The 223057-nt window shown below is 69.7% G+C and carries 218 protein-coding genes, 3 tRNA genes and 1 pseudogene (2 of these 222 only partly in view); 99 read left to right on the top strand and 123 right to left on the bottom strand.

Features of this window, described 5'->3' with window-relative positions; genetic code table 11:
* Positions 1-493, bottom strand: the start of a protein-coding gene (locus CPZ01_RS01340; protein WP_096393067.1) for a threonine aldolase family protein. Its footprint begins 554 nt before the window's first position; only the first 493 of its 1047 coding nucleotides appear in the window; the start codon lies at positions 491-493; its stop codon lies off the left edge, out of view.
* A 145-nt stretch (positions 494-638) separates the two neighbouring features.
* On the opposite strand from CPZ01_RS01340, the gene CPZ01_RS01335 reads away from it, so the two are divergent.
* Complete coding sequence (locus CPZ01_RS01335) at positions 639-2165, top strand: carboxypeptidase M32 (protein ID WP_096393066.1); 1527 nt, start codon at positions 639-641, stop codon at positions 2163-2165.
* Positions 2166-2808: 643 nt separating this feature from the next.
* Here CPZ01_RS01335 and CPZ01_RS01330 read toward each other — a convergent pair.
* Both CPZ01_RS01330 and CPZ01_RS01325 read right to left on the bottom strand, forming a co-directional pair.
* The gene (locus CPZ01_RS01330; protein WP_096393065.1) at positions 2809-3426 is read right to left on the bottom strand and encodes a hypothetical protein; all 618 of its coding nucleotides are present in this window, start codon (positions 3424-3426) and stop codon (positions 2809-2811) included.
* 109 nt (positions 3427-3535) lie between these two features.
* Complete coding sequence (locus tag CPZ01_RS01325; protein ID WP_096393064.1) at positions 3536-4708, bottom strand: 3-dehydroquinate synthase II; 1173 nt, start codon at positions 4706-4708, stop codon at positions 3536-3538.
* Positions 4709-4828: 120 nt separating this feature from the next.
* Between CPZ01_RS01325 and CPZ01_RS01320 the strand changes: the two genes are divergently transcribed.
* Positions 4829-6397, top strand: coding sequence for an HTTM domain-containing protein (locus CPZ01_RS01320; protein ID WP_096393063.1), 1569 nt, complete (start codon positions 4829-4831; stop codon positions 6395-6397).
* A 21-nt stretch (positions 6398-6418) separates the two neighbouring features.
* On the opposite strand, the gene CPZ01_RS01315 is transcribed toward CPZ01_RS01320, so the two are convergent.
* From CPZ01_RS01315 to CPZ01_RS01295, 5 genes are all read right to left on the bottom strand, one after another.
* Positions 6419-7210 (bottom strand): 2-amino-3,7-dideoxy-D-threo-hept-6-ulosonate synthase, encoded by a 792-nt coding sequence (locus tag CPZ01_RS01315; RefSeq protein WP_096393062.1) that lies wholly within the window; start codon positions 7208-7210, stop codon positions 6419-6421.
* Positions 7211-7290: 80 nt separating this feature from the next.
* Positions 7291-8145, bottom strand: a complete 855-nt coding sequence (gene trpA / locus CPZ01_RS01310) for a tryptophan synthase subunit alpha (RefSeq protein ID WP_096393061.1) — start codon at positions 8143-8145, stop codon at positions 7291-7293.
* Positions 8146-9450 (bottom strand): tryptophan synthase subunit beta, encoded by a 1305-nt coding sequence (gene trpB / locus CPZ01_RS01305; protein WP_096393060.1) that lies wholly within the window; start codon positions 9448-9450, stop codon positions 8146-8148.
* Positions 9447-10283 carry an indole-3-glycerol phosphate synthase gene (gene trpC, locus CPZ01_RS01300; protein WP_096393059.1) on the bottom strand — a complete coding sequence of 279 codons (837 nt, stop codon included), beginning with the start codon at positions 10281-10283 and terminating at the stop codon, positions 9447-9449. Before trpC ends, trpB begins: the two co-directional genes overlap by 4 nt.
* A gap of 111 nt (positions 10284-10394) precedes the next feature.
* Positions 10395-11030 carry an IS6 family transposase gene (locus CPZ01_RS01295; protein WP_096393058.1) on the bottom strand — a complete coding sequence of 212 codons (636 nt, stop codon included), beginning with the start codon at positions 11028-11030 and terminating at the stop codon, positions 10395-10397.
* A gap of 102 nt (positions 11031-11132) precedes the next feature.
* Here CPZ01_RS01295 and CPZ01_RS01290 point away from each other — a divergent pair, with 102 nt between their 5' ends.
* A complete protein-coding gene (locus CPZ01_RS01290) occupies positions 11133-11606 on the top strand; it encodes an MGMT family protein (protein ID WP_096393057.1) in 474 nt (157 codons plus the stop codon).
* A gap of 16 nt (positions 11607-11622) precedes the next feature.
* Here the strand turns inward: CPZ01_RS01290 and cmk are convergent, their stop codons facing one another.
* Complete coding sequence (gene cmk / locus CPZ01_RS01285; protein ID WP_096393056.1) at positions 11623-12237, bottom strand: (d)CMP kinase; 615 nt, start codon at positions 12235-12237, stop codon at positions 11623-11625.
* A 131-nt stretch (positions 12238-12368) separates the two neighbouring features.
* On the opposite strand from cmk, the gene CPZ01_RS01280 reads away from it, so the two are divergent.
* A complete protein-coding gene (locus CPZ01_RS01280) occupies positions 12369-15296 on the top strand; it encodes an ATP-dependent helicase (RefSeq protein ID WP_096393055.1) in 2928 nt (975 codons plus the stop codon).
* Between the two features lie 9 nt (positions 15297-15305).
* Here CPZ01_RS01280 and CPZ01_RS01275 read toward each other — a convergent pair whose 3' ends face one another.
* Both CPZ01_RS01275 and CPZ01_RS01270 read right to left on the bottom strand, forming a co-directional pair.
* A complete protein-coding gene (locus tag CPZ01_RS01275; RefSeq protein WP_096393054.1) occupies positions 15306-15494 on the bottom strand; it encodes a hypothetical protein in 189 nt (62 codons plus the stop codon).
* Positions 15495-15569: 75 nt separating this feature from the next.
* Positions 15570-16550, bottom strand: a complete 981-nt coding sequence (locus CPZ01_RS01270; protein WP_096393053.1) for a formyltetrahydrofolate deformylase — start codon at positions 16548-16550, stop codon at positions 15570-15572.
* Positions 16551-16730: 180 nt separating this feature from the next.
* Between CPZ01_RS01270 and purS the strand changes: the two genes are divergently transcribed.
* On the top strand, positions 16731-16982 hold the full coding sequence (gene purS / locus CPZ01_RS01265) for a phosphoribosylformylglycinamidine synthase subunit PurS (RefSeq protein ID WP_008442483.1): 252 nt from the start codon (positions 16731-16733) through the stop codon (positions 16980-16982).
* A 25-nt stretch (positions 16983-17007) separates the two neighbouring features.
* Positions 17008-17685, top strand: coding sequence for a phosphoribosylformylglycinamidine synthase I (gene purQ / locus CPZ01_RS01260; RefSeq protein WP_096393052.1), 678 nt, complete (start codon positions 17008-17010; stop codon positions 17683-17685).
* 33 nt (positions 17686-17718) lie between these two features.
* Here the strand turns inward: purQ and CPZ01_RS01255 are convergent, their stop codons facing one another.
* Positions 17719-18090, bottom strand: a complete 372-nt coding sequence (locus CPZ01_RS01255) for an SHOCT domain-containing protein (RefSeq protein WP_231899197.1) — start codon at positions 18088-18090, stop codon at positions 17719-17721.
* Positions 18091-18247: 157 nt separating this feature from the next.
* On the opposite strand from CPZ01_RS01255, the gene CPZ01_RS01250 reads away from it, so the two are divergent.
* The 4 genes from CPZ01_RS01250 (at position 18248) to ilvD (ending at position 21993) form a co-directional block, all read left to right on the top strand.
* Positions 18248-18640 (top strand): VOC family protein, encoded by a 393-nt coding sequence (locus CPZ01_RS01250; RefSeq protein WP_096393051.1) that lies wholly within the window; start codon positions 18248-18250, stop codon positions 18638-18640.
* Between the two features lie 8 nt (positions 18641-18648).
* On the top strand, positions 18649-18957 hold the full coding sequence (locus tag CPZ01_RS01245; RefSeq protein ID WP_096393050.1) for a MarR family transcriptional regulator: 309 nt from the start codon (positions 18649-18651) through the stop codon (positions 18955-18957).
* Between the two features lie 77 nt (positions 18958-19034).
* Entirely contained in the window at positions 19035-20117 is a 1083-nt protein-coding gene (locus tag CPZ01_RS01240; protein ID WP_096393049.1) for a type I restriction enzyme HsdR N-terminal domain-containing protein, read from the top strand.
* A gap of 82 nt (positions 20118-20199) precedes the next feature.
* Positions 20200-21993 (top strand): dihydroxy-acid dehydratase, encoded by a 1794-nt coding sequence (gene ilvD, locus CPZ01_RS01235; protein WP_096393048.1) that lies wholly within the window; start codon positions 20200-20202, stop codon positions 21991-21993.
* A gap of 352 nt (positions 21994-22345) precedes the next feature.
* On the opposite strand, the gene CPZ01_RS01230 is transcribed toward ilvD, so the two are convergent.
* The gene (locus CPZ01_RS01230; protein WP_096393047.1) at positions 22346-22600 is read right to left on the bottom strand and encodes a hypothetical protein; all 255 of its coding nucleotides are present in this window, start codon (positions 22598-22600) and stop codon (positions 22346-22348) included.
* Between the two features lie 174 nt (positions 22601-22774).
* On the opposite strand from CPZ01_RS01230, the gene CPZ01_RS01225 reads away from it, so the two are divergent.
* The gene (locus CPZ01_RS01225; RefSeq protein WP_096393046.1) at positions 22775-23383 is read left to right on the top strand and encodes an NYN domain-containing protein; all 609 of its coding nucleotides are present in this window, start codon (positions 22775-22777) and stop codon (positions 23381-23383) included.
* Positions 23384-23816: 433 nt separating this feature from the next.
* Here CPZ01_RS01225 and CPZ01_RS01220 read toward each other — a convergent pair whose 3' ends face one another.
* Positions 23817-24479 carry a S26 family signal peptidase gene (locus CPZ01_RS01220; RefSeq protein WP_096393045.1) on the bottom strand — a complete coding sequence of 221 codons (663 nt, stop codon included), beginning with the start codon at positions 24477-24479 and terminating at the stop codon, positions 23817-23819.
* Between the two features lie 133 nt (positions 24480-24612).
* Between CPZ01_RS01220 and CPZ01_RS01215 the strand changes: the two genes are divergently transcribed.
* Both CPZ01_RS01215 and CPZ01_RS01210 read left to right on the top strand, forming a co-directional pair.
* Positions 24613-25797 (top strand): glycine cleavage system aminomethyltransferase GcvT, encoded by a 1185-nt coding sequence (locus CPZ01_RS01215; protein WP_096393044.1) that lies wholly within the window; start codon positions 24613-24615, stop codon positions 25795-25797.
* 55 nt (positions 25798-25852) lie between these two features.
* Positions 25853-27595: a formate--tetrahydrofolate ligase gene (locus CPZ01_RS01210; protein WP_096393043.1), complete on the top strand. Its 1743-nt coding sequence runs from the start codon at positions 25853-25855 to the stop codon at positions 27593-27595.
* 35 nt (positions 27596-27630) lie between these two features.
* Here CPZ01_RS01210 and moaC read toward each other — a convergent pair whose 3' ends face one another.
* Positions 27631-28173 carry a cyclic pyranopterin monophosphate synthase MoaC gene (gene moaC, locus CPZ01_RS01205; RefSeq protein ID WP_096393042.1) on the bottom strand — a complete coding sequence of 181 codons (543 nt, stop codon included), beginning with the start codon at positions 28171-28173 and terminating at the stop codon, positions 27631-27633.
* Positions 28166-29629, bottom strand: coding sequence for an NAD(P)H-hydrate dehydratase (locus CPZ01_RS01200; protein WP_096393041.1), 1464 nt, complete (start codon positions 29627-29629; stop codon positions 28166-28168). Before CPZ01_RS01200 ends, moaC begins: the two co-directional genes overlap by 8 nt.
* 272 nt (positions 29630-29901) lie before the next feature.
* On the opposite strand from CPZ01_RS01200, the gene CPZ01_RS01195 reads away from it, so the two are divergent.
* The 3 genes from CPZ01_RS01195 (at position 29902) to CPZ01_RS01185 (ending at position 33268) form a co-directional block, all read left to right on the top strand.
* The gene (locus CPZ01_RS01195; protein ID WP_096393040.1) at positions 29902-30966 is read left to right on the top strand and encodes a glycosyltransferase; all 1065 of its coding nucleotides are present in this window, start codon (positions 29902-29904) and stop codon (positions 30964-30966) included.
* Positions 30967-32739, top strand: a complete 1773-nt coding sequence (locus CPZ01_RS01190; RefSeq protein WP_096393039.1) for a DUF2070 family protein — start codon at positions 30967-30969, stop codon at positions 32737-32739. It begins immediately after the preceding gene.
* A 64-nt stretch (positions 32740-32803) separates the two neighbouring features.
* Positions 32804-33268, top strand: coding sequence for a hypothetical protein (locus CPZ01_RS01185; protein ID WP_096393038.1), 465 nt, complete (start codon positions 32804-32806; stop codon positions 33266-33268).
* Between the two features lie 788 nt (positions 33269-34056).
* Here CPZ01_RS01185 and CPZ01_RS01180 read toward each other — a convergent pair.
* Positions 34057-35070 carry a lysylphosphatidylglycerol synthase transmembrane domain-containing protein gene (locus CPZ01_RS01180; RefSeq protein ID WP_096393037.1) on the bottom strand — a complete coding sequence of 338 codons (1014 nt, stop codon included), beginning with the start codon at positions 35068-35070 and terminating at the stop codon, positions 34057-34059.
* A 149-nt stretch (positions 35071-35219) separates the two neighbouring features.
* On the opposite strand from CPZ01_RS01180, the gene CPZ01_RS01175 reads away from it, so the two are divergent.
* The 5 genes from CPZ01_RS01175 to CPZ01_RS01155 all read left to right on the top strand — a co-directional run bounded on the left by CPZ01_RS01175 (position 35220) and on the right by CPZ01_RS01155 (position 40281).
* Positions 35220-36086 (top strand): hypothetical protein, encoded by an 867-nt coding sequence (locus CPZ01_RS01175; RefSeq protein WP_096393036.1) that lies wholly within the window; start codon positions 35220-35222, stop codon positions 36084-36086.
* Between the two features lie 58 nt (positions 36087-36144).
* Positions 36145-37176 carry a glycosyltransferase family 4 protein gene (locus tag CPZ01_RS01170; protein WP_096393035.1) on the top strand — a complete coding sequence of 344 codons (1032 nt, stop codon included), beginning with the start codon at positions 36145-36147 and terminating at the stop codon, positions 37174-37176.
* A 121-nt stretch (positions 37177-37297) separates the two neighbouring features.
* Positions 37298-38041: a pyrroline-5-carboxylate reductase gene (proC, locus tag CPZ01_RS01165; RefSeq protein ID WP_231899223.1), complete on the top strand. Its 744-nt coding sequence runs from the start codon at positions 37298-37300 to the stop codon at positions 38039-38041.
* Positions 38034-38933, top strand: coding sequence for a glutamate 5-kinase (gene proB, locus CPZ01_RS01160; RefSeq protein ID WP_096393033.1), 900 nt, complete (start codon positions 38034-38036; stop codon positions 38931-38933). Before proC ends, proB begins: the two co-directional genes overlap by 8 nt.
* Positions 38917-40281: a glutamate-5-semialdehyde dehydrogenase gene (locus CPZ01_RS01155; RefSeq protein ID WP_096393032.1), complete on the top strand. Its 1365-nt coding sequence runs from the start codon at positions 38917-38919 to the stop codon at positions 40279-40281. The genes proB and CPZ01_RS01155 overlap by 17 nt, the downstream gene beginning before the upstream one ends.
* Positions 40282-40311: 30 nt before the next feature.
* Here CPZ01_RS01155 and CPZ01_RS01150 read toward each other — a convergent pair whose 3' ends face one another.
* Positions 40312-40965: a potassium channel family protein gene (locus CPZ01_RS01150; RefSeq protein ID WP_096393031.1), complete on the bottom strand. Its 654-nt coding sequence runs from the start codon at positions 40963-40965 to the stop codon at positions 40312-40314.
* A gap of 4 nt (positions 40966-40969) precedes the next feature.
* A complete protein-coding gene (locus tag CPZ01_RS01145) occupies positions 40970-42424 on the bottom strand; it encodes an APC family permease (RefSeq protein ID WP_096393030.1) in 1455 nt (484 codons plus the stop codon).
* A 204-nt stretch (positions 42425-42628) separates the two neighbouring features.
* Here CPZ01_RS01145 and CPZ01_RS01140 point away from each other — a divergent pair, with 204 nt between their 5' ends.
* The 6 genes from CPZ01_RS01140 to CPZ01_RS01115 all read left to right on the top strand — a co-directional run bounded on the left by CPZ01_RS01140 (position 42629) and on the right by CPZ01_RS01115 (position 49084).
* Complete coding sequence (locus CPZ01_RS01140) at positions 42629-43282, top strand: potassium channel family protein (RefSeq protein WP_096393029.1); 654 nt, start codon at positions 42629-42631, stop codon at positions 43280-43282.
* 217 nt (positions 43283-43499) lie between these two features.
* Complete coding sequence (locus CPZ01_RS01135) at positions 43500-44333, top strand: MBL fold metallo-hydrolase (RefSeq protein ID WP_096393028.1); 834 nt, start codon at positions 43500-43502, stop codon at positions 44331-44333.
* A 93-nt stretch (positions 44334-44426) separates the two neighbouring features.
* Positions 44427-46244 carry an alanine-zipper protein gene (locus CPZ01_RS01130; RefSeq protein ID WP_096393027.1) on the top strand — a complete coding sequence of 606 codons (1818 nt, stop codon included), beginning with the start codon at positions 44427-44429 and terminating at the stop codon, positions 46242-46244.
* A 108-nt stretch (positions 46245-46352) separates the two neighbouring features.
* The gene (locus tag CPZ01_RS01125; protein WP_096393026.1) at positions 46353-47258 is read left to right on the top strand and encodes a hypothetical protein; all 906 of its coding nucleotides are present in this window, start codon (positions 46353-46355) and stop codon (positions 47256-47258) included.
* A 421-nt stretch (positions 47259-47679) separates the two neighbouring features.
* Positions 47680-48060: a DUF5805 domain-containing protein gene (locus CPZ01_RS01120; RefSeq protein ID WP_096393025.1), complete on the top strand. Its 381-nt coding sequence runs from the start codon at positions 47680-47682 to the stop codon at positions 48058-48060.
* The gene (locus CPZ01_RS01115; RefSeq protein WP_096393024.1) at positions 48053-49084 is read left to right on the top strand and encodes a tyrosine-type recombinase/integrase; all 1032 of its coding nucleotides are present in this window, start codon (positions 48053-48055) and stop codon (positions 49082-49084) included. The genes CPZ01_RS01120 and CPZ01_RS01115 overlap by 8 nt, the downstream gene beginning before the upstream one ends.
* 175 nt (positions 49085-49259) lie before the next feature.
* On the opposite strand, the gene CPZ01_RS01110 is transcribed toward CPZ01_RS01115, so the two are convergent.
* The 5 genes from CPZ01_RS01110 to CPZ01_RS01090 form a co-directional block, all read right to left on the bottom strand.
* A complete protein-coding gene (locus tag CPZ01_RS01110; RefSeq protein ID WP_096393023.1) occupies positions 49260-50375 on the bottom strand; it encodes a TrmB family transcriptional regulator in 1116 nt (371 codons plus the stop codon).
* A 64-nt stretch (positions 50376-50439) separates the two neighbouring features.
* Positions 50440-51495, bottom strand: coding sequence for an ABC transporter permease (locus CPZ01_RS01105; protein WP_096393022.1), 1056 nt, complete (start codon positions 51493-51495; stop codon positions 50440-50442).
* Entirely contained in the window at positions 51492-52568 is a 1077-nt protein-coding gene (locus CPZ01_RS01100) for an ABC transporter permease (RefSeq protein WP_394338334.1), read from the bottom strand. The genes CPZ01_RS01105 and CPZ01_RS01100 overlap by 4 nt, the downstream gene beginning before the upstream one ends.
* 53 nt (positions 52569-52621) lie before the next feature.
* Positions 52622-54196, bottom strand: a complete 1575-nt coding sequence (locus tag CPZ01_RS01095; RefSeq protein ID WP_096393020.1) for an ABC transporter ATP-binding protein — start codon at positions 54194-54196, stop codon at positions 52622-52624.
* A gap of 32 nt (positions 54197-54228) precedes the next feature.
* On the bottom strand, positions 54229-55320 hold the full coding sequence (locus CPZ01_RS01090) for a BMP family lipoprotein (protein WP_231899196.1): 1092 nt from the start codon (positions 55318-55320) through the stop codon (positions 54229-54231).
* A gap of 361 nt (positions 55321-55681) precedes the next feature.
* Here CPZ01_RS01090 and CPZ01_RS01085 point away from each other — a divergent pair, with 361 nt between their 5' ends.
* On the top strand, positions 55682-55927 hold the full coding sequence (locus CPZ01_RS01085; protein WP_394338332.1) for a phosphatase PAP2 family protein: 246 nt from the start codon (positions 55682-55684) through the stop codon (positions 55925-55927).
* A 113-nt stretch (positions 55928-56040) separates the two neighbouring features.
* Here the strand turns inward: CPZ01_RS01085 and ftsY are convergent, their stop codons facing one another.
* The 10 genes from ftsY to CPZ01_RS01035 all read right to left on the bottom strand — a co-directional run bounded on the left by ftsY (position 56041) and on the right by CPZ01_RS01035 (position 62497).
* Entirely contained in the window at positions 56041-57159 is a 1119-nt protein-coding gene (gene ftsY / locus CPZ01_RS01080) for a signal recognition particle-docking protein FtsY (protein ID WP_096393019.1), read from the bottom strand.
* Between the two features lie 15 nt (positions 57160-57174).
* The gene (gene pfdA, locus CPZ01_RS01075) at positions 57175-57633 is read right to left on the bottom strand and encodes a prefoldin subunit alpha (RefSeq protein WP_096393018.1); all 459 of its coding nucleotides are present in this window, start codon (positions 57631-57633) and stop codon (positions 57175-57177) included.
* The gene (gene rpl18a / locus CPZ01_RS01070; RefSeq protein ID WP_004595730.1) at positions 57633-57809 is read right to left on the bottom strand and encodes a 50S ribosomal protein L18Ae; all 177 of its coding nucleotides are present in this window, start codon (positions 57807-57809) and stop codon (positions 57633-57635) included. Before rpl18a ends, pfdA begins: the two co-directional genes overlap by 1 nt.
* Before the next feature lie 118 nt (positions 57810-57927).
* Positions 57928-58743 carry an ABC transporter permease gene (locus CPZ01_RS01065; protein WP_096393017.1) on the bottom strand — a complete coding sequence of 272 codons (816 nt, stop codon included), beginning with the start codon at positions 58741-58743 and terminating at the stop codon, positions 57928-57930.
* Complete coding sequence (locus tag CPZ01_RS01060) at positions 58740-59723, bottom strand: ABC transporter ATP-binding protein (RefSeq protein ID WP_096393016.1); 984 nt, start codon at positions 59721-59723, stop codon at positions 58740-58742. The genes CPZ01_RS01065 and CPZ01_RS01060 overlap by 4 nt, the downstream gene beginning before the upstream one ends.
* 75 nt (positions 59724-59798) lie before the next feature.
* Positions 59799-60464 (bottom strand): translation initiation factor IF-6, encoded by a 666-nt coding sequence (locus CPZ01_RS01055; RefSeq protein WP_096393015.1) that lies wholly within the window; start codon positions 60462-60464, stop codon positions 59799-59801.
* Between the two features lies 1 nt (position 60465).
* Complete coding sequence (locus CPZ01_RS01050) at positions 60466-60744, bottom strand: 50S ribosomal protein L31e (protein WP_096393014.1); 279 nt, start codon at positions 60742-60744, stop codon at positions 60466-60468.
* Positions 60745-60897 (bottom strand): 50S ribosomal protein L39e, encoded by a 153-nt coding sequence (locus tag CPZ01_RS01045; RefSeq protein WP_004050128.1) that lies wholly within the window; start codon positions 60895-60897, stop codon positions 60745-60747.
* Between the two features lie 117 nt (positions 60898-61014).
* Entirely contained in the window at positions 61015-62133 is a 1119-nt protein-coding gene (locus CPZ01_RS01040) for a M20 family metallopeptidase (RefSeq protein ID WP_096393013.1), read from the bottom strand.
* 79 nt (positions 62134-62212) lie between these two features.
* On the bottom strand, positions 62213-62497 hold the full coding sequence (locus CPZ01_RS01035; protein WP_096393012.1) for a DUF357 domain-containing protein: 285 nt from the start codon (positions 62495-62497) through the stop codon (positions 62213-62215).
* A gap of 78 nt (positions 62498-62575) precedes the next feature.
* Here CPZ01_RS01035 and CPZ01_RS01030 point away from each other — a divergent pair, with 78 nt between their 5' ends.
* The 6 genes from CPZ01_RS01030 to CPZ01_RS01005 all read left to right on the top strand — a co-directional run bounded on the left by CPZ01_RS01030 (position 62576) and on the right by CPZ01_RS01005 (position 67153).
* Positions 62576-63442, top strand: a complete 867-nt coding sequence (locus tag CPZ01_RS01030) for a DUF6498-containing protein (RefSeq protein WP_096393011.1) — start codon at positions 62576-62578, stop codon at positions 63440-63442.
* 66 nt (positions 63443-63508) lie between these two features.
* Positions 63509-64279 (top strand): RNase P subunit p30 family protein, encoded by a 771-nt coding sequence (locus CPZ01_RS01025; protein WP_096393010.1) that lies wholly within the window; start codon positions 63509-63511, stop codon positions 64277-64279.
* Positions 64260-64883, top strand: coding sequence for a class I SAM-dependent methyltransferase (locus tag CPZ01_RS01020; protein WP_096393009.1), 624 nt, complete (start codon positions 64260-64262; stop codon positions 64881-64883). The genes CPZ01_RS01025 and CPZ01_RS01020 overlap by 20 nt, the downstream gene beginning before the upstream one ends.
* Before the next feature lie 10 nt (positions 64884-64893).
* Positions 64894-65373, top strand: coding sequence for an Rpp14/Pop5 family protein (locus tag CPZ01_RS01015; RefSeq protein ID WP_096393008.1), 480 nt, complete (start codon positions 64894-64896; stop codon positions 65371-65373).
* Positions 65374-65377: 4 nt separating this feature from the next.
* A complete protein-coding gene (gene psmA, locus CPZ01_RS01010) occupies positions 65378-66184 on the top strand; it encodes an archaeal proteasome endopeptidase complex subunit alpha (RefSeq protein ID WP_096393007.1) in 807 nt (268 codons plus the stop codon).
* 102 nt (positions 66185-66286) lie between these two features.
* Complete coding sequence (locus tag CPZ01_RS01005) at positions 66287-67153, top strand: SDR family oxidoreductase (protein ID WP_096393006.1); 867 nt, start codon at positions 66287-66289, stop codon at positions 67151-67153.
* 15 nt (positions 67154-67168) lie between these two features.
* Here CPZ01_RS01005 and CPZ01_RS01000 read toward each other — a convergent pair whose 3' ends face one another.
* Positions 67169-67723, bottom strand: a complete 555-nt coding sequence (locus tag CPZ01_RS01000) for a hypothetical protein (RefSeq protein WP_096393005.1) — start codon at positions 67721-67723, stop codon at positions 67169-67171.
* Positions 67724-67951: 228 nt separating this feature from the next.
* On the opposite strand from CPZ01_RS01000, the gene CPZ01_RS00995 reads away from it, so the two are divergent.
* On the top strand, positions 67952-69877 hold the full coding sequence (locus CPZ01_RS00995; RefSeq protein WP_096393004.1) for a beta-CASP ribonuclease aCPSF1: 1926 nt from the start codon (positions 67952-67954) through the stop codon (positions 69875-69877).
* A 693-nt stretch (positions 69878-70570) separates the two neighbouring features.
* On the opposite strand, the gene CPZ01_RS00990 is transcribed toward CPZ01_RS00995, so the two are convergent.
* Positions 70571-72211: a hydantoinase B/oxoprolinase family protein gene (locus CPZ01_RS00990; RefSeq protein ID WP_096393003.1), complete on the bottom strand. Its 1641-nt coding sequence runs from the start codon at positions 72209-72211 to the stop codon at positions 70571-70573.
* On the bottom strand, positions 72208-74271 hold the full coding sequence (locus CPZ01_RS00985) for a hydantoinase/oxoprolinase family protein (RefSeq protein ID WP_172863916.1): 2064 nt from the start codon (positions 74269-74271) through the stop codon (positions 72208-72210). The genes CPZ01_RS00990 and CPZ01_RS00985 overlap by 4 nt, the downstream gene beginning before the upstream one ends.
* A 278-nt stretch (positions 74272-74549) precedes the next feature.
* Between CPZ01_RS00985 and CPZ01_RS00980 the strand changes: the two genes are divergently transcribed.
* From CPZ01_RS00980 to CPZ01_RS00970, 3 genes are read left to right on the top strand one after another with little or no spacing between them, the layout of a single operon-like run.
* Positions 74550-75977, top strand: a complete 1428-nt coding sequence (locus CPZ01_RS00980) for a hypothetical protein (protein WP_096393002.1) — start codon at positions 74550-74552, stop codon at positions 75975-75977.
* Positions 75978-76026: 49 nt separating this feature from the next.
* On the top strand, positions 76027-76407 hold the full coding sequence (locus CPZ01_RS00975) for a methylglyoxal synthase (protein ID WP_096393001.1): 381 nt from the start codon (positions 76027-76029) through the stop codon (positions 76405-76407).
* 47 nt (positions 76408-76454) lie between these two features.
* On the top strand, positions 76455-77048 hold the full coding sequence (locus tag CPZ01_RS00970) for a DUF7332 family protein (RefSeq protein WP_096393000.1): 594 nt from the start codon (positions 76455-76457) through the stop codon (positions 77046-77048).
* A 4-nt stretch (positions 77049-77052) separates the two neighbouring features.
* Here the strand turns inward: CPZ01_RS00970 and CPZ01_RS00965 are convergent, their stop codons facing one another.
* The 3 genes from CPZ01_RS00965 to CPZ01_RS00955 all read right to left on the bottom strand — a co-directional run bounded on the left by CPZ01_RS00965 (position 77053) and on the right by CPZ01_RS00955 (position 78969).
* A complete protein-coding gene (locus CPZ01_RS00965; protein WP_096392999.1) occupies positions 77053-77595 on the bottom strand; it encodes a hypothetical protein in 543 nt (180 codons plus the stop codon).
* A 116-nt stretch (positions 77596-77711) separates the two neighbouring features.
* The gene (locus CPZ01_RS00960) at positions 77712-78032 is read right to left on the bottom strand and encodes a transcription factor S (RefSeq protein ID WP_096392998.1); all 321 of its coding nucleotides are present in this window, start codon (positions 78030-78032) and stop codon (positions 77712-77714) included.
* Between the two features lie 82 nt (positions 78033-78114).
* Positions 78115-78969 carry an alanyl-tRNA editing protein gene (locus CPZ01_RS00955; RefSeq protein ID WP_096392997.1) on the bottom strand — a complete coding sequence of 285 codons (855 nt, stop codon included), beginning with the start codon at positions 78967-78969 and terminating at the stop codon, positions 78115-78117.
* 155 nt (positions 78970-79124) lie between these two features.
* Between CPZ01_RS00955 and CPZ01_RS00950 the strand changes: the two genes are divergently transcribed.
* Positions 79125-80939 carry a DUF7289 family protein gene (locus CPZ01_RS00950; RefSeq protein WP_096392996.1) on the top strand — a complete coding sequence of 605 codons (1815 nt, stop codon included), beginning with the start codon at positions 79125-79127 and terminating at the stop codon, positions 80937-80939.
* 36 nt (positions 80940-80975) lie between these two features.
* On the opposite strand, the gene CPZ01_RS00945 is transcribed toward CPZ01_RS00950, so the two are convergent.
* The 7 genes from CPZ01_RS00945 to CPZ01_RS00915 are packed head-to-tail and all read right to left on the bottom strand — an operon-like array spanning position 80976 to position 90406.
* Entirely contained in the window at positions 80976-81776 is an 801-nt protein-coding gene (locus CPZ01_RS00945) for a DUF7289 family protein (RefSeq protein ID WP_231899195.1), read from the bottom strand.
* On the bottom strand, positions 81773-82264 hold the full coding sequence (locus tag CPZ01_RS00940) for a DUF7266 family protein (RefSeq protein ID WP_096392995.1): 492 nt from the start codon (positions 82262-82264) through the stop codon (positions 81773-81775). Before CPZ01_RS00940 ends, CPZ01_RS00945 begins: the two co-directional genes overlap by 4 nt.
* The gene (locus CPZ01_RS00935; RefSeq protein ID WP_231899194.1) at positions 82257-83300 is read right to left on the bottom strand and encodes a DUF7261 family protein; all 1044 of its coding nucleotides are present in this window, start codon (positions 83298-83300) and stop codon (positions 82257-82259) included. Before CPZ01_RS00935 ends, CPZ01_RS00940 begins: the two co-directional genes overlap by 8 nt.
* Positions 83288-83899 carry a DUF7288 family protein gene (locus CPZ01_RS00930; protein WP_096392994.1) on the bottom strand — a complete coding sequence of 204 codons (612 nt, stop codon included), beginning with the start codon at positions 83897-83899 and terminating at the stop codon, positions 83288-83290. The genes CPZ01_RS00935 and CPZ01_RS00930 overlap by 13 nt, the downstream gene beginning before the upstream one ends.
* 1 nt (position 83900) lies before the next feature.
* Positions 83901-84440, bottom strand: coding sequence for a DUF7287 family protein (locus CPZ01_RS00925; protein ID WP_096392993.1), 540 nt, complete (start codon positions 84438-84440; stop codon positions 83901-83903).
* The gene (locus CPZ01_RS00920) at positions 84430-86457 is read right to left on the bottom strand and encodes a type II secretion system F family protein (protein WP_096392992.1); all 2028 of its coding nucleotides are present in this window, start codon (positions 86455-86457) and stop codon (positions 84430-84432) included. The genes CPZ01_RS00925 and CPZ01_RS00920 overlap by 11 nt, the downstream gene beginning before the upstream one ends.
* A gap of 25 nt (positions 86458-86482) precedes the next feature.
* Complete coding sequence (locus CPZ01_RS00915; RefSeq protein ID WP_096392991.1) at positions 86483-90406, bottom strand: ATPase, T2SS/T4P/T4SS family; 3924 nt, start codon at positions 90404-90406, stop codon at positions 86483-86485.
* Between the two features lie 107 nt (positions 90407-90513).
* Here CPZ01_RS00915 and CPZ01_RS00910 point away from each other — a divergent pair, with 107 nt between their 5' ends.
* Positions 90514-91212, top strand: a complete 699-nt coding sequence (locus CPZ01_RS00910; RefSeq protein ID WP_096392990.1) for a DUF1405 domain-containing protein — start codon at positions 90514-90516, stop codon at positions 91210-91212.
* A 238-nt stretch (positions 91213-91450) separates the two neighbouring features.
* Here the strand turns inward: CPZ01_RS00910 and CPZ01_RS00905 are convergent.
* Both CPZ01_RS00905 and CPZ01_RS00900 read right to left on the bottom strand, forming a co-directional pair.
* Positions 91451-91523 (bottom strand) — tRNA-Arg (locus tag CPZ01_RS00905).
* A gap of 53 nt (positions 91524-91576) precedes the next feature.
* Positions 91577-91852 (bottom strand): Sec-independent protein translocase subunit TatA/TatB, encoded by a 276-nt coding sequence (locus CPZ01_RS00900; protein WP_004595696.1) that lies wholly within the window; start codon positions 91850-91852, stop codon positions 91577-91579.
* 99 nt (positions 91853-91951) lie between these two features.
* Here CPZ01_RS00900 and CPZ01_RS00895 point away from each other — a divergent pair, with 99 nt between their 5' ends.
* The gene (locus CPZ01_RS00895; protein WP_096396069.1) at positions 91952-92422 is read left to right on the top strand and encodes a redoxin domain-containing protein; all 471 of its coding nucleotides are present in this window, start codon (positions 91952-91954) and stop codon (positions 92420-92422) included.
* A gap of 33 nt (positions 92423-92455) precedes the next feature.
* Here CPZ01_RS00895 and CPZ01_RS00890 read toward each other — a convergent pair whose 3' ends face one another.
* The 4 genes from CPZ01_RS00890 to gyrB all read right to left on the bottom strand — a co-directional run bounded on the left by CPZ01_RS00890 (position 92456) and on the right by gyrB (position 99512).
* Positions 92456-94564, bottom strand: coding sequence for an AMP-binding protein (locus CPZ01_RS00890; protein WP_096392989.1), 2109 nt, complete (start codon positions 94562-94564; stop codon positions 92456-92458).
* 48 nt (positions 94565-94612) lie between these two features.
* A complete protein-coding gene (locus CPZ01_RS00885) occupies positions 94613-94996 on the bottom strand; it encodes a hypothetical protein (RefSeq protein WP_096392988.1) in 384 nt (127 codons plus the stop codon).
* A gap of 86 nt (positions 94997-95082) precedes the next feature.
* A complete protein-coding gene (gene gyrA / locus CPZ01_RS00880; protein WP_096392987.1) occupies positions 95083-97599 on the bottom strand; it encodes a DNA gyrase subunit A in 2517 nt (838 codons plus the stop codon).
* Complete coding sequence (gyrB, locus tag CPZ01_RS00875; RefSeq protein ID WP_096392986.1) at positions 97596-99512, bottom strand: DNA topoisomerase (ATP-hydrolyzing) subunit B; 1917 nt, start codon at positions 99510-99512, stop codon at positions 97596-97598. The genes gyrA and gyrB overlap by 4 nt, the downstream gene beginning before the upstream one ends.
* A 193-nt stretch (positions 99513-99705) precedes the next feature.
* Between gyrB and CPZ01_RS00870 the strand changes: the two genes are divergently transcribed.
* The gene (locus CPZ01_RS00870; RefSeq protein ID WP_096392985.1) at positions 99706-100917 is read left to right on the top strand and encodes an iron-containing alcohol dehydrogenase family protein; all 1212 of its coding nucleotides are present in this window, start codon (positions 99706-99708) and stop codon (positions 100915-100917) included.
* 12 nt (positions 100918-100929) lie between these two features.
* Here the strand turns inward: CPZ01_RS00870 and CPZ01_RS00865 are convergent, their stop codons facing one another.
* The 6 genes from CPZ01_RS00865 to CPZ01_RS00840 form a co-directional block, all read right to left on the bottom strand.
* Positions 100930-101352 (bottom strand): nuclear transport factor 2 family protein, encoded by a 423-nt coding sequence (locus CPZ01_RS00865; RefSeq protein WP_096392984.1) that lies wholly within the window; start codon positions 101350-101352, stop codon positions 100930-100932.
* A complete protein-coding gene (locus CPZ01_RS00860; RefSeq protein WP_096392983.1) occupies positions 101336-102529 on the bottom strand; it encodes a potassium channel family protein in 1194 nt (397 codons plus the stop codon). The genes CPZ01_RS00865 and CPZ01_RS00860 overlap by 17 nt, the downstream gene beginning before the upstream one ends.
* 77 nt (positions 102530-102606) lie before the next feature.
* Positions 102607-103137, bottom strand: coding sequence for a hypothetical protein (locus tag CPZ01_RS00855; RefSeq protein WP_096392982.1), 531 nt, complete (start codon positions 103135-103137; stop codon positions 102607-102609).
* Between the two features lie 27 nt (positions 103138-103164).
* Entirely contained in the window at positions 103165-104103 is a 939-nt protein-coding gene (gene mch / locus CPZ01_RS00850; protein WP_096392981.1) for a methenyltetrahydromethanopterin cyclohydrolase, read from the bottom strand.
* Between the two features lie 672 nt (positions 104104-104775).
* Positions 104776-104988, bottom strand: a complete 213-nt coding sequence (locus CPZ01_RS00845; RefSeq protein WP_096392980.1) for a hypothetical protein — start codon at positions 104986-104988, stop codon at positions 104776-104778.
* Between the two features lie 80 nt (positions 104989-105068).
* Complete coding sequence (locus CPZ01_RS00840) at positions 105069-105548, bottom strand: hypothetical protein (RefSeq protein ID WP_096392979.1); 480 nt, start codon at positions 105546-105548, stop codon at positions 105069-105071.
* Between the two features lie 261 nt (positions 105549-105809).
* Between CPZ01_RS00840 and CPZ01_RS00835 the strand changes: the two genes are divergently transcribed.
* The 5 genes from CPZ01_RS00835 to CPZ01_RS00815 all read left to right on the top strand — a co-directional run bounded on the left by CPZ01_RS00835 (position 105810) and on the right by CPZ01_RS00815 (position 111969).
* Positions 105810-106532: a DUF726 domain-containing protein gene (locus CPZ01_RS00835; protein WP_096392978.1), complete on the top strand. Its 723-nt coding sequence runs from the start codon at positions 105810-105812 to the stop codon at positions 106530-106532.
* Positions 106533-106590: 58 nt separating this feature from the next.
* Positions 106591-107433, top strand: coding sequence for an eIF2B alpha/beta/delta subunit family protein (locus tag CPZ01_RS00830; protein WP_096392977.1), 843 nt, complete (start codon positions 106591-106593; stop codon positions 107431-107433).
* 111 nt (positions 107434-107544) lie between these two features.
* On the top strand, positions 107545-108531 hold the full coding sequence (locus tag CPZ01_RS00825) for a DUF7260 family protein (protein WP_096392976.1): 987 nt from the start codon (positions 107545-107547) through the stop codon (positions 108529-108531).
* 96 nt (positions 108532-108627) lie between these two features.
* Complete coding sequence (locus CPZ01_RS00820) at positions 108628-110736, top strand: AMP-dependent synthetase/ligase (RefSeq protein ID WP_096392975.1); 2109 nt, start codon at positions 108628-108630, stop codon at positions 110734-110736.
* 63 nt (positions 110737-110799) lie between these two features.
* Positions 110800-111969 (top strand): sensor histidine kinase, encoded by a 1170-nt coding sequence (locus CPZ01_RS00815; RefSeq protein WP_231899193.1) that lies wholly within the window; start codon positions 110800-110802, stop codon positions 111967-111969.
* Between the two features lie 44 nt (positions 111970-112013).
* Here CPZ01_RS00815 and CPZ01_RS00810 read toward each other — a convergent pair whose 3' ends face one another.
* The 7 genes from CPZ01_RS00810 to CPZ01_RS00780 form a co-directional block, all read right to left on the bottom strand.
* The gene (locus CPZ01_RS00810) at positions 112014-113348 is read right to left on the bottom strand and encodes a tRNA (N(6)-L-threonylcarbamoyladenosine(37)-C(2))-methylthiotransferase (protein ID WP_096392974.1); all 1335 of its coding nucleotides are present in this window, start codon (positions 113346-113348) and stop codon (positions 112014-112016) included.
* Between the two features lie 81 nt (positions 113349-113429).
* Entirely contained in the window at positions 113430-113750 is a 321-nt protein-coding gene (locus CPZ01_RS00805) for a helix-turn-helix domain-containing protein (protein WP_096392973.1), read from the bottom strand.
* A 73-nt stretch (positions 113751-113823) separates the two neighbouring features.
* Positions 113824-116481 carry a GAF domain-containing protein gene (locus tag CPZ01_RS00800; RefSeq protein ID WP_096392972.1) on the bottom strand — a complete coding sequence of 886 codons (2658 nt, stop codon included), beginning with the start codon at positions 116479-116481 and terminating at the stop codon, positions 113824-113826.
* Positions 116482-116580: 99 nt separating this feature from the next.
* Positions 116581-117450 (bottom strand): succinate--CoA ligase subunit alpha, encoded by an 870-nt coding sequence (gene sucD, locus CPZ01_RS00795; protein ID WP_049929456.1) that lies wholly within the window; start codon positions 117448-117450, stop codon positions 116581-116583.
* Positions 117447-118592 carry an ADP-forming succinate--CoA ligase subunit beta gene (gene sucC / locus CPZ01_RS00790; RefSeq protein WP_096392971.1) on the bottom strand — a complete coding sequence of 382 codons (1146 nt, stop codon included), beginning with the start codon at positions 118590-118592 and terminating at the stop codon, positions 117447-117449. The genes sucD and sucC overlap by 4 nt, the downstream gene beginning before the upstream one ends.
* Positions 118593-118741: 149 nt before the next feature.
* The gene (locus CPZ01_RS00785; RefSeq protein ID WP_096392970.1) at positions 118742-119248 is read right to left on the bottom strand and encodes an OsmC family protein; all 507 of its coding nucleotides are present in this window, start codon (positions 119246-119248) and stop codon (positions 118742-118744) included.
* 87 nt (positions 119249-119335) lie between these two features.
* Complete coding sequence (locus CPZ01_RS00780) at positions 119336-120745, bottom strand: class II fumarate hydratase (RefSeq protein WP_096392969.1); 1410 nt, start codon at positions 120743-120745, stop codon at positions 119336-119338.
* Between the two features lie 194 nt (positions 120746-120939).
* Between CPZ01_RS00780 and CPZ01_RS00775 the strand changes: the two genes are divergently transcribed.
* Positions 120940-121635 (top strand): hypothetical protein, encoded by a 696-nt coding sequence (locus tag CPZ01_RS00775; protein WP_096392968.1) that lies wholly within the window; start codon positions 120940-120942, stop codon positions 121633-121635.
* A 135-nt stretch (positions 121636-121770) separates the two neighbouring features.
* On the opposite strand, the gene CPZ01_RS00770 is transcribed toward CPZ01_RS00775, so the two are convergent.
* The 3 genes from CPZ01_RS00770 to CPZ01_RS00760 all read right to left on the bottom strand — a co-directional run bounded on the left by CPZ01_RS00770 (position 121771) and on the right by CPZ01_RS00760 (position 124705).
* The gene (locus tag CPZ01_RS00770) at positions 121771-122094 is read right to left on the bottom strand and encodes a BolA family protein (protein ID WP_096392967.1); all 324 of its coding nucleotides are present in this window, start codon (positions 122092-122094) and stop codon (positions 121771-121773) included.
* Positions 122095-122133: 39 nt separating this feature from the next.
* On the bottom strand, positions 122134-123231 hold the full coding sequence (locus CPZ01_RS00765) for a TrmB family transcriptional regulator (protein WP_096392966.1): 1098 nt from the start codon (positions 123229-123231) through the stop codon (positions 122134-122136).
* Positions 123232-123349: 118 nt separating this feature from the next.
* Entirely contained in the window at positions 123350-124705 is a 1356-nt protein-coding gene (locus CPZ01_RS00760) for a sulfatase family protein (RefSeq protein WP_096392965.1), read from the bottom strand.
* Positions 124706-124900: 195 nt separating this feature from the next.
* Between CPZ01_RS00760 and CPZ01_RS00755 the strand changes: the two genes are divergently transcribed.
* The gene (locus CPZ01_RS00755; protein ID WP_096392964.1) at positions 124901-126145 is read left to right on the top strand and encodes an extracellular solute-binding protein; all 1245 of its coding nucleotides are present in this window, start codon (positions 124901-124903) and stop codon (positions 126143-126145) included.
* Between the two features lie 2 nt (positions 126146-126147).
* Positions 126148-126453 carry a hypothetical protein gene (locus CPZ01_RS00750; RefSeq protein ID WP_096392963.1) on the top strand — a complete coding sequence of 102 codons (306 nt, stop codon included), beginning with the start codon at positions 126148-126150 and terminating at the stop codon, positions 126451-126453.
* Between the two features lie 105 nt (positions 126454-126558).
* Here the strand turns inward: CPZ01_RS00750 and mvaD are convergent, their stop codons facing one another.
* Both mvaD and CPZ01_RS00740 read right to left on the bottom strand, forming a co-directional pair.
* On the bottom strand, positions 126559-127557 hold the full coding sequence (gene mvaD / locus CPZ01_RS00745; RefSeq protein WP_096392962.1) for a phosphomevalonate decarboxylase MvaD: 999 nt from the start codon (positions 127555-127557) through the stop codon (positions 126559-126561).
* A gap of 432 nt (positions 127558-127989) precedes the next feature.
* On the bottom strand, positions 127990-128250 hold the full coding sequence (locus CPZ01_RS00740) for a hypothetical protein (RefSeq protein WP_096392961.1): 261 nt from the start codon (positions 128248-128250) through the stop codon (positions 127990-127992).
* Positions 128251-128408: 158 nt separating this feature from the next.
* On the opposite strand from CPZ01_RS00740, the gene CPZ01_RS00735 reads away from it, so the two are divergent.
* Positions 128409-128768, top strand: a complete 360-nt coding sequence (locus CPZ01_RS00735; RefSeq protein ID WP_004595632.1) for a 2Fe-2S iron-sulfur cluster-binding protein — start codon at positions 128409-128411, stop codon at positions 128766-128768.
* A 41-nt stretch (positions 128769-128809) separates the two neighbouring features.
* Here the strand turns inward: CPZ01_RS00735 and CPZ01_RS00730 are convergent, their stop codons facing one another.
* Positions 128810-129130: an ASCH domain-containing protein gene (locus tag CPZ01_RS00730; RefSeq protein ID WP_096392960.1), complete on the bottom strand. Its 321-nt coding sequence runs from the start codon at positions 129128-129130 to the stop codon at positions 128810-128812.
* Between the two features lie 186 nt (positions 129131-129316).
* On the opposite strand from CPZ01_RS00730, the gene pyrB reads away from it, so the two are divergent.
* The 3 genes from pyrB (at position 129317) to CPZ01_RS00715 (ending at position 131889) form a co-directional block, all read left to right on the top strand.
* On the top strand, positions 129317-130264 hold the full coding sequence (gene pyrB / locus CPZ01_RS00725) for an aspartate carbamoyltransferase (protein WP_096392959.1): 948 nt from the start codon (positions 129317-129319) through the stop codon (positions 130262-130264).
* On the top strand, positions 130261-130719 hold the full coding sequence (pyrI, locus tag CPZ01_RS00720) for an aspartate carbamoyltransferase regulatory subunit (RefSeq protein WP_096392958.1): 459 nt from the start codon (positions 130261-130263) through the stop codon (positions 130717-130719). Before pyrB ends, pyrI begins: the two co-directional genes overlap by 4 nt.
* 309 nt (positions 130720-131028) lie before the next feature.
* On the top strand, positions 131029-131889 hold the full coding sequence (locus tag CPZ01_RS00715; RefSeq protein WP_096392957.1) for a hypothetical protein: 861 nt from the start codon (positions 131029-131031) through the stop codon (positions 131887-131889).
* A gap of 710 nt (positions 131890-132599) precedes the next feature.
* On the opposite strand, the gene CPZ01_RS00710 is transcribed toward CPZ01_RS00715, so the two are convergent.
* A complete protein-coding gene (locus tag CPZ01_RS00710) occupies positions 132600-133343 on the bottom strand; it encodes a ThuA domain-containing protein (protein ID WP_096392956.1) in 744 nt (247 codons plus the stop codon).
* Positions 133344-133435: 92 nt separating this feature from the next.
* Here CPZ01_RS00710 and CPZ01_RS00705 point away from each other — a divergent pair, with 92 nt between their 5' ends.
* Positions 133436-133651 carry a hypothetical protein gene (locus CPZ01_RS00705; protein ID WP_096392955.1) on the top strand — a complete coding sequence of 72 codons (216 nt, stop codon included), beginning with the start codon at positions 133436-133438 and terminating at the stop codon, positions 133649-133651.
* Between the two features lie 15 nt (positions 133652-133666).
* Here CPZ01_RS00705 and CPZ01_RS00700 read toward each other — a convergent pair whose 3' ends face one another.
* Positions 133667-134053, bottom strand: coding sequence for a TlpA family protein disulfide reductase (locus CPZ01_RS00700; protein WP_096392954.1), 387 nt, complete (start codon positions 134051-134053; stop codon positions 133667-133669).
* A gap of 618 nt (positions 134054-134671) precedes the next feature.
* Between CPZ01_RS00700 and CPZ01_RS00695 the strand changes: the two genes are divergently transcribed.
* The 3 genes from CPZ01_RS00695 (at position 134672) to CPZ01_RS00685 (ending at position 137524) form a co-directional block, all read left to right on the top strand.
* Positions 134672-135589 (top strand): PLP-dependent cysteine synthase family protein, encoded by a 918-nt coding sequence (locus tag CPZ01_RS00695; protein ID WP_096392953.1) that lies wholly within the window; start codon positions 134672-134674, stop codon positions 135587-135589.
* Complete coding sequence (locus tag CPZ01_RS00690; protein WP_096392952.1) at positions 135586-136155, top strand: MOSC domain-containing protein; 570 nt, start codon at positions 135586-135588, stop codon at positions 136153-136155. Before CPZ01_RS00695 ends, CPZ01_RS00690 begins: the two co-directional genes overlap by 4 nt.
* Positions 136156-136306: 151 nt before the next feature.
* Positions 136307-137524, top strand: a complete 1218-nt coding sequence (locus CPZ01_RS00685) for an MFS transporter (protein ID WP_096392951.1) — start codon at positions 136307-136309, stop codon at positions 137522-137524.
* Between the two features lie 47 nt (positions 137525-137571).
* Here the strand turns inward: CPZ01_RS00685 and CPZ01_RS00680 are convergent, their stop codons facing one another.
* Complete coding sequence (locus CPZ01_RS00680) at positions 137572-139632, bottom strand: peroxidase family protein (protein ID WP_096392950.1); 2061 nt, start codon at positions 139630-139632, stop codon at positions 137572-137574.
* A 200-nt stretch (positions 139633-139832) separates the two neighbouring features.
* Between CPZ01_RS00680 and CPZ01_RS00675 the strand changes: the two genes are divergently transcribed.
* A complete protein-coding gene (locus tag CPZ01_RS00675) occupies positions 139833-140633 on the top strand; it encodes a PHP domain-containing protein (RefSeq protein WP_096392949.1) in 801 nt (266 codons plus the stop codon).
* Between the two features lie 75 nt (positions 140634-140708).
* On the opposite strand, the gene CPZ01_RS00670 is transcribed toward CPZ01_RS00675, so the two are convergent.
* The gene (locus tag CPZ01_RS00670; RefSeq protein WP_096392948.1) at positions 140709-141941 is read right to left on the bottom strand and encodes a mandelate racemase/muconate lactonizing enzyme family protein; all 1233 of its coding nucleotides are present in this window, start codon (positions 141939-141941) and stop codon (positions 140709-140711) included.
* Between the two features lie 96 nt (positions 141942-142037).
* Here CPZ01_RS00670 and CPZ01_RS00665 point away from each other — a divergent pair, with 96 nt between their 5' ends.
* A complete protein-coding gene (locus CPZ01_RS00665) occupies positions 142038-142523 on the top strand; it encodes a TRAM domain-containing protein (RefSeq protein ID WP_096392947.1) in 486 nt (161 codons plus the stop codon).
* A gap of 25 nt (positions 142524-142548) precedes the next feature.
* Here the strand turns inward: CPZ01_RS00665 and CPZ01_RS00660 are convergent, their stop codons facing one another.
* The 3 genes from CPZ01_RS00660 to CPZ01_RS00650 all read right to left on the bottom strand — a co-directional run bounded on the left by CPZ01_RS00660 (position 142549) and on the right by CPZ01_RS00650 (position 147330).
* Complete coding sequence (locus CPZ01_RS00660; RefSeq protein ID WP_096392946.1) at positions 142549-143667, bottom strand: geranylgeranyl reductase family protein; 1119 nt, start codon at positions 143665-143667, stop codon at positions 142549-142551.
* A 41-nt stretch (positions 143668-143708) separates the two neighbouring features.
* Positions 143709-144977 carry an HAD family hydrolase gene (locus CPZ01_RS00655; protein WP_096392945.1) on the bottom strand — a complete coding sequence of 423 codons (1269 nt, stop codon included), beginning with the start codon at positions 144975-144977 and terminating at the stop codon, positions 143709-143711.
* A gap of 103 nt (positions 144978-145080) precedes the next feature.
* Complete coding sequence (locus tag CPZ01_RS00650; RefSeq protein WP_096392944.1) at positions 145081-147330, bottom strand: thioredoxin domain-containing protein; 2250 nt, start codon at positions 147328-147330, stop codon at positions 145081-145083.
* 142 nt (positions 147331-147472) lie between these two features.
* Here CPZ01_RS00650 and purD point away from each other — a divergent pair, with 142 nt between their 5' ends.
* Positions 147473-148756 carry a phosphoribosylamine--glycine ligase gene (gene purD, locus CPZ01_RS00645; protein ID WP_096392943.1) on the top strand — a complete coding sequence of 428 codons (1284 nt, stop codon included), beginning with the start codon at positions 147473-147475 and terminating at the stop codon, positions 148754-148756.
* Between the two features lie 107 nt (positions 148757-148863).
* On the top strand, positions 148864-149481 hold the full coding sequence (locus CPZ01_RS00640) for an acyltransferase (protein WP_096392942.1): 618 nt from the start codon (positions 148864-148866) through the stop codon (positions 149479-149481).
* On the opposite strand, the gene CPZ01_RS00635 is transcribed toward CPZ01_RS00640, so the two are convergent.
* Positions 149478-149834 carry a DUF5798 family protein gene (locus CPZ01_RS00635; RefSeq protein ID WP_096392941.1) on the bottom strand — a complete coding sequence of 119 codons (357 nt, stop codon included), beginning with the start codon at positions 149832-149834 and terminating at the stop codon, positions 149478-149480. The genes CPZ01_RS00640 and CPZ01_RS00635 overlap by 4 nt on opposite strands.
* Before the next feature lie 122 nt (positions 149835-149956).
* Here CPZ01_RS00635 and surE point away from each other — a divergent pair, with 122 nt between their 5' ends.
* A complete protein-coding gene (gene surE, locus CPZ01_RS00630) occupies positions 149957-150751 on the top strand; it encodes a 5'/3'-nucleotidase SurE (RefSeq protein WP_096392940.1) in 795 nt (264 codons plus the stop codon).
* Positions 150752-150790: 39 nt separating this feature from the next.
* Here the strand turns inward: surE and CPZ01_RS00625 are convergent, their stop codons facing one another.
* Both CPZ01_RS00625 and CPZ01_RS00620 read right to left on the bottom strand, forming a co-directional pair.
* On the bottom strand, positions 150791-151489 hold the full coding sequence (locus CPZ01_RS00625; protein WP_096392939.1) for a nucleotide exchange factor GrpE: 699 nt from the start codon (positions 151487-151489) through the stop codon (positions 150791-150793).
* A 75-nt stretch (positions 151490-151564) separates the two neighbouring features.
* Positions 151565-153088, bottom strand: a complete 1524-nt coding sequence (locus tag CPZ01_RS00620) for a trehalase family glycosidase (RefSeq protein ID WP_096396067.1) — start codon at positions 153086-153088, stop codon at positions 151565-151567.
* A 156-nt stretch (positions 153089-153244) separates the two neighbouring features.
* Here CPZ01_RS00620 and CPZ01_RS00615 point away from each other — a divergent pair, with 156 nt between their 5' ends.
* The 3 genes from CPZ01_RS00615 to CPZ01_RS00605 are packed head-to-tail and all read left to right on the top strand — an operon-like array spanning position 153245 to position 156209.
* Positions 153245-154294, top strand: coding sequence for an ATP-binding cassette domain-containing protein (locus tag CPZ01_RS00615; RefSeq protein WP_096392938.1), 1050 nt, complete (start codon positions 153245-153247; stop codon positions 154292-154294).
* Positions 154295-154298: 4 nt separating this feature from the next.
* A complete protein-coding gene (locus tag CPZ01_RS00610) occupies positions 154299-155237 on the top strand; it encodes a carbohydrate ABC transporter permease (RefSeq protein ID WP_096392937.1) in 939 nt (312 codons plus the stop codon).
* Between the two features lie 6 nt (positions 155238-155243).
* Entirely contained in the window at positions 155244-156209 is a 966-nt protein-coding gene (locus tag CPZ01_RS00605) for a carbohydrate ABC transporter permease (RefSeq protein ID WP_096392936.1), read from the top strand.
* Between the two features lie 35 nt (positions 156210-156244).
* Here the strand turns inward: CPZ01_RS00605 and CPZ01_RS00600 are convergent, their stop codons facing one another.
* From CPZ01_RS00600 to dacZ, 6 genes are all read right to left on the bottom strand, one after another.
* A complete protein-coding gene (locus CPZ01_RS00600; RefSeq protein ID WP_096392935.1) occupies positions 156245-157768 on the bottom strand; it encodes a cryptochrome/photolyase family protein in 1524 nt (507 codons plus the stop codon).
* A 90-nt stretch (positions 157769-157858) separates the two neighbouring features.
* Positions 157859-158305, bottom strand: coding sequence for a phosphate-starvation-inducible PsiE family protein (locus tag CPZ01_RS00595; protein WP_096392934.1), 447 nt, complete (start codon positions 158303-158305; stop codon positions 157859-157861).
* A gap of 58 nt (positions 158306-158363) precedes the next feature.
* Entirely contained in the window at positions 158364-160832 is a 2469-nt protein-coding gene (locus tag CPZ01_RS00590) for a DEAD/DEAH box helicase (RefSeq protein ID WP_096392933.1), read from the bottom strand.
* 87 nt (positions 160833-160919) lie between these two features.
* Positions 160920-161585, bottom strand: coding sequence for a GNAT family N-acetyltransferase (locus tag CPZ01_RS00585; RefSeq protein ID WP_096392932.1), 666 nt, complete (start codon positions 161583-161585; stop codon positions 160920-160922).
* Between the two features lie 106 nt (positions 161586-161691).
* Positions 161692-162480 (bottom strand): mechanosensitive ion channel domain-containing protein, encoded by a 789-nt coding sequence (locus CPZ01_RS00580; protein ID WP_096392931.1) that lies wholly within the window; start codon positions 162478-162480, stop codon positions 161692-161694.
* Between the two features lie 3 nt (positions 162481-162483).
* Positions 162484-163293, bottom strand: coding sequence for a diadenylate cyclase DacZ (gene dacZ, locus CPZ01_RS00575; protein ID WP_004595623.1), 810 nt, complete (start codon positions 163291-163293; stop codon positions 162484-162486).
* A 128-nt stretch (positions 163294-163421) separates the two neighbouring features.
* Here dacZ and CPZ01_RS00570 point away from each other — a divergent pair, with 128 nt between their 5' ends.
* From CPZ01_RS00570 to CPZ01_RS00555, 4 genes are all read left to right on the top strand, one after another.
* The gene (locus CPZ01_RS00570) at positions 163422-164042 is read left to right on the top strand and encodes a class I SAM-dependent methyltransferase (protein ID WP_096392930.1); all 621 of its coding nucleotides are present in this window, start codon (positions 163422-163424) and stop codon (positions 164040-164042) included.
* A gap of 102 nt (positions 164043-164144) precedes the next feature.
* The gene (locus tag CPZ01_RS00565; protein ID WP_096392929.1) at positions 164145-165257 is read left to right on the top strand and encodes an aldo/keto reductase; all 1113 of its coding nucleotides are present in this window, start codon (positions 164145-164147) and stop codon (positions 165255-165257) included.
* A 100-nt stretch (positions 165258-165357) separates the two neighbouring features.
* The gene (locus tag CPZ01_RS00560; protein WP_096392928.1) at positions 165358-166020 is read left to right on the top strand and encodes a hypothetical protein; all 663 of its coding nucleotides are present in this window, start codon (positions 165358-165360) and stop codon (positions 166018-166020) included.
* On the top strand, positions 166020-167366 hold the full coding sequence (locus tag CPZ01_RS00555) for a hypothetical protein (protein ID WP_096392927.1): 1347 nt from the start codon (positions 166020-166022) through the stop codon (positions 167364-167366). The genes CPZ01_RS00560 and CPZ01_RS00555 overlap by 1 nt, the downstream gene beginning before the upstream one ends.
* 86 nt (positions 167367-167452) lie before the next feature.
* On the opposite strand, the gene CPZ01_RS15310 is transcribed toward CPZ01_RS00555, so the two are convergent.
* Entirely contained in the window at positions 167453-167623 is a 171-nt protein-coding gene (locus tag CPZ01_RS15310; protein WP_172863915.1) for an HVO_0758 family zinc finger protein, read from the bottom strand.
* Positions 167624-167797: 174 nt separating this feature from the next.
* On the opposite strand from CPZ01_RS15310, the gene CPZ01_RS00550 reads away from it, so the two are divergent.
* The 3 genes from CPZ01_RS00550 (at position 167798) to CPZ01_RS00540 (ending at position 170818) form a co-directional block, all read left to right on the top strand.
* Positions 167798-168982 carry an MFS transporter gene (locus CPZ01_RS00550; protein WP_096392926.1) on the top strand — a complete coding sequence of 395 codons (1185 nt, stop codon included), beginning with the start codon at positions 167798-167800 and terminating at the stop codon, positions 168980-168982.
* 104 nt (positions 168983-169086) lie between these two features.
* The gene (locus tag CPZ01_RS00545) at positions 169087-170271 is read left to right on the top strand and encodes a glycosyltransferase family protein (protein WP_096392925.1); all 1185 of its coding nucleotides are present in this window, start codon (positions 169087-169089) and stop codon (positions 170269-170271) included.
* A 1-nt stretch (position 170272) separates the two neighbouring features.
* Positions 170273-170818 carry a DUF7109 family protein gene (locus CPZ01_RS00540; protein ID WP_096392924.1) on the top strand — a complete coding sequence of 182 codons (546 nt, stop codon included), beginning with the start codon at positions 170273-170275 and terminating at the stop codon, positions 170816-170818.
* A 16-nt stretch (positions 170819-170834) separates the two neighbouring features.
* Here the strand turns inward: CPZ01_RS00540 and CPZ01_RS00535 are convergent, their stop codons facing one another.
* The gene (locus CPZ01_RS00535; RefSeq protein ID WP_096392923.1) at positions 170835-171287 is read right to left on the bottom strand and encodes a DUF5804 family protein; all 453 of its coding nucleotides are present in this window, start codon (positions 171285-171287) and stop codon (positions 170835-170837) included.
* A 105-nt stretch (positions 171288-171392) separates the two neighbouring features.
* Positions 171393-172595: a methionine adenosyltransferase gene (locus tag CPZ01_RS00530; RefSeq protein ID WP_096392922.1), complete on the bottom strand. Its 1203-nt coding sequence runs from the start codon at positions 172593-172595 to the stop codon at positions 171393-171395.
* Between the two features lie 178 nt (positions 172596-172773).
* Between CPZ01_RS00530 and CPZ01_RS00525 the strand changes: the two genes are divergently transcribed.
* Positions 172774-173772 (top strand): hypothetical protein, encoded by a 999-nt coding sequence (locus CPZ01_RS00525; RefSeq protein WP_096392921.1) that lies wholly within the window; start codon positions 172774-172776, stop codon positions 173770-173772.
* Between the two features lie 23 nt (positions 173773-173795).
* Here the strand turns inward: CPZ01_RS00525 and CPZ01_RS00520 are convergent, their stop codons facing one another.
* The 4 genes from CPZ01_RS00520 to CPZ01_RS00505 all read right to left on the bottom strand — a co-directional run bounded on the left by CPZ01_RS00520 (position 173796) and on the right by CPZ01_RS00505 (position 177292).
* Positions 173796-174917 carry a pyridoxal phosphate-dependent aminotransferase gene (locus CPZ01_RS00520; protein ID WP_096392920.1) on the bottom strand — a complete coding sequence of 374 codons (1122 nt, stop codon included), beginning with the start codon at positions 174915-174917 and terminating at the stop codon, positions 173796-173798.
* A gap of 91 nt (positions 174918-175008) precedes the next feature.
* On the bottom strand, positions 175009-176019 hold the full coding sequence (locus CPZ01_RS00515; protein ID WP_096392919.1) for a transcriptional regulator TbsP domain-containing protein: 1011 nt from the start codon (positions 176017-176019) through the stop codon (positions 175009-175011).
* Between the two features lie 116 nt (positions 176020-176135).
* Positions 176136-176876 (bottom strand): tRNA (adenine-N1)-methyltransferase, encoded by a 741-nt coding sequence (locus CPZ01_RS00510; protein ID WP_096392918.1) that lies wholly within the window; start codon positions 176874-176876, stop codon positions 176136-176138.
* Entirely contained in the window at positions 176873-177292 is a 420-nt protein-coding gene (locus CPZ01_RS00505) for a nascent polypeptide-associated complex protein (RefSeq protein ID WP_096392917.1), read from the bottom strand. Before CPZ01_RS00505 ends, CPZ01_RS00510 begins: the two co-directional genes overlap by 4 nt.
* Before the next feature lie 167 nt (positions 177293-177459).
* Between CPZ01_RS00505 and CPZ01_RS00500 the strand changes: the two genes are divergently transcribed.
* Positions 177460-178245, top strand: a complete 786-nt coding sequence (locus tag CPZ01_RS00500) for a creatininase family protein (RefSeq protein ID WP_096392916.1) — start codon at positions 177460-177462, stop codon at positions 178243-178245.
* Here the strand turns inward: CPZ01_RS00500 and CPZ01_RS00495 are convergent.
* The 3 genes from CPZ01_RS00495 to CPZ01_RS00480 all read right to left on the bottom strand — a co-directional run bounded on the left by CPZ01_RS00495 (position 178242) and on the right by CPZ01_RS00480 (position 181471).
* Positions 178242-178952, bottom strand: a complete 711-nt coding sequence (locus tag CPZ01_RS00495) for a 6-hydroxymethylpterin diphosphokinase MptE-like protein (protein WP_096392915.1) — start codon at positions 178950-178952, stop codon at positions 178242-178244. The genes CPZ01_RS00500 and CPZ01_RS00495 overlap by 4 nt on opposite strands.
* Before the next feature lie 162 nt (positions 178953-179114).
* Entirely contained in the window at positions 179115-180383 is a 1269-nt protein-coding gene (folP, locus tag CPZ01_RS00490) for a dihydropteroate synthase (protein ID WP_172863914.1), read from the bottom strand.
* Positions 180384-180871: 488 nt separating this feature from the next.
* Positions 180872-181471 carry a DUF192 domain-containing protein gene (locus CPZ01_RS00480; RefSeq protein ID WP_096392913.1) on the bottom strand — a complete coding sequence of 200 codons (600 nt, stop codon included), beginning with the start codon at positions 181469-181471 and terminating at the stop codon, positions 180872-180874.
* A gap of 114 nt (positions 181472-181585) precedes the next feature.
* Between CPZ01_RS00480 and CPZ01_RS00475 the strand changes: the two genes are divergently transcribed.
* The 4 genes from CPZ01_RS00475 to CPZ01_RS00460 are packed head-to-tail and all read left to right on the top strand — an operon-like array spanning position 181586 to position 184113.
* Positions 181586-182176, top strand: a complete 591-nt coding sequence (locus tag CPZ01_RS00475) for a hypothetical protein (protein ID WP_096392912.1) — start codon at positions 181586-181588, stop codon at positions 182174-182176.
* Positions 182173-183018, top strand: coding sequence for an RNA methyltransferase (locus CPZ01_RS00470; protein ID WP_096392911.1), 846 nt, complete (start codon positions 182173-182175; stop codon positions 183016-183018). Before CPZ01_RS00475 ends, CPZ01_RS00470 begins: the two co-directional genes overlap by 4 nt.
* A gap of 2 nt (positions 183019-183020) precedes the next feature.
* Positions 183021-183710, top strand: a complete 690-nt coding sequence (locus tag CPZ01_RS00465) for an AzlC family ABC transporter permease (protein ID WP_096396063.1) — start codon at positions 183021-183023, stop codon at positions 183708-183710.
* A 46-nt stretch (positions 183711-183756) separates the two neighbouring features.
* Positions 183757-184113, top strand: coding sequence for an AzlD domain-containing protein (locus CPZ01_RS00460; protein WP_096392910.1), 357 nt, complete (start codon positions 183757-183759; stop codon positions 184111-184113).
* A 34-nt stretch (positions 184114-184147) separates the two neighbouring features.
* On the opposite strand, the gene CPZ01_RS00455 is transcribed toward CPZ01_RS00460, so the two are convergent.
* The 3 genes from CPZ01_RS00455 to CPZ01_RS00445 all read right to left on the bottom strand — a co-directional run bounded on the left by CPZ01_RS00455 (position 184148) and on the right by CPZ01_RS00445 (position 186894).
* The gene (locus CPZ01_RS00455) at positions 184148-184516 is read right to left on the bottom strand and encodes a hypothetical protein (RefSeq protein WP_096392909.1); all 369 of its coding nucleotides are present in this window, start codon (positions 184514-184516) and stop codon (positions 184148-184150) included.
* Positions 184517-184554: 38 nt separating this feature from the next.
* Positions 184555-184893 (bottom strand): hypothetical protein, encoded by a 339-nt coding sequence (locus tag CPZ01_RS00450; protein ID WP_096392908.1) that lies wholly within the window; start codon positions 184891-184893, stop codon positions 184555-184557.
* 69 nt (positions 184894-184962) lie between these two features.
* On the bottom strand, positions 184963-186894 hold the full coding sequence (locus CPZ01_RS00445; RefSeq protein ID WP_096392907.1) for an aldehyde ferredoxin oxidoreductase family protein: 1932 nt from the start codon (positions 186892-186894) through the stop codon (positions 184963-184965).
* 199 nt (positions 186895-187093) lie between these two features.
* Between CPZ01_RS00445 and CPZ01_RS00440 the strand changes: the two genes are divergently transcribed.
* Positions 187094-187561, top strand: a complete 468-nt coding sequence (locus CPZ01_RS00440) for a VanZ family protein (protein WP_096392906.1) — start codon at positions 187094-187096, stop codon at positions 187559-187561.
* A 102-nt stretch (positions 187562-187663) separates the two neighbouring features.
* Here CPZ01_RS00440 and CPZ01_RS00435 read toward each other — a convergent pair whose 3' ends face one another.
* The gene (locus CPZ01_RS00435) at positions 187664-189568 is read right to left on the bottom strand and encodes a bifunctional metallophosphatase/5'-nucleotidase (RefSeq protein WP_096396061.1); all 1905 of its coding nucleotides are present in this window, start codon (positions 189566-189568) and stop codon (positions 187664-187666) included.
* Between the two features lie 229 nt (positions 189569-189797).
* Between CPZ01_RS00435 and CPZ01_RS00430 the strand changes: the two genes are divergently transcribed.
* Together CPZ01_RS00430 and CPZ01_RS00425 are read left to right on the top strand one after the other, a co-directional pair.
* Complete coding sequence (locus CPZ01_RS00430; protein WP_096392905.1) at positions 189798-190892, top strand: archaeosine biosynthesis radical SAM protein RaSEA; 1095 nt, start codon at positions 189798-189800, stop codon at positions 190890-190892.
* Between the two features lie 215 nt (positions 190893-191107).
* Positions 191108-191311 (top strand): hypothetical protein, encoded by a 204-nt coding sequence (locus CPZ01_RS00425; RefSeq protein ID WP_096392904.1) that lies wholly within the window; start codon positions 191108-191110, stop codon positions 191309-191311.
* 32 nt (positions 191312-191343) lie between these two features.
* On the opposite strand, the gene CPZ01_RS00420 is transcribed toward CPZ01_RS00425, so the two are convergent.
* A complete protein-coding gene (locus CPZ01_RS00420) occupies positions 191344-192093 on the bottom strand; it encodes a 5-formyltetrahydrofolate cyclo-ligase (RefSeq protein WP_096392903.1) in 750 nt (249 codons plus the stop codon).
* 109 nt (positions 192094-192202) lie between these two features.
* Here CPZ01_RS00420 and CPZ01_RS00415 point away from each other — a divergent pair, with 109 nt between their 5' ends.
* Positions 192203-192493, top strand: coding sequence for a hypothetical protein (locus CPZ01_RS00415; protein ID WP_096392902.1), 291 nt, complete (start codon positions 192203-192205; stop codon positions 192491-192493).
* Between the two features lie 70 nt (positions 192494-192563).
* Positions 192564-193184, top strand: a complete 621-nt coding sequence (gene engB, locus CPZ01_RS00410) for a GTP-binding protein EngB (protein WP_096392901.1) — start codon at positions 192564-192566, stop codon at positions 193182-193184.
* Between the two features lie 502 nt (positions 193185-193686).
* Here the strand turns inward: engB and CPZ01_RS00405 are convergent.
* Complete coding sequence (locus CPZ01_RS00405) at positions 193687-194733, bottom strand: enolase-like domain-containing protein (RefSeq protein WP_096392900.1); 1047 nt, start codon at positions 194731-194733, stop codon at positions 193687-193689.
* Positions 194734-194792: 59 nt separating this feature from the next.
* Entirely contained in the window at positions 194793-195500 is a 708-nt protein-coding gene (locus tag CPZ01_RS00400; protein ID WP_096392899.1) for a DUF1405 domain-containing protein, read from the bottom strand.
* 150 nt (positions 195501-195650) lie between these two features.
* Here CPZ01_RS00400 and CPZ01_RS00395 point away from each other — a divergent pair, with 150 nt between their 5' ends.
* The 3 genes from CPZ01_RS00395 to CPZ01_RS00385 all read left to right on the top strand — a co-directional run bounded on the left by CPZ01_RS00395 (position 195651) and on the right by CPZ01_RS00385 (position 197892).
* Positions 195651-196295, top strand: a complete 645-nt coding sequence (locus CPZ01_RS00395) for an FxsA family protein (protein ID WP_096392898.1) — start codon at positions 195651-195653, stop codon at positions 196293-196295.
* 103 nt (positions 196296-196398) lie between these two features.
* Positions 196399-196472, top strand: a tRNA-Ile gene (locus tag CPZ01_RS00390).
* Positions 196473-196692: 220 nt separating this feature from the next.
* Entirely contained in the window at positions 196693-197892 is a 1200-nt protein-coding gene (locus CPZ01_RS00385; protein ID WP_096392897.1) for a threonine synthase, read from the top strand.
* Between the two features lie 247 nt (positions 197893-198139).
* Here CPZ01_RS00385 and CPZ01_RS00380 read toward each other — a convergent pair whose 3' ends face one another.
* The 6 genes from CPZ01_RS00380 to CPZ01_RS00355 all read right to left on the bottom strand — a co-directional run bounded on the left by CPZ01_RS00380 (position 198140) and on the right by CPZ01_RS00355 (position 201702).
* The gene (locus CPZ01_RS00380; protein WP_096392896.1) at positions 198140-198391 is read right to left on the bottom strand and encodes a type II toxin-antitoxin system HicA family toxin; all 252 of its coding nucleotides are present in this window, start codon (positions 198389-198391) and stop codon (positions 198140-198142) included.
* The gene (locus CPZ01_RS00375; RefSeq protein WP_096392895.1) at positions 198392-198652 is read right to left on the bottom strand and encodes a type II toxin-antitoxin system HicB family antitoxin; all 261 of its coding nucleotides are present in this window, start codon (positions 198650-198652) and stop codon (positions 198392-198394) included.
* 197 nt (positions 198653-198849) lie between these two features.
* On the bottom strand, positions 198850-199302 hold the full coding sequence (locus CPZ01_RS00370; protein WP_096392894.1) for a DUF6653 family protein: 453 nt from the start codon (positions 199300-199302) through the stop codon (positions 198850-198852).
* 395 nt (positions 199303-199697) lie between these two features.
* Positions 199698-200183 carry a hypothetical protein gene (locus tag CPZ01_RS14925; RefSeq protein ID WP_157745907.1) on the bottom strand — a complete coding sequence of 162 codons (486 nt, stop codon included), beginning with the start codon at positions 200181-200183 and terminating at the stop codon, positions 199698-199700.
* Positions 200176-200949 carry a UPF0175 family protein gene (locus CPZ01_RS00360; protein ID WP_157745905.1) on the bottom strand — a complete coding sequence of 258 codons (774 nt, stop codon included), beginning with the start codon at positions 200947-200949 and terminating at the stop codon, positions 200176-200178. Before CPZ01_RS00360 ends, CPZ01_RS14925 begins: the two co-directional genes overlap by 8 nt.
* Before the next feature lie 213 nt (positions 200950-201162).
* A complete protein-coding gene (locus tag CPZ01_RS00355; protein ID WP_231899186.1) occupies positions 201163-201702 on the bottom strand; it encodes a replication initiation negative regulator SeqA in 540 nt (179 codons plus the stop codon).
* 295 nt (positions 201703-201997) lie between these two features.
* Here CPZ01_RS00355 and CPZ01_RS14920 point away from each other — a divergent pair, with 295 nt between their 5' ends.
* Entirely contained in the window at positions 201998-203923 is a 1926-nt protein-coding gene (locus CPZ01_RS14920; RefSeq protein ID WP_157745903.1) for a hypothetical protein, read from the top strand.
* Between the two features lie 27 nt (positions 203924-203950).
* Entirely contained in the window at positions 203951-204772 is an 822-nt protein-coding gene (locus CPZ01_RS00350; protein ID WP_157745901.1) for a hypothetical protein, read from the top strand.
* Here the strand turns inward: CPZ01_RS00350 and CPZ01_RS14915 are convergent.
* Complete coding sequence (locus CPZ01_RS14915) at positions 204758-205672, bottom strand: hypothetical protein (RefSeq protein WP_157745899.1); 915 nt, start codon at positions 205670-205672, stop codon at positions 204758-204760. The genes CPZ01_RS00350 and CPZ01_RS14915 overlap by 15 nt on opposite strands.
* A gap of 326 nt (positions 205673-205998) precedes the next feature.
* Here CPZ01_RS14915 and CPZ01_RS00345 point away from each other — a divergent pair, with 326 nt between their 5' ends.
* The 5 genes from CPZ01_RS00345 (at position 205999) to dhaM (ending at position 208908) form a co-directional block, all read left to right on the top strand.
* Positions 205999-206205: a hypothetical protein gene (locus CPZ01_RS00345; RefSeq protein ID WP_096392891.1), complete on the top strand. Its 207-nt coding sequence runs from the start codon at positions 205999-206001 to the stop codon at positions 206203-206205.
* Between the two features lie 108 nt (positions 206206-206313).
* Positions 206314-206676 carry a hypothetical protein gene (locus CPZ01_RS00340; protein ID WP_096392890.1) on the top strand — a complete coding sequence of 121 codons (363 nt, stop codon included), beginning with the start codon at positions 206314-206316 and terminating at the stop codon, positions 206674-206676.
* Positions 206677-206774: 98 nt separating this feature from the next.
* Positions 206775-207773 (top strand): dihydroxyacetone kinase subunit DhaK, encoded by a 999-nt coding sequence (dhaK, locus tag CPZ01_RS00335; RefSeq protein ID WP_096392889.1) that lies wholly within the window; start codon positions 206775-206777, stop codon positions 207771-207773.
* Positions 207770-208507, top strand: a complete 738-nt coding sequence (dhaL, locus tag CPZ01_RS00330; protein WP_096392888.1) for a dihydroxyacetone kinase subunit DhaL — start codon at positions 207770-207772, stop codon at positions 208505-208507. Before dhaK ends, dhaL begins: the two co-directional genes overlap by 4 nt.
* Complete coding sequence (gene dhaM / locus CPZ01_RS00325) at positions 208507-208908, top strand: dihydroxyacetone kinase phosphoryl donor subunit DhaM (RefSeq protein ID WP_096392887.1); 402 nt, start codon at positions 208507-208509, stop codon at positions 208906-208908. Before dhaL ends, dhaM begins: the two co-directional genes overlap by 1 nt.
* Positions 208909-208951: 43 nt before the next feature.
* On the opposite strand, the gene ptsP is transcribed toward dhaM, so the two are convergent.
* The 4 genes and pseudogenes from ptsP to CPZ01_RS00305 all read right to left on the bottom strand — a co-directional run bounded on the left by ptsP (position 208952) and on the right by CPZ01_RS00305 (position 212673).
* Positions 208952-210676 (bottom strand): phosphoenolpyruvate--protein phosphotransferase, encoded by a 1725-nt coding sequence (gene ptsP, locus CPZ01_RS00320; protein ID WP_096392886.1) that lies wholly within the window; start codon positions 210674-210676, stop codon positions 208952-208954.
* 98 nt (positions 210677-210774) lie between these two features.
* A pseudogene (locus tag CPZ01_RS00315) lies at positions 210775-211035 on the bottom strand (HPr family phosphocarrier protein); the annotation flags it as partial.
* A 79-nt stretch (positions 211036-211114) separates the two neighbouring features.
* Positions 211115-212317, bottom strand: a complete 1203-nt coding sequence (locus CPZ01_RS00310; RefSeq protein ID WP_096392885.1) for a redox-regulated ATPase YchF — start codon at positions 212315-212317, stop codon at positions 211115-211117.
* Between the two features lie 98 nt (positions 212318-212415).
* Positions 212416-212673, bottom strand: coding sequence for a DUF5789 family protein (locus CPZ01_RS00305; protein WP_096392884.1), 258 nt, complete (start codon positions 212671-212673; stop codon positions 212416-212418).
* 122 nt (positions 212674-212795) lie between these two features.
* Between CPZ01_RS00305 and CPZ01_RS00300 the strand changes: the two genes are divergently transcribed.
* Positions 212796-213407, top strand: coding sequence for a universal stress protein (locus CPZ01_RS00300; RefSeq protein ID WP_096392883.1), 612 nt, complete (start codon positions 212796-212798; stop codon positions 213405-213407).
* Between the two features lie 35 nt (positions 213408-213442).
* On the opposite strand, the gene CPZ01_RS00295 is transcribed toward CPZ01_RS00300, so the two are convergent.
* On the bottom strand, positions 213443-214432 hold the full coding sequence (locus CPZ01_RS00295) for a biotin--[acetyl-CoA-carboxylase] ligase (RefSeq protein ID WP_096392882.1): 990 nt from the start codon (positions 214430-214432) through the stop codon (positions 213443-213445).
* A 96-nt stretch (positions 214433-214528) separates the two neighbouring features.
* Between CPZ01_RS00295 and CPZ01_RS00290 the strand changes: the two genes are divergently transcribed.
* Positions 214529-214942, top strand: a complete 414-nt coding sequence (locus CPZ01_RS00290) for a 2Fe-2S iron-sulfur cluster-binding protein (protein WP_096392881.1) — start codon at positions 214529-214531, stop codon at positions 214940-214942.
* A gap of 141 nt (positions 214943-215083) precedes the next feature.
* Positions 215084-215659, top strand: coding sequence for a hypothetical protein (locus CPZ01_RS00285; RefSeq protein ID WP_096392880.1), 576 nt, complete (start codon positions 215084-215086; stop codon positions 215657-215659).
* A 28-nt stretch (positions 215660-215687) separates the two neighbouring features.
* Here the strand turns inward: CPZ01_RS00285 and CPZ01_RS00280 are convergent, their stop codons facing one another.
* Complete coding sequence (locus CPZ01_RS00280) at positions 215688-216629, bottom strand: DMT family transporter (RefSeq protein ID WP_096392879.1); 942 nt, start codon at positions 216627-216629, stop codon at positions 215688-215690.
* A gap of 182 nt (positions 216630-216811) precedes the next feature.
* Here CPZ01_RS00280 and CPZ01_RS00275 point away from each other — a divergent pair, with 182 nt between their 5' ends.
* A complete protein-coding gene (locus CPZ01_RS00275; protein WP_096392878.1) occupies positions 216812-217294 on the top strand; it encodes an Lrp/AsnC family transcriptional regulator in 483 nt (160 codons plus the stop codon).
* Between the two features lie 29 nt (positions 217295-217323).
* Here the strand turns inward: CPZ01_RS00275 and CPZ01_RS00270 are convergent, their stop codons facing one another.
* From CPZ01_RS00270 to CPZ01_RS00260, 3 genes are all read right to left on the bottom strand, one after another.
* Complete coding sequence (locus CPZ01_RS00270; RefSeq protein WP_096392877.1) at positions 217324-217854, bottom strand: phosphate-starvation-inducible PsiE family protein; 531 nt, start codon at positions 217852-217854, stop codon at positions 217324-217326.
* Between the two features lie 67 nt (positions 217855-217921).
* Positions 217922-219805: a Glu-tRNA(Gln) amidotransferase subunit GatE gene (gene gatE / locus CPZ01_RS00265; protein WP_096392876.1), complete on the bottom strand. Its 1884-nt coding sequence runs from the start codon at positions 219803-219805 to the stop codon at positions 217922-217924.
* Positions 219806-220319: 514 nt separating this feature from the next.
* Positions 220320-220404: transfer RNA gene (locus tag CPZ01_RS00260), tRNA-Leu, on the bottom strand.
* Positions 220405-220628: 224 nt separating this feature from the next.
* On the opposite strand from CPZ01_RS00260, the gene CPZ01_RS00255 reads away from it, so the two are divergent.
* Entirely contained in the window at positions 220629-221189 is a 561-nt protein-coding gene (locus CPZ01_RS00255; RefSeq protein ID WP_096392875.1) for a DUF420 domain-containing protein, read from the top strand.
* 27 nt (positions 221190-221216) lie between these two features.
* On the opposite strand, the gene CPZ01_RS00250 is transcribed toward CPZ01_RS00255, so the two are convergent.
* Together CPZ01_RS00250 and purF are read right to left on the bottom strand one after the other, a co-directional pair.
* Complete coding sequence (locus CPZ01_RS00250; RefSeq protein ID WP_096392874.1) at positions 221217-222299, bottom strand: halocyanin domain-containing protein; 1083 nt, start codon at positions 222297-222299, stop codon at positions 221217-221219.
* A 134-nt stretch (positions 222300-222433) separates the two neighbouring features.
* Positions 222434-223057 carry the end of an amidophosphoribosyltransferase gene (gene purF, locus CPZ01_RS00245; RefSeq protein WP_096392873.1) on the bottom strand. 876 nt of this gene lie beyond the right edge of the window, so only the last 624 of its 1500 coding nucleotides appear in the window; its start codon lies beyond the right edge, outside the window — the gene reads right to left on this strand; the stop codon is at positions 222434-222436.

The following is a 223057-nucleotide window of genomic DNA, read 5'->3' as shown; positions in this document are numbered from 1 at the left end:
GTGCGGCCTCGGCCGCGGCCGCGATCCGATCGACCGGGATCGCCTTGCCGCCGCGGTAGTTGTGCGTGTTCTCAAGGGAGAGCAGGCCGGTCCCGGGGCGGTGGAGGTCCTCGTCGACGAGCCCCTCGCGGACCGCCTCGGGCGTCGGGACGCAGCGCTCGCCGGCGTCTACCGTCCGCGTCTGGACGCCGGAGAGCTTGGCCGCGCCAGCCAGCTCCCAGCGGTAGATGTGCGACTCGCGCTCCAAGAGGAGCTCCTGGCCCGGCTCCGTGTGCGCGTGGACCGCGATCTGGTTCGCCATCGTCCCGGAGGGCACGTACAGCGCCGCCTCCGTGCCGACCGCCTCGGCCGCCCGGCGCTCCAGCTCGTTGACCGTCGGGTCGTCGCGATACACGTCGTCGCCGACCTCGGCGGTCGCGGCCGCGTCGCGCATCTCGTCCGAGGGCGCCGTGACAGTGTCGGACCGCAGGTCGATGAAGTCGTCGTCGGACATCGGTTGTAGGCCGTTCCGCGGCGCCGGGCATATATCTCGCGCTCGCGGCCGGTCGCGGCTGCGAGGGAATTCGGCGGTTCCGCGCGCGGAACGAGCGGGTTCCGCGTTCGGTCCCTATTTAACGACCGGGATCGATCCGTCGCGTATGGCAACGGAAGCCGCGCCAGACGACGCAGCCGACGTACCGGACGCCTACGACGCCCTCCTCGACCGCGTCGAGCGGTGGAACGCGGTCGGCAGCGCCTCCGGCGTCCTCGGCTGGGACCAGCAGGTGATGATGCCCGAGGGCGGCACGCCGGCCCGGTCGAAGCAGCTCTCGGCGCTCTCCTCCGTCCAGCACGACATGGTCACCGCCGACGAGACGGGCGAGCTGCTCGACGAGCTCGACGACGCCGACCTCACCGAGGAGCGGGCGGCGGTCGTCCGCGAGGTCCGCCGCGAGTACGAGCGCGCCGACGCCGTCCCGGTCGAGCTCGTCGAGGAGATCTCCGAGACCGGCTCCGAGGCGCTCCAGGCGTGGGAGGAGGCGAAGGCCGAAGACGAGTTCGATGAGTTCGCCCCCTACCTCGAGAAGCACGTCGAGCTGAAGCGCGAGTACGCCGAGCACATCGACCCCGACCGCGACCCCTACGAGGTCCTCTTCGAGGAGTTCGAGCCGTGCCTGTCGATGGAGCGCGCCGAGTCGATCCTCACCGAGCTCCGCGAGGCGCTCGTCCCGATGATCGACGAGATCCGCGAGTCCGACGTCGACCTCGCGGTCGACACCTTCGAGGGGACGTTCCCCGAAGAGGAGCAGGAAGCGCTCTCCCGAGACGCGCTGGAGCTCGTCGGCTACGACTTCGACCGCGGTCGCCTCGACGTCTCCTCGCACCCGTTCACCTCGGGCAACCAGTTCGACTGCCGCGTGACGACCCGCTTCGACGAGGAGGACCCGCTCGGCGCCGTCGGCTCGACGATCCACGAGTACGGCCACGCGCAGTACAACCTCGGGCTGCCGCAGGAGCACTTCGGCACGCCGCTCGGCGAGTCGCGCGACCTCTCGGTCCACGAGTCGCAGTCGCGGCTCTGGGAGAACCACGTCGGGCGCAGCGAGGCGTTCTGGGAGCAGTTCCTCCCGATCTTCCAGGAGCACTTCCCGCAGACGGAGGAGGCGACGGTCCGGGACGCCTACGAGGCGTTCAACCAGGTGTACGAGGACAACCTCATCCGCGTCGAGGCCGACGAGCTCACCTACCACCTCCACATCGTCATCCGGTTCGAGATCGAGCGCGACCTGATCCGCGGCGACCTCGACGTCGAGGACGTGCCCGAGGTCTGGAACGACAAGTACGAGGAGTACCTCGGTATCCGCCCCGACACCGACAGCGAGGGCTGCCTCCAGGACATCCACTGGAGCCACGGCAACTTCGGCTACTTCCCCACCTACTCGCTCGGCTCCGTGATGGCGGCCCAGCTGTTCGAGGCCGCCGAGGCCGACATCGACGACCTCGACGGGAAGATCGCCGACGGCGAGTTCGACGACCTCCAGGACTGGCTCGGCGAGAACGTCCATCAGCACGGCTCCCGCTACGAGACGAACGAGCTCGTGAAGCGGGCGACCGGCGAGGACTTCTCGGCGGACGCCTTCCTCGACTACGTCGACGAGAAGTACGGCGAGCTGTACGGGATCTGACGTAGCTGCGAGGATTCGTCTGCTCCGCGACCGATTAGGGGAGTGGATGAGTCAGACCGGCGGCAGCGGTATGATATTTAAATACCCGTGAGCGGCGACGATTACTTATAAATAAACACGGCGGTGGCGCGTGCCGGTGAGCGCCGCAACGCGGCGCGAACCGCCCGCGCGAGGGAGTCAGTCGCCGAGCGAAGCGACGGCGACTGACGAGGCTGGGGAGGTGTGAGGCTGTGCGGGGTGGGACTCAAACGGGCAGCCGCGAAGCCGCCGCAGACGACGCAAGCACCGGAACGAGTGAGGAGCACAGCGAGTGTGCGGCGGCTTCGCGGCTGGGGCTTTGGAGGTAGTCTCCGCCGATTCATCGCTAACCATTTATAAGCGAGCGGCTGGGGCTTTAGCGGTGCTCTCTGTCGGCCAACGGATGTTTATTTATAAACGATTGACGGAGACTTTGGAAAACTCCACCGCGGACTCGCCGCAACTTATAAGCAACCACTCGGCCGATCTGCGTCACCTCCGCTATTGATCGCTGTACTGATCGCAACCATGCTAGCCACCCCAAAAGAGCGTATGCTGCGAAATGCGTAATCCGTATTCCGTACTGCTGTGAAACCGTGTATTCAACCCATGCGTTCAAACGCCGTTACATTCCCAGCCGGAACCCGGTCATCAATACGATGAGCGCGAGCATCACGGCGCCCTCGAACAGGCCGACGATCAGGTTCTTCTTCTCGATCGCTTCGAGCCGGGCGGCGTCCGGGTCCGGCGACAGCGTCTCGTAGTACGCGCTGAGCTGGAGCCGGTGTGGGACCGCCAGCCCGAACGCGAACAGCCCCCACCCCAGACCGAGCGCGAGCCCGGACCACGTCCCGCCGAAGCCGTAGCCGAGCCCGAGGTCAGGCGTCAACAGGACCGTCCCGGACAACACCGTCGTCAGCGAGAAGCCGACGAGGAAGAAGACGGCCTTCGGAATCAGCGTCCTGTTCACCGCGGCCGACGCCTCCTCGTCGAGGCCGCCCAGCGTCGGCCCGATGATCGCCGGGAAGATGATCGCGAAGCCGAACCACACCGCGCCGGCGGCGATGTGGGTATAAAAGAGGAGTTCGGTACTCGCGAGCGCGAGGCTCGCGGCGAAAAACGCCAGCGGCACGAGGAAGCTCCCGGCCGCGAACGCCGGGTTCGCGGCGTCCGCGAGGTGGCGAACTCGTTCGACGAATCCCGACTCAGCGACGTGACGGCTACCTTCGTCAGCGACTGCCATGGACACCGGATCCGGAGTCTCCGTGAAATGCGTTCGGGTCGACACGATCCAGGCCGGTTCTCCGCGCCCCGAGCGCGATCGGAGTCGCGGTCGCGCGACCGCGACCGCCTCACTTCTCGATGATGCTCTCCTCGACGGCTTCGCCGAAGTGGCGCGCCACGTCCTCGTAGTAGACGAGCGCCTCGTCGCCGGGCTCGACGTCGGTGACGGCCTTCCGCCCCTCGCTCGTCGCGATCTTCACGGTCTCGGCGTTCTGGATGAGCGTCTCGATGCGGTCGGTACCGTCCTCCGTCTCGATCTCCGCCTGGATCCGGAACATCGGGCGCTTCTCGATCTTCACGCGTCCCACCACCGCCTCGCGCGTGTGGCCGTCGGTGTCGACGACCTGTACCTCGTCGCCGCTCGACAGCTCGGCGAGGTAGTTCGTGCCGCCCTCGGCGTTGCGGACGTACGCGTGGACCGCGCCGGCGTTCACGCGGAACGGGCGCGAGGCGACGTACGGCGACTCCGCGGTCTCGGCGTGGACGAAGAAGAGCCCGCGAGACATCGAGCCGACGAGCATCCCCTCGCTGTCGTCCATCAGCGATCCGGTGTCGATGCAGACGCGGTCCGCCATCCCGGTCTGTTCGACCTCGGTCACCTCGGCGTGCCGGAGGTCGAGCGTCTCGCGGTCGGCGGCGTCGCGGGCCTCGACCGCGCCGCGGATCTCGTCGGGCGAGTCCGCGTCGAGGAGGACGCCGTCGGCGCCGATCTCCAGCGTCTCGAACGCGGTCCGGGCCTCCGCGGCGGTCGTGGCGCCAGCGATCAGGTGCGTCTCGTCGCCGACCCGGGCGATGAGGTTCTCCAGCGGGATGATCGACCAGTCCTCGCCGACGATCACGGTGAACTCGGCCTCGTCGGCCGCGGCCTCGGCGAACTCCTCGTACTCGGTGCCCAGAACGCGGACGTACGCGCCCTGCGCGCGGTCGTCGCGGCGGCGCAGCGTGGTCAGGTCGGCCGAGCCCGAGAGGTCCTCGGGCATGTCGATCGTCCCGTCGCCCTCGCCGCCCTTGCCGACGAAGTACGCATCGGCCTCGGCGTCGCTCTCGGCGTCGTCGATCACGTCGGCGTCGGAGCGGAACGCCGCCACGTTCACGTCGCCGAGCTCGCGGACGCGGCCGACGTCGCCCTCGTCGACGAGCACCCAGTCCGCGCCGGCCTCGATGGCGGCCGTGACCCGTCGCTTGCGCGCCTCCCAGTCGCCGACGGCGCCGTCGGCTTTGACCCAGACCGTGCGTGTCATTGTCGGAACCTCACGGCCCGCCGGCTTGAAAACTGCGGAAGGGTCGCGCGATGCGGAGGCCGGCGCGGCGACGACAAAGCACTTATCACTGAGATAGTATCGTCTAACGCACACCTCCGCATGACGCCACCAAGCCAGCGCCTCTCAGCGGCGAGTTCCCGATACGGCGGTGCGCGCGAGTCGTTCCGTGAACGCGCCCGGCCGCGCCTCGGGATCGATCCGCGGGGGCTTGGCATCTTTCGGATCGCGGTGGCGCTCCTCCTCCTCGCCGACCTGCTGATCTATCGGCTCCCGGCGATTCGGACGTTCTACACGGACGGCGGCGTCCTCCCTCGCTCGACGCTCGCCGAGACCTTCCCGCTGCTGGAGCGAGCGTCCCTCCACGCGATGTCCGGGTCAGCGCGGGTACAGACGGGACTCCTCGCGGTCGCCGTCGTCGCCGCCGTCTGCCTGCTGGTCGGCTACCGCACGCGGGCGGCCACAGGGATCTCGCTCCTCCTGCTCGCGTCGCTGTACGCGCGGAACCCGTACGTGATCAACGGCGGGAACTCGATCCTCGCCGTGTTCCTCTTCTTGAGCCTCTTCCTTCCGCTCGACGCGCGCTATTCGCTCGGTTCGGGTCGCCGGAGCGACCGCGACGCTCGGGGCGACGTCGACGGACGAGCGAGCGACGGACGGGCGAGAGACGACCGAGGAGATGCCGCCGACCCGCGGGTCTGTTCGGTCGGAACGGCCGTCACGCTCCTGACGCTCGTGTCGATATACGCGGCGAACGCGGTCTCGAAGTACCGGAGCGACGCGTGGACGTCCGGGACTGCGGTCCCTCGGATCTTCCAGTTGGGCGAGTTCACCGTGGGGCTGGGGCCGCTCGTCTCGGAGTACACCGCCGTCCTGACCGCGGTCAACTGGCTCTGGATCGCGCTCCTCTCCGTCTCCCCCCTGCTGGTCGTCGCCACCGGACGGCGCAGGACCGCACTCGCCCTCGCGTTCGTCGCCGCGCACCTCGGCATGGCCGCGACGATGCGGCTCGCGGTGTTCCCGTTCGTCATGGCCTCGGTCCTGCTCCTGTTTCTCCCGCCCGCGGCGTGGGACCGGGTCGAGGCCGTCGCGACGAGGCGCTCCGACTCCGCGCGGCTCGGGGGGACCGACCCCGCGCACCGGAGCGACGGCGGCACCGACGCAGGGGCCGCGTCCCGGACTCCGTCGCGAGCCCGTCGCGTGCTCGGGGTCGGCGCCGCCGCGCTGCTCGTCGGCTTCTTCCTCGCGCTCGTCTGGTGGCAGGCCGCGGGTGTCGGACTCGTCGACCTCCCGGCACAGGAGTCGACCGGCGAGCTGTCGGAGGTGAGCTGGTCGTTCTTCGCGCCGAACCCGCCGGACGCCTCGGGCTGGTACGTCGTCGCCGGCACGCTCGATTCCGGCGAGACGGTCGACCTGCGTGACGGCGGGGCGGTCACGTTCGACCGGCCGCCGGACGCGGCGGAGACGTATCCGACGACCCTCTGGCACCAGTTCGGGTTCAGGCTGAAGAACGCCGCCGAGTCGCGGTACCGACCGGTGGCGTCGTACGTCTGCGAACGGACGGACCGCGACGTGGCGTCGGTGACCGTCTTCCACGTCGAACAGGCCGTCGACGCCGACGGGTTCGTCGGAGAACCGGACGCGGAGAAACGAGTGCGCGTCGCCTGCTGAAACGGTATCGGAACGCGACAGCTACGCCTCGACGAACCCGCCCGCTCGCAGCGCCTCCTCGACGCCCGCGTCGTCGTGGACGACCGCGGACACGGCGCGGGCGATCCCCTCGGGGTCCTCGTGCTGGAAGATCGACCGCCCCATCGACACGCCGGCCGCGTCGCCGTCCATGGCGCCGCGGACCATCTCGACCGTCTCGCGGTCGGTTCCCTTCGAGCCGCCGGCGATGACCACCGGCAGGCGGGTCGACTCCGTGACGCGCTCGAAGGAGTCGCCGTCGCCGGAGTACCCCGTCTTCACCACGTCGGCGCCGAGCTCCTCGGCGAGCCGGACCGCGTGGCCGAGCGCCTCGGGGTCGCTCTCGTCGACGCCCGGGCCGCGCGCGTACGCCATCGCGAGGACGGGAAGCCCGAGCCGCTCGGCGTCGGCCGTCAGCTCCGCCAGCTCCTCGATCTGGTCGGGCTCGTACTCCGAGCCGACGTTGATGTGGAAGGAGACGGCGTCGGCGCCCGCGCGGACCGCGTCCTCCGCGGTGCCCGTGACGCGCTTGTCGCTCTCGTCGGGGCCGATGGTCGTCGACCCGTTGAGGTGGACGATGTAGCCCGCGTCGTTCTTGTTCTGGTGGACGCGCGGCGCGATCCCACGCTGGGTGAGCACCGCGTCCGCGCCGCCGCTGGTGACGCCGTCGACGGTGGACTCGATGTCGACGAGGCCGTCGACGGCGCCCATCGTGATCCCGTGGTCCATCGGGACGATGAGGTAGCGGTCGTTCGTGGAGATGCGGTCGAGTCGTGCCGAGAGTCCTGCTGTCATTGTGGGATGGGTCGTTGTGTGAGAGTGTGGCAATCGGAGGTAAGTCGGTTTCGTTCGGGGACGTATTAGTCCGTTTCTGGTCAGGCGGACTCGACCGTCTCCGTCCGCGAGCGGTAGCCGCGCTCCGCGCCCGCCTTTAGTTCGCGGGAGAGCGCCTCCAGCCTGTCGGCGACCGCCGCGGTCGGCAGGTCGTTCTCGACGCCGTCGGCGACGACGTCGACGAGCGCCGAGCCGACGATGATCCCGTCGGCGCCGCCCGCGACGATGCGCTCGGCGTGTTCGCCCGACGAGATGCCGAATCCGACCGCCTTCGGCACGTCGTACTCGCGGAGCCGGTCGAGGCTCTCAGTGGTCTGGTCGGAGACGTCGTCGCGGGCGCCGGTCGTCCCCAGCCGCGCCTGAACGTACACGTAGCCGGAGACGTTCTCCATCATACGGTCCAGTCGGTCGCCGCGCGTCGTCGGCGCGACGATGAAGACGAGGTCGAGCCCGAACTCGTCGCAGGCCTCGCGCAGCGGGTCCGCCTCCTCCGCCGGCAGGTCGGGGACGACTAGTCCCTGAATCCCCGCGGCCGCCGCCCGCTCGACGAACGGCCGCGGGCCGGTCTCGCTACCGTACTGATAAATCAGGTTGTAGTACGTCATACACACCAGCGCGGCGTCGACCTCCACCTCCTCCGCGAACGCGAAGAACCGCTCCGGCGTCATCCCCGCGTCGAGCGCGCGGACGAGCGCCTCTTGTATCGTCGACCCCTCGGCGATGGGCTCGGAGAAGGGGAGGCCGAGCTCGATCACGTCGGCGCCGCCGCGGTCGAGCGCCTCGACGTGCGCCTTCGACGACTCGTAGTCCGGGTCGCCGACGACGAGGTACGGGACGTAGGCGGGGCCGTCGGCGAACGCGGCGGCGATGGCCTCGGAGTTGCCCGTCTCCGCCATTCAGATCCCCTCCGTGAACATCGACATGTCCGGCGCGTTCGGGAGGTCGCGCTGGTCCGTCTCCTCGATGGCGGCGTCGAGGTCCTTGTCGCCGCGCCCGGAGACGTTCACGACCACGCGCTCGCCGAGCTCCTCGTGGTGTTCTTCGAGGAAGCCGAACGCGTGGGCCGTCTCCAGCGCGGGGATGATCCCCTCCGTCGAGGAGAGCCGGTGGAACCCCTCCAGCGCGGCGTCGTCGTCGACCGCGACCGGCTCGACGCGCCCCTCGTCGACGAGGTACGCGAGCTCGGGGCCGACCCCGGCGTAGTCGAGCCCGGAAGAGACCGAGTGGCTCTCCATGATCTGTCCGTCCGAGTCCTGAAGCAGCTTCGTCCGGGCGCCGTGGAGGACGCCCTCCTCGCCGGCGTACAGCGACGCGGAGTTGGGCGCGACGCCCGCCTCCTCGTCGACTTCGAGCGTGGAGCCGCCGGCCTCGACCGCGCGGAGCGCGACCGACTCGTCGTCGACGAAGTCGGCGAACGCGCCCATCGTGTTCGAGCCGCCGCCGGCGCAGGCGACCACGTCGGTCGGGAGCCCGCCCGTCTTCTCTATCGCCTGCTCGCGGGCCTCCTCGGAGATGACCGCCTGGAAGTCGCGGACCATCACCGGGAACGGGTGCGGACCGACGATCGAACCGATCACGTAGTGCGTGTCCTCAACCGTCTCGGCCCAGTCGCGCATCGTCTCGGAGATGGCCTCCTTGAGCGTGCCGCGGCCCGTCGTCACCGGCTTCACCTCAGAGCCGTTGAGCTTCATCCGGAACACGTTGGGGCGCTGGCGGTTGATGTCGCGCTCGCCCATGTAGATCGTACAGGGCATGTCGAGGTGCGCGGCCGCCATCGCCGTCGCGGTCCCGTGCTGGCCGGCGCCGGTCTCCGCGATGATGCGCTCCTTCCCCATGTACTTCGCGAGGAGGACCTGCCCGAGCGCGTTGTTCAGCTTGTGCGCGCCGCCGTGGAGGAGGTCCTCCCGTTTGAGGTACACCTCCGTGTCGTAGCGCTCGGAGAGCCGGTCGGCGCGCTGGAGCGGCGTCGGCCGGCCGCCGAACTCCGCGAGCCGCTCGCGGAACTCGTCCATGAACCCGTCCTCGTTGTTCAGGACGTACCGCTCGTAGGCGTCCGTCAGCTCCTCGATCGCGGGCATCAGCGCCTCGGGGACGTACTGGCCGCCGTAGCGGCCGAACTTCCCGTCGTCGCGGCCGCGCTCGCGGCCTGGCCGTCGCGAAAGCTCTCCAACCTCGCTCGTCGATGATTCGGTCTCGCTCATGTGGGTGTCTCCGTGGTGTCAGTCGTGTCGTCGAGTGTCGGGTCCGCGTCTTCGTCCTCGTCCGCCTCCGCCCGCACCAGTTCGCGGGTGTTCGCCTCCACGTCGCCGTCCATGATCGCGCTGCCGACGAGCAGGGCGTCGGCGCCCGCCGCCCGCATCCGGCGGACGTCCGCGGGCGAGCCGATGCCGCTCTCGGCGATCAGCGTGACGTCGTCCGGAACGCGGGGCGCCACGGACTCGAAGGTTCCGAGGTCGACGACGAGCTCCGCGAGGTCCCGGTTGTTCACGCCGATCGTCGTCGCGCCCGCGTCGAGCGCGCGCTCCAGCTCCTCGCGGTCGTGGACCTCGACGAGGACCCGGAAGCCGCGGTCGCGGGCGGCGGCGAGCAGGTCCGGGAGGCCCTCGCCAACGAACCGCGCGATCAGCAGGACGACGTCGCTCTCGACGGCGTCCAGCTGCGCCTCGCCGACGACGAAGTCCTTCCGGAGGACCGGCACGTCGACGGCGTCGCGCACGCGTTCGAGCGTGTCGACGCTGCCGCCGAAGTGCTCCGGCTCGGTGAGCACGCTCAGCGCGGCGGCCCCACCGGCGACCATCCCCTCGGCGAGCGCGACGGGGTCGTCCTCGCGGCTGCCCTCGGTCGTCGGGCTCGTCGGCTTCACCTCGGCGATCACCGGAACGCGCCCGTCGGCCTCGGCCCGCTCGAACGCGGCCGAGAGGTCGCGAGGCGAGACCGAGACGGTTCCGCTCGCGTCCCCCCTCGCGTCCGCGCGCTCCCGAGCGGCGGACAGGATCGACCGGACCGCCGGCGCCAGCTCGTTTGGATCGTCCATTACTATACACTAATGTACGTATCTGTTCATAAGGCTTGCGGGGGTAAACGCGTTGGAGTCGACGCCACGTTCGTCCCGGGCGCCCGCTGTGGGAACCCCTCCTGGTAGTGTTCAGATAAGCTGATTCCATGCGAACGCGAACGACCTGAGCCACTCGTCAGCAGTTTCTGCTTCGGCGTTGCTGAAACAGTTTGAGAAACTGGTAGTTCTGCGTTTTACCTCACGAAAGACACGTTCGACGCTGTTCCGATTTCCATGTCGTTCGTATCTGAAATCGAGGTCATGTTTGTCACAGGCACGGTGAAGTGGAGTCGCGCCATCAACGAGAAAGATCGCGTCATCCACATCGTGTTTTTCGCGGAGTTCCGCGAAGAACTGATCTGCGATCACGTTCGTTCTTGTCGGCTCAAGCTTTGTATGGAGTAAATCGTTTGAATCGGGATCGACAGCGGCGTACAGCCAATATTGTTCATCGTCAAGCTGAATCACGGTTTCATCGACCGCAACGTGATTCGGGCACCGACCAGATTCCGGCTGTAGATCGGCCTTGTGAACCCAGTTATGAACAGTAGATCGAACCCGATCAACACCAAATACCTCAAGAAACGAAACAGTATTCGAAAGCGATAATCCAGCAAGATGGAGCTGAATACTGATCTTCATCAACAACGTCGGTGTTGCCTCTCGCTCCACAAACTCTAAGTTGATCTCGTCTAAACAGCCGCTGAGGCGGTCGTTTTCGGGCATGAATCACTTTGAAAACGCACCGCCTCACCTTTCAATCCTTATCTGAACACCGTCCCCCTCCTCGGGCGATAACTTAAGTGAATCACCCGTCCAATGAAGGGTATGGATACGGCGGGTACGTCTGGCGTCTTCGCCCGGGAGTTCGACGAGATCGGCCGGACCGTTCAGGTGGGGTTCGCCGGCGGTCGCGTCATCTCGGTGTCGTTCCCCGCCGAACCGCCGGGGGACGCCGACGGCGACCACGACCTGTTGGACCGGATCGAGGCGTACCTCGGCGGCGAGCGAGACGAGTTCGCCGAGGTGGCGCTCGGCCTCACCGTGCCGACCGACCAGCGGGAGGTGTTGGAGTCGCTCCGCAGCGTTCCGTACGGCGAGGAGGTCTCCGTGAGCCGGCTCGCCCGGCTCGCCGGCTTCGACCCCGACGACGCCGACGACCTGGAGACGGTCACGGGCGCGCTCAACGACAACCCGGTCCCCGTCCTCCTGCCGGACCACCGAGTGAGCGGCGGCCCGTACGCCACGCCGGGGGAGGTCCGAGACGTGCTGCGGTCCGTCGAGGGGATTTCGGTTAGGTAGGTCCCCCGGACGCGCGTCAGATCTCGAAGTCGGGCGTGTCGAACGCGCCCTCGTCGGCGGCGACGTCGTACCCCTGGATTCCGGTGAGCGCCAGATCGAGCGTCGCCTCGGCGTCCCACCGTCCCGTGTTGATGACCAGGTCGTAGATGGATCGGTCCGACAGGTCGATGCCGTAGTAGGACTTGTAACGCTGTTCCTCGATGACTTCGCGGACCTGCATCTCCGAGGTCATCTCCTCTCGGGCGGCCGTGCGGTCCGCGCGGACCTCGTCCGGGGCGTCGAGCCAGATCCGGATGTCGGCGCGGTTGCCGGCGATCCAGCCCGCGAGCCGCGACTCCAGCACGAACGCCTTGTTCGCGGCGCCCCACTTCTCGGCGATGCGGCGGAGCCGGCGGTCGAGCGCCCGGTCGATCTCCTCGGACTCGCCGGTCTCTGCGATCAGCTGTGAGAGGCTCATGTCCCGCTCGGCGGCGATCTCGCGGAACAGCTCGCCGCCGGAGACGTAGCCGCAGTCGAGCGCCTCGGCGATCCCCTCGACGAGCGTCGTGGCCCCGCAGCCCGGCGGGCCGGAGACGGTGACGAACAGGTTCCGGTCGATCCGTCGGTCGGGCTCCGGCGAGGTGCCGCTCATGCGTGTGGCGACACGGATGGCCGCCGGATAAACGGGTCGGTCGCGCGAAGTTCCGCGGGACCGACGGAGATGGGGTCGGTCGCGCGAAGTTCCGCGGGACCGACGCAACCGATTTCCCTTCCCGAGCCCTGGTGAACGCCGTGAGCGAGACCACGGACCGCGGCGACGAGGCCGCCGCGCGGGCCCTCCTCCGAGACGCGGTCGACCGCGGCGCGATCCCGGACCCCGGCTTCGACCCGGAGACGGTCCCGATCGCGGACGCCGACGTGCTCGCGCGGCTCTCGCCGCCGGTCCGGCGCTGGTGGGTCGAGCGCTTCGGCGAGTACGTCGGCGAGAACGGCGGCTTCTTCACGCCCCCGCAGCGCGAGGCGATCCCCCACGTCGACGCCGGGGAGAACTGCCTCGTCGCCGCGCCGACGGGCAGCGGCAAGACGCTCGCCTCCTTCCTCGCGGTCCTCGACGACCTCTTCGCGCGCGACCGCGCCGGCGACCTGGAGAACTCCGTCTACTGCCTGTACGTCTCGCCGCTGAAGTCGCTCGCGAACGACATCGAGCGGAACCTGGAGGCCCCGTTAGAGGGGATCGGCGAGGCGATCGCAGCGGCGGAAGGAGGCGACGGCGACGGAGAGGCTGACTCCTACGACCCCGGCGTCAGGCAGGCGATCCGCCACGGCGACACCTCGCAGGCGGACCGCCAGGCGATGCTCTCGGAGACGCCGCACGTCCTCAACACCACGCCGGAGACGCTCGCGATCCTGCTCAACTCGCCGAAGTTCAAGGAGAAGCTCCGTACCGTCGAGTACGTGATCGTCGACGAGATCCACTCGCTGGCCGCGAACAAGCGCGGGACACACCTCTCCGTGTCGCTGGAACGGCTGACCGAGCTGGCGCGGCACGGCGAGCGGGACGGAGCGGCCGAGATCACCCGGATCGGCTGCTCGGCCACCGTCGAACCGCTCGACGGGATCGCCTCGTTCCTCGTCGGTCGCGAGCGCGTCGACGGCGCGGCCGGCGAGGTCGACGGCTTCGAGACGCGCCCCTGCGAGGTGGTCGACGCCCGGTTCGCCCGCGAGTTCGACCTCGAACTCCGGACGCCGGCCGCCGACCTCGTCCACACGCCGCGGTCGGCGGTGACCGACCGGTTCTACGAGTCGCTCCGCGACCTGATCGAGTCCCACGAGAACACGCTGGTGTTCACGAACTCGCGGTCGGGCGCCGAGCGCACGCTCCAGGAGCTCCGCCAGCGGTTCGACTACGACGAGTCGGACTCCGGCTGCCACCACGGGAGCCTCGGGGAGGCCCAGCGCACCCGGGTCGAGGAGGGGCTGAAGTCGGGCGAGCTCGACGTGGTCACCACCTCGACGAGCCTGGAGCTCGGCATCGACATGCCGCACCTCGATTTGGTCGTTCAGGTCGGCTCCCCGAAGTCCGTCGCGGCGCTGCTCCAGCGCGTCGGCCGCGCGGGCCACAGCCCGGGCGAGACCGTCGAGGGGCGGGTGTTCGCGCTCGACCGCGACGAGCTGATCGAGTGCGCGACGATCCTCGCGCGCGCCGAGGACGGGTTCGTCGACCGCGTGTTCCCGCCCGAGGGGGCCTACGACGTCGCCGCCCAGCACGTCTACGGCATGGCGATAAACCGGATCCGACCGGACCGGGAGGTCCGCGAGGTCCTGCGTCGGGCGCACCCGTACCGCGAGTTCGACGACGCGGCCTACGAGCGGCTCCTCCGGTACCTCACGGGGGACTACGACGGCCTCGAAGAGAAGAACGTCTATCCGAAGGTGTGGCGCGACGCCAACGACCCGCCGGACGGCGAGCACCACTACCCAGATCACCCGGTCGACGAGACGCTCGTCGGCAAGCGCGGGCGGCTCGCGCGGGTCATCTACATGACGAACGTCGGGACCATCCCGGACTCGTTCACCTGCGACGTGTTCACGCGCGACGACGAGTGGGTCGGGACCTTGGACGAGTCGTACCTCGACACGCTGGAGTCGGGCGACGTGTTCGCGCTGGGCGGCGAGCGGTTCGCGTTCCGCTACCGCCGCGGTTCGAAGGTGTACGTCGACCGCACGAGCGAGCGCCCGACCGTCCCCTCGTGGTTCGCCGAGCGCCTCCCCCTCTCCGCCGACCTCGCGCGCGAGGTGCTCGACTTCCAGGCCGAACTCCTCGACCGGCTGACCGGCGACGGCCCGAGCGCCGGCCCCGCCGCGGTCCGCGCGTGGCTCCGCGAGTTCCCCCTCGACGGGAACGCGGTCCGAGCGCTCGCCCGGATGTACGACGAGCAGGTCCGGTACGCGGGCCCGGAGAGCGTCTCGACGCCCGACCGGCTCGTCGTGGAGGAGGAGCTCGACCGCAACGAGTACAAGCGCCGCTTCTACGTCCACTCCGTCTACGGCCGGCGGTTCAACGACGGGCTCTCGCGTCTCGTCGCGGCCGCGGTCGCGAACCGGACCGACGCCAACGTGGCGGTCGCGGTCGCGGACCGCGGGTTCTCGCTCGCGCTCCCGCTGAACCGCAAGGTCGACGTGGCACAGATTCTGGCCGATCTCGACCCCGAGACGGTCCGCGAGGACCTCCGCGAGGCCGTTCGGGGGACGGACCTGCTCCAGCGCTACTTCCGGATCAACGCGGGGCGAGCGCTCCTCATCCTGAAGCGGTACAAGGGGTACGAGAAGTCGGCCGCCGAACAGCAGGTGTCCGCCGAGATGCTGCTGTCGTTCGCGGCCGACCTAGACGAGTTCGCCGTGCTGGAGGAGACGTACCGCGAGCTGCTGGAGGACCGGCTGGATGTCGGGGGAATCCGCGAGGCGGTCGGGCGGATCGCGACGGGCGACCTGGCGGTCGAACACCGCGTCGTCGACTCGCCGAGTCCGCTCGCGTTCGGGCTGGCGACGCTCGTCGACTCCGACACCGTCATCGCCGACGACGAGTCGGCCGTCCTCCGCGAGTTCCACGCCCGGGTGATGGAGGAGATCGACGAGGCGCCGCGGAGCGCCGGGAGCGACGAGGCCGGGGACCGCGACGCCGAACCCGCCGCGGACCGCCGACCGGACTGAGCCCCAGGGTTACGGCCGAATCGGCTCGGCCGGGAGCGGGTCGGGAAGCCCGTCCAAGATCAGCGTCGTGTAGTGGAGGAAGACGACCAGCGCCGCGAGCGACAGCAACAGCAGGAACAGCAGGACCAACCGCTCGTCGCTGCGGACGACCGCGGCGGTGTCGGCGAGGAACTCCGTGCGCGGGCGACGCTCGACCATCGACCGGTCGTTGCGTCCGCGTCCGTTTAAAAATAGGCTGTGGACCGCCGACTCGGCCGACTCGCTCGCGGCCGCTCAGTCGTCCGAGGGCGAGACGGGGGACCGGCCGAGCGGCTCGCCGTCGACGGGCTCGTCGGGGTTCGCGTCGACGGCGGCGTCGCTCAGCCCGAACTGGGCGTCGACGTCGGCGTCCTCGCGCACGTGGACGGTGCCGCGGTGGACGGCGATGGCGTCCGCGAGGTGGAGCCGGACCGCGTCGAGCAGCACTTCGGCTTCGAGGGGCTGCCCGCGGCGCTTGATCTCGTCGACGTCGGCGCCCGGCGGCACGTCGAAGGCGCGCTGGGCGATGACCGGGCCCTGGTCGAGGTCGGTCGTGACGTAATGGGCGGTGACGCCCGCGATGCGGACGCCCGCGTCCTTCGCCTGCCGGTACGCCTCCGCGCCGGGGAACGCCGGCAGCAGCGAGGGGTGGACGTTGATGATCCGGCCCTCGTACCGGAAGACGACCTCCGGCGAGAGGATCCGCATGTAGCGGGCCAGCGCGATGAGGTCCACGTCGTACTCGGCCAACAGGTCGAGGAGGCGCCCCTCGTCGGTGTTGCCGTTGCCGTCGCCCACGTCGTAGAACGGCTTGTCGTAGCGCTCCGCGAGCGACCGGAGGTCGCCGCGGTTGCCGATGACGACCGGGATCTCCGCCTCCGCGCCGTCGTCGGCCAGTTCGCCGTTGGCCTCGGCCTCCAGCAGCGCCTCGGGCGCGTGCGTCTCCTTCGTGACGAGCAGCGCGACGCGGCGGGCGTCCCGGTCGCTCGGGAAGCGGACCTGGATGTCCACGTCGAGCTCGCGGCCGAGCTCGGCGAGCGCGCGGCGGAGCTCGCCCCGGGAGGTCTCCATCTCCGACGCGTCGACGCGGGTCGTCATCCGGAAGACGCCCTCGCGGACCGCCTGGTCGAGATCCTCGATGTTGATTCCCCGCTCGAACAGCAGGGAGGTGACCCGCGCGATGAGTCCGGTCTTGTCTCCTCCGACGACCGTGATCTCGGTCAGTTCGCGGGTCATGCGACGATCACCTCCGCGGGTTCGAGCGGCTGCATACACCCACCCCAACAGGCGGAGGGGTTTGCCCCTTTCGTTCCGCGCGGTCCCTGCCTCCCGCACGAACGACCGCAATATATCCACGTATGTGCGTATAAACGCCGTTCCAAAACGGTTTTTACACACGACCCCGCACCGACGGGTATGACCGCGTACACGGCGACGGTGACGGTCCGGCTGAAGCGGGGCGTCCTCGACCCGGAGGCCGAGACGACCCAGCAGGCCCTCGAACGGCTCGGGTTCGAGCTGTCCGACCTCCGCTCGGCGGACCGCTTCGAGGTCGACCTCGACGCCGCCGACGCCGACGAGGCGGCCGCGCGCGCCGACGAGATGGCCGAGCGGCTGCTCGCGAACCCGACCATCCACGACTACGACGTGGCGGTCGCGGAGCGATGACGGTTGCCAACGCGGGGTGGGCGGCGTGACGGTCGCTGTCGTCCAGTTCGGCGGCTCGAACTGCGACCGCGACGCCGTCCGCGCGCTCGACCACCTGGGCGTCGACGCCGAGCGCGTCTGGCACGAGGACGGGCTTCCGGCCGACCCCGACGGAATCGTCCTCCCCGGCGGATTCTCCTACGGCGACTACCTCCGCGCCGGCGCGATGGCCGCCCGCGCGCCGATCATGGAGGAAGTCCGCGCGGCGGCCGACGAGGGCGTCCCCGTGATCGGCATCTGTAACGGCGCGCAGATCGGCTCGGAGTCGGGGCTCACGCCCGGCGCGTTCACCACCAACGCTTCCGCGCGCTTCCAGTGCGAACCGGTCCACCTGCGCGTCGAGCGCGCGGACACGCCGTGGACCGCCGCCTACGACGAGGGCGACGTGATCGAGGTCCCCATCGCCCACGGCGAGGGGCGCTTCGAGATCAGCGACGCGGCCCACGCCGACCTCGTCGCCGACGACCGCGTCCTGTTCCGCTACTGCGACGCCGACGGGAACGTCACGGACGCGGCGAACCCCAACGGCTCGACCGACAACGTCGCGGGCGTCCTCGGTGAGCGCGAGACGGTCGCGGTGCTGATGCCGCACCCCGAGCGCGCGACGCTCCCGGACCTCGGCCGGAGCACCGACGGCGCGGGGATCCTCGAAGCGCTCGCCTGATCGGGGTCGGAGTTCGCCTAACTCGACTCGCGGTTACCGCGCTCTCGCGGCCGATCCGCTCCGTTCCGCCTCCGTCGGTGACTCCGACTCGATCCCGTCCGCCCCCTCGGACTCCAGTTCGCGCTCCAGCGCCCGCTCGAACTCAGCCTCCGTGAGCTCCCCTTCCGCGTACCGTCGTTGAAGGCGTTCGACCGGCGACTCGTCGCGCTCGCTCGGCTCCGATCCGTCGTCGCGCTCGCTCGCGAGCGCCCTGATTCCGACGACGCCCACGGCGAGCAGCGCCGCGACGGTGAGCAGCGCGAGGAGCGGAAAGAGGACCATCCAGCCGCCCATCCCGCCCGCCATCCCCGAACCGGCCATGCCACCCATAAGCGGCGCGACGGCGGCGGCGTCGAACCCAATCATGTGCGAAAATTACATTTCTGTGGGTAAATACTCCGCGGCCGTTCGCGGGTGGTGGGACCGCGCTCCCCCGTCGCCGGCAGACACGCTGCCGGCGTTCGGAAGCGAGCGTCGCGACGCCCCCGCACGACTTTTGCGCTCGGGCACCGAACTGGCCTACGTGAACGCGCGACACATCGACCACGTCAACCTCCGGATCCCCGAGGACGGCGCCGACGCCGCCCGCGAGTTCTACGGTGAGCGGCTCGGATTCGGCGTCGAGGACGCGCTGTACGCGGCCGACGAGAAACCGTTCTTCGACGTGCGGCTCTCGGCGACCGCGGTGATCCACCTCTGGCCGACCGACGAGTTCGAGCGGCCGACGAAGACGAACTACGACCACGTCGCGGTCGTCGTCGAGGAGTCGGTCGACGAGATCGAGGCCGAACTGGCCGAGGCCGACGTCGAGGTCGAGAAGACGCTCGACTCGCCGCTCGGCGCGACCGGCGAGGCGGGCGCGGTGTACGTCCGAGACCCGTTTGGCTACCGGGTGGAACTGAAAGCGCGGGTTTGAATCCCTCTATGGACGAAGTACAGAATAATACCGAACGGATCGTACTGTTCCTCGACGAAAGCGACGATCGCGCGTGGAAGGCGGCGACGATCGCCGATCGACTCGATCTGGATACGGACGTCGTTAGTGCGATCCTTTCCCGATTGAAAGAGCGTGACCTCGTCCGTCACAAGGAGTCGTACTGGACAATCACCGATGACGAAGAACGACTCCAAGCCGCCTACCGATTCCACCGACACCACAAAAACGCAGACGGTCAGTACGGCGAAGAACGCTTGGAAGAGATAAAAACGGAAGACATGGAAGAGATTTCGTGACAGTATTCCTACGCTGTCACCTGTACGGTTAGCAACGTTTCACTTTTAAGAGGGTGCGCACCAGAGATTTCCGAAAGATGGACGAGGAGACGGTGTCGGACTACGTCGAACGCTCCCTGTCGCTCGTCGAGTCGTCTCCGCAAATGGACGAGCAGAACACGCGATCTCGACTGATTGATCCATTTATAAGAGATGTTCTTGGATGGGACTTCTACTCCACGGAAATCGAGATGGAATACTCGGTCCAGATGGGGTCTTCAAAAAAGAAGGTCGACTACGCGCTGTTCGCCGACGGATCTCCGACTCTATTCGTCGAAGCGAAAGGCTGTGACACAACGATTACCGACGCTTACGCCGACCAACTACGGAGCTACATGCGACAGGAGTGGGTCGATTGGGGACTACTCACGAACGGAAAGACGTTCGCCGTGTTTCGTCTTAAAAAAGACGGCGCTACCCCCGACGTGGAACGCCTCGGAGAATCTGACCTCGCCGACCTCACCGCGAACGACTGGATGCTCGCCGCGCTCTCGAAGGATTCGATTCAGTCGGGTGCCTCGACAGAGATTTATCAGCGGGTGGAGCGTCGACGGCAAGCGATTTCGACGCTGTCCAAAGAGAAAGACGATATCGCGGATTCGATCCGTGAGACGGTCGTCGATCGAGTCGGCGAAGTTGTCTCCCAACCAGCTGAGTCGCTGTCGAAGACACTCGTAGACGATCTGATCGCGGAATTGGAACGAGATCAGAACGAGAGTCGGGTGGATAGTGAAACTGATACCCAGTCGTCAGACCCCACGAAAACCACCGGACATTCAGACGAATCTGGATCGTACGTCGTGGAACTCATCACCGATACTGGGTCAACGTTCCTCAGCGGTGAGAGCCAGTCAGACGTTATGGAGGGGACCGTGGATCATCTCATCGAAAACCACGGTCTGATCGAGGCGTACGCGCCACTTCCGTACGTTCCTGGACAGAAAATCGCGATGCTGAACGACGAGCCGAACCATCCGAACGGCGACGAGATGCGAACGTACCGGCAGGTCGGCGAGGACTACTATGTCTACACGTCATTAAACAAGAAAGACAAGAAACGCCATCTCCGAAACTTCGCCGACGCCTGCGGTGTCGACATAGATTATACAGGCGAGTGGTAATCCCGCCCCGAACTAGTTCGCCCCGCCGAGCAACCCTCGCCCCGACGCGGTCGTTTAAGAGTCCCGAGCGACAGGGTCGGGTATGAGCGAACAGCAGCCGAGATCCGACGACGACGACGAGCGGCGTCGTCGCCGGGAGGACACGGACCGATTCGCCGGCGGGAAAGACGAGGAGCTGCGGAGCCGCGAGGTGACCGAGGGGCCGGACAAGGCGCCGCACCGCGCGATGTTCCGCGCGATGGGGTTCGACGACGAGGACCTCTCCTCGCCGATCATCGGCGTGCCGAACCCGGCCGCGGACATCACGCCGTGTAACGTCCACCTCGACGACGTGGCGGACGCCGCGCTCGACGGCATCGACGCCGCGGGGGGGATGCCGATCGAGTTCGGGACGATCACCATTAGCGACGCCATCTCGATGGGGACCGAGGGGATGAAGGCGAGTCTCATCTCGCGGGAGGTGATCGCCGACTCCGTCGAGCTCGTCTCCTTCGGCGAGCGGATGGACGCGCTGGTGACGGTCGCGGGCTGCGACAAGAACCTCCCCGGGATGATGATGGCCGCGATCCGGACGGACCTCCCCAGCGTCTTCCTCTACGGCGGGTCGATCATGCCCGGCCAACACGACGGGCGCGACGTGACGATCGTCCAGGTGTTCGAGGGCGTCGGGACGTACGCGCAGGGCGACATGGACGCCGACGAGCTCGACGACCTGGAGCGCAACGCCTGCCCCGGCGCGGGCTCGTGCGGCGGGATGTTCACCGCGAACACGATGGCGTCGCTCTCGGAGGCGCTCGGGCTGGCGCCGCTCGGCTCCGCCTCGCCGCCCGCCGAGGACGAGGAGCGCTACGCGGTCGCCGAGCGCGCCGGCGAGCTCGCGATGGACTGTATCGAGAACGACCGGCGGCCCTCCGACATCCTCACCCGAGAGTCGTTCGAGAACGCGATCGCGGTCCAGACCGCGATGGGCGGCTCGACGAACGCGGTGCTCCACCTGCTCGCGCTCGCGGGCGAGGCGGACGTGGACCTCTCGATCGAGGACTTCGACGAGATCTCGCGGCGCACGCCGAAGATCGCGGACCTCCAGCCCGGCGGGAGCCGCGTGATGAACGACCTCCACGAGGTCGGCGGCGTGCCTGTCGTCCTCCGGCGCCTGCTGGAGGCCGACCTGCTCCACGGCGACGCGATGACGGTGACGGGCCGAACCCTCGCCGAGGAGATCGCCGAGCTGGAGGAGCGGGGCGACCTGCCGGCCGACGACGAGATCGAGGCCGACTTCCTCTACACGGTCGACGAGCCGAAGGAGGAGGAGGGCGCGATCAAGATCCTCGACGGGAACCTCGCGCCCGACGGCTCGGTGCTGAAGGTGACCGGCGACGACGAGTTCTACCACGAGGGGCCCGCCCGCGTGTTCGAGAACGAGGAAGAGGCGATGGAGTACGTCCAGTCCGGCGGCATCGAGTCCGGCGACGTGATCGTCATCCGCAACGAGGGCCCCCGCGGCGGCCCCGGGATGCGCGAGATGCTCGGCGTCACCGCCGCCGTCGTGGGCGCGGGCCACGAGGACGACGTGGCGCTGCTCACCGACGGCCGGTTCTCGGGTGCCACCCGCGGCCCGATGATCGGCCACGTCGCGCCCGAGGCCGCCGTCGGCGGCCCGATCGGGCTCATCGAGGACGGCGACCACGTCACGGTCGACATCCCCGAACGCGACCTGACGGTGGACCTCACCGAGGAGGAGCTCGACGAGCGCCGCGAGGCGTGGGACGCACCCGAACCGCCCTACGAGGGCGGCATCCTCGCGAAGTACGGCCGCGACTTCGCGTCCGCCGCGGACGGCGCGGTGACGAACCCGCGGCTCACGCGAGACTTATAAAGGAGACGAGCAGCTGCTTTTTGGATTTATATGTGCGGTGGCGCGTGCCGACGAGCGGCCGAAGGCCGCGAGGAGCACGCGCGAGGGAGTCGGCCGACCGGAGGGAGGCCGACGAGGCTGGGGAGGTGTGAGGCTGCGGTGCTGTTGGGGGCGGGACTCAAAGGGGCAGTCGCGAGGCGGGCGCAGGCGACGTAAGCACCGGAAGGAGCGAGTGAAACGAGCGACTGAGGAGCGCAGCGAGCGTGCGCCCGCCTCGCGACTGGGGCTTTGGAGGTGTTCTCCGTAGCGCAGTCGATCGCTTATAATAGAGAATATCAATAAATCCGGAATTTCGCGCTAGGAGCCACTCGGATTACGCCCCGCTCGTCCCGCCGTCGGTCTGTGCGGTATTGACCGACTCGGCGCGCCAGACGTTGCTGCGGCGGCCGGCGCGCGACAGCTCCATCTTCACGACCGAGCCCACCGGCAGGTCAGCAACGCGCTCACGGGCGTCCTCGTCGGCGTACTCGACGACGTGGAACGTCTCGTTGCGGGGATGGGCACGTACAGTGGTACATTCGTGATCGTTCTGTGCGGAAATGACGGTGTACGCGTTCGATTGTGACATCTTATCCCGTTATTGCTGGACACCCTACTTCAAATCTCCGTATATTCACTACGGTCGTGACCGAAGTCGTAATACGGATATAAGGGCTTGAAGTTCCGAAACGATCGGGCGGCGCCGCGACCCGCCGTTGAGCGGAATCACCATACCTATCTCCGGCGACGGCGAAGGCCGGCCATGGACCGAGGCGACGGGCCGGAGAGCGAGCCGAACGTGGATGGCGAGCCGACCGCTGACGCCGAGCCGAGCGCAGACGACGAGATCCGACCGGAAGACGGGGTCGGACCGGACGGCGTGACGGACGTCGACGCCGGCGGCGTGGCGTTGTTCGTCGACGGCCCCAACGTGTTGCGCGAGGAGTTCGACGTCGACCTCGACGACGTGCGGCGGGCCGGCGAGGCCGAGGGACCGCTGGTGACGACCCGCCTGTACCTCGACGAGCACGCGACGCCGGGGCTGATTCAGGCCGCGGAGGCGCGCGGCTTCGAAGTCGTGATCACGAGCGGCGACGTGGACGTGAAGCTCGCGGTCGACGCCGCGCGATTCGCGGCCGAAGGCCGGATGGACACCCTCGCGATCGCCTCCCGCGACACGGACTTCAAGCCGGTCGTCGAGACCGCGAACGGCTACGGGATCCGGACGCTCGCCATCGCACCCGGCGAGTTCGGGCGCTCCGACGCGCTCCGGAACGCCGCCAACGGCTCCGTGACGCTCGACGGCGACGAGGACGATGTAATCGAAAACGGCGGCGACGAGTCGGGGGCCGAATCGGCTTCAACGCAGTAGCACTGGGAGTTGAGTTCGCTTCGATACGTCGCAGATCGACGGCGAGCGCCTCCGAAGCTCTAGCCGCTCACTTATAAACGGTTTACTGCGGACTGGCCGAAACCATCTCCAAAGCCCCAGCCGTGAGGCGGGCGCACGCTCGCTGCGCTCCTCGCTCAGTCACTACGTTTCCTCGCTGCGGTGCTTGCGTCGCCTGCGCCCGCCTCACGGCTGCCCCTTTGAGTCCCGCCCCCGCACCGCACAGCACCTCACGCCTCCCCAGCCTCGTCGGTGGTCCTCCGCTTCGCTCCGGACCACCGACTCCCTCGCACGGGCTCCTCGCGGCCGTCGGGGGCGGCCGCTCGGAGGCGCGCGCCGACCGTACCGCGTTTATAAGTAATCGCTGCCGCCGTTCATAGATATTTAAATAGCGTATCGCTGCCACCGGACAGACTCATCGCCGCCTCCCGCGCTGAAACCGTCCCAGAAGCAGCGCGCCGACGCCCCCCGCGAGGCCCGCGCCGCCCACGAGGACCACGCCGGTCGCGACGCCGCCGTACCGCGCGGCCGCCGCGTCCACCCACACACGGATCCAGCCGAGGTTCGGCACCGCGAACAGCGCCTTGCCGACGATCCACTCGTCGGGGACGACCGGCGCGATGCCGGCGCTCTGGTCGTACAGCTCGTTCGCGTCGCCGTACGTGACGTACCCGTCGTACGGCGCCGGACAGGTCGAGAGCTCGCCGCAGTCGCCCGCGAGGAGCGCCGGGTCCGCCCGATCCGTCCAGTCCTCGCCGGCCTCGACGGGGAATGCCAGGCGATGGAACACCGGTCTCTCACCGGCGCCCGGAACGGTGTAGACGACGACGTCGCCCGTCCCGCCGAGGCGCGTCGGCGCGTCCGGGTCGGCGGCGGTCGAGAGGTCCCCCCACGGCGCGCGGTCGGCCGCGGTGACGACGACGAGGTCGCCGCGCTCGACGCCCGGCGCCATGCTGCCGCTCTCGACCGCGACGAACGGCGGCCAGGTGCCGACGAGCGCGCCGAGGAGGACCGCGATCAGGAGGACCGCGACCGCGGGCGCGACGAGGCCGGTGCGATCGGGGCGACGGCTGCTCACGCCCGATACGGGGGCCGGCGACCGCTTGAGGCTGTCGGCCGGCGGGGGAACGACGACCGCGAACGATACCGACCGCCGCCGAGCGGACCGCCGATGGCACAACACCTTAGGCTCGTCCCGATGAGGTGCGGGTATGACCGACCGCCTCCCTCCGCTCCACGACGCTCACGACGCGCGCGGCGCCAAGTTCACCGACTTCGGCGGCTGGCAGATGCCGGTCGAGTTCGACTCGATCCAGACGGAACACGCCGCTGTCCGCGAGTCCGTCGGCGTCTTCGACGTCTCGCACATGGGCGAGATCGAGGTATCCGGCCCGGACGCGACCGAGCTGCTGAACCGGCTCACGACCAACGACGTGCGCGCGCTCGACCCCGGCGACTCCCAGTACGCAGCGATCACGAACGAGGAGGGCGTGATGCTCGACGACACGGTCGTCTACCGCCTCCCAGACGGCACGGCGGCCGGCGAAGCGGCCGCGTCGCTCGCGGAGCTCGAAGCGACCCACGGCGGCGACCTCGACGCGCCGAGCGGCGACCCCGCGTACCTCTTCGTGCCGAACGCCGGCCACGACGGCCAAATGTTCGACCGCTGGACCGCGCACCGCGACGAGTGGGGCCTCGACGCGACGGTCGCGAACGCCACCGACGACTGGGCGATGCTCGCGGTCCAGGGCCCCGACGCGGCCGACGCCCTCGACGAGGCCACGCCCCGCGACCGCGTCGTCGACCTCTCGAAGTTCGAGGCGACGGCGGCGGCCGTGGCGGAGACGGAGAGCTGGGTCGCGCGCACCGGCTACACCGGCGAGGACGGCTTCGAGGTGATGTGTCCCGCCGACGCCGCCGAGGCCGTCTGGGCGGCGTTCGTCGACGGGCCGCGCGAGGCGCAGCCGTGCGGGCTCGGCGCGCGCGACACGCTCCGCACCGAGATGGGCTATCTCCTGTCCGGGCAGGACTTCGACCCCGAGGACGAACCCAGAACGCCCTACGAGGCGCGGATCGGCTTCGTCGTGAAGCTCGACACGGAGTTCGTCGGGCGCGACGCCTTGGAGGCCCAGAAGGAGCAGGGCGTCGACGAGCGGTTCGTCGGGGTCCGCCTCTTGGAGCGCGGCGTCCCCCGCGGCGGCTACGCGGTCACCGACGGCGACCTCACCCGCGTCGGGAAGCTCACCTCCGGGACCATGAGCCCGACGCTCGACGAGCCGATCGGCTTAGGCTACCTCCACGAGTCGTACGCCGACGCCGGCACCGAGGTGAGCGTCGTCGTGCGCGGCGACGAGAAGCCCGCCGAGGTCGTGATCCCGCCGTTCCTCGATCGGTGAGGCTCGTCACCAAGGACCGAGCAACGCTCATGGGAGCCGCCTGAGAAGTGCCGGTATGGCGCCAACAGGTTCCGCGAGCGACGCGACCGGCGTACCGGAATCCGACCTCGCCGTCGCGCGAGCGACCGATCCTCGCCCGATCGAGGACGTCGCAGCCGATCTGGGGCTCTCCCCCGACGACGTCGAGCGCCGCGGCGAGGGCGTCGCGAAGCTCACGCACGCGGCGGTGCGCGAGGCCGTCAGTAGTGAGACGGGGACGGCCGACGGACCGGCTGAAGCCGACGGGACGACCGTCCTCGTGACCGGCATGTCGCCCACCCCGAAGGGGGAGGGGAAGACGGTCACCTCCGTGGGGCTCGGCCAGGGCCTCGCCGCGCTGGGCGAGCGGACCGCGGTCGCCGTGCGCGAGCCGTCGCTCGGCCCCGTCTTCGGGATCAAGGGCGGCGCGGCCGGCGGCGGCTACTCGCAGGTGTTGCCGATGGAGGCGATCAACCTCCACTTCACCGGCGACATCCACGCGCTGACGTCGGCGCACAACCTCCTCGCGGCCGCGCTCGACAACCGCCTCCATCAGGGAGACGACGCGGAGGTCGACGCGCGGCGGGTCCACTGGCCGCGCGCGCTCGACGTCAACGACCGCGCGCTCCGCGAGACGGTCGTCGGCCTCGGCGGGGCGACCGGCGGCGTCCCGCGCGAGGACGAGTTCGTCATCACCGCCGCCTCGGAGCTGATGGCGGTCCTCGGGCTCGCGTCCGACCTGGAGGATTTAAAAGCCCGAATCGGCCGCATCGTCCTCGCGGCCGACGCTGACGGCGAGCCGGTGACGCCCGACGATCTGGGTGTGACCGGCGCCGCGGCCGCGCTGCTCCGCGACGCCTTCCGCCCGAACCTCGTCCAGACGGTCGAGGGCGTCCCGGCGTTCGTCCACGGCGGCCCCTTCGCGAACATCGCGCACGGGACGAACACGCTCGTCGCGGACCGGGTCGGCGCCTCGCTCGCCGACTACCTCGTCACGGAGGCCGGCTTCGGCGCCGACCTCGGCGCGGAGAAGTTCGGGAACATCGTCGCCCGTGAGGGCGTGGTCCCCGACGTCGCGGTCGTGGTCGCCACCGTCCGCGGCGCGAAGCGCCACGGGCTGGAGATGTGGCCGACCGACTTCGAGGCCCTCGCGGAGCCGGCCCCCGACGCAGTGCGTGCCGGCGTCGGCAACGTCGCGAAACACGTCTCGATCGCCGAGTCGTTCGGAGTCCCGACGGTCGCCGCGATCAACGTGTTCGCTGACGACACGGAGGCCGAACTGGCAGCGCTGGAGGAGGCGATCGCAGACCGCGGGATCCCCGTCGCGCGCTCGACCGCCTACCGCGACGGCGGCGCGGGCGCGACCGACCTCGCCGAGCTCGTCCGCGAGCGCGCCGGAACGGGATCGTTCGCGCCGCTGTACGACGTCGACGCGCCCGTCCGCGAGAAGATCGAGACCGTCGCTCGCGAGGTGTACGGCGCCGCGGGTGTCGAGTACGTCGACGGCGCCGCCGACGACGTCGAGCGCGTCGAGCGGTGGGGGCACGGCGACCTACCGGTCTGTATCTCGAAGACGCCGTACTCGCTGTCCGACGACGCCGCGCTCACCGGCGTCCCTGAGGGGTGGACGCTCACCGTCCGCGAGGTGACGCCCTCGGCGGGCGCCGGCTTCGTCGTCGCGAAGACCGCCGACGTGATGACGATGCCGGGGCTCCCCGCCGAGCCGGCCGCCGAGGACATCGACGTCGACGCCGACGGCGAGGTGACCGGGCTGTTCTGATCAGGAGGCCGCGTCGGGCCAGGGCGACCGCGGACCTACTCCCCGAGCGTCTCCTTCCGCTTCTCGACGACCTCGACGTCCGAAATTCGCGTGTCCGGATACCCCCCATCGGGGTCCTTCTCGGCGGCCTTCACCATGTCCCAGACGGTGTTGAGCCCCGTCGTGACGCCTTCCAGCGCTTCCATCTCGCAGCCAGTCTTCCCGGTGGTCTCGACCGCGACCGTCAGTCCGATCCGGTCGTCGCCGACCGAAAAGTCGGTGTCGACGTTCGTGATCGGGATCTGGTGGCACATCGGGATCGTCTCCCAGGTGTGTTTGACCGCCTGAACCGCGCCGATCCGGGCGGTCGCGAGCACGTCGCCCTTCTCGACCGCGTCGGCCTCGACCGCGGCGACCGTCTCCGGCGTCAGCCGGATCTCGCCGCGGGCGACCGCGCGTCGGCTGCTGTCGGGCTTCGCGCCGACGTCGACCATCTGGACGTCGCCCGCGTCGTCGGTGTGGGTCAGCGCGTCCGCGCTCCCGGCCGCGGACTCGGCTCTCTCTCCGCCTCCGGACCCGCCGCCTTCGTCCTCACTCATCACGCATCGCCTCCGGCAGCCGGTCGGGTAAGTCCGTCGCCACCAGTCCGGCTCCGTTCGCCGCCGCGGCGGCGTCGCCCGCGCGCCCGACGACGTACGCGCCGACCGCGGCCGCGTGAAACGGCTCCGTCACGGCCGCCAGCGCGCCGACCGTCCCCGCTAGCACGTCTCCCGTCCCGCCGACGGTCATTCCGGGGTTGCCGGTGCGGTTCAGCCGCGCGTCGTCGCCGTCGGCGACCACGTCGACGGCGCCCTTCACGAGCAGCGTGTGACCCGCCTCGGCGGCGAACTCGCGGACCAGTTCCGCGCGCTCGTCGGGGTCCGCCGCGGTCTCGCCGCCCATCCCGACGAGTTCGCCCTGATGCGGCGTACAGATCAGGTCGGCGTCGGTGTCGACCTCGGGGACGACCCGGAGCGCGTCCGCGTCGACGACCGCGCGCCCCTCGAACGCCGTCAGGAACTCGCGGACGAACGCCTCGGTGCCGTCGCCGCCCCCGAGCCCCGGGCCGAGGACGACGACGTCGTTCCCGGCCGCGAGCGACGTGACCCGCTCGACGTGGGCGGGCCCGACGCGGTCGCCGGGCAGCGCGCGGACGATGAGGTTCGGCGAGAACCCCTGGACCGCGTCGGCGACGGACTCGGGGCACGCCACGCGGACGAGGTCGGCCCCGGCGCGGAGCGCGGCGAGCGCGGACAGCGTCGGCGCGCCGGTGTAGGGTCCCCCGCCGACCACCAGTACCTCGCCGTTGTCCCCCTTGTGCGAGTCCGGGTCGCGGTCGAGCCCGAGCAGGTCGCCGGGCCCGGTGAAGCGCTCCGCGGCGGCCGGAATTCCGATGTCGGCGACCGTGATCTCGGCGTCGAGCGCGGCTAGCCCGGGCTTCGCGTCGTGGAACGTCACGACGCGGTCGGCGTCGACGGGGGTCGGATCGGACTCCGGGCTACCGGTCGGGTCGCCCGTGTCGGCGTCTATCCCGGAGGGGACGTCGACCGCGATCACCGTCGCGTCGCTCGCGTTGATCGCGGCGGCCGCGGTCCGTTCCGGTTCGCGGAGGCCGCCCGAGACCCCGGAGCCGAGCATCGCGTCGACGACCACGTCCGGGTCGTCGCCGTCGGGCCCGCCGAGATCGAACTGGCGCGAGTCCGAGACGGCCTCTCTCGGGATCTCGGCGTTTTCGAGCGCGTCCCAGTTCTCCCGAGCGATGTCGGTCCGGATCGTCTCGGGGCGGCCGAGCAGGTGAACCGCGACGTCGTACCCGCCGAGGAACCGCGCCGCGACGAGGGCGTCCCCCCCGTTGTTCCCGCGCCCGCAGACGAGCGCGACGGTCGCGCCGGGATCCGCGGCGGCTCGCACCTCGCGGGCGACCGCGTTGCCGGACGACTCCATCAGCTGCTTTCGTGGCACGCCGAGCGCGGCCGCGTTGGCGTCGACGGCCGCCATGCGGTCGGTCGTGATCATGGCCGGCAGTACGCGCGGCCGGGGATTAAGCGGACGGGGTCCGAGCGCGGTCGGGGTCGCGGCGTCCCCGTCGCATCGGGAAATGAAAATGTTGAAGCGGTCAGGTGGAGAACCTCGCGACCAACAGTGGTACCGGTAGCATCTGTCGTCGCGGGCGGCCACCGACCGGACCGAGCCGCCGGCCGTGGCGACGCCGCGACCGACGCGCGCCCCTCCGACCGCGACGTCGGCCGCCGCGGCCGGACGCGACCCCTCCACCCACGACGGCGACCATGAACATCGGCTTCTTCACCGACAGCTACTTCCCCGGGATCGACGGCGTCACCTACACCATTCAGGCGTGGCGCGACCGCCTCGAGTCCCGGGGCCACGACGTGTACGTCGTGTACCCGGAGAGCAGCCACGAGCCCGACGAGCGCGAGATACCGGTCCCGTCGCTGCCGAACCCCTTCTACCGACAGTACCGCCTCCCGACCTACCGCCGCCTGTCGACGCTCCCCGACCTCGACGTCGTCCACTGTCACGGCCCGGCGTCGACCGGCCTGATGGGGCTTCGGTACGCGAAGCGGCACGGCGCGACGTCGGTGTACACCCACCACACTCCGATCGAGGACTACTTCGTCCAGGGGCTCAAGTCGGAGCGGCTCGCCGCGCTCGCCGGTCGGGCGTACGTGGCCTACGAGAACCGATTCCTGAGAGCGTTCGACTGCGTCACGGCCTCGACCTCACGGATCCGCCGCGACGTGGACCCGGTTCGGCTCCCGGTCGGCATCGAGATGGACCGGTTCCGGCCGAGCGAGAACGGCCGCGTCGCCGCGCTGGCGACCGACGGCGGTCCGACCGCGGCGGACGCGCCCGTGGTCGGGTACAGCGGCCGGATGACGCACAAGAAGAACGTCGACGAGACGCTCCGGCTCGCCGAGCGGCTGCCCGAGGTCCGGTTCGAACTCGTCGGCGAGGGACCTGTCCGCGCGGAGTTGGAGGCCGACGCGCCCGCGAACGTCCGGTTCCACGACTTCCTCCCACGGGAGGAACTCCCCGACTTCTACGCCGCGCTCGACGTCTTCGTCACGGCGTCGACCTGCGACACGCTCGGCCTCTCGACGCTGGAGGCGAACGCCTGCGGCACCCCGGTGGCCGCCGCGGACGTGGCGCCGTTCGACGAGACGATCGGCCCCGAGAACGGGGCCCGCTTCGCGCTCGGCGACCTCGACGACATGGAGCGCGCGGTCCGCGACTGCCTCGACGGCGACAGGGACACCCGCGCGGCCGTCCAGCAGTTCTCGGTGGAACAGACGATAGACGAGCTCGAATCGATATACGGGGTGACCGCGTAGATGGGCGCGGACAACGTCGACGCCTTCCAGCGGTTCATTTTTTCGGTCCCACCCCTCAGGGTTCAGGCGGCCGCGCTCGTCGTGCTCAGCGCCGTGTACGCCGTCGGCACGTTCGGCGGAATCTGGCTCTTCACGCCGTTCGCGCCGGACCCGTCTCGGATCGTGCCGGTGGCCGCCCTCATCTTCTTAGTTCCGTTCGTCGTCGCCGCGGAGCTGTTCCCCCGCGTCCTCGACGGCTACCCGCGGCCGTGGAGCTACTTCCTCGCGCTCACCTCGCAGTTCGTCCTGTTCGTGTACGCGCTGGTGCTCACCGGCGCGAACAACGTCGGGAACGCCTGGAGTATCATCTGGCTGAGCTTCATCACGCTGTACCTGGTCAACATCTTAGTGCTCGTCGTCTCGACGGGCATCGACCGCTCCGACCGGATCCTGCTCGCCTCGCTGGTCGAGCCGGGACTGCTCATCGCGGCGTTCTACGCGCTGGGCGGCAGCGAGTTCGGGTTCTCGACGTACCGTCACGTGTTCGCGTTCGCCTCGCTGCTCATCGCGGCGGGGTTCCTCGTCTTGGTCCTCCTCGTCGTCGACTACCTGATCAAGAGCAACACCGACGTCTCGGCGTTCGCGCTCACCTCCGGACTGCTCCGGAACGACCGCGAGTCGCTCGACCTGGGCGTCGAGGCCCGACCGTCCGTGGAGACGTTCGCCGTCGACAACGGGAGCCGCCTCACGGTCGCGGCCCCGTGGGTCCACCCCGGCCCGCTCGGGGGGTTCGGCGGCGGTCAGCTGAGCGGGAACCTGATCGACGCGCTGAACGGGGGTCGAGGGGACGTCGCGGGGCGCGACCCCTCCGGGGCCGCGGCCGCCGCCGACGGCGGTACCGAGGCCGCTGCGATCGACGGCGGGACCGGCGCGGCCTCGGACGGCGACGCCGGGTTCTTCTTCCACGTCCCGTGTACCCACAAGGAGGACCTCTCGAACCCGGCTGACGCGGAGCGGATCCTCGACGCGGTCGCCGAGCCGGAGCTGACCGAGCGCGCGTCGCGGCTCGTCACGGAGTCGTACGGCGAGCGCGAGGGGTACGCGGACGTGCGATTCCACGGCCGTCGAATCGGCGACAAGGAGGTGATCGTCCTCCACGGCGAGGGGATCGACGACTACGACACCGGCGTGTTCATGCGCGACGTCGACCACGACGACGTGCTTTTGATCGACCAGCACAGACACGACATCCAGAACGGCCCCGACGCCGAGATCCAGTACGGCTCCGCCGAGGCCGACCGCCTCAAGCGCGCGTTCGACGACTTCCGCGATCGGCTCGCCGACGCACCCCTCACCGACGACTACGCCGCCGGGTTCGCCCTGACGCGGACCGGGCAGGATGCCCTGGCGATGGTCGAGTCCGTCGGCGACCAAGAAGTGCTGTGGATCGGCGTCGACACGAACGGGCTCACCCCGGACGTGCGGGCGACCGCCGACGCGTACCGCGACGAGTTCGACGCCGTGATCCCCTTCTCGACGGACACCCACGCGTCGATCCACGAGCTGGCGAACATGCGCGAGTCCGACACCGACGCCATCGAGCGCGCGGTCGACCGCGCCGTCGACGACGTCGCGCCCGCGACGGTCGGGTTCGAGAGCCGCCGCACGGAGCCGGTGAAGCTGCTGAAGAACGACTACAACGGGCTCGTGTTCAGCGTCAACATCCTCATCCGGCTGACGCTCATCTCGCTCGTGACGCTGTACGTGCTGCTCGTGTTGTGGCTCTTCTTCTGAGGCGGGGTCGCTCCCGAGCGAGCGGTCCCCCGTCTTTTTTGTGCGCTCCTGTCGACGCGTCCCCATGGTCTCGCGAGCCCTCCTCCTCGGCACCGGCCGGTCCCCGAAGCGCGCGCTCGGCGCCGTCGCGGCCGCGTTCGTCGCCGCGTCGCTCCTCGTCGCCCTCCCGTGGGAGCCGATACGGACCACCGGGCGGTACCCGATCTGGGCCGCCCTCGTCGCGGTCGGCCTCGCGGGCGCCGGGTACGCCGGCCGCCACCGCGGCGGCCTCGTCGCGGGGTGGGGAGCGTCGTTTCTCGCGACCGTCTGGATCTTCGTCGTCCCGCCGCTCGCGGCGCTCGTCCGCGGCGATACGCTCGGCGACGGCGGCTACGCGGTCCCGCGCCCGTCGATCGTCGCGCTGCGTCCTCGCGCCGAACTGCTGACCGGGCTTCGGATCGGGCCGATCGTCGCGCTCCTGGTCGCGCTCACGCTCGGGAGCGCGGCGTTCGCGCTGGGGGCGGGACTGCGTCGGCGCTCGGTGCGGTGACTCGACGCCCGACTCCTCGCCCCGCTCGGACGCTCCCGCTCTCCGGACAGTATTTAAATTCTCAGCAATCGCCGGGTTTGCGCTCTGAATCGCTCAGTACGGAGGTGGCGGTGAGCGATAGCGGGAGTGAGTATCGCAGATCGGTAGCAGGGATATAGTATTTAAATAACCGTGAGCGACGGCGACAACCGCTTATAAATGGCAGGCGGTGCGGTGGCGCGCCTGCGAGCGGCCGCCATCGGCGGCCGCGAGCCAGCCCGCGAGGTCGCCGGCGGCGAAGCCGCCGGCGGCCAGAGGGACCGAAGGTCCCTCGCTGGACGCGGTGAGCGCTCGGAGAGCGCGAACCGCGAGGCTGGGGAGGCGTGAGGCTGCGGTGCCGTGCGGGGTGGGACTCAAAGGGGCAGCCGGGAGGACGAAGACGCGCGACGCAAGGACCACAGGGAGGGAGCGATAGCGACCGACCGAGGACCACAGCGAGCGCATCGAGTCCTCCCGGCTGGGGCTTTGAAGCCGTTTGTGGTCGATCCACAGTCAACCATTTATAAGCAAGCGACTGGGGCTTTGGAGACTGGCATCCCAGCAGCGGTGATCACTTATAAATAGCCGACAGCAACACCGCGATCCTCCTTATAAACGGCCCCACTCACAACGTACTACACCCACTCCCGAAACCGATCGAGAAGCAACTCTCATCGACCGGCTGTTTCAGGCAAGAATATGTCTGAAGAATAGGGTTTCAACAGAGCCACGGGAATACATCTAAAGAGAGGGATTCCGACGGAGCCGCCCTACTCGAACGCCTTGACGCCCAGCGTGGAGGCCGACGCGCCGCCGATCACCATCGGGAGCCAGTAGACGGCGCCGCGGAAGACTAAGACCGCGGCGGTGATCGCGGGGGCGGCGACGCCGGTCGTCGGGACGAGCAGGCCGACGAGCGCGGCCTCGATACCGCCGAGTCCGCCGGGCAGCGGCGTCGCGCCCGCGACGTACGACAGCGGGACGACGAAGACGGGGACCAGCGGCGAGATCGGGTGCCCGACCGCGGCGAACGCGACGGTGAGCGCGGCGGCCTGGAAGAGCCAGCCGAGGAGCGAGAGCGCGACGATCCCGAGGAGCCGCGGGCGGTCGGTGCCGACCCGCTCGATGTCGGCGAAGAAGTTCCCCAGTCGGTCGGCGAGACCGGCCTCGACCGCCTCGGCGTCGAACCGGTCGAACCGACCGAGGAACGGGCCGACCGCGCCCGGCACGCGGTCGACGACCGCCACGCGGTAGCGCCAGACGAACGCGATCGCCGAGACGATCGCGGCGATCAGCGCGACCGCGCTCGCGACGGCGAACCCGACGCGGTCACCGACCGCGGTGGTGGCCGCGTACGACCCCACGCCGAGGAACACGAGCGACGCGGAGGGGACGACGTTGAGTACGTCGACGCTCGCGATGCCGACGAGGCCGGTCTCGTATCTGGCTTCGCCGACCTTCGAGATGAGCGCCGCGGCGACGGGCTCGCCGCCCGCCTGCCCGAACGGGGTGACGTTGTTCGCGAAGGCGGCGCCGCTGTAGACCAAAAAGGCGGTCCAGACCGACATCTCGACGTCGAGCGCGCCCAGCACGGCGCGGAGCATGAGGCTCCACGCCGCGAGCCAGCAGAGGCCGAGGCCCGCGGCCGCGGCGACGAGGGCCGGGGCGGCGGCCGCGAGCGCGTCGACCACGCGGTCGACCCCGACGACGACGAACAGCACCGCGAAGAGGAGGACGGCGCCGGCCGACCCGAGGATCAGCGCGCGCCGTTGTGGGCCTTCCATAGAACAGGTGACGCCGTAGCGAACTTGAAACGTCTGCTTCGCGTCCGCCGGGACGACGGGCCTTCCCGCGTCTCGGTTCCGCCGTCGGGACCCTGCTCCCGGGCCGGGAATGAGAATACATACGTACCGGCGGGCCGACGACCCACCCAATGGAAGATCAGCGGTTCCTCGAGTCGGACTGGGACTACTGCCTGGTGCTCGACGCGTGCCGGTACGACGTGTTCGCGGACGTGTATGACGAGTACCTCGACGGCACGCTCGAGAAGCGCCGGAGCATCGGTTCGTCGACACCGGAGTGGGCCTACCGCACGTTCACCGGCGACCACGACATCGCGTACTTCTCCGGGAACCCGTTCATCAACGACCTGGGGATCCCGCTGAACGAGCTGAAGTGGGGCGCCAGCTGCGACTACGAGTGGACCGCCTCCGAACACATCAGCGACATCCACGACGTGTGGAAGACCGACTGGGACGACGACCTCGGGACCGTCCCGCCGGAGGGGCTCGCGGACGCGTTCCACCGCAATCGGGACGCCGTCGAGCGCGCCGACCGCACCGTCCTCCACTACATGCAGCCGCACGCGCCGTACCTCTCGCGGGGCAAGGGACAGAAGCTCAAACAGATCCAGAAGGGGATCAAACGCCAGGAGGAGGAAGAAGAGAGCGAGGGCAACGACGACGACGGCGGGCTGCTCTCCTCGCTCAGCGACTCCGTCCGCCCGAAGATCGAGAGCCGGCTCGACGACAGCGAGTTCGCACAGAAGGCCGGCCTGTGGCTCGAACTCGACCCGAAGGACCTCGTGACGGACGGCACGCGCGTGACGGCGCTGTCGATGTACGAGGAGAACCTCCGGATCGCCTTAGAGAGCGTCTCGGAGCTCGTCGAGGAGCTCGACGGCGACGTGGTCGTCACCGCCGACCACGGCGAGGCGTTCGGCGAGGAGGGCGTCTGGGAGCACCACATCGAGACGTACATCCCCGCGCTGATGGAGGTCCCGTGGCTGGAAGTCGAGTGACCGGCCGCGACGGGTCCAGAGACGCGAGCGCCGCGCGGCCGCGAGCGCCGCTCCACCGATGAAGGTCAGCCACTACTTCGAGTTCGAGGAGCACGTCACCGGCGGGATGGCGGCGTCCGTCGACCACCAGCGGAAGATGTTCGACCGAACTGGCATCGACTACACCACCGAGCCGACGCTGGACGCCGACGTGCTCCACCTGAACCTGATGGGGCCGCGCTCGGTCTGGTACGCGCGCCGCGCCCGGAAGGCCGGAATTCCCGTCGTCGCGCACACCCACGTCACCGCCGAGGACTTCGGCGACAGCTTCCGGTTCACGAACGCGCTCGCTCGCCCGCTGAAGCCGTACCTCCGGCGCGCGTACGGACTGGCGGACCGGCTCGTCTGCCCCTCCGAGTACAACCGCGACGTGATCCGCGGGTACGCGGACGTGCCGACGACGGTGATCTCGAACGGCGTCGACCGCGAGAAGCTCGACGGGTTCGAGTCGCTGGAGGCCGAGTACCGCGACCGCTACGACCTCGACCCGCCGACGGTGTTCATGGTCGGCCACGTTATCAAGCGGAAGGGGTTGGAGACGTTCGTCGAGACCGCCCACCGCATGCCGGACGTCGACTTCGTCTGGTTCGGCCACGTCGACCGCTCGCTGAAGGGGCGCGAGACGACGCGGCTCATCGACGAGTCGCCGTCGAACTGCACGTTCACCGGCTTCGTCGAGGACATCCGCGGCGCGTACGCGGCGGGCGACGTGTTCTGTTTCCCGACCCACGAGGAGAACGAGGGGATCGCGTTGCTGGAGGCGATGGCGGCCGGGAAACCCCTCGTCGTGCGCGACATCGAGACGTTCTCGTGGCTCGAAGACGGCGAGGCGTGTCTGAAGGTGGGCAGCGAGGGCGACGAGGGGAGCGCACCCGGCGGAGACGACGACGCCCGCGGCGACAACGTCGAGGGGTTCGTCGACGCGATCGACGAGCTCCGCGACCCCGAGCGGCGGGCGGAGCTCGGCGCGACCGCCGCCGAGCGCAGCGAGGAATTCTCGCTCGACGCGATCGCCGACCGGTACCGCTCGCTGTACGCGGATCTGGTGTAGCGGTCGCCGAGCGGCCGACTCACGACCGATCGCGGATTTTTGCGAAAACCGCAGTTGGTATGTCCGCCGACCGACTCCGTAGAGGCAAATGACCCGAGTGAGCGTTATCGGCTGCGGCAACATGGGGGGCGCCCTGCTTCGGGGGCTCGCCCGCGCGGAGGGGTACCACCTGACGGCGATCGACCTCGACCCCGAGGCGCTCGCCGCGATCGAAGACGCCGTCGACGAGACGACCGACGACGTGGCGGCGGCGCGCGACGCCGACATCGTCGTCCTCGCGGTGAAGCCGGACGTGGCGCCGGCGGTCCTCGACGACCTCGACCTCCGCGCGGACCAGCAGATCGTGACGCTGGCCGCGGGGCTCCCCCGAGAGTTCGTCGCCGAGCGCACCGATGCGCCCGTCGTCCGGATCATGCCCAACCTCGCGGCGGAGACGGGTGACATGGCCGCGGCGGCGACGAACGAGGGCCTCACCGACGAGGTCCGCGCCATGCTCGACGCGGTCGGCGAGTTCGTCGAGGTCGACGAGTCGCTGATGCACGTCTCGACCGCGGTCAACGGCAGCGGGCCCGCCTTCGCCTTCTACCTGATCGACGCGATGAAGCAGGGCGGGATCGACGGCGGGCTCGACCCCGAGCAGGCGGAGACGCTGGCCGCGCAGACGTTCAAGGGAGCCGCCGAGACGGTGTTACGCGACGACCGGAGCGTCGACGAGCTGATCGAGGCGGTCTGCTCGCCCAACGGCACGACGATCGAGGGGATGGACGTGTTGTGGGACAGCGACGCCGACGCGGCGGTCGAGGACGCGGTCGCGGCCGCCGAGCGCCGGTCCCGCGAGCTCGCCGCGGAGTTCGACGATGGCTGAGGACTCGGGCGCCGAGCGCGTAGCCGCGGCCGACGCCGACCGCGTGGGCGCGACCGACGGCGAGCGGGTCGCGGCCGCTCGGCAGGAGGCGGCCGCGGCCGACCGCGTGATCGTCAAGGCCGGGACGAACTCGCTGACCGACGACGACTCGCGGCTCGACCGCGTGAAGCTCGACAAGCTCGTCGCGGACGTGATGGACCTCCGCGAGCGCGGCACGGAGGTCGTGCTGGTCTCGTCGGGCGCCGTCGGCGCCGGGACAGGTCGGCTCGACGAGGGGCCGGAATCGCGCGACGGCGTCGACTCGATCGCGGAGAGTCAGGCGCTCTCGACGGTCGGACAGGGACTCCTGATGCGCCACTACACGCAGAGCTTCGAGCGGTTCGACCAGGACGTCGCGCAGATCCTCGTGACGGGGACCGACCTCGACGCGCCCGAACGGTTCGACAACTTCACGAACACCGTCGAGACGCTGCTGTCGTGGGGAGTCGTCCCGGTCGTCAACGAGAACGACGCGGTGGCGACCGACGAGCTGCGGATCGGCGACAACGACATGCTGTCGGCGTCGATCGCGATCGGGCTCGACGCCGACCTCCTCGTGACGCTCACCGACGTCGACGGCGTCTACACCGGGAACCCGAAGCGCGACGACGACGCGGAGCTGATCGAGGCGGTCGACGACGGGTACGAGCGGCTGCGGGAGATCGTCGGCGACGGCACCGAGACCGACTTCGGCGGGATCCGCACGAAGGTGGAGGGGGCCCACGACGTGAGCCGGAACGGGATCCCCGCGATCATCGCGGGCTCCGCCGAGCGCGACGTATTAGCGCGGATCGCAGCGGGTAAGCCGACGGGCACGCTATTCGTGCCGAAGACGGGTGACGATTATGAGTGAGAGCCACACCGAACCGGACACCGACGTCGAGGCCGACACCGACGAACTGGCACGCCGAGCCGAGCGCGCCGCCCTGCGCCTCGCGAATGCGGACCAGGCCACCCGGAACGAGGCGCTCCGGTCGATCGCCGACGCGATCCGCGAGCGGGAGGCGGAGATACTGGCGGCCAACGCGGAGGACGTCGAGGCCGCGGAGGAACTCCTCGCGGACGGCGAGTACACGCAGGCGTTGGTCGACCGGCTGAAGCTCGACGCGACGAAGGTCGAAGAGATCGCGTCGATGGTCGAGTCGGTCGCCGAACAGGACGACCCGCTCGGCGAGACGCTCGCGGCGCGCGAGCTCGACGAGGACTTGGAGCTGTACCGGGTCGCCGTGCCGATCGGCGTCGTCGCGACCGTCTTCGAGTCGCGGCCCGACGCCCTGGTCCAGATCGCGGCGCTCGCGCTGAAGTCCGGCAACGCCGTCGTCCTCAAGGGCGGCAGCGAGGCCAGCGAGTCGAACCGCGTCCTGTACGAGGCGATCGTCGACGCGACCGCGGACCTGCCCGACGGCTGGGCCGCGCTCATCGAGGCCCACGAGGAGGTCGACCGCCTGCTCGAACTCGACGACCGCGTCGACCTCGTGATGCCGCGCGGCTCCTCGGAGTTCGTCTCCTACATCCAGGAGAACACCCAGATCCCCGTGTTGGGCCACACCGAGGGAATCTGTCACGTGTACGTCGACGCCGACGCCGACCTGGAGATGGCGGAAGACGTCGCCTTCGACGCGAAGGTCCAGTACCCGGCGGTGTGTAACGCGGTCGAAACCCTGCTGGTCCACGAGTCGGTCGCGGACGCGTTCCTCCCGGACCTCGTCGCGCGCTACGAGGAAAGCGGCGTCGAACTGCGCGGCGACGAGCGGACCCGCGAGGTCGTCGACGTCGACCCCGCGACCGAGGCGGACTGGGACACGGAGTACGGCGACCTCGAACTGTCGATCAAGGTCGTCGGCGACGCGTACGCCGCGATCGACCACGTCAACGACCACGGCTCGAAACACACCGAGTCGATCCTCACCGAGGACTCCGAGACGGCCGAGACGTTCATGACCGGCGTCGACGCCGCGAGCGTCTTCCACAACGCTTCGACGCGGTTCGCGGACGGCTACCGCTACGGCCTCGGCGCCGAGGTCGGCATCTCGACCGGGAAGATTCACGCCCGCGGCCCGGTCGGGCTGGAGGGGCTCACGACGTACAAGTACTACCTCGAGGGAGACGGCCACCTCGTCGCGAGCTACAGCGGCGAGGACGCGGTCCCGTTCACGCACCGCGAGCTCGACGGCGCCGAGTGGACGCCGGGCGGGCGGTAGCCGAGGCGGACCCGTGGGAACGGTCGCCGCTCACCCCTGTAACAGGTTCATGACTTCGTCGGCGACCTCGGGCTCGACGGCGACGACGTAGCGCTCGCCCGGGGTCAGCGACGTGTCGGAGCGAGCGATCCGGTAGCCGTCGGCGTCGGAGACGACCACCGCGCCCGCCGGGAAGCGGACCTCGGTGAGCGACTTCCCGGCCGCCGGCGCCCCCTCCGCGACCCGGACGAGCATGATGTCGAGGTTGCCCGTCACGTCGGCCAGCGTCTGGACGTCGCTGCCGAGGACCTCGTTCGCCGCCACCCGGGCCCCGGCCCGCTCGGGGAACAGCACGGCGTCGACGAACCGCGTGTACGCCTCGCCGGCGGTGCGGTCGATCCGGGCGACCGTCCGGACCCCCGGGGAAAGCTCCGTGGCGGCCAGACAGACGGCGAGGTTCAGCCCAGTCTCGCCGGTGAGCGCGGCGATCGCGTCGGCGTCCTCGATGCCCGCCTGTTCGATGATGTCGGGGTCCGTCGCGTCGCCGCGGATCACCGTCGCGATCCACTCGTCGGCGATCTCGGAGACGACCGCCTCGTCGCGTTCGACGATCGTCACCTCGTGGCCGCGGTCCGCGAGGATCTCAGCCGTCTGGAAGCCGACGCGTCCGCCGCCCGCGATCACGATGTCGAGTGCGCTTGGCATGGGTTCAGTCCTCCGTCTCCGGGGCCATCTCTGCCTCGGCGGCCGCCGGCCCGGAGTCCGGCTCCGCGCGCAGCCTGTTGAGTGTGAGGTACGCGGCCCCGCCGAGCAGGATCCACCCGGCGCTGAGCCCCAGCGCCAGCGGGTCCGTCCGCAGCAGGTACTCCACGAGCACCCCCGTCAGGATCAGGTTGAGCGCGATTCCGATCAGCGGCGGGGCGGGGTAGAACGGCATCTCGTAGGGGCGGTGCATGTTCGGGCGCTCGCGGCGCAGCCTGATCGCGGCGACGTTGACGATGACGAACGACAGCAGGAAAAAGAGGCTCGACATGTTGCCGGCGCTCTGGGTCGGCAGGGCGACCGAGCCGAGCATCACCACCGCGCTGGCGAGGATCGCGACGAACGGCGTCCCGTAGCGGTGGTGGATCTGCCCGAAGGAGGGGAGCAGCTGTCCCTCGCGTCCCATCGAGAACGCGACCCGAGAGGAGGCGATCACGACCGCGTTCAGCGCCGTCAGCGTCGAGAACACCGCGCCGAAGACGACGAGCGCACCGCCGTTTTGAATGATCGGCAGGCCGGTCGGCATGAACGAGGTCGCCGCCTCGGCGATGCCCGCCTCTCCCGCCTCGGCGAGTCCGCTCGCGCCGAGCGTCCCGACGGCGACGGCGACGACCGCCAAGTAGACGACCACGGTGACCGCGAGGCTCGCGAAGATCGCCTTCGGGATGTTCTCGCGAGGGTTCTTCACCTCCTCGGTGACGGTGGTGATGAGGTCGTACCCCTCGAAGGCGATGAAGGTGAGCCCCATCGCCGGCAGCACGGCGGCCGCGCCGCTGCCCTCGGGGAACAGCGGCTGGAACTCGGCGCCGGAGAACATCGGCGACGCCAGTCCGAAGGCGACGAACACCAGCAGGATCGCCACCTTGATGATCGTGAACACTGTCTCGGCGCTTCCGCTGGCGGCGGTCGAGACGGCGTTGAGCGCGACGAGCCCGAACACCGCGGCGAACGCCAGCAGGAACCCCACCGGGACCGCCGCGTCGACGACCGGCAGGGCGAGGGCGCCGACCTCCTCCGGCGGCCGGACGACCCCGTACACGTGGAGCAGTTCGAGGAAGTTCGGGGCGAACCCGAGCGCGTACAACGCCCCCGCGATCATGTAGGCGAACCAGAGCATCCACCCCATGATGAACGACGAGAGGTCGTCGAAGATCTCGCGGACGAACGCGTACCCGCCGCCGCTCTTGGGGATCGAGCTGGCGAGTTCGGCGTACGAGAGCCCGGTGAAGGCGGTGACGACGCCGTTCAACGCGAAGACAGCGATCGCCGCCGGGCCAGCGATCTCGGCGGCCAATCCGGTCAACACGAAGATGCCGGCGCCGATCATCGCTCCCATACCGATCATCGTCGCGTCGAGCAGCCCCAGTTCGGCCTCGGGGGATCGGGTCTGTTCCCCGCTCATCGCTCGGGAACGTTCCGTCCGAATTCGTCCATCGTACGCTCGGATTCGAGCGGTCTCGACCACTTCATATCCGATGAGAGTTTCCCCGACCTGGGAATCGTGTCGTGGGCTGATAACGGTTTATCCGCGGCGCCCGTGCCCGGCGTTCCGAGCGTGTAGGAACGTCGGCCGGATTGAAGACGACGCGGGCCGAGACGCGGCACGATGACCCGAACGAAGCGGTTCGTCATCGCCGGCGGGGGTCGGGTCGGGCTACAGACCGCGAAGAACCTCACGGAACAGGGGCACGAGGTGCTGCTGATCGAGGTCGACGGGGACCGCGTCGAGGAACTGGCCGACGAGTACCTCGGACCGGTGATCCACGGCGACGCCACGGAGCAGTCGATCCTCAGGCAGGCTGACCTCGGCGACGCCGACGCGATCGCCGCGCTCACCGACGAGACGGAGACGAACACGGAGATCTGCCTGACGGCCCACTACCTCGAGCCGTCGATCCGGACGCTCGCCCGGTCGGAGACGGCCACGGAGCCGGACCACGACGAGGTCGTCGACGCGACGCTCCTCCCGCAGTCGCTCGGCGGCGACCACGCGGCCGACATGCTCACGGGCGAGGGGATTCGGACGCTCGTGTACCCCACCGCCGACCTCGACATCATCGAGGTGACGGTCGCCGAGTCGGCCCCAGTCGCCGGACGACGGCTCGACGAGGTCGCCCTCCCGGCGGGCAGCCTTCTCATCTCCACCGCGGACCGGGACGGTCTCGCCGGCCCCGAGACGAAGCTGGAGGCCTCCGAACGGTACATCCTCGCGGTGGAGTCCGACGTCGTCGACGAGGTCGTCAACCTCTTTCGAGGCTGATCTCGTCGTCCCCCACCGGACGCCGTGACCGGGTTTCGCTGGATCGCCGGTGACCGCCCGTCGCCCCAACGCCACACTATTCGATATAGCGAGATACGATTTATTTGTTCGGGTTCGAACTGATTTCCGTCGCTTCGAGAACAACGAATAGTAAGTCTCGCCGCCGGTCCGGACGCACTTCGGAATAATTACCCCCGCCGCATCCGCATCGACGCCCATGGTCGACTCCGACTGGGGCGACTGGCTGCCGCGCGCGGTCGCGGACGCCGACCCCGACACGGTGGCGCTGTGGTACCTGGGCTGTAACGGCTTCGCGATCAAGGGGAGCGAGGGGACCGTCCTCTGGATCGACCCGTACGTCGGCACGGGCGACCCGCCGCGCACGATACGCATGATACCGATTCCGTTCGATCCCGAGGACGTGGAGGCCGCGGACGCCGTGCTCGCCACCCACGAGCACACGGACCACGTCCACGGCCCCTCGCAGGCGCCGATCTTAGCGAACACCGACGCCGACCTCGTCGCGCCCGACGACTCGCTCGCGGTCGCGCGCGAGGAGGAGGCGTGGACCGAGGAGTACGCGGTCGAGGAGGCCGCCTTCACCGAGGTTCGGGAGGGCGACGAGCTGCGGATCGGCGAGTTCACCGTCCACGTCGTCGAGACGCGCGACGCCGACGCCACCCATCCGGTCGGCTACGTGATCGAACACGACGCCGGCACGGTGTTCCACGCCGGCGACAGCAAGCCCTCGCCGTCCTTTACCGGGCTCGCGGAGCGGTTCGACATCGACATTGGCGTCCTCGCGTTCGGCTCCGAGGGAACGGTCCCCGACAAGGAGACGGGCGAGCCGGTCCGGACGAAGTGGTACAGCGACGAGAACGAGATCGCGACGGCCGCGAACGACCTCGGACTCGACCGGCTGGTGCCGACCCACTGGGACATGTGGAAGGGACTGACCGCCGACCCGACCGCGCTCCACGACCACGTGCGGAGCTACGAGTCGCCGGAGCGGTTGGAGATAGTCGAGATCGGCGATCGGATCGACCTGTAGACGGCAGTCGAGCGGGCGTTTTCCCGGCGTTTCGGTTATCAACCACGAAACCCGGCCCGTGGAATTTAAGCCCCTGCTCCGGGACGTGCGGATATGAGCGAACGGACGGCGGAGGCGGCCACGACCGTCGACGAGGACGGCATCCGCGTCGAGAAATCCTTCACGGACGACGCGTTCCCCGTGCCCGCGGTGATGTACACCCTCTCTTCGCACCGCGAGGACCCCGTACGGGTGCGTATCGTCGACCGGATCCCGGAGTCGTTCCCGATGGACCGGGTGGGGTTCCACCCGGAGTACGAGAGCGAGAACTGGACGGCGTACAAGGACCACCGGGTGGAGTTCGAACGCGTCATCGACCCCGACGAGAGCGTCGAGACGGTGTTCGGGATCCGCGACGAGGACCCGGATCTCGACGGGTTCCTCGGGACGCCGGTGATCGAACACGTGCCCGTCGGCGAGGAGATAGAGGACGTCCTCGGCGCCGGCGACACGGACGCGGTGCGAGAGGTGCTCTCCGGCGACCGCGCGACCCTCCCCGGAATGGCGGAAGACGACGGGCTGTTGCCGGAGGATCCCGCGGAAGGGTCCGACGAGGCGTCCGAAACCAAGGAGTCCGACGCGGAGTCCGCCGAGGACGAGGCGGGGGAAGACCGTGCGGAACCGGACGCTGACACCGAGGAGCCGGAGTTCGACGCCGAAGCGCCGGAACTCGACGATAAGGAACCGAAACTCGACGACGAGGAACCCGACGCTCCCGAATCTCGCGCGGTCGACGAGGGCACGGCCGCCGTGACCGCACACGAGGGCGACCCGGTCGGTGCCGCGACGGAGACCGAGGTCGAACCCGAACCGGCGGACGACGAGGGTCCCGACAAAACGCCTGAAACCGACGAGACGGGCGCTGAGAAGTCCGATGATGACGAACGGCAGGTCGCCGAAGGCGACGAGACCGAAGCGGACGAACCCGCGAAGCTGCCCGGCGAGGGCGGCCTCGCGGCGGCGCTGGCGGCCGAGATCCGCACCGGGGCGGCCGCCGAGGAGGACATCGCCACGATCGAGGAGGCGTTCGAGGGCGGCGTGCCGCGCAGCGTCGACGTGCGGATCGCCCGCCTCCAGTCGAGCGTGGCCGACATCGAGGCGTACGCGGACGCGCTCGCGGAGTTCATCGACGGCGAGGGGACGGCGCGCGAGATCCTCGACGGGATCGACGAGCGCGTCGACGCCGTCGAGTCCGAGGTCGACGCCCTCGACGACCGCCTCGACGCGGCCGACGACGAGCGCGAGGAGATCGCGTCGGACGTCGACCGCGTCGACTCCGCGGTCGACTCCGCCTCCGAGGCGGTCGACGCGGTCGGCGAGCGGGTGGACACCGTCGAGGACGACGTTGAGGCGGTCGAGGGGGACGTCCGTGGCGTGGAAGCGGACGTGCGGGCGGTCGAAGACGAGGTCGCGTCCGTCGACGAGGCCGTCGAGTCGGTTCAAGACGCCGTCTCGACCGTCGAGAACGACGTCGACGACCTCGTCGCCGACGTCGAGCGGATGGAAGGGCGGGCCGACGCGGTCGAAAGTACCGTCGACGACTTGGGCGACGACGTCGAGACGCTGTACGAGGAGGTCGACAGAGCGGCCGGACGCGCGGAGAACGCCGAGGATCTGGCCGAAGATGCGGATGAGCGCGCCGCGGACGCCGCCGAACGCGTCGACGACGTGGAGTCCACGCTCGACCGCTTCGACGAGGAGTTCGACGACCTGTGGAACGACCTCGCGGAGGTCGACGCCCGGCTGACCGAGGTCGAGGACCGGCTCGGCGAGGACCTCGACGACGTGTCGGCCGAGCTGGACGAGATCAACGACCACCTCGAAGAGCTCGACGAGTTCCGCAGCCGGCTCAACGAGGCTTTCGGCCCCTAAACCGACTATTCCTGACGCTGCGGCGCCGCCGTGGAACGGCGCAATCGCGTCCCGCCGCACCGGTTCAAAAACGCAACCCGTTTTACGCGCCCGGCCGCAGATCGATCAATGACAGATCCGGTTCCGGTCGCCGTCCCCCGTAAGGGACGCCCGCTCGAAGCGGTGTTAGAGCGGATCGCGGCCGTCGCGGACGACGACCGCCTCGACCGGCTCGCGGACGGCGTGAGCAACACGCTCCGGTACGAGAAGGCCGTCACGAAGGGGTCGGTCGACGCCGACGCTGGCCCGTACGAGCGGCTCGCCGAGTACTCGGACCCGGAGACACCCGCCGAGCCGGAGTTCACGCTGCTGCGCGACGATCGGAACGGGAAGCCGCGTCGGATCGTCTTCGACGCCGCGACGGTCGATCTGGGCGACGTGACGGTCAAGCTCGTCGGTCGCGAGGAGCCGTTCCGCGCGCTTCGAACCCACGAGTTCGCGCTCGGATTCGACTCCGCGGACCTCGTCTTAGAGGAGGTGGTCGGGATTCGAGACGCCGGGCTCGGCAACATCTCCGACATCAACGACCGCATCGACCCGGTCGACACCGACGTGCGCGTCGTGACCGGGCTCGGCGACACGGTGTACCACACTCTGATGGGACGCGAGGACCGACGTGCCCCGAACACGACCTTCGACCGCGGGTACCTCGCCGACTACGACGGCCCGCTGTGTATCTCGCCGCGGTACGAGCGCCTCGTCACCGCCGTGTTGGGCACCGACGCGCTCGACGGCATCGAGTTCGTCTATCCCGACGCGGACGAGGAGGAAGAGGCCGCGATCGCCCGGGTCGGCCTCGGCGTGTACCTCACCGTCACCGGCTCCACGGCGCGCGAACACGGGCTCTCCGTGGGCGAACACCTCTTCCCGAGCGAGACGGTTCTGATGCGTAACGCGGCCGAGACAGACGGTTCCGTCTCCAGCGTCCTCCGGGCGCTCGAACGCGAGGCGGCCGACTCCGAGATCCGCGTCTGAGTCCGCGTATCGTATAGCGGCATGAAATATACATGTGCGGACTCAGATGGGCTTCGGCCCGACGCGCGCGATCGACTCGTCGCGAGTACCGCGGAGTAGCCAAACGATCTGCGATCCACGCGACCGTTTCGAACTACTGCCGACGACGCACCGCGGGCCGTGCCCGGATACCCGGGACCGTTGGCCGAGCCGGTTGGTAGGGATCCGAGGGCGGTAGACTTCGGGAGGCGTTTGGGTGAGGTTTGCGACTCCAAGAGATATTCGAATATCTGGACCCCGAAGTCCCGATTGAGAGTGCTAGAATTCGAGATATTACTTTCGCGGCGGCGGAAATAGAGTACCACTTGCCGAGATAAGGTCACTTATCCAGAAATCTGGGATAGATTGAAGGCGCGGCCGTGAGAACCGTCGTCCGAGAACGATGGGAGGCGATCGACAGTCGGTGAAGACGTACGTGCCGACGGAACAGAAGGAGGTGTGGCGCGACCACGCCGACGAGCTTGACATGTCGCTGAGCGAGTTCGTCAGGACGATGGTACAGGCCGGGCGCCGGGGATTCGCCCCGGCCGACTCGGGAGACCGCGAGGAACCCCCGTCCGAGGCCGCCAACCCCGGGGGTCACGACCTCGAAAGGGCCGTCCGGACGGCTCTCGAATCCGGACCCTGCTCGTGGGACGAACTCGTCGAGGCGGTGGTCGGCGACGTGGAGGACGAGCTGGAGTCGACCCTCGACGACCTCCAGGAACGAAACCGGATTCGGTACAGCGGGCGGGATGGGGGGTACGTTTTGGCCGATGAGTAGCACCCGCGCGGCCCCCGATCCCGACGACCCGATCGGTTACTTCCTCGAAGATCTCACCTACCACGGCAAGACCGATCGGACCAGAGCGGCGTACGAGCGCGTCCTCAGGCGGTTCGAGGAGTTTCTCGACGGCACGGAACCGAGGGCGGCGACCCATCGGGACTGTATGTCGTTCGTCCACTCGCTGCGGGGCGACGTCACCGACAGCACGGTCGCGACGTACGCGGCGTACCTCCACCGGTTCTACGGGTACATGACGGAGGTGGGCGCCTTCGACGGCAATCCGATGACGCTGGTGATGGAGGAGATGGACGAGACCGTCGACAAGGACCCGGCGCGTCGCGACATCTCGATTCCGGCGATGCGGTCGTTCGTCGCCGAGATTCGCCACCCGCTCCACCGCGCACTCGTGGTAACGCTCCTGAAGACCGGGATGCGTGTCGGCGAGCTCTGTAACCTCGATCTACGCGATCTGGCCGTCGAGGACCCGGACCTCGAAGAGGCCTACTCGTTGGGGAACCGGCCGGCGCTGTCCGAGCGACCGAATTCGCTGTACGTGACCGCCGACGCGACCGTCGGCGAGGAGCTGAACGGCGAGGTCCGGACGGCGGCGAACAAGCGGAAGCGCGGGACGGTAATCCCGGTCGACGACGAGCTGCGCCGGACGATGAAGGCGTGGCTCGCAGTGCGGCCGGACTCGCCGTCGCCCGCTGAGCCGCTGTTCGTCGGTACCGCGGAGGGGTGGGGCGAGCGGCTGGCGCCGCAGGCCGTCAGACACGTCGTCGAGCGGTACGCCCGCGAGGAGGGGTGGTACCGGACCGGCGGCGGCGCCGACGAGAACGTGACGCCCCACTACTTCAGGCACTTCTTCACGACACATCTCCGGGACCGGACCGGTGACCGCGGCGTGGTCAAGTACCTGCGCGGTGACGTCGCCGACGACGTGATCGACACCTACACCCACAACTGGGGCGACCAGGTCCGGGAGACGTACGAGGCGAACGTCTATCGGCTCCTCGTCTGAGCGACCGAGCCGGTTTGGTCGTATTCAGTTGACTTCGGTCGGTCAGGAATCTGTTCGACGCGAGACTGATAAATCTTATATCGCGATATACAATTCGGGGTCGCGCGGCGCAGACCGGGAACCCCGCTCCGAGTGGTCGGACTGCGGGACGGACCGTGAGACGGGTCGACCCCGACTACACTTTCGAGGAGGCGGCGAGCAGGTCGGGGACCGACTGACCGGTGGCGTCGGGGATCTCGAGGGTGACCCGCTCGGCCTCGTACGTCTCCATGATTGCGCCCGGTCCGCCGACGGTGAACTCCTCGGTTCCGTCGTCGAGCACCAGCGCGTTCTCGATCGGGATCTCGTTCGTCGTCGGTTCGACGAGCCCCTGTCGCACCTCAGTTACCCGCCCGCGCCGCGTCTCGAACGGCTCAGAGGACCGGGAGGGACGCACGGACACCTCCGCGATCAGTTCGCGGTCGCGGCGGCGGTGGAGCGTCGCGTCCAACACCGCGTGCCTGAACCGGTCGTACGTCACCGGGGGGTCGCTCGGCCCGTCGACGTAGACCTCCGTCGCGAGCGGCCAGTAGTTCCCGAGGAACGAGCCGACCAGCGCCGGCGAGAGCCGGTCTTCGGTGAAGCCGATCGCCTGCTGGTCGGTGGGGGGCCCGACGACGACCTCGGGCGGGGAGAACAGGCCGTGGGTCCGGTCGACGCTGAGGATCATCGGCCCGGTGTGGTCCCAGACGCGTACCGCGCTGCCCAGCCCGTCGAAGCGGTCCCTGTCGACCCCGTCGGTTCCGTCGTCGTCATTGACCAACACGAGGGTGAGCACGCCGCGGTCGACCGCGGACCTGAGGTCGTCGGCGAGGTCGGAGACGATCGACGCGTGGACCGAGAGGCTCACCTCGTTTTCCGCCTCCCGGAGCAGCCGCGCAATGCGGTTTCTGACGGTCGAGTCCGACTTGAGGACCTCGTATCGCCGGTCGACCTTCGGGTCGGGCTCGTAGAGCGCGTCCAGGTTCCCTTCGAGCGCGGAGAGGGTATCGGAAAGCCGGTCGACGACGGTCGATGGATCCGTCGCCCGGACGGTCGTCGGCGTCTCATGGTCGTGTATCTCGACGAGCCCGCGGTCCTCGAACTCGCCCAACACGTTGTAGACGTATCGCTTTGATACGTCGGCCCCCTCGGCGATAGCGCTCGCCTTCGCCTCGCCGAGGGTCAGGATCGTGGTGTACGTGTCGATCTCCTTGTCGGAGAACCCGAACGACTTCAGTTGGTCCCGGAGGCCGGGATCGGCTCCGCTCATGACGCCGTCCTTTCACGGGACGGATAATGAAGTACCCGGACGGGCCGGGAGTTCGGTCCGCCGGTCAGTCTTCCTTCGCGTACGGCTCCCCGACGGCCGCCGGCACCCGCGTGTATCCGACCGCGACGAGCACGACGAGGACGGCGACGTACGGGAACAGCCCCGTGATGCTCCCGGGAAGCGAGATGCCGGCGGTCTGTAGCTGGATCTGGAGCATGTCCATCGCGCCGAACAACAGGGACGCCCCGTACGTCCCGAGCGGATTGTAGTTGCCGAACAGGTACGCGACGATCGCGATCCAGCCGCGGCCGTCGACCATCGTCACTCCCGTCCCGGTGAAGCCGCTCCCGATGCCTATCGACAGCACCGCGCCGCCGAGGCCGGCCGCGAGTCCAGAGAAGACGAGGGTGGCGTAACGGACGCGGTTCACGTCGACGCCGGCCGTGTCGAGCGCCTCCGGGTTCTCTCCCGCGGCCTGAACCCAGTAGCCGTACCGGGTCCGGAACAGCACGACCCACGCGCCGACCGCGAGGAGGACCGTGAACAGGACCAGCGGCGACGCGTCGAAGAACAGCCGTCCCGCGATCGGAACCTCGGAGAGGACCGGCACGGCGACGTTGTCGATGTTCGGCAGCGACGGGCTCGAAACGCCGCCCCAGACGATCGTGGAGATGAACGGTCCGAAGCCCAGCCCGACGAACCACACCGCGAGCCCGGCGACGATCTGGTCGGCCTCGTAACGGATCAGGAGGACCGCGAACAGCGCCGCCAGCAGGCCGCAGACGAGCGTCGCGGCCAACACGCCGACCCAGAGATCCGCTTGGCCGACGGCGTCGCCGCCGGAGACCGTCCAGGCCGCGACCGCTCCGAACAGCGCGCCGAATATCATGAACCCCTCAAGCCCGATGTTGAACACGCCGCTCTTCTCGGCGTAGAGCCCGCCGATTCCGGCCAACGCGATCGGCGTCGCGGCCTGAAGCGCCCGCTCCATCGCGCCGACCGTCACGAGGTCGCTACCGGGGATATCGGCGACGAGGAACGCGAGCAGGACGGCCGCGAGCAGCGCGAGACCGCCGACGAACGCCGCGCGGTCCGCCAGCGCGTCGCGGACGGCGCTCATCCGTCGTCACCCCCGAGGCCGGTGTACCGTCCGGCGGCGCGAAACAGCTCCGGCGCCGCGACGAACAGGACGATCAGCCCGATCACGCCGTCGACCAGCTCGCTGGGCACGTCGAGCGTGAAGCCGATGTACTGCCCGCCCGCGTCGAGCCCGCCGAAGAGGAGCCCGGCGGGGATCACTCCGAGCGGGTTGTTCGCGGCCAAGAGGCTCACGGCGATGGCGTCGAAGCCGAACGTCGGGAACGTGTTCGGGTCGCTGTAGTACCCCAGGATCATCACGGCGAACAGCGCACCGGCGAGCCCGGCGATCATCCCGGAGAGGGTCATCGTCCGGACGATCATCCGGTTCGGATCGACGCCGGAGTACTTCGCGGCGGGCTCCTGGTAGCCGCTGGTGACGAGGTCGTAGCCGGACCCCGTCTGCGTCATGTACACGTACACGACGGCGACGGTCAGCAGCGCGATCGCGAACCCGATGACCGAGAACGACGGGCTCCCGAATGCGAACCCCGGCAGGTCGACGTAGTCGGGGAACGCCTCCGTGTTCGGCGCCGCCGCCCCCGGCGGACGCAGGTACGCGTCCAACAGGAAGTAGACGACGCCGGAGGCGATGAAGTTCAACATGATCGTCGTGATGACCTCGTTCGCGTCGGCGTACGCCTTCATCAGCCCGGGCAGCGCGGCGTACGCCCCGCCGGCGGCGACGGCGGCCCCTCCGGCGACGATCATCAGGGCGACGCCGACGAGGGCGTTCCCTGGAAGCAGCGGCGCCAGGAACAGGATCGCGAGGGTGGCGGCGAACCCGCCGACGACGAACTGCCCCTGAACGCCGATGTTCAGCACGCCGGCGCGGAACGCGACCGCGACGGCGACGCCGGCCAGGATGAGCATCGTCGACTGGCGGAGCGTGAAGGCGACGTTCGAGAGTTCGCCGACAGCCCCGTACACGAGCGAGTAGACGAACTCGACGGCGTCGTATCCCGACAGGGCCACGATGCCGGCGCCGATGACGAGCGCGAGGGTCGTCGAGACGATCGCGATGGCGATCCGCTCCAGCACGGACGCCCGGAGCATGCGGTCGACGATCCGGTCGAGCGCGGCCCGGACGTGCGAGGGACCGACGTCGCTCACGCGTCTCCCCCCGCATCGAGCGCGACGGTGTCGGGCCCGTCCAGCGACCGTCCGGCCATCATCAGTCCGAGCTCCTCCTCGGTCACGTCGCCGGGGTCGACCACGTCGACGAACTCCCCCTCGTACATGACGGCGGTCCGGTCGGAGAGCCGCTTGACCTCGTCGAGCTTCGAGGAGACCAGGATCACGGCGACCCCCTCGTCGCGCATCTCGCGGAGCCGCTCGTGGATGAACTCGATCGACCCGATGTCGACGCCCCGCGTCGGATGCGCGGCGACGAGCAGCGACGGGTCCCGCTCGAGCTCGCGACCCACGACGAACTTCTGTTGGTTCCCGCCGGACAGCGACTCGGCGGTCGCGTCCGCGTCCGGCGGACGGACGTCGTACTCCTCGACGATGTCGTTCGCGTGGTCGGTGATCGCCCGCCAGTCGAGGAACGCGCCCTCCGCGAACGGTTCGACGGTCTGGTTGCCGAGCAGCGCGTTCTTGACGAGGCTGTACTCCTGGACGAGCCCCTCTCGCGTCCGGTCACCGGGAACGTACGCGATCCCGGACTCGATGCGCTCCCGCCGGCTCAGCCCCGTGATGTCGTCGCCGGACAGCGCTACGGCGCCGCGTTCGGCGGTCCGCATGCCGGTTATCGCCTCGATCAGCTCCCGCTGTCCGTTGCCCTCGACGCCGGCGATGCCGAGGATCTCGCCCTCCCTGACGGCGAAGCTCACGCCGTCGACTTGGCGGATCCCCCGCTCGTCGTCCGCGCAGACGCCGTCGACGGAGAGGGCGACGCCCCCGGGAGACCGCTCCCGCGCTTCGGCGTCGAAGAGCACCTCGCGACCGACCATCATCCGGGCGAGGTCGTTCCGAGACGTCGCGTCGGCGTCGACCGTCCCGACCGCGCTGCCGTCCCTGAGAACCGTTATCTCGTCGGCCGCCGTCATCGCCTCGTCGAGCTTGTGCGTGATGAAGACGAGCGACCGCCCGTCGTCGGTGAGCGCGCCCATGACGTCGAACAGGCCCTCGACCTCCTGCGGGGTCAACACCGCCGTGGGCTCGTCGAAGATGAGCGTCTCCGCGCCGCGGTAGAGGCTCTTGACGATCTCGACGTGCTGCTGGACGCCGAGGCCGAGGTCCTCGACGTCCGTGTCGAGGTGTTCGTCGACGGAGAACCCGTAGGCGTCGCAAATCTCCCGGACGCGTTCGCGCGCCTCGCGGTCGTCGACGAGCCCGTTCCTCGACGGCTCGTGGCCTAAGACGATGTTCTGAAGGACTGTCATAGTGTCCACCAGCTGGAAGTGCTGATGGATCATCCCGACCCCGGCGTCGATCGCGTCGCGCGGCGACCCGAACGTCCGCGGCTCGCCGTCGACGGTCACCGTCCCCTCGTCGGGATCGTAGAGACCGTACAACACCTTCATCAGGGTCGTCTTCCCGGCGCCGTTCTCGCCGACCACGGCGTGGACCGACCCCTTCCGCAGGGTGAAGTCGACGCCGTCGTTCGCGACGACGTCGCCGAACCGTTTCGTGATGTCGGTGAGCTCGACGGCGGGCGCGTTGTCTGTGGGTTCTGGCATAGTGGAGAAATACTCGCGGGCACCGCCCGCTGTCAGCAACCGCCGGCGCTACAGGGGACCGTGACCTCCCCGTCGATGATCGCCTGCCTGCTCTCTTCGAGGTTCTCTGCGGCGACGTCCGGGAGGCTGTCGCCGACCGCCTGCCCGAACACGACCTCGACCGCCTCGGACTCGAGGCCGAGGACGTTGGCCCCCTGAACGCTGGACCAGTCGTCTTCGACGACCGCCTCGGCGACCTCGTAGGTCCCCTCGTTGATGTACTTCACCGCCGACGCCATGATGACGTCCTGGTAGTCCGGGAGGGTCACCGACTGGTCGGCGTCGACGCCGATCGCGAACCGATCGGCCTCCTGTGCGGCCTGGAACACGCCTTGCCCGGCCGCCGCGGCGGCGTGGTACACGATGTCGGCGCCCGCGTCGTACTGGGAGGTGGCGATGTTGTTCGCGGTCTGGGTGTCGGTGTAGTTTCCGATGTAGCCGACGTTGACCTCGATCCCCTCGTCGACCCACTCCACGCCGGCACGGTAGGCGCGCTCGAACGCGTTGATGAGCGAGCCGTCGACGCCGCCGACGAACCCGACGACGCTCTCGTCGGGGTCGAGGGAGTTACCCTCGTGAGAGAGCTCGCGCGTGGTCATCGTCCCGGCCAGCACGCCCGCTTGGAAGGACATCTGGTGGTTCGCCCACGTGTACCCCGCCACGTTGGGCTGGTCGACGGACGCGTTGATCAGCATCCAGTTCTGGTCCGGGTACTCCTCGGCGTTCGTCTGGAGCGCCTGCGTGTGGTTGTAACTGACCAGAACGATGAGGTCGTAGTCCGGGTCGCCGCTCTCGGCGAGCTGCGACTGGACCGTCTGGTAGTTCGACTGGTTGGTCTCTTCGACCTGCTGAATCTCGATGTCGTACTCCTCGGCCGCGTTCTGGAGCCCGTCGAGCGCCAAGTCGTTGAACGCTTGGTCGCCGAACCCCGCCGGGCTAGAGACGATGGCGACGTTCGTCGTCTCGTCTCCCCCGTCCGAACCATCTGAGCCGTCCGAACCGTCTGAGCCGTCCGAACCATCTGAGCCGTCCGACCCGTCCGAACCGTCATCGGTGAGACACCCTGCGAGCCCGGCGATTCCCACCGCCCCGACTCCCGCCTTCAGAACGTCGCGGCGCTGCGATCCGCGATCCGACTCGGTTGTCTCTGGGCTGTGCGTCGACCCGTTCCCGTTGTTATCGCTGTCAGTCATAACTTCCGCCTCAAATTAACCGGCCCCTGAATAACATAAATAATTGTCTACTATACTCACCGGCGCTACCAATGATAAAAAAGCGTGAGAAATCCCTTTATCGCGATTCGGGCTGGGAGGCCGATCGAGGCGGCGCGCGCGAGCGCGACGAGACTCCCGCGCGGCGAACGACCTCGGCGACCGCGGTGACGTCGAACACGAACGTCTTCCCCTCGCTCCACGTCTCGCTCTCGATAGCCGCGTTCGCCGTCGCGTGGCGCTCGCGGCGAGCCTCCCCCGGTGGACCGCGGTCTCTGGTGCGCTCGCGGCCGGCGTCGTCTACTCGACGATGTACCTCGGGATCCACTGGGCGACCGACGTCGTCGCGGGCGCCCCCCTTGACGTCGGGTCGGCGGCGGTCGGAGCGCGGATCGTGACTCGCGTCGAGGGGCGGTCGCCCGGCGAAGCGCCCGACCCGCTCGACGGCCCGACGGCGGATCCCAAGCCGGGCGACGACTGATGGAGTCGACGAGCCGGGTTCCCGTCGACGGGTCGAAGCGACGCGAGCGTCCGGGAGCCGCCGCTCGCGGCGCGGCGAGAGAGGAAGCCCGTAGAGTCCGGTTCGAGCGTCCGCTACTCCTCGTCGAGCAGGCTCTCGACGAGGGCCTCGGGGTCGAACCGAGTGATGTCGTCGTACCCCTGTCCGGTGCCGAGGAAGAGGATCGGCTTCCCGGTGACGTACGCGACCGAGATGGCGGCGCCGCCCGAGGAGTCCGCGTCGGCCTTCGTCAGTATCGCGCCGTCGATCGCGGCGGCGTCGTCGAACTCCTTCGCGCGGTTGACCGCGTCCTGGCCCGCGACCGCCTCGTCGACGAACAGCGTCATGTCCGGGTCGACGACGCGGTCGATCTTCTCCAACTGGGCCATCAGGTCGTCGCTCGTGTGAAGCCGGCCCGCCGTGTCGCCGAGGACGACGTCGATGTCGTTCGCCGCGGCGTACTCGACGCCGTCGTAGATGACGGCCGCCGGGTCGCCGCCCTGGTCGTGGCTGATCAGGTCGCGGCCGAGCCGGTCCGCGTGCTCGCGGATCTGCTCGTTGGCGCCCGCCCGGTAGGTGTCGCCGTTCGCGAGGACCGACGAGTAGCCGCGGTCGGCGAGCCACTCGGAGAGCTTCGCGATGCTCGTCGTCTTCCCGACGCCGTTGACGCCCGTGAAGACGATGGTGACCGGCTTGTCGGCCTCGGCGATCCGCTCCTCGAAGTCGAACTGCCCGACCGCGATCACGTCGAGCAGGGCGTCGTGAAGCGCTGACTCGACGAGCTCGCCGGTCGTCTCGACCTGCTTGCGGGACTCGCCGAGCATGCTCTCGCGGACGCTGTCGAGGATCTGCTCGGCGACGCTCATCTCCACGTCGCTCTCCAACAGCGCCATCTCGAGGTTCCACAGCGGCTCCTCGAGGTCCTCTTCCTCGATGATGATCCGACCGGTTGCGAACGCCTTCGCGCGCTGGAAGGTGCTCGGCTCGTCGTCGTCAGACGCCGAGTCGTCGTCCGCGGTCGGTTCGTCGGAGGCGGTCTCGGCCTCGACTCCGGCGGTCTCAGCGGTGGCTCTGGCGTCCCCGGTCGAAGAGTCGCTCGCGTCGCTCTCGGCGGTCGCCTCGTCGGGCGACTCGCCCGCTTCTTCCTCGACCTCGGCCGACTCCTCGACGTCCTCGCGGAAGCCGGAGAGCTTGTCTTTCAGTCCGTCGAACACGGTCGGGGTCCTCCGTTACTCCCCGTCGCCTTCCTCGCCCTGCTGCATCTGCTGCATCTGCTGCTGTTGCATCTGCTGTTGCATCTGCTGGGCCTGCTGTTCGAGCTCGTCGCTCTCGGACTCCAGCTCTTCGACCTCTTCCTCGGTCTCTTCGATGCGGTCGTCGAGTGCCTCCTGCTTGCGCCGGAGGACGTCGATGGCGTCGTCCTGCTCCTGCTCCGCGGAGTAGTTGCCGCCGAGGGAGACGATGACCTCGTCGATGTCCTGGACCTCCGCGCGGAGGTAGGCGCCGCCGCCGAGCGGGACCTGAACGGTCGCGCCCGTGTCGAGCGTCTCGATGGCCTCGACCGCGTCGTCGATGTCGGCCTTCTCCTCGCGGTAGTCCGCGATCTCGGCTTCGAGCGCCTCGATCTCCTCGTCGAGTTCCTGCAGTTCCTGGGAGAGCTGCTGGAGCTGCTGTTGTCCGCCACCCATCATGCCTCGGACACCTCCTCGATGTCGATCTGGGTACGCTTGCGGTTGTGCTGACTCCCGACCGTGGTGTAGATCCGCTCGCGGGCGAGATCCTCGTTTTCCGCCTCAACGTCCTTCGTGAACGGCTGGTCGCCGTCTCGGCTCTGGAACCGTCCACTCACCGTGTAGGTACTCATGTTCCCCGATCCGGCAGGGACAGGGAAGTATCTTCCTAAAAAGGGACAGGCGGCGAGGCGGCCGGGGTCGGAACGAATCGGCCTCGAACGACGGCGGAGCGGTCCCGAAACGTGGGTTTCATCCCGAGAGATCCGCGCGGCGGAACCGGACGACGGCGAGGGCGACGAGGACGGTCGTCGCCGCGAGCAGGACCGCCGCGCCCGTGAGGTCGTACTCGCCCAGGACGAGGACCGCGGAGGGGTCGTAATGCGCCGTCGGGCTGAGGTCTCCCGCCTCGGCGTAGTCGGTGCTCGCGGCGACGGACTCGAACATGAACAGCGCGAACAGCGCGCCGAGCGCGACCCGCTGGGCGATCCCCGGGCGCGAGACGAGCGTCGACACGGCGATCCCGACCGCGACGCAGGTCAGGTGGTACGGCACCGCGAGCGCGTGGACCGCGACGAGCCGCTCGACCGCGATCGTCTCCCCCACCGCGACGACGCCGACGTACGCGACGACCGGTAGGACGAGGTTCAACAGGGCGACGAGCGGGACCAGCCCGAGGAACCGCCCGATCACGACGTCGCGACGGGCGACCGGTGCCGACAGTGTGAGGTCCATTCTGCCGGAGGCGACGTCGCCCGCGATCGTTCCCCCGGCGAGGTACGCGAGGTAGAGCCCGACGAGGAGCAGCCACGCGAACTGGTAGAACTCCACCGCGAGGAACCCCTCGATGGAGGAGATGGCGATGATCCCGAACGCCTCCTGAAACGCCGGCGGGAACGCCTCGACGTACGCGTCGAGGTCGATCCCGGCGGTCGACAGCGACGGGAAGAAGGCTAAGAAGAGCAGGAGGAACGCGGATAGGAGCCCGGTCGCCGCGAGCGAGCCGCGAACGCGGCCGGCGGCGTCGTACCGCGCGATCGCGAGCCACGGAGCGGGGCGGTCGCTCACCGACCGTCACCCCCCGACTCCGCGGGCGCGTCTCGCTCCGCGTCGCTGCCGGGTGCTCCACCGGCTCCGCGGCGTGCCGCGCCGCCACCTCCGGTCGGCCCCGGTACGTCGCCGTCGTAGAAGGTCATGAACGCCTCTTCGAGCGGCGCGTCGACGACGTCGAGGTCCAGCACGGTGTATCCCGAGAGCAGGTCGATCAGCGCGTCGTACTCGCCCGTCCACGTGAACGAGACGGTCTCGCCGACGCGGAGGTTCAAGATTCCGCGGACCTCGAAGTCGGCGCGCTCGACCTCCTCAGCGACGCGGACGCGGACCTGCTTCCCGCCCCGGGACCGCAGTTCGGAGACGGACTCGACCGCGACGAGGTGGCCCTCTCGGAGGACGCCCACGCGGTCGCAGAGCGCTGCTACCTCGCCGAGGACGTGCGACGAGAGGAGGACGCTGGCCCCGTCGTCGACGCGCTCGCGCACGAGGGCGGCGAACTCCTCCTGAAGGAGCGGGTCGAGCCCGGAGGTCGGCTCGTCGAGCAGCAGCAGGTCGGGGTCGTGCATGAACGCGGCCACCAGCGCAACCTTCTGCCGGTTCCCACGCGAGAGGTCGGCGATGCGGCGGGACTCGTCGAGATCGAATCGGTCCACGAGGTCGTCGCGGCTCGACGCGCCCCGGAGCGCCGCCTGGTGGTCGAGGAAGGCCTTCGCGGTCCGGTCGCGGTCGAGTCCGGGGTCGCCGGGGAGGTACCCGATCCGCTCGCGGGCGCGCCGCGACTCGATCGGGTCGGTCGCGTCGTGACCGAGCAGCGCCGCGCCGCCGCTCGTCGGCGACAGGAACCCGAGCAGGGTGCGGATCGCGGTCGTCTTCCCCGCGCCGTTCGGGCCGAGGAAGCCGAACACCTCGCCGTCCTCGACGGCGAAGGAGACGTCTTCGATCCCCCGGACGTCGCCGTAGTACTTGGAGAGCTTCCGACACTCGATGGCGGGCATACCGTCCCTAACTCCGCTTCGACTCTTAAATGTGGGAGTGTCGGCGAGCGGGAGGCGGAAGCGGCGGCGAGCGGCTCAGTCGATGAAGCCGAGCGTCTCCTCGATCCGGCCCAGCTCCGGGCCGGTCGTGTCCTCGCCGACGACGTACCCCTCGTCGGTGGCGACGAGGCCGGAGCCGACGAGCGGCGCGCCGTAGTTGACGGTGCCGAGGTCGGCGCGGACGTCGAGCGCCTCCTCGACCGCCTGAAGCTCCGACTCCGTCGACTGGGGGTGACAGAGCACGCCCGTGTCGTTGGCGACCGCGGCGGTGCCGACGGTGCGGACGTCGCCGAGGTCGCCGCGGGTCACGGGGACGTCGAGCGCGTCCTTGACCGTCTGAATCGCCTCGCGCGAGAGGTCCGGGTGGACGTACGCGCCGTAGTCGTTCGCGAGGACGACGTTGCCGGCGGCGTTGATCTCGCCCGGGAGCTCGTGGACCGGGGCGCCGGCGGCGTCCGCGATCCGGTCCTTCTCGCGCTCGGTCGCGCGCGAGGAGACGAGCACGCCGTGCTCGTTGCCCGTCGCGAGCGCGCCGACCGTGTTGGACCGACCGACCGTCGTCGGCAGCGGCTCCGCGCCGAGCTCCGCGCCGAGGTCCTCGGCGAGTTCCTCGTCGACGTCCGGCCGGACTAACAGGAGGTCGTCGACGGCGCGGGCGAACACGCCCACGTACGACGAGCCGGTGAAGGTCGCCCGTAACACGTTACTCGGCGTGTTCGGCCTCGACGACCGGCTCGCCGTCCTCGACGAACCGAGCCGCGCGGACCCGCACCGTGCTGGGCGGGTTCTGTCGCCCGTTCTCCCAGACGGCCTCGTTGACGGAGCCGTCGATGATCACGTCGTCCTCGTCGACGGAGAAGTGCTTGGCGAGGTGCTGACGGGTGATCTTCATGGCGTAGTCGGCGCGCTGCTGGACGGGCTTCTCCTTGGCGTCGCGGAGCGGGACGGTGACGACGCGCTCCTCGAAGTCGTTCGTCGACATTTACTCGTCCAGGTCGTTCCGGCGCCAGTTGCGCCGCTTGGGGTTTCGCGTCACGTTCATGTCCGTCTTCATCATGACCCACGCGGGGACGCGGGTGTTCTGGCGCTCCGCCTTCGCCAGACGCTTCTTTTGAGCCTTCGACTTGTCTCCCATAGTGGCGCACACTTTCCGCGGAGCGCATAAAACCCCTTCCATACGGGGTCGGGCGAGGCGGCCGCCAACCGTCGCTTGACCGCCGCGCTGCGCGCGCAGGGACCCAACTTCCGTCTGCTACCGTTCCCGCTCAGCGATCCCAGTATAAATCCGGTAACAGCGGTCGAGGACATCGAGGCTCGCGCTCTCGGTGTCGGTGTGCGCCTCGCCGGGCTCGGAGGCGCCGCAGACCAGGCACTCGGTGCCCGCCTGCGCCAGCCACCCCGCGTCGGTCGCGTGCGGCTTCGTGACGTGTTCGGGCGCGTCGAGGCCGCGCTCGTCGTGGACCGCGCGAGCGGCGTCGAGCGCGGCGTCGGCGAACGCCGCGTCGCCGCAGGCCATCGGCGGGAGGTCCTGGTCGACGACGAGCTCGACGCCCGGCGTCGCGTCGGCGACGCCCGCGAGGTCGGCGCGGCCGCCGGGAACCGTGCGCTCGTCGACCGTCGCCTCGCAGCGCTCCGGGATGACGTTCCACGTCTCGCCCCCGTCGACGATCGTGACCGCGAGCGACCCCGACACCTCGTTCCCGAGGACCGTCGCGTCCGGGACGTCGAGGTCGCGGACCGCGTCGATCGCGTCGCAGGCGCGGTAGATCGCGTTCTCGCCCGCCTCCGGCTCCGACGCGTGCGCGGCCTCCCCACGGGCCACGAGCCGCGACCCGCGGCGCCCGCGGTGCGCGACGACGACGTCCGTGACGCCCGGCTTCGAGTAGTTCGTCGAGCCCTCCGCGACGACCGCTCGGTCCGGCGCGAACCCGGCGTCGATCGCGTGTCGCGCCCCCTCGCCGCCGACCTCCTCGCCGACGAACGACGCGAAGATCAGCTCCCGGCCCGCGGGCGGCGTCGCGTCGCGGAAGGCGCACATTGCGGCCGCGACCGAGCCCTTCATGTCGGCGGTCCCGCGGCCGTAGATCCGGCCGTCGCGCCGCTCGACGACGTACTCGCCGTCGAGGCCCTCGCCGGTCGTCTGCTCGGGCGCCGGGGGCACCACGTCGTGGTGGCCGACGAGGGCGAGCGAGTCGGCGTCCGGGTCGTCGGTCGCGCCCGCGAACGCGAGGACGTTGCCGGCGTCGTCGCGCTCGACCGTCGCGTCCGTCTCCGCGCGCAGCCACTCCTCGATCGCGTCGCCCGCGGCCGTCTCGTCCTCGTGGGAGGGGATGGAGACGAGCCGCTCGGTCAGGTCCGCGAGTTCGTCCATGACGCCAGTGGCGGCCGTCACCGCTTAAGCGCGTCCCTCGGAGGTCGACAGGAACGACCGCGGCGGCGGGCGACCCGCCTCACGTGGTGAACAGCTCGGTGTCGTCGGGCACCGCGAACAGCCCGAGCCTGACGCCGGCGTCGAGCCAGCCGTAGCCGTACGAGTACGAGGCGAGCGCGTTCACCGGGTCGCCGTCGTCGCGGAAGTGCCGGCCGTCGTCGAGGTACGACTCGGCCATCTCGGTCACGTCGGCGGCGGCCTCGCCGAGCGGCGTGTCGGCCGGGGGACGCGGCTCCGCGACGGCGAGCGCGTCCGCGAGCATCCGCTCGTAGCGGTCCGTCTTCTCCGCAAGGTCGGCGGGCATGCGACGTGGTTCCCGCGAGCGAACAAAAAGGTCGTCGGGTAGCGAGGTTTATGTTCGACGCGGCCGGGAGACGAGACGATGCCCTCCGATGGACCGCCCGAGGTCGGTCGCGGCCCGTCGCACCCGCTGGACCCCACCGGTCGCGGGGCGCTCGCGCTCGTGCTCGCGACGAACCTCCTCCCGCTCGCCGGCGTCGTCGCGTTCGACTGGCGGGTCGGCGAACTGCTCGCGGTGTACTGGATCGAGGTGGTCGCGATGGTGTTGGCGTACAGCGCCGCCGCGCTGTTCGCCGAGCGACCGATCGACCTGGACGACCGCGCGTTCTACGTCATCGGCTACTCCGAGGACACCGAACTCGACGAGGAGCGGTGGGAAACGACGCCCGAGCCGATCCACCTCGCCTCGTGGCTCCCGCCCGTGTACCGTCGGAACGCGAGCGTCGTCGTCCGGTCGCTCGGCGTCTTCTACTTCGTCGCGTTCCCCCTCGCGTGGGTCGGCGGCGACATTCTCTCGTACGCGACTCCGAGCGTCGGGGTCGCGGCCCTCGGCGTCTGTCTCGCACAGATCGCGGAGGTGCGCCGCGAGTTCTTCGCGGAGCGGGCCTACGAGGAGCAGTCGCCGTACATGGTCGTCGAAGCCGCCCAGCGGGTCGTCCTCTTCTACCTCGTCATCGGACTGTTCTCCGTGCCCGCCGTCGCGGTGGCGCTGCTCGTGGTTCAGGGACTCGTCGGCGCCGGGACGCTCGACGCGGTCGCGGCGGCCGTCGGACCGCAGGCCGTCCTGCTTCCGTTCCTCGTGCCGATCACGCTCGCGAAGACGCTCGTCGAGTGGAGTCGACGGCGGGCCTTCCGCGAAGACGATCCGGACGGAATCGCGACGTGGTTCACGGGCGAGGACCCGCGCCGGGAGTGGAAGCAGACGGAGGAAACCGCGGGGGAAGACTGATCCGGGCGAGGCGCGGTCGGCGGCGAAAGCGCAACGCCGATACGCCCGGCCGCGAAACGAGCGGCCATGTACGAGGCCGTTCACGCCTACCCCGACGGGGAGGCGACCGCCGCGCGCCACGCCGCGACCGCGGCTCGGCACGGCTACGACGGGATCGTGGTGCGGTCGCGCGACGCGCTGGATCCGGTCGATGGCGGCGGTGGACCCGGCGACGGCGGCTCGGCCGCGGCGGACCGCGACGAGAGCCCCGTCCGCGACCCGGACGCGCTCCGCCAGGAGTACGGGATCGACGTCGTCGACGCGGTCGAGATCGACGCCGACGACCCGACGAGCGCGTCGGGCGCGGTCGGGAACTACCGGTCCGACCGGACCGTGGTCTGCGTCGTCGGGGGCGACGACGCCCTGAACCGGTTCGCGGTCGAGCAGGCGCGCGTCGACGCCCTCGTCCGCCCGATGACGGGCGGCGGCGACGTCAACCACGTCCTCGCGAAGGCGGCGCGCGACAACGGGGTCCACGTCGAGTTCGACTTCGGGCCGGCGCTGCGCGAGACGGGCGGGAAGCGCGTCCGGGCGCTCGCGGACCTCCGGAAGCTCCGCGAGATCGTCGACCACTACGACGCGCCGTACGTCGTGAGCGCGAACGCGCGCTCGCACCTCGAACTCCGGGCGCCGCGCGAGCTCGTCGCGGTCGGCGAGGCGATCGGGTTCGACCCGGAAGCCGTCCGCGAGGGGCTTCGGGCGTGGGGCGACCTCGTCGAGCGCAACCGGGAGCGCCGCTCCGAGGGCTTCATAGAGCCGGGGGTCCGACGTGGTAGGCATGAAGAAGACGGTTGCTGAACACGCCGAGCGGTTCTCCGAGAAGGCGGCCGCGTACGACGACTCGAAGAGCGACGAGTACCACGCCTGCGCGAGCCTCGTGATCGAGCACGCCGCGCCCGAGGCGGACGACGTCGTCCTCGACTTGGGCGCCGGGACGGGCGCCATCGCGCTGGAGGTCGCCGGAAATGCCGAGCGCGTCCTCGCGCGAGACGTTAGCGAGGGGATGATGGAGGAGGGGCGCGAGAAGGCGGCCGAGCGCGGGCTCGACGACGTCGAGTTCGCGTACGGCGAGTTCCGCGATCCCGGCCTCGACGCGGACCAGCGGGTCGATATCGTCACCTCGAACTTCGCGCTCCACCACCTCGCGGACGACGAGAAGCGCGAGGCGATCAGTGTGATGGCCGAGACGGGCGCGCGGCGGATCGTCCTCGGCGACGTGGCGTTCTTCGAGGAGCCCGACCCCGAGGAGCCGTTCTACAGCCCCGAGGTGGACGACCCGGCGACCGTCGGCACGCTGGTCGAGGCGTTCACCGACGAGGGGTTCGCGGTGACCGCCGTCGAGCGCGTCCACGACCAGGTGGCGGTGATCGTCGCGGAGCGGATCCGGGAGCTCCCGGCGTGAGGAGTTCGCAGTGAAGCACCTCCCCAAACACCTCCGGCCGCGGTGGCGCTACCTCGCGGTCGGGATCGAGTCGTGGGCGGACGCCGAGATTGGCCGGCGGGCGTTCCAGCGCGCGCTGTGGTACAGCGCCGGCAACCTCCTCGGCGACGCCGGCAGCGCCGACGCCGACCTCACGCTGCTGTCGTTCGCGCACGCGGACGGGACCGGCGAGGCCGTCGTCCGCGTCAGACACGGCCACGTCGCCGAGGCGCGCGCCGCGATCGCCTGCGTGAGCGAGGTCGACGGCGAGCCGGTCGGAATCCTCGTTAGGGGGATTTCGGGGACGGTACGTGCCTGTGAGGAAAGATATATGGGTCGCGCGACCGCCAGTTCGACACAGCGAGACGTCGCGTTCGAGGGCGCCGAGCGGGCCGCGACCGTGCGCGGAGACGCGCGCGACGTGCGGACCGAGTCGGGTCGCGTCGGCGCGACGGCGTTCGACACCGAGTGATATCATGCAGGGACAATCCCAACAGCAGGCGTACGACCGCGGCATCACAATCTTCTCTCCGGACGGCCGACTCTACCAGGTCGAGTACGCCCGGGAGGCGGTGAAACGAGGGACGGCGAGCGTCGGGATCCGCGCCGAGGACGGGGTCGTCCTCGCGGCCGACAAGCGCGCCCGCTCCCCCCTCATGGAGCCGGAGAGCATCGAGAAGCTCCACAAGGCCGACGACCACGTCGGCGTCGCGAGCGCGGGCCACGTCGCCGACGCCCGCCAGCTCATCGACTTCGCGCGCCGGCAGGCGCAGGTGAACCAGCTCCGGTACGGCGAGCCCGTCGGCATCGAGACGCTGACGAAGAACATCACCGACCACATCCAGCAGTACACGCAGGTCGGCGGCGCGCGCCCGTTCGGCGTCGCGCTCATCGTCGGCGGCATCGAGAACGGCGAGCCGCGCCTGTTCGAGACCGACCCCTCGGGGACCCCCTACGAGTGGCAGGCGCTCTCCATCGGCTCGGACCGCAGCGACCTCCGCGACTACCTCGAGACGGAGTACGAGGAGGGGATCTCGACCGAGGAGGCGATCGGGCTCGCGCTCGACACCCTCGCGCAGTCGAACGACGGCGAGCTGACCCCCGACGGCGTCGGCGTCGCCACGATCACCGTCGACGACCCCGAGTACGCGGAGCGGTCGACCGACGAGATCGAGGCGATCCTCGCCGAGCGCGACCTGCTCGCGAGCGACGAGGACGCGGCGGACGGCGAGGACGCGGCTGACGGCGAGGACGCGGCGGACGGCGACACCGACGAGGAGTAAGTCGTCGTCGCCGCAGCGTGCCGTGCTGCGAACGCCACGTCGACGCGGACGCGGCCGCGACGGCCGGGTCGTCCCCTTTTCGACGCTTCGGTCGGGAGAGTTATGCCCTCGGAGAGCGACCGGAGAGGCGTGCAGAAGACGGCACTCATCACCGGCTGTTCCTCGGGCATCGGTCGCGCCGCGGCGCACGCGTTCCTCGACGAGGGATGGACCGTGTACGCCACCGCGCGGAACCCCGCGGACGTCGAGGCGCTCGGCGAGGCGGGCTGCGAGCTCGCCACGCTCGACGTCACCGATCAGGACGACGTCGACCGCGTCGTCGAGCGGGTCCTAGACGAGGAGGGCGCGATCGACGCGCTGATCAACAACGCCGGCTACGGGCAGTTCGGGCCGATCGAGGACGTCACCACGGACCGCGTCCACGACCAGTTCGACGTGAACGTGTACGGGCCCCACCGACTCATTCGGGCGGTCCTGCCCGCGATGCGCCGCGAGCGCGACGGGACCATCGTGAACGTCTCCTCGGTCGCGGGGCGGGTGTCGATGCCCGGCGGCGGCGTGTACAGCGGGTCGAAGTTCGCGCTGGAGGCGATGTCGGACGCGCTCCGCAACGAGGTCGCGGACCTCGGAATCGACGTGGTCGTCGTCGAACCCGGCCCCGTGAAGACGAACTTCTCGAAGCGCGCGGAGCGGGAGGCCGACCCCGACGAGCGCGAGGGGATCGATCGGACCGACGCCTACGACGAGTTCTACGCGACCTTCGAGGACGCGAAGCTGATCGGCGGCGACGGCCCCGGCGCGGTCGAGCCGGAGCTCGTCGCGAACGCCATCTACGACGCCGCGAGCGCGACCCAGCCCCCGGCGCGGGTCCAGCCGGGCCCCGTCGCGCGGGTCGGCGTCCTCGCGCGGTTCCTCCCCGACGCGCTGCTAGACAAGGCGTACGGGCTCGTTCGGAACTTCACCTCGTAGGCGGCCGACGCCCGTTCACTCGGTCTCGCCCCGGTCCACCGCGTCGACCGCGAACGGACTCTCTCCCTCTCGCCAGTCCCATCCGGGCAGCCGCGTCTGGAACCCCGCCGCGAGCGCGGCGTCGAGGTCGTCCGCGCCGGCGGTGCCGGCGCCGGCCCGGTCCGCGTCGGCCGCCGCGTCCCGGTCGGCCTCGGCCGTGGCATCCCGGTCCACGTAGAGGTCGGCGACGTGGAACGTCGCCTGCGCGAGCAGCGAGAGCGGACGCCCGCCGGCTATCGTCGCGGCCAGCTCCCGGCCGAGGACCTCGTCGACGACGAACCCGGGGTAGTCGCCCGCCACGTCGAGGTCGCGCAGGAGCGCGACGCAGGCCGCGACGTTGACCGCGACCTCGCCGTCGGCGAAGACGGCGTCGACCTCGCGGCGGTACGCGTCGGGCGCCACCGAGTCGACGTCCGTCTCGAAGAGCCGGCCGAGGCGGTCGCGGGTGTCGTTGAGTATCGGCACGACGACGTCGGCGCGGTCGCGGACCCAGGCGTGTTCGTCGCGGACCGTCTGCGGCGTGACGCGCATGGACCGGATTGTGTCGCCTGCGGCTTGCCCTTTGCGAAGGCTTTTATAACGGCGGGGCAGTAGTCCGATCCAAGCGGGTTTTCGCTGGCTGTTCCCGCGTACGGAACCAGTACGGACAGTACTTCCACTATGCCTACCCCGTCACGGTCGATCGATCGGCGGCGAGTCGCCGCGCGACGCGCGACGCGATTCGACGACGACGACGGCCCCGACGACCCGCAGTGAGATATGAGTCAAGTCGACAAGCAACTCGATACGTTGAAATCCGAGATCGAACAGGAGATTCCGAACGACATCACGGTCACCGACGTGAAATACGAGGGGCCGGAGCTGGTCGTGTACACGCGCGACCCGAAGCGGTTCGCGGGCGACGGCGACCTGATCCGCCGGCTCGCCTCGAAGCTCCGCAAGCGGATCACGGTCCGCCCGGACCCGAGCGCCCTCTCGCCGCCGGCGCGGGCCGAGGACCAGGTCCGCGAGGTGATCCCGGAGGAGGCCGGCGTGACCGACCTCGACTTCCACGAGGACACCGGTGAGGTGGTCATCGAGGCCGAGAAGCCCGGGATGGTGATCGGCCGCCGCGGCTCGACGCTCCGCGAGATCACCCAAGAGGTCGGCTGGACGCCCGAGGTCGTCCGGACGCCGCCGATAGAGTCCTCGACCGTCTCGAACGTCCGCGGCTTCCTGAAGAACGAGCGCGAGGAGCGCCGCGACATCCTCGAACGCGTCGGCCGACAGATCCACCGCGAGGAGATGTCCGACGACGAGTGGGTCCGGATCACGACGCTCGGCTGCTGCCGCGAGGTCGGCCGCGCGGCCTTCATCCTCTCGACGCCCGAGACGCGGATCCTCATCGACTGCGGCGACAAGCCCGGCGCGGAGGGCGAGGTGCCGTACCTCCAGGTCCCCGAGGCGCTCGGCGCGGGCGCGGCGACCCTCGACGCGGTCGTGTTGACCCACGCCCACCTCGACCACTCGGCGCTGGTCCCGCTGCTGTACAAGTACGGCTACGACGGCCCGATTTACACGACGGAGCCGACCCGCGACCTGATGGGCCTGCTCACGCTCGACTACCTCGACGTCGCGGCGAAGGACGGCCGGACGCCCCCCTACGAGTCCGCGCAGGTCCGCGACGCGATCAAACACACCATCCCGCTGGAGTACGGCGACGTGACCGACGTCGCGCCGGACGTGAAGCTCACGTTCCACAACGCGGGCCACATCCTCGGCAGCGCGGTCACCCACTTCCACATCGGCGACGGCCTCTACAACGTCGCGTTCTCGGGCGACATCCACTACGAGGACACCCGCCTGTTCAACGGCGCGGTCAACGACTTCCCGCGCGTCGAGACGCTCGTGTTGGAGTCCACCTACGGCGGCCGCAACGACTACCAGACCGACCAGGAGGACTCCGAGGAGGCGCTCAAGGAAGTCATCAACGAGACGTACGAGCAGGGCGGGAAGGTCGTCATCCCCGCCTTCGCCGTCGGGCGGTCACAGGAGATCATGCTCGTGCTGGAGGAGGCGATGCGCGAGGGCGAGATCCCCGAGATGCCCGTCCACCTCGACGGGATGATCTGGGAGGCGACCGCGATCCACACCACCTACCCCGAGTACCTCCGCGACGACCTCCGCGACCGGATCTTCCACGAGGACGAGAACCCGTTCCTCGCCGACCAGTTCAACCACATCGACGCCGGCGAGGACGAGCGGCAGGAGGTCGCCGACGGCGACCAATGTATCATCGTCTCCACCTCCGGGATGATCGAGGGCGGGCCGATCATGTCGTGGCTCCGCCACATCGGCCCCGACCCGGACTCGAACCTCGTGTTCGTCGGCTACCAGGCGCAGGGGACGCTCGGCCGCCGCATCCAGAACGGCTGGGACGAGATCCCGGTCGACGGCTGGGGCGGCGGGAGCCGCGGCGACACGCTCACCCTGGAGATGGGCACGGAGGTCGTCGACGGCTTCTCCGGCCACGCCGACCGACAGGGGTTAGAGAACTTCGTGAAGACGATGAACCCGCGCCCGGAGAAGGTGCTTTGCGTCCACGGCGACGAGGGCTCCGTTCAGGACCTCTCGTCCGCGCTGTACCACGACTACAACATGCGGACGTTCGCGCCGAAGAATCTAGAGACGTTCCGGTTTAAATAGGACGCTGACTCTGACGGGGTGTTCGGGTATCCGTCGTTGTCTGCGCGGTGTCTGACGCTCTGGGTTCGGCTGTTTATTTATAAGTGGTTGCTGGCGCGGTGACGGCTTCCAAAGCCCAGCTGCTCACTTATAAATAGACGATAGCGGAGCGGCGGAAATCGCTTCCAAATCTCCGGTCGGTCGGTTATAAATCGTTGATCGCGCGGTGACGGCTACCAAGGTCCCAGCCGCTCATTTATAAATGGTCGAAAACGAATCCGCGGAGAACAGCTCCGAAGTCCCAGCCGGGAGGCGGGCGCACGCTCGTTGTCGCCCGAAAATCTCCGATTTTCGGGATGACGAGAGAGCTTCGCTCTCTCGAACCACGCTCCTCGCTCACTTCGCTCGCTCGCTGCGGTGCTTCCGTCGTCATCAGAACGCGAAGCGTTCTGATTGGCTCACGAGAGCAAAGCTCTCGTGAACGCCTGCGTCCGCCTCCCGGCAGCATGGCGCGTAGCGCCACGGGCAACCGGCGGCTCCGCCGCCGGTGACTGCCCCTTTGAGTCCCGCCCCGCACAGCACCGCACCTCACGCCTCCCCAGCCTCGGCGGCCGGCCCGGCGCGGGCAGAGCCGCGCCGGACCGCCGCCTCCCTCGCGGACTCCTCGCGGCCGCCGGGGGCGGCCGCTCGGAGGCGCGCCACCGCCAACTCTATTTATAAACGATCGTCGGTCGACTCGTCCTCTCGGTCGTCGACTTTCCCGTCGCGTCGGTCGCGCTCCCGTGCTTTTTCGTCGCGCTCGGCGGGGTCGCCGTGCCCGCCGCCGCCCGGGGTGCGGATCGAGACGGTCGACCCGGCCGCGACGTCGACGGACGCCTTCGCCGGGACCGGCTCGCCGTCGATCAGGTTCTCGCCGAGCGCGCCGTCCTCGCCGCCCGCGAGCCCGCGCGGCGCGGTCCGCCGACGCTCGGTCAGAAGCGAGACGGTCGCGTCCCGCTCGACGGTGAGCGTCCGCTCGACGCCGAGCCCGCCGCGATACCGGCCGTCGCCGCCGCTCGACGGACGGAGCGCGTAGCGCTCGACCCGCAGCGGGTACGCCGTCTCCAGCGCCTCGACCGGCGTGTTGAGCGTGTTCGTCATCCCGACCTGAACGCCGTCCATCCCGTCCTTGGTCGGCCGGGCGCCGAACCCGCCGGCGATCGTCTCGTAGTAGGTGAACTCGCCGCCGCGGTCGCCGACGATCAGGTTGTTCATCGTCCCCTGTCCGCCGGCGGGGACGGCGTCCGGCACCGCCTCCGCGAGCGCCTCCAGCGTCACGTCGGTGACGCGCTGGCTCGTCTCGACGTTGCCGCCGACGACGGCGGCCGGCGGTCGGGGGTCGAGCAGCGACCCCTCGGGCGCGGATATCGAGACCGGCTCGTAGCAGCCGTGGTTCGGCGGGATCTCCGGGTCGGTGACTGCGCGGACGACGAAGTACACCGCGCTCTTCGCGACCGAGAACGGGGCGTTCAGGTTGCCGTCCACCTGGTCGGCGGTGCCGGCGAAGTCGACGTCGATCCGGGCGCCGTCGACGGTGACGGCGACCTCGACCGGGACGTCCGCGTCCGTCACGCCGTCGCCTTCGAGGACGTCGGCCGCGCGGTAGGTGCCGTCCGGGAGCTCGCGTATCTCGCTCTCGACGCGCTCGCGCGAGTAGTCGATGACGGCGTCGAACGCGTCGAGCAGCGTCTCGCCGTGTTCGTCGAGCAGTTCGCCGATCCGCTCCTCGGCGCGCGCGTTCGCCGCGCGCTGCGCGCGGAGGTCCGCCTCGCGCTCGTCCGGCGTGCGGACGTTGGCGAGGATCAGGTCGCGGACGGCCTCGTTCGGCTCGCCGCCGTCGACGAGCCGGACCGCCGGGAGCCGGAGCCCCTCCTCGTAGATCTCCCGCGCCCCCGGCGGCATGCTCCCCGGCGCGCTCCCGCCCACGTCGGCGTGGTGCGCGCGCGACACCGCGTAGCCCACGATCTCGCCGTCGGGCGCGATCGGCGAGACGAGCGTCACGTCCGGGAGGTGGGTCCCCCCGGCGAACGGGTCGTTGACGACGAACACGTCCCCCGGCTTCGGGTCCTTCTCCAGGACGACGTCGACCGCGTCGGGCATCGCGCCGAGGTGGACCGGGATGTGTTCGGCCTGCGCGACCATCCGGCCGTCGGCGTCGAACAGCGCCGTCGAGCAGTCCTGTCGCTCCTTGATGTTCGGCGAGTACGCGCCGCGGATCAGCACGTGGCCCATCTCGCTCGCGACGCTCTCCAGCTGGTTCCGGAGGATCTCCAGCGTGACCGGGTCGAGGCCCGCTCCCGGCTCCGCGTCGGTCACGAGTCGCTCACCTCCGCGACCAGCGCCCCGTCGTCGCGCAGTCGGACGCTCCACGCCGGCGGGACGACGACCGTGCTCTCGGGGCCCTCGACGACGACCGGGCCCGCCACGCGCTCGTCGGCCGGGAAGCGATCCCGGTCGTAGACGGGGGTCTCGCGGGCCCCGTCGGGAAACACCGCCTCGCGGGTGGTCCGCGGCCCCGCGTCGGGGGCGCCGACGGACTCGATCGCCGGCGCGCTCCGGGGGACCGTCGCCGTCGCGCGGCAGTTCACCAGCTCGACGGGCTCGTCCGCCCGGTAGCCGTACGCCGACTCGTGGGCCGCGGCGAACCGCTCGCCGACGGCGGCCGGGTCGAACGGGCGCGCCACGCCGACGGTGAGCTCGAAGCTCTGCCCCGCGTACCGCAGGTCCGCGGCGTACTCGACGCGCGCCGCGTCCCGGTCGCTGACCTCGTCGAGCAGGTCGTCGGCGATCTCACCGTAGAGCGCGTCGACCGCGTCGGAGTCGACCTCGGCGAGCGGCCCCTGACGGGTCCGCACGGCGTCCCGCGTCTCGTCGGCCGCGAGCAGCCCGTAGGCCGAGAGGACACCGGAGGCGTGCGGAATGATAACGCGCTCGACGTCGAGGCCGTCGGCGATCTGGACCGCGTGCATCGGGCCGGCGCCGCCGAAGGCGACGAGCCCGAACCCGCGCGGGTCGTGGCCGCGCTCGACGGTGACGGAGCGGATCGCGCGCGTCATGTCGGCGTTCGCGACGCGGTGGACGCCCAGCGCGGTCTCGACCGGCCCCTCCATCCCCGCCTCGTCGGCGAGGTCGGCGAGCGCGTCGCGGGCCGCGTCCGGGTCCAGCGACAGGTCGCCGCCGAGGTCGGTGTCCGCGCTGACGTACCCCAACACGAGGTCCGCGTCCGTGACGGTCGGCTCCGTGCCGCCCTTGCCGTAGCAGGCCGGACCGGGGTCGGCGCCGGCCGAGCGGGGGCCGATCCGGAGCGCGCCGCCGGCGTCGACCCACGCGATCGACCCGCCGCCCGCGCCGACCGTCTCGACGTCGACCATCGGCGTGCCGATCGGTCGGTCCGCGACGGTCGCCTCCGTCGTCCGCTCGACCTCGCCGTCGCGGACGAGGCTCACGTCGCTGGAGGTCCCGCCCATGTCGAAGGTGATCAGCCCCTCTCGGTCGGCGTCGGTCCCGGCCGTCGCGCTCGCGCCCACGACGCCCGCCGCCGGCCCCGAGAGGACCGTCGTCACGGCGTTCCGCCTGACCGTGTCGGCGTCGGTGACGCCGCCGTTGGCCTGCATGATCCGCGGTTGCGGCAGGCCGAGGTCCCGCGCCCGCTCTGTGAGTCGCCCGACGTAGCCGTCGATCGCCGGGCGAACGTACGCGTCGACGACGGTCGTCGAGGTGCGCTCGTACTCGCGGAACTCCGGGAGCACCTCGTGGGAGGCCGACACCGGGGCGTCGAGCGCGCCGCGCAGCGCGCCCGCCAGTCGCCGTTCGTTCTCGGGGTGCGCGTACGCGTGGAGCAGGCAGACCGCGACGGACTCGACGTCCGCGTCGCGGAGGTCGGCGACGAGCGACTCGATCGCCTCGTCGTCGACCGGTCGCTCTATCCCGTCGGCCGTCGCGCGCTCGGGGACCTCGAACCGGCGGCGCCTGGGGACGAGCGGCGCCGGTTTCTCGGCGTCGAGGTCGTACAGCGACGGCCGGGTCTGCCGGCCGATCTCCAGCACGTCGCGGAACCCCTCGGTCGTCACGAGGGCGGTCTTCGCCCCGTCGCCCTCCAGCAGCGCGTTGACGGAGACCGTCATCGCGTGGGAGAACTCGGTCACGGTCTCGGGGTCGATCTCGGCCGCCTCGCAGGCCTTCTCGATCCCGGCCGCGACGCCCTCGCTCTGGTCGTCGGTGCTCGGCACCTTCGCGGTGACGAGGTCGCCGTCGAGCGAGAGCGCCACGTCGGTGAACGTGCCCCCCACGTCGACGCCGATCGCTCGGCCGCCTGCCCGTCGGTCGTCCGTCGAATCGCCGTCCGCCGAATCGCCGTCCGCCGAATTCCCGCCCATCTACGACACCCCCGCGGCGTCGCGGTGGCTCCGGACGCCGAGCGGCGCGGTGTCTCGGTCGCGTGGCATGGAGCCCCCTCGTTACCGGACGGACTTAAGACCGCCCCGTTCGGGGATGCGGCCGCCTCGCGCGCCCCGGCGCCCGCCGGCCGGGAGCCGCGTCCCCGCGACCCGACGATCCCGCGAACATCTTCGGGAACAGTCGGAGGGGGGCGGCGGTCGGTGATCCGAATATGGGAGCAGTTCCGGGCGGAATCGACACGGCGCAGGGGCCGCCGATGACGGTCCCGCTTCGGCACTTCCTCGTCGGGCTGACCCTCCTCGGCGGCGCCCTGCTCGCCGGGATCGGGCTGATCGTCGACGCGGTGCCGGGGCTCGGCGGCCTCGTCCACGTCCACCTGTTCCTGATCGGGTGGGTGTGCGTGACGATCATGGGCGCGATGACGCAGTTCGTCCCGGTGTGGTCGGGGACGACGCTCCACTCGCGTCGACTCGCGAGCGCGCAGCTCGCGCTGGTCGTCGGCGGGCTGGTCGGGTTCGCGGCCGCGCTCGCGCTGGGCCGGCTCGCCTTGCTCGCGGTGTTCGGCACCGTCATGCTTGTAGGGTTCTGGACGTTCGTCTACAACGTCGGACGGACCCTCGGAACGGTCGAGGAGCTCGACGTGACCGAGCGCCACTTCGCCGTCGCGCTCGCGTTCTTCGTCGTCCTGACCGCGCTCGGCGTCCTGCTCGCGGCGGACCTCGGCTCCGGGTTCCTCGCGGGCTTCGGCGTCTCGCACGGAGGCGTCCGCGGCGCCCACGTCACCCTCGCCGTCTTCGGCGCGGTGCTCACCACGATCTACGGCGCCCTGTACCAGCTCGGAACGATGTTCACGCAGACGGAGCTCCACGGGGTCGACCATCGCCTCCGCGCGGTCGAGGAGGTCGGCCACCCGGTGGGCGTCGTCGCACTTGCGGCGGGGCGACTGATCGGATCGACCGCCCTCGCCCGCCTCGGCGCCGCCCTGATCCCGCTCGCTGCCCTCGCGTTCGCGGTCGTCCTCGCTCGCCGGCTCTTCGAGATGCGCGTCGAGCGCACGCCGATGCACACGCGGTACGCGGTCGTCGCGCTCGCGCTGGCCGCGTGGGCCGCGACCGCCGCGCCGGCGTGGCTGCGGTCGCCGACCGCCCGGGAACACGTCCTCGGCGGGCCCGGGGGCGCACCGCTGCTGCTGCTCGGCGTGGTCGGGTTCGTGATCCTCGGGACGCTGTATCACGTCGTCCCGTTCGTCGTCTGGGTCGAGCGGTACAGCGACCGCCTCGGCTTCGAGGCGGTGCCGATGGTCGACGACCTCTACGACGACCGCCTCGCGGCCGCGGACGGGACGCTGCTGTTCGTCGGGACCGCGCTCGTCGTCGCCGCCGACCTCCTCGCGGGGGCGTCCGGGACGACGCTCGGGGGCGGCGCCCGGGGACCGGCGCTCGCCGGGATGTCCCTGGTGACGCTCGGCGTCGCCGTCTTCGCGGTCAACGCGGTTCGGGTGATCCGCCGACACAGCCCCGGGACGCTGGCACGCGTCGCGCTCGGCCGGTTCGGGGCGCGCTCGGCGTCCAGAGGAACCGACGGCGGCGACGGGGACGCCCCGGGCGACGGCGACGGTCCGGGCGACGGGGACGCCCCGGGCGACGGCGACGGTCCGGGCGACGGACCCGCAGCGGTGGAGTGAACACCGCGGCGAGGCGAGCGCTTAAGCGACGCCGGAGCGACCGCCACGTATGCGCATCGCGCTCATCGCTCACGACGAATTGAAAGACGAGATGGTCGCGTTCGTCGAGTCGCACACGGCCGTCCTCGACGAGTGCGAACTGGTCACCACCGGGACGACGGGCAAGCGCATCGTGGACGCGACCGGACTCGCCGTGAACCGACAGGCCTCGGGGCCGTACGGCGGCGACCTCCAGATCGGGGGGATGATCGCGAGCGACCGGATCGACGGCGTCGTCTTCCTCCGCGATCCCCTGACCGCGCAGGCGCACGAGCCCGACATCTCGGCGCTACTGCGGGTCTGTGACGTGAAGGACGTGCCGCTGGCGACGAACGTCGCGTCCGCGGAGCTGCTCGTCGAGGGGCTTCTCGGCGGCGATTCTCTCGACTGATACCGTCGACCGCGGTGATTTAAACCGGGCCGACGAACGGACGGTCGATGACGCGCCCGCAACGGACACGCGTCCGCGCCCTCGCGCTCGCGCTGCTGCTCCTCGCGGCGAGCCTCGGCGCCGGCGCGGTCGCGGGCCAGGCCGCGGCGTCGGGAGCGGCGCCCCACGCGTCGGGAGCGGTGGCCCACGCGTCGGGAACGTCGGTCCACTCGTCCGTCGACGGGCCCGCGGAGAGTCCCGCGACCGCCGGGCCCGACGTCGACGCGGACCGGGGCGAGGCCCCCCCGATCACGCGGTGTTTCACTGGAACGGGGTACCCGATATCGATCGGTGACGGCGAGGGGGGCGCGAAGATGGAGGCGGTGGTCCACCTCTCCGTGCTGACCGACCCCGGCGCGGGCAACGAGTTCGGCGTCGAGACCGCCGGGCGACTCGACGGCGAACCGATCGTGGTCCTCGCTGCGGGCGTCAGGCTGACCGCCCGGCAGGCGATCGCCGACGGGATCGACCCGTTCGCGGCGTTCGACGTGCTGTACACCTACGAACTCCAGCTCCCGATGTTCGCCGGCGCGGTCGGCGACGCCGACTACGAAGACGACGGGTCGCCGATCGAGTCGAGCGCCGGCGCGGTCGACTGCTGATCGGCTATTCCGAGCGCTCGACGGCACCGCCCTCGGCGTCCGGCGGCCGAACGCCGCGCACCAGCGACAGCACGTCCCCTCTCGTCGCCTCGAAGCCGTCGCCGATCGGATAGGCGCCGCCCGCGAGCAGGTACTCGCCGGCCTCCCACACCGCCAGCAGGGCTTCGACGGGAACCCGTTCGCCGTCGACCGCGCAGCGGCCGTGGAACACGGTGAGCGTCGCGCGCGACGCGGCCGGGTCGTCGACGTCGAGGCGCCGCTCGTCGCGCCGCGCGAGGTCGGAGATGTCCCGGTCGGCGAGGCGGTCGCGGAACCCCTCGCGGGCCCGCGACTCGACGAGTCGGGTCAGGGCGGGGTTCGGCCCGGCGTCCGGGGAGACCCGGAGTCGGCTCGCGAAGAAGAACGGTCGCGGCGGGGCGGTCTCGCGCTCGTATCGGGCCGTCCCCGCCGTGATCGAGACCGGGCCGGCCTCGAACGGGCGTTCCGTCGCCGCCTCGACGAGCGTCCAGCCGTCGAGGCGGTCGCGGGGGACGACCGGTGGCTCCATGGTCCCGCCTCGCCCCGGACGGGAATAAAACGGACGGGCGCTCGGGTGGCGTCAGCCGGACGCCCGGGCGGCAACGGAGAAGATCCGAGAAGGGTGTCGGTCGCGCGCTGACCCGGTCAGTGGTCGTCTTCGCGCCACTTGTGTTCGCACTCGGTACAGACGAAAAAGCGGGTCTCGGACTCGTCGGCCGCGCGGATCTGCTGCATGTACCAGTACGCCCGGTCGTTGTCGCAGTTGGGACACTGAGCCGTCGTCGTCGGGAGCCCCTTGTCCTCGGCGTCGCTCACGTCGACGATCTCCGACTCGACCTGCGACTCGGTCGTCCACTCGTCGTCGCCGTCCTCGCGCCCGATCTCGTAGCCGCAGGCGTCGCACACCCAGTGGTCTTCGCCCTCGCCGGATTTCATCATGGATCCGCACTCGTCGCAGAACTTCATGCCCGAACCTACCGCGGATCGTATTTAAACGGCGGGATCGCGGGCGAGGGGCGGACGCGCGCTCGGGGCGCCGACGCGCCCGTCAGTCCGCGTCGACGTGCTCGGCGAGCGCGAACCGGACGCGCTCCTCGTCTGGCCCCTTCGTCTCTCGGCCGGTGACGACGACCTCGCCGACGTCGGCGGTGTTCGCGACGTGGGTCCCGGCGCAGGCGGTGCGGTCGTACGGCTCGTCCTCGGCGTCCTGCCCCGCTATCTCGACGATCCGGAGCTCCTCGATCGAGTCGGGGAGGAGGTCGATCCGCGTCCGGTCGGTGTCCAGCGTCGCCTCCGCGGTCTCGCGGTCCATCGTGTAGCTCGACACCGGTCGCCCGTCGGCGACGAGCTCGTTGAGCCGGGCCTCGATCCGGTCGAGGTCGTCGTCCGTGAACCGGCCGTACTCGGCGTCGAGGCGCGCGCGATCGGCGTACAGCTGGTTGCCCGTCGTCCGCGCGTCGAACTCGTCGAGCAGGAGCGCCGACAGTAGGTGCTGCGCGGTGTGATAGCGCGAGTGCGCCTCGCGGCGGTCAGCGTCGATCTCACAGACGACGTCGGTGCCCGGCTCCGGGAGCGGAGGCGGCTCGGCCGCGTCGGCCGCCCCGTCGCTCTCGCCGTTCTCGCCGTTCTCCCCGCCGAGCGGTTCGATCTCGTGGTACACCGTGTCCCGCATCTGGACGTCGACGACGCGCCAGCGAGCGGTTCCGCCGCCGTCGGATCGGTCCGTCGCCGCGTCGCCTCCGTCGGCGACCCGGATCGTTCCGGTGTCGTGCGGCTGGCCGCCGCCGGTCGGGTAGAAGTGGGTCCGGTCGAGGACGAGGCGATCGGGGTCCGAGAGGACGCGTTCGACGGTCGCCTCGAACGCCGTCACCGTGTCGTCCGCGAGGTAGAGTCGCTCGGTCACGGGCGCTGAGAGGGGCGCCGTCGAGATATATCCCCTGCTCTTCGGAGCCGCAGCGGTGCCGAACCGCCGCGGTGAGCGGTCTTCCCGGCCTCGGGGGTATCGCGACTGATAGCCGGGTGTCCACGTTTATCAGCGGGGTCGACCTACTGGCCCGTATGAACGGAGCAGGGCGCGGAGCGACCGCCGAGCGCGCGCAGAGCGAGGTGCTCGGCACGGTGCTTTTGCTGGGCCTGACGGTCGCCGTCGTCGGCATCACGGTCGCGCTCGGCGGCGCCGCGCTCGACGACGCCCAGCGGACCGCCGACCTCCAGCGCGTCGAGGGGGCGATGACGCAGGTGGACTCCAAGGCGAGCCTCGTCGCGCACGGCGGGTCGCCCTCGCAGCGTCTTCAACTCGACCCGGGGCGGAACGCGGACCTGCGCGTCGACGAGGGGGCGGGATCGATGCGGATCGAGGTCGAGACCGAGAACGGGACCTACACGAACGAGACCACGCTCGGAGCGATCATTTACGAGCGTGGCGACGACGTGATCGCCTATCAGGGCGGCGGCGTCTGGCGTGCGAACGCGAACGGCGCACGGATGGTCTCGCCGCCGGAGTTTCACTACCGAGGCGACACCCTCACACTTCCGCTGGTGACGGTCGCCGGCGAGGGGGACCTCTCCGACTCGGTCACAATCAGCGAGAGCGGCGGGCGCCCCGAGGAGCTGTTCGCGTCGGAAAACATCTCGAACCCCCTCTTGGGCGGAAATGTCACCATCACCGTCGAGAGCGAATACGCTGAGGCGTGGGGACGCTTCTTCGAGTCTAGGACCGAAGCGAACGTCACGCAGCTGTCCTCGGACGAGGTACAAGTCGAGATCCGGACGAAGACCGTTCACCCGACGCTCACGACGAGCGCCTCGTCGGTGGGGAGCTCGAGCATCGCCGCGGGCGGAATCAGGCGGCTCGAAGCTGACAGCTACGATTCAGGTACCGATTCCGATCCCCGTCCGTACGGCCCCGACACCGCCGACGACAACGCGGTGGTGCGGACCAACGGTGGGTTCGGGAGGGGGGAGGGCGGGATCGGCAGGTTGGAGGAGATCCGGATCCGCGGCGATCTGCTTATGGGGGCAGACGATTTCCCGCCCGGACAGTTCGAAAAGAAAGTATACGTGAGCGGAGAGACCCGGACGAACGTCGACTTTCCCGGGTTGAATCCCGTGTCCGGGGCCATCAGACAGCAGATCGACGAGTTGCGTGACCGTGAACCGGAGCGTGAGACGGGGTCGTTCGCGTTCGACGGCGGGACAGAACGGGTGGACGAAGACACAGAGTTCACCGGCGACCTCGTCGTCTCCGGCGGGAACACGCTCATCGTCGAGAGCGGAACGACGCTCACGGTCGACGGCGACCTCGACGTCGAGGACGGCGGGTCCATCGAGTTCGACGCCCGCAGCGACGAGATTGACGTGCTGGTGGACGGGGGGATGTTCGTCGACGAAACGGGCAGGGTCCAAGCGGAGGGCGGCAACCCGGTGAATCTCCACGTCAGGGGACCGGTCACCGTCCGAGGCGACGGGACGGACAGCGGGACGGCGTCGATATCGACCGCGGAGGATACACGGTTCGAACTGTTCACGCTCGGCCGCGTTACCCTCGACGACGGCGCGAACGTCTCGGCTGACGGGGACCGGACGGAGAACCTCTGGCTCTACGCTGGCGAGGACGCGATCGACGTCAACGGTAACAACGGTCGCGTCCGGTTCACAGGGGTGTTGTACGCGCCGGAGAGCGCGATGACCCTCGATGGGTCGATGACGTTCACGGGGTCGGTCACGGCGAACGAGTTCGAGTTCAATGAGGCGCGATTGAAGCTTCACTACGACGAGGCGCTGCGGGACAATCAGCCGTTCGACGGCAGGTCGGTCCCCGTCGTGAGCCACCTCCACGTCTCCACACACAATGTGGTGGTTGAGTCCGACTGAGCCCGGCAGTCGCCTCACACCACGGGCGCTCATACCTCAGTCCGAGAACGCGACCCGCGCGGCGGTCCGGTGGACAATAAACCGGTCGTAGTGATCGGCCTCGAACGTCACCGTAAGGTCCGATGGGCCGGCCGTCGACACCGATATCTGCTCGTACTCGTCGGCGAGGTTGCCGTAGTACCGCTCCCAAACGGTCGCCTGTGTAGAGTTGATCTCGAGTGTGATGTTGTCGGCGGCCGTCCGGTCATCGGCCGCGACCTCCCGGTCTGTGCGCTCACTGACGACGAGAACCGTCCGATCGCCGCTCACCGGTTCTGCGGGTCCGTCGAGTCCGTACAGCGAGTAGACGATCGTCTCGCCGATCAGCAGGTCGGGCTCTCTGATCATCACGCCGTTGTCGCCGTCCATCCGGAACACCGCGCCGTTCTCGTAGACGATCCGGGTGTCGCCGGCACCACGGTACGTGAGGGATCCCCCCTCGATGACCTGTGACTCGAATCCCGTCCCGTTGAGCCGGAACTCGGACTCGTCGTCAAACGCCAGTTCGCCGCCGCCGAGCCGCAGCTCCGTCGCCCGGCTGGGCACGCCGTCGCGGCTGAGGTCGTTGAAGTTGTCGTGGAGGACGTCGAACGCGCGCTCGACGTTGTTGTCGCGCTCCGCGAGCTGAGCGTCCTCCAGCCCCCCGAGCCCGACGGTGAACGTCACGGCGATGGTGGAGGTGATCAGCGCGAACACCAGCACGAACCCGACGGTCTCGCTGACGCCGCGGTCGGCGGACAAGAACCCGCCGTCGCTGTCGGCGCACGGGGGACTGTCGTTGCGATCGGCCCCCTTCACGGCTCGCTCACCACCAGTTGGCCGTCTCCGCCGGGGCCGGCGTCCGAGTCCCACCGGATCTCGAGGTTCCCGCCGTCGACGGTCGCGTTTCGGACCGCGACGCCCTCGCTCGTGCGGAACGGGACCTCGACTTTCGCGTCGGTTCCGTCGCTCTCCAAGGCGATCGTTCCCCGAGTGCCGTTCGCGGCGATCCGTATCCGGTAGCCGGTCCCCGACACCCTGTCCGGGAGCGTCAGCGGTCGGTCGACCGTGAGGTTCTCTCGGGACTCCGCGGTCGCGACGAGCCTGTCGACGGTGCCGAGGTCGGCCGCGATCCGCTCGCCGACGACGGTGAGCTCTCCCTGCGCCGCGCGCTCGCGTTGCGTGTCGACGAACGACCCGCCCGCGACGAACAGCCCGGAGAGCAGCAGCGTCGAGATCGCGAGCGTCATCACGTAGCCGACGGTGACGGACACCGCCCGGTCGGTCCCGCCCGGGCCGTCACGCATCGCGCTCACCCGGCGCGAGCCGGACCGTGTCGCGGTAGGTCAGCTCCGGCGTCCGATGGAGGAGATCGACTTCCACGCTGTATATCGCCTCGTCGACGTACGGTCGCAAGGGGCGGCCCGGGTTCGCGCCGTCGTCGCGGTCGTCGACGACGAGGTGGTACGTCCCCCGCGCCTGGTCGCCGTTCTCGTAGCGGACGTCGTACGGCTCGTACGGGTCGCCGTCGGTCTGGACCCATTCGGCCCAGACGAGCGCGTCGAACGGCTCGCCGTTGACGGTGCCGGCGGTGAAGTCGACGGTGTGGTTCTCGTCCGGGGGCGACGCGAACGTCTCGGCCGTCGTCCCGTTCGCGGTCTCCACCGTCACGGTGAGGTCGCCGTCCGTCTCCCGGGTCAGCGTCGCCGACCACGTCTCGTTGGTCCCGTCCGTCCTCCCGTCGGCCACGACGGTGAACGCGCCGCTCGTCGAGTCCGACAGCGAATCGGGGTCGACCGTCAGCCGGTAGTTCCGCGTCCGGGTCGCGTTGCCGGCCACGGTCCAGTCCGCGCCGTTCGAGCCGGGCGCAGTCATGTTCCGGAGGCCGTCGTCGGTCTCGTTCTGCGCGATGAAGTACCCCTCCTCGACGGTCGAGAGGTTCGGCCGCACCGCCGCGATCACCCCGTCGCGCGCGCGAAGGTCGCCGACCGTCCGACCGTACGTCTCCGCGCTCGCGCCGAAGGACTCGGTGACGTTCGCGGAGCCGTTCCGGTGTTCGCGGTGTAGGATTCCGGCGAGATCGTCGACGGCGCCGTCGCGGAATTCGATCGCCTCCGCGCCGCCCGCGTCGGCGCCCCGGGTCGCGAGGTTCTCCGTGTAGATGACGGTGTTCAACAGGAGCACGACGGCGACGAAGAGGACCGCGAGCGTCAGCCCCGTGATGAGGATGATCTGCGCCCGGTCCTCGTCGCGGTCGGCGCCGTCGCGCTCACGTCCGCGATCGCCCCGATCGTCGCGGTCGCGCTCGCGGCCGCCGAGGCGAGGGAGGCTCACATCTGCCATGCGGTGATGCGCACCTCCACGACCGTGTACAGGACCTCACCGTCGCCGTCGGCCGGATCGGCGAAGTACCCCCTGCCGGGGCCGTCCGTCGAGAGGACGTGCTGGTCGTCGGCGCCGAACCGGTCGTCGCCGTACAGCGCCACGCGGACGCTCGCCGTCGCCGCGTTGTCCGTCGGCGAGCCCATGTCGACCATCGAGACGTCGCCGGTCTCGTTGCCCCCGTCCTCGGGGTAGTAGACGTCGATGTCGAACGCGATCTGGCGGTCGCCGAACGCCTCCGTCAGCGGGTCATGAAGCGGGTGCGACTCCGGCGGCATCCCCGCGTACCCCTCCCCGTTGGCGGCGCCGACGAAGCTGCCGTTGTCGTAGTACAGCAGCGCCGCCTCGAGGTCGCCGCTCGCGTCGGTCGTCGACAGCAGGTCCTGCGCGGCGATCCCAGCCTGGTTCTCGACGTGCTGGTTCGACGTGCTCGCCGAGAGCGGCGTGACGGCCGTCGCCTGCGTGGCGAAGATGAGCCCAGTCACGAGGAGCAGCGCCGCCGTGAACGCCTCCAGCGTGTGCGCCTGCCCCCGGTCGTCGGGGAGATGTTCGACGAACATCTCACCACACCCGCAGCGTGAGTCGGTACGTCTCGGGACCCCGCGGGTCCTCGGGGTCGTCGATGGTGACGATGCGACTCGCCGACGAGACGCTCGTTCCGCCGGGCGGCGCGGGCCCGGCGCGCATCGCGACGGGGCCGTCCGTCGAGTTCAGCGTCTCTATCGCCCCGTGCTGCGTGACCGTGAGGTTGAGCCCGCGGAGGTCGTCGACGCCGAGCTCGGCGTGGAGGTCATCGGCGTTCGCCGTCCAGGCGCAGTCCGACTCGTCCGCCGCCGCGTCGGGGTCCGTCCCGTCGAAGAACGCGAGGGTACACGCGTGCGACAGCGTCGCGGTCGTGCCGCCGGCGACCGACGGCTCCGCGAGCGACGACTCCGCGAGCCGCGCCGCGCCGCGCTCGGCGACGATGACGGTCGCCCCCTCGCCGACGGCGTACGGCTCCAACAGGGACGGGACGAACGCGAAGGTGAAGCCGACCGCGACGAGGAACACGGACATCCCGACGACGAAGTCGAGGACCGTCTGCGCGCGGTCACCCGACATAGATCCACACCCCCAGCGCCAGCGTCATCAGGATCACGGCGAACTTCACGCCGGAGATCAGTTCCGCGTCGCGGATGTAGCCGCTGATGAATCCCGAGAGGATCGCCTGGATCGTCACCGCGTGGAAGAACAGCATGGAGAGCACGTCGGGGTCGACGCCGCCCCCGCCGCCGAAGCCCGCCCCGCCGCCGCCGTCGCTCTGGCTCACGAGGTCGCCCATCACGTCGATGAACTGCGTCTGGAGGATGGCCATCACGCCGAGCAGCGTGACGTACGTCATCACGATGATCGCGACCTGCATCCGGGTCCGCGACTTCCGCTCGCGCTCGATGTCGTCCTGGTTCTCCGAGGCCTGCGCGGCCGTCGTCAGCACGTCCGTGATCTGCGAGGAGGCCTCCTGCGCCTCGGTGATAAGCTTCACCGTCCGCGCGAGCCGGGGCACCGCGTACGAGTTGTTGAACTCCACGAGGGCGTCCCGCAGGCTCATCCCGTAGTTCACCTTCGCGTGGATAACCTCGAACTCCTCGGCGAGCTTCCCGGTCGACGTCTCCGAGACGGTCTGGACGGACTCCAACAGCGTCTGTCCGGTGTCGTTCGCGGAGGAGAGCTTCCGGAGCGTCTCCGAGAGCTTCCCGGTCACCGCCCGGCGCGAGCGCTGGTGCCACTCGTAAAAGAACCCGAGGGGGATCAGGACGACGTAGACGGGGACGTAGAGCCAGACGAACGCCGACCACACCGGGCGGGCGACCCAGCCGTCGAACGTCGTCGGCGCCGAGCCGGCCGCGGCCGCGACGACGACGAGCGCGACCGCCGCGGGCACGGTCAACGCGAGGGTGTACAGCGGGTTCTCGCGGAGGAAGAGATGCGGCGCGGAGAGGATTTCCATCGTCTTGTGGGTCCCCTCGCGGTCGCGGATGCGGTCGAAGACGGAGAAGGTCCCCACGAACGCCTCCACGAGCCCGAAGTGGAAGAGCCCCTCCTGGCTCGTCTGTCGGAGCCGTTCGCTGCCGCCGTCCGGCTGGAGGTAGCCGTCGCCGGGCTCGTCCTGTTTCACCGTCGAGACCAGCACGAGGAACCCGGCGCCGACCAGGGGGATGAGGACGTACACGGTCGCGTACAGCAGCCGGTCGTCGGCCTCGCCCATCATCCCCATGATGACGAGGATGATGATGAGAAGCAGGGGAAACAGCGAGAGCGTCATGTACATCTCGCCGAACAGCTCCAGCGTTTCCAGCGTCATCTCGCGTTCCTGTTTCGACGTGCGGAGGTGTTTCTCCTTTTTGTCCTTCAGGAAGCTCTCCATGTCGCCGCCGGAGTTGACGATGGAGAGCATGTCGGCGAGGAACTGCGAGAGCTCGTCGGAGGGAGTCTCCATCGACTGCTGGCGGATCGCGTTCCGGTAGTCGGTGCCGAAGTACTCGGTCTCGTTGACGATGCTCTGGAACTCGCGGGACACCTCGCCGTAGGTGTCCTCGGCGGTCGCCATCGCGCGCAGGATCTCCAGCTGGTTGAGCCCGCCGACGGAGAGCGCGTACATGAACGACACCGAGTCGGCCAGCAGGAGGTTGATCTCCCGCTTCCGGGAGGAGGCCCGCGAGTACGGGACCGCGACGAGGCCGCCGAACCCGATCGCGAACCCGATCGATCCGAAGATCAGGCCGCTGAGAAGCACCGCCGTCGGCACGACGAGCGACCGGAGCAGCTCCTTGATCGCCGGCGTCGGCGCCGGCATACCGAGCGAGAGCGACGACGGGTCGATCAGCCCGAGCGAGAACACCCCGTAGCCGACCAGCGTGCCGAGCGCCCACAGCGCCCCGCCGACCAGCAGGCCGACCGCCAGCGCCAGCGAGACGTACATCTCGACCTGGTCGGGCATCCGCGCCTCCGAGAGCTTGCGCTCGACGTCCGCGACGAAATCGCCCTCGGGGTCGAACAGCAGCTCGAAGGCCGGGTAACACAGCTCCGCGAGGACGTTCGCGTCGACGCCGCCGTCGCCCGCGTCCACGTCGAGGCTCACGGCGCTGCCCTCGCGACGGGCATAGTCACCCGTCCTCCGCGGGCTCGACGGCGTCGAACCCCCAGTCGTCGATGTCGTCGGCCGATCCCTCGTCGAAACCGTCGCCGCTCTCGCCTTCGTCCTCAGAGTTGTCGATCTCACCTTCGTCCTCAGAGTTGTCAATCTCACCTTCGCCCTCGGTGCCGTCGCTCTCGTCAGCTCCCTGTACAAACTCTCCGCCGTCCTGATCCGGATCTCCGTCGTCGGTTTCGGCCGAGGGCTCGCCCGCGACAGAGTCCGCGGCGCCGAACCCCTCGCTCACGTCGAGGTCCGCGTCCGGGCCGGGGTCCGCGCCCCGCTCGGGCGGGCCCGCGGGCGACGATAGCACGTCGACCCCCTCGTCGAAGGGCTCTCCGAAGTCGATCCGGTTCGGGCCGCCGGAGCCGTCGCCGGCCGCCTCGGAGACGCCCTCGAAGTCGCCGTGCGCGGGGTCCGGAGACGGGGTTCCCGAGGGGGCCGACCCCTCGGCGTCCGGTGGCGTCGCGCTCGCGTCGTCCGCGTCCGTCGCGTTCGTCGCCGGCTCCGGCCCGGCCGGATCGTCGTCGGCCGCCTCGGCCTCCCGGGCCGTCTCGGCGAGCGCCTCGCGGTCGCTCGGGGTCGCTTCGACGTCGCCCGCGTGGTTCATCTCCAGGAGCGCGTCGGCGACCGAGTCGGGCACCTCGCCGCGGTACGTCTCGAACAGGTCCTCGGCGGACTCGAGTATCTCCGCGGCCTCGGTCTCGCCGTCCGCGTCCGGCTTCGGCCGGGGGACGAGCGCCTCCTTCTCGCGGTCGACGTTGATCAGCACCGACTCCATCTCGCGGAGGTCCTCCAGCGAACGCTCCAGCTCCTCGTTGGCCATCAGCGCGAGGACCGTCTCCGGGTCGTTGATGAACGCCTGGAACGTCGCCGCCACCTGTGCGTAGCTGTTGAGCCCGCGATCGATGAGGTACGCCAACACGACCCGCCGCTTGCGCAGCTCCTCGTCGAGGGTCGCCCGGCTCCAGCCGCGGTCGAACATGATGTCTTCGAGGGTGTTCGAGTCGCCCATCTGGAGGAACTCGTCCGTCTCCGCCTGCCACTGGAACACGTCCTGAACGTTGATCTCGTCGTTCTCGGCGTCGTAGTGGTTGATCTCGGTGATCGACTTGTTCCGCCGGACCTTCTTCCCCTGAACCCGAGTGGAGGTCTGGATCGAGACGAGGTCCAGCGCCGTGAACATCGTCTTCGAGACGTTGATCGGATCGGTGGTGAACCGCTTGAGCACCTCGCCGACGGAGTCCGCGTGGAACGTGGTGTAGGTGGTGTGTCCGGTGGACATCACCTGGAAGGCGGTCCGACCCTCCTCGCCGCGGATCTCGCCCATCACGATGTAGTCGGGGCGCTGACGGAGCGCGGCCTCCAGTAAGTCGAACTCGTCGATGTCGCCCTTGTCGTCGTCGGAGAAGGAGGGGCGCGTGACGGAGGCGATCCAGTTGCGCTGGGGGAGCTCCACCTCGCGGGTGTCCTCGATGGAGACGATCTTCGCGTTCGAGGGGATGAAGAGGGAGACGGCGTTCAGGCTCGTCGTCTTCCCGGACGCGGTGCCGCCCGCGAAGATCAGGCTCTTGTGGTTCTCGATCGAGAGCCACAAAAAGGCCATCTCGTCGAGCGAGAACGTCTTCCAGTTGATGAGGTCGATCGGGGTGAAGGGGACGTCGTTGAACTGCCGGATCGTGTAGTTGGTCCCGTGGTCGGACACCTCACGGCCGAGCGTGAGCTGGGCCCGCGAGCCGTCCGGGAGGGTGGCGTCCACCTGCGGCCGGCGCTTCGAAATGCCCTTCCCCGAGCGCTGCGCGAGCTTCACGACGAAGTCGTCGAGCTCGTCGGTGCCGTGGTAGACGTTGGTGATGATCTGCTCGTACTCGGAGTGGTAGACGAAGACCGGGGAGTCGTACCCGTCACAGGAGATGTCCTCGACGTTGATGTCGTACTTGATCGGGTCGATCCGCTCGTAGCCGACGAAGTCCCGCTTCAGGTAGTACAGCAGCTTTTCGACCTGATGGGCGGAGAGCGTCCGGGAGTCCTCGGCAAGAAGCGCGGGCTCGGGCCGAGCGCTGATCTTCGGCGGGTCGGCCGGCTCCTCGGTCGGGGGCTCGTAGCCCAGCGACTCCGCGATCCGCCCGGCGATTCCCTCGGTCGGGTCGATGCCGAACCGGTCGACCAGCGTGTCCGCGATGCCGCGTTCCTCGCCCTCGTCCTCGTAGAGCCCGTAGCGGTCGAGCAGCGTGCGCGTCTCCTCGACTATCACCTCCTCGCGGAACGACTCGTCGCCGCCCGCGATCGACTCGTCGGCGTACTTGATCGAGGTCCGGAGCTTGCCGGTGAGGAACTCCGTGAGGTCCGTCTCGATCTCCGTCCGGTACGGCTGGACGGCGTAGTACTTCGCCTCGTTCTCCTTCCGCGACCGGAAGACGATCACGAACGCGTACGGCTTGTTCACCCAGTAGCGCTCCTCTTCTTGGAAGTGCGTCTTCTTCGGCATCGGCACCGCCTTCTCCAGGTCGTACCGGTTCGTCAGCGTGGTGTGGCCCTCGTCGGTCGAGAAGAACGCGTCCTCGTCGACCTCGGGGTTGACGTCCACGGTCCGCTCCTCGACGAGGTCGGCGAGGTCGGCCGCGGCGCCCCCGCCCGCCCCGAGCAGCTCCTCGGTCCGGTCCGGATCGAAGCCGAGCGCCTCGGTCTTGTCCTCGTGGGTGAACTCGAGCGGCACCGCCTCCCCCTCCTCGTTCTCCTCGGTCGGCGGGTTCCCCTCCTCGTCGAGGAAGAACTCCTCGCGGTAGTCGTCCCACGTGTAGTACCCCTTCAACACGGGGACCGAGTAGGGGTCGTACCGGGCCGCGCACAGGTCCCAGAGGACGTCCCCGACCGCGGCGGCCGCGCGGAACCGGTAGTCGGTCTCGCTCGGGTCGAACCCGAGGAGCGCCCCCGGATCGAAGTCGACTCGGTCCCACTCCTCCGGGGTCGGCGCGCGCGACGGGACCGACTCGACGCTACCGCCGGACGCGACGACGACGCCGGCGACGCCGCCGCGGCCGACCGGGACGTCGAAGACGGTCTCGGGGGCGCTGTCGAGGCGTTCGGCCTCGTCGTGGTCGCTCCGCTCGTCGTCTCCCTCGTCGCCACGCGCGTCTAGCTCGGTCGCGTCCGTCTCCCCGTTCGCAGCCGTTTCGTCGCTCGTATCGACCGCTTCCCGTACTTCTGTTTCCGTTTCGTCCGCGTCTCCGGCGGACTCCGCGGCCGATCCCAGCTCGGCGTCGGCCTCGGGAGCAGCGTCGTCACCAACATCGTCGTTCTCGACGCGGTCGGGCGCCGCCGGCGCCGCTACCCGTTCGCCGGTCGGCACGACGGCGGCCCCGTCGAGGACGACGGCGTCGGTGCCGACCACGAGCGTCCCCCGATCGGGGGTGCCGTGGCCGGGCACCTCGGTCTCGCCGTCCGCCTCGAAGGGCTCGTCGACGCCCGGGGCGCGAACGATCTCGCCCGCGCCGTTCGGAAGGTGGAGCGCGACGGCGTCCGCCGGGACGGCCGGCGCGTCCGGCACGTCGGCGTACACGCGCTCCGCGGCGTCCTCGTGGCCGTGCTCCGCGAGCAGCGACCGCCAGGAATACCGATCGGTGACGACCGGCGCGCCGTCGCTCGTTCCGTCCCGCTCGGCGGCCTCCGAGAGGTCGGATGCCCCGTCGGCCGGGTCGTCTGTCTCGTCTCGATTTCCCGACTCCGTTTCCGCCCCGTCCGCCGTCGCCGCGTCCGAGTCCGCCGCGTCCGCTTCCGCCGCGTCCGAGTCCGGCGCGTCCGGGTCGGTCGCCACGGACTCCGCCGCGCTGGACGCCGATCGATCGCCCTCGGGGTCGGATCGGGGGGCGGACCGCTCGGCGTCCTCGTTGGCCATGGTCGAGGGAACGGCGCATCCGTTGAAAAAGGTGTCTCGCAAAACACCGCGATTGATAATCGTCGGCGACGGGCGGATTTTAGGCCCCCGCGCACCGATCGCCACCCGTGTCACGCGCCGAGCGACTCCGACGGCTTCGACGGCTCCGCCGACAGGCGGTCAGGCGGCGGGTGAGGGCGGCGATCGCCGAGGAACTGCTCGGGACCCCGCGGAGCCTCGCCGTCGTCTGCGCGTTCACGGCGTTCATGCTCGCGGTGGGGATCGGGTACTACGCGCCGACCGCGGGCGAGGTACCGATTCTCCTCTGGCCGCTGTACGCGGACTCGGCGGTCGCCGTCGCGCTCGGCGGTGCCGTCCTCGCGACCTTGGTCGCGACCGTGCGGCGCGGCGGCGACGTCACCGCGGACGCCCCCGCGTCGCGGCCGCTGGCGTACCTCCATACGCTCGCGTTCGTCTGGCTGGTCCAGTTCGGCGTCTGGCCGGTGGTCTCGCTCAACCTCGCGTTCGGCGAGTACGTCGCCGCGCCCGACGCCTGGATCTACTACTGGGGGGTGATCGGCACGCACCTGCTGTTCGTGGGGCTCGCGCTGCTGTTCCCCGCCTTCGGGCGGACGACGCGCGGCGCGCTCGCGGCGGCGCTCGCGCTCGGCGTCGCGAACGTCGTCGTCGACTACGTGTTCGGCTTCCATCCGCCGCTGCTGTACGAGCCCGGGCCGGGACTGGCGGTCGCGACGCTCGCGATCGCGGTCGGGTCGGTCGCGCTCGCGTCGCGCTCGTTCGATCGGTTGGGCGAAGACCCGGACTGAGGCGCGCTCGGAGATGTCGAATCCGACGAACGCTATTTAAATTACATAAAAGGGCGCGGCGGGATCCACGCGAACGAGCGGAGCGAGTGAGCGTGGAGCCAGTCGCGCCCGTGACTGAGCGGAGCGAGGGAACGGGCGCGACGGGATTTGAACCTCAGTCACTCCGCTCGCTTCGCTCGCTCCGTTCCCTGCTTCAAATCCCGCTTGCGCCGCTACTGCTCACTTCGTTCGCAGATAGCGGGCGCGGCGGGATTTGAACCCGCGATCGAGAGGTTAGGAACCTCTCGCCCTGTCCGCTAGGCCACGCGCCCAGAACGGGTGGAGAAAACGGAACGGCGGGGATCGGTCGGCGGAGGGGGCCGGCTTACGTGCTGGTTTCCTTGTCGGTCTCGGTCTCGAGTTCGTCGAGGTCGTCGTCCTCGTCGTCGAGCGTCGAGTCCGCCTTCTCGCCGTCCTGCATGTCTTTCAGCTCCTCTTCGACCTGTTCGCGGCCTTTCTTGAACTCTCCCATCGCCTGGCCGGTCGACCGAGCGAGCTTCGGGATCTTGTTCGCCCCGAACAGCAGGACCAACACGAGCAGGATGATGAGGAGCTCCGGCCCCGCCGGAATGCCGCCGATTAGTGGTGTCGCACTTACCATCTCTGTCTCGCAGTAACCCTGTGTCGATTATAGTCTTTTTGCCTCGATCGGACCGCCGCCGCCGAAACGGTGATACGCGCGGCCGACGACGTGTTCGGCATGCCAGACGTCGGCGACGACGCCTCCGACTTCACCGGATCGCTCGTGGACGGCGACATCGAGCCGTTCGCGCTCTCGGACCACCTCGGCGACGAACCGGTCGTGCTCGCCTTCTTCCCCGCCGCCTTCTCGAACACCTGTACCGACGAGATGGAGGCGCTGCGGGACGGGTTCGACCGCGACGACTGCACGCTGTTCGGGGTGAGTACCGACCTCCCGCACGCGCTCGGCGCGTACCGCGCGCAGTACGACCTCCCGTTCGCGCTGGTCGGCGACCCAGACCACCGCGCCATCGAGGCGTACGACGTTATCGAGGCGTTCGAACACTACGGCGTCGAAACCGTCGCACAGCGCGCCGTCTTCGTGATCGACGCGGACGGGACCGTGACCTACCGCTGGCTCGCGGAGAGCGCCGGGAAAGAGCCGGACTACGACGCGCTCGCCGAGGCGGTGGCGGACGCGGCCGCCTGAGGGGCGAGTCGGTTCGACCGGGCGGCGCGCCGCTCAGGCCGGGTCCCGAAGCGCCTCCAGCGCCTCCGGGTTCTCCATCGAGGAGAGGTCGCCCGGGTCCTCGCCGACGTACACCGACTCGATCGCGCGGCGGATGATCTTCCCCGACTGCGTCTTCGGGAACGCGTCGACGAACAGCAGCTCGCGCGGCCGGAACGGCTTGCCGTGCTCGTCGCCGACCAGCGCCCGCAGCTCCTCGCGGAGGTCGTCGCTCGGGTCGACGCCCGGTTCGAGGACGACGTACGCGACGACCGCGGTGCCGGTGGTGTCGTCGGGGACGCCGACCGCCGCCGCCTGGTTGACGGCGTCGTGGTCGATGAGGACGCCCTCGATCTCGGCCGGACCGACCTTCCGGCCCGCGACGTTCAGGGCGTCGTCGGCGCGGCCGTGGAGGAACCAGAAGCCGTCCTCGTCCTTCTGCGCGAAGTCGCCGTGGTCCCAGAGATCCTCCCACGTCGACCAGTACTCGTCGAGGTAGCGTTCGTCGCCCGACCACAGCGACTTCGTCATCGACGGGCAGGAGTCGCGCGCGACGAGATAGCCGCGCTCGCCTGACTCTTTCACCGACTCACCGGTCTCGTCGACGATGTCGATGTCCATCCCCAGCCCCGGGCCGCCGAGCGTACAGGGCTTCAGCGGCTGGTTCGGCATCGGCATCAGGAAGCAGCCGCAGATCTCCGTGCCGCCGGAGATGTTGATTATCGGGCACTCGCCCCCGCCGACCGCGTCGTAGAACCAGCGCCACGACTCGGGGTCCCACGGCTCGCCGGTGGAACCCAGGATTCTGAGCGAAGAGAGGTCGTGACCCTCGACCCACTCATCCCCGTGCTTGCGGAGCGCGCGGATCGCGGTCGGCGAGATGCCGAACTGCGTGATCCCGTGTCGCTCGATCATCTCCCAGAAGCGGTCCGGCTCGGGGTGGTCGGGCGCGCCCTCGTACATCACCACCGTCCCGCCGAACGCGTGGTTGCCGATCAGCGTCCACGGCCCCATCATCCAGCCGATGTCGGAGACCCAGAAGAAGCGGTCCGCCGGCTTCTGGTCGAAGCCGAAGTGGATCTCCTTGGCGCACTGCGTGAGGACGCCCGCGTGGGTGTGGACGATCCCCTTCGGCTCGCCGGTGGTGCCCGAGGAGTACAGCAGCAGCGACTCCTGGTCGCTCGGGAGGTGCTTCGTCTCGTACGTCGCGGGCTGGGAGCCGACCGCCTCGTCCCACGTCCGGTCGCGATCGCCGTCCCACGGGACGGGGTCTGCGTCGGCGTCGTCGCTCCCGTCGGCGTCGTCGCTCCCGTCGGCTCCGTCCTCACCGTCGCTCGCGGGCGTCGTCCCCAGTCGATCGTAGACGACCACCTCCTCGACGTGCCCCGCGTCAGCGATGGCGTCGTCCGCGGTCGCCTTCAGGCGGACCTCGTCGCCCCGGCGGTAGAACCCGTCGCCGGTGAAAAGCACCGAGGGCTCCGCGTCGTCGATCCGCGTCGCGGTCGCCTCGCGCCCGAACCCGGAGAAGATCGGCACCGCGATCGCGCCGACCTTCAGGCAGCCGTAGAGGATCGCGACGACCTCCGGCACCATCGGCATGTACAGGCCGACGGTGTCGCCCGTCTCGATCCCCGTCTCGGTCAGGTAGTTCGCGACGCGGTCGCTCTGCCGGCGGAGCTCGTGGAAGGTGATCTCGCGGACGTCGCCGGGCTCGCCCTCCCAGATCAGCGCGACGCGGTTCCGGTTCGGCGAGTCGACCGCGGCGTGGCGGTCGACGACGTTGTGCGAGACGTTGATCTCGCCGCCGGGATACCAGTCGGAGAACTGCGGGCCGTCGGAGTCGTCACCGGACTGCGTCCGGTTGCCCGCGGAGCGTCGCTCCGCGCCGTCCCGGACCGCGTCGTAGTCCGTGTAAAACTCGATGTCGAGGTAGTCGACGATCTCGTCCCAGAACCAGTCGACGCCGGACGCGGGCTCGCCGTCGACCGCCGATGTGGTGCGCTCGATCAGTTCCTCGTAGTCGTCGATCCCGTACTCCCGCATGAACGCGGCGACGTTCGTCGACTCGGCGAACGCCTCGCTCGGTTCGTGTACGACCTCGTCTATCCCCTCGTACTCGGTCATCTCGTCCGGTGATTTTCGCGGCGACAGTAAGTAATTTTCCTGAAGGATCTATCGCAGGTCGGCGCACTCGCCCGCGACCTCGACGGTCTCGCCGTCGACCGTGACCCGCCCGTCGTACAGCCGACAGGTGTCCGCGTCCCACGCGAGTCGTCCCTCCCAGTCGACGCCGGTCACCGTTACCTCGTGTCGGCCCGTCGCCCCCACGGCGACCTCGAACGCCCGAGCGACGCCGGCGTCGACGCGGTCGGACTCCTCCGCGTACGTCGTCCCGTCGTCTCCCTCGACGACCACCTCCACGTCGACGGGGGCGTCGCCGTCGTTGCGGACCGTCAGGTCGAGTCGGCCGGGGTCGGCCTCACCGAGGCCGAGACAGCCGGCGGCCGCGGCTGCGAGCGAGCCGGTGCTCACGGCGAGGAGTCTGCGTCGTTCCATGGCGATCGCTCGTCGCGGCGGGACTTCAAGCCCGGACACGCCGCGAGGGCGGCAAAACGCGAAAACGAAAATCGGTTCTCGGTCCGCTATTCGTCGTCCGTCTCGTCGGCGTCCGTCCCGTCGTCGTCCGCCTCTTCCCCGTCCGCGGCGGCGTGGACCGACTCGGGGACGATGTCGACCGAGGCGACCTCGTCGTCGGGTTCGAGGTTCATCACGATGACTCCCTTCGTGTTGCGGCTCACCGTCGAGATCTCCTCGACGCGGGTCCGCATGATCTGGCCGGCCCCGCTCATCGCGACGAGGTGGTCGCCGTAGGTGACCGCCTCGATGGCGACGACCTCGCCGTTCCGGTCGCCGGTCTTGATGTCGACGAGCCCCTTGCCGTTGCGCGACTGCGGGCGGTACTCGTCGAGGTCGGAGCGCTTCCCGTACCCGTTCTCGGTGACGGTGAGCACCCAGTTGTGGTACTCGTCGTCGATTGCGGCGACGCCGGCGACGGCGTCTCCCTCGCGGAGGTCGATGCCGATCACGCCGCGGGCCGTGCGACCCATCGCGCGGGCGTCCGACTCGTCGAAGCGGATCGCCATCCCGTTCCGGCTGCCGATGACGATGTCGGTCTCGCCGTCGGTCACCTCCACGTCGACGAGCTCGTCGCCGTCCTCCAGCCGGATCGCGCGGATCCCCGTCGACCGGATGTTGCCGAACTCGTCGACGGCGGTCCGCTTGATGTAGCCGTCGCGAGTGACCATCGTGAGGAACTCGTCGTCGTCGAGGTCCTCCGTGTTGACCACCGACTCGATCTCCTCGCCGTCGTCGAGGTCGAGGAGGTTGACCGCGGACTTCCCGCGGGCCGTGCGGGACATCTCCGGGATCTCGTAGGTCTTCAGCTCGTAGATCTGCCCGCGGTTCGTGAAGACGAGGAGGTAGTCGTGGGAGTTGGCCGCGAACACGGAGGAGACGCGGTCGCCCTCCTTGAGCCCGGTGCCGATGATCCCCTTGCCGCCGCGGTTCTGCGCGCGGAACTCGTCGAGCGGCATCCGCTTGATGTAGTCGTCCTCGCTCATCACGACGACCTGTTCCTCCTCGGGGATCAGGTCCTCGTGGGTCACGTCGCCCGCGTCCTCGATGAAGCTCGTGCGGCGCTCGTCGTCGTACTCGGCTTTGATCTCCCGAAGCTCGTCGACGATCACCTGGTCGAGCTCGTCGGGGTCAGAGAGGATGGTCTCCAGCCGCTCGATCCGCGCGTTCACCTCCTCGTACTCCTCCTCGATCTCCGCCGTCTCCATCGAGGTGAGCGAGCCGAGCTGCATCCGGACGATGTGGGCCGCCTGCGCCTCGGTGAAGTCGAACGTCGACTCCAGCGCGGCCTTCGCGGCGTCGCGGTCGTCGGAGTCCTGGATCGTCTCGACCACGCTGTCGACGTTGTCGAGCGCCTTCAGGCGGCCTTCGAGGATGTGCGCACGGTCCTCGCGCTCGGCGAGCTCGTGTTCGGAGCGACGGCGCACGACCTCGCGGCGGTGGTCGACGTAGTGTTCGAGCGTCTGCTTCAGGTCCAACACCTGCGGCGAGCCGTCGACGAGGGCGAGGTTGATGACGCCGAACGTGCGTTCGAGGTGGCTCTCTAGCAGCTGGTTCTTGACGACCTCGGCCATCGCGTCGCGCTTGAGCTCGACGACGATCCGGATCCCGTCGCGGTCGGACTCGTCGCGCAGGTCGCGGATCCCCTCGATCGCGCCCTCGTTGACGTCCTCGGCGATGCGCTCGACGAGCCGCGACTTGTTCTGCTGGAAGGGGAGCTCGCTGATGACGATCCGGCCCTCCTCCTCGTCGACCTCGAACTCCGCGCGGACGCGGATCCGCCCGCGGCCCGTCTTGTACGCCTTGTGGACCGCGTTCCGCCCGACGATGTTCGCGCCGGTCGGGAAGTCCGGCCCCTTGACGTGTTCCATCAGGTCCTCGACGCTCGCGTCGGGGGTCTCGATCAGCTCGACGGTGGCGTCGATCACCTCGCCGAGGTTGTGCGGCGGGATGTTCGTCGACATCCCGACGGCGATGCCTGACGAGCCGTTGACGAGCAGGTTCGGGAACGCCGCGGGCAGCACCTCCGGCTCCTCTAAGCGGTCGTCGTAGTTCGCCGAGAAGTCGACGGTGTCGCGCTCGATGTCCGCCATGAGCTCCTCGGCGATGGGGGCCATCCGGGCCTCCGTGTACCGCATCGCGGCCGGCGGGTCGCCGTCGACGGAGCCGAAGTTCCCCTGGCCGTCGACGAGCGGGTAGCGCATCGAGAAGTCCTGCGCCATCCGCGCGAGCGTGTCGTAGATCGCGCTGTCGCCGTGCGGGTGGTAGTCGCCCATCGTCTCGCCGACGACGGAGGAGGACTTGCGGTGCGCGGAGTTGCTCGTCACGCCCGCCTCGTTCATCGCGAAGAGGATGCGCCGGTGGACGGGCTTGAGCCCGTCGCGCACGTCCGGGAGCGCCCGTCCCGCGATGACGGACATCGCGTAGTCGATGTACGACTGCTCCATCTCGTCCTCGATGCGCGCGTTCGTCACCTGCGCGGCGCGGACGTCCGCGTGGTCCGGGTCGGGACTCTCCGAGCTCATATGTCCACCCACTCCGCCTCGGTCGCGTGCTCCTTGATGAACTGCTTGCGCGGCTCGACCGCGTCACCCATCAGCACGTTGAACATCCGGTCCGCCGCGGCCGCGTCGTCGATGGTGATCCGCTTGAGCCGGCGGTTCTCCGGGTCCATCGTGGTGTCCCACAGCTGGTCGGGGTTCATCTCGCCGAGGCCCTTGAACCGCTGGACCTGCGTGGGGTTGCCGTCGCACTCCTCCTCGACGATCCGGTCGCGCTCTTCCTCGGTCATCGCGTCGTACGTCTCGCCACGGTAGCGAACGCGGTAGAGGGGCGGCTGGGCCGCGTACACGTAGCCGGCCTCCAGGAGGGGCTTCATGTGGCGGTAGAGGAGCGTGAGAAGGAGCGTTCTGATGTGGGCTCCGTCGACATCTGCATCCGTCATGAGAATTATTTTATTATATCTGACATCTTCGATGTCGAATTCTTCTCCGATCCCCGCGCCGATCGCGGTGATCAGCGCGCGGATCTCGTCGTTCTCCAAGATGCGGTCGAGGCGGTGTTTCTCGACGTTAAGGATCTTCCCCTTCAGCGGGAGGATCGCCTGGTTCTCGCGGTTGCGGCCCTGCTTTGCCGAGCCGCCCGCGGAGTCGCCCTCGACTACGAACAGTTCGGCCTCGGTGGGGTCGCGCGTCTGGCAGTCCGCGAGCTTGCCGGGTAAGGCAGTCGACTCCAACGCCGACTTCCGGCGGGTGAGCTCCTCCGCCTTCTTCGCGGCCTTCCGCGCCCTGGCGGCCTCGGCGGCCTTGTGGACGACCTTCTCCGCGGTGTCCGGGTTCTCCTCGAAGAAGGTGCCGAGCTTCTGGTGGGTCGCGGACTCGACGACGCCGCGGACCTCGCTGTTGCCGAGCTTCGTCTTCGTCTGCCCCTCGAACTGCGGGTCGGGGTGTTTCACCGAGACGACCGCCGTGAGCCCCTCGCGGACGTCTTCGCCCTTGAGGTTCGCGTCGAGGTCGTCGACGAGGCCGTGCTCGTTGGCGTAGTCGTTGACCGTCCGGGTGAGGGCGGTCTTGAAGCCGGTGAGGTGGGTGCCGCCCTCGCGGGTGTTGATGTTGTTGGCGAACGCGTGGACGGAGCCCTGGAGCTCCTCGGTCGCCTGCATCGCGACCTCGACGTGGACGCCGTCGGTCTCGTCCTCGAAGTAGATGACCTCCTCGTGGATCGGCGAGCGCGTCTCGTTGAGGTACTCGACGAACTCCCGGATCCCGCCGTCGTACTTGAACGTCTCCTCGGTGTCGTCGCGGTCGTCGACGAGCCGGATCTCGACGCCGGAGTTGAGGAACGCGAGCTCGCGCAGCCGGTTCGCGAGCGTCGACGTCTGGAACTCGGTCGTCTCGAATATCTCCTCGTCGGGCCAGAAGCGGATGCGCGTCCCGGTCGACTCGCCGTCGTCCATGTCGCGGACGCGCTCGAAGCCGTCCTCGGCGGGCTCGCCCCCCGCGAACCGGTGGCGGAAGACGCCGCCGTCGCGCTTGACCTCGACCGCTAACCGCTGGGAGAGCGCGTTCACGACGCTGACGCCGACGCCGTGGAGGCCGCCGGAGACCTGGTACGACTTGGAGTCGAACTTCCCGCCGGCGTGGAGGACGGTCATGATGACCTCCAGCGCCGGCCTGTCGTACTCCTCGTGGGTGTCGACCGGAATTCCCCGCCCGTCGTCGCTGACGGAGACGGAGCCGTCGTCGTGGATCCGCACCTCGATCTCCTCGCAGTGGCCCGCGAGCGCCTCGTCGATGGAGTTGTCGACGACCTCGTAGACGAGATGGTGGAGCCCCCGACCGTCCGTGGACCCGATGTACATCGCCGGTCGCTTACGGACGGCCTGTAGGCCTTCGAGGACCTGTATTTGGCCGGCTCCGTATTCGCTCTGCTCTGACATAGGAACTTACCGTCGCTAATCGCCGTCGGGTTATAAAGCCGGCGCACGCGCGCGGGCGTGAGCGCAGTCGCCGCAGTCGCCGGACGCGGCGGCGATCCGAGCCGACGCGCCGCCGGGCCTCGTCCCGTGAACGAAGCGCAGCATGCGGTCCCTTCCCACAGCTACAAGCCGCGCCCCCGCGTACCCCATCCCGATGCTACCGATCGCGGACACCTTCGAACACGTCCACCGCGGCTGCGAGATCCGATACGGACGAGGGCGGATCGCCGACCTCGGCCGCTGGCTCGGCGAGCGCGGTCTCGACGACGCGCTCGTCGTCTGCGGCTCGAACACGGGCGCGAACGACGCGCTGATGGACCCGATCCGGGGGGGCCTCGGCGACCGCCTCGCCGGCGTCTTCGACGGGACCAGCCCCGACAAGCGGGTCGAGACCGCCTACGACCTGCTCGACGCGCGGGCCGAGATCGGCGCCGACGCCCTCGTCGCGGTCGGCGGCGGCGCCAGCCTCGATATCGCCAGACAGGCGACGCTGCTCGCGGCCGACGGCCGCGATCTCGGGGAGATCCGCGACGACGCGGAGGCCGGGCCGGACGCGCTCGGCGCCCTCGCGCCCGGGAGCGGTCCCGCCTTCCCGTTCGTCGTGGTGCCGACGACGTTCGCCGGCGCGGACGTCTCGACCGGGGGATCGCTGGAGATCCTCTCGGCCGACGGGTCGCCGACCGGCCAGCCGGTGAACGTCAGCGGGAGCGGCGCGTGGCCGGTCGCGGACGTGGCCGACCCCGCGCTGTTCGAGACGACCCCGCGGTCGGTGCTGGCCGGGTCGGCGATGAACGGCTTCGACAAGGGGATCGAGACGCCGTACGCCCGCGACGCCGACCCGGTGAGCGACGCGGCGGCCGTCCACGGGCTCCGGCTCCTCTCGGACGCCCTCCCGCTCGTGGTCGGCGACCGGCCGGGCGGCGAGGACGCGACGGACCGCGCCGTGGTGGGGTCGCTGCTCGTCCAACTCGACCGCAAGATCAGCGTGATCCACGCGTTCGGCCACGGGTTCGCCCGCCGCTACGACGTCCAGCAGGGCGCGATCCACGCCGTCGTCGCGCCGCACGCGCTGGCGTACCTCTTCGACGAGGTGGACGCGAGCCGCCGGGCGCTGGCGGCCGGACTGGGGGTCCCGACCGACGGCCGCGACGACGACGTGATCGCCGAGGACGTCGTCGAGGCGGTCGCCGAGGTCCGCGACGCGCTCGACGTCCCGAGCCGGCTCCGGGACCTCCCCGAGACCGACGAGGAAGACCTGCCGGCGATCGCCGAGTTCGTCGCAGAGGACCCGCCGATGGAGCGCGCGCCGGCCGACCTCGACGCGACCGCGGACGGGATCCTCGGCGTGCTGCGCGCGGCGTGGTAGGCGCGGAGGGGTTCAGTCGGCCGACGACTCCGCCGCGTACGTCTCCAGCGCGGTCAACCGCCCGTCGTCCTCATCGACGGAGAACACGTCGACGAACCCGAACAGTACCTCGCCGTCGGCGTCGAGCAGCCGGCCGCGGACCGCCACGCCGGGGCCGGCCGGGTAGACGCCGTCGACCGCGTGGGTTGTGTCCGTGTTCGGCCGATCGTCGCGCATGAACGCGACGAAGCGGTCGCGCCCCTCGAAGGTCCGGTCGGGGCGGCGCTGGACGAAGTCGGAGGCGAGCAGCGACCGCAGCCGGTCGTACTCGCCGGCGTCGAGCGCGTCGTAGTAGGCCCGGGCGAGGGCGGCGGGGTTCGAATCCCCGGGCGCCACCGCCTCTCCCTCCTCGTCCGCGGGCGGCGCCGCCTCCCCGCCCTCACGCCGCGAGGGCATCGAACTCCTCGGCGGAGGTCCGGGTCCCCTTCGAGATGATCACGTCGCCGCCCCGGAGGGTGGTGTCGATGTCCGGGCCGACCAGCCACTCGTCGTCCGCGCGCCGGATCGCGAGGACGCTCGTCGAGATGTCCGTCGCGGGCACGCCGTCGGCGACCGCCGTCCCGTCGAGGTCGCTGCCCTCGGCGACGACGGTCCGGGTGATGATCTCGTCGGACTCCTGGACCGCCATCTCGACGACCGGGTGGACGTCGAGGTCGCGGCGGACCCCCTCGGTGATCGCGAGCGCGGCGTCGGAGATCTCCTCTGTCGCGACGCCGAGGTGGATGAGCCCGCGCAGCGACACCGGGTCGTCGGCCTCCGCCGCCGCCCGGAGCGTCCACGCCTCGAAGCGCGACTGGAGCGCGTCCACCTCGATCTCCAAGTTGTTCACCTCCTCGGCCAGCTCCTCGTTGTCGAAGAGGACCGAGCCGTACGCGAGGTCGACCGCGAGCTCCGAGAGGTTCTTCATCAACACGATCGAGTCGACCGCGCGTTCGAGGTCGTCGATCGCGGGCTCCGCGGGCGGGTCGGGTTCGAACGGCTCACCGCTCAGTTCGGGGTAGACGTCCGCGACGCCCGTCTCGGGGCCGCGCAGCAGCGTCACGTCGCCCGGCTTCAGCCGGGTCGTCGGTCCGGGGTTGAGGATCCAGTCCTCGTCGCGCCGGACCGCGATGACGCGGACGCCGGTCACGGATTCGAGGTCGATGTCGTCGAGCGTCCGGCCGGCGTACGCGGAGTCGGCGGCCACCGTCCCGCGGACGAGCGTCTCGACGCCCGCCGAGAGCGCGCCCCGCATCGAGTCGGGGAGGCCGATCTCCTCGGTGACGATCTTGGCGATGTCGCCCGCGGCGTCGGCGACCTTGTCGGCGGCGGCGATGACGCCGAGGACGGGCGCGAGCGTCTCCGCCTCGTTCGGGTTCCGCGCCGCGAGCATCAGGCTCATCCGGGCGCGCATCTGGAGCACGTCCATCCGGTGTTCGAGCTCGACGACCTCGTGCGCGACCGTCGGGCTCCCGTGGAGGACCGCCGAGTACGAGAGGTCGATCAGCAGCTCCGCGGTGTCTTTCATCTCGACGAGCAGGTCTTTGACGCTCGTCGGCTCGTAGCGGACCGTGCGCCCGTCGAAGCGTCCCATGCGACTCCCTCTCCGGCGGCGAGTAAAAGGCTTGTTGCGGGGGCGGCGAGACGGTCGCGGCGAAGCCGACGGCCCGGTCAGAGCGCGTCGCCGGCGACGTAGCCGACGTCGGCGGCGGCGGCCGGATCCGCGTCGCCGCCGACCGGGGCCGCGAGGTCGACGAGCGCGAGCCACCCCAGCAGCCGGGCCGCGCGGTCGCGCCACGCGGCCTCCCAGTCGGGGTTCCGGGCCCGCTCGTGGCGCGGGACCCGGTCGCGGGTGGCCGCGAAGAGATCGTCCGGAGTAAGCGGGTCGTCGAGCGAGACCTCCCGCAGCGCCGCGAGCGCCTCCGGGACGAGGAGGACGCCGTCGCGGAGCCCCTCGCGGACGCGCTCGGGGGTCGGCTCGGCGTCCGCGCGGACGAACCCCCGAGCGGTCTCCTCGACGAGGCCGAGCGCGCGCAGGAACGCGAGCCAGTCGTTCGCAGTCTGCCGGTCCGGGAGGTCGCGGCGTCGGCGGAGCCGGGCGCAGCAGTCGTCGGTGTCGCCCGGGACGAGCGGCACCGCGCGCTGGTACTCGCGGAGTTCGTCGAGATCGGCCGGGGGGTCGGGGACGGGTTTGAGTCGCACGGGAGCGTGAGAGGGGTTACGCGGCGGTCAGCGGTAGCCGAACGACTCCGCGAGCAGTTCCTCGTCGGTCTCGCCGACGGTGTAGACGGGGCCGTCGACGACGTCGACGGTGACCTGCGCGGGAGCGAACACGCTCTCGGGGACATCGTAGAAGTCCCAGTCGGCGTCCTCGAACACCTCGACGAAGGGGGTGCCGTACTCCTCGCTGGCGGTCGAGACGATCTCGTCGAAGCGGTCGTCGTCGCGCGCGACCTGTAGGTGGACCTCGCCGCCGTACGCGAGGGCGTCGTTGGTGCGGCCCATCGCCTCGGTCTCGTCGCGGGTCGCGGGCGCGAGCGGCGCGGAGCCCGAGGCGTGGAGCACGTCGGTGGGCTCGTAGCCGACCTCCAGCAGGCGGAAGACGGCGAGCTCGGCGGCGCGGGCCGCGGTGGTGACGGAGCCGGCGGTCGAGCCGGTGGCGAACGTCGGGAGGAACACGCCGTCGGCGTCGACCTCGGCCATGTCGGCGACCTGCTCGGCCACCTCCTCGTCGGGCAGCTCGGTCGACTCGATCGCCAGCGTGGCGAACTCGGAGGAGTCGTAGTAGCCGACGCGCTCGAACTCGGTCTCGCGGCCGACGAGCGCGCGGGCCGGCCCGGAGCCGAGCCCCTCGAAGCCGCCCTCGGTCGTCAGCTCCCAGCCGGCCTTCTGCGAGCAGAGCAGCGCCACGGCGGGGTGGTCGGTCGACAGCTCGACGTGCTGGCGCGGCGCGCCCGCGAGCTCGCCCATCCGGGTCTGGAGGTTCGCCAGCCCGGCGGTCTGGATCTCCGCGAGCAGCAGTCCCGCCTCGACGCCGCCGGCCGCGTCGACCCCGAAGTCGACGACGGTGGCGCCGTTGTCCAGCTCGTAGCCGACGACGTCCAGCTCGCCGGCGAAGTCGAGCGCCTCGTCGACCAGCTCGATCGCGGTCCGGTTGATGCTTTCCATGGGCGAGGGTACTCGCTCCCCGTTTAAGGGGTTTGGCTGTTCGCCTCGCAGGCCGGGGTTCCGGACCACGTAAAATCGAACGCGTCTCGCGTTCAGTTATTTATAAACGAGCGGTGCGGTCGGCGCGTGCCTGTGAGCGCCCGAAGGGCGCGAACAGCACCGCGCGAGGGAGTCAGTCGCCGGAGCGAAGCGGAGGCGACTGACGAGGCTGGGGAGGTGTGAGGCTGCGGTCCCGCGAGCGACCGGAGGGAGCGAGCGGGAGTACGGAAGTCGCAGCCCGCGCAGCGAACGCAGTGAGCGAGCAGGACCGTCTTCCGGTGGTGCTGTGCGGTCGGGTGGGACTCAAAGGGGCAGTCGCGAGGCGGGCGCAGGCGAAGTAAGCACCGCAGCGAAAGAGCGAGCAGCGCGAGCGACTGAGTGAGGAGCGCAGCGAGCGTGCGCCCGCCTCGCGACTGGGGCTTTGGCGGTGTTCGCCGTCGATCTGTGAGCGTCAACTTATAAAGAAGCGGCAGAGACTTTCGCGGTGTTCGCCCTCGATCTGCCGACGAGTATTTAAAAATAACCTCGCGATGCGAAGAGCGTCGCTCTCAGTTCAATGGCAACTACTTATAAATACGAAGTCACCGAGATCGACGCCGGACTGCCGGACCGCCCCGACAGCTCAGACGGCCGTTACTCACCGGATAAGTACCGGTAGCCGCCGAGCGCGACGGCGAGGACGGCGGCGGCCGCCCCGACGAGGAACAGCGCGGTGCTGCCGGAGTCGTAGCCGTACGGGACGGACAGGTCTGTCCAGCGGTCCAGCGCGAGGAGGGCGACCGCGAGGAGGGCGACGGCCGCGCCGACGACCCTCCCGAGCGGGGAGTTCGATCGGCTGCCGGGCATACGCGGCAGTTCTACGTTTAAATTGAAGTATTTTCCGGCGTGACGGGCGTCGGCGTCCGAAAGCGAGTCGCTCCGACCGCTCACCAGAAGCCGCCGTCGGAGTCGCCGGGCCCGCCGGCCTCGCCGGGGCCGGGCGGACCGCGGGGACCGCTCGGCCGCGGGTCGGGATTGATCTCGACGGGCTCCGACTCCGCCCGCGGGTCGATCTCCCGCCCCTCCTCGAAGCGAACGAACGAGAGGTAGAACGGCTCGCCGCAGCCGACGCCCTCGCTGTCGGGTTCCCGGTACGGTTCGTCGCCGCCGACATCGGACCCCCGAACCCCGTCGTGCGGGTCCCATTCGACGCCGTCGCTCTCGCCGCAGACGAACCGGACGCCGTCGGCTTCAACGGCAGTATCATCGTTCTCACCCTCCTCCGCGTCGAACGGCTCCGCGGGCGCGACGTACGTCCACCCCTCCAGCGGGTACGGCGTCACCGACTTGTCCGCGAGATACCCCTCGCGTTCGAGCGCGACGAGCGTCCCGCAGTGCGGACAGTAGTACGTGACCGGGTAGCTCATACGCCTCGTACGGTATCCATTTATAAACAGCCGTCGCCGGCGCGTCAGCTATTTGATCGTCCGGCGCGACGATCCGACATCTCATCCGATACCCCCGCTGACGGCTCGGACGCATCGGACGACCCCTCCCGGCTCGTCACCCGACGACGGCTCCTCTACGGCGCCGCGGGCGGAATCGGCCTCCTCGGGGGCGGCGGCCTCTACGTCGCGAACGCGCTCGACGGCGACGCCGGCGGGTACGAGGCGCCCGAGACGCAGCCGATGGTCTCGACCCGCGGGCGCCTCGACGCCGACGACCCGACGGAGCGGTCGGGGTCGTGGGCGTTCGACGGGGCCGACTCCGTGGTCCTGTTCGTCCACGGGCTCGGCGCGGACGCCGAGTCGGCCCGCGACCTGACGTACACCGCTCGTCTCGGCCTCGACGCGGCGACGGAGTCCGGCGGAGAGGCCGACGCTCCCCCCGTCATCGGCTACTCGTGGGCGTCGAACGTCGACTGGGAGCCGGCGAAGGAGACCGCCGACGCCAACGCCGTCCCGCTCGCCGACTGGCTGACGGCGTGGGCGGACGACGACGGCCGGCCGGTCCACCTGTTCGCCCACTCGCTCGGCGCCCGCGTGACGGGGGAGATGCTCCGCGAACTCGCGGACCGCGGGCGGACGGACGCCCTCGCGTCGGCGTCGCTGTTCGGCAGCGCGATCCCGCACGACAGCGCCGGGATCGACGGGCGGTACGGTCCGGCGATCGCGGCGCTCGACGCGCCCCTATACAACTTCCACAGCCGGAACGACCGCGTCCTCGGCTGGGTGTACCGCGCGTCGGACCGAACGCGAGCGGTCGGGCACGGCGGGCTCGCCGAGGGTGCGACCGCGCCGGCGGGCTACGCGGACGTCGACGTCACCGATCTGGTCGCGGACCATTACTCGTACGTCGAACCCGGAGAGGGGTGTCTGCCGCGCGCGGTCGACCGGATCGGTCTCGGATAGTTTTCCCCGCCCGCTTTCCCCCGGAACCCCTTTTACCGGCGCGGTCGACCGTTCGGGCATGATCGACGAGACCGTCGCCGAGATACGGGCGATGCGGACCCACAGCACGTCGGCGGTGGCCGTGAAGGCGACGCGGTCGCTCGCGGACCTGCTGGACCGCGAGTACGTGACCGTCGACGAGTTCGAGCGCGACCTCGAACACAACGCGGGCGTGTTGCGCCGGTCGAACCCCTCTCACGCCGCGCTCCACAACGCGATGCGCGACGTGGAACGCTCCATCGTCGGCGAGGCGACGAGCGTCGAGGGCGCGAAGCAGCTCTTGGAGGACGTGATCGCCCGCGTCGTCGACGACATCGAGACGGCGAAGGGCGAGGCGGCCGCCAACGCCGCCGAGCGCATCGAGGACGGCGACACGCTGCTCGTCCACGACTACTCGACGACGGTGCTGGAGGCGATCGAGAACGCCGCGCGCGACGGCGCGCACCTCACCGTCTACGTCACCGAGGCGCGCCCGCGGACGCTGGGCCGGAAGACCGCGCGCGTCCTCGCGGGGATGTCCCGCGTCGAGACGCGGATGGTCGTCGACAGCGCGATGGGGTACGCGCTCCGCGACTGCGACCGCGTCCTGCTCGGGATCACCTGTATCACCGGCGGGACCTACTACAACCGGATCGGCACTTTCCCCCTCGTCGTCACCGCCCGCGAGCTCGGCGTCCCCGTCACCGCGGTCGGCTCGGGCGCGAAGACCATCGAGGAGTTCCGCTTCGAGAACGAGTTCCGCGACGCCGTCGAGGTGATGCGCGAGCCGGTCGAGGACGTCGAGATCGAGAACCCCAGCTACGACGCGACCCCGATCGGGATGATCGACACCGTGATCACCGACGACGGCGTCCGCGACTGACGCCGAGAGCCGAGCGAGACCCGAGCGCCCTCCGCTGAACGTCCCCATACCCCGCCGAGCGCCGCCGAACGGCCCAAAGCGCTTTGTGCGTGTACCGTGTTAACGGATACAATGAGCGTTCATCCGGGTTCGACGGCGGTCTTTCAGATTCCAGATCAGGGGGTGACGGGTGCGAACTGCGCGAGCGGCGTGTGCGAGCTGTGGGCGGTTGCGACCGAGCCGGGAGTGATCACGGCGGTCGCGCTGATCGGCGTGCTCGCGCTGCTCGCGTTCGCGTACGTCCGCGACGCCGAGTCGGCCTGCCGGCGCGAGCGACGCCGCGTCCTCGACGAGCGGGACGCGTTCGAGTCGTTCGCCGATCGGGTCGCGCAGATCGACACCGTCTCCGTCGCGACGGACGCGACGCCGTCCGGCGTGCCCGCCGGCGCGCTCCGCGGACTCGACGGCCCCGGCGGCGGACGACGTCCCGGGGACGGGACGGCCGCAGACAACGCCACGCTCAGACGGGTGATGTCCGCGTACCACGACACCGTGTTGTCGCTGCCCCACTACCGGGCCGAGTACGACGAGTCGGCCGCGGAGAGCCTGGCCGCGGAGCTCGGACCGGACACCGCGACCGCGTTGGCGTCCGACGGCGGGCTGTCGAGCGGCGCGCGGTCGGCGCTCGTCGACCGAAGTCGCCGCGCCGCCAGGGCGCGCGAACGGCTCGCCGACGCGATAGGCGAAGAGATCGACGAGCTGGGCGACCGAGAGGCGACGCTATCGTCGATCGACCGCCGCCGCCGCCGGCTGATCGGTCACTTGGAGGGGATCCGGTCCGGCCGCGAGACCGACGCGGCGATCGACGTCTGGAACCGGCTGTCGGAGCTCGAACGGGAGTGCGACGACCTCGCCGCCGATCGACAGCGCTCGCTCGACGACCCGCCGCTGACCCCCGGAACGGCGCTCGACGAGGACCGCGAGCGCCCGTTTTACGACTACCTCTACGGCTCCGTCGACGGTCCGCGCTACCCGGTCCTCGCGCAGGTCGCGGAGGTCGCCGACGGGATCCGCGCGGACAGAGACCGCGTCGGCACGCGGATCGCCGGCGGCCGCTGACCGCACCCCATTTCCTGACCGCCCGACGCCCCTCCGTGCGAAGGGAAACTCAAAACTACCGGATTGTTTATGAAGGTAGGGCGGGAGTGAGCGTGTATGAGTTGGCAAGCGGCGGAACGGGCGTTCACGGACGACGCGGTCGCCCGAGAGACGCTCTCCGAGATGTTCGAACGCACCGCGGAGCGACACGCTGACCGGATCGCGCAGCGGTACAAGGGGGGAATCCACGACCGGTCGCTCGTCGCCGCCGGGGTCGTTCCGCGGGCGCCCGCGGGCGAGTACGCCGACCTGACGTACGCCGAGATGCGCGGGATCGTCCGGAACCTCGCGGCCGGGTTCCGCGAGCTCGGCGTCGACGGCGACACGCGGGTGGCGATGTACTCGCAGACGCGCATGGAGTGGGCCCAGACCGACTTCGCGGCGCTGGCCGCGGGCGCCGTCGTGACGACCGTGTACGCCTCGTCGTCGCCGGGGCAGCTGCGCTACCTGCTGGAGGACCCGGAGGCGACCGTCGTCGTCGCCGAGAGCCGCGAGATGCTCGACGAGGTCCTCGCGGTGCGCGACGACCTCGACCACGACCTCGACGCGGTCGTGACGTTCGACGAGATCGCCGCGGACGCCGAGCCCGGCGACGGCGCCGCCGGGGCGGCCGACGACGTGTACACTCTCGGCGAGGTCCACGAGCGCGGCGCCGCCGCGTTCGACGAGGCGACGTACGAGTCGTGGATCAACGCGAATGACGTCGACGACCTCGCCAGCCTCATCTACACCTCCGGCACGACCGGGAAGCCGAAGGGCGTCCGGCTCACGCACGCCAACTTCCGGGACAACGTCTCGCAGTGTTACCGCCGGTTCGCGGACCGACCCGACCGCGACCCGGACGTGCCCGGCATCTCCGCGGAGACGACAACCCTCTCCTTCCTCCCGCTCGCGCACGTCTTCGAGCGGATGGCGGGCCACTACATGATGTTCGCCGCGGGCGCGACGGTCGCGTACGCGGAGAGCCCCGACACCCTCCGGGAGGACTTCGGGCTCGTGCGCCCGACGACGACGACCAGCGTCCCGCGCGTCTACGAGAAGCTGTACGACGCGATCCGCGAGCAGGCGAGCGAGTCGCCGGTGAAGGAGCGGATCTTCGAGTGGGCGGTCGAGGTCGGGCGCGCCCACCACGAGGCCGACGACCCTGGGGCCCTGCTCGACGCCAAGCGCGCGGTCGCCGACCGCCTCGTCTTCTCGTCGGTCCGGGACGCGATCGGCGGCAACGTCGACTTCTTCATCTCGGGCGGCGGGTCGCTGTCGGCCGAGCTGTGCGCGCTGTACCACGCGATGGACCTGCCCATCCTGGAGGGGTACGGCCTCACGGAGACCTCGCCCGTCATCAGCGTCAACCCGCCGGAGGCCCCGAAGGTCGGCACGATCGGCCCGCCGGTCGTCGACACCGAGATCGCGATCGACGGCTCCGTCGTCGGCGAGGAGGTCGCGGACCTGGACGGCGACGTGGGCGAGCTGCTCGTCCGCGGTCCGCAGGTGACCGACGGCTACTGGAACCGCCCGGACGCGACCGCGGAGGCGTTCGTCGACGCGGACGATCTCCCCGACGACGCCGTCACCGCCGGGACCCCGCCCGACGAGCGCGTCGGCGTCGACGGGGACGGAGCCGACGACGCGGACGACGACGGCAAGGCGACCGAAGACGCGGCGGCGGCCGCCGCGGAGCCGTGGTTCCGCACGGGCGACATCGTGCAGCTCCGGCCGGACGGCTACGTCGCCTTCCGCGAGCGCGCCAAGCAGCTGCTCGTGCTCTCGACGGGGAAGAACGTCGCGCCCGGGCCGATCGAGGACCGGTTCGCCGCCAACGAGTTCGTCGAGCAGTGCGTCGTCCTCGGCGACGGTCGGAAGTTCGTCTCCGCGCTCATCGTGCCCAACTTCGAGCGGCTCGCGGCGTGGGCCGACGACGAGGGGATCGATCTGCCCGACGAGCGCGCGGCGATCTGCCGCGACGACCGGGTCCGCGAGCGGGTTCAGGAGGAGGTCGACCGCGTGAACGAGGAGTTCGAGTCGTACGAGAAGATCAAGCGGTTCCGGATCGTCGAAGAGGAGTTCACCGAGGACAACGACCTGCTCACGCCGACGATGAAGAAGAAGCGCCGGAACATCTTGGACCGGTTCGCCGACGAGGTCGAGCTGATCTACGAGGAGGATTGATTCCGTCCGTCGCGGCCGGTCTCCCGAGAAAGTCCTAAACGTCGGGGAGGAGTACGGCGCCCGATGACCTCCCTCACCCCTCGCGTCGGGTTCGCCGCGCTCGGCGTCCTCTGTGCCGGCCTCGGCGCCGGACACCTGGCGCTTCAGGGGGGCGGCGTGGGCTCGCTGCTCGAGTCGGCGCTGATCGTCGGACTCTCCGGCTTCGTCTTCTACACGGTGTACGACCTTCCGGACTGGGGAATATCCCTGACCGGCCGGTGGCGGGCAGTTCGGATCGCGGCCCTGACCGCCCTCTCGTTCGCCGCGCTCGCGGGCGTCGTCTGGCTCATCTGGCTGCTCGAACACCACGCGTTCAAGCTCTCCTTTCTGATCTCGTTCGCCGCGAGTCTCGGCGCGGCGGTCGGGTCCCGCGCGGGACCGTACGCGGTGAAGGCCGACGAACAGCTCGCCGAGGCGCAGGAGCTCGCCACCCTGCTCTCGATCAACGACCGCGTGCTGCGCCACAACATCCGCAACGAGCTGTCGGTCGCGCTCGGCTACCTCGGCGGGATCGAGGCCGTCGAGGACGACGCGGAGGTCGCGGAGCGGGCGGCGATCGCTCGGACCCACCTCGAAGACCTCGTCGAGACGAGCGAGCGGACCCGCCGGATCGCGTCGATCTGGCGGACCGAGTCGCGCCAGTCGTTCGACCTCGTCGCCGTGGTCGAGGAGCGAGTGGCGGAGCTGACCGCCGAGGCGCCCGGCGTCGCCGTCCGGACGGAGCTCCCGGACAGCTGCGTCGTCCGGGCGCACCCGTCGCTCCCGCTCGCGATCGAGGAGGCGCTGCGGAACGCGATCGAACACAACGACGACGACGTGACGGTCACGGTGCGCGTGAGCCGGGACGACGACGCGACCACACTCTCGATCGCGGACACCGGACGGGGGATCCCGGAGATCGAACGAGAGACGCTCCGAAACGCCGAGGAGACGCCGCTGGAACACACCGAAGGACTCGGGCTGTGGCTGATATACTGGACGGTCACGCGGGCGGGCGGCACGGTCGAGTTCGCGGAGAACGACCCGCGGGGCACCGTCGTCCGGATCCGGCTCCCGGATCGGCCCGAATCGAACGGTGCCACTGGCGGAGTGCCGGACGCCGCCGGGCCCGAGGAGTGGGCGGGTTCGAAGTCAAGGGGATCGGAGTCGAGCGATTCCGGGACGACGGGACAGCGGCCGGACGAGTCCGCCTGAGTGGGCGCGGAGGAGGAATCCAGCTGGCGGGGCGACTCGGGTCGTTACGCCGAGGACGCTGTCGATTCGGGCCGGTCGTCGCGCTCGACCGAGTCGCCGTCGACGCCGCCGGCGTCGGAACGCGCCTCGTCGACCGGGTCGCCGAACGCGTACACCGTGTTGTGCCCGGTCACCTCGACGGTGAGGAAGTCCCCAACGTCGACCCCGCGTTCGGTCGCGTTCTGGACGATGATCTGTCGGTAGGCGCCGTCGCGGCACTTCACCGAGTCGCCGGTCCCCTCCTCGACGACGAGGGCCTCGAACCGATCGCCGACCATCGACTCGTACGCCTCGCCGACGACCTCCATCTTCAGCTCGGACATCGCCTTCGAGCGCTCCTTCTTGACGGTGCCGCCGAGCCCCTTCATGTCGGCGGCGTCGGTGCCGGGGCGCTTCGAGAAGCGGGTGACGTTGATCTTCTCGGGGCGGACCTCGGCGAGGAGATCCATCGACCGCTCGTGGTCGGCCTCGCTCTCGGTGGGAAAGCCGACGATGAAGTCGGTCGAGAGCGTCCAGTGGTCGAGCCGCTCGTCGAACGTCTCGACGACCTCGCGGAACTTCTCGACGCGGTGCTGGCGGCGCATGTCTTCGAGCACGTCGTCGGACCCCGACTGGACGGGGGCGTGGATGAAGTCGTACAGCTCCTCGTTCGCCGCGAACACGTCCGCCAGCTCCTCGTGGATCCCGTGGATCCCGCCGGGGTTCGCCATCCCCAGCCGGACCCGAAACTCGCCGTCGATGTCGCAGATCCGGTCGAGCAGCTCGGGGAGCTTGCGTTCCCCCTCGTCCCAGCCGTACACGCCCGTGTCCTGTCCGGTGACGCGGATCTCCTTCGCGCCGGCGTGGACCAGCGCCCGGGCCTTCTCGACGTTCTCCTCGACCGGCGGGGAGTCGACGCGGCCGGTGGCGAACTTGGTGATACAGTACGAGCAGTTGCTCATACAGCCGCGGGCGATGGGGAGGATGCCGACGACGCCGTCTAAGACCGGCTCGGCGTCGGGGGTGACCGTCGGGCACTCGCCGTTGAGCACGTAGGAGGGGACCTCGTCCCAGTGGAGGATCTCGGCGTCGACGTCCGCCTCGGCGAACATCTCGCCCTGCGCGAGCGCCATACAGCCGGTGACGACCAGCTCCGCGGTCGTCTCCGCGAGCTCCTCGGCGCGGCGGAGCATGTTCCGTTCCGTCTTCTCGACGACGGTACAGGTGTTGAGGATGGCGACGTCCGCGTCTTCGGGGCCGTCGGCCGGGCGGTGCCCCCCGTCACGGAGGGCGCGCTCGATCTCCCGGCTCTCTCCCCGGTTCGAGCTGCAGCCGTAGGTTTCGATGTGGTACGTCGCCATCGGAGTGCCCTCACTACCGGTCCCGGGGGCAAAAGCGCGACGGATCGGGACGTCTGCGGGAGGTGTCGACCGCCTTCGGGCTCAGTCCTCGGCGACCGCGGCGGCCGGCGCGTCGGCCTCGGAGGCCGACTCGGCGGTCGCCTCCGGCTCGTCGACGGGGTCGCGCTCCGCCGGCGGCACGGCCTGGTAGACGGAGCGCCGGGCGTCGCGGGGGCACAGCCCCTCCTCGACGAGCCCGACCTCGGTGAGCTTCTCGACCGCGAACCGGACGGTGCGGGTCGAGAGGCGGGTCTCTTCGGCGAGGCCGGTCTGGTCGAACCGGCCCTCGGCGTCGAGCACGTAGTAGACCAGCTTGGCGCTCGGCGGGAGCGGTTCGAGCAGCTCGCGGGTTCCTTCGTCCATACGTAACGTAGTGGGGCGAATCGCGCATAACCGTGGCCCGCCTGTGCGCCCGGTGCGCACGCCAACCGGGTTTTTATATATCGGTTCCGTGGCGGAACTCGAACCGAGCGCCGTCGTCGCCGTCGATCGACAGCTCCCAGCCGTGCGCGGCCGCGATCTCGCGCACGATCGCGAGGCCGAACCCCGTCCCCCGCTCCGTGCTTGAACGGCCGTACTCCGTCGCCTCCTCCGGATCGATGTCGAAGCCGGCCCCGTCGTCCGCGACGTAGAATCCGTCGGAGAGCGACCCGACGGTGACCGTGAGGCCGTCGGCGTCCCCGCCGGCGTCGCCGCCCGTTCCGTGCTCGCCGCTGTCGTCGGGCTCCGCCCGACTGCCCGTGGAACCGTGTTCCACGCTGTCGCCGGACTCCGTCCGGCTGTAAGTCGAGCCGTGCTCGACACTGTCGTCGGGCTCCGCCCGACTGCCCGTGGAACCGTGTTCCACGCTGTTCGTAAACAGATTCTCGAACAGCGTGCGGAGCCGCTCCGGGTCCGCCTCGACCGCGGCCGTCGCCGCCGAGACGTCGAGCGTCGCCTTGCCGGTGTCGACGGTGCGCCACGCTCGTTCGGCGGCCTCGTCCAGCGGGACGGCCTCGATCTCGTCGACCGTGCGGCCCTGCCGCGCCAGCGCGAGGAGATCGTCTATCAGCTGGCTCATCCGGTCGTGCGCGTCCTCGGCCCGGTCGAGTTCCTCGATGACCGCGGCGTCGTCCGTCAGCGACCGGGCCAGGTCGGTCCGACCGGCGGCGACGTTGAGCGGGTTCCGGAGGTCGTGGGAGACGAGTCCCGCGAACTTCTCCAGCCGATCGATCTCCCGCTGGAGCGCCGCGTCGCGGTCGCGGAGCTGCTCGGTCCGCTCGGCGTGGTCGAGCGCGACGGTGACGTTCGCGGCGAGGACGCGGGCCAGCTGGAGGTCCGTCTCGTCGAAGAAGCCCGGTTCGCGCGACCCGAGCGGCATCACGCCGTGGTCGCCGAGGGGAACGACGAGGAGGCTCCGGTGTTCGCCGTACCCGACCGGGCTGTCGACGGCGTCGAGGTCGTCGACCACGACCGGCTGGCCGTCGTCGAACGCCTCCCAGATGCGGCCGTCACCCGGACCGAACGACGGTCGGTCGCCGAACGCCGCGGTCGCCTCCTCGCTTATCGCCGTCGGGCGGAGGACGTTCGCCTCGGGGTCGTACAGCCTGACGCCGCTGCTCGGGAACTCGAGAATGTCGATCGCCGCCCGGGTAGCCACCGCCGCGACCCCCTCGCGGTCCTCGCCGCCGAACATCTCGCGGGTCGTCGCGTGGAGCCGCCGGAGCGTGCGCTCGACGCGCTTCTGTTCGCCGATGTCCGCGTAGATGCTGTAGATGACGGTCTCGTCCGGCTGCGTGACCGGGATCACGTGGAGGATGAAGTCGCGCAGCCCGTCCGTGGTCCGACGACGCACCTCGAGCCGGGAGGGCTCGTCGCGTTCGAGCACCGACTCCGGGTCGAGCCGGTCGGCGCCGTCCGGGATGATCGCTTCGCGGACGCGTTCGTACCCGTCCGTCGCGCCGTGACCGAACGTCTCCTCGAACGCCTCGTTGGCGGCGTCGAGGCGACGCCCGCCGTCACCGAGGGCGACGGTGCGCACCGCCGGCAGCGGGAGGTCGTCGAACAGCGCCGTCAGCCGGTCCCGCTCCCGGCGGAGCGCGTTCTCCGTCTCGATCTGCTCGACGGCGTTGGCGGCGTGGGCGGCCAGCAGCTCCGCGAACTCGACGTCCCGCTCGTCGAACGCGGCGTATCCGTTCGAGACCGCCTGTAACACGCCGTGCGAGCCGATCGGAACGCTGATCGCCGACCGGATGTCGTCGGCGACCGGATCGGCTACGTCCGACCCCTCCCGCCGGTCGGCCTCGGCCGCCGTCCGACCCGGCGACGAGGGGTCCTCCAGCTCGTCCGGGTCGGCGGGGTCGACGCTGAGGTTGTCGATCACCATCGTCTCCTGCTCGGCGACCGTGGTCCCGACGACGCCCTCGCCGACCTCGAACGCGCGGACCTCGTCTTCGCTGACGCTGTCGGAGAGGACGGCGGGGACGACCCGGTCGCCGCGTCGGCGGGCGGCGACGCAGCGGTCGAACTCGAGGATCTCCTCGGCCGCGTCGACCGTCCGATCGAACACCGCGGCGACGTCGGTCACCGACGCCAACTCCGTCGCGAACTCGTGAATCGCCGTGACCTTGGCGTTCACCTCGCGGAGGTCGCGCTCCGCCCGCCGGCGCCCGAGCGCGTTCGCGACGCTGTTTGCGAGCACCTCGTACCGGTCCCGGCCTGCGCCCTTCTGGAGGTAGTCCGTCACGCCGGCGGAGATGGCCTCGCTCGCGATCTCCTCGCTCCCCTTGCCGGTGAACAGCACGAACGGCAGGGAGGGGTCGACGGAACGGACGGCGTCGAGCAGTTCGAGCCCGTCCGTCCCCGGCATGTCGAAGTCGCTGACGACGCAGTCGACGCGCCCCTCGCGGACCACGTCCAACGCCTCGTCCGGCGACAGCCGCGTCACCGTCTCGATCCCGTCCACGAGCCGCTCGACGTGGGTCGCGGCGAGGTCCGCCGCCCCCGGCTCGTCGTCGACGAACAGGACGCGGCTCGCGCCGTCGGCGGGCGGTCCCGACGGGTCGTCCGCGGCCGCGCCGGCGTCGGACGGCGTGTCGTCGGGACCGGAATTCATGTGCGTGTGTTTCCCTACCAGTAATTTTACCTTTCGCTTCGTGTATCGGAACTGAAAAACGGAGCCGCGGTCCGGTGCCGGTCCGGCGCGCTAGGCTATTTAAAGGAAGTCTTCGACGTGGTCGGCGACCTCCTCGGGGGTGTCGCCGACGGGGACGCCCGCGTCGTTGAGCGCGTCGATCTTCGACTGCGCGGTGCCCGTGCCGGAGCCGGAGACGATGGCGCCGGCGTGGCCCATGCGCTTGCCCGGCGGCGCCGTGCGGCCGGCGATGAAGCCGGCGACCGGCGTGTCCATGTGCTCGCCGATGAACTTCGCGGCCTGCTCCTCGTCCTCGCCGCCGATCTCGCCGCACATCACGACGGCGTCGGTGTCGGTGTCGGCCTCGAACGCCTCCAGGGCGTCGACGAAGGAGGTGCCGATGATCGGGTCGCCGCCGATGCCGATCGCGGTCGACTGGCCGAGCCCGCGCTCGGTGAGGTTGTCGACGACCTGGTAGGTGAGCGTGCCGGAGCGGGAGACTAAGCCGACGTTCCCCTCGGAGAAGATGTTGCCGGGGAGGATGCCGAGCTTCGCCTCGCCGGGGGTGATGATCCCGGGGCAGTTCGGGCCGATGAGGCGGGTGTCGGTCTCGCTCAGGCGCTTGTTCACCTTCGCCATGTCCTGGGTCGGGATCCCCTCGGTGATCGCGACCGCGAGGTCGAGGTCCGTGTCGAGCGACTCGAAGATGGCGTCGGCGGCGAACGCCGGCGGGACGAAGATGACGGAGGCGTCCGCGTCCTCGGCCTCGACGGCCTCGTCGACGGTGTCGTAGACGGGGACGCCGTCGACCTCCTGGCCGCCCTTGCCGGGCACCGCGCCGGCGACGACGTTGGTGCCGTACTCGATCATCTGGCCGGCGTGGAACTTCCCCTCCCCGCCGGTGATCCCCTGGACCACCACTCTGGTGTCGTCGTCGACGAAAATGCTCATTGGGTCACCTCCTCGGCGTTCTTCACCGCGCGCTGGACCGCGTCCTCCAGCGTCTTCTCGACCTCGACGAGGTCGGTGTTCAGAATCTCCATCCCCTCCTCGGCGTTCGTGCCGGCGAGCCGGACGACCACCTTCTTGGGGATCTCGTCGAACCGCTCTAAGGCCTCGTTGATCCCCTTGGCGACCTCGTCGCCGCGGGTGATCCCGCCGAAGATGTTGAAGACGACGGCGTCGACGTTGTCGTCGGAGAACACCATGTCGAGCGCCTGCGTGACGCGCTCGGCCTTCGCGCCGCCGCCGATGTCGAGGAAGTTGGCGGGCGCCCCGCCGTAGTAGTCGACAAGGTCGAGCGTCGTCATCACGAGGCCGGCGCCGTTGCCGATGATGCCGACGTTCCCGGAGAGGCGGACGTAGTCGAAGCCGTACTCGCCGGCCTTGCGTTCGAGGTCGTCCTCGTAGGACTCCTCGGCCATCTCGGCGAGCTCGGGCTGGCGGAACAGCGCGTCCTCGTCGATGTTCATCACGGCGTCCGCGGCGACGACGTCGCGGTCGCCCGTGATCATCACGGGGTTGACCTCGATCTCGGAGGCGTCGTTCTCCTCGTAGAGGTCGTACAGCGTCGAGAGGATCGAGGCCACGTCGAGCGCGACGTCGGCGTCGACGCCCGCCTCGTAGACGACCTTGCGGGCTTGGTACGGGTGGAGCCCGAACGCGGGATCGACGTGCTCGCGGGCGATGGCGTCGGGGTTCTCCTCGGCGACCTCCTCGATGTTCACGCCGCCCTCGGTCGACACCATCAGGACCGGCTTCCCCTCGCCGCGGTCCATCGTGACGCCGACGTACAGCTCGTCGACGAAGTCAACGCCGGCCTCGACGAGGACCCGATCGACGGTGTACCCCTTCAGGTCCATCCCGAGGATCTCCTCGGCGTACCGCTCGGCCTCCTCGCGGTCGGTCGCGATCTTGATCCCGCCGGCCTTCCCGCGCCCTCCGACGTGGACCTGCGCCTTGATCGCGGCCGGGTAGCCGATCTCGTCGACGGCGTCGAGGGCCTCGTCGACGCTCGTCGCGAGCCGGGAGTCCGGAACCGGGATCCCGGCGTCCGCGAAGAGCGACTTCGCTTGATACTCGTGAAGTTTCATCCGTGTGGGATCGGTACCGACGTCGGCTTAAATGGTTCCGATTCGGCGCGAACGGCGCGGCCGCAGGGTCGCCGTGGCTCCGAGCGCTGCGGCCCGCCCGCGACCCCGAACGCGCCGACCCGCCCGCGACCCCGAACGCGTCGCAGCCGTCAGTCGAACGTCCACGTCGTCTCGACGTCCGGCGGGTCCGCCAACGTCTGGTAGACGACGCAGTACTTCTCGGTGTACTTTTTCAGCGCCGCGCGGGTGTCCTCGTCGACGTCGCCGTCGACGGCCACGTCGAGGCGGAGGTCCTCGAACCCCACCGGCGCCTCGTCGTCGACTCCCATCGTCCCGCGGAGGTCGAGGTCGCCGCTGGCCTCGACCTCGACGTCGGCGTCGACGCCGAAGCTCTCGGCGACGGCCTGCGCGGTCAGCTGGGAACAGGCGGCCAGCGCGCCGAGGAGGAGGTCGCCCGAGCAGGCGCCCCCGCCGGGCCCGCCGGCCCCCTCGTGGAGCTCCGCCTCGTAGATCGCCCGGCCGATGTCGACGCTACACGACCGGGCGTCCCCCTGCTCCTCGCCGGTCGCGGACAGCGTGATCTGCGCCGCCTCGGGGTTCTCCTCGTACTCCCTTTTCAACGGCTCCTGCTCGGCCTGTAAGTCACTCTCAGCCATGTCCGGCACTCACACGCGCACCCGAAAAGCGTTCTGCCGATCCCGCGGGGCGGACCGTGCGGCCGCCCGCGCCGTCGCCCCCGCGGCTCAGTTCTCGTCGCCGAGGATGACGCGGTGGGTCATCGCCTCGGGGTCGAGCACCTCGTCGGCCTCGTCCTCGGTGAGGTACCCCTCGCTCACGGCGACCTCCTTGACGGATTTGCCGTCCGCGAGCGCCTTCTTGGCCACCTTCGAGGCCTTGTCGTAGCCGATCGCGGGGTTGAGCGCGGTCGCGAGCGCCATCGACTGTTCGACGCGCGTCTCGCAGTGCTCCTCGTTCGCCTCCAGCTTCCCGACGAAGCGCTCGCCGAACGTCTCGGCGACGTTCGAGAGCAGTTCCGCCGACTCGAGGAAGTTGTGCGCGATGACGGGCTTGTAGAGGTTCAGGTCGATCTCGCCGCGGGCCGCGCCCGCCGAGACGGCGGCGTCGTTGCCGACGACCTGCTTGTGGACCTGGTTGACCGACTCCGCGACGACCGGGTTGATCTTTCCGGGCATGATCGAAGAGCCGGGCTGGTTCTCCGGCTGCTCGACCTCGCCGAGGCCGTTCCGGGGGCCGGATGCGAGCAGGCGCAGGTCGTTGGCCATCTTGTTGAGGCTGCCGGCGATCGTCTTGAGCGCGCCGTGGCCCTCCGCCATCGCGTCGTGGGCCGCCTGCGCCTCGAAGTGGTTCGCCGCCTCGCGGAACTCGGTCCCCGTCTCGTCGGAGATGTACTCCGCCGCGAGCTCCGGGAACTCGGGATGGGTGTTGAGCCCGGTCCCGACCGCGGTGCCGCCGAGTGCGAGCTCGCGGAGGTTCGACTGGACGCCCTCGGCGCGCTCGATGCCCTTCGCGACCTGCGTCCGGTAGCCGCCGAACTCCTGTCCGAGCCGGATCGGCGTGGCGTCTTGGAGGTGCGTCCGCCCGGTCTTGACGACGCCGTCGAACTCCGTCTCCTTGGCCTCGAGCTCGGCGTGGAGCGTCTCTAAGGCGGGCACGAGGTCCTTCTCGACGGCCTCCAGCGCGGCGACGTGCATCGCCGTCGGGATCACGTCGTTCGACGACTGGCCGTAGTTGACGTGGTCGTTGGGGTGGACGACGCGGTCGCCGATCTCGGCGCCCGCGATCTCGGCGGCGCGGTTGGCGATCACCTCGTTGGCGTTCATGTTCGAGGAGGTGCCCGAGCCGGTCTGGAACACGTCGACCGGGAACTGGTCGTCGTGCTCGCCCGCGATCACCTCGTCGGCGGCGGCGACGATGGCGTCTGCGGTGTCCGCCTCGATGAGGTCCAGATCGCGGTTCGCCTGCGCGGCCGCCTTCTTCACGACGCCGAGCGCGCGGATGAACCGCCGGCTCATCGGAATCCCCGAGACGGGGAAGTTCTCGACGGCGCGCTGGGTCTGCGCGCCCCAGTAGGCGTCCGTCGGCACCTGCATCTCGCCGAGGCTGTCCTCCTCCGTGCGGTAGTCGTCACCCATGCGCCGACCTTCCCGCGAGACGCTGTAAAAGGTACTGGAAGGCGCCAGCGCGCGGGAACGTGCGCATCGGTATCGTATCAATTGGTAGCACGCGGCGAGGAACGGGTGAGGAGATAAATCGAGCAAAAACGGCCGAAAATCGGCGCAAACGCTTCGCCTTTATATACCGCTGCGTCGGCAACGGCCGGGCGCACATGAGCTCGAACGACTCTGCGATCGGAACGGCGCTCGACCGCGACACGGTCCGGTCGACGAGCAAACTCCTGATCGGCGGGCTGGCGATAGTCGGCGTCCTCGCCGTCGTCACGCTGCTGCCGGGCGTCGACCGGCTCGTCCCCTTCGCCCCGGTGACGTTCGCCGCGGTCGCGACGGCCGTCGTCGCGCTCGCGGTGGCGGGCATCCTCCTGTACGCCGCGCCGAAGTTCGCGCTGCTGACGCGCCTGGCGCTCGGCGAGGCCGACGCGGAGGGAGACGCTCGCCCGGACCGGGTCGTCGAGAACGCGGGCGGCGTGGTCCACTGGCTCGTCGTCTTCGGCGCCGTCCTCGTCGCGTACCGCGGTCTCGCCGGTCTCGCGGTGCCCGTGCTGGACGGCGCGGCGTGGGCGTACGACGCCGCCTTCCTGTTCGTCGCACTCGTCCCCGTGGTGTTCCTCGCCGCCCGGCTGACAGTCACGGTCGACCCGCTCTCTGAACTGGTCGCGGACCACGTCGCGGGCGGCGACGGCGCCGCAAATGACGACGGCGCCGGCGACGACGGCGCCGCAAATGACGACGGCGCCGGCGACGACGGCGCCGCAAATGACGACGGCGCCGGCGACGACAGCGTCGCGGGCGACGGCTCCGCAGACGAGACCGACGGACCGACCGCGAGCGGGACCGGCGACGGCTGACCGGAACTCCGAGCCGCGGCGCCTTATTTAAAAGCGAACGGGAGCGTCACGAGCGCTCGGTCGAGCGCGACCGAGTTGGGATAACACCGTCGTGGAGGCTGAGAAGCGGCGCTCGACGCGGACGCGGCAGTGCCGTCAGGCCTCGTCGACGGGGAACAGCCCCGCCTCGCGGAGGTCGTCGTCGAGCGTCCCGTCGCCGTGTTCGGCGTACGCCTCGGGCGTGTACGTCTTGATCTCCAAGGCGTGGACGGACCGCGTCATGTGGTCGCCGACCGCGTCGTACACGCGCTGGTGCTGGTCGACGAGCGACTCACCCTCGAAGGCGGGCGAGACGACGACCGCGGCGAAGTGGGCGTCCTCGTCCTCGTCGTCGTGGATCCGGGGCGCGGTCACGCGGGCGACCGCGTCGGGGAGGTGCTCCTCGATGAGGTCCGCGACCGCGTCGGGTTCGATGGGCATGGTCCCGCTCGGTCGCGAAGGGGCAAAAGTCGACCGGCGTCACTCCGTCGGTTCGGAGCCGAGTTCGGCGCCGACGCCCGTCACCCGGATCCGGTTCGCCTCCACCTCCTCGTAGGTCGCGCCCCACCCGCCGACGGTCCACCGCCTCTCCCCGTCGTCGACGATCATGGACGCGGTGCCGGTCAGCGCCAGCACGCTCGGGGCGCGGTCCTCGCCGCCGTCGCCCTCGGAGAGGTTTTCGGCGTCGACGACCTCGCCGGAGACGGTTACGGACCGGTCGCTGTCGGTCTCGCGTCCCTCGATCTCGACGTGGAAGGGCTCGTCCCCGCGGATCCGGTCGCGGTTCTCCAGCAGGAACTGCCGGATGTCGGCGTACCGCTTCGGGCCCGCCGCGTCGGCCTCGTACGCGACGGGCGAGGGGAGCCACATGAAGAGCAGAAAGTGCCAGAAGAAGACGTAGGTGAACGACCGGTTGCGGAGGATGAGGCCGTAGTCCTCGACCGCCGCGGGGTTCGGCGCGAACGCCGTGCGCCGGAGGTCGGAGGTGAGCACGAACGGGGCGGGCCGAGAGAGTCGGTGGGCGACGCTCACGGCGCCCTCGTAGTCGGCGTCGTCGAGCGGCCCGTCGCCGTCGAGGGCGAGCATCGTGACGTTGACCGTGACGCCGCGGTCGCGGGCGTCGGCCAGGTCGCCCCGGAGCGCGTCGAACTGGTCGGGGGTGAGCGTCGCGTGGATCTGGGTGTCGGCGTCGCGGACGAACGTCCGGGCCGCCTCGAGGACGGTGTCGAACCGCTTGACGATGCTGACCGTCTGGGTGTCCAGCGTCGGTCGCTCGAACCGCTCCTCGATCTCCCCGGCGGCCGATTCGAGCGCGGCCGCGCGGTCGGTGAGCCCGGAGACGATCGTCTCCGGGTCGGTCGCGCGCGCCTGGAACGTCTCCTGTTCGTACAGCTCCACGTACCCGAAGTCGTCGAGGTCGCGGAGCACGTCGTAGATCCGCGCGTCCGGCACGTCGCTTGCCTGTGCGACCTCGGTCGCTGAGGCGGTCCCCAGTTCGAGCAGCGTGACGTACGCGTTCGCCTGATAGTAAGAGAGATCCGCGGCCTGGAGCGTCTCCAGGAGTTCCTCGGTGTCCATGACGATCAAGTACCCACTTCGGTGTTTAAAAATCATCGAGTCCGCGACGGGGGGCCGCCCCGGCTCCGCGCGTCGGAGGCCGACCGACGCCTTACTCGACATCCGGGTCCGGCACGGGCTACTCGACATCCGGGTACGGCACGGGCCCGTCGAGGAGCGGGTCGTCGGTCGACTCCATCCACGCGGTCAGTTCGTCGCGCAGTCGGTCGAGGGCGTCGACGTGGGCCGGGTCCGGGTCGCTCGCCTCGGCCGCCGGCTCGAACGGCTTCTTGTCCGAGGCGAGGTTCTCCGACTCCTCGGGGTCGGCCTCGAGGTCGTACAGCTCCTCCGTCGGGCGCTGCGGGACGTGGAACTCCTCGTGGACCTCGCGCCCCGAGGCCGTCGCCGCGACGTCCATCGGGACGAACACCTTCGGCAGCACGGAGAAGTTCCGGACGTACTTGTACCGCTCCGTCCGGATCGCGCGGATCGGGTTGTATCGGTCGTGCCACGTCATCTCGGCGAAGATCCGGTCGCGGTCGTCGTGCGGCTCCCCGCGGAGCAGCGGCGCGAACGACTCGCCCGAGGCGTCCGTCGGCGCGTCGACCCCGAGCAGGTCGAGCATCGTCGGCGTGAAGTCGGCGTTTGTGACGAGCGCGTCGTGGACCGCGCCGCCCTCGACGACGCCCGGCCGGTGGACCACGAGCGCGGTCTCGATCCCCGGGTCGTAGCAGGTGCCCTTCGCGCGCGGGATCGCCAGCCCGTGGTCGGTCGTGAAGACGAACACCGTCTCCTCGGCCAGCCCGTGGTCGGCGAGCGACTCGCGGTAGCGGCCGACCGCCGGGTCGAGGACCTCCGAGATCACCGACCGGAGGTCGGCGACGTCCTCGCGGACGCCGGGCGCGTCCGGGAGGTACGGGAAGTCGTCCAGCGGGATCTCCTCGGGGTCGTACGCGTCGTACGTCTCCTCGGGAAGGTACTCACGCCGGAAGGGACGGTGCGGCTCCTCGATCCCGATCGAGACGAAGAAGGGATCGTCCGCGTCCGCGCGCCCGGCGAAGAAGTCGTCGACGACGTCGACGAGACCGAGGGCGCGCTTCGTCCCGCTGTCGACGTAGTCGTAGCCGAGCCGCTCGGGCTCGTCGGGGACCTCGTGTTGGAAGCCGAGCAGGGCCGTGTCGTACCCCGCCGATCGGAGGCGTTTCGGGAGGGTCTCCCAGCCGTCGCCGAGCGCCCAGCCCATGTGCGCGAGCCCCATGACGCCGTTCTCGTGGGGATAGTAGCCCGTCATCATGCTGGACCGGCTCGGCGAGCACTGCGGGGCCGTACAGAAGCTGTTCGCCATCCGGGCGCCGTCGGCCGCGATCCGATCGATGTTCGGCGTGTCGACGTCGGCCCCGTAGCAGCCGAGGTGTTGACCGAGGTCGTGACAGTGAACGAGGACGAGATTCGGGCGGTCAGACGCGTCGGAAGTGGAATCGGCTCCGTCCGTCATATCCACCACTACCCCCCGATACACCCATAAATAGCCGTGATCGCGTTCCGAGGGCGTCCGACTGTGATTAGTAACTATAGCGGTAATTAATAAGCAAATTTGAAGTAAGTGGGTCGATTGGGTTGGGACGACATGTCCGATGATCGATCCTGTACTACACGGCGGGACGTACTGAAGACGACCGGCACCGCGTCGGTGCTGGGGAGCGTTGCGCTCGCGGGCTGTTCCGGCAACGGTGGCGACGGCGGTGACGGCGGGGACGGCTCCGACGGCAGCGACGGTTCCGACGGCGGGAGTAACAGCCTCGAGATCACGGGCGTCTGGTCCGGCGGCGAGCAGGAGTCGTTCAGCAAGGTGATGGACTTCGTGGAGGGTGACACCGGGATGAGCCTGGAGTACTTCCCGCGCGACACCGACAGCCTGCTCACCGGGACCCTGATGGACTACGAGTCCGGCGTCGCCTCCGCGGACATCGTCGTGATGCCCTCGCCGGCGCGGATCATCTCGGACGCCCAGAACGGCCACCTCGCGCCGGTCGGCGACGCGTGGGACGCCGACAACTTCGCGGTCGACCCGTCGCGGGTCACCGTCGACGGCGAGGTGTACGCCGCGCCGTTCAAGATGGACCTCAAGCCCGGCTTCTGGTACCGGCAGTCGTTCTTCGACGAGCACGACCTCTCCGAGCCGGAGAGCTGGGACGAGTTCATGACGCTGCTCGACGACATTTCGGGGATCGAGGGCGTCGACGCCCCCATCGCCTCCGGGAACGGTACCGGCTGGCCGCTCAGCGACATCACCGAGGGCTTCTTCATGCGGCAGGAGGACGGCGCGTCGCTCCAGCAGGGGCTCATCGACGGCGACGCCTCCTTCACAGACGATCGGGTCGCGACGGCGTTCGACGAGATCAAGATGCTCCACGACGAGGGGTACTTCAGCCAGACGCGGAACTTCGGCATCCAGTACGAGTACTTCTGGGACAACAGCCTCCCGCTGTACTTCATGGGCTCGTTCACGCCGGCGCAGGACGCCGTCGAGGACCCGTCGGACCTCGGCGTGTTCCGGCTCCCGGGCGTCGACGGCATCTCCTCGTCGGTCAACTGGTTCACCGTGCCGACGTACTCGGACAACGTCGACGCCGCCCGCGACGCCCTGAGCTCGTTCGTCTCCGCCGAGGGCCAGCAGGTGTGGGTCGAGGACGGCGGGTTCATCGCCTCCAACACTCAGGTGCCGGACGACGCCTACCAAATCGAGGTCATGGCGAACCTTCCGGACCTCGCCGACGAGGTGACGGTCGTGCCCGACCTCGACGACGCCCTCGGGAACCCGTTCCAGCAGGAGTTCTGGTCGGTGCTCAAGGGCCTCTGGGCCACGCCCGACACGCCGACCGAGGAGATCACCAGCTCACTCGACGACGCCCACGAGGCGACGCTTAACGACTGACGATGGAGTCGACGTCGACCGCGGACGACCGAAGCGATCAGCGCGGGTCGCTGGCGCGGATGTTCGACCCCGAGGAGCTCCGCCGACGGAACCTCGTCTCGCTCGGGATGGACGTGCTCATCCTCGTGACGACGGGCTTCCTCGCGATCCTGTTCACGATGGGGCTCTGGCCGTCGGTCATCGGGCTGGTCCCGATGGCGACGCTTCTGTACTTCGGGTGGGCCTCCTCGAAGGCGTTCTTCGTCGCGCAGGTGCTCGCGATCGGCGTGTCGCTTCTCGGCACCGTGACCGGCGTGCTGCCGTACTGAGACGACCGAAACGCGGTTTCTTTTATTTCGTCGAAGCTCCGAATCGGACCCGTCGCCGATGCCGCCGGCGACGGAGCCGGACGCGGCGCCACACCGCTCGCCTATTTAAAAGAGCGCGTCGCGCTCGTCGAGGATCCGCGCCGGGCCGCCGACCTCCCAGACGTCGGTGTCGACGCCGATCTCGGCGATCCGACGCTCGACCTCGTCGACGTGGTCGGCGAGGGTGTTCACGTACACCGATGCGCCGGTGTCCGTCGAGAAGTAGACGGGGACGCCCTCCTCGCGGAGCTCGCGGACCGCGTTGAACACCGCGATCGTCTCGGGCTGCCAGTACACCCACCCCGCGGGCCCCGTCATCGTCGTGGCCGTCAGGGACAGGGAGTCGTGCTCCGCGGTCTCGAAGATCCGGTCGAAGTCGCCGTCGCGGAGCGCGTCGGTCATCTCCACCAGCTGGTCCTGGACGTGCGCGGTCCGCGCCTGCATCATGTGACTCGCGGCGGCCTCGCGGTGGGCCTCCTCCGTCTCTTTATAAGCGGGAACGTGCGCGGCGACGATCCGGAGGTCCGCCTCGGGGTCGAACCCGTCCTCGCTCACGCCCACGTCGAGGCGGTAGGAGCGGCAGTCCTCGTCGTTGAGGCCGGCGTCCAGCCGCGAGTAGGCGCCGGTGACCGAGCGCGCCGCCGAAGAGGAGCCGCGGCGGGCGACGGTCGAGACCTCCGGGAGCGACATGTCGAGCCCCGCGGCCTCTACCAGAGCGAGCGCGGCGGCCGCGAACCCCGACGAGGAGGAGCCGAAGCCGATGTTCGACGGGAAGGAGTTCTCGCTCTCCAGCCGCACGGCGGCGTCGACGCCGGCCAGCTCGCGGACGTGGTCGACGACCATGTCGATGCGCTCCGCGGCGCGCCCGTCCACTTCCTCGCCGCCGATGACGTACGCGTCCTCGCTCGCGTCGGGCTGCCACTCGACGGTCGTGGTCGTCGCGGTCGGGGCGGTACAGAGGCTGATGCTGTCGTGGTACGGGAGCCGCAGTTCCTCGTCGCGCATCCCGTGGTACTTGACGAGCCCCTGGATCGGGTGGGCTCGCGCGGTGGCCTTGCCGGTCATACCTCGGGAAGCGTCCGGCGGGGGATTAGTCGTTGCGATAGGTGGGAGGGTGAGTGTGAAAGATGCGATTGCGACATTATGAATCGATCGAACACGATGATTCGATCGAGAGAGACGCGGTGGCGCGTGCCTGCGAGCGGCCGCCTCCGGCGGCCGCGAGGAGCACGCGCGAGGGAGTCGATGGTCCGGAGCGAAGAGGAGGACCATCGACGAGGCTGGGGAGGCGTGTGGTGCGGGGCGGTGCGGTCGGGTGGGACTCAAAGGGGCAGCCGTGAGGCGGGCGTAGGCGACGCAAGCACTGGAACGAGGAAGCGAACGCAGTGAGCGACCGAGTGAAGCGCGCAGCGAGCGTACGCCCGCCTCACGGCTGGGGCTTTGGAGGTGTCTGCCGGTGATCCGCGATTAGTTATTTATAGACAAGACGTATCACAATTACTCCGAATTCCGAAGCAGCAGATAGATCACGACGACCAACAGCATCACGTCCAGCCCCGCGATCACCGTCAGCGGGGTGCCGAACCCCCACTGCCACGCCCAGTCGTTGTCCCGGGCCGTCGCGTCTTTATAAATCCACCTGCCGAGCGTCGCCCACAAGACGAGCAGCACCGCCAGCATGAACAGTTCGTCCTGGACGACGGTGGCGCCCCAGATTCGATACGTCGGTAGCTGCGCGACGGAGGGTGCGAGGACCATCGATGCGTTCGGATATTCGTCCCGTTTATAAAAAAAACCGGTATCGGAAAATTACCTCTGTCCGGATAACTCACCACCTCCTACACTCGCTTCCGTCCCCGCGACGGCGACGCGATCGAGGGGAACCCTTTTTGACCGGTCGGCGGGTACTCGGCGCCATGACCGAGTACACCGTCGAGTTCGTCGGCACCGGCGAGACGATCGAGGTGGCCGACACGGAGACGATCCTCAGCTCCTGCTTCGACGAGGGGATCGCCCAGGAGTACTCCTGCCGCGTCGGGATGTGTCTCGCTTGTTCCGCGGAGATCGTCGAGGGCGAGGTGACCCAGCCCGCGGCCCGCGGCCTCACCGACGAGGAGGCCGAGGAGTTCGCGCTCACCTGTATGGCGCGGCCGCAGTCGGACCTGAAGCTCGACCGCGGGAAGTACCCGCCGAGCATCGAGGACGACGCCGCAACCGCTGCGGAGGACGGCGACGGCGCGGGCGGCGCGGACGGCGCGGCCGCGGACGACGACTGAGTCGCCTCGTTCCCTCCATTCGCTACTCGTCGCCCAGTTCGCTACTCGTCGACCCGCTCGAAGCGGTGTCGCACCACGTCGGCATCGTCGTCCCAGTCGAAGTTCCCGCCGTGCGCGCGGACCATTCGCTCCTTGTACGCCTCTAGCGACGGCGACCCCTCGCGTTTCGCGTCCTCGTCGCTCATGTCCCCGAGCGTGCGCTCGCTGACCTCGGTGAGTTCGAACGTCACGCCCTCGATCTCGAAGGTGTCGCCCTCGTCGCCGTACCGGTTCCCGCGGTGGAGCTGCGTCACCTCGCCGTCGAGGGCCGCCCGCTTCACGCGGTCGTTCGGAAGCAGGTCGGCCGGGTCGTTCTCGGACATGGTCGCTTCTTTGGCCCGGATCGGTTTATAAGCGCGGACGGGTGTCGGCGGCCGCCGAGCGTGTGAACTATCACCGCGTTCTGCGAATCTCGAAACCGTCGGTCACAGGGATCCGCACGGACGTGAACACCCGTTACGACGGCCGAGCCGAGGGATTCAAGATACTGCCGAGTCCCATCTCAGACGATGCGACAGGACCACCTCATCACCGCGACCCAGCTCTCGCGGGATGACATCGAGGCCGTGCTCGACCGGGCCCGGGCGGTCGCCGACGACCCCGCCGCCTACGCCGACCGGCACGCCGGTCGCGTGCTCGCGCTCTGCTTCTTCGAGCCCAGCACGCGCACCCGGATGAGCTTCGACAGCGCGGCCAAGCGCCTCGGGATGAACACCATCGACATGGGCGACGTCGACTCCTCGTCGGTGTCCAAAGGGGAGTCGCTGTCGGACACCGTCCGCGTCATCGAGGGGTACGCCGACGCGCTCGTCCTCCGTCACCCCAGCGAGGGCGCCGCGACGCTGGCCGGCGAGCGCGTGGACGTCCCCGTGGTCAACGCGGGTGACGGCGCGGGGCAACACCCCTCCCAGACCCTCCTCGACCTCCACACCATCCGCGAGGACCACGGGCTCGACGACCTCACCATCGGGATCATGGGCGACCTGAAGTACGGGCGGACGGTCCACTCGCTGGCGGCCGCGCTGACGGAGTTCGACGCCAACCAGCACTTCATCAGCCCCGAGTCGCTGCGGCTCCCGCGCTCCGTGCGCTTCGACCTCCACGAGACGGGCGCGCAGATCCGCGAACACGAGGAGCTCGAACCGGTCCTCGACGAGCTCGACGTGCTGTACGTCACCCGGATCCAGAAGGAGCGGTTCCCGGACGAGAACGAGTACCACCGCGTCGCGGGCGAGTACCGGATCGACGCCGAGACGCTCGACAGCGCCGCCGACGACCTCACCGTCATGCACCCGCTGCCGCGCGTCGACGAGATCGCGCCCGACGTCGACGAGACCGACCACGCGCGCTACTTCGAGCAGGCGCACAACGGCATTCCGGTGCGGATGGCGCTGCTCGACACCCTCCTGGAGAACGCGAGTCCGGACGGCGACGAGGGGACGGAGGTGGACCGATGAGCGAACACGAGCTGCGCGTCTCGAAGATCCGCGACGGCACCGTCATCGACCACGTCGAGGCCGGGCAGGCGCTGAACGTCCTCGCCATCCTCGGCATCGACGGCTCCGAGGGGTTCGGCGTCTCCGTCGGGATGAACGTCCCCTCCGACCGGCTCGGCCGCAAGGACATCGTGAAGGTCGAAGACCGGGAGCTGTCGCAGTCCGAGGTCGACGTGCTCTCCCTCATCGCGCCCGAGGCGACGATCAACATCGTCCGCGACTTCGAGGTGGTCGAGAAGAACCGCGTCACCCGCCCCGACGGCGTGACGGGCGTGCTTTCCTGTCCGAACCGCAACTGTATCACCAACGCCGACGAGCCGATCGAGACCCGGTTCGACGTCGTCGCCGACGGCGTGCGCTGCGACTACTGCGCGACGATCCTCCGGGCGGACATCGCCGAGCACATCGACGTTTGAACCCTCGACCGGCCCTCGGAGTGCGACTCCCTCTCGCGATCGCCCTCCGGTAAGTTTTAGCGCCCGTACCACGAAACGTCAGATATGAGCAAGAAAGCCAAGCTCGTCCTCGTGCTGTCGCTCGTCGCGCTCGCGTACTTCCTGTTCGCCGGCGACAAGCAGCCCGTCGAAGTCGAGTAACGCCGCACCGCCGCGCTCGCGCCCTCCGCGGGCCGAACCGACTACGTCTCGTGCCGCTCGGCGAGTCGCATCGCGCCCCGAGCACCGCGATACCGTCCGTTTTTACCGACCAGTCCCGTAGCCGGCCCCATGTACGGGGTCGTCACGCGCAACGCCGACGAGGTCGAGATGGAGCCGTTCGACCTCGGCTTCTACGAGGTCAAAGACGTCACGGGGCGGTCGGCCGAGCCGCTGCCGAACGCCGTGAACATGGTGTCGTGTTTCGGCGACAACGCCGCCGCGAGCGAGGACGACGACCTCGTCCCGGTCGACGAGCGCGGCGAGCCGGCGACCCGCGACCGCGAGTACTTCGACTGGGCGTACATCTGTCCGACGCACCCCGAGTACCGCGAGGGCTTACTGGAGATCATCGCGGACTGCGCCGCCGAGAACGGCGACGTCCGCCTCGACGACGTCGGGTTCCCGCGCGAGGGGTTCTGCCACTGCGACCGCTGCGAGCGCCTGTTCGCCGAGAGCGACCGCGACGAGTTCGCCGCCTGGCGCGCCGACGTCATCACCGAGTTCGTGGCCGAGGCGGCCGAGCTGGTCCCCGGTCGGCTCCTGCTCACCCTCTACCCCGATCCCTACCCCGACCACCTCTACGAGCGCGCCGGCCTCGATCTCGACCGGCTGGCCGACCACGTCGACGAGTTCGTCGTTCCCCTGTACGACACGGAGTACGCGACGACCTACTGGCTGGAGACGATCGCGCGCGGGTTCCGCTCGCGGCTCGGCGGTGACTACGACCTCCACGGCGCGCCACCCGAGACGCCGTTCTCCCTGGAGCTGTACGCGGTCGACGTCGACGTCGACGACCTGATCCACGCGACCGAGGTCGCCGAGACGTACGCGAAGGACGTGTTCTTCGGCTACGACGCGAACAACGCGGCCGCCGCGCTCCGCCGGAAGGACGCCGACTCGCGCGACGGCGAGGTTCATCGGCCGGACTGACGAGGCGCGTCGGCCGTTCGCTCGCGGTCTCGTGAACGAGGGGTTATATACTCGGGCGACGGACGATTACTCGACCGGCCGCCGGCGTGCGACATAACCGGTCGTCTCGCGTTCGCGTGAGGCGGCCGCCTTTCAACGTCCGCGCCGTAGCGGCGGTCACTCTACACCGTTGAGCCGCCGGCTCGTCGGTTTCTTCGCGGCCGTCGGAACCAGTACAGCGACAGTGATGCGATATTTAAATGGAGTGAGTGGCGGAGGCGATTACTTATAAACGAACTGCGGTGGCGCGTGCCTCCGAGTGGCCGCCTTCGGCGGCCGCGAGGAGCACGCGCGAGGGAGTCGCTGGCGGCCAGAGCGGAGCGAAGGCCGCCAGCGACGAGGCTGGGGAGGCGTGAGGTGCGGTGCTGTGCGGTGCGGGGCGGGACTCAAAGGGGCAGCCGCGAGGACGAAGCACGACGACGCAAGCACCGCAACGAGGGAGCGGTAGCGACCGTGTGAGGAGCGTGGTTCGAGAGAGCGAAGCTCTCTCGTCATCACGAAAGGCGCGAAGCGCCTTTCGAACGACAGCGAGTCGCGCGAGACCTCGCGGCTGGGGCTTTGGAGGTGTTCGCGGCCGATCTCCGGTCAATCATTTATCAACTGATGTCAGGGGCGTCGGAGGGTTTCACCGGAATTCCGTGGTTAGATCTCCCGTACACCGCTAACTCCAATCAGTGAACCGTCCGGTCGTCGCTCGTGTCGATCTCCTCGATCGGGTCGGCGTTACCGAACTCGGGCGTCGGGCCGTCGCCCGGCTCCGCCCAGTCGACCGCGTTCCGGAGGACCCGCCGGACGTCCTCGTCGTAGTAGATCGGGTACGTCTCGTGGCCGGGCCGGAAGTAGAACACCTTCCCGCTCCCGCGCCGGTAACAGCAGCCGGAGCGGAACGTCTCGCCGCCCTCGAACCAGGAGGTGAAGACGAGGGTGTCGGGCGCGGGGACGTCGAACCGCTCGCCGTACATCTCCGTCTCGTCCAGCTCGATCCGCTCGCCGATCCCGTCCGCGATCGGGTGGCTCGGCTCGATCGTCCACAGCCGCTCGCGCTCGGCGGCCTCGCGCCACTTCAGCGAACAGCTGGTGCCCATCAGCCGCTTGAAGATCTTCGAGTAGTGCGCGGAGTGGAGAACCAGCAGTCCCATCCCGTCGAGGACGCGCTCGTGGACCCGGTCGACGACCGCGTCGCGCACCTCGTCGTGGGCGGCGTGGCCCCACCAGACGAGCACGTCGGTGTCGTCGAGGACTTCTTCGGGAAGTCCGTGCTCCGGCCCCTCGTCGAGCGTCGCGGTGCGCACCTCGTGGCCGCCCTCCTCCAGCGCGTCCGCGACGACCGCGTGGATCCCGTCGGGATACACGTCGGCGACGACGTCGCTCTCGCGCTCGTGGCGGTACTCGTTCCAGACCGTAACGCGTGCCATACGCCGCGTCGTCGCCGGACCGACTTGAGCGCTCGGCCTCGACGTGGCGCGCGGACCCGAAGGCACTTGCCTCGCGCACGACACGACGGCCCATGACGAGTCCCCGGACGCTGTATCGCCGGCTCGACGACTGGGCGCGCGGGCTCTCGCGGCTCAGATACGCCCTCCTCGCCGGCGTGATAGTGACGACGACGCTCCTCTCGGTCGGGATCCTCCTCGACATCACCACGACGGTCCAAGCGGTCACGATGGGCGTCACGATGACCGGGCTCTACTACGCGTTCGACGTGAACGCGAGCGACGACTGAGCGGCGGCAGTCGATTCAGGCGGTCGCTTCGACGTCCGCGAGCCGGTCGGCCAGGTACGCCGCGATGGAGACGGCCTCCTCCTCGACGAACCGCGCGAGCTCCTCGCCGTCGGGCGACTCGACGACGACGGTGGGGATCAGTTCGATGCCGTACTCCGCGACCAGTTCGCCCTCCTTGCCGTCGGGCCCCTTCGTCACCGGGTACGCCTCGATCCGGTCGTCGGGGACGCCGGCGGCCGCGAGCGCGGCGCCGAACTCGGGGAGCTGGCGCTGGCAGTCGCCGCACCAGTCGCCGCCCCACACCTTAAATACGTAGTCGTCGGCTCCGAGCGCTTCGAGGACGGCGTCGTCGAACGCGTCCGCGTCGAGGTCGGCGGCGGGCGCGAGGGTTTCGAGGGTCATGGCGCCACGTTGGTCGCGGAGCAACGTAAACGGCGCGTCGGTGGCAAGACGAGGTTCCGGTCGGTCGCGGCGCGAACAGCCCGACGTTCCGGCGGTACGCCGACCCGACCGCTTTTAAGTGGGGACTCGACACGGACCCCTCCGAAGCCCCGGGCGCTCGGCTGGACACGGCTGCTTATAAATCGCTGATCGACACGGGCCCCTCCGAAGCCCCGGGCGCGAGGCGGGCGCACGCTCGGGGCGGTCCTCGCTCGTTCGCTGCGCTCACTCGCTGCGGTCCTACCGTCGCCTGCGCCCGCCTCGCGCCCGCCCCTTCGAGTCCCGCCCCGCACCGCACAACCCCGCATCGGACAGCCCCGCACCTCACGCCTCCCCAGCCTCGTCGCTGGCCCCCTCCGCTTCGCTCCGGGCGCCAGCGACTCCCTCGCGCGTGCGACTCGCGCCGCGTTGCGGCGCTCGTCGGCACGCGCCACCGCGTCGGCCCCGCGGTGTCGGCCGTCTATTTATAAACGGCCTCGTCCGACTCGCGGTGATTTATAAACCGATTCGGTCGTCGCGGCCGACATCGATTGCCGGAGTCCGCGGGGCCTTTGGGTCGCGGCCGCCTCCGTTCGGGTAATGGACGACTACATCCTGTCGACGCTCGGCTCGCCGCTGGTGCGGGTCGACGCGCCCGCGGGAACGACGGTGGCGGCGAAAGTCGAGTCCCGCAACCCGGGCGGCTCGGCCAAGGACCGCCCGGCGCGGTACATGGTCGAGGCCGCGGAGGAGGCGGGCGAGATCGAGCCGGGCGACCGCATCGTGGAGCCGACCTCGGGCAACACCGGCATCGGGCTGGCGATGGTCGGCGCGGTGCGCGGCTACGACGTCAGGCTCGTGATCCCGGAGGGGAAGTCGGTCGAGCGCCGCCGCCTGATGAAGGCGTACGGCGCGACGGTCGAGCTCGTCGACGGCGACATCTCGGCCGCGAAGGAGCGCGCCGACGAGCTCGAAGAAGACCCGAACACCGTCCAGCTCCGCCAGTTCGAGAACCCCGCGAACCCCCGCGCGCACTACGAGACGACCGGGCCGGAGATACTCGATCAGGTCGGCGACCGGACCATTGACGCCCTCGTCGCCGGCGTCGGGACGGGGGGCACGCTCTCCGGGATCGGCCGCCGCCTGCGCGAGGCGTTCCCGGACGTCCGGATCGACGCGGTCGAGCCCGCGGACAACGCCGTCCTCTCCGGCGGTCCGGCGGGGAACGACGGCTTTCAGGGGATGGGGCCGGGGTTCGTCGCGCCGAACCTCGACGTCGACCTGATCGACGAGATCCGCACGGTCGAACTCGAGGACGCCGAGGCCGAGTGCCGCCGCCTCGCCCGCGAGGAGGGGATCTTAGTCGGTCAGTCGTCGGGCGCCTCGAACCTCGCCGCGAAGGACGTGGCGGCCGAACTCCGCGAGCGCGGCTCGTTCGCCGGCGAGGAACCGCTCGTCGTTACCGTCTTCTGGGACAGCGGCGAGCGCTACCTGACCGCGGGGACCTTCGACGAGTGACCGCGGAGTCGACGCGGACCGGCGCGGTCGACGCGCTCGTCACGGCCCCCGAGAGCGGCGCGCCTCCCGTCCGCCGCGACGCGGTCGAGATCCGCCCCGACGGCGTCGCGGGCGACCGCTACCGAAGCGGCGACGGCCACTTCCGGCTCGACGCCTGCGCGGTCACCCTCGTCGCCGCGGAGGCGCTCGCGGCGGTCCGCGAGGAGACCGGCATCGACGTGCGCGACGGCCGGCACCGCCGGAACGTCGTCGTCGACGGGTTCGGCGCCGAGATGGACGCGCTGCTCGACGCGACCGTCGCGGTGGGCGACGCGCTCCTGCGCCCGACCCGGCGGCGCCCGCCCTGCGCCCACGTCGAGGAGCTCGCCGGCGAGGACGGGCTCGCGTCGGCGCTCCGGAACCGCGGCGGACTCTGCTGTGACGTGGTCGAGCCCGGCCGCGTCGCGGTCGGCGACGCCGTCGCGGTCCGCGAGGCCGATCCGCGCACCGCGGGCGCGGCGATCGCGGAGCGGCTCGCGGAGCGGGAGCGAACCGCGGAAGAGGATCGAACCGCGGACCGAGAGTGAACCCCCCGACGGCTCGCCGCGAGAGGACGGTTTATACGGGTCGCGCGAGTCGGCCGAGACGAGACGTGAACCGCGCAGTCGACGCCACGGACGTTCGGACCCTCTCGCCAGCGAACCGACCGGACCAAGCGGCGCGGAGGCGGCGGTCGACGTGAACTGGCGCTACCGCCACACGGTGTTGACGCTGTGTATGCTCGCCTTCTTCGTGACCTATTTCGCCCGGCTGGCGATCAGCCCGGTCGTCCCCCTCATCATCGACGACTTCGAGGTCTCGAACACGGCGGTCGGCGTCGCGCTCTCGGGGATGTGGTTCGCCTACGGCCTCTCGCAGTTCCCGAGCGGCATCCTCGCCGACCGGTTCGGCGAGCGACGCGTCATCCTCGTCGCGGTCGGGGGAACGACCGCGACGAGCCTCCTGCTCGCCGTCGTGCCCGTCTTCCCCGCGTTCGTGCTGGCGGCGGTGTTCCTCGGGCTCGCGGCGGGGCTCCACTACGCGGTGGCGACCACGCTGCTCTCGCGGACGTTCGACGACCTCGGCACCGCGGTCGGGATCCACTCGCTCGGCGGCCCGCTGGCGGGACTCGTCGCGCCGGTCGCGGCGACGTGGGTCGGCGTCCGCCACGGCTGGCGGCCCGGCGTCGCGCTCGCCGCGCTGGTCGGCGTCCCCATCTTCGTCCTGTTCGCGCGGCGAGTCCGTCCGACCGAGCCGCGGCGCCCGGACCAGCCGGTTGCGGAGCGGCTCAGGCTCGGGCCTCTGCTCGAACTCGTCGGGCGCCGCGAGATCCTCGTCCCGCTCGCGGTCGCGACGCTCGGGACGTACGTCGCGCAGGGCGTCATCTCCTTTCTGCCGACGTTCCTCGTCGAGCTTCGGGGGTACTCGCCCGCGTTCGCCGGCGGCGTCTTCTCCGCGTTCTTCGTCGTCCGCGCCGGGGCGCAGGTCGGGCTCGGCCGGCTCTCCGACCGGCTGGGCCGCGACGCGAGCATCGCCGCGGCGCTCTCCGGCGGGGCGCTCGGCCTCGGGGGGCTGGTCGCGCTCCCCGACCTCGTCGAACTCCCGACCGCGGTCGGGCTGCCGGCGCTCCCGACGCTCGCCGGCCTCGGAGTCGCCGTGTTCCTCGCCGGCCTCGGCTCCTCGTTCTTCTCGGCGATCGACCCGCGCTTCATGGACGCGCTCGGCGACGCGGAGCGCGGCGCCGGCTTCGGGCTGATCCGAACCGTCTACACGGTGATCGGCTCGGCCGGCTCCGTCGGCGTCGGCCTCGTCGCGGACCTCTTCGGCTGGGCGGCGTCGTTCGCGGTCATCGCCGGGATGTCAGGGGTCGCGTTCCTCGTCATCTCCGCGAACGCGCTCGTCGGCGAGGGGCGGTGAGGCGGTCGGAGGGCGCCGCGCCCGCGGTCGCTCCCGGCTCTCCCCGGTCAGCCGACGTAGCGCCGTCGCGTCGAGCGCTCGCCGTCGGGTCCGTAGACCGTGACGACCTCGCCCTCGTCGTCGAGCGCGGGTGCGCTTCGTCCGAGGTAGTGGTCGGTCGCCGTGTCCGTCCCCGAGCCGACGTGAACGGTGAGGGTCTCGTCCGGGCCGAGCGTCGCGCCGGGGAGGTCGTCGCGCTGGCCGTCGAGGTCGACGACGTACCCGGTCAGGTCGATCGGGTCGTCCGCGGCGTTGCGCAGCGTCACCGACTCGTCGAGGGGGCCGCCCGATCCGTCGCCGACGCCGCTGCCCGGCCCCGCGTCGACGGCGTGGATCACGAGCCCGTCGGGCTCCGCCTCCGCCGCGAACGCCGTGACGTCGGCGAGCGTGTACCCCTCGGTCGGGGTCGGCTGCGGGAGGCTCGGCTCCCAGTCGTCGGGCGCGGCGTTCGGGTAGGCGCTCTCGTCGGCCTCGAGCAGCCCGATGAGCGTCTCGGCGACGATCCGGCTGCCGACCGCGCCGAGGCGCTCGCCGTCCTGCTGGTGCTCGGCCTCCGCGAGCACGTAGTACCACAGGGGCGCGTGCGGGTCGGCGCCGCGGCCGTGCGTCCGGAGCGTCCGCATGATCGGCGAGTCCTCGCCGAACGCCTCGTTGCGGATCGGGTCGTACCCCATCCGCGCTGCGACGTCCTGCCCGGAGGAGATGCCCAGCGCCTTCGCGCGGCGGAGATTCCGGACGGCGAGCGAGGAGTCGCCCGATATCGGCAGGTCGAACAGCGTCGGCGCGAGCCGGGAGTCTATCTTCCGCGCGGGCTGGTAGTCGCCGTCGCCGGTGTCCAACAGGCGCGACCAGTCGACGACGAGGTCGCTCGGGACCGGCCGCCCGCCGCGGAGGTTCCGACCGTCTCCCGCCCCGGTCGGGAACAGCGGCACCTCGCCGACCTCGTCGTTGACGTCGAACGCGTTCCGGATCATGCTGTGGCCGAAGCGGTAGGCGGCGCCGCCGAACTCGACGGGGATCGCCGGGGTGCGCCCCGGCGGGACGAAATGCTGCCGGCCGCGCTCCTCGATGTCGTCGAGGACGTACCGATCGCAGATCCGCGGCAGGAAGTCGTGTCGCACGACCCACTGGTAGTGCCACCTGACGAGCCGCTGCGCCGCTTCGAGGACGGACTCGCCCTCCTCGACGAGGTCGGAGCCCGGGCCGCGGAGGTGGTCGACGACGCGGTTGTGGAAGTTGACGAACGCGAGCTGAAGCTGGGAGACGACCACGTTCTCGTCGTTTCGCGGGTCGCCGATCACCGCGACCCCCTGTTCGTTCCGCTGGAGGTCGGTCCCGGGGAGCCCCGAGAGCCCCCCGCCGTCCTGGGCGTCGGGCGCGGCCGCCTGACCGGTGAGCAGCTTGCGCTCGTCCGTCTCGTGGTCGTAGAGGAACGGCGCCGCCTCGGCGTTCGTCCGGTACAGCGAGTCGAGGTCGAGCGCCGGGGTGCGGAAGTTCCGCAGCGCCGCCGGGTCGTTGCGCCGGTCGATGTCGGAGGTCGGGTCGAACGTGACGTCGTGGTCGACGAACTGGCCGAAGATCCCGTAGCCGGCAGGGGTCTCGGCGTCGCCGACCGGGTCGTCGGGCGACTCCATCATCGGCGCGCCCGCCTCGCCGTCGGCGCCGCCGAGCGTCCGGAGCAGGTCCTCGTCGCGCTCGTACGGGTCGAGCCCCGGGAACTGCGTGTGGAACCGGTGGCTCCTGACCGGCCCGGCGGCGGTACACGCCGCGTCGTTCATCCCCCGGTGTTCGGTTCCACCGTGGATCGCGACGCTGTGCGCGTTCACCATTAGGCGAAGCGTCGTCTCGTTCCCCTCCGGCCGGTCTCGCCGTCGGACCGGCTCCGCATCGCCCCCGCCGGCGGGGTTCCGCACCGTGAACGAGACGTCGTCGACGTCGACGCCGCCGTCCGCCTCGAGGACGAACCCCCCGTCGTCGTCCGTGGTCCAGTAGCCGATCCGGTCCCCGTCGCCGCCCCGCCGCTCGCCGACCACGACCCGACCCGCCAGCGGCCGGTCGTCGCCGTCCACGACGCGACAGCGTATCTTGTCAGTAGTACTCATGGTATCATAAACCAATCATCAGTGAGAAAAAATTTTCTAAATGAACTTTCAACGAGTTTCGCGGATCATGTTGCTGGTTCGATCGCGGCGCGCCGGGGCCGGGTCTCGCGTGCGAACGCGGTCCGTGCGACCCGAACCTTCGAGTCGGACCGTGACGAACGGCCACCGTGTACGACTACCACGCCCACACGAACTACTCGGACGGGGCGTTCCTCCGGTGGATGGTCGACGCGGCCGCGGACGCCGGACTCGACGGGATCGGGCTCGCCGACCACTGTAACGTCTCGCCGGAGCCGAGCGCGCGGCGCTACAAGCGCGCGTTGGGGTTCAACCTCGACCTGACGTACGAGCGGCGCCGCGAGGCGATCGAGGCGGTCCGCGGGGACGTCGACATCGACGTGTTCGACGCCGTCGAGATGGACTACGACCCCGCCCACGAGGACGCGATCGCGGAGTTCCTCGACGACGCCGGCTTCGATTACGCCGTCGGCAGCGTCCACGAACTCGACGGCGCGAACGTCCACACGCGCTCGCACTTCGCGGACAAGCCGGAGTCCGAGCGGCGCGAACTGGTCGACCGCTACTTCGAGAAGCTCGTTTCGCTCGTCGAGTCGGAGCTGTTCGCGGTCGCCGCGCACCCGGACCTGATCGAGCGCAACCCGCACCTCCGCGGGTTCGCGACCGAGGACCACTACGCCGCGGTCGCCGACGCCCTCCGGAGCTCGCGGACCGCCCCGGAGATCAACGCCGGACGCCTGCTCGACGACTACGGGGAGTTCCACCCGGCGCCCGCGTTCCTCGACCGTCTCGTCGACGCGGGGACCGGGGCGACCGTCGGGACCGACAGCCACGAACCGGACGAGATTGCGCCCCGAGCGCGGGAGGTCGAGGCCGAACTCGACCGGCGCGGGTTGGAGCCGCTGCGGATCGGTGAAATCGTTTCGGACTCCAGAACAAGTGGGGAATAGCTTGACTTCGGCTTACGCCTCGTCAAACACCGATAGGCTCGCTGCGCTCGCCTATCGAGTTCGACTTCGCTTCGCTCAGTCGAACAACGTCTCGCCGTCGACCATGTGCTCCTCGACGGTGTCCATGTCGAGCGTGAGGCCGAGGCCCGGCTTCTCGGGCACCTCGATGTAGCCGTCCTCGATGACGTCCTCCTCGACGAGGTCCTCCCACCAGCCGAGCTCGTAGGAGTGGTACTCGATCGCGAGCGAGTTCGGGATCGAGGTGCCGACGTGTGCCGCCGCCATCGTCGCGACCGGCGAGGCGACGTTGTGCATCGCGACCGGGACGTAGTACTGGTTCGCCACGTCCGCGATCTTGCGGGTCTCGCGCATGCCGCCGACCTTCGGTAGGTCGGGCGCGACGATGTCGACCGCCTGGTTCTCGATGAGGCGGCGCAGTTCGGTGACGCGGTAGCGGTTCTCGCCGACCGTGATCGGCGTGGTCGTGTTCTTCGTGACCTCCTCCTGGACCTCGAGGTTCTCCGGCGGGACGGGGTCTTCGAGCCACCACACGTCGTACTCCTCGATGGCGTCCGCGAGGCGCTTCGCGGAGCCGCCCGAGAACGTCCAGTGGCAGTCGAAGGAGACGTCGGCCTTGTCCTTCACGCGCTCGGTGACCTTCTCCACGATCTCCGCCTTGTGCCGGATCTCGCCGGGGCGGAGGTGGCGGTTCGCGCGGTCCTTCTCGAAGCCGCTCGGCACGTCGAGGTCGAACTTCAGGGCGTCGTAGCCCAACTCGTCGACGACGCGCTCGGCCTCGTCGGCGCACGCCTCGGGATCGGCCTCCTCCTCGGTGTGGCAGTCGCAGTAGACGCGCATCTTGTCGCGGTACTTGCCGCCGAGCAGCTGGTAGGCGGGGACGTCGAGGATCTTGCCGGCGACGTCGTGGAGCGCGACCTCGATGCCGGAGATGGCCGAGACGGTGACGCCCTCGACGGAGCCCTCGCCGGACATCTTCTGGATGAGGTGCTCGTAGAGGCGGTCGATGTCGAGCGGGTTCTCGCCGACGACGAACGGCTTCATCCGCTCGATGAGTTCGGGCACGCCGGCGCCCCAGTAGGCCTCACCGGTGCCGACGACGCCCGCGTCGGTGTAGACGCGAACGAGCGTCCACGGGAAGTTCCCGTCGACCATCGTCGTCTGGACGTCCGTGATCTCGACGTCGCGGCCGCCGCCGCGCGTTCCGGTGGTCCCCATCGTCTCGGCGGAGAGCTCCCGCATCGTGTACTCCGCGTTCGGGTCGTGGAGCGACTCGTAGTTACGGCTCATACGACCCCGGTTCATTCGGAACAGGGTAAACGTTTACCTTCGCACGCCGCGCGTCCGAACAGGTGGCTTTTCATCCCCGTACGCGCAATGGCACCCATGGTCGAAATCACCGATTCTCTCGCGTGTCTGTACACGGGTCGGGTGGAGTCCCGCGGCGACGACTACGTCGTCACCGTGCCCGCCTCGGAGATCGAACACGGAAGCGTCACCGAGGGGGAAACGTATCGGATCGCCGTCTTAGACCGCTCCGGGCCCGACGAGGGGGGGTCGGCGTCCGCCGCCGACGGCGACGCCGCCTCCGTCCCTGACGCGAGCAGTAGCTCGGGCGAGGCCGCGTCCGACGACGGCCAGCGCCCCACCTCTCGCGGCGCCGCCGGCGCGGTACAGCCGGACCCGCCCGTCTCGGAGGGCGAGGTACGGGACGTGACGATCGAGACCTTGGGCGACAAGGGCGACGGGATCGCGAAGATCGAGCGCGGCTACGTCGTCATCGTCCCGGACGCCGAGCCCGGCGAGGAGCCGACCGTCGAGATCACGAGCGTCCGCGAGAACGTCTCGTTCGCGAACGTCGTCGAGGAGTAGCGACCGAGCGGAGTCGAAGCGCCACTCAGTCGCCGCGGCTTTTCTGTTCCGGCGGGGGCCCCCGCGAGAACAGCGACCGCAGGTTGGACGCCGAAAAGAACGAGGTCGGCTCGTCCATGTGGACGCCGATCTCGCCCGACAGCGCCCGCAGCCCGACCCGCTGAATCGGTTCGGGCAGCGAGTAACACCGCCGGATCGCCTTTCCGAGCCGGATCTCCGTGGCGAGCTCGTCGCGCCACCCGGACTCGTAGTCGGCGAGCGTCGCCGGGTCGCGCGGGTCGATCGCGGCCGCGGCGACGTCGGCCGCGCGCATCCCGTAGAGGATGCCGCCGCCGGTGAACGGCTTCGTCTGCGCGGCGGCGTCGCCGATCAGGAAGCCGCGGTCGCTCGTCGTCCGGGCCGGCGGGCCCACGGGGATCGCCCCCGAGCAGCGTCGGTCGGTCGTCGCGCCGTACGCGTCCGTGAGCCGGTCGAACATCCCCGACACGTCCTCGCTCGGCGGCGCCGCTAACCCGTACTCGACGCCCGCGTCGTCGCGGGGGATCCGCCACGCGAAGAACGTCGGCGCGGTGAGGTGGACGTCGACGAAGTCGCCCGCGTCCGGCTCCGGATCGAACCCGAGGACGCCGTGGAGCAGTTCGTCCGGCTCCGGGAGGTCGAGCGCGCGGCGCACCCGCGAGGTCGGCCCGTCGCAGCCGGCGACCATCCGCGCCTCGACCCGCTCCACGTCGCCCGCGGGCGTCTTGACGTCGACGACGACCCGCTCGGACCGCTCCTCGACGCCGACGACCGTGTGGTTCTCTCGCACGTCGGCGCCGGCCTCGCGCGCGCAGTCCGCGAGTGCGCGGTCGAGGCCGACGCGGTCGATCACGTTCGACACCGGCTCCCGCTTGTAGAACGGGTACGCCTTCGACCCCTGACCGCCGACGTGGAAGCGAGCGCCGTACACCAGGTTCTGGAGGAGCTCGTCGCGGGCGCCGTCGGGGACGTACTCCCACACGTCGTCGGAGACGTGCCCGGAGCAGGCGAGCGGCTCGCCGACCGACCCCTTCTCGAAGGCGACGACGTCGCGGCCGGCCTCGGCCGCGCGCCGGGCGAACCGGGAGCCCGGCGGGCCCGCGCCCACGACGACGAAATCGTACATGGAGGGAGCGAGGTGACGGGGATATTTAATTACGACGCGGCTTACTCGAGGCGAGCCAGTAGGTTGAGGACGTAAACGGTCCGGAGCATCGCCGCGGACTGCCCGCGCGCGAACACCAGCTCGTCGCGGTCGAGCACGTGCGAGAGCACGTCCGCGGTGGCGTGTTCGGGGGCCGCCGAGACGCCCATCCCCCGTTCGGCGACCCACTCCATCACCCGGAGGTCGGACTTGCTGTCGCCCATCACCATGAGGAACGGGTCCCGAACGTCGAGCACGTCGAGCGCCGCCTCGACGCCGGCGACCTTGTCCAGCTCCAGCGAGCTGATCTCCGCGGCGTCGGCGCGGTAGTAGCCGACGTCTATCCGGTCGAACAGCGACGCGACCGGCTCCGGAACCGCGCCGGTTTCGGCCGGGTCGTCGACGTCCGCCGCCTCGATCACCTCCCGGATCTCGGGGTCGGCCGCCGCGTAGTGGGCGCGCGCCCACGCGGCGCCGCGGTCTCCCGGATCGACGCCGTCCGCGTCGAGGCCGTCGGCGACCCGATCGACGACGACCTCGCCGAGCAGGTCGATCAGGTGGACGAGCCCGTCGTCGATCACGGCCTCGGCGTCCGCGCCGCCGGTCTCGAAGTTGGGCTTCAGGGTGACGTTGAACTCGTTTCCCTGGAGGTGACAGCCGCGGCGGACGTTCTCCGGCGCGTCCGGGAGGGCCCGCGACCGCACCGCGTCGAAGGTCCCGCGGACCGACTCGTCGAGGTCGTCGTACAGCAGACGCTTCGTGCGCGAGCCGTGGCCCGGGGTGAACACGCCGTTTCCGGCCTCGTAGACGATCGAGAAGCGCCCGGAGTGGACGAGCTCGTTGCCGAGCCCCTGGATCATGAACCCCTTCACGTTCTCCAGCGTCTGGCCGGTACAGATGACGATCGGTATGCCGGCGTCGTGCAGCTCCGTCAGCACGTGGAGCGTCTCCCGGGGGATCTCGTTGTCCGTGCCGCCCGCGGACCGGAGCGTCTCGTCGACGTCCAACACGAGGGCGTTGACGGCGCGGTCGTAGCGCGCGTGGAGGTCAAGCGCGGTGAACGCCGCCTCCCGGTCGGCGTGGGCCGCGATCTCGGCGTAGGTGGCTCCCCCGGGCAGCGACTCCCGGATCTCTCGTTTCAGTCGGTCGAGCTCCTCGCTGGCCTCCTCCCAGTGCTCCAGCGCCACCCGCGAGTCGACGGGAGGGAACAGGTCCACGAACGACTGGTGTTCGCGGAGCGTCTCCGCGTCGAACTCGTCGTACAGGCGATAGAGGAGGTCGTGCCGCTCCATGGTCGCCCTGCGATCCGGGGTCCGTAAAACGTACCGTCTCCCGTCGGACCCGGCGTCGAGGAGCGCGACCGCCCGCATCGCTACTTCGACGGCTCACGCGTCGCTACTTCGACGGCTCCCGCGTCTCCAACCACTCCAGCGCCGCGTCGAGCTCGGTCCGCGGCGGCGAGCAGGTGAACCCCTCGCAGACGTAGGCGGTCGCCTCGCCGTCGGTCGCGTCGCGGTCCGCCCAGATCGGCGGCGCCTCCGTCATGTCGAGTCGGTCGAGCCACTCGTCGAGTCCGTCCTCCGTGGCCGGGCGCGGCGCGACGAGGGCGCCCGGCAGGTACCGCTCGCCGAGCGTCTCGCGCCACTCGGCGGGGACCTCGTCGGCGGCGATCGTCACCTCGATACCGCCGGTCTCGACGACGTCCGCGGCCCGCACGAGCGAGGCGTGTTCCAGCGGGCTCCCGCGGACTCGGTCCGCGTGGGTCCGCACGACGCGCCGGGCGATCTCGCGGAACTCCCCGTCGGTCCGGAAGCCGTCGAGGAGCGCGAGCGTCTCGGCCGCGACGCCGAGGCTCGACGGCGTCGACCGGTCGGTGAATTCCTGCGGCCGCGCGATGAGCGGCCCGGTGTCGGCGTCCCCGGCGCTCTCACCGCCTTTCGCGGCCCCCTCGCTGTCGAGGTCGCGGGTGAAGTAGATCGTCCCGTCGTCGGCGTCGTAGAACTCGTCGACGAGGTCCTCGGCCAACTCCAGCGCGAACCCGAGCGGCTCCGGGTCGCCGGTCGCGGCGTAGACGTCGAGCGCGCCGCGCGCGAGGAACGCGTAGTCGTCGAGGTACCCCGGCCCGCGCACGTCGCCGTCGAGCCAGCGCCGGGCGAGCGCGCCGGTCTCGGCGTCCGGATCGTGGAGCCGCTCGCGGCAGAAGTCGAGCGCCTCGCGGGCGATGTCGGCGTGCGGCTCGCCGAGGGCGTTCCCGGCCCGCGCGAACGCTGAGATCGCCCGCCCGTTCCACGAGGCCAACACCTTCTCGTCGCGGGCGGGCCGCGGCCGCGACTCCCGCGCGTCGAACAGCGTCGTTCGGGCCTCGGTCAGAATCTCTCGGACCCCGTCGGACGAGAGGTCGCGCTCCGCGGCCAGCTCCTCGATCGAGGCCGCGATCGTCGGGACGGTCGTGCCGCGCTCGAAGTTGCCGCCGGACCGGATCCCGTACCGCTCCTTCGCGAGCGACGCCGCCGGCTCGTCGAGGACGGCGTCGACCTCCTCGGGCGTCCAGACGTAGAAGGCGCCCTCGACGTCCTCGTCCTCGGCGGATTCGCTCTCGTCCTCGCCCCGCCGGCTCTCGGGCGGCCGGCTCCGCGCGTCGAGCGTGCTGAAGAACGCGCCGTCGTCGTGGCGCAGCTCGCGGTCGAGGAACGCGAGCGACTCGCTCGCCACGCGGGCGTACGCGGGGTCCCCCGACAGGCGGTAGCCGTCGAGGTACGCCATCGGCAGCTCGGCGTTGTCGTACAGCATCTTCTCGAAGTGCGGGACCGTCCACTCGCGGTCGACCGCGTAGCGGTGGAACCCGCCGCCGATCTGGTCGTACATCCCGCCGCGGGCCATCCCGTCGAGGGTCCCCGTCGCGGCCGAGAGGAGCGCATCGCGGCCGCGGCCGGCGTACGCGCGCATGAGGAGGTCGATCCGTCCCGGCATCGGGAACTTCGCGCCGCCGCTCCCGAAGCCGCCGTACTCCTCGTCGTAGCCGCGGAGCGCGGCCGCGGCGGCCGTGTCGAGCAGGTCCTCTCCCGACGGCGAGGCGTCGCCTTCACCGTCCGGATTTCCTGCGTCCGGCGTCGGCACCGACTCAAGTTCGTCGCGCGCGCTCTCGGCCCACTGGTCGGCGCGCCGCTTCATCTCCTCGCGCTGCTCGGGGTCGCTCCAGGAGTCGGCGATCCGCTCGCAGAGCCCGCGGAAGCCGGGGTGATTCTGGCGCGGCTCGGGCGGGAAGTAGGTCCCGACGTAGAACGGCTTCCCCTCGGGCGTACACCACGCCGAGAGCGGCCACCCGCCGCCCCCCGTGACGAGCTGGCAGACGGTCATGAACGTGCTGTCGACGTCCGGCCGCTCCTCGCGGTCGACCTTGATCGGGACGAACGACTCGTTCACGACGCTCGCGACCGACTCGTCCTCGAAGCTCTCCTCCGCCATGACGTGACACCAGTGACACGAGGAGTAGCCGATGGAGACGAACACCGGCACGTCGTGCTCGCGCGCTCGCTCGAACGCCTCGTCGCCCCACGGCTGCCAGTTAACGGGGTTGTCCGCGTGCTGTTGGAGGTAGGGACTCGCCTCCCCGTCGAGGCGGTTCCGCTCGGTCGGCTGTGACATACGCCCGATTCGGCCCGGCGGGGCAAAAGGCGTCCGCACCGGGACGAGCGCCGGCCCTCAATCCAGAAAACAACCACGATTATGTGTATCTCGGACCGGACAGAGAGTAAGGCTTACACTACCGTGCGGGTATCCGTCGGACATGACGGAGACCGTACTCTTGGTGGGGGGCGGCGGGCGCGAACACGCGATCGCCCGCGCCGTGGCGGACGACTGCGAGCTGTACGCCTGCGCGAGCGTCCGGAACCCGGGGATCCGGCGACTCGCCGAGGGCTTCGAGGCGATCGACGAGACCGACGCCGCCGCGGTCGCCGACTACGCGACCGCGGTCGGCGCGGACCTGGCGGTCATCGGCCCCGAATCGGCGCTGGAGGCCGGCGTCGCCGACGCGCTCGACGACGCCGGCGTCTACGCGTTCGGCCCCCGGGCGGCGGAGGCGCGTCTGGAGACGGACAAGGCGTACCAGCGCGAGTTCATGGAGGAACACGCGATCCCGGGCTGTCCGGACTACGCGGTGTTCGACGACATGACGGCGGCCCGCGAGTACATCGACGAGTACGACGGCGACCTCGCGGTCAAGCCCGCCGGGCTCACCGGCGGCAAGGGCGTGAAGGTGATCGGCGATCAGGTGACCGCCGAAGAGGCGAAGGCGTACCTCCGCGACTCCGACTACCAGCGGGTCGTCCTCGAAGAGCGGCTCGTCGGCGAGGAGTTCACGATCCAGGCATTCGTCGCCAACGGCGACGTGCGAACGACTCCCGCAGTCCAGGACCACAAGCGCGCCTACGAGGGCGACGAGGGGCCGAACACCGGCGGGATGGGGTCGTACTCCGACACGGGCCTCTCGCTGCCGTTCATGGCCGAGGGCGACTACGACGCGGCCGTCGACGTACTGGACGCCGTCGTCGACGCCCTCCCGGACTACAAGGGCGTGCTGTACGGCCAGTTCATGCTCACCGACGAGGGGCCGAAGGTCGTCGAGTTCAACGCGCGCTTCGGCGACCCCGAGGCGATGAACACGCTGCCCGTCCTCGACACGCCCTTCGTCGACGTGCTCGCCGCCGCGCGCGACGGCGAGTCGCTCCCCGAACTCGCGTTCTCGGGCGAGGCGACCGTCTGTAAGTACGCGGTTCCCGACGGCTACCCGACCGACCCCGACGCGGGCGCGGAGATCGCGGTCGACGAGGAGGGCGCGGGCGACGCGCTCCTCTACTACGCGAGCGTCGACGAGCGCGACGGCCGCCTGTACACGACCACGTCGCGCGCGTTCGCCGTCGTCGGTCGCGGCGACTCGATCGCGGCCGCCGAGGAACAGGCCGAGAACGCGCTGGCGGCCGCGGGCGACCGCGTCCGGATCCGCCACGACATCGGGAAGGCGGACCTCGTCCGGCGCCGGATCGACCACATGGACGAACTCCGGAACTGAGGCCGCGAGTCGCCCGGGTCGCGGCCGCCCCCGAACCGTCGCCGCCGCGCTCCGAACCGTCGCGGCCGGGAGCGACCCTTTTATTCTCGCCGGCCGAACGGCGTGACGTGACAGACGACGACGCGGCCGCGGCGCCCGACGATCCGGACGCGACGGGCGGCGATTCGGATGCCACGCGCGAGGACCCGGACGCGACGCGCGACGACGCCGAGACGCCCCGCAGCGATCGCCTCGACCGATTTCCGACGCCGGGCCCCCGCAACTCGCTGTGGTCGTGGCCCGACGCGAAGTCGCCGCTCGCGGTCGTCCGCAACTACGTCGTGATCGTCCTCGCGCGGATCTGTCCGAGCCTCCGGCTGAAGAACTGGCTACTGCGGCGGATCGGCGTCACAGTCGGGACCGGCGTCGCGTGGGGACTGGAGTCGACGCCGGACGTGTTCTGGCCCGAGCGGATCACCGTCGGCGACGACGCGATAATCGGGTACGACGCCACGCTGCTCTGCCACGAGTTCCTCCGCGAGGAGTACCGGCTCGGCGACGTGGTCGTCGAGGAGGGAGCGATGATCGGCGCGGGGGCGATCGTCCTCCCCGGCGTCACCGTCGGCGAGGGCGCGCGCGTCGCCGCGAACTCCCTCGTGGCGGAGGACGTGCCGCCCGGCGCGACCGTCGCGGGCGTGCCCGCGGAGGTCGTCTCGCAGGCCGACGCGGCTGCGAGCGACGATTAAGCGGCGTCCTCGTCGCTCGCGTCGGGGTCGACGGTCGCGGCCGAGTCGGCGTCCGCGTCGCCGGCGGCGTCCGAATCGGCGTCGCCCTCGGCGGCCGCCGACGCCTCGGCGTCCGTGATGTGCGCCTCGGTGCTCACGCGCTCTAAGTCGACGCCGACCTCCTCGGCGACGGCGTCGAGGACGGCGCGCTGTTCGGCCATCTCGTTTTCGAGCGTCTTGACGCGCTCCGCGGTGTCTTTCACCGTCTCCTGCGTCTCGTCGACCTCGTCGCGGAGCTCGCTGATCTTCTTGTAGGTGCGCTCCGCGCGGTCGGCGAGCGTCTGGATCTTCTTGGCGGTGTCCCCGAATCCCATACCGACGCGTCGGCCCGGCGATACGTGTGCTTTTCCGTTCGGTCCGGCCTCCGCGGCCGCTTCGGTGCCGTCGCGCCTCCGGCCGACGGTGGGCTTTTGCCCGACTCGCCCGTGATCCGGGTATGAGCGTCGACCGGATCCTGTTGACCAACGACGACGGCGTCGACGCCGCGGGGCTGCGCGCGCTGTACGACGCGCTCGCCGACGAGTACGCGGTGACCGTCGTCGCGCCGGCCGACGACCAGTCGTCCGTCGGCCGCCGCCTCTCGGAGGACGTCGCGGTCGCGGACCACGAGCTGGGGTACGTCGTCGAGGGGACGCCGGTCGACTGCGTCGTCGCCGGCCTCGACGAGCTCGTCCCGGACGCCGACGCGGTCGTCGCGGGCTGTAACGAGGGGGCGAACCTCGGCGCCTACACCCTCGGACGGTCGGGGACCGTCTCCGCGGCGGTCGAGGCGGCGTTCTTCGACGTGCCCGCCGTGGCGACCTCGATGTACGTCCCCGGCGGTGACGACTGGTGGAAGCGGGAGTTCGAGGGCGCCGACTTCGCGCACGCGGTCCGCGCGACGCGGTTCCTGGTCGACGAGGCGGTCGGCGCGGGCGTGTTCGACCGCGCGGACTACCTCAACGTCAACGCGCCCATCGCGGACGAAGCGCGCGCGCCGCTCCGCGTCACGACGCCCTCGACGTGGTACGGGATGCGCGCGGAACGGAACGGCGACGGCCGCGTGGGATTCTCCGACCCGATCTGGGGGCGGATGAACGACGGCGACGTGCCGGACCCGGTCGGGACCGACCGGCGCGCCGTCGTCGACGGGGAGGTGTCCGTCTCGCCGCTGTCGGTGCCGCACGCGGCGGAGCCGAACGCGGGGCTCGACGAGCTGGCGGACGCCTACGAGGCGGCGGTTCGGTCGTGAAAAGGGTCCGCACCGCTCGGTCTCGGGAGAGCCGACGCGCTACTCCCCGTCCCCGGTGCTGACGGTCACCTTCGCCTCGCTCAGCACGCGGTCGCCCATCTCGTAGCCGGGCTCGTACACCTCGTGGATCGTCCCCTCCGGGCGGTCGCTGTCGACGCGGAGCATCACCTGGTGGCGCGCGGGGTCGACCTCCTCGCCGGGCTCCGGCGCTATCGACTCGACGCCCTCGTCGGCGAGCACCTCGTCGAACTTCTCTAACGTCGACTCGACGCCGGGACGGAGGTCGCTCCCCTCGTCTTGGTCGAGCGCGCGCAGGAGGTCGTTTCGGACGGGAGTGAGCCGCTCGACGAGCGCCTCGGAGGCGCGCTCGCGGATGTCCTCCTGCTTCCGCTTCGCGCGCTCCTTGTAGTTGCTGAAGTCCGCCTTCACGCGGGCGAGCTTGCTCGTCAGCTCGTCGACCTCCTCGTCGCGCTCGCGGAGCCGCTCGCGGGCCTCTTCGAGGTCGGCCTCAAGGGCGGCGACCTCCCGGGCGAGCGCCTCGTCGTGTTCGGCGACGGCCGCGGCGATCGCCTCGCCGTCGCGGCGGGCCCCGCCGCTCGGCTCCCCGTCGGCCGATTCGTTGCCGGCCGACTCGCCGGCCGCTCCCTCGGCGGCCGCCTCCGCCGTGCCGTTCGCTCTCGCCGCGTCGCCCTCGGCCTCGTCGGGGGACTCGACATCGACGGCGTCGTCGTCGCTCATACCCGATCGAAGTCGGTCGTCGGGGATAAGCGTTCAGAACCGCGACGCGACGAGTCCCAGTTCCCCTCCGGAGCCCTACTCGCGGGCCGACAGCGCCGTGACGACGCCGTTCGTCCAGCCGAACCCGTACTGGGGCTCGTACTCGCCCAGATCGGTCGTTTCGCCCACCGTCCGGACGTCGTACTTCTCCGCCATGCGGCCGGTCTCCTCGAAGGAGCTCCGCGCGAGGTCGACCCAGCGGGTCGCGATCTCGTCGGCCAGGTCGTCGTGGCCGTACCGGCGCAGGCCGGTGACGGCCATCCAGTGGAGGGGCGCCCAGCCGCTCGGCGCGTCCCACTGCTGGCCGGTGGTCTCCAGCGTCGTCACCAGTCCGCCGGGGCGGAGGAAGTCGCGACGGAGCCGGTCCGCGACCGCGGCCGCCCGGTCGTCGGTCGCGGCGCCGGTGAACAGCGGCGCGACGCCGGCGAGCGTGAGGCGGTCTGACCGCCGGTCGTCGACCCACGAGTGGTCGACGTAGAACCCCGCGTCCGCGTCCCAGCAGTATCGGTTGATCGCCTCGCGGCGGTCGGCGGCCAGGTCGGCGTACCGCTCGCCGACCTCGCTCCGTCCGACGCGCGGGAGCCACTCCGCGAGGGCGGACTCCATGCCGAAGAGGACGCCGTTGAGGTCGACCGGCACCAGTTCCGTCGTCCGGATGGTGGTGAGGTCGTCGCCCGCGAGCCACCGGGAGCTGAAGTCCCACCCGGACTCGCAGGCCGCCCGGACGTCGCGGAACAGCCCGGGTCGGTCGTCGACGTCGACCCGCTCGGCGAGCCGCCGGTCCTCGTGGTACGACTCCGGCCGCGGGCGGGCGCGGTCGTCCCAGTACCGGTTGAGGACCGTCCCGTCCGCGAGTCCGACGACGCGGCGGTGCGTCGCGGGATCGTCGGTCCCGTCGACGCCGCTGGCGCCCTCCATCCAGAACTCGTGTTCCGTCCGGAGCGCCTCGACGTGGGGCGCGACCGCGTCGAACCCCTCGGCGCGCTCCAGCACGCGGAGCATGCGGTAGAACAGCGGGACCTGCGACCGGCTGTCGTAGTACGCCCGGTTCCCGAGCGGGACGAACCCGAAGCGGTCCAGGAGCGACCCGACGTTCTCGACCATTCCCGCGATCAGCTCGGCTCGGTCGGCCGCCGCCAGCCCCTCCGCGGTGAAGTAGCTGTCCCAGTAGTACATCTCGCGGAAGCGACCGCCCGGCACGACGTGCGGGTTCGGGAGGGGGATGAGGGTCGAGCCCGCCGAACCGTCCTCCTCGAACGTGCGGGTCAACGCCCCCCACAGCGACGAGACGTGGTCCTCCATCGAGCGCGACGCGGTGAGGTCCGGGGTCGCGGCGACCGGCTCCGGCAGCCGGAAGTGGTCCTCGACGAACGACCCCAGATCGAAGTCGGGACGGTCCCGTCCGGTCAGATACCGCTCGAAGACGAGATCGGGGGAGACGCGCGGTTCGGCGTCGACGAACCGCTTGTCGTCGTCGAAGAGGTCCCGACGCTGGACGGTGCGAAAGAGCTCGCCGGAGATCTGCGGGAAATTGGTGTAGTCGAAGAGACCGGAACTCATCTTCCACACGTAGTGAAAGGATCGCTAAGTAATTATTGAATTAGCCGGACAGAGAACGGATACCGCACATCGGCGGCCGTCCTCTTATCCAAGGTCTATGATTAATTATAAGTGTAATAAATGAATACGAGCGGGTAGTTGATGACCCGCATTAGCATGCGATCGGTGAGCAAGTACTTCGACGGGGGTGACACGGTCGCCAACTACAAGCTGGACATGGAGGTGGACGACGGGGAGTTCGTGGTGTTCCTGGGGCCGTCCGGCTGCGGGAAGACGACCGCGCTCCGGATGATCGCGGGGTTGGAGGACCCCTCGGAGGGGGAGATCCACTTCGACGACGACCGCGTCGACGGGACCCCGCCCGCCGATCGCAACGTCGCGATGGTGTTCCAGAACTACGCGCTGTACCCCCACATGACCGTCAGGGAGAACATCGAGTATCCGCTGAAGGTCAGGGGGGTTCCGCCCGAGGAGCGCGACGAGCGGGTCGCGCAGGTCGCCGAGCTGCTCCACATCGAAGACCAGATGGAGAGCGACCCCGGGGAGATATCCGGCGGGCAGCGTCAGCGGACCTCGCTCGCGCGGGCGATCGTCCGCGAGCCGTCGGTGTTCCTCCTCGACGAGCCGCTCAGTAACCTCGACGCGAAGCTCCGCCTGGAGATGCGCTCCGAACTCAAGCGGATCCAGAACGAGCTCGGGATCACCACGGTGTACGTCACGCACAACCAGGAGGAGGCGATGAGCATGGGCGACAAGATCGTCGTGTTGAACGACGGGACGATCCGGCAGGTCGCCGACCCCGAGGAGCTGTACGAGCGACCGCGGACCACGTGGGTCGCGAAGTTCATCGGGTCGCCGCCCATGAACCTCTTCGAGGGCGAGAACCGCGACGGCACCGTTCAGCTCGCCGAGGGCAACACCCTCCCCACGCCGACGGAGTCGTCGTCGCCGACCGTGTCCGTCGGGGTCCGACCCGAGGACATCGACGTGTCGACGGACCCGCCGGACACGGACTGGACGGTGGCGGGAACGGTGAAGACGGTCGAACCGCTCGGGGAGTACGTGCTGGTCAACGTCGAGGTGGGCGGCTCCGTGGTGAACGTCAAGGTCCCGAAGACGGACGCCGTGGCGGGAGATCACGTCCACCTCACGTTCGACCCGACCGACGCGTACCTCTACGACGAGGACGGGGAACTGGTGGCCTGATACCATGTCAGTCGGATCGTACCTCGAGGACCGGCTCGACCGCGACGTCGACACGGAGAAGCTCACGGCGATCCTCGTGTTCATGCTCCCCGGGCTCACGCTGTTCGCCATCTTCTCGGTCGGCCCGATGGTGTACTCGGCGGTCGGGGGGTTCTTCTCCTGGAACGGGTTCGATATCGGGCAGTTCGTCGGCTTCCAGACGTGGATCGCGACGTTCCAAGACGACGCGATCATCAACTGGGACAACCTCCTCGCGTTCCAGTACCCGATGGGGGCGCTCCCGCAGAACATCATCTGGATGGTCGTCCACGTCCCGCTGAGCACGCTGCTCGGCCTCGGACTCGCGCTGCTGTTCGCCGACCTGCGCGGGCGGAGCGTCCTCCGCTCGATGGTGTTCCTCGCGTTCACGACCCCCACAGTCGTGATCGGCCTCGTGCTGCTGTTCGTCTACGACCCGCAGGCCGGCATCTTCAACGGGCTGCTCCGGTCGATCGGGCTGGAGGGGCAGGTCAGGAACTGGGTCCAGGAGCCGCAGATCGCGATCTACGCGCTCATCGCCGGCGGGGTCTGGGTCCAGACCGGGTTCAGCATGCTGTTGTACAGCTCCGCGCTCGCGGGGATCGATCCGGCGTTGCTGGAATCCGCCCGCGTCGACGGCGCGGGACGGTTCCGGCGGTTCAAGGACATCATCTGGCCGCTCGTCAAGCCTGTGACGGCGGTCGTGGTGATCATGAGCATGATCTGGGTGATCCGGATCTTCGCCATCGTCTACGCGGCCGGGGGCCCGTCCGGCGGCCCGGGCGGGGTGTTCTCGGTGCTGGGCCTCGAGGTGTACCAGGCGGCGTTCTCCGTCCCGATCGAGTACAGCAAGGCGATGGTCGTCGCGCTCATCGAACTCCTGATCGCGCTCCCGATGGCGTGGTACATCGCGTCAATGGACTGATCGACTATGACCGACACACACAACGCAGACGATCCGACCGACGCCGAAAGCGAGCCGAAGACCGACGGCGGGCACGTGTACCACGAGCCGCCGGAGACCGCGCCGACCGCCGACCGACCCCTCCCCGAGCGGATCCGCGCGGCGGTGCCGAGCGGCCCGCGCGCGCTGCGGTACGCGATCGCGATCGGCGTCGCGCTCCTGTGGCTCGTCCCGCTCATCGGGTTGTTCATGGCCTCCGTCCGCCCACTCGACCAGATCATTCAGGGCTGGTGGAACTTCGAGACGTTCACTATCACCTTCGAGAACTACGCAGAGGCCTGGACGTTCCAGTCCGGGCCCATGCGGCAGGCGATGTTGAACACCGCGATCGTCACGATCCCGTCCGTCCTCGCCGTGACGCTGCTCGGGACGATGGTCGCGTACCCGTTCGCCCGCTTCGACTTCCCGCTGAAGACCGGGCTGTTCTTCCTGCTCATCGTGGTCATGGCGGCGCCGCCGGAGCTGGTGGCGATGGGCAACTACAACACGCTGCGGACGACCGGCCTGTTCGACACGTACATGGGGCTCATCCTGGTCCACATCGGCTGGGGGATGGGGTGGGTCGTCATGTTCCTCCGGAACTTCCTCCTCGGGCTCCCCGAGGAGCTGGAGGAGGCGGCTCGGATCGACGGCGCGTCCCGCTACCAGATCTTCAAGTCGATCGTGTTGCCGTACTCCGCCCCCGCGCTCGTCTCCGTGGCGGTCATCCAGTTCACGTGGGTGTGGAACTCCTTCTTCTTCCCCCTCGTGTTCATGCGGTCCCGCGAGAACCAGCTCGCGCCGCAGGTGCTGCCCCTGATGAAGGGGCGCCTCCAGATCGACTGGGGGCTCGTCGCCGCCGGCTCGGTGCTGACGATGATCGTCCCCATCCTCCTGTTCGTCACGCTCCAGCGGTACTACAAGCAGGGGATGGTGGCCGCGGTCGCCGACTGAGCCGACTCCGACGCCCGTTTTTCGCTCGGAGGTCGTCAGTCATCCGGGTCCTCGCCGCGCGCCCGCTTGTACATCGCGAGGGCCTCCTCGCGGCGCTCGGAGTGGTCGACGATCGGCGACGGGTACTCCGGCGCGGCGTTCGCGCGCTGCGTGGGCGACAGCTCGTGCCACTCGTGGATCAGGTCGGCGTCGAGCCCCCGGAGTTCGGGGACGTAGCTCGTTATATACTCCGCGTCGGGGTCGTAGCGCTCCCCCTGCGTCATCGGGTTGAAGATACGGAAGTAGGGCTGCGCGTCGGTCCCCGTCGAGGCCGCCCACTGCCACCCGCCGTTGTCGTTGGCGGTGTCGTGGTCGGCCAGGTGCTCGCGGAAGTGGTCGTAGCCATGTCGCCAGTCGGCGAGGAGGTCCTTCGTGAGGAAGGAGGCGACGATCATCCGCACCCGGTTGTGCATGAACGCCTCCTCGCGCAGCTGGCGCATCCCGGCGTCGACGATGGGGTACCCCGTCTCGCCGCGCTTCCACGCCGCGATCTCCTCGGGGTCGTCGCGCCACTCGATCCCCTCCTCGTACGTCTTGTAGTTCTCGGTGACCACCTCGGGGTTATGGAAGAGGACCTGCGCGTAGAACTCCCGCCACGCCAGCTGCTGTTGGAACTCCTCGACCTGCTCGGGGGCGTCCTCGGGGCGCGCGTCGGACTCCGCCTCGGCCATCGCCTCCTCCGTGGCGGCGTACGCCTCCCGGACCCCGATCTCGCCGTACTTGAAGAACGCCGAGAGCCGCGAGGTCGCCCCCTTCGCGGGGTAGTCGCGCTCGGCCTCGTAGGCGAACACGGCCTCGTCGAGGAAGTCGTCGAGACGCTCGCGAGCGGCAGCCGTACCTGCGGGGCCGAGATCCGCGTCCGGTTCCGCGAAGCCGAGGTCCGCGGGGGTCGGGAGGTCCCCGACGGCGGCGTCCGCGACCGCTCCGTCGTCGCTGCCGAGCGCGTCGACGGCGTCGACCGCGTCCGCGAGCCGGTCGGCGTCGACGAGGTCTTCGCCGGTCGGCGTCGGCGCCGGCTCCGCTTTCGCGCGGTCGGTCCACTTCTTCCAGTAGTAGCTGTACACCGAGTAGGGGTCGCCGGCGTTCGTCCGGATCGCGTCGGGGTCGTGGAGGACCGCGTCGTGGCGGGCATCGCGCGCGACGTCGACCGCGTCGAGCGCGCGCCTGACGCCGGCGTCGCGCTCGCGGGCGAGCCCGGAGTAGTCGCGGTTCCAGACGACGCGCTCGGCGTCGAGCGCCGCGGCGAGCTCCGGGAGGACGGTCTCGGGGTCGCCGCGCGCGACGAGCAGGTCGCTCCCGCGCTCGCGGTAGTCGTCGCGGAGCGCGGCCAGCCCGTCGAGCAGGCGGCGGACCCGGACGTCGCTCGCGTGGTCGAGCACGCCGGGATCGAAGACGAAGACGGGCGCCGCCGGCCCGCGGTCCACGTCGCCTGCGCCGCCGGCGTCACCGGTTCCCGACGCGGCCGCGAGGCCGACGTTATCGGCGACCCTGAGGTCCCGTCGGTGCCAGAACAGCTCCATGGGATCGACACGGGCGCGGCCACCGTGAAACCACCGGGACCGGCGAGGGAGACGCCGGCCGCGACGGTCGGAATCCCCCGCGCCCTCGGGTCAGAGCTCCAGCCACCCCGGAACGCTCACGCGGTCGAGGAGGAAGTAGCCGACCGTGAGCGCGAGGGTCAGGGCGCCGAGCGCCGCGGCCGCGAGCAGCGCCTCGTTGCCCCCGCCGTAGTCCTCCGGTCGGAAGCTGATCACCCGTCGGGAGACGGCGATGATCGCGGCGCTCACGACGATCCGGAGGACCGGCTGCCCGCGGGCGTACGCGACGAGCGTCCGGTGGACCTCGACGATGATCAACAGGAGGAGGACGCTGTCGAGCAGTTCCACCACCTCGGCCGGGTCGGTGAAGTCGCCGGCGACGAGGAGGCGGTACAGCGAGACGAACAGGTCGAACACGCCGACGAGGAAGAGGAGGAGCAGGAAGTACGCCGCGCCGAGGACGAGCCACTCCATCGCCCGCGCCGCGGGATCGGCCGCGTCGTCGAGGTCGAACTCCATCGACGGACCCGTCGGCGCCCGGCAGCAAGTGGTTTCGGGTGAGCCGCGCGGGTCCGGCTCAGCGGTCCGCGTCGGCGCCCGTCAGCGACTCCAGCAGCCGGACCGCGGGCGCCTTCGCCAGCGGGTCGTTCCCGTTGCCGCAGTGCGGCGACTGGACGCAGGCGGGGCAGCCGCCCTCGCAGTCGCAGGTGTCGATGAGCCGCGCCGTCCGCGTCATCAGCTCCTCGATCCGGCGGTGCCCGCGGCGGGTGAGCCCGACGCCGCCCGGATAGCCGTCGTAGACGAACACCGCCGGGCCCTCGGTGTGCGGGTGGTGCGGCGTCGAGATGCCGCCGACGTCCGCGCGGTCGCACAGCAGGTGGAACGGGAACAGGGAGATGATCCCGTGTTCGGCGGCGTGGATGCCGCCGTTGAACGCGTACTCGCCGCCGGGGATCGGTTCGCCGGCGTCGTCGGGCGCCTCGCCGTCGGCGCCGTCGCGTGCGCCATCTGGCGCCTCGCCGCCGTCGGCGCTGGCCGTCTCCGCTTCCGCGCCGCCCTCGTCGAGCGCGTCGCCGAGGCGCCGCATCTCGCGCTCGACGTCCTCGGGCACGGGGAAGTACAGCGCCTTCGTGCGCAGCGTCGTCTCCGGGAGGTCGAGGGTCGACTCGCCCAGCGACTCCCCCGTCGCGGCGTCCTTCCGGACGAAACCGGTGATCCGCTCCGTGACGGTGACGTCAGCGAAGCGGACCGGCACGTCCGGGCGCGCCGAGAGCGCGCGCTCGTCGAGGTCCTGGTTCACGACGATGTCCTTGTCGGAACGCACCTGCGTGTAGTAGTCGGCCCACGACTGCTGGAGCTCGGCGACGTCGCGGTCGAGGTCCAGCTCCGTCACCTCGTAGGTGCGCCCCTGCTGGTGGTAGATTGCGCCGGGGTGGGCGTCCCGGAGCGCGTCGGCGAAGCCGAGCGTCGCGACCGTCTCGCCGCCCGACCGCTCGATCAGCGAGACCTCGCGCTCCTCGGCGGTGCGGAGGTTCACGGACTGCTGCGGGCTCGACCCGCCGGCGTGGACCCACCGCGTCCCCGCGGCCGCCTCGCGCCGGTTCAGCACCCCCTCGTCGGTGAGGTCCGCCACCACGCCCGGGAACGAGTCGCCGAAGAAGCGCTCGTCCTCGGGCGAGAGCCAGTTCTCGTCGGCCGCGCAGGCGACGTGGTCGGGCATGAGCTGGCCGTTCTCCGGGTCGCAGATCGCGTCCTCCGGCGGCGCGTCGAAGAAGTCGCTCGGGTTGCGCAGCAGGTACTGGTCCAGCTGGTCCTCGCCGCCGACCATCACCACGAGCGCGGGGTCGTCGCCGCGGCCGGCGCGGCCCGCGCGCTGGTGGGCCGACATCCGCGTGCCGGGGTAGCCGTCGAGGACGACGGCGTCCAGCCCGCCCACGTCGACGCCGAGTTCGAGGGCGCTCGTCGACCAGACGCCGCGCAGGTCGCCGGCGTGGAGGTCGGCCTCGATCTCGCGGCGCCGGTCGTCGGTGAGCGCGGCCTGGTACGCGCCGACCTTTCCGGCGAGGTCGCGCTCGCCCCGCTCCCGGAGGTCGCTCGCGCTGTCGGTCGCGTACTGCTCGGCGGTCTGTCGCGCCCGGGTGAACGCCAGCGTCTGCTGGCCGGCGGTCACGAGGTCGACGAACAGCCGCTTGCTCTCCGTGTGGCTCGACTTGCGGCGGCCGCTGCCGCGCTCCTGCCAGTCGTCGTCGTACTCCGGCGGGTTCCACAGCACCCAGTCGCGCGGCCCGCGGCCGGAGGTGTCCTCGTCGACCAGAGTAATCCCGTCCGAGTCGCGGCCGGTGACGGTCGCGACGTGGTCGACGGGGTTGTTGATCGTCGCCGAACAGCAGACGAACTGCGGGGCGGAGTCGAACCGCTCGCAGGTCCGCGCGAGCCGACGCAGGGTGAGCGCGACCTGCGAGCCGAACACGCCGCGGTAGCTGTGGACCTCGTCGATCACGACGTACTCTAAGGAGGAGAAGAACCAGTCCCACAGGCGCTCGGCGTACGGCAGCAGCGCGTAGTGGAGCATGTCCGGGTTCGAGAGGAGGACCGTCGGTCGGCGGTCGCGCACGTCCCGCTTCTCCGCCCGCGAGAGGCGCCCGGTGTACGAGTCGACGGAGACCCGGCTGCCGAAGCCGAGGTCCGCGGCCAGCTCCGACAGCGACTCCTCCTGGTCGGCGATCAGCGCGTTCTGCGGGCCGACGTACAGCGTCCGCCCGCCGCGGTCCATCGCGGCCTCGAAGGCGGGGACGGTGTACGCGAGCGACTTGCCGCTGGCCGTCTCGGTCGCGAGGACGGCGTCGTCGCCGTCCCGGACCGCCTCGATCGCGTCGGCCTGGTGGCGGTAGAGCCGGTCGATCCCGCGGTCCGCGAGCGCGTCGGCGAGGCGCGGTTCGAGGTCGACGTCGGCGAACTCGGGCTCGCGCGCCGGGAGCCGCCGGTGGTCGGCGATCTGTCCCTCGTAGAAGGGGCGGTCCCGCAGCCACTCGATGGCGTCGTCCACGGTTACGGTACCCTGGGGTCGGCGGGGCCTAACGGTTGCGGTGGCGACGGGGCTGTCCCCGTGAGGGGTGTCGCGCGCCACTCCGCCTCAGTCGTCCGCGGGGGATCGCCCGGCCCCGCCGTCGGCCGGCGAGAGGTCGACCGCGGGTTCCGTCGGCCCCTCGCGGGCGAGCGGGGGCCAGCGGACCTCGGTCGCGACCGGGTCGTCGAGGTCGAGCCGCATCAGGAGGTCCCCGCGACGCTCGACGACCTCGAACCCGACCGTCCCGTAGACGCTGCGAGCGACGCGGTTCCCGGTCTCGACGTGGAGCTCGATCCCCTCACGCCCGGCCGCGGCGGCGTTCGCGATCACGTGCCGGCACAGCTCCGTGCCGACGCCCCGGTCCTGCGCGTCTGGGTGGACGAACACGGCGAGCTCGGGGACCGCGGCGTCGGTCGGCGTGTACATCGCGTGGCCGAGGAGCTCGCCGTCCCGCTCCGCGACGACGTTGTTGCCCTCGGAGAGCATCGACCGGATCCACTCGGCGCACCGGTTGCGGCTCACGGGCGGGAGCCCCTGCGCGCGGTCGGCGCGGTCGAACCGGTCGTACATCTCCGCGAGGAGCGGCTCGTCCGCGTCGACCGCGGGCCGGATCGTCCAGCGCGCGCCCTCCTTGTCGACGAACCGCGGACAGCGCGGCGGGCAGTGGGGCGTCCCCTCGCACTCGCTGCCGTCCCAGCCGTCGCAGGCGACGCTCGCGGTATCGGGGGTCATGTCTGAACGTTGGCGGTGCGTCGGGTTATAGCGGGCCGGCTACTTTCACAGCGTGGGAACGGCTGACGAGGGAGATATATAAATGGAGGCGGTCGGGTCGGCGGCGCTACTCGCGGATCAGCACGATCCCCTCGCGGAACACCGCGTGGTTCGGGACGACGTGTTCCTCGCCGTCCGTCTCGATGTGCGTGACGAAGAGGTCCACCTCTTGGACGACGCCCCGCTCGCCGGCGACCCGCACCTCGTCGCCGATACCGTACGGCTGCCGGAGGAGGAGGAAGACGCCGGCCGCGGCCGACGCGACCAGGTCCTTCGTCGCGAGGGCGGCGAACAGGACGAGCGCGAACGCGTACGCCGCGAGCAACACGATGAGCGCGAGCGTCTGGACGCCGATCTGCCCGAGCGCGACAAGCGTCGCGACGTAGACGACGCTGTACTTCACGAGCGTCGGGACCACGCCGAGTTCGGGGAGCTTGACCCCCCGGAGGCGCTCGGCGACGAGCAGCTCCGCCTTGTCGCCGACGACGACGCCGACGATGAACACGACCACCGCGACGAACAGCCGCGGGAGGAACGCGGCGACGCCCGACCAGAACTGTTCGAGGTAGTTCACGTCCGCGACGGTGAGCGCGACGATGACGGTGACGGCGACGATGAAGTAGCTCGACAGCTGCGCCAAGATCCGCACCGTGGAGGTGTCGAACTCGCGAGCCGTCCGCTCGAAGGCGGTGCCTTCGATCACCTCGGGGACGCCGGCGCGCCGGAGCAGCCGGCGGTTGATCACGCCGGTGAGGTACGCCAACACGACTCCAAACAGGAGCACGCCGAGCGCCAGCCAGATCCGGTACGGGACGCTCGCGAGGAACTCGGGAACGGCGATCTGGGCCGCGGACATGGGTCAGTACTCCTCCGGATCGATCTCCAAGACGAGTTCCCCGGCCTTGAACGCCCGGACGAGTCCGTCGGACTCGGAGAGGACGATGGAGGTCGAGTTCGTGTCGCGGGTGATCGCCGCGCCGGACATGTGGCGCGCGCCGAGCCCCTTCGGGATGTCGACCCCCTCGGCCGCGGGTTCGAGGTAGCGGTACGCCGAGACGATCTTCCCGGAGTCGGAGACGACGAACGCGCCGTCGAGCCGCGAGAACTCCTTGAGCATGACGTTCACGATCGGGTCGCCGACGTGGACGTGGCTCTTCTCGAAGGGGTTGTACGACAGCGGTCGCGACTTGTTCATCACCTTCCCCGCGTCGCCGACGACGAACAGCGCGCCGACCGGCTTCCCCTTCTGCCCCTTCTGTCCGAGCTCGATCGCGACCTCGAACACGTCGCGGATCACGCTCGGCTCCGCCCGCGAGTTGGCGAACAGGTCGTAGATGCCGGTGTGGACCCCCTCGTCGACGGTCGCCCGGATCACCGCGTCCGAGCCGCCGTCGAACACCGAGGCGACGCACGCGACCTCGTCGCCCTCGGCGAGGAGGCCCTCGTCCATCGCGCCCTCGATGCCGAACCGGATCCGGTCTTTGACGTTGTCGAACGGGAGGGGGAGCTCGACGAACGTCTCCGCGTCGACGTCGTTGTCGGGCGCGACGACGACGACCTCGACCTCGGCGTCCGCGAATCGCTCGTAGAAGGAACTCGTCGGGGAGAACAGCAGCGCGGCGTCCACGTCCGCGACGAGGTCCGCAAGGTGGTCGGTGAGCGAGGCCATTGTAGGCGTGACTCCGGGAGTCCGTATAGTCGTTGCGTCGTGCGGGCGTCTGACGCCGGGGCGGGGCCGACGGGCCTGGGCGGGACGCCGGCCGACGGCGTTTTCCCTCTCTACCCGCGTTGGCACACGTGGAACCAGATTCCGTCCGAGAGTCGTGGACGAACCGGGCGGGCGAGTACTCGCCGGCGTACTACGCGCACTACGGGCCGAACGAGACGAGCGCGCTGATCCGCGAGGCGCTCGACGCGCACCTCGACCGCGACGCGGCCGTCCTCGAACTGGGGTGCGGGTCGGGGCGTCACCTCGAACACCTCGCCGACCACGGGTTCGAAGACCTCTCGGGGGTCGACATCAACGCCGAGGCGTTCGAGACGATGCGAGACGCCTACCCCGAACTCGCCGCGGACGGCACGTTCTACTGCGGCGCGATAGAGGACCTCGTCGGGGAGTTCGACGACGACGCGTTCGACGCGGTGTACTCGGTCGAGACGCTCCAACACCTCCATCCGGACGTCGAGTCGGCCTTCGCGGAGATCGCGCGGATCACCGACGAGGTGCTCGTCACGGCCGAGATCGAGGACCCGGCGCGCGAGTCGGCGTCGGGCGACCCGGACGTGAACTACGTCGACGAGGAGACGCCGCTGTACTACCGGGACTGGGGCGAGGTATTCACCTCGCTGGGCCTCGTCGAGGTCGACGTCGTCCGCGGCGACAGGGACACCACGCGGACCTTCCGCGTGGACGACTGATCGGCGGTCACGGCGGTAGCACGGAACGCGGCGGGCCGGAGCGGACCGCGGCGACCCGGCCTCCCGCGCGACTTTTACCCGCGAGCCGACTACCCCGACCACATGGCGACTCGCGAGGCCCTCTGGGGGTACCGGAACCGGTTCGGCGACGCCTTCGGGCGCACCTACTTCCGACGGTTCGGACCGGGCGTGGTCTCCAGCGTCGGGATCGGGACGTACCTCGGCGATCCGACGCCCGCGGTCGACGCGGCCTCCCGCGAGTCGATCGGACTGGCGCTCCGCTCGGGCGTGAACCACGTCGACACCGCGGCGAACTACCGCTGCGGCCGCGCCGAGCGCGTCGTCGGCGAGGCGCTCCGAGATGCCCCCGTCGACCGCGAGTCGGTGGTCGTCGCGACGAAGGGGGGGTTCCTCCCGTTCGACGGCGAGCGCCCCGACGACCCGAGCGCGTACGTCCGCGAGCGGTTCGTCGAGCCCGGGATCGTCGACCCCGCCGACCTCGCGAACGGCGCGCACGCGATGACGCCTGAATACCTGGAGTGGTCGCTGGACCGCTCGCTCGACCGCCTCGGCCTCGACGCCGTCGACTGCTTCTACGTCCACAACCCCGAGACGCAGCTGGCGGCCCGGTCGCGAGAGAAGGTGTACGACCGGATCGATGCCGTCTTCGAGGCCCTCGAACGCCGGCGCGCGGCCGGTGATATCGGCGCGTACGGCGTCGCGACGTGGAGCGCGTTCCGCGTCCCGCAGGACGCCGACGACTACCTCTCGCTCGCCGAGGTGCTCGCCCGGGCCGAGGCCGCCGGCGAGGCGGTCGGGCCCGACGACGACCACGGGTTCGAGGCGATACAGCTCCCCTTCAACGTCGCGATGGCGGACGCGTTCACGCGGCGGAACCAGCCAGCGCCGCCCGGGGCCGACGCCGACGGGCCCGTTTCGACGCTCGAATTCGCTCACGAGGCCGGGCTCTCGAAGGTGACGAGCGCGAGCATCGGGCAGGGCGAGCTTGCGGCCGAGGGCGCGATCCCGGCCGACGTGGACGCGACGCTCGCGGGGGAGACGCCGGCCCAGCGCGCGCTCAACTTCGCGCGGAGCGCTCCCGGCGTCACCTCGTCGCTCGTCGGGGCGACCGACCCCGACCACGTCCGCGAGAACGTCGCGGCCGGCACCTTCGACCCGCTCGGCGCCGAGGCGTTCGACGCCGTCTTCGAGTGACGACGAGGGGTGACGGCGCGCAACCGCGGCGAACGGCGCCGGGGGAAGCGGCGATCGCGACGCCACAAAGCGTTTGTCGAGACCGGTCCAAGTCGGTCGCATGTCCCCCACGCGACGAGCCCTCCTCGGGAGCGCCGCCGTCGGCGCGGTCGGCGCGCTCGCCGGGTGCTTCGGCGGCGACGCGAGCGATCCGGAGGCGGAGTCCGTTCGACGACAGGCCTCGGGCACCGACACGGACCCGACGGTGGTGAAGCCGCGGAACCCGAACGGGAAGAGCGTCCTTCTCTACGGCACCGACGTGAACGACGAGGACGAGTTCGTGCCGACGGGGCGCGAACTGATCACGAGCGCCGACCGAGCGGCCGACCTCACGGTCGCCGAGGGCGTCTCCGACGTCGACCGCGAGCGGGTCCGGTCGTTCCTCGATGAGACCGACTACGACGCGGAGACGGTGTACGTCTCGCCGGCCGGCGTCGAGTCGTGTCAGCGGATCGTGATCCATTCGGTGTCGTGGGAACCCGGGCACGTCGAGTACGAGTACTGCCGAGAACTCAGGCCGCCGGACGAGGCGTGCGAAGCGGACACGCGGGTCGCGCTCGCACTCCTCTTCCGGCTCCCTGTCGCGCTCGACGAGCGGCTCACCGGCTCCGGCGCCAGCGGGCGCTCGCCGTGCGCGACGACGGACACGGAGTACGCCGTGATCGACGGGAACGCGACCGTGCCCGGAAACGCCACGGCGACCGACGAGTGGGGTGACTTCTGATGGGGCGCCGACTGACCCGTCGCGGCGCGCTCGCGGCCGGCGCCGCCGCGCTCGGCTCGCTGGCCGGTTGTGCCGGCGGCGGAGGCGGCCGCCGGTTCTGGGACGACCCGCCGTCGCTCGACGTCGCCGCCGTCCCGCGGGCGTTCGACGAGCCGGTCCCCGACCGCCCGCGGCTCGTCCCCGTCGACGTCGAGCCCGCGGTCGCGGCCGCGTTCGCGGACCGCGTCGACCGCCTGCTGAGCCCGATTCCGGACCCCCTGACCGCGGAGCGGCTCCCGAACGGCGAGATTCGAGAGCGGATCGAGACGGAGCGGGCGGCGGCCCGCGAGGCGCTGCCGGTCGAGGGCGAGGCGCTTCCCCCGCTAGCGGCGGCGGAGCGGTACGCGACGGCCCGCGGCCGCGCGGCGGCCGCCGTCGCCACGTGGGCCGCCGTGACCGTCGAGGGGGACCCGAGCGGGGTGGCGCCGGACCTCGGGACGGTGCGTCGCCGCGCGTCCGAGACGCTGGACGCGCTCCCCGGTCCCGCCGCCGACCCGCTCGCGGGCGCCGCGATGTACGGCCCGATCGAGCGCTGGTACGACGAGGCGCGGCGTCGGACGCTGGTCGGTGCCGGCCCGGCCGACCGCGAGAACCCGCTTCGGACGGGGGAGGCGGTCGGAGACCTCGAACGAGTCCAGTCGTACGTCGAGTCCGGGCGGTACCTCCGGGACCGGTACGCGGCGTCGCTCGCCGACCCGGCGGCCGTCGCCGAACCCCTCCGCCGCGAGATGAACCGCCTCGGGCGCGCCGTCGGCGACCGGCTCCGCGAGCTCCACGGCGAGGACGTCGAGGACCTCAGGCACAGCCCGGGGACCGACGCCTTCGTCGACGACCGGGCCGTCGCCCCCGGCGCGCCGAGCGACTCCCTGCTGACGAGCGCGGTCTACCGGAGCTTCGACGACATGTGGTTCGACCCGGTCGCGTTCGGCGACTACGAGCCGGACCACCCGGCGACCGGGCTGACCTGGACGGCGCTCGCGCTGACGCGGCTCCGGGCGCTCGACGCCGTCGCCGGGCGGGTGGAGGCGGGCGACGCGATGTTCCCCGACGACGCGGCCGCGATCGGCGCGGCGCGGACCGCGGCGATCGAGTCGACTGGGTCGCTGGCGGGCGACGAGAACCCGCTGGCGCGGTGGCTGTCGACGCGGTTCCGGTCGCTGTTCCGGGAGCCGGACGCCGCCCTCACCGCGTCCGAACGGACCGCTCGGTCGACGGTCGAGGCGTACGCTCGGTACCGGTGGATCGAGATCGTCACGGGGGAGGCGCAGGGGGTGGCGGAGTCGGTCGAAGCGTCGCTCGACGCCTGACGGCGGCGGTCGGCGAGAGGAGAGAGACGTGAGGGCTCGAAGCGGGGCGGCGACGAGTTCGGTCCCCGACGCGGGGCGCGGCGCGGTCAGCGAAGCTCCTTGTAGCGGCTGCCGCACTCCGGGCAGATACGGACCGAGAACACCTCGTCGGGGTCGTTCTCCTTCTTCAACACCTGCTCGCAGTCGGCGCAGTTGAGGCGCTCGTAGGTGTCCTTCATCAGGTCGCCGTCGCGGAGCCCCTTGCGCGTGGATTTCATACTCCGGCGTTCGGGGGCGGGGCGGATAAAAACCCCGTCCGACGCGGGTCTGACGACTCGGCCGAAACCGGCGGCGGGCGGGGGATCTCGGCGTCACCCGCGGCGGTCGGGGTCCCGAAGGGCGCGCCCGGGCGCTTTCGCAACGCTTGTGTCCGGGCGCGGGGAAACGCCGCCGTGTCACGGACCAGGCTGTTCGGATCGCTCTGCGCGCTGGTCTTCCTCGTCAACTTCGCGCGCGTCGTGTTCGCCCCCCTCGTGGGCGAGTTCATCGACGCGTTCGGGATCCAGGAGGGGACCGCCGGGCTCATCGTCACGCTCGCGTGGCTCGGCTCGGCCGCTCCGCGGCTCCCCGCCGGGTGGGCGCTCACGCGTTTCACGCGGCGCAGCGTTATCGTCGTCTCCGGCGCGATGCTGACAGCCGGCGCGCTCGGCGTCGCCCTCGCGCCGGGCGTGCTCGCGCTAATGGTCGCCGCCTTCGCGATCGGGCTGGCCTCCGGCGTCTACTTCGTCGCCGCGAACCCGTTCATCTCGGAGCTGTTCCCGGGACGCGTCGGTCGCGTGATGGGCGTCCACGGGATGGCCAGCCAGCTCTCCGCCGTCATCGCCGCGCCGGCGGTCACCGTCGCGCTGTGGTACGACTGGCGGTACGCCTTCTACGCGCTGGCGCTCGCCGCGGCGGCCAGCACGGTCCTGTTCGTCGCGCTCGCGAAGCGGACCGACCTCCCGGACGCCGGCTCGGGGGACACCGACTTCCTCGCGGCCGCCCGCGGCGAGTGGAAGCTGATCGCCGCCGGCGTCGTGCTGATGGGCCTCACGAGCTTCGTCTGGCAGGGCCTGTTCAACTTCTACGAGCTGTACATGATCGACAAGGGGCTGCCGCGGGCGACCGCTCGGAACCTCCTGACGGTGATCTTCGCCGCCGGCGTGCCCGCGTTCCTCGTCTCCGGCGACCTCGCGGACCGGCTCCCCCACGTGCCGTACCTGCTCGGCATCGTCTCGTCGTTCGTCGTGGGCGTCGTCCTCGTCGTCGTCGCGGAGGGGCTCGCCGCGGTGATCGCCGCGAGCGTCGTCGTCGGCTTCGCCATCCACATGCTGTTCCCGGCCGGCGACACGTACCTGCTGGCGTCGCTGCCGGACGAGTCGCGCGCGTCGGCGTACGCGATGTTCTCCGCCGGGATGATGACCACGCAGGCGGCCGGCTCGTGGGTCGTCGGCGAGGCGGTCGAGGCGGGCGCGACGTACGACGCCGTCTTCCTCGCGCTCGCGGGCGGCTTAGTTGTCCTCGTCGCCGCGTACGCGGCCCTGTACCGCCTCGGACGCGTCCCCGGCGGTGCGGCGGCCGACACGCGGGCGGCCTGAGCGGTCGGGGGCCGATCGGTCGGGTCGCTCGCGCGACCGGCCGAGACCGGCACGCGCCTACGGTACCGCACCTGTTTTGAGCGTCGCTCCCGTGTGATCGGTAAATGGAGTACGTTCAGGAGCGCGTGACGACCCTTCACGCGTTGACCGACCACCGGCCCGACGCCCCGACGGACCGCGCGGCGGTCGTCGTACCGATGACCGAGCGCGAGTACGGGACGCTCGCGGCCGAGCGCGTGCTCTCGACGCTGGAGACGGTCGACCCGGCCCGGGTGATCGTGCCGCTGCGGGCGTCGGCCGACCGCGTCGGATCGTTCGCGGACTGGCTCGACGGGTTCGACCTCGACGTCGAGACGCTGTGGTGCGACGGCCCGCGGCTCGCGTCGCTGCTGGAGGCGCGGGGGCTCGACGGCGAGCGCGGCAAGGGGCGGGACGTGTGGCTCGCCCTCGGCCGCGCGCTCGACGAGGAGTTCGTCGTCGTCCACGACGCCGACACGAAGACCTACTCGCCGGCGTTCGTCAACCGACTGCTGTTCCCGCTGGGGCGCGGCTACGACTTCTCGAAGGGGTACTACGCCCGCGTCGAGGACGGCTCGCTGTACGGACGGCTGTTCCGGCTGTTCTTCCGGCCGCTCGTCCGCGCGCTCGGCGACGCCGCGCCCGGCCGAACGCCCGACGTCTTGGAGTACCTCTCCGCGTTCCGCTACGCGCTCGCGGGCGAATTCGCGGCGACGAGCGACCTCGTCTCGCGGCTCCGCGTCCAGCGCGGCTGGGGGCTGGAGGTCGGGACGCTGGGCGAGGCGTTCGGCCACGCGGGCTTCGCGGACAGCGCGCAGGTCGACCTCGGGCGCTACGAGCACGACCACCGCTCCGTCGAGGGGCCGACCGGGCTCGCCGACATGAGCCGGGCGGTCGGCGCGGCGACGCTGCGCGCGGTCGAGGACGCCGGCGTCGACGTCGACTACGACGGCCTCGCAGAGCGGTACCGCGACGCCGCGGAGACGCTGGTCGACGGCTACGCGACCGACGCGGGGTTCAACGGCCTCTCGTACGACGCGGCCGACGAGCGGTCGCAGGTGGCGACCTATGCCGAGGCGCTCGGCGAGCCCGGTCCCGACACCCGGCTCCCGGCGTGGGAGGACGCGCCGGTCGACCCCGATGAGGTCCGGGAGGCCGCGCGCGCGGACCTCGATGGGGTTCGCGGCGACGGGGCGACCGGCGGGATCGACGCCGCCGGCGCTCAGGCGACCGACGACGGGCAGGCGGAGCCCGCTCCGGGGGAGGACTGAGATGGCGGACGGAAGCGGGCCGAGCGTCGCCGCGCGCGACGACCTCGCCGGCGTCGTCGACCTGTTCGGGTGGCTCACCCGCACGGAGCTGTCGCGGGCGCTCTCCGAGCTTGCGTTCAAGCAGCGCGCCGAGGTCGACGAGGACGCCATCGACGCCGCCATCGACCTCGCGGTCGCCGAGTACGCGCTCGTGCCGGCGCCGGCCGACGCGCTCTCGGGGGGCGACGCGGGCGACCTCGCGGACGCCGAAACCGAGCACGCCGAGGAGTCGACCGCGCTCGCGGTCGGTCCGGCGGCGTTCCCGACGCTCCCGGAGGGCGCCGAGGACCTCCCGCACATCCTCGACGTGCCCGACCGCGGCGTCGACCGCGAGGCACTCGCGGACGCGGTGCTCGACCGGCTCCGCGAGGAGGCGATCGAGGCGATAGGGGAAGGCGACGACGACCGCTTGGAGACGCTCGCGGACGTGACCTACGACGTGGAGGCGTGGGCGCCGGTCGACGTCGACCCGGTCCGGACACGGATCCTCGCGGAAGTCGACGAGTGAGGAGGGGCCTCCGCTTTCATCCGGAGAACTCGGACTCGCTCACGCGGACGATCACCGTCTCGTCGACGTCGCGGAGGTCGTACTCGGGCGTCTCTCCCTGTCGCCGGCGGACGAAGAGGGGCTCGACCGGGCGGCCGTCGACGAGCCCGAACACCTTCAGGCGCTGGTCGGTCTCCTCCGGCGGGACGTCGCCGTCGCGAACCTCACGGGCGAGGCCCCGCGAGAGCCACTCGTCGGTCGCGACGGACGGCTCCAGCACGAGCGCCTCCTCGACGAAGCGGACGAGGTACCAGTCGAGGTCGTTGAGGAGGGAGACGGCGGCGCCGAGGCTCACGGTGTCGACGGCGACGCTGTTCTCGAACGGCTCCTCGACGTCGTAGGTCGCGAGCGCGTCGCGAGCCGTCTCGCGGGAGAGCAGCTCGTAGGAGAGCTCCACGTCGGGGTCGCCGAGGAGACACACCCGCGTCATGGGCGCACTTCGGACCGGGCGGCGCAAATCCGTTGCGGTCGCCGGGCGGGGCGGAGCGAGTGACCGGACGAGCGACCGCGCCGGAGCGGTCGGCCGGCGGCCCGCTCAGAACGTCGAGACGTCGCCCTCGATGACGCTGCGGGTCACGTCCGTCACGTCGGCCAGCTCGCGGTCGACGATGTCGAGGACGTCCGCCTCGATGTCGTCCAGCGCGACGCCCTCCTCCGTGACGATCTGCGCGTCCGCGACGTGCGGCTCGTCGATCGGGCGGCCGATCTGCGAGAGCAGACGGACCTGGAGGTCGCGGATGCCGTCGACCTCGCCCGTGACGGACTCGGCGACGCGGGTCGAGAGGAGGTTGTAGATCTTCCCGATGTGGTTGACGGGGTTCTTCCCGGAGGTCGCCTCCATCGACATCGGTCGGTTCGGGGTGATGAGCCCGTTCGCGCGGTTGCCGCGGCCGACCGAGCCGTCGTCGCCCTGCTCGGCGGAGGTGCCGGTGACGGTGAGGTAGACGGAGCCCTCGTCGTAGTCGTCGGCGGTGTTGACGTCGACGCCGACCTCGCGGTCGGTGTAGTCGCGAGCGAGGCCGTCGACGTACTCGCGGACGGACGCGACCGCATCGTCGTACTCGTCGAGCCCGTCGACGTAGGCGTCGACCATCGCGGCGGCGACGGTGATGTCGATCCGGTCGCCCTCGCGTTTGCCCATGATCTTCACGTCGGGGCCGAGCTCGGGGTGGTCGTCGTGGTAGGTCGTGTTGAGCGCGCGCTCGGCCTCGTGGACGATGGTCTCCGTCTCGGTGAGCGGCGCGTGGCCGACGCCGAAGGAGGTGTCGTTGGCCATCGGGACCTCTTGGGTCTCCTCGCCGAACACGTCCTGGAGGTCGCCCGAGCCCTCGCCGAGCTTGACGTCGACGACCACGTCGGTGCCGTACTCCAGCTCCGGGATCGCCTCGGAGAGGTACTCGCGGGCGGCCGCCAGCGCGGTCGAGTCGACCGGGAGCTGCTCGCCGTCGTACTCCTTCGTGGCGCGGCCGACGATGAGGATGTAGATGGGCTCGACGACCTCGCCGCCGCCGAACGCGGGCGCCGCGCGGCCGGCGACCAGCTGCGTCTCGTCGGTGTTGTAGTGCAGCACCTTGCCGACGCGGTCCAAGTAGAGCTGCGAGAGGGCCCGCGAGACGGACTCCGCGACGCCGTCACAGATGGAGTCGGGGTGACCGATCCCCTTTCGCTCGACGATTTCGACCTCCTGGTCCTCGACCGCCTGCCGGTCGAGGCGGCTGACCTGTATGTTCCGGTCCATTACCGCCGGATACTCCGCGGGCGACGGTATAACTTGCGGAAACTCTTCAGTGGCGTCGAATAACCTGAGGTAATTCCAGCCGGGGGCGGACGCTCGCTCCGTCGGCGTCGGCCCCGGTGACTCAAGCCGGCGTTTGCGTTTCGGCAATACCTTTCAGTCGCCCGCCTGTACGGCCCGCATGTACGAACTCGCGCCCTCCCGCCGCCGACTCCTCGCCGGCGCGCTCGCGGGCGGCATCGGCGCCGCCGCCGCTGGCTGTCTCGGAACCGGCAGCGACGGCGACGCGGACGACGGCGACGGACCGGAGCTCAGGCTCTCGCTCTCGCGGATCGACGGGACGCTGCGCGACCGCTACGCTCACGACCGCGACGACCCGCCCGAAGGGTGGGACGAGGCGGCCCTCGACGCGGTTCTGGCGGGCGAGTCGTACACGACCCAGCACCGCAAGCCGTTCTTCGCGAGCCCCGACGACCCGGCGTACGTCCTCCGTGACGGGACCTACTACCAGCTCGGCTCCGTCGTCGTCGACGAGGTCGTCGAGACGCACCCGGTTCTCCGCCTCTTCGAGCCCGACGACGACGTCGAGTCGGCGGTCGACGCCAGCGAGGACGGGGACCTCCCCGAGGGCGACCAGCGCGCAGTCGGGATAGCCCACTTCGCCGCGCGGGCCCGCGGGCACGACGGAGGCTACCCGCTCGGGCTGGTCGAGCGCGGTGGCTACGTGTACCGAGCCGAGTCAGCTCGGACCGAGAGCGCGCTGCTCGACGACGGCGACCCCGACCACGTGACCTATCGAGACACCACCTATCGGGTCGAAATCGAGCGCGAGCGATTCCACGAGGCGGTGTACCGCCCGACCGCGGAAGCGATCGCCGAGACCCCGGAACGGATGGAAGCGATCCTCCGAGGGACGTTCGTCGGCTCCAGAATCACGTCGGACGACCTCTCCGCGGAGGCCAGACGGATCGTCAGGGGGGCGGACGGCGAGGAGTACAGCGAGACGCACCCGTACTCCGACGCCTACGTCGAACTACTCCGCGCGATAGACGCTCGCCCGTACATCGACGGGAATATTCTGAACGACGCCGACGTCCGCGAGACCGAGAGGGAAATGATTCGGTACGACGGTGAGTACTACGAACGCTCCCTCCGTATTTTGGAGGGAGAGGACAACTGAGGGCGAGGCGTTTCGAGCCCGCCTCAGCGGACCGCCTCGTACGCCTCGGCCATCACGTCGAGCGCCTCGCGGAGCTCGTCCTCGTCGGTCGCGTACGAGATGCGCGCGTGGCCGGCGCCGCCCTCGCCGAACGCCTCACCGGGGACGACGACCACGCCGCGGTCGAGACACTCGTCGACGAACCCCTCCGGGACGCGCGGCATCGCGTAGAACGCGCCCTGCGGCGTCGGGCAGTCGATGCCGATGTCGTCGAAGCCGTCGAGCAGGATGTCGCGGCGGCGCTCGAAGGAGTCGGTCATCTCGTCGACGACGCCGCGGTCGCCCCGCAGCGCGGCCTCCGCGGCGTACTGCGCCGGCGCCGAGGCGCACGCCTGCGCGTACTGGTGGACGCGCAACATGCGCTCGACGCGCTCCTCGGCGCCGTACACCCACCCGAGCCGCCAGCCCGTCATCGAGAACAGCTTCGAGGCGGAGTTGACGACCACGACGTTGTCGGTCTCGGCGAACTCGATCGGCGAGTGGTGCTCGCCGTCGAAGACGGTGTACTCGTACACCTCGTCGGAGATACAGAGCACGTCGTGTTCGTCGGCGATGCGGGCGAACTTCCGGACGTCCGCCTCGGAGGAGACCGCGCCCGTGGGGTTGCCAGGCGAGTTCACGATGAACGCCGCCGTGTCGTCGGTGATGGCGTCCTCGATGGCGTTCGGGTCGATCGTGAGGTCGTCGCGGAGCGGCACGGAGACCGGCTCGCCGCCGGTCAGCTTCGTCAGCGCGTCGTAGGAGACGAATCCCGGGTCCGGGATCAACACCTCGTCGCCCGCGTCGACGTGGGCTTCGAGGGCGACGTGGAGCGCCTCGCTGCCGCCCGCGGTCGCGACGACGTTCCCGGGGTCGAGGTCGACCCCCTGGTCGGCGCGGTGCTTCTCGGCGATCGCCTCCCGCAGCGACCGGATCCCCTTGTTCTCGGTGTAGGCGTCGGCCTTCCCGGACTCGATGGCGTCGACGGCCGCCCGCCGGGCGTGGTCCGGCGTCGGGAAGTCGGGCTGGCCGAGCCCGAGGTTGATCGCGTCGTCGCCGGCCGCCTCGAACACCTCGCGGATCCCGCTTATCGAGATCCGCTCGACCCTGTCGGAGAACGTCGTCATGTCCGTGTGAGGGCGCCGCCGCGAGTTAGTTCTTGTTACGTGGGACCGGCGGGCCGATCCGGGGACCCGAAGCCGAATCTGTCTCGGGGAGTCACCACCGCCGCCGCTCCCACACCGGCCGTCGCCCCTCGCGGCTCGCGTCGTCCCGGATCCGCCCGTCCGCGTCGGTCGGCAGCGCGAACCGACCTCGGAGGACGCTCGGCACCTCCTCGACGCGGGCGCGCAACAGCGCGTCGTCGACCGCGCGGAGCCGGAGCATCGGCCGCCCCGGCCCCATCGGCACCTTGATCGACTCGATCAGCCCCCGATCCACGAGCGCCTGCCGGTCACCGGTGAACTCCTGGGCCGGGGCGATCCCGACGCCGTCGGTCCCGACCCAGGTCCGCAGGTCCCGGAAGAGGTGGTCGTGTCGCGCCGCGAGCGCGACGAGCAGCGTCCGGTCCGTCACCCCGGTCGTGCGGCCGAACTCGCCGGGAGCGAGCGACGCCAGCAGGGCCGCCAGGTCGTCCGCGAACCGGTCGTCGAGGACCTCGCGCGCATGGGCGAGAAGCCGAGTCCGCGAGGGCATCCCGACGGTCGCCGCCGACGCCGCGTCGAACCGCGACTCGGCCGTCGCGCGGGTGCCGTCGACAGCCTCCGAACCGGCCGCCGCTACCTGAGCGTCGGCCGCCGTCGTCGCGAGCGTCCGACCTCCCCGGGGGCCGACCACGGCGTCGACGCGCTCGGGGCCGGCGAACAGCGTCCCGCCCGTCCCGTGTCCGAGCGGCTCGCCGGTCCGGATCCGGATTTCGCCGCCCTCGACCGCCTCGGCGACCGCGCTGCCGAGGACGAGCGCCCGTGAGAGCGCGTCGACGACGCCGGGGCGGCACGCGATCCGCCACGGGTCCCCCGACGAGCGCTCTCGGGCCGCGAGCACTGCCGGGAGCAGCCGGATCGGCACGCCGACCGCGACGACCGCGGACCGCCCCGCCAGCGCGGCCTCGACCGCCTCGGCGAGCGGGTCGTCGGGACGCGGAAGGACGTCGGCGATCTCGGACGCCCCGTCGAAGTCGTCGCTCGCGGCCTCGGAGTCGGCCTCGGTTCCGGCGTCGTCCGCGGTCACACCGATCGGTGACTACCGCGATCCGAATGAGCGTTGCGCCGGTCACGGGGGCGCGCCGCTGAGGGAGGAAAACTGGGAGAGAAAGCGACGGGAGAGAAACGTCGTGAGCGCCGAACTCAGGGCGCTCGCGCGAACACGAGGTACCCCGTGTGCCCCACGCCCGCCGTGGAGGGGCGGGAGCCACGGTCGGAGAAGTCCATCTCGCGCTGGATCGTTTCGAGCGTCTCGACCTCCGAGAGGCCCGCCTCGCGGGCGGCGAGGACCGCGTCGCGGGTCCCCTCGACAAACGGGGAGTAGACGGCCAGGTGACCGCCGGGCGCGAGCAGGTCGGCGGCGCGTTCGACGACCGCCGGGGCGTCTCCCGTGTCGAGCGTCAGGACGTCGAACGGCTCGCCCTCGGCGAGCGCGTCCAGCTCCTCGGTGAGGTCGCCGGTCCGGACCTCGACGCGGTCGGCGACGCCCGCGGTCGCCATGTTCCCGCGGGCGACCTCGGCGAACTCGGGGTCGACCTCGTAGGTCGTCACGTCGGCGCCCGCGCGGCCGAGGTACGCCGCGAGGATCCCCGTCCCGGTGCCGGCGTCGAGGACGCGGTCGCCGCCGGACGCGCCCGTGTGGCCCATCACGAGCCCCACGTCGCGCGGCATCATCGGCGCGCCGGTGCGTTCGAGGTGGTTGAACAGGTCGGGGCCGCGGAGCGCGCGGACTTCGAAGACGGTGCCGAGGTGCGTCTCGACCTCGTCGCCGGCCGCGACGTCCTCGGGGACCTCGATCACGCCGAGGTCGGTGCCGAACTCCTCGCCGGGCTCTAGTAAGTACTCGCGGTCCTCGTGGACGAGCAGGTACGCGGCGTCCGTCACTGCAGGTCGGCGATCGCTCGCGCGGGCTCGCCGTTGGCCGCCTCCAGCGCCTCGCGGGCGGCCTCCTTCGAGACGCCCGCCTGCTGGGCGACCAGTTTCACGTCCTCCTCGGGGATGCCGTCGTCACCGTCGTCCGCGTCGTCACCGTCGTCGAGCGCGGGCTCGTCGCCCCCCTCGACTGCCGTCGCGCCGCCGCCCGCGCCCGCGTCGGCCACCGCGTCCGGCGAGCCGACGATCTGGTAGGTCTCCTGGCCCTGTGCGTCCATCTTGGTGACCTGAGCGCCGTCGAAGACGAGGTCGTCGCCGTCGGCCGTCTCGATGACGACCCGCTCGGCGTCGAGCTCCTCGACGTCGATTCCCATCTGTTTCATCATCTGTTTCATCTTCCGCGGGTTCATGCCGCCGCCTCCGAACATGCCAACCGGTTCGGCCGGACGACACAAAAAGGGTGTCGACACGGGGCGCAGAGCCGGCGCGGCGGCGAGGACCGGCGCGCTCGATGTCGGGGCGATCTGCTCCGCCCGATCCCGGCGAACCCGACCGAGACGACGGGGTTGATACGTGTCGCGCGCGAGGCGGAGGTATGTACCTCGCGGACCACACCTGGCCGGAGTTGGGCGACGCGCTGTCTCCCGGTTCCGTCGCGCTCGTCCCGCTCGGCTCGACCGAACAGCACGGCCCGCACCTCCCGCTCGCGACCGACCACCTGATCGCCGAGGGGCTCGCGACGGCGGCCGCGGACCGCTCCGACGCGTTCCGAACGCCGACGGTCAACGTCGGTGTCAGCCCCCACCACCGACAGTTCCCGGGGACGATGTGGGTCGACCCGCCGGAGTTCCGCGACTACGTCGAGTCGTTCTCGCGGAACCTCGCGTACCACGGCATCGACCGTATCGTGTTCGTGAACGCCCACGGCGGCAACGTCCAGCACCTCCGGGAGGTCGGCCGCCGGCTCCACGAGGACGAGGTGGCTTACGCCGTCGAGTGGATGTGGGACGAGTCGATCCCGGAGCTGGTCGACGAGCTGTTCGAGCGCAACGGCCCCCACGCCGGTCCGAAGGAGACCGCGATGATCACCCATCTCGCGCCCGAGCTCGTCCGCGAGAACCGGCTCGAAGACGCCCGCGACGGCGGCCTCGTCGACCTCGAGAGCGCGGAGACGACCGTCCACGGCGCCCGGACGTTCTACGACTCGGTCGACAACTCCGCGAACGGCGCGTTCGGCGACCCGACCGACGTGACGGCGGAAAAGGCAGAGCGCCTGTTCGAGGCCGCCGCGGACCAGCTCGTCCAGCTGGCGGAGTGGATCGGCGAGCGCGACGACGAGGAGCTGTTCCCGGAGCCCCGGGTCGAGCGGGAATCGAGTTAGTCGTCGAACCGGTCACCGAGAGTCGTCCGGAGCGCGGCGTCGGCCGCCTCCCGCCGGCCGTCCAGAATCTCGAACCGCTCGCCGCGTCGCCGTTCGAGCCAGCGCAGGAGGCGGGCGGCCCAGTCGAGCTTCCGCGCCTTCACCGGGTCGACGTCGGGGTCGTCGAAGTTCCAGCCCGGGAAGACGAGTTCGCCGGCCCCGACGTGGTCGGCGAGGAACGCGGCGCGGTCGCCGTCGGTGAACCCGCCGGCGTTCCGGACCGGCCCGACCGGAGCAGCCTGCGTCGTCGCCAGCGTCGACTCGTCGGCGAAGCGCGGGAGCCACTCGCGGACGGCGGGGAGGTTGTCGCCGTGAGCGTGCGCGGCGACGGGGACGCCGTCGCGGGTCAGTTCGGCCGCGGTCTCCGGGTTCTTGTCGAGATCGGTCACCATACAGTCGACGCTGACGCCGCGGTCGGCGAGGACGTCGGCGGCCGTGGAGGCCGCGACGACGACGTCGGCGTCGCGGGCGAGCGCGACCTCGTCGGCGAGGCACGGCGCCGCGCCCGCGACGGCGACCGTCTCGCCCGCCCAGTCGCCGAGGCGGTCGAGCGGGAACGGCGACGCGAGGTCGGCGGCGACGTCGCGGGCGCGTTCGTCGGCCGCGCGGTCGAAGCCGAAGTCCGCGAGGATCGACTCGTAGACGGGCTCGAAGGTCGCGAAGTTCACGGGCGGATCACGCTCTGTGCGGACGTCACGTCCGGCGCCGAATAGCGCCGCCGCTCCCCGGGCGAATTATGGTATGGACCGGAGTGGCACAGAGTACCCCTACCCGCGTGCCCCTCCGGCGTCCGGTCGATCGGTTGTCTACACGAGGGCATAAACTTTCTCTTAACTCACGTGGGGGTCGATACCCGCGAGCGCGGCGTCGAGCGCCTCAGAGACGCCGGAAACCGCCTCTCTGACTGACTCGATCGCGGCGGGCGTCCCGATCAGGAGGCCGCGGCGGTCCGCCGCGGGTGCGTCCGGGACGGATCCGTCGCCGCCGGGCGTCGCGTCGCCGGTACCGCCGTCGGTCGTCGCGGGTCGCGCCCGGTTCGGGTCGCCCAGTGCGAACGCGGCGCCGCTCGCGTCGCCGCCGACGGTCGCGGCGCGCAGGGCGCCGACCGCCGCGTCGCCGAGACCGGTGAGCTCGTAGGTGCGGACGACCGCGTTGCCGGCCGCGTCGCGGTTCCCTCGGGTCGCCTCCGACGCGCCGATCCGGTCGAGGTGGCGCTCGGCCTCGCGGACCGTCGTCACGTTGAGTTCCTCGACGGCGACCGCGTCGGAGTCGCCGCCGGAGCGGTGGCGGTCGCGGGCGAACTCGGCGCCGACGAGGGCGGCGTCGCGCGTCTCGCCCACGTCGTGGGTGCGGACCACGTGCGCGCCGCGCTCGACCGCCATCGACGTGGCGGCCAGCGAGACCGGGAGCGCCTCCTCGGTGCTGCGACCGGCGACCGTCTTGAGGAAGCTCTTGCGGTTGATCGAGACGAGGAGGGGACGACCGTAGCCGCGGAACTCCCGGAGGCGGCGGAACGTCTCGCGGTCGTCCGCGTGGGTCTTCGCCGCGGACCAGCCGCCGAACGCGGGGTCGAGGATCGTCTTGTCCGTGAAGCCGTTCATCGACAGCGCCTCGTATATCTCGTCGACATCTTCGATGGCGCCCGGGCGCTCCAGATCGGGCGGCGAGGCCATCTTCGAGACGGCCGCGTCGTGCTCGCGGCAGACGCGGGGCATCTCGGGGTCGGCGAAGCCGCAGATGTCGTTGACCATGTCGAAGCCGCGCGAGAGCGCCTCGTCGGCGACCTCGTGGTAGCGCGTCTCGATCGACCAGACGGCGTCGCCCGAGGTCGATTCGAGCGTCTCTATCGCGGTGTCGAGCCGGTCGAGCTCCTGTTCGGCCGAGAGCACGTCGAGGTCCTTGTTGGCCGATTCGAGGCCGACGTCGACGATGTCGGCGCCCTCGCCGATCAGCTCCTCGTCGACGTACGCGGCGGCCTCGCCGGGGTCGTCGTACACGCTGGGGTCGTACGGCGACTCCTCGGAGACGTTGAGCACGCCCATGATCCGGGGCGGGTGGTCGTCGCCGATCCCCAGCCCCGCGGCGTCCACGTTTCGCATACGATCAGCACGGGCGCGAGCGACATAAACGGGGCGAGTACCCGACGCGCTCGCCGGGGAACGAGTCGCACATCTATTTATAAATGATCGGCGGTGCGGTGGCGCGTGCCGACGAGCGCCCGCAGGGCGCGAGTCGCACGCGCGAGGGAGTCGGGCGCTCCGAGGGCGACCGAAGGGAGCCCGAAGGACGCGCCCGACGAGGCTGGGGAGGTGTGAGGTGCTGTGCGGTCGCGGGCGGGCGGGACTCAAAGGGGCAGTCGCGAGGCGGGCGCAGGCGACGTAAGCACCGCAAGGAGGGAGCGAGTGAAACGAGCGACCGACCGAGGAGCGCAGCGAGCGTGCGCCCGCCTCGCGGCTGGGGCTTTGGCGGTGTTCGCCGGCGATCCGTCACCAGCCATTTATAAGCGAGCGACCGGGACGCTAGCGGTGTTCATCGTTAGTCCGTCACCAGCTATTTATAAACGGTCGCACAGCCACCTAAATTCTATTTATAAATCAAATCGCAGCGAGTCGCCCACCTCGACGCCGTGGCGGTCGGTCCACTCGTAGGGGACCTCAAGCACGTACTGGCCCGACCCGTCGTACTGCTGTTCCTCGCCGTCCTCGTTCGGGCCGGGCTCGGGCGCGTTGTGGATCCGGACGATCTCCCGGTCGCCGTCGACGAAGACGATGTCGATGCCGAAGCTCATCCGCCGCATCACGTAGGTGAGCGAGTCCCGGGGCGCGTCGTAGACGAACAGCATCCCGCCGTCCTCCGGGAGCGCCTCGGCGTCGCTGAGCCCGAGGAGACGCTTGTCGCCGGCGTCGGCGACCGCCGCGGTCACCGACCCCTTCTCCTCTCCGTCGGCCCCCTCAACGGCCACGGTCGTCGTCTCGTAGTCGGCGTACGGCTCGCTGGGCCACTCGACGTCGTCGCCGCCGGTTCCGCCGCTCGTGCCGTCACCGCTCGAATCGCCGCCGTCGCCCGCTACCTCGCCGTCGTCGCCCGCTACCTCGCCGTCACCCGCCGGATCACCGCCCCCGAGACAGCCCGCCGCGGCGCCCGCGGTCGCGACAGCGGCCACTCCCAGAAGCCGACGCCGTCTCATACACACACCGAAGTGATTCGTGGATTTAAAAAGCCGGTTCCGCCGGACGGCGGAGCGACCGCCCTCGTGCCGGGAAGGACGCGCTTTTATCGCCGCCGGAGCGTAGCCTACGACATGGCGAAAGTGAGCATCGGCCTCCGCGGGTGGCGCTTCGAGGAGGACGAGATATTCACCGACGACGAGGAGCTGAAGCCCCTCGACGAGATCCCGGAGGACCCCCGGGAGCGACTCCTGCGGCTCGTCGGCCTCGTCGAGGAGCCCTGCGACGTCTGCTACCTCGACTACGGCGAGGAGGAGATTCATCTCTGTAACGAGGCGGAGATCGTGTACGGCGAGCCGGACGGCGAGGTCCTGCTCTGCCCGGAACACGAGCCCGACCTGCTGTACTGGTTCCGCGAGGAAGGCGGCAGCGAGCACAAGGGATCGGTCGAGTTCGCCGACCGCTTCCACGAGTGGGTCGCCGCCGGCAACGAGGCCCCCGAGGGGTACGGCTCCGTCGAACACGTCGAGGAGGACCCCGACGGGCTCCCGGACCTGCCCGACCAGCAGGAGATTCAAGAGCGGCTCGAAGCCGACTTCGAGGGCGAGCGGATCGACATCCTCGAACTCGCCGGGCAGGAGGACACCGAACGCGAGGAGCTGACCGAGGAGGAGCTCGCGGACTCCGACCTCGACCTCTCGGCCGACTACCCGTCGGACCGATGACCGGCGGCGAAGCGGACGACACGGCGGAGACGGACGCCGCCGAAGAGCGCCCCGGAGAGGCCGACCGGTCCCGTCAAAAACCCGTGGTCGTCGTCGTCGAGCCCGAGACGCCGGGCAACGTCGGCACCATCGCGCGAGCGATGAAGAACTTCGGACTCTCGGACCTCAAGCTCGTGGACCCGCCGGAGATCGAGGAGGACGGCGAGGCGTACGGCTTCGCCGGCCACGCCCGCGAGGACGTGCTGCCGAACGCCGAGGAGGTCACCTTCGACGAGGTCGTCGCGAACTACCACACCGTCGGCACCACCGCGATCACCGGCGAGGACGACCGCAGCCACGAGCGCTTCCCGTTCAAGACGCCCGTCGAGCTGCGCGAGTCGCTGAAGACCGTGGACGCGCCCACCGCCATCGTCTTCGGCCGCGAGGGGCGCGGGCTCAACAACGAGGAGCTCTCGCGGCTCGACGAGGTGTGCTCGATCCCGGCCGACGACGACTACCCGGTCCTCAACCTCGGGCAGGCCGCGACTGTACTCTTATACGAGCTCCGCGACCTCACCGTCGACGAGACGCAGCTGCCCGACACCGAGGTGACCCGCGCCCCCGAGCCCGACGTCGAGCGATTCCACGAGTTCTTCGACGAGTTCCTCGCGGCGACCGGCCAGCGCGACCACGTCCGAGAGAAGAACGCGCTGCTGATGCGCCGGCTGCTCGGCCGCGCGCACCCGACGGAACGGGAGGTCCACTCGCTGCTCGGCACCTTCCGGAAGGCGAACGCGAAGCTGGAACACGCCGACCACCTCGCGGCGAAGTACGACGAGCCGCCGTACCCCAAGGAGCAGTGACCGTGCGCGGCCCCGCTCTCGACGAGGACCTGCTGGCCGGCGTGCGCGACGTGTCGCCGCTCATGCTCGGTATCGCGCCGTTCGCGCTCGTCGCCGGCATCGCCGCCGTCGACGCCGGCCTCGGGCTGGCCGAGGCGGTCGGGATGTCCGTGATCGTGTTCGCGGGCGCCTCCCAGCTCGCCGCGCTGGAGCTGCTCGGCGAGAACGCCCCGCTCGCGGTCGTCGTCGGCACGGCCATGGTGATCAACCTCCGGATGCTGATGTACTCGGCCTCCATCGCGCCGCACTTCGCGGAGTACGGGCGCCGACTCCGCGCGGGGCTCGCCTACCTGCTCACCGATCAGGCGTACGCGCTCTCGGTCGCGGAGTTCGACGAGAACCCGGACCGAAGCCGGTGGCGCTACTACCTCGGTGCGGCCGCGTCGCTGTGGATCGTCTGGCAGATCGGGACGGTGGCGGGGGTCGTCCTCGGGGCCGGCGTCCCCGACGCGTGGGGGCTCACCTTCGCCGTGCCGCTGGTGTTCCTCGCGCTCCTCGTGCCCGCGATGAAGGACCGTCCCACCACCGTCGCGGGCGTCGCGGCCGGCGCGGTCGCGGTCGTCGCCGCCGGGCTCCCGCTCAACCTCGGGCTGCTCGTCGGCGCGCTGTGCGGGATCGGGGCGGGGCTGGTGACGGAGGTGACGGCGTCGTGACGACCGGCCTCGCGACGGCCGCCGTCGGCTCGGAGGTGACGGCCTCGTGACCGACGCGCTCGCCGGCCTCGTCGCCTCGCCGCGCGCCTGGGTCGCCATCGTCGCCATCGGCGTCGTCACCTACGGGATCCGGCTCTCCTTCATCCACCTCTTCGGCCGGATCGACGGGGTCCCGACGCGCGTTCAGCGGCCGCTGCGGTACGTCCCGCCGGCGGTCCTCGCGGCGCTCGTCCTCCCCGACCTGGTGACGCTGGGGCCGTCGGTCGCCGCGACCCTCCTCGACGAGCGGCTGATCGCGGGCGCCGTCGCCGGCGCGGTCGCGTGGCGGACGGAGAACGTGTTCGCGACCATCGCGACCGGAATGGGGGCGCTGTGGCTGTTCCGGTTCGTCGTGTTCGCCTGAGCCGGACGGCGGCGGTCTGCCGCCGTATAGCGCGTCAGTCGAACCGGTCCGATCGCCGCGTCGCAACCGCGAAGGCGACGACGCCGACGAGGAGGGCGACGGCGAGAGCGCGCTCGACGCTCACCAGCCCGCGGACGGACGAGATCGCGTACGAGGCGGCCGCGACGCCGAGAATCGCGTAGCCGACCGCGGCGACGCCGAGCAGCGCGGGGCGCACGCCCGGGTTCTTCCAGAGGCGGAACCGCGTCGCCGCCGCGGCCGCTGCGCCGACGAAGATTCCGACCGGGAGCCCGACGAGCGCGGAGAACTCGATCGTCGCCGCGAGCAGTTCCGTGACGGTGACGGCCGCGAGGAGGAACGCGGTCACGCCGACGCCGAGCGCTGCGACGAGTCGCCAGTTCATACCCGTCCGGTCGCGGCGGGAGGAGATAAACGGTCGCGTCAGCGCTCGCGCTCGGTCGCGCGCTCCCCGGACCGCTCGCGCGTCTCAGCGGCGTCGCGGTCGACGGGGCGGTCGAACCGCGCCTCCTCGCCCCCTCCGACCTCGCGCTCGCGGGCGTCGGCGATCCGCTGGGCGGCGTCGGCGAGCGAGTCGAGCGCGGCGAACAGCCGGTACGAGATGTACGGGCCGACCGAGAGCGCGAGGACGACGATGACGCCGAGCAGGATCTGCCCGACGATCACGAGCGAGTACACGAACACGAGGAGACTCACGGCCGCGAGGACGGCACCAAGCGGCGTGCGGAGGACCTCGGAGGGCGAGAGCGGGTCGTGCGCCATGGCCGGCGCTACCGGGGGAGATCACTTAAAAACAAGTGGGCGGCGACCGCGTCCGCGACGCGGGCTCGGTCAGTCGTCGGCCGGGGCCGCGGAGTCGCCGGCGGAGACGCCGGTTCCGGGCCCGATGTCGATGCCGAGCTCCTCGAGCTTCTCGTCGGGGACGACGCCGTCGACCCAGTCGCGGGTCTCGTAGTACTCGGCCTTCAGCTTGTCGAGTTCGACGAGTTCCCCCTCGCTGGCGCCCGTGCCGGGGATGGCGTCCGGGTGCCCCTCGATGAACCGGTTCGGCAGCGTGTCGTCCGCGCCGTCGAAGCCGGCGAGGTTGTTGAAGTACCGTTCGAGGTTGTACACGCGCTCGCCGGCCTCGAAGAGGTCGTCCTCCGAGAGGTCGCGGCCGGTCATGCCGTTGTACTGGAGCACGTACTCTTCGATCCCCTCCGCGAACGCGCTGAACTTGCAGATGTCGAACGAGTCCGACACCGCGTGTAAGTCCTGGAAGGTGGCGGTGAGCTCGCCTTTGCCCTCCCACTCGTACGGGTCGACCTTCTCCGGGATGCCGAGGATCTCGGCGGCCGGCGTGTACCCGCGCAGGTGGCAGGCGCCGCGGTTGGAGGTCGCGTACGCGATCCCCATGCCCTTCATACAGCGCGGGTCGTACGCGGCCATCGTCTGGCCCTTGACGGAGAGCTTGTTGCCGTGCGCGTCCTTCGCGTCGGCGACGCGCTCGGGGCCCTCCGCGAGGAGGTCGCCGAGGTCGCTGGAGCGGTGGCCGATCTCCTCGATGAGGTCGATCATCGTCTCGGAGTCGCCCCAGTCGAGGTGGCCGACGCCTTCCAGTTTCCCCTCCTCGCTCATCTCCATCGCCATCGCCATCATGTTGCCGGCCTCGATGGTGTCGATGCCGAGGTCGTTACACCGGTCGAGCATGACGGCGATCTCGTCGCGGTCGTCGTGCCCCGAGTTCGGGCCGAGCGCCCACGCGGACTCGTACTCGTACGACTCCATGCGGACGTTCAGGTCCTGCCCCTTGTGGGTCACGTCGACCTCGACCTCCTTCTTACACGCCACCGGACAGGAGTGACAGGTCGGCTCGTCGACGAGGATGTTCTCGCGGACGTTCTCGCCGGAGACGCGCTCGGCCTGCACGTCGACGCCGTCGGCCTCGCTGTACGCCTCCGTCGAGGTGTGTTTCGCGTTCTTCGTCGGGAGCCCGTCCATCTCCTCGGTCGCGTTCATCAGGACGTTCGTCCCGTACATCGAGAGCCCGCCCTCGTTGGGCGCGGTGACGTCGGACTCGCGGATGACCTCCATCGCCTGCTGGTAGCCCTCCTGGAACGTCTCCGGGTCGGCGGGCTTGGGCATGTCGGTGCCCGACTTCACGACGACCGCCTTCACGTTCTTCGAGCCCATCACGGCGCCGGTGCCGCCGCGGCCCGAGGCGCGGTCGTCCTCGTTGATGACGCAGCCGTAGCGCACCTCGTTCTCGCCGCCCTGGCCGATCGCCATCACGGAGACGTCGCGGCCGACCTTCCCGTCGACCTCCTCGCCGAGCTGGTCGATGGTGTCGTGGACGCCCTGGCCCCAGAGGTGGGAGGCGTCGCGTACCTCCACGTCACCGTCCTCGACGAACAGGTAGACCGGCTCGTCGCTCGCGCCGTCGAGCAGGATGCCGTCGAGCCCGGCCCACTTGAGCCGCGCGCCGGACCAGCCGCCGTGGTGCGAGTCGGTGACGGTCCCCGTCAGCGGGGACTTCGTTACCAGGGCGATCCGACCGCTCATCACGGTCTGGGTGCCCGTGAGCGGGCCCGTCATGAACGCCAGTCGGTTCTCCGGTCCGAGCGGGTCCACGTCGGGACCCTTGTCGAAGACGTACTTGACGCCGAGCCCGCGCGCGCCGATGTACTTCTCCGCGTCGTCGTCGTCGATCCCGCGGTAGCTGACCTCGCCGCCGCCGAGGTCGACCTGTGCCACACGGTCTCTGTAGCCGCCCATTTCAGTCATGTAATGCTCTATCATTATATTGGGACTACACCGTGTTAGGTGTTGATTCGGCGCCGTAACCGGAACCGATTACTATCCGGTCGGGACCGAGATTCGATCGCCGTTCGCTCGAAACGCTCTCGTCCGGCGGTTAAGCCGCGGATTCGGGGCGATGGCGTCGAAACGGGGAGTTAACCCGAACCGGACCGAAACCCGGACCGTGACGAGCGCCGATCCGGACGACGAGCGCGGGAGTCGGCGGGGGGATCGACGCCGAGCGGCCGGCCGCGGTCCGCGCCGCCCCGCCGTCGCGTTCGCGGCGCTCGTCGTCGTCGCGTCGCTCCTCCCGGTACCGGGCGCCGCGTCCGGGGGCGGCCGCCCGGGCGGCGTCCTCCCGGCGTGGATCGGCGTCACCACGGCGTTTCACCTCGTCGGATACGCGGTGCTCGCCGCGCTCGTGACGAGGGATGTCGGGCGCGCACGCCCGGAGCGCGTCCCCGCGGCGGTCCCGATCTGCGTCGGCGTCGCGGTCGCGATCGGCGTCGGGTTCGGCGTCGAACTCGCGCAGGCGCCGGTCCCGTGGCGCTCGTTCGCGTGGACCGACGCCGCGGTCAACGCCGTCGGGGCGGCGATCGGGGCGGCGGTCGCCGCCGTCCTCCGGAAGCCGTCGGCGGCGGGCAGCGGTTGAACCCGTCGGCGGCGACGGCGGGCCGTCACGCCGACCGCTGAGCCACTCGGCGGCGACGACCGGCCGTCACGCCGACCGCTGAGCCGCTCGGCGGCGACGGCGTCAGCGCCCCGGCGGGTCGGCCCGGCCGCGGCCGGGAGCGCCCCGTCCCCGGCGCCGCACGGTCGTCGCCACGTCGGCGTTCAGCCGCGAGCGCTCGAAGTAGACGTGGTCGTACTCGCTCGACTCGTACTCGGCGTAGAGGTCGAGCGGGACCTCGTCGCCGTCGTCCGCGTCTTCGATCGTGTCCGCGAGGTCGCCGTCGTCGACGCGGACGACCAGCGTCTCGTCGCCCTCGCCGAAGGCGACGTGCTCCGCGTCGACGTGGTCGCCGTCGGGCGTCCACACGGCGACGGTGTCCTCGGCGACCGACTGGACGTCGTCGGGCGCGTCGAACTGCGCGACCACCTTCCCGTTCCCGTCGACGGTGACGGCGGCGTCGGAGAGGTCGCGGTCGACGCGCTGCATCCGCCCCTCGACGGTCGGGGCGACGGTGTCGCGCTCTCGCAGGTAGTCGACGACGAGCGTCACGAGCAGCTCGTCGGTCGCCTCCACCACGGGCTTGTCTTCGAGCGGGTAGCCGCTCCCGCCGTTGGCCATGAAGCTGTTGACGGCGACCTCGTAGGTCCCGTCGGGGTCGAGCGGCTCGCCGCCGACGCGCACGTCCCGGATCTGCTCGTCGACGCCCTCGTGGGGGACCCACTCGAAGCGCACGCCGCTGACCTGCTGGGAGACCTCCTCGCCGAGGTCCTGTCCGGTCTCGCTCTCCAGCGTGACGATCTGGCTCTCCAAGGTCTCGACCAGCTCCTCGCCCGTCAGCTCGACCGTGACGAGCGTGTTCGGGAACGGCAGCGTGTTGAAGATGTCACCGCCGGTTATCTCGCCGGGCCCGTACACCGAGTCCGAGCGGATGCCCCCCGAGTTCGTGATCGCGACGTCGGCGTCGGCGCGGTCGCGCATCGCGTCGGTGATCAGGTTCCCGTAGCCGGTCTCGCGGTGGTAGTTCGAGCCGAACGTCGCGTCGAGCGGCGTCTCGGCCTCCACGATCACCTCGTCGAGCCCCACGTCCGCGCGGTAGTCGTTGATGATGCTCGACGCGGTGGGGTCCTTCGCGATGTCCTCGGTGACCTCGATCAGCTGGCCGTCGAACGCGGTCACCTCGCCGCCCTCGATCGTCAGTTCGATCTCGCTGAGGTAGGCCGCTCGGGCTCGCGCCTCCGAGATGATCGACCCGTCGACCTCCTCCGGCGGGTAGAACCGCTCGTCGTCGCCGACGACGATCACGTCGATGTCGTCGGCGGCGTCGGCCTCGGCGAGGTCCTCCGCGTCGTCGATCCCCGTGTGCGCGAGCGCGACGACGGCGTCGACGTCCTCCTCCTCCTTGAGCCGCTTCGCCTCGGCGGGCCCCGTCTCGGTGTAGTCCTCGATCGTGACGCCCTCGGCCTCGAAGTCGATGTTCGTCTTCCCGGTCGTCGCCCCCTCGTCGGCGAGGCCGATGATCCCGACGCTGACGCCGCCGCGATCGACGATCCGTTCCGACTCCGTGCCGTCGAACGCCTCGCCCGTCTCGCTGTCGACGAGGTTGGTCGCCAGCCAGGGGAACTCGGAGTCGGCCGTCACGTTGAAGATGGCATCGAACCCGTAGTCGAACTCGTGGTTCCCGATCACGTCCGCGTCCGGACCGACCTCGTTGAGGACGTCGACCGGCGCGCGCCACTGCGAGATCGGACTGAGCGCGTGCGGCCCCACCTGGTCGCCGCCGCCGACCACGACGACGGGGCCGTCGGCCGCCGCCCGGCGCTGTTCGATAAGCGTCACCAGCCGCGGGAACTTCTTGTCCTCCGCGGCCGCCGTCTGAACGTCGTTGTACGACAGAAGCGTCAGCGTCGTCGACCCGTCGCCGTCCGCGGCCGTCGCCGACCCGGAAACGAGCGACCCGCCGAGCACGATTCCACCCGCTCGCAGCACGTCACGCCGTCCGTAGTCACGGTCTCGTGACATCGATTTATTCCACTTAGCGGCCCATATAAAATCTTTCTATGAAATAGTATATATTTATCAATATCTCTCTTCTTGAGAAGGGCTCGCAACCGGTCGCTCCAGGACCGGCCGCCCGCGGTCGTCGCAGCCGGGTCCCGCGGGCGGTCAACCCCGCGATGACGACACCGCTTTACGCGCTCGCCCGCTTCCCCCGACAATGAGCAAGCCGAGCCCCGACGCGTACGAGCAGGGGCGCGGGATGGACGCGCACAACGCCGTGATGCGCGACATCCGCGCCGAGCGCTCGGAGACGTACGACCCGACGGAGCCGACCCGCGTGTGGATCGACGAGGACAACACGCCCGACGGCGTGGTGAACTCCCTGACGATCATCCTGAACACGGGCGGCTGTCGCTGGGCCCGCGCCGGCGGCTGTACCATGTGCGGCTACGTCGCGGAGTCGGTCGAGGGCGGCAGCGTCGCCCACGAGGACCTGATGACGCAGATCGACGCGTGTCTGGACCACGAGGCCGAGGAGGCGGACGAGCCGGCCGAGCTGATCAAGATCTACACCTCCGGCTCCTTCCTCGACGAGCGCGAGGTGCCGGCCGAGACCCGGCGAGCGATCGCCGAGACGTTCGCGGACCGCGACCGGATCGTCGTCGAGTCGCTGCCCGACTTCGTCGACCGCGAGAAGATCGCCGACTTCGCGGACCACGGCATCGCGACCGACGTGGCCGTCGGGTTGGAGACCGCGACGGACCGGGTGCGCCACGACTGCGTGAACAAGTACTTCGACTTCGCCGACTTCGAGGACGCCTGCGCGGAGGCGGCCGCGGCCGACGGCGAGTTCGACGCGGACGTGGGGATCAAGGCGTACCTCCTGATGAAGCCGCCCTTCCTCGCGGAGCCGGAGGCGGCCGCCGACATGATCGACTCGATCCGCCGCTGCGCCGACGTCGACGGCTGCCACACCGTCTCGATGAACCCCACGAACGTCCAGCGGTACACGATGGTCGACGAGCTGTTCTTCGAGGGGGGCTACCGCCCGCCGTGGCTCTGGTCGGTCGCGCACGTCCTCGAAGCGACTGCCGACGTCGACGCCATCGTCGTCTCGGACCCCGTCGGGCACGGCTCCGACCGCGGCGCGCACAACTGCGGCGAGTGCGACGACCGCGTCCAGACCGCGATCAAGGACTTCGACAAGCGGCAGGACCCGAGCGTCTTCGAGCAGGTGTCCTGCGAGTGCGAGGCCACCTGGGAGTACGTGATGGCGGAAGAGACGAGCTACAACATGCCGCTCGCGCGGTAGGTCGGGGAGCGACGGAGGTTCAGAGCGGTCGGAGTCCGCCCGCCGGCCGAACGTCATCGAACGATGGTGACAGATGTCGATCAGTATTTCTCTGGTTTTAGAAATGATCGATCTGTTATCTCTGAAAGAACGTGACAGACACGCATGTTAATCCCGATCATACTGAACGATCAGGTCGAAAAAGACCCTTATAGCTCCGGGCCCTGATCCGATACATGAACGCAGACGCCAGCGGTTCCCCGCCCTCCCGCGGGAAGTCGGTCCTCTTCTGTCCGGAGTGTCGCTTCGAGAGTCCCCTGTCGAACGGGTGGCTCGTCGTCAGCGACGGCGACGAGCGCACCGTCGTCTGTCCGGAGTGCGGCCACGTCGCCGACCACCGGTCGGAGCGGTCCGCGCCGACGCCGCAGCACGCTGATTAGTCGCGGTCGCACACGCCGATCGCGATCCGCGGTCACTCCTTTTCAGGCGCTCGCTCCGCGAGGACGGGAATCTCCGACAGCTTCTCCGCGCCGAGCGCGTCCCAGTCGACACCGTCCGGTCGCGCGTACGGCGTGTCGGTCCGGACCGTCCGCTCCGGCGTCGCAACGAGGTCGAGGGGCACGTCGTGCGCGTCGGGGTCGGGGAGGTCGACGTCGGCGCCGACCGCCGACTCGGGCCCGTCGAGGAGGGAGCACTCGTGGACGGTGGTCGCGACGGTCGTGTCCGAACCGACCGCGTCGAGCTCGCGGAGGACCGCCCACTCCAGGTCGCTGTACCCCTCGCCCTTGCCGATCCGGGCGCCGTCGGTCGTGACCCCGACGGAGCCGGCGACGATCAGGTCGACGTGCGCGACGGCCTCGGGCGCGGTCGGCGCCCCGTACTCGGAGATGCCGGAGACGGTCGTGGCGTCGTCGATCTCCTCGGGCGGGATCTCCGCGGGGTCGAGCCGGAGGAACGGGTCCGGGTCGCGGAGCCGCGGCTGCGCGACGTAGACCGTCTTGCCGGCGCGGAGCGCGGCCCGTCGGACCGGGAGCTGCGGCGCGTCGGGGTTGGCCTTCAGCGTCGCGGCCGAGTCCCACGCCTCGGTTTCCGCGAGCCGCTCCGCCGCCGCGTCGGCGCCGGCGAAGTTGGGGATCCGGTCGTGGGGCGGGAACGGGAACCGCGCCTGGTCGCCCTCGTCGAAGGCGTCCCACACCGCCTCGCGGACGGTCTGTTTGTCCATGCGTCGACCTGTCCGCTCGCGGGCATCAACGTTCCGCCGACGGGTGAGCCGCCCGGATAGTACATGTAGTTGAAGCAAACACTATGTGTGCCTGATGTTTTTCACACCCATGGACACCGTTTCGGTGACCGAGGGGATCACGTACGGCTTCCGGATCATGATCTACTACGTCGCGGTGGTGATCGTCGGCCAAGTCATCGCCGCCGTCGGCGGCGGGATGGTCGCCGCGGCGACCGAGACCGGCTTCAGACAGGAGCCGAATTTCGGGCTGGCGCTGTTCGGTCTGCTCGTGGGGCTTCTGGGTGCGGTCGTCGTCTTCGCCGGGATCTTCGGTGCGATTTATAAGGTGATCGCCGACGGCGTCGCCAAGGGCCGGTCGATGACGCCGTCGACCGACTGAGGGACGCGGGGGGCGTCGCGGTCCGCTCCGCGACGCGCCTTTTAACCCGTTCAGGCGCGCACGGTCGGGTATGTTCGAAGACCGGCCGGACCGCGACGCCGAGGTCGTCCTCGTGGGGCGCTCGAACGTCGGCAAGTCCACGCTGATGCGCGAGCTGACGGGCCACGACTTCTCGACCGGCGGCAAGCCGGGGGTCACCCGCCAGCCGAACCACTTCGACTGGGCCAGCGAGAGCTTCATGTTCACGGACCTCCCCGGGTTCGGCTTCATGTCCGGCGTCGAGGACGAGCACCGCGAGCAGATCAAAACGGACATCGTGCGCTACTTGGAGGACAACGCCGACTCGATCCTCGCGGGCGTCGTCGTGATGGACGGGAAGGCCGCGGTCGACATCATCGACCGCCACGCCGAGCGCGGGAACATCCCCCACGACGTGGAGATGTTCGGCTTCCTGGAGGACGTGGGCGTCGAACCCATCGTCGCCGTCAACAAGACCGACAAGATCGACGACGTCGACGAGCGGCTCGACGAGATCTGTGATCGGCTCGGGCTGTACCCGCCGTGGCAGCAGTGGTCCGACCGCGTGGCACCGATCTGCGCGAAACGAGGCGACATCGAATCTCTGGAAGAGTGTCTGCGGACCCGGTTCCACGACCACAACCGCGACGACCTGCTGAAGTTCGTTTCATAAGTGGTGGTGTGTAAGGGGGAAGTCGATTGCTCCGTGGATGCGGTCGTCTATTTATAAATAGTCGACTGTGGATCGATGGCGAACACCTCCAAAGCCCCAGGCGCTCGCTTATAAATGGTCGCCTGTGGATCGTCGGCGAACACCGCCAAAGCCCCAGCCGCTCGTTTATAAATAGCTAACCGCGGATCGACAGCGAACACCGCCAAAGCCCCAGCCGCGAGGCGGCCGCACGCTCGCTGCGCTCCTCAGTCGTTCGCTCCGCTCACTCCTTGCGGTGCTTGCGTCGCCAGCGGCCGCCTCGCGGCTGCCCCTTTGAGTCCCACCCCGCACCGCCCCGCACAGCACCTCACGCCTCCCCAGCCTCGTCAGTCGCCGTCGCTTCGCTCCGGCGACTGACTCCCTCGCGCGGCGCTCCTCGCGCCCTTCGGGCGCTCGGAGGCGCGCGCCACCGCAGAGCTATTTATAAGTAGTTGACCCAGTCACCGATCGGAGTCCCGTCGGTTTAGAACTCGAAGCCGACCGCGTCGCGGCTCGGCCGGAGCGGGCTCTTCGGGTACGGGGGCTCGGTGTCGGGGTCGTTGTAGGCCCGCGGCGCCACGTCGTTCGGCCCGTCCGGGTAACAGAGCGCGGCGAGCGTCTGGATCGCCGTGCGGCCGCTCGCGAGCTCGAACTGGCCGCCGCCGTACAGTTCGATCCCGTTCCGCTCGCAGTAGGCGATCGTCTCGAACAGCGATTCGAGGGTGCCGAACCGCGAGGGCTTGATATTACACCAGCCCGGCTCGACCGGGAGGGATTCGAGGCTCTCGACGCCGTCGATCGGGTAGTCGAACGAGAGGCGGTCCGCCTGCGGCTGAACGAGCGCGCCCGTCGCGGGCGTGAACGCCGGGTCCTCGACGACGGCGGCCGGGAACGCCGCGAACACGTCGCGGTAGAGCTCCGGGTCGGGCTCGACGTCGACGTCGGTCCCCTCGTACCACCCCTTCAGGTCGAGGACGCGCACGGCGTCGGTCTTCCGGAGGGTCTCGAACGCTTCCTCGGGCCACTCCGGCGTGGGGTCGAGCTTGAACTCCAGGTCGGGATTGTGCGCGAGCAGTTCCTCGACGCGGTCGGTCGAGGGCGGATCCCCGAGCCGCGTCGAGACGACGAAGCGGACCGGCTCGGGGTCGACGCCGAGCCGCTCACCCAGCGACTCCTCCCGCTGTCGGAGCGCTAAGTCGAGCGCCGCGCTCTCGACCGCCCACCGGCGGTAGTTGCGCGAAGCCTCGCTCTCCGGGGGAGTTCCGTGAAAGAGGTCGATCTCTTCGAGCCGGTCCGACAGCTCGTCGATCGTCCACTCCCCCTCGATGTCGATCGGATCGGCCTCGGCGAGCGCGTCGTGGTCGGCGGTCTCGTAGGTCACGTCCTCGCCGCGGCCGACGAGGCCGTCGCCGGAGAGCCGATACTCCGTGGTCGTGCGCTCGAACCCGCTCGTCGTGTCGGCGACGTGTCGCCGGCGAGCGACCGACTCGATGGTCACCGACAGGTCCGCGATCCGCTCGTAGTGGCTCATGGCCGATCCGACGCCGCCCGATCACTTAAATCGGTGAGCGCGATCGCGGCGCCGTCCGATCACGCCTCGGAGTCGCTCGCTCGGTTCCGGAGCGTCGCGATCCGCGTGCCGAGCGCCCAGAACAGCGGGACGACGGTGAGCGCGACCGCGCCAGCGGCCGCGACCTGGAGAACGGTCGTGGTGAACCACGGCGCGCCGTCAGCGTACGGCAGCGAGGTGTGGGTGACCTCGCCGATCACGGGCACGAAGTAGTCCATCAGCAGGTCGACCGTGTACCACGCGGTCGCGATCGCCACCGCCCGCAGCGGGAAGTCGGTGATCCGGTGGAGGACGAACGCTTGAACCACCATTCCGAGGTGGCTCACGAAGAGGAACGCGTACAGCGCCGGGCCGTTGAGCGCGAGGAACTCCGGCCAGAAGACGACGAGGACGTACGGCGTCCACAGTCCAAGCTTGACGTTCCCGAAGAACGCGAGCGCGGCGAGCGTGTCGCTCGACCGGCCGAGCGCCCACGCGCCGAGCGCGAGCGCGATGAGCAGCGTCGCGCCCGGGCTGTCCGGGATGAAGACCCACATCTCGGTCGGGAGCTCCTGAAACTGGAACCGGTAGTACCAGAAGCCGAACGCGGTGCCGACGAGGTTGATCGCGATAATGACCCACGCGAACCGGAAGGCGACGTCCTCCAGTCGTTTCGGGAGCGGCGCGACCCACCGCGGGAGCGACTCGCGGTCCGGCGGGTCGCGTCCGAGCGCGCCGACAATGTCCATACCGCGGGCTCGGACCGGGCGGGCAAAGCCGTGGCGGTCGCGGCGGACGCAGCCGACGCGAACGACTGGGGTCGCGAGCGCGGCCCGGATCCCCGTTAGACCCCGGCCGCGACGAAAAGGGCTATGGGCGCCCGGCGGAAAGGCGGGGGTATGCGCCCGCGAACGCTGCTCGCGCTGCTGCTCGTCGTCCCCCTCGTGGACGCGCTGTTTTTGATCGTGGTCGCGACGCGGCTCGGGTGGGCCATGACGGTCGCCCTCGTCGTGTTGACGGCCGTCCTCGGGATGCTCCTGTTACGCGCCGAGGGGCGCGCGACCCTCGCGCGAATCCAGCGCAAGGCGGCGCAGGGGACGCCCCCGACCGACGAGCTGCTCGACGGCGGGCTGCTCATCGCCGCGGGCGCGTTCCTGCTCACACCGGGGCTCGTCACCGACGCGGTCGGGTTCCTGCTCGCGCTCCCGCTCTCTCGGGTCCCCATCCGCGTGGCCCTGAAGAAGTACGTCGTCGTCCCGTACATCGAGCGCGAGACGGACGGCTTCCTCTCCGGGAACGTGTACATCGGCGGCTTCCCGAACGACGGCGAGGGCGGCTTCACGATGGGCGGCGGGAGTGGCTTCCCCGGCGGTGGTCCCGGTGGCGCCTCCGGAAACGGTCCCGACGGGTTCGACGGCGGCGACAGCTCCGACCCCGACGGGGGCACCGGCGGGAACGCGGACGCCGGCGGCGCGTCGGCGGACGACGACGTCGTCGACGTGGATTTCACCGTCGAAGAGGAGGAGCGGAAGGGAACCGACTGACTGCGCGGGCATCGTGAGTCCCCGTGAAACCGCCACACTGCGGCCGGCTTCCGAAAGGAAACCCTTAAAATCCTACCCGCGCAACGACTGAATGCGCTCGCCTGGGCCAATAGCTCAGTCAGGTTGAGCGCTCGGCTGATAACCGGGAGGTCCACGGTTCAAATCCGTGTTGGCCCACCTTGATTCAACTCGGGCTCCGCCCGAGTAAATTGGTGGGCTGGGACTCCCCAGCCACCCAATTTCGTCGTTTTAACCCGCTAGAGGCACTGCTACCGCGTCTTGTCCGAGAAAAGTCACGCCGATAGGCACCGCTCTCCCTCGATCTTCGTTAGTCGACCGAGGTCCTGGCTCGTTCGCCCGTGGCCAGTCATTTGTACGCCGCACGTGAGAGGGGGGTATGGAGCAGTTGACGTGTTACGACTGCGGGGAGACGTACGCGTTCGGGGACGCGGCGCGCTGTCGCTGCGGCGAGCCGCTTTGGTTCGAGACCGACGCCGCGGCGTTCGACTGGCCCGACGCGAGCGAACCCACGGAGAACGGCGCCTCGCTCGGACGAGACACCCTCTGGCGATACGAGTCCGTACTCCCCGCGGCGCGGCCGAACGGGCTCGCCGCCGCCGCGGGCGGAACGCCGCTGTTTCGCGCGCCGTCGATCGAACCGGCGGACGGCCCGCGGATCCACCTCAAGGTCGAGGGCGTCAACCCGACGGGGAGCTTCAAGGACCGCGGGACCGCGGTCGGCATCGGTCGGACCAACAGCCCGGTCGGAACGGTCTCGCACGGGAACATGGCGCTGAGCGTCGCCGCCCACGCGGCCGCGGCGGACCGGGAAGCGGTCATCCTCGTGGCCGAGGACACGCCCGACTCGCGGCTCGCGATGATCGCCCAACACGACCCGCACCTGTTCCGGGTCCGCGGCGACTACGGGCGGCTCTACGACGACACCCTCGACGGCGACCTCGGCGTCGCGTTCCTCAACTCGGACGCCCCGCTTCGGGTGGCCGGCCAGAAGACGGTCGCGTACGAGATCTGCGAGGCGTTCGCGCCCGACGCCCCCGACGCGATCGTCCTGCCGGTCAGCAGCGGCGGGCAGGCGAGCGGGGTCTGGAAGGCGCTCCGCGAGCTGAACGCCGCGGGACTGCTCTCGGCGGTGCCGCGGATCTACCTCGCGCAGGCCGCGCGCTGTGACCCGATCGCGCGGGCGTACCGACGCGGCGCGTCGCGCGTCGAGGCCGTCGAGGGCGAGCCGACGGCGGCCGTCTCGATCAACAACGCCGACCCGCCGAGCGGGAACCGAGCGCTGGCCGCCGTCTCGGAGACGGACGGCGCCGTCGTCTCCGTCGACGAGGAGACGATGCTGGCCGAGACGGAGCGCCTCGCGGTCGACGCCGGGGTCTCCGTCGAGCCGTCCTGCGCCGTGGCCACGGCCGCCGTCCGGGAGCTCGCCGCGTCCGGCGAGCTCGGCTCCGACGACGACGTCGCCGTGATACTGACCGGGTCGGGGTACAAGTACGGGGGCGCAGACGTCGACGCCGCGTCGGTTCGGGAGGTCGACCGGGCGGACGTCCCCGACGCGGTCCGCGACGCGGTGTCGTGACCCGTCGGTGAGCTGGTGGCCGATCGGAAGAGCGGCGGTCGGTTATCGGTCCGCGCGGTTCTCGCCGGCGCGCCGGCCCCTCAGTCGGTCGCTACCGGCTCGTCTTTGTGTCGGAGAGATGCCGTCCGTTCGCCCGGTTCGCGCCATTGACCCAGAACGCCGGGGTGTCGCTCCCGGTCACGCGGGCGAGCAGCAGCGCCCGGACGGGCGTAGCGTCGAGGTCGTGGTCGACGAGCGTGACCTCCGGTCACCGATGCTCGTCGATCCACTCGCACCACGCGTGGAAATCGTCGGCGCCGCACTGGTCGGCGATCGACTGGAGCGTCCCGGTCGGTATCTCGTCTTCCGACGCCATCGGTACCGTCACGACTCGAACCTCGTCCGTGTCCGGCAATTCGTATCGCATCTTCAGGTGGCTTCCGACCCGACCGACGCGCTCGTAGCCGAAGTCGTGAAGCACAGACGCGATCTCGCGCCCGGAGAAGTTCGTCCGGACCATTCACTCCATGAAGTCGGGAAGCTCCTCGTCACCGGGTTCCGAGTCTTCGAGACCCCACTCTTCGAGGTCCTCCTCGGTGACGGGCTCGCCGCCGCCTTCATGGAGTTCGATCGCCTCCGCGAGCATCCGGAGTGCTTCGGCCTTCGTGTCGCCGAAGGAGGCGACACCGGTCTCGATGTCCTTGGCGGTTATCGAGCCGTCGTCCCCGTGGATGAACTCGACGCCCTCTCCGTCGTGGGCGTCGCGCGTCGCACTCGCCATACCCGTCTTTCGGGGACCGCTCGAATAAGCGTTCTGTCGGTGAGTCCAGTTCACGCCTGAAGGCACTCCGAGACGGCACCGGGATCGCGGTTCGCGAGGCCTTCCAGAAACGCCCTCGCGAACAGACGAGGCGAACAGCTCGGGCACCATTGGTCGGGACACCGCCGTGTCGGGACGGTCGTTGCCGGAGACGCCCGCTATCGGTCCTCCGGTCGGTCGGCGGCGTCGTATCGCCGGACCAGCGCGCCGACGTACCAGAACTTCAGTGCCATCGCGAGCGCTCCGGCGAGGGCGGCCCGGAGGGGTCGACGGCGGTACGCGGCGGCGAACGCGTACACCGAGACGGGGACGTTGACCAGGTTGAGCCAGTTCGGGTACGTGCGATCGAAGATGCCCGCCTTCCGTTCGCGCGTCCACCACCGTTCGGCCAGCACCACGCGAGTCATCCAGGCGTCGTCGTCTTCCGGCGGGGAGAACAGGACGGGGTTCAAGAGGGTGAACAGGAGCGCGGCGCCCGCGAGTCGCGGCTTCCGGTGATAGACGGCGAAGAGGAGCGCCGGCAGCAGGACCGTGCGACTCCAGCCGCTCTTCGGATTGGAGTGGCGGCGCCAGAACCGCGCTTCGAAGTCGTCCGGCAGGGTGGGGGCCATGCGTGAGCGTGTCTCTGAGCGAGCAAATAGCTTCGTCTGAGTCAGAGGGCGTCGAGGCATACGCGGTGATTTTCGACCGTCGCGGCGAGTTCGCTGAGCGATTCGTGGACGTGGTCGTCAAGAACCTCGGCTAGGCCGAGACTTCGAGAAGTACGACAGCAAGGACACCGAGTTCTACTGCGACCTGCCGTACGTCGGCTACGAGGACCTGCCGAGAACGTTCGAGGACGTGTGCGTGCTCGACCGCGACGAGAAGGGGTTCATCAACAGCGGGAAGCGTGGGGAAGGGAAGGACGTCAAAGAGCGGTTGGTGATGAACTTCGATCCGCAGAAGGTGTGATTTCGTCTGCTAATTCGTGTGCCTCTTGAATCAGCTATTATCCTTCTATCGTCGTTCACAACTTCTCAGCATCACGTAAGACCTGTCTGACCTCCGAACTGATCGGAACGTCTTCGAAGTAGCTCGACAGTCCCGCTTGATACCGTTCTCTCGATATCCCGCACTGCTCGAACGTCTCTTTCAGAAATTTCGATCCCCACATGTTGTCGAGGTCGTTTTCCTCCGCTTTTGTCAGGACCCGTTTATCGTTCGTAACGAGGGTACAGTCGGACCGATCTTCAGTGAGACGGATGAGAGAGTAATCAGCGTCTCCGAGACGAACCGAGCGCTCGATTACCAATTCGTTTAGATTCGCTTCCTCGATCGATAGCCAATCCGGCGCTTCCGCCCGATCGTGGTGTGGTACGTACTCGTTCTCCCAGACCCGTGCTGACGTCACAAGTTCGTGCGTATCGCTCCAGAAAGCGATGCTCTCGAACCATCCGGAGCCGCTAAACGCGGAGAGGACAGAATTATCCAGTACGAACGCGCTTTCACTCATCAATCAACCTATCTTCAGAGAGCAACTCTTCAGCTGATTCCGGACCGTATTGGATCTCGACGTCGGAAGCTTTCAAAACCTTCTGGAACTCGTTTTGAGTGAGCCCTGCCAATTCGGCACCTCGACCAATGGATATCTCGTCTCTATCGTAGACGAGTACAGCCCCCGCTCGGCGTTGAACCTCGACCGACTGATAGGCCGAGGTATTGGACGGGTCAGGATATTCCTCTGAGGGGGGAAGGAGTTCACCGAGTAACGCATCCCGAGCCCACACGAGATCTTGAGCCAGCGGCCCCAGATCAACCTCAGATTTCTCTTTCTCGATCTGCCAAGCACGGTAGATTCGTGCGTATACCGCGATGAACGATGACGCGAGAATCCTCCGTTGGCTCTCATCGAGATCATCGCGACGACTGAGTAGTAGACAAGAGTTGAGAAACTCGAAAGCGGACAACAGAATGAGGTACCCGGTCGGATCGTCCGCGTGGAGCGCATCCTTGACAAGGTCGTCCATCGCCATATCCAGCATACTCTCTACGAACTGTATCGCGTTCTCGTTGTCGACCGGAAGAATCGATGCGAACGCTTCGATAGTGCCGAATTCTTCGGTCACGTGCTCCTCAAAAACCTCGATGGAGTCGGTGAATCGGGTGTCCAGCGGTTGGGCCAAGATATCATCAACGACGGCTTCTAAGAACGCCTCCGGATCGTCGATCGATATTGAGGTCGCGGCCTCAATCTGTCGAACGACGGACCCGAGAGGCATACGAAGGTCTATCTGACCAGGGTGTCCGCTCCCCGCGCCGTCCTTTATACCACCATCTCGACCCATCGGTTTCGACCGAATTTCGGAGGGGCGGAAAGGTATATCTATCGCTGGGAATGGCTCGCTACCAACTTTCGGCACCAATGTATCGACGAAACCGGCTACGAGGGAGACGGACAGGCCGAGTGGGAGATCGAGATCATCTGTTTTCAGTCAGACTTCCTCAGTGAATACCACCAGTTCAGCTCTGTCGTACCCGTACTTCGCCATCACCTGCTCGATTTTTCGAACGCAGTCGTTCGCTGAGAAGTTGGTTTCAAGGTACAGATCGGTGTCCGGAATCTGTCGGGGCTTGACGAGCTCCGACTGCTGGCCCTCTTCAACGAAGTAGGTCCGTTTGCGTCCGGAGACCTCTTTGATCCGCTCGTGGTCGTCAACATCGCGAAGGATCGCTGCGACGGCGACTGTCAGCGCATCTGCCCAGCTGTCGACGTCGTGCGTCTCGCCGAGGACCTTGATCACCGAGGGCGTCGTGCCGGTGTAGTCGTCGACGTCGTCCGACTCGCTCGACGTCGACTCCGCAGCGAGGTCCTCGCGACCGACGTTCCGGAGGAGCATGTTGACCGTCTCGGCGAACTCCTGATACGCGCCCTGGAGGAAGACGAACTTCTCGCTCTGTTTGTCGTAGGCGTACCGCTCGGCGACTGCGTGGACGCCGCGCTCGGCGGTGGAGTGTCGGGGTTCGGCGTCCACATGTCGAGCAGTTCGATGTCGCGGTTGCCTCTGCTGTCCTGTCGGAGGGTGTTATCGATGTCGGTGGACTTGCCGATCTTGATGTCCATGATTTTGAGCCCGGAGTATTCGAGGTGAGAAATCCGAATCGCGTAGACCACGTCACTCATAGACAGGTTTTGTGAGAGTGGTCTCTTGAGGGTTTCCCGAGCCTATTGAAACAATTCCACGGATACACCGTATAGTGGTAACTTGACGGTTGTGGGAAGCACCTCGCCGTGTGATTTAATTGTGGTGTGTCTATTGACAATATAACATGATACTGCGATTTCCATCAGAGAACGAAGTCGCACACTATTTTCCCGACGCGGAGGACATTGATGAACACCGCCGCCAAGCGCTTGAGAGCGAAAATGATGCGTACAGGTATTCCTCTGACCTCCGCTCAGTATACCAGTGGATAGTGTTTGCCGATTATACCGGTGAGGAGCCTGTTGGAAAAATACGATCAGCAGTTGACGCCACCACGGAATTTCATCCCGAACTGATTGCCATACTCGGGATCGCCGAATGGGAAGTTAACAGAAGCAAGTACCACCACGGCAGAGCAGCGGTACATCTGCTTGATCTGGGCTACAAGCGAGCTGATCGCCGCGCGTGGCATTATGTCGCCGTCTTTTGTCTACAACGGCTCATCCCTCTCCAAGCTAAGCTTTCGATGAACTTCGACTTGGAGATCCAGCGAGCTGTGAGTCAACTTGAGAAGCTTGCTGAGGAGGATGATATTCCATTAGGTGCCTTTGGCGACCTCGTAAGACTCCTATTAGATAATCCGGACAATTTAGAGGAGAATCCTGAATATGGAATACAAGCAATCAGCGCCTGTATTCAGGCTACAAACAAACTTCGCCAAGATAATTCTTTTTTCCAAGAGAGAGACCTTCTTGCTGAGACGATTGAATTGGCAGAAATTGTAGATGTAGAGGATGATGGACTCAGAGATCGGTATGTGGAAACATACAGGCTCAACTCAAAACAACAGGGAGACCGAAGTTCGATGTTAGAGGCGGATGAGTTGCTGGAGGGTCTAAAAGATGACCTCGCGATGGAGAGATTATCAGAGGAGGAAAAGAATCAATGGAAAAGAAACCTGCGCAGGGCCGCAGAATCTGCTGCTCGTGATCTCAAAAGAGATGGGGCGAAGATCGAATATACTGGCGGAGACACACAGCACAAGTGGCAGATAAACCGGTACTTATCTCGGTTTGAACAGATATCAGAGGTGTACGATAAGCAAGCAGCTCTATTCTGGCTCCTCACAAATGAGCAGTTCGTTCCAAACCCTGATCAGATTTCAGATGGGACACCACTCCTAGAGATGATCGGTACAATGGGACTGTCCTACAGCGGTCACTTGGTTGAATTCGATCCCGAAGACGCAGATATATCGTCGCAATATATTATTGATACACAGATCAGAATTCCTCTTCTAATTAGTGTATTTTCTTCCCTGATCACGGATAGGGAACTGTTTGAAGCAGACCTGTACGAGTTTATAAATCAGATTCCGGTGCTAGATTCAGATAACATATACTACCTGACGACTATGATCACCGCCGTATTTGAACAAAGGCACGCGGAAGCGATACATCTTGGAGCACCACATATTGAGTCAACTCTCTATACGATCCTCCGTGAGAAAGGAGAAGACGTTGATGCCCTGATGGAAGACGGAACAGGTACTCGGACCTTAGGAAGCCTTCTACCAAAGACTAAGGAATATCTTGACGGGGGATTTGGAAGGTATTTAGAGTACATGTATAACGAGCCTGTTGGGCAGCTCCTAATGGGGAATATCCGAAATAGAGTTGCTCACGGATTACTTCGTCCTAGTGAGAACGACCAATATAGGTCGATGTGTATTCTAGTCGACCTCCTTCGAATTATAGCTAGATTCAGTAAGACCCATTTCTGGAGTCAGTATGGAATTCCAGAGCGTGTATCGTACGGTTCAGGGGGATTTGAGTTTGCGATCAAACCGTACCGTGAAACCCCAGATGTGAAAGACGATGAGCTTGTGGAGTATATTACATCCACTCAGCCTTCGGTCAAAGAAATCGCTAGCCAATTTGACATACCACACGAACTCGCATATGCTAGAGTAAAGGTGTTAGAAGCGGTCGGAATGGTTGAGACCACATCCACTGAGGACCATCTCCGGTGCTCGGGAGATAATGCTTGAAACACGTAGTGGGATAGATGAGTGGCCGTGACTGACACAGGAACACCGGTTCGTTACGAGATAGGCTCAGATGTACTCCTGTTATTGAGTATACCGGGTCTTTTATCAGTAGTTTACTTCCTCACGCCAACAACCCTCCAACAGCAACTCGCGCTCACGCCGAGTGACCCACAGTGGTACACCGTATTTACGGCTGCGTACGTCCACGCGAGCGTCAGCCACCTCAGCGGGAATCTCATCGGCTACTTCCTCGCTGTGGGGTTCGCGTACGGGCTCTGTCTCCACACCAATCGACGACAGTGGTTCCGACGGACGACCATCGCGCTGCTCCTCGTCACCCCGATTGTGGTCAACGTCGGGAATCTACTGGCCTTCGGTACTTTCCTGCCTGAAAACACAGGATACTCTCGTGGCTTCTCCGGCGTCGTCGGCGGGTTCGTTGGATTCCTGCTCGTCGCGTTCGTCGTCGCCGTCAAGGATACGTACGGATCGGAGCTCGCGAAGGTCGTCGGCGAGTCGCTCGTGTTGTTCCTGATGCTACTGGTCAGCGTGGTGTACTCGGGAGGGATTCAACCGCTCGTCGCCGGCCTCGTCACGTTCGGAATCGGGCTTCAGGTAATCGGGACGCTGTATGAGCGAGATTGGGAGTTACCGATGGTCGATGTCGCGTCGCGAGCGTTCGCATTTCGGGTCGTTTCTGGCGGGCTTGTCGTGACTGTGCTGGCGGTTTTGGTGGTATCGCTGTTTCCAGTGGGGCTGGTGGAGGGTGGGACGTTTACGAATATTGTGGGTCACGGAGTCGGCCTGATAGTAGGAGTATTGGTTAGTACTGGTTTAAAAAATATTTGAAAGAATAACATCTATAAAGACAATAAAGTCTGCACTAAATGGTATTAAAAAAATGAGCATCCCAGTGATATAGAACAAGTATACGATAGGGTGGTGATTAAGTCGCTCAGTTATTTTGAAATCTCTATTCCAAGCCAGAGCAACGCCTAAGACTGCGCTCAATATTTGAGATTGGAGCACTGTATCACGATGCTTCTCCGGGACAGTAGTTGAACAGTAGAAGTGGTAGATATCTTTTAAGCATATACAGGGGTAGTACAGCAACACACTCAGTACGAAGAGTGGGAGAGAGCAAACTAGTATGAGTAAGTATCCAACAACAAGATCTGAAGCAAATAAGATACGGAGAGTGGCGTAGAGTATGAAAAATGTCCCCAACGCCAGATGAAGTTGGGCACTTCTAAATTTACGATCAATTCTGGAGTTCAGTTTCGAGTTGTCCAATACCCAGCCTGTTTTAATCCTTTCAGTTGGATCTGAGTCATAGGTAGTAGACAGTTCGTTAATGCCCCTAATGGATTCATTAGGTTTGAGAACCTCAATATTCAGACAGGAGAGAAGCTTCGAACAAGCAACGAGTATAATGAGGAATCCAGTAACGACATACAATACCGAGTAACCGATTCCTGTACTCACCAGCATTTTCACAGATCCCTGAGGTATTGAGAAATTGAATGTCCATAGAACTAACATATTGAATGGCTCCACACCCGACGGTACTTCCGGAGGTTGTATCGATATTAATCCCGCGGATACCAAACCCCCAACAGCAATAACAAGCGTAAGTAAAATACTGAGGAATGTGGCTGCCATTGATTGGACATGCTGGTAGTGAGATTGTTGTAGGGTAATTACTGTAGAAATATCTTCTTCGGGTATTTGTTCCTCATCTGCGCTCATGTTGGTATGTAGCTACATTTCCAACTGGATTGGCAGGTTAAATAATTGAGGCTAGATGTCTACTCTATTTTACTATATTTAGATCTCCTGTAAGATACAGTTATCCTTACTGTGAGTCAGTGAATTCTTTTATTCGTAATAATTCTTAATTAATTCTTTATCAGAAGTTTTAGAATATACTCTCAGATAAGAGTACCCGGCAGCGCTCGCGACGATCGTCCGCGCCGACCGCGCGAACCGCGACGTCGCCCAGACCACGCTCCACGAGTTCCGAACCACCGAATATTTTTATCAGTCAACGGCCACCGCCAAACGCCCTCAAACCCATGCTCGACGAAATAGCCGAACTCGTCTTCGACGTTATCCTGGAATTGGTCCCCACGATCATCCTGAAAATCCTCCTCCTGCTCGCCGGCCTCGCGGCGGTGGCGGTCGGCGTCCCGCTGCTCGCCGACTCGCCGCTCGTCGGCGGCGCGCTGACCGTCCTCGGCGCCGTGGTGGTGCTCGGGGTCCTCGCCAGCTGGGCGCTGTAACCCGACGCCGAGCGAGGCGGCGCGGCGCCGAGCGACCGCGGCTCGTTTCGAAATAATTGAACGAATCGAGGCCGGGAATTTATACCGCAGTTCACCGTGCGCCGGGGTATGGACATGTTCGAGGACGGCGGGACCTGTTCGAACGGCCACTACTTCGCGTCGGCGGGCCGCACCGGGGGCGGCACCTACTACTGCCCGCGGTGCAACGCGAAGAACGTCTCGCCGGGCGCCGAGGGGATCCGGAACGGCGGCCGCTGCCTGAAAGGCCACTACTTCGCCGCGCCGACCGAGATCGGGAACGGGACGTACGCGTGCCCGGCCTGCGAGTCGGTCGACCTCGACCCGGTCGCGGACGCGTTCGACGACGGCGGCGTCTGCGAACACGGCCACGAGTTCCGCGTGCCGGACCGAACCGACGGCGGCGCGTTCCGCTGTCGCGAGTGCGGCACCCTCGACGTCGAACCGAACTGACCGCTCGCCGGGCGCGGCGAGCAATCTTTCTGCCGGCGGTGCGGCGACCCTCGCCCCCACTACGTTTAACCGCTCAGCGCGAGTCGGTACCAACGATCATGAAGAAGCTGATCAACGATCCGGACGACGTCGTCGACGAGATGCTCGACGGGATGACGGCGGCGCATCCCGACCGCCTGCGGCGGCTGCCGGACACGCAGGTGCTCGTGCGCGACGACGCGCCGGTCGACGACAAGGTGGCGCTGGTGACCGGGGGCGGCAGCGGCCACGAGCCGACGCACGCGGGGTACATCGGCGACGGCATGCTCGACGGGGCGGCCGCGGGCGACGTGTTCTCCTCGCCGACCGCCGACGAGTTCGAGGCGCTGATCGGCGCCTGCGACGCGGGCGACGGCGTCCTCGCGATCATCAAGAACTACGAGGGCGACGTGATGAACTTCGAGACCGCCATCGAGCTCGCGGAGATGGAGGGCGTCGAGGTCGAGAGCGTCGTGGTGAACGACGACGTGGCCGTCGAGGACTCGCTGTACACCTCCGGGCGCCGCGGCGTCTGCGGGACCATCCTCGTCCACAAGGCCGCGGGCGCGAAGGCCGCGCAGGGCGCCGACCTCTCGGAGGTCAAGCGCGTCGCGGAGAAGGTGGTCGACAACGTCGGCACGATGGGCACGGCGCTCACCTCCTGCGTCACCCCAGAGAAGGGCGAGCCAACCTTCGATCTCGGCGACGACGAGATCGAGCTCGGCATCGGGATCCACGGCGAGCCGGGCACCGAGCGCACCGAGGCGATGCCCGCGGACGAGGTGACCGAACACCTCACCGAGGCGGTCCTCGACGACCTCGACCTCGACGAGGGGCAGGAGGTGCTCACGGTCGTCAACGGGATGGGCGCCACGCCGCAGATGGAGCTGTTCGTCGTCAACCGCCGGCTCCAGGAGCTGCTCGGCGAGCGCGGCCTGGAGACGTACGACGCGTGGGTCGGCGACTACATGACCTCGCTCGACATGGCCGGCGCGTCGATCACGGTGTGCGCGGTCGACGACGAGCTGAAGGAGCTGTTCGACGCGCCGGCCGACACCCCGGCGCTGACGAAGAAATGACCGACGACGGCGCCGCGGTCGTCGCGGCCGTCGAGGCGGTCGCCGAGCGCATCGAGGCCGAGCGCGACCACCTGACGCAGCTCGACTCCGCCATCGGCGACGCCGACCACGGCGGGAACATGGCGCGCGGCTGGGCCGAGGCGGCCGACGCCGCGCGCGACCTCGACGACCCGGACGCCGAGGCCGTCGCGAAGACGGTCGGCAAGACGCTGATGGCCGAGGTCGGCGGCGCCTCCGGACCGCTGTTCGGCGGGTCGCTCGTGTTCGCGGCGGGCGAGCTCGACGAGGGGATCACCCCCGAGACCGCGGTCGCGTTCGCGGAGACCTACCTGGAGAAGGTGGAGGACCGCGGCGACGCGCGCGTCGGCGACCAGACGATGGTCGACGCGCTGACCCCCGCGGTCCACACGTTCAAGAAGTCGATCGAGGTCGACGACCTCCCGCCGGTCGAGGCGCTCGCGAAGGCGGTCGACGCCGCCGAGCGCGGCGTCGCGTTCACCGTCCCGATCCGCGCGCGGAAGGGCCGCGCCTCCTACCTCGGCTGGCGCTCGGTCGGCCACCAGGACCCGGGGGCAACCAGCACCTTGTTCATCCTCGAAGAGGTCCTCGACGTCGCCGCGAACCGGGTCGGCGTCGACGTCCCCGAGACGGACGCCTCGTCGCCGACGATCCCGGACGAGGATCCGGACGAGGCGGCCGACGACGGCTCCGCGGCGGCCTCGGAGGACGACTGATGGTCGGGATCGTCGTCGTCTCGCACAGCGAGCGCGCCGCGGAGGGGATCGCGGAGGTCGCCGCCGAGATGGCCGGCGACACCCGCATCGAGCCGGTCGGCGGCGACGGGAAGGGCGGGATCGGCACCGTCCCCGACGCCATCGAGGACGCCATCGACGCCGCGGCCGGGGAGGGGAGTGACGCCGCCGACGCGGACGGCGTCGTCGTCCTCGTCGACCTCGGCAGCGCGGTGATGAACGCGGACGTCGCCGTCGAACTGAGCGAGGCGGAGGCGGTAATCGCCGACGCCCCCGTCCTCGAGGGCGCGGTCAACGCGGCGGTCGCGGCCACCGACCCGTCGGCCACGGTCGAGTCCGTCCGCGAGCAGGCGGAGGCGGCCCGCGACATCGAGAAGCTGTAAGACGGGCCGGCTCGTCGCCGCCCCGCTCTCGCTCCGATGCGGTCTACGCCGCGCGGTCGTCGAGGCCAAGCACGTCCAGCACCTCGCTCCGCGTCTCGCAGGCGACCGCGTCGGCCGCGAGCGACGCCGCGGCGTCGGCATCGACCCCGCGGATCCGCCGTTTCACGTCCGGGACCGTCACCGCGCTCATGCTGAGCTCGTCGAAGCCCAGCCCGACGAGCAGCTCCGTCAGCGCCGGATCGCCGGCCATCTCGCCGCACATCCCGACCCAGGCGTCGGTCCCCTCGACGGCCGCGGTCGTGTGGTCGAGCGCGCGCAGCACCGCCGGGTGGAGCGGGTCGTGGTACTCGGCGACCGCGTCGTTCCCGCGGTCGGCCGCCATCACGTACTGCGAGAGGTCGTTCGTCCCGACGCTCAGGAAGTCGAGGCGGTCGGCGAGCGCGTCCGCGAGGAATGCCGCCGCCGGCGTCTCGACCATCGCGCCCAGCTCGGGGACCGCGTGGGCGACGCCCTCGTCGGTGAGGTCGTCGGCGACCGAGTCGACGGCGTCGACCGCGCGCTCGACTTCCTCGACCCGCGTCACGAGCGGGAACATCACGGCCAGCCCGTCGCCCGCCTCGGTCGCGGCGGCCCGGAGCAGCGCCCGGAGCTGCGTCTCGAAGAGGTCCGCGTGCTCGTCGAGCGACAGCCGGACCCCGCGCCGCCCGAGGAACGGGTTCTCCTCGTCCGGGAGGTCGAGGTAGGGGACCGGCTTGTCGCCGCCGACGTCGAGTGTGCGTACGACGACCCGGTCCTTGGGGTCGTCGAACGCCGACAGCGCCGCCGTCACGGCCTCGTACTGCTCCGCCTCGCTCGGCGGTGCCTCGCGGTCGACGAAGAGGAACTCGGTGCGGAACAGCCCGACCCCGTCGGCGCCGCGCTCGGCGGCCGGCCCCAACTCGGCCTCGCCGCCGACGTTGGCCGCGACCTCGACCGGCCGGCCGTCTGCCGTCTCGACGCGCTCGCGGATCGCGTCCGGACCCGCCTCCCGCACCGCGTCGCGGCGCGCCTCGTTCGGGTCGACGACGACCTCGCCGGCCTCACCGTCGACGAGGAGGGTCTCTCCGTCCGCGACCGATTCGAGCGCCTCGCCCACGCCGACGACCGCGGGGATCGCCAGCGACCGCGCGATGATCGCGGCGTGTGAGGTGCGGCCCCCCTCGACCGTGGCGATTCCGGCGACCGCGTCCGGGTCGAGCGCGGCGGTGTCGCTCGGGGTGAGCCGCTCCGCGAGCAGGACCGTCCCCTCGGGGAGCGCGGCGAGGTCGGCGGCGGTCGACCCGCCGGATTCGCGGTCGAGGAGCGCGCGGAGCAGCCGGTCGCGGACGTCGCGCAGGTCGTCGGCGCGCTCGGCCATCCGGCCCTCCATCCCCTCGAACTGCGAGACCGCCTCGTCGAACCGGTCCGCGACGGCGTGCGCCGCGGGCGTCCCGCCGCGGACCGCGGCCTCCACGTCCTCGACTATCGTCGGATCGTCGAGGAACCCCTCGTGGGCCTCGAACACCGCCGCCTCCTCCTCGCCGACGCGCTCGGCGGTCCGGTCGCGGGCCTCGCGCAGGGCCTCGCGCACGTCGTCCCGGGCCGCCTCGTAGCGATCCAGTTCCGCGTCGACGTCGACCGAGTCGGGATCCGGGCGGTCGGGGAGCGTCAGGTCGGCGTCCGGGCGGTACCAGCGCGCCGTCCCGACCCCCGCACGCGGCGTGCTGCCGACGCCGTCGAGCGTCCTCACGGCGCGTCCCCCGCCTCGTCGCCGCCGTCGGTCTCGCCCGCGTCGCCGCCGTCGGTCTCGGCCCCCTCGTCCGCCTCCCCCTCCGGCGCCTCCTCGACCGGGCTCGCGAGGAGGTCGCAGACCGCGTCCAGCGCGGCCTCGGCGTCGGGCCCCTCGGCGACCACGCGGACCGACTCGCCGTGCTCGACGTTCAGCCCGCTGACGGAGAGCATGCTGTCGGCGCGGACGAGGCCGTCGTCGCCGTCGTCGTCGCGCCCGATCGACACGTCGGCGTCGAATCGGTTCGCCGTCTGTACCAGCTTCGAGGCGGGGCGCGCGTGGAGGCCGGCCTCGGGTTCGACCGTGACGGTCCGTTCCATGGGATCGGGTTGGACCCCGGCGGGTAATAGCTGATCGGAGTCGCCGGAGGTCGCCGGACCGGTGCCGCAGTCGCCCCGACTACGGCGCCGCCTGCTTCGTCGAGACCAGTTCGATCACGTCGCGGTGGGAGAGTTCGCGGTCGGTCCCGACCTGCCTGCCGCTCCGGCAGTCGGTGCCGTGGAGGAGCCCCTCCCCGATGTCCGAGTGGATGTGGTACGCGAAATCCTCGGTGGTCGATCCCTCCGGGAGGATGAAGCAGTCGCGGAAGACGCCCTTCTCGTCTTTGCTCCCGTTCGCGGAGCCGGGGAAGACGGCGATACAGCCCAGCACGTCGAAGACGGCCGCTTCGAGCGCGCCCTGGACGCCGGTCCCGTCGTACTCGTCGACGAACTCGCCGATCTGGTCGAGGCCGGCCTTTTGTTCGCCGGAGACGTCGCCGACGACGTCGAAGCCGCTCTCGCCGGGGGTGTAGTCGACGACGCCGGCCTCGTCCGCGTTTTTGAGGGCCTTCTCCGCGTGGGCGCTGGAGGGGACGAAGGATAGGTGGTCGTAGTCGGGGTCGGTCGTGATCTCCTCCCAGTTCGCCTGCGCCTCGGGGGTGTCCATCTTGTTGGCGGCGACGACCATCGGCTTCGTCCGCTTGCGGATCTCGCGGGCGAGGTCGGCCTTGTCGGCGTCGTCCCACGTCTCCGGATCGAGTTCGAGCCCCTCGGCGAGGATGACGCGCTTCATCCGGTCCTTGTCGATGCCGAACGCGGACATCTGGTCGGCGAGCTCCGCCTCGATAGCGGCGTCCGCGCCGTGGTACCGAGTCTCGAACTTCTCGAGCCCTTTCTCCAACACGTCGAGGTACCACGCGTCCAGCTCCTCCTCTAAGAAGTCGATGTCCTCGCGCGGGTCGTGGCCCTCGGTCGCCTCCCCCTCGATGTCGGTCTCCCCCGAGAAGTCGACGACGTGGATCAGCACGTCGGTCTCGTTGAGGTCGGTGAGGAACTGGTTGCCGAGCCCGCGGCCCTCGTGGGCGCCCGGGACCAGCCCGGCGACGTCGACGAGCTTCACGGGGACGAACCGCGTCCCCTCGCGGCAGACGCCGACGCTCGGCGTACACGTCTCGTCGAACTCGGGGGCGGCGCAGTCGACGCGGACGTACGCCTCGCCGACGGTCGGGTCGATGGTGGTGAACGGGTACGCGCCCTCCGGCACGTCGTTCATGGTCGCGGCGTTGAAGAACGTCGACTTCCCCACCGAGGGCTTGCCGACGAGACCGATCCGGTAGCTCATTACCACCAGTGCGCGATCCGCGGTAAAAAGCGATGCGAGACGCGCCGTGGCGTGGGGAGCGGTGACGAGGAGCGGGGGCGAGTTTCCGGCCGCGCCGGTCAGGCGTCGCCGTCGGACTGCCCGGGCTCGCCGAGCGCCTCGATCGGGAGGACGTTCTGGAGCGCGGCGTACGCGTCGGCCGCGCTCGCGAACGTCTCCTGGTCGACGTCCGCGAGCAGGTCGCCGAGGTCGGCGTCGCCGTCGGCGAACAGCACCGTCGTGCCCGCGAACGACTCGGCGAGCGCCTCGCGGTCGGCGGGGTACTCGCGCGCTTCGAGCGTCGGTTCGAGCCGGGAGAGGTTGATCTCGTCGGTCATACCGTCCCGTCGGCGGGACGAGGCATAAACGCGCGCCCTGGTACCGCTTCGACGGATACCGGCGAGGAACCAGCAAAAACTGTAAAGAGTTATCCGCTGTCGGTGACACGTCATATGTGAACATGCCCCTATACGACCGAATCCTGGTTCCGACCGACGGCTCCTCGGAGGGGGAGCTGGCGGTGTGCCACGCGCTCGACCTCGCCGCGGTCCACGGGGCGTCGGTCCGCGCCATCTACGTGGTCGACACCGCGCGGTACGCCGGGATGCCGATGGAGACGACCTGGGAGGGCGTCGGCGACCTGCTGTACGACGACGCGGAGGCGGCGCTCGAAACGGTGGAAGAGCTGGCCGCGGACCGCGACGTCGACGTCGAGACCGCCGTCGTCGAGGGGTCGCCGAGCCGCGAGATCGTCACTCACGCCGAGGAGACGGACTCGGACCTCGTCGTGATGGGAACCCACGGGCGCGGCGGGATCGACCGGCTGCTCCTCGGCAGCGTCGCGGAGAAGGTCGTCCGCGGTTCGTCGGTCCCGGTGTTGACCGTCCGGATCGGCGACGGGGAGGAGCCGCCGAGCGCCGCCGAATCGGAGAGCGCGACCGAATCGGCGAACACGAGCGGCTCCGCGGGCGGCGAGGAGTCCGCGACCGCGAGCGGGACGAGCGCGGGCGAGACGGGCGCCGCCGGGACCGACGCGGACGGCTCGGTCTCCGACGCGACGGAAACCGGGTAGGCGGACGCAGCGGCCGGCGCCTCCGCCGTCCCGAGTCACTCCGCGTCGCGGAGGTGTTCGCAGTCGCCCGCGTGGACGCGCCGCCGCCCCTCGTCGGTGTCGACCACGAGCGCGCCCGGCCCCGCGACGTCGACCGCGGTTCCCTCCACGACCCCGTCCGCGGCCTCGACGCGGACGCGCCGCCCGAGCGTGCTCGCCCGCTCGCGCCACGCCGGGAGGACCCCGTCGAGCGCCGCGGGCGACGCCGTCAGCGCCGCGTAGCGTTCGAGCAGCGTCGCGGCGAACCGCCGCCGGTCGATCGGTTCCCCGCGCTCCGCCGACAGCGACGCCGCGCCCGCGGGCAGCGTCTCCGGATCGATGTTCGCGTTGACCCCGACGCCGACGACGAGCCAGCCGACGCGGTCGGCCTCCCCCTCCATCTCCGTGAGGATCCCCGCCAGCTTCCGGCCGCCGCGGCCGGTCGGGTCCGAGTCGCCCTCGCCCGACTCGTCGGCCTCCTCCCCGACGAGCACGTCGTTCGGCCACTTGATCCGCGCGTCCACGCCGGCCTCGCGGGCGGCGTCGGTCGTCGCCACCGCGGCCGCGAGGGTGAACAGCGGCGCCCGCGCCGTCGGCACGTCGGGGCGCGTCAGGACCGACAGCCAGACGCCGCCGCTCGGCGCCACCCACTCGCGGTCGAGGCGCCCCCGGCTCCCCGTCTGCTCGTCGGCGACCACGGCGACGTCGGCCGCGCCCTCCCCGGCGAGCTCGCGGGCCCGCGCGTTCGTCGATCCGATCCGGTCGTAGTACTCCACCGAGTAGGGGGCGTCGAGCCCGAACGCGATCCCCGGCCCGGAGTAGCCGGGATCCTCGGGGGCGACGTACCCCTCGGGCGTCGACGCGACCGCGAACCCCTCCTCGCGGAGCCCCTCGACGGCCTTCCAGACGGCCGCCCGCGAGACGCCGAGCGACTCGGCGAGGGCGGGGCCGGAGACGGGACCGTCGTCGGCCGCGAGGGCGTCCAGCAGCGCGCGGCGCGTGTCCATACCGCCCGTTCCGACGCCCGCGCCGAAAGCCGTTCCGGGTCTCGAACGCCCGGTCGGGTCCGGGACGCTTTGTGTCCGGCGCGCGAAGGACCGCCGATGAGCGACGGCGACCGCGGCGGTGGGGGCAACGGCGACGACGGACCTGACGACGGGTCCGAGACGGTGCCGCTCGTCGTCGTCGACGGCGACGAGCGCGTCGAACTCGACGTCGAGCGCGGCGGCAACCTCCGCCGAGCCCTGCTCGACGCCGGGCTGTCGCCGTACGCGCCCGCGACCCGCCGCCTCAACTGCGGCGGGCGAGGGCTGTGCGCCACCTGCGGCGTCCGCGTTCGCGAGGGACCGCCGGCCGACCACTGGCACGACCGCCTCGCCGACCGGTTCGGGTACCCGCGTCTCTCGTGTCAGATTCCGGTCGACCGACCGATGACGGTCGCGCTCGTCGACAAGCGCGTGTGGGGCGGGCGGAACGCCGACGCGAGCGGCGAAAACGCGGGAGCGGACGGCCGCTGAGCGCGGCGAACCGACGGACCCCACACCTCGTTTCCGGTGAAACGACGAACGGTACCGCGTCACACGCGACCGCGCGGCGACCGGGAGCGCGAACGCCGATCGCGGCACAAAAGCCAAGTCCGCGGGCCCGAACCGTCCGGTATGCAACCCTCCAAGGAGCGCGAGTCGTCCGACGACGACCCGATGGACGATCTCGACGACCTCCTCGACGACGACCTCGCGGGCGGTGAGGGGTCGTCCGGCGCCGATTCCGGCGACGCCGCGGCGGCCGACACGGGCACCGAGAGCGCGCGGAGCGCCGGAAGCTCCGGCGACTCCGGTCGAATCGGCGTTTCGGGTCGGTGGTTCTCGGCGAAGGCGTTCGCGCTCGCGCTCGTGACCGTCGCGGTCGGGTCCTTCGTCGGAAGCCTGATCCCGCTCATCGGCGGGACGATCGGGACCGCGGGCGGCGTGTTCCTCGCCGCGTTCCTGCTCGGCCTCGTCCTCTCGACGCGCCGGTACGTCGAGACGGGAATCGCCGGTGGCGCGGCCGGCGCGGCGAGCGCGGTGACGAGCGTCCTCGGCGTCGGGTTCCTCCCGATCGGGATCGACTACCTCTCGCAGTGGGGGCTCCCGCTCGTCGCCGTCGGCGGAGGGGTCGGCCTGGTCCTCGCGCTGCTGGGTCACTACTTCGGCCGCGACCTCCGGGCGGGGCTGAGTCGGGATATCGGAGAGTGAAGGATAGAAACCGCCGGATTCGGGTTCTTCAGTGCGCCCGGAGCGCGTCCTCGACGCCGACGTAGGCGGCGATCTCGCGGCGCTCCAAGACGAGGAAGCCGGCGAGGATCGCGACGAAGCCGAGGACCGCCTCCGCCTCGATCAAGCTGCCGAGCAGGACCCAGCTCCCCACCGCGGCGACGACCGGCTCCGCGTAGCCGACGAGGTGGAGCTGGGTCGGCCCGACCTCGTCGAGCAGCGCGAAGTAGATCAGGAACGCGACGACGCCCGACAGCAGCGTGAGATACGACAGCGACGCGATCGACGTCGCGTTCCAGACGATCGCCGCGGGCGACTCGCCGAGCAGGGCGGCGCCGGCGAACAGGAGCCCGGCGCCGGAAACCATCGCCCACCCCTGGAGCGCGGCGATTGGGAGGTCGGTCCGCAGCGGGCGGAGCAGCACGGCGCCCAGCGAGAAGGCGACCGCGCCGGCGAACGCGAGCGCGACGCCGAACAGCGCGGCGCTGCCGAGTCCGGCCTCCGTCGGGTCGGCGATCACGATCACGCCGAGGATCCCGAGGGCGAACCCGCCGATCTCGAAGGGCCCGAGGCGCTCGTTCGGGAGGAGGACGGCCGCGAACACGGCGGTCAACACCGGCGCGAGGCTCACGACCACGGCCGCGACCCCGCCCGAGATGCGCAGCTCCGCGACGTAGAGGAGCCCGTGGTACGCGGCGATCACGAAGGCCCCGGCGACGGCGACCCCGAGCCACTCGTCGCGGCCACGGGGCATCGTCCTGCCGGAGGCGACCGCGGCGACGCCCAACACGACCGCACCGGCGATCGCGTAGCGGACGCCGGCGAACAGCAGCGGCGGGAAGTAGTGTAACCCGGCCTCGATGGCGACGAAGGAGGTGCCCCACAGCGTCGCGAGGAGGACGAACGCCGCGAGGATCGATTCGGGAGTAGAGAGTAGGTTCCGCAGGTTCATTGGCTACTGGTTCAAAATTATTCAATATAGTTAAGCTCGTCTCTCGGATCAGTCGAGATCGAGAACGAACAATCACACATACGAACTGCGTGCGATACGGTTCCGAAATGAGAGCGAATCTTGAACTCGACTACAACCGTATCGGTCGTAATATATAACAGACCATCACGGGAAGGGGGCGTATGGACGAGCGCGACGTGCGGCTGGTGAAGGCCATCTCCGATCTCGGCACCGGGAGCCCGGAGCGGCTCCACGAGGAGACCGGGATTCCGGTGTCGACGATCCACTACCGGCTGAACAACCTCCGCGAGGACGGCGTCATCGAGAACGACCTGTACGACCTCGACCACGAGGCGCTCGGGCTCGGCGTCACAGTCATCGTCGAGGTGCTCGCGAGCTACGAGGGGCCCTACGAGGAGTTCGCGGAGGAACTGCTCGCGGTCGAGGGTGTCACGGAGGCGTTCTTCACGATGGGCGAGACGGACTTCGTCGTCCTCGCGCGGCTCTCCTCGTCGGACACCGTCGAGCGGCTCATCAGCGACTTCGAGGCGATACCGGAGGTCGAGCGGACGAACTCGACGTTCACGATCGCGACGCTGCGCGACGAGCCGCGCGCGCCGGCGACGTACGACCTCGACACGCTGATCGAAGAGTTGACGGACTGACGTCGGGACTCACGAACGGGTCCCGGAACTCACTCCGGGTCCGGAACCAGCGACGACCCGACCGAGCGCTCAACGTACAACAGCGCCACGAGCCCGGCGATGATGATCGTGTACGACACCGCGGCGAACAGGGCGTCCTGCGTGGAGGGGTACTCCGTGGTACGGAAGATGATCACCTTCCGGACCATCGCGATGACGCCGGTGTAGATCACCAGCCTGACGATCCGACGGGTGTCGCTCTGCTCGATGTAGGCGACGACCGTCTCGTACACCTCGACGATGATGAGCAACAGCAGCCCGGTCTCGATGAAGCCGATGACCGTGTTCGGATCGGTGATCGCGCCGGTCGGGACCGACTCGGCGATCTGGATCGCGAGGTCGACGACGCCGATGCCGAAGAGGAGCGCGAACAGCGCCGCCGCGGCCAGCTCGACGCCGTGGATGAAGCGGTTCGTCGCGTCGGAGACGCGGTCGCCGCGCGTCTTCGCGACTGACGGGTTCGGCGTCCGGTCCGGCGAGGACGAGTCGTCCGACGGGTCGGCCGGGGGTGAGTCTGCCATCGTCGTTCTCGGGACGAAGCAGGACCTCGCGACACGTAAAAAACGGGCCTAACGGACGGGAAGCGCGCTACGACCGCTTGCCGATCTCCTCGCGTAACACGTCGGAGACGACCTCGCCGTCGGCCTTCCCGCGGAGGGCGCCCATCGCCTCGCCCATCAGCCCGGAGAACGCGCCCATCCCCTCGGCCTCGATCTGGTCGGCGTTGCGCTCGACGACCTCGACGACCGCCTCGCGCACCTCGTCCTCGCTCACGCCCGAGAGTCCGGCCTCCTCGACCGCCTCGCTCGCCGACAGATCGGGGTTCTCCGCGAGCGTCGTCAGCACCTCGGGGACGCCCTCCTTCGCGAGGTCGCCGTCCTCGACGAGGTCGAAGAGGGCGAGGAAGTGGTCGTCGGTGAGGTTCTCGACCGGCGCGCCGTCGCGCCGGATCTCGGTCGTCGTCGACTCCAGCGTCGTCGCTGCGAAGGTGGGGTCGACGCCGCGCTCGACCGCGGCCTCGAAGAGGGGGAACCGCTGGCCGAACGCGACCTGCTCGGCGAGGCCGGCGTCGAGCCCGAACTCCGCCTCGTACCGCTCGGCCTTCTCGTCGAGGAGTTCGGGCGTCTCCACGTCGGAGGGGTCCGGCTCGACCGGCGGCACGTCCGTCTCGGGGTACATCCGCGCGGCGCCCGGCAGCGGCCGGAGGTAGCGCGTGGTCCCGTCGTCGTTCGCGCCGCGGGTCTCCTCGGGGACGCCCTCGATCGCGGTCTCCGCGCGCTCGGCGGCCGCCTCGACCGCGAGGTCGGCGGTCTCGGGATCGGCCGCGACGATGGCGACCGCGTCGCCCTCGCCCGCGCCGACCGCGTCGCGGAGCGCGTCGACCTCCGCCTCGGTGACGCCGTACGCCGGCAGTTCGTCGGTGTGGAAGATGCCGCCCGCGCCGTGGCGCTTCGCGTGGTCCGAGAACTCGGTGCCGAGCCGGCGGTCGGGCTGGATCTCGCGGCCGACGAGCCCGTCGAAGCCGAACAGCGGGACGGCGGTCACCTTCCCGCCCGAGTCGAGCGCGCCGCGGATGACCCCCGACTCCGTGTCGGCGAAGACGTCGGTCACGTCGGCGACGTCGCCGACGCTCGCGTCGCGCTCGCGGAGCTCGTCGCGGATTTCGAGCAGCTCCGCCTGCCGTCCGACCTCGCCGCGGACGATGTCCTCGATCCCCTGGAGGTCCTGAACGCCCTTCACCTCGACGCGGGCGCCGTCGGCGATGGAGACGTTCACGTCCTGACGGATCGTGCCGAGCCCGCGCTTGACCGCGCCCGTCGAGCGCAGCAGCATCCCGATCCGCTCGGCCGCCTGCCGCGCGCCCTCGGGGCTCCGGATGTCCGGGCCAGTCCCGATTTCGACGAGGGGGACGCCGAGTCGGTCGAGCGAGTAGACGACGCCGTCGTCGGTCTCCTCGACCCGCTTGGCGGACTCCTCTTCGAGCATGAGGTCGACGACCGACACCGACCCCGACTCCGTCTCGATCTCGCCGTCCTGTCCGAGGAGGATCGAGCGCTGGAAGCCGGAGGTGTTCGAGCCGTCGATGACGAGCTTCCGCATGACGTGGGCCTGATCGACGACGGAGAGGTCGAGCAGGTCGGCGATCTGGAGCGCGACCGAGAGCGCCTCGCCGTCGACGCGCCGGGGCGGCTCGTCGTCCTCCTCGACGAGGCAGGTGGTGTCGTACGCGAGGTAGGTGAACTCGCGGTCGATGCGGCTCTCCTCCATCGCGGCGTCGTCGAGCTCGCCCAGCTCGCTCTTCGTCGGGTGGAGCTTGCGGGTGATCGACCGGTCGGACTCCTCGGGGTCGCGCTCGACGGTGGGGGAGTCGCAGAACAGCTTGGTCTCGGTGTCGAGCTGCTGGTGGATCTCCAGCCCGGCGACGAGCCCCAGCTCCTCGTAGTCGTACTCGGGGGTCGCGTCCGTACTCATTACGCCTCACTCCGACGGCGCGCGACTAAAAGGGTGGCAGTTCGCGCGAGCGACGAGACATCGTGAGCACTGATGTCATTTATAAATGGCTGTGCGGTGGCGCGTGCCTGCGAGCGGCCGCCCCCGGCGGCCGCGAGACAGCACGCGCGAGGGAGTCGGTCGCCAAGCGAAGCGACGGCGACCGACGAGGCTGGGGAGGTGTGAGGTGCGGTGCTGTGCGGGGTGGGACTCAAAGGGGCAGCCGCGAGGGCGGCGCAGACGACGTAAGCACCGCAGCGAGCAACGCGAGCGAGGAGCGCAACGAGTGTGCGCCGCCCTCGCGGCTGGGGCTTTGGGGGTGTTCACCGCCGGTTCGCAAGTAATCATTTATAAGCGAACGGCTGGGGCTTTGGCGGTGTTCACGATCACAGCGTTCCGATCGTACTCGTCACTTCTCACGTAGCATCGAAAGGAATTGTGCGTGGGTGCTGTCGTGTAGACAACACCGTGCATCGTGGGGGTGTACCCCGTGCGATGCGTGGGACCGGATTTGAACCGGCGGACCTCTACAGGACAGCGCCCTCAACGCTGCGCCGTTGGCCTGGCTTGGCTACCCACGCTCGCGGTGTTCTGTCGCGTCTCCACGTACCCTTCCCCTAATTAAAAGCCCTTCCATTTGGCGGGAGCGTGGCGGGGTTTCGCAGACCACCGGGCGGCGGAACGCCACCGCGACTCGGCGACCGCAACGGGAACTTGTCGACCACTACCCGAACGCCTCGACCACACCCGAACCGCCTCGACCGCAACCGGCACGCGTTTGGGGGTCGCGTCCCACCGCACGAGTATGTCCGATTGGGCCCGCGAGAACGTCTCCGTCCTGACCGCCGTCGCCTCCGTCGTCGCGCTCGCGCTCGTCTTCAGCGCGGTGGGCGGCGCGATCCCGAGTTCGCTGCTGCCCCGCGCGAGCGACGCCGTCCTCGCCGCGATCCCGCACTTCAACGCCGCCGTCTCCCTCACCGCCATCGCGACGATCACCCTCGGCTGGCGTGAGATCTCTCGCGGGAACGTGAAGCGCCACCGCAACTTCATGGTGACCTCCTTCGCGCTGTTCGCCGCGTTCCTCGGCGCGTACCTCTACCGGCTGATCCACGTCGGGACCACCGAGTTCCCCGGCCCCGAGGCCGTCTACTCGTACGTCTACCTCCCCTTCTTAGCGATCCACATCCTGCTCGCGATCGTCTGCGTCCCCTTCGTCTTCCACGCGCTCTTCCTGGCCGCGACCCGGCCGTACGAGGACCTCTATCGGACGCGACACGCGCAGGTCGGCATGGTCGGCGCCGTCCTCTGGCTGATCTCCTTCACGATGGGAATCGGCGTGTACCTGCTGCTGTACCACGTCTACTGACCGAACGCGGCAGAAAGAGAGAGTCGACTACGCGTTCCGCTCGGCCTTCCGGTGTGCCGCGTAGAACAGCGGGACGAGCAGCGCGCCGGCGAAGCCGAAGCCGAGCGCCAGCGTCCCGATGTCGCTCGCGGAGAGCCCGCTGCCGCCGCCGGAGCCCCCGTCGCCGCCGGAGCCCCCGGACCCTCCCTCGCCGCCGATGAGGTCGTCGTCGACGGCGCCGACCGCGACGGCGCCCTTCATGCCGATCGACCGGTGGGGTTCGCAGGCGTACCGGAACACGTCGCCCTCGCTCGCGTCCTCGAAGGTGTACTCGAAGGTGGTCCCCGCCTCCGCGACCGCGGACCCGCTGTCGAAGGTGCCGTCCTCCGCGACGACGTTGTGGCCGCCACCCTCGCCGGTCCACTCCCAGACGACCGTCGTCCCCTGATCGACCAGGATCGCGGGCGGGTCGAACCGAAGCCCGTTCTCGCCCGCGCCGACGGAGACGGTGACCTCGTCTTGCCCGCGAAGGTCTCGCGTCCCCTCGTAGTTGCCGACGTTCTCGAACCAGTCGCCGTATCCGGCCGCGTCGCCGGAGCCGCCGTCGCCCCCGTCGCCGCCCTCCGCCTGCGGGTCGACGAGGTCGTCGTCGACGGCGCCGACCGCGACGGCGCCCTTCATGCCGATCGACCGGTGGGGTTCGCAGGCGTACCGGAACACGTCGCCCTCGCTCGCGTCCTCGAAGGTGTACTCGAAGGTGGTCCCCGCCTCCGCGACCGCTGACCCGCTGTCGAAGGTGCCGTCTTGCGCGACGACGTTGTGGCCGCCGCCCTGGCCGGTCCACTCCCAGACGACCGTCGCGCCCGGGTCGATGAGGATCGCGGCCGGGCCGAACCGGAGCCCGTTCTCGCCCGCGCCGACCTGAACGGTGACCTCGTCCTGTCCGCGGTAGTCGTGGGTGCCGTCGTAGTTGCTCACGTCGTCCAGCCAGCCGTCGTACTGCGCGGCGGCGGTCCCGCTTCCGGCCGCGACGCCCGCGGCGACCGCCGCCCCGGCGGCCCCGGCGCGGAAGAACCCGCGGCGGCTCATCGACGCGGCGTCGTCTTCGGCGGCGTCGGCGTTCCGTGTCATGTTCGCACGTCTGACCGTGAGCGTATTTAAGCCCCCGATACGTCCCGAGCGGTCGGAGCGGCGCCGAACGTGTGCGGGGTCGAGTCGGAAAAACGGGGTTCATGGTCCGCGAGCGCCGGGTTCGAACGAAGCGCTCAGTCGTCCGCCGGCGTCGGATCCGAGACCGGCGCGTCGACGTCGCGGTCGGTCGCCTCGCCCTCCACGTCGAAGGGGTACTCGCCGGTGACGCAGCCGAGACAGAGGTCCGCGCGGCTCTCGCCGAGCGCCTCCGCGACCGCGTCGATGGAGAGGTACGAAAGCGTGTCCGAGCCCACCTCCTGCCGGATCTCCTCGGTCGAGGCGTCGGCGGCGATCAGCTCCTCGCGCGTCGCCATGTCGATGCCGAAGTAGCAGGGCGCGAGGATCGGCGGCGCGCCGATCCGGAGGTGGACCTCCTCGGCGCCCGCCTCGCGGACGAGCTCGACGAGCTGCGTCGAGGTCGTTCCGCGGACGATGGAGTCGTCGATGATCGTGACCGACTTCCCCTCCACCGTCGAGCGGATCGGGTTCAGCTTCAGCCGGACCGCGCGCTCCCGCTCGTCCTGCGTGGGCATGATGAACGTCCGGCCCACGTAGCGGTTCTTCATCAGCCCCTCGGCGAACTCCACCCCGCCGTCGTCGGCGGCCCGCGGCTCGCCATCGGGAGTGGTCTCGCCCGCGGCGTCCGCGTAGCCGGAGGCGAACGCGCGGCCGGAGTCCGGCACCGGCATCACCACGTC

The organism is Halorubrum trapanicum (assembly GCF_002355655.1).
Taxonomy (GTDB): Archaea; Halobacteriota; Halobacteria; order Halobacteriales; family Haloferacaceae; genus Halorubrum; species Halorubrum trapanicum_A.
This window is presented reverse-complemented; position numbering and strand designations above follow the sequence as displayed.

Excerpts from the sequence above, each read along its gene's own strand:
- CPZ01_RS01335 (WP_096393066.1), top strand. The coding sequence starts at position 639 with ATGGCAACGGAAGCCGCGCCAGACGACGCAGCCGACGTACCGGACGCC.
- CPZ01_RS01330 (WP_096393065.1), bottom strand. The coding sequence starts at position 3,426 with ATGGCAGTCGCTGACGAAGGTAGCCGTCACGTCGCTGAGTCGGGATTC.
- CPZ01_RS01325 (WP_096393064.1), bottom strand. The coding sequence starts at position 4,708 with ATGACACGCACGGTCTGGGTCAAAGCCGACGGCGCCGTCGGCGACTGG.
- CPZ01_RS01320 (WP_096393063.1), top strand. The coding sequence starts at position 4,829 with ATGACGCCACCAAGCCAGCGCCTCTCAGCGGCGAGTTCCCGATACGGC.
- CPZ01_RS01315 (WP_096393062.1), bottom strand. The coding sequence starts at position 7,210 with ATGACAGCAGGACTCTCGGCACGACTCGACCGCATCTCCACGAACGAC.
- trpA (WP_096393061.1), bottom strand. The coding sequence starts at position 8,145 with ATGGCGGAGACGGGCAACTCCGAGGCCATCGCCGCCGCGTTCGCCGAC.
- trpB (WP_096393060.1), bottom strand. The coding sequence starts at position 9,450 with ATGAGCGAGACCGAATCATCGACGAGCGAGGTTGGAGAGCTTTCGCGA.
- trpC (WP_096393059.1), bottom strand. The coding sequence starts at position 10,283 with ATGGACGATCCAAACGAGCTGGCGCCGGCGGTCCGGTCGATCCTGTCC.
- CPZ01_RS01295 (WP_096393058.1), bottom strand. The coding sequence starts at position 11,030 with ATGCCCGAAAACGACCGCCTCAGCGGCTGTTTAGACGAGATCAACTTA.
- CPZ01_RS01290 (WP_096393057.1), top strand. The coding sequence starts at position 11,133 with ATGGATACGGCGGGTACGTCTGGCGTCTTCGCCCGGGAGTTCGACGAG.
- cmk (WP_096393056.1), bottom strand. The coding sequence starts at position 12,237 with ATGAGCGGCACCTCGCCGGAGCCCGACCGACGGATCGACCGGAACCTG.
- CPZ01_RS01275 (WP_096393054.1), bottom strand. The coding sequence starts at position 15,494 with ATGGTCGAGCGTCGCCCGCGCACGGAGTTCCTCGCCGACACCGCCGCG.
- CPZ01_RS01270 (WP_096393053.1), bottom strand. The coding sequence starts at position 16,550 with ATGACCCGCGAACTGACCGAGATCACGGTCGTCGGAGGAGACAAGACC.
- purS (WP_008442483.1), top strand. The coding sequence starts at position 16,731 with ATGACCGCGTACACGGCGACGGTGACGGTCCGGCTGAAGCGGGGCGTC.
- CPZ01_RS01255 (WP_231899197.1), bottom strand. The coding sequence starts at position 18,090 with ATGATTGGGTTCGACGCCGCCGCCGTCGCGCCGCTTATGGGTGGCATG.
- CPZ01_RS01245 (WP_096393050.1), top strand. The coding sequence starts at position 18,649 with ATGGACGAAGTACAGAATAATACCGAACGGATCGTACTGTTCCTCGAC.
- CPZ01_RS01240 (WP_096393049.1), top strand. The coding sequence starts at position 19,035 with ATGGACGAGGAGACGGTGTCGGACTACGTCGAACGCTCCCTGTCGCTC.
- ilvD (WP_096393048.1), top strand. The coding sequence starts at position 20,200 with ATGAGCGAACAGCAGCCGAGATCCGACGACGACGACGAGCGGCGTCGT.
- CPZ01_RS01230 (WP_096393047.1), bottom strand. The coding sequence starts at position 22,600 with ATGTCACAATCGAACGCGTACACCGTCATTTCCGCACAGAACGATCAC.
- CPZ01_RS01225 (WP_096393046.1), top strand. The coding sequence starts at position 22,775 with ATGGACCGAGGCGACGGGCCGGAGAGCGAGCCGAACGTGGATGGCGAG.
- CPZ01_RS01215 (WP_096393044.1), top strand. The coding sequence starts at position 24,613 with ATGACCGACCGCCTCCCTCCGCTCCACGACGCTCACGACGCGCGCGGC.
- CPZ01_RS01210 (WP_096393043.1), top strand. The coding sequence starts at position 25,853 with ATGGCGCCAACAGGTTCCGCGAGCGACGCGACCGGCGTACCGGAATCC.
- moaC (WP_096393042.1), bottom strand. The coding sequence starts at position 28,173 with ATGAGTGAGGACGAAGGCGGCGGGTCCGGAGGCGGAGAGAGAGCCGAG.
- CPZ01_RS01200 (WP_096393041.1), bottom strand. The coding sequence starts at position 29,629 with ATGATCACGACCGACCGCATGGCGGCCGTCGACGCCAACGCGGCCGCG.
- CPZ01_RS01195 (WP_096393040.1), top strand. The coding sequence starts at position 29,902 with ATGAACATCGGCTTCTTCACCGACAGCTACTTCCCCGGGATCGACGGC.
- CPZ01_RS01190 (WP_096393039.1), top strand. The coding sequence starts at position 30,967 with ATGGGCGCGGACAACGTCGACGCCTTCCAGCGGTTCATTTTTTCGGTC.
- CPZ01_RS01185 (WP_096393038.1), top strand. The coding sequence starts at position 32,804 with ATGGTCTCGCGAGCCCTCCTCCTCGGCACCGGCCGGTCCCCGAAGCGC.
- CPZ01_RS01180 (WP_096393037.1), bottom strand. The coding sequence starts at position 35,070 with ATGGAAGGCCCACAACGGCGCGCGCTGATCCTCGGGTCGGCCGGCGCC.
- CPZ01_RS01175 (WP_096393036.1), top strand. The coding sequence starts at position 35,220 with ATGGAAGATCAGCGGTTCCTCGAGTCGGACTGGGACTACTGCCTGGTG.
- CPZ01_RS01170 (WP_096393035.1), top strand. The coding sequence starts at position 36,145 with ATGAAGGTCAGCCACTACTTCGAGTTCGAGGAGCACGTCACCGGCGGG.
- proC (WP_231899223.1), top strand. The coding sequence starts at position 37,298 with ATGGGGGGCGCCCTGCTTCGGGGGCTCGCCCGCGCGGAGGGGTACCAC.
- proB (WP_096393033.1), top strand. The coding sequence starts at position 38,034 with ATGGCTGAGGACTCGGGCGCCGAGCGCGTAGCCGCGGCCGACGCCGAC.
- CPZ01_RS01150 (WP_096393031.1), bottom strand. The coding sequence starts at position 40,965 with ATGCCAAGCGCACTCGACATCGTGATCGCGGGCGGCGGACGCGTCGGC.
- CPZ01_RS01145 (WP_096393030.1), bottom strand. The coding sequence starts at position 42,424 with ATGAGCGGGGAACAGACCCGATCCCCCGAGGCCGAACTGGGGCTGCTC.
- CPZ01_RS01140 (WP_096393029.1), top strand. The coding sequence starts at position 42,629 with ATGACCCGAACGAAGCGGTTCGTCATCGCCGGCGGGGGTCGGGTCGGG.
- CPZ01_RS01135 (WP_096393028.1), top strand. The coding sequence starts at position 43,500 with ATGGTCGACTCCGACTGGGGCGACTGGCTGCCGCGCGCGGTCGCGGAC.
- CPZ01_RS01130 (WP_096393027.1), top strand. The coding sequence starts at position 44,427 with ATGAGCGAACGGACGGCGGAGGCGGCCACGACCGTCGACGAGGACGGC.
- CPZ01_RS01125 (WP_096393026.1), top strand. The coding sequence starts at position 46,353 with ATGACAGATCCGGTTCCGGTCGCCGTCCCCCGTAAGGGACGCCCGCTC.
- CPZ01_RS01120 (WP_096393025.1), top strand. The coding sequence starts at position 47,680 with ATGGGAGGCGATCGACAGTCGGTGAAGACGTACGTGCCGACGGAACAG.
- CPZ01_RS01115 (WP_096393024.1), top strand. The coding sequence starts at position 48,053 with ATGAGTAGCACCCGCGCGGCCCCCGATCCCGACGACCCGATCGGTTAC.
- CPZ01_RS01110 (WP_096393023.1), bottom strand. The coding sequence starts at position 50,375 with ATGAGCGGAGCCGATCCCGGCCTCCGGGACCAACTGAAGTCGTTCGGG.
- CPZ01_RS01105 (WP_096393022.1), bottom strand. The coding sequence starts at position 51,495 with ATGAGCGCCGTCCGCGACGCGCTGGCGGACCGCGCGGCGTTCGTCGGC.
- CPZ01_RS01100 (WP_394338334.1), bottom strand. The coding sequence starts at position 52,568 with ATGCTCCGGGCGTCCGTGCTGGAGCGGATCGCCATCGCGATCGTCTCG.
- CPZ01_RS01095 (WP_096393020.1), bottom strand. The coding sequence starts at position 54,196 with ATGCCAGAACCCACAGACAACGCGCCCGCCGTCGAGCTCACCGACATC.
- pfdA (WP_096393018.1), bottom strand. The coding sequence starts at position 57,633 with ATGGGTGGCGGACAACAGCAGCTCCAGCAGCTCTCCCAGGAACTGCAG.
- rpl18a (WP_004595730.1), bottom strand. The coding sequence starts at position 57,809 with ATGAGTACCTACACGGTGAGTGGACGGTTCCAGAGCCGAGACGGCGAC.
- CPZ01_RS01060 (WP_096393016.1), bottom strand. The coding sequence starts at position 59,723 with ATGCCCGCCATCGAGTGTCGGAAGCTCTCCAAGTACTACGGCGACGTC.
- CPZ01_RS01050 (WP_096393014.1), bottom strand. The coding sequence starts at position 60,744 with ATGTCGACGAACGACTTCGAGGAGCGCGTCGTCACCGTCCCGCTCCGC.
- CPZ01_RS01045 (WP_004050128.1), bottom strand. The coding sequence starts at position 60,897 with ATGGGAGACAAGTCGAAGGCTCAAAAGAAGCGTCTGGCGAAGGCGGAG.
- CPZ01_RS01040 (WP_096393013.1), bottom strand. The coding sequence starts at position 62,133 with ATGGACGAACTCGCGGACCTGACCGAGCGGCTCGTCTCCATCCCCTCC.
- CPZ01_RS01035 (WP_096393012.1), bottom strand. The coding sequence starts at position 62,497 with ATGCCCGCCGACCTTGCGGAGAAGACGGACCGCTACGAGCGGATGCTC.
- CPZ01_RS01030 (WP_096393011.1), top strand. The coding sequence starts at position 62,576 with ATGCCCTCCGATGGACCGCCCGAGGTCGGTCGCGGCCCGTCGCACCCG.
- CPZ01_RS01025 (WP_096393010.1), top strand. The coding sequence starts at position 63,509 with ATGTACGAGGCCGTTCACGCCTACCCCGACGGGGAGGCGACCGCCGCG.
- CPZ01_RS01020 (WP_096393009.1), top strand. The coding sequence starts at position 64,260 with ATGAAGAAGACGGTTGCTGAACACGCCGAGCGGTTCTCCGAGAAGGCG.
- psmA (WP_096393007.1), top strand. The coding sequence starts at position 65,378 with ATGCAGGGACAATCCCAACAGCAGGCGTACGACCGCGGCATCACAATC.
- CPZ01_RS01005 (WP_096393006.1), top strand. The coding sequence starts at position 66,287 with ATGCCCTCGGAGAGCGACCGGAGAGGCGTGCAGAAGACGGCACTCATC.
- CPZ01_RS01000 (WP_096393005.1), bottom strand. The coding sequence starts at position 67,723 with ATGCGCGTCACGCCGCAGACGGTCCGCGACGAACACGCCTGGGTCCGC.
- CPZ01_RS00995 (WP_096393004.1), top strand. The coding sequence starts at position 67,952 with ATGAGTCAAGTCGACAAGCAACTCGATACGTTGAAATCCGAGATCGAA.
- CPZ01_RS00985 (WP_172863916.1), bottom strand. The coding sequence starts at position 74,271 with ATGGGCGGGAATTCGGCGGACGGCGATTCGGCGGACGGCGATTCGACG.
- CPZ01_RS00980 (WP_096393002.1), top strand. The coding sequence starts at position 74,550 with ATGACGGTCCCGCTTCGGCACTTCCTCGTCGGGCTGACCCTCCTCGGC.
- CPZ01_RS00975 (WP_096393001.1), top strand. The coding sequence starts at position 76,027 with ATGCGCATCGCGCTCATCGCTCACGACGAATTGAAAGACGAGATGGTC.
- CPZ01_RS00970 (WP_096393000.1), top strand. The coding sequence starts at position 76,455 with ATGACGCGCCCGCAACGGACACGCGTCCGCGCCCTCGCGCTCGCGCTG.
- CPZ01_RS00965 (WP_096392999.1), bottom strand. The coding sequence starts at position 77,595 with ATGGAGCCACCGGTCGTCCCCCGCGACCGCCTCGACGGCTGGACGCTC.
- CPZ01_RS00960 (WP_096392998.1), bottom strand. The coding sequence starts at position 78,032 with ATGAAGTTCTGCGACGAGTGCGGATCCATGATGAAATCCGGCGAGGGC.
- CPZ01_RS00950 (WP_096392996.1), top strand. The coding sequence starts at position 79,125 with ATGAACGGAGCAGGGCGCGGAGCGACCGCCGAGCGCGCGCAGAGCGAG.
- CPZ01_RS00940 (WP_096392995.1), bottom strand. The coding sequence starts at position 82,264 with ATGCGTGACGGCCCGGGCGGGACCGACCGGGCGGTGTCCGTCACCGTC.
- CPZ01_RS00935 (WP_231899194.1), bottom strand. The coding sequence starts at position 83,300 with ATGGCAGATGTGAGCCTCCCTCGCCTCGGCGGCCGCGAGCGCGACCGC.
- CPZ01_RS00930 (WP_096392994.1), bottom strand. The coding sequence starts at position 83,899 with ATGTTCGTCGAACATCTCCCCGACGACCGGGGGCAGGCGCACACGCTG.
- CPZ01_RS00925 (WP_096392993.1), bottom strand. The coding sequence starts at position 84,440 with ATGTCGGGTGACCGCGCGCAGACGGTCCTCGACTTCGTCGTCGGGATG.
- CPZ01_RS00915 (WP_096392991.1), bottom strand. The coding sequence starts at position 90,406 with ATGGCCAACGAGGACGCCGAGCGGTCCGCCCCCCGATCCGACCCCGAG.
- CPZ01_RS00900 (WP_004595696.1), bottom strand. The coding sequence starts at position 91,852 with ATGGTAAGTGCGACACCACTAATCGGCGGCATTCCGGCGGGGCCGGAG.
- CPZ01_RS00895 (WP_096396069.1), top strand. The coding sequence starts at position 91,952 with ATGCCAGACGTCGGCGACGACGCCTCCGACTTCACCGGATCGCTCGTG.
- CPZ01_RS00890 (WP_096392989.1), bottom strand. The coding sequence starts at position 94,564 with ATGACCGAGTACGAGGGGATAGACGAGGTCGTACACGAACCGAGCGAG.
- CPZ01_RS00885 (WP_096392988.1), bottom strand. The coding sequence starts at position 94,996 with ATGGAACGACGCAGACTCCTCGCCGTGAGCACCGGCTCGCTCGCAGCC.
- gyrA (WP_096392987.1), bottom strand. The coding sequence starts at position 97,599 with ATGAGCTCGGAGAGTCCCGACCCGGACCACGCGGACGTCCGCGCCGCG.
- gyrB (WP_096392986.1), bottom strand. The coding sequence starts at position 99,512 with ATGTCAGAGCAGAGCGAATACGGAGCCGGCCAAATACAGGTCCTCGAA.
- CPZ01_RS00870 (WP_096392985.1), top strand. The coding sequence starts at position 99,706 with ATGCTACCGATCGCGGACACCTTCGAACACGTCCACCGCGGCTGCGAG.
- CPZ01_RS00865 (WP_096392984.1), bottom strand. The coding sequence starts at position 101,352 with ATGCCCTCGCGGCGTGAGGGCGGGGAGGCGGCGCCGCCCGCGGACGAG.
- CPZ01_RS00860 (WP_096392983.1), bottom strand. The coding sequence starts at position 102,529 with ATGGGACGCTTCGACGGGCGCACGGTCCGCTACGAGCCGACGAGCGTC.
- mch (WP_096392981.1), bottom strand. The coding sequence starts at position 104,103 with ATGGAAAGCATCAACCGGACCGCGATCGAGCTGGTCGACGAGGCGCTC.
- CPZ01_RS00845 (WP_096392980.1), bottom strand. The coding sequence starts at position 104,988 with ATGCCCGGCAGCCGATCGAACTCCCCGCTCGGGAGGGTCGTCGGCGCG.
- CPZ01_RS00840 (WP_096392979.1), bottom strand. The coding sequence starts at position 105,548 with ATGAGCTACCCGGTCACGTACTACTGTCCGCACTGCGGGACGCTCGTC.
- CPZ01_RS00835 (WP_096392978.1), top strand. The coding sequence starts at position 105,810 with ATGGTCTCGACCCGCGGGCGCCTCGACGCCGACGACCCGACGGAGCGG.
- CPZ01_RS00830 (WP_096392977.1), top strand. The coding sequence starts at position 106,591 with ATGATCGACGAGACCGTCGCCGAGATACGGGCGATGCGGACCCACAGC.
- CPZ01_RS00825 (WP_096392976.1), top strand. The coding sequence starts at position 107,545 with ATGAGCGTTCATCCGGGTTCGACGGCGGTCTTTCAGATTCCAGATCAG.
- CPZ01_RS00820 (WP_096392975.1), top strand. The coding sequence starts at position 108,628 with ATGAGTTGGCAAGCGGCGGAACGGGCGTTCACGGACGACGCGGTCGCC.
- CPZ01_RS00815 (WP_231899193.1), top strand. The coding sequence starts at position 110,800 with ATGACCTCCCTCACCCCTCGCGTCGGGTTCGCCGCGCTCGGCGTCCTC.
- CPZ01_RS00810 (WP_096392974.1), bottom strand. The coding sequence starts at position 113,348 with ATGGCGACGTACCACATCGAAACCTACGGCTGCAGCTCGAACCGGGGA.
- CPZ01_RS00805 (WP_096392973.1), bottom strand. The coding sequence starts at position 113,750 with ATGGACGAAGGAACCCGCGAGCTGCTCGAACCGCTCCCGCCGAGCGCC.
- CPZ01_RS00800 (WP_096392972.1), bottom strand. The coding sequence starts at position 116,481 with ATGAATTCCGGTCCCGACGACACGCCGTCCGACGCCGGCGCGGCCGCG.
- sucD (WP_049929456.1), bottom strand. The coding sequence starts at position 117,450 with ATGAGCATTTTCGTCGACGACGACACCAGAGTGGTGGTCCAGGGGATC.
- sucC (WP_096392971.1), bottom strand. The coding sequence starts at position 118,592 with ATGAAACTTCACGAGTATCAAGCGAAGTCGCTCTTCGCGGACGCCGGG.
- CPZ01_RS00785 (WP_096392970.1), bottom strand. The coding sequence starts at position 119,248 with ATGGCTGAGAGTGACTTACAGGCCGAGCAGGAGCCGTTGAAAAGGGAG.
- CPZ01_RS00780 (WP_096392969.1), bottom strand. The coding sequence starts at position 120,745 with ATGGGTGACGACTACCGCACGGAGGAGGACAGCCTCGGCGAGATGCAG.
- CPZ01_RS00775 (WP_096392968.1), top strand. The coding sequence starts at position 120,940 with ATGAGCTCGAACGACTCTGCGATCGGAACGGCGCTCGACCGCGACACG.
- CPZ01_RS00770 (WP_096392967.1), bottom strand. The coding sequence starts at position 122,094 with ATGCCCATCGAACCCGACGCGGTCGCGGACCTCATCGAGGAGCACCTC.
- CPZ01_RS00765 (WP_096392966.1), bottom strand. The coding sequence starts at position 123,231 with ATGGACACCGAGGAACTCCTGGAGACGCTCCAGGCCGCGGATCTCTCT.
- CPZ01_RS00760 (WP_096392965.1), bottom strand. The coding sequence starts at position 124,705 with ATGACGGACGGAGCCGATTCCACTTCCGACGCGTCTGACCGCCCGAAT.
- CPZ01_RS00750 (WP_096392963.1), top strand. The coding sequence starts at position 126,148 with ATGGAGTCGACGTCGACCGCGGACGACCGAAGCGATCAGCGCGGGTCG.
- mvaD (WP_096392962.1), bottom strand. The coding sequence starts at position 127,557 with ATGACCGGCAAGGCCACCGCGCGAGCCCACCCGATCCAGGGGCTCGTC.
- CPZ01_RS00740 (WP_096392961.1), bottom strand. The coding sequence starts at position 128,250 with ATGGTCCTCGCACCCTCCGTCGCGCAGCTACCGACGTATCGAATCTGG.
- CPZ01_RS00735 (WP_004595632.1), top strand. The coding sequence starts at position 128,409 with ATGACCGAGTACACCGTCGAGTTCGTCGGCACCGGCGAGACGATCGAG.
- CPZ01_RS00730 (WP_096392960.1), bottom strand. The coding sequence starts at position 129,130 with ATGTCCGAGAACGACCCGGCCGACCTGCTTCCGAACGACCGCGTGAAG.
- pyrB (WP_096392959.1), top strand. The coding sequence starts at position 129,317 with ATGCGACAGGACCACCTCATCACCGCGACCCAGCTCTCGCGGGATGAC.
- pyrI (WP_096392958.1), top strand. The coding sequence starts at position 130,261 with ATGAGCGAACACGAGCTGCGCGTCTCGAAGATCCGCGACGGCACCGTC.
- CPZ01_RS00715 (WP_096392957.1), top strand. The coding sequence starts at position 131,029 with ATGTACGGGGTCGTCACGCGCAACGCCGACGAGGTCGAGATGGAGCCG.
- CPZ01_RS00710 (WP_096392956.1), bottom strand. The coding sequence starts at position 133,343 with ATGGCACGCGTTACGGTCTGGAACGAGTACCGCCACGAGCGCGAGAGC.
- CPZ01_RS00705 (WP_096392955.1), top strand. The coding sequence starts at position 133,436 with ATGACGAGTCCCCGGACGCTGTATCGCCGGCTCGACGACTGGGCGCGC.
- CPZ01_RS00700 (WP_096392954.1), bottom strand. The coding sequence starts at position 134,053 with ATGACCCTCGAAACCCTCGCGCCCGCCGCCGACCTCGACGCGGACGCG.
- CPZ01_RS00695 (WP_096392953.1), top strand. The coding sequence starts at position 134,672 with ATGGACGACTACATCCTGTCGACGCTCGGCTCGCCGCTGGTGCGGGTC.
- CPZ01_RS00670 (WP_096392948.1), bottom strand. The coding sequence starts at position 141,941 with ATGAGCCGTAACTACGAGTCGCTCCACGACCCGAACGCGGAGTACACG.
- CPZ01_RS00665 (WP_096392947.1), top strand. The coding sequence starts at position 142,038 with ATGGTCGAAATCACCGATTCTCTCGCGTGTCTGTACACGGGTCGGGTG.
- CPZ01_RS00660 (WP_096392946.1), bottom strand. The coding sequence starts at position 143,667 with ATGTACGATTTCGTCGTCGTGGGCGCGGGCCCGCCGGGCTCCCGGTTC.
- CPZ01_RS00655 (WP_096392945.1), bottom strand. The coding sequence starts at position 144,977 with ATGGAGCGGCACGACCTCCTCTATCGCCTGTACGACGAGTTCGACGCG.
- CPZ01_RS00650 (WP_096392944.1), bottom strand. The coding sequence starts at position 147,330 with ATGTCACAGCCGACCGAGCGGAACCGCCTCGACGGGGAGGCGAGTCCC.
- purD (WP_096392943.1), top strand. The coding sequence starts at position 147,473 with ATGACGGAGACCGTACTCTTGGTGGGGGGCGGCGGGCGCGAACACGCG.
- CPZ01_RS00635 (WP_096392941.1), bottom strand. The coding sequence starts at position 149,834 with ATGGGATTCGGGGACACCGCCAAGAAGATCCAGACGCTCGCCGACCGC.
- surE (WP_096392940.1), top strand. The coding sequence starts at position 149,957 with ATGAGCGTCGACCGGATCCTGTTGACCAACGACGACGGCGTCGACGCC.
- CPZ01_RS00625 (WP_096392939.1), bottom strand. The coding sequence starts at position 151,489 with ATGAGCGACGACGACGCCGTCGATGTCGAGTCCCCCGACGAGGCCGAG.
- CPZ01_RS00620 (WP_096396067.1), bottom strand. The coding sequence starts at position 153,088 with ATGAGTTCCGGTCTCTTCGACTACACCAATTTCCCGCAGATCTCCGGC.
- CPZ01_RS00615 (WP_096392938.1), top strand. The coding sequence starts at position 153,245 with ATGCGATCGGTGAGCAAGTACTTCGACGGGGGTGACACGGTCGCCAAC.
- CPZ01_RS00610 (WP_096392937.1), top strand. The coding sequence starts at position 154,299 with ATGTCAGTCGGATCGTACCTCGAGGACCGGCTCGACCGCGACGTCGAC.
- CPZ01_RS00605 (WP_096392936.1), top strand. The coding sequence starts at position 155,244 with ATGACCGACACACACAACGCAGACGATCCGACCGACGCCGAAAGCGAG.
- CPZ01_RS00600 (WP_096392935.1), bottom strand. The coding sequence starts at position 157,768 with ATGGAGCTGTTCTGGCACCGACGGGACCTCAGGGTCGCCGATAACGTC.
- CPZ01_RS00595 (WP_096392934.1), bottom strand. The coding sequence starts at position 158,305 with ATGGAGTTCGACCTCGACGACGCGGCCGATCCCGCGGCGCGGGCGATG.
- CPZ01_RS00585 (WP_096392932.1), bottom strand. The coding sequence starts at position 161,585 with ATGACCCCCGATACCGCGAGCGTCGCCTGCGACGGCTGGGACGGCAGC.
- CPZ01_RS00580 (WP_096392931.1), bottom strand. The coding sequence starts at position 162,480 with ATGTCCGCGGCCCAGATCGCCGTTCCCGAGTTCCTCGCGAGCGTCCCG.
- dacZ (WP_004595623.1), bottom strand. The coding sequence starts at position 163,293 with ATGGCCTCGCTCACCGACCACCTTGCGGACCTCGTCGCGGACGTGGAC.
- CPZ01_RS00565 (WP_096392929.1), top strand. The coding sequence starts at position 164,145 with ATGGCGACTCGCGAGGCCCTCTGGGGGTACCGGAACCGGTTCGGCGAC.
- CPZ01_RS00560 (WP_096392928.1), top strand. The coding sequence starts at position 165,358 with ATGTCCCCCACGCGACGAGCCCTCCTCGGGAGCGCCGCCGTCGGCGCG.
- CPZ01_RS00555 (WP_096392927.1), top strand. The coding sequence starts at position 166,020 with ATGGGGCGCCGACTGACCCGTCGCGGCGCGCTCGCGGCCGGCGCCGCC.
- CPZ01_RS15310 (WP_172863915.1), bottom strand. The coding sequence starts at position 167,623 with ATGAAATCCACGCGCAAGGGGCTCCGCGACGGCGACCTGATGAAGGAC.
- CPZ01_RS00545 (WP_096392925.1), top strand. The coding sequence starts at position 169,087 with ATGGAGTACGTTCAGGAGCGCGTGACGACCCTTCACGCGTTGACCGAC.
- CPZ01_RS00540 (WP_096392924.1), top strand. The coding sequence starts at position 170,273 with ATGGCGGACGGAAGCGGGCCGAGCGTCGCCGCGCGCGACGACCTCGCC.
- CPZ01_RS00535 (WP_096392923.1), bottom strand. The coding sequence starts at position 171,287 with ATGACGCGGGTGTGTCTCCTCGGCGACCCCGACGTGGAGCTCTCCTAC.
- CPZ01_RS00530 (WP_096392922.1), bottom strand. The coding sequence starts at position 172,595 with ATGGACCGGAACATACAGGTCAGCCGCCTCGACCGGCAGGCGGTCGAG.
- CPZ01_RS00525 (WP_096392921.1), top strand. The coding sequence starts at position 172,774 with ATGTACGAACTCGCGCCCTCCCGCCGCCGACTCCTCGCCGGCGCGCTC.
- CPZ01_RS00520 (WP_096392920.1), bottom strand. The coding sequence starts at position 174,917 with ATGACGACGTTCTCCGACAGGGTCGAGCGGATCTCGATAAGCGGGATC.
- CPZ01_RS00505 (WP_096392917.1), bottom strand. The coding sequence starts at position 177,292 with ATGTTCGGAGGCGGCGGCATGAACCCGCGGAAGATGAAACAGATGATG.
- CPZ01_RS00500 (WP_096392916.1), top strand. The coding sequence starts at position 177,460 with ATGTACCTCGCGGACCACACCTGGCCGGAGTTGGGCGACGCGCTGTCT.
- folP (WP_172863914.1), bottom strand. The coding sequence starts at position 180,383 with ATGCGAAACGTGGACGCCGCGGGGCTGGGGATCGGCGACGACCACCCG.
- CPZ01_RS00480 (WP_096392913.1), bottom strand. The coding sequence starts at position 181,471 with ATGAGACGGCGTCGGCTTCTGGGAGTGGCCGCTGTCGCGACCGCGGGC.
- CPZ01_RS00475 (WP_096392912.1), top strand. The coding sequence starts at position 181,586 with ATGGCGAAAGTGAGCATCGGCCTCCGCGGGTGGCGCTTCGAGGAGGAC.
- CPZ01_RS00470 (WP_096392911.1), top strand. The coding sequence starts at position 182,173 with ATGACCGGCGGCGAAGCGGACGACACGGCGGAGACGGACGCCGCCGAA.
- CPZ01_RS00455 (WP_096392909.1), bottom strand. The coding sequence starts at position 184,516 with ATGAACTGGCGACTCGTCGCAGCGCTCGGCGTCGGCGTGACCGCGTTC.
- CPZ01_RS00450 (WP_096392908.1), bottom strand. The coding sequence starts at position 184,893 with ATGGCGCACGACCCGCTCTCGCCCTCCGAGGTCCTCCGCACGCCGCTT.
- CPZ01_RS00445 (WP_096392907.1), bottom strand. The coding sequence starts at position 186,894 with ATGACTGAAATGGGCGGCTACAGAGACCGTGTGGCACAGGTCGACCTC.
- CPZ01_RS00430 (WP_096392905.1), top strand. The coding sequence starts at position 189,798 with ATGAGCAAGCCGAGCCCCGACGCGTACGAGCAGGGGCGCGGGATGGAC.
- CPZ01_RS00425 (WP_096392904.1), top strand. The coding sequence starts at position 191,108 with ATGAACGCAGACGCCAGCGGTTCCCCGCCCTCCCGCGGGAAGTCGGTC.
- CPZ01_RS00420 (WP_096392903.1), bottom strand. The coding sequence starts at position 192,093 with ATGGACAAACAGACCGTCCGCGAGGCGGTGTGGGACGCCTTCGACGAG.
- CPZ01_RS00415 (WP_096392902.1), top strand. The coding sequence starts at position 192,203 with ATGGACACCGTTTCGGTGACCGAGGGGATCACGTACGGCTTCCGGATC.
- engB (WP_096392901.1), top strand. The coding sequence starts at position 192,564 with ATGTTCGAAGACCGGCCGGACCGCGACGCCGAGGTCGTCCTCGTGGGG.
- CPZ01_RS00405 (WP_096392900.1), bottom strand. The coding sequence starts at position 194,733 with ATGAGCCACTACGAGCGGATCGCGGACCTGTCGGTGACCATCGAGTCG.
- CPZ01_RS00400 (WP_096392899.1), bottom strand. The coding sequence starts at position 195,500 with ATGGACATTGTCGGCGCGCTCGGACGCGACCCGCCGGACCGCGAGTCG.
- CPZ01_RS00395 (WP_096392898.1), top strand. The coding sequence starts at position 195,651 with ATGCGCCCGCGAACGCTGCTCGCGCTGCTGCTCGTCGTCCCCCTCGTG.
- CPZ01_RS00385 (WP_096392897.1), top strand. The coding sequence starts at position 196,693 with ATGGAGCAGTTGACGTGTTACGACTGCGGGGAGACGTACGCGTTCGGG.
- CPZ01_RS00380 (WP_096392896.1), bottom strand. The coding sequence starts at position 198,391 with ATGGTCCGGACGAACTTCTCCGGGCGCGAGATCGCGTCTGTGCTTCAC.
- CPZ01_RS00375 (WP_096392895.1), bottom strand. The coding sequence starts at position 198,652 with ATGGCGAGTGCGACGCGCGACGCCCACGACGGAGAGGGCGTCGAGTTC.
- CPZ01_RS00370 (WP_096392894.1), bottom strand. The coding sequence starts at position 199,302 with ATGGCCCCCACCCTGCCGGACGACTTCGAAGCGCGGTTCTGGCGCCGC.
- CPZ01_RS14925 (WP_157745907.1), bottom strand. The coding sequence starts at position 200,183 with ATGAGTGAAAGCGCGTTCGTACTGGATAATTCTGTCCTCTCCGCGTTT.
- CPZ01_RS00360 (WP_157745905.1), bottom strand. The coding sequence starts at position 200,949 with ATGCCTCTCGGGTCCGTCGTTCGACAGATTGAGGCCGCGACCTCAATA.
- CPZ01_RS14920 (WP_157745903.1), top strand. The coding sequence starts at position 201,998 with ATGATACTGCGATTTCCATCAGAGAACGAAGTCGCACACTATTTTCCC.
- CPZ01_RS14915 (WP_157745899.1), bottom strand. The coding sequence starts at position 205,672 with ATGAGCGCAGATGAGGAACAAATACCCGAAGAAGATATTTCTACAGTA.
- CPZ01_RS00345 (WP_096392891.1), top strand. The coding sequence starts at position 205,999 with ATGCTCGACGAAATAGCCGAACTCGTCTTCGACGTTATCCTGGAATTG.
- CPZ01_RS00340 (WP_096392890.1), top strand. The coding sequence starts at position 206,314 with ATGGACATGTTCGAGGACGGCGGGACCTGTTCGAACGGCCACTACTTC.
- dhaK (WP_096392889.1), top strand. The coding sequence starts at position 206,775 with ATGAAGAAGCTGATCAACGATCCGGACGACGTCGTCGACGAGATGCTC.
- dhaL (WP_096392888.1), top strand. The coding sequence starts at position 207,770 with ATGACCGACGACGGCGCCGCGGTCGTCGCGGCCGTCGAGGCGGTCGCC.
- dhaM (WP_096392887.1), top strand. The coding sequence starts at position 208,507 with ATGGTCGGGATCGTCGTCGTCTCGCACAGCGAGCGCGCCGCGGAGGGG.
- CPZ01_RS00310 (WP_096392885.1), bottom strand. The coding sequence starts at position 212,317 with ATGAGCTACCGGATCGGTCTCGTCGGCAAGCCCTCGGTGGGGAAGTCG.
- CPZ01_RS00305 (WP_096392884.1), bottom strand. The coding sequence starts at position 212,673 with ATGACCGACGAGATCAACCTCTCCCGGCTCGAACCGACGCTCGAAGCG.
- CPZ01_RS00300 (WP_096392883.1), top strand. The coding sequence starts at position 212,796 with ATGCCCCTATACGACCGAATCCTGGTTCCGACCGACGGCTCCTCGGAG.
- CPZ01_RS00295 (WP_096392882.1), bottom strand. The coding sequence starts at position 214,432 with ATGGACACGCGCCGCGCGCTGCTGGACGCCCTCGCGGCCGACGACGGT.
- CPZ01_RS00290 (WP_096392881.1), top strand. The coding sequence starts at position 214,529 with ATGAGCGACGGCGACCGCGGCGGTGGGGGCAACGGCGACGACGGACCT.
- CPZ01_RS00285 (WP_096392880.1), top strand. The coding sequence starts at position 215,084 with ATGCAACCCTCCAAGGAGCGCGAGTCGTCCGACGACGACCCGATGGAC.
- CPZ01_RS00280 (WP_096392879.1), bottom strand. The coding sequence starts at position 216,629 with ATGAACCTGCGGAACCTACTCTCTACTCCCGAATCGATCCTCGCGGCG.
- CPZ01_RS00275 (WP_096392878.1), top strand. The coding sequence starts at position 216,812 with ATGGACGAGCGCGACGTGCGGCTGGTGAAGGCCATCTCCGATCTCGGC.
- CPZ01_RS00270 (WP_096392877.1), bottom strand. The coding sequence starts at position 217,854 with ATGGCAGACTCACCCCCGGCCGACCCGTCGGACGACTCGTCCTCGCCG.
- gatE (WP_096392876.1), bottom strand. The coding sequence starts at position 219,805 with ATGAGTACGGACGCGACCCCCGAGTACGACTACGAGGAGCTGGGGCTC.
- CPZ01_RS00255 (WP_096392875.1), top strand. The coding sequence starts at position 220,629 with ATGTCCGATTGGGCCCGCGAGAACGTCTCCGTCCTGACCGCCGTCGCC.
- CPZ01_RS00250 (WP_096392874.1), bottom strand. The coding sequence starts at position 222,299 with ATGACACGGAACGCCGACGCCGCCGAAGACGACGCCGCGTCGATGAGC.